Origin of the sequence: Halolamina litorea (assembly GCF_026616205.1) — an archaeon.
GTDB lineage: Archaea > Halobacteriota > Halobacteria > Halobacteriales > Haloferacaceae > Halolamina > Halolamina litorea.
On record NZ_JANHGR010000001.1, the window covers coordinates 56124 to 279669 of the forward strand.

226 protein-coding genes, 2 tRNA genes and 1 pseudogene (2 of these 229 only partly in view) are annotated in these 223546 nt (G+C 68.3%); 120 read left to right on the top strand and 109 right to left on the bottom strand.

Going from position 1 to position 223546, the window contains the following annotated elements:
* Together NO998_RS00270 and NO998_RS00275 are read right to left on the bottom strand one after the other, a co-directional pair.
* A protein-coding gene (locus NO998_RS00270) for a DUF6276 family protein (protein WP_267644983.1) crosses the window boundary here: on the bottom strand, positions 1-255 show its 5' portion. Its footprint begins 150 nt before the window's first position; 255 of the gene's 405 nt are visible here — the first part of the coding sequence; it begins with the start codon at positions 253-255; the stop codon falls past the left edge of the window.
* The gene (locus NO998_RS00275; protein WP_267644984.1) at positions 256-948 is read right to left on the bottom strand and encodes a V-type ATP synthase subunit D; all 693 of its coding nucleotides are present in this window, start codon (positions 946-948) and stop codon (positions 256-258) included.
* 327 nt (positions 949-1275) lie between these two features.
* Between NO998_RS00275 and NO998_RS00280 the strand changes: the two genes are divergently transcribed.
* A complete protein-coding gene (locus tag NO998_RS00280; RefSeq protein WP_267644985.1) occupies positions 1276-2460 on the top strand; it encodes a hypothetical protein in 1185 nt (394 codons plus the stop codon).
* 1013 nt (positions 2461-3473) lie between these two features.
* Here the strand turns inward: NO998_RS00280 and NO998_RS00285 are convergent.
* From NO998_RS00285 to NO998_RS00300, 4 genes are all read right to left on the bottom strand, one after another.
* A complete protein-coding gene (locus tag NO998_RS00285) occupies positions 3474-4016 on the bottom strand; it encodes a KH domain-containing protein (protein ID WP_267644986.1) in 543 nt (180 codons plus the stop codon).
* Between the two features lie 47 nt (positions 4017-4063).
* Positions 4064-4909: an ArsR/SmtB family transcription factor gene (locus NO998_RS00290; protein ID WP_267644987.1), complete on the bottom strand. Its 846-nt coding sequence runs from the start codon at positions 4907-4909 to the stop codon at positions 4064-4066.
* Between the two features lie 43 nt (positions 4910-4952).
* The gene (locus NO998_RS00295; RefSeq protein ID WP_267644988.1) at positions 4953-6245 is read right to left on the bottom strand and encodes an MFS transporter; all 1293 of its coding nucleotides are present in this window, start codon (positions 6243-6245) and stop codon (positions 4953-4955) included.
* 106 nt (positions 6246-6351) lie between these two features.
* The gene (locus tag NO998_RS00300; RefSeq protein ID WP_267644989.1) at positions 6352-7464 is read right to left on the bottom strand and encodes a glycosyltransferase; all 1113 of its coding nucleotides are present in this window, start codon (positions 7462-7464) and stop codon (positions 6352-6354) included.
* Between the two features lie 143 nt (positions 7465-7607).
* Between NO998_RS00300 and NO998_RS00305 the strand changes: the two genes are divergently transcribed.
* Genes NO998_RS00305 through NO998_RS00325 form a run of 5 tightly spaced genes read left to right on the top strand, consistent with a single transcriptional unit; the run spans position 7608 to position 11413 of the window.
* Positions 7608-8381 (top strand): CDP-alcohol phosphatidyltransferase family protein, encoded by a 774-nt coding sequence (locus tag NO998_RS00305; RefSeq protein WP_267644990.1) that lies wholly within the window; start codon positions 7608-7610, stop codon positions 8379-8381.
* A gap of 25 nt (positions 8382-8406) precedes the next feature.
* Positions 8407-9186 (top strand): GTP cyclohydrolase IIa, encoded by a 780-nt coding sequence (locus NO998_RS00310; protein WP_267644991.1) that lies wholly within the window; start codon positions 8407-8409, stop codon positions 9184-9186.
* Positions 9179-10192 carry a zinc-dependent alcohol dehydrogenase gene (locus NO998_RS00315; protein WP_267644992.1) on the top strand — a complete coding sequence of 338 codons (1014 nt, stop codon included), beginning with the start codon at positions 9179-9181 and terminating at the stop codon, positions 10190-10192. Before NO998_RS00310 ends, NO998_RS00315 begins: the two co-directional genes overlap by 8 nt.
* Before the next feature lie 3 nt (positions 10193-10195).
* Positions 10196-10573 carry a 6-pyruvoyl trahydropterin synthase family protein gene (locus tag NO998_RS00320; protein ID WP_267644993.1) on the top strand — a complete coding sequence of 126 codons (378 nt, stop codon included), beginning with the start codon at positions 10196-10198 and terminating at the stop codon, positions 10571-10573.
* 3 nt (positions 10574-10576) lie between these two features.
* Positions 10577-11413, top strand: a complete 837-nt coding sequence (locus tag NO998_RS00325; RefSeq protein WP_267644994.1) for a class I SAM-dependent methyltransferase — start codon at positions 10577-10579, stop codon at positions 11411-11413.
* A 12-nt stretch (positions 11414-11425) separates the two neighbouring features.
* On the opposite strand, the gene NO998_RS00330 is transcribed toward NO998_RS00325, so the two are convergent.
* On the bottom strand, positions 11426-11812 hold the full coding sequence (locus tag NO998_RS00330) for a hypothetical protein (RefSeq protein WP_267644995.1): 387 nt from the start codon (positions 11810-11812) through the stop codon (positions 11426-11428).
* Positions 11813-11909: 97 nt separating this feature from the next.
* Here NO998_RS00330 and NO998_RS00335 point away from each other — a divergent pair, with 97 nt between their 5' ends.
* Positions 11910-12365, top strand: a complete 456-nt coding sequence (locus NO998_RS00335; RefSeq protein WP_267644996.1) for a metal-dependent hydrolase — start codon at positions 11910-11912, stop codon at positions 12363-12365.
* A gap of 71 nt (positions 12366-12436) precedes the next feature.
* Positions 12437-14422, top strand: coding sequence for an aldo/keto reductase (locus NO998_RS00340; RefSeq protein WP_267644997.1), 1986 nt, complete (start codon positions 12437-12439; stop codon positions 14420-14422).
* A gap of 11 nt (positions 14423-14433) precedes the next feature.
* Here NO998_RS00340 and rio1 read toward each other — a convergent pair whose 3' ends face one another.
* Complete coding sequence (gene rio1 / locus NO998_RS00345; protein WP_267644998.1) at positions 14434-15300, bottom strand: serine/threonine-protein kinase Rio1; 867 nt, start codon at positions 15298-15300, stop codon at positions 14434-14436.
* 65 nt (positions 15301-15365) lie between these two features.
* Positions 15366-15659 carry a translation initiation factor eIF-1A gene (gene eif1A / locus NO998_RS00350; RefSeq protein ID WP_267644999.1) on the bottom strand — a complete coding sequence of 98 codons (294 nt, stop codon included), beginning with the start codon at positions 15657-15659 and terminating at the stop codon, positions 15366-15368.
* Between the two features lie 144 nt (positions 15660-15803).
* Here eif1A and NO998_RS00355 point away from each other — a divergent pair, with 144 nt between their 5' ends.
* Positions 15804-15983: a DUF7470 family protein gene (locus NO998_RS00355; RefSeq protein ID WP_267645000.1), complete on the top strand. Its 180-nt coding sequence runs from the start codon at positions 15804-15806 to the stop codon at positions 15981-15983.
* A gap of 54 nt (positions 15984-16037) precedes the next feature.
* A complete protein-coding gene (locus NO998_RS00360; protein WP_267645001.1) occupies positions 16038-16460 on the top strand; it encodes an Ig-like domain-containing protein in 423 nt (140 codons plus the stop codon).
* 79 nt (positions 16461-16539) lie between these two features.
* Here the strand turns inward: NO998_RS00360 and NO998_RS00365 are convergent, their stop codons facing one another.
* Positions 16540-17538 (bottom strand): tyrosine--tRNA ligase, encoded by a 999-nt coding sequence (locus NO998_RS00365; RefSeq protein WP_267645002.1) that lies wholly within the window; start codon positions 17536-17538, stop codon positions 16540-16542.
* Between the two features lie 57 nt (positions 17539-17595).
* Positions 17596-19545 carry a PAS domain S-box protein gene (locus NO998_RS00370; protein WP_267645003.1) on the bottom strand — a complete coding sequence of 650 codons (1950 nt, stop codon included), beginning with the start codon at positions 19543-19545 and terminating at the stop codon, positions 17596-17598.
* Positions 19546-19652: 107 nt separating this feature from the next.
* On the opposite strand from NO998_RS00370, the gene NO998_RS00375 reads away from it, so the two are divergent.
* The gene (locus tag NO998_RS00375) at positions 19653-20534 is read left to right on the top strand and encodes a mechanosensitive ion channel family protein (protein ID WP_267645004.1); all 882 of its coding nucleotides are present in this window, start codon (positions 19653-19655) and stop codon (positions 20532-20534) included.
* A gap of 4 nt (positions 20535-20538) precedes the next feature.
* Here the strand turns inward: NO998_RS00375 and NO998_RS00380 are convergent, their stop codons facing one another.
* The 4 genes from NO998_RS00380 to rnz form a co-directional block, all read right to left on the bottom strand.
* A complete protein-coding gene (locus NO998_RS00380) occupies positions 20539-20748 on the bottom strand; it encodes a DUF6199 family natural product biosynthesis protein (RefSeq protein WP_267645005.1) in 210 nt (69 codons plus the stop codon).
* Positions 20749-20827: 79 nt separating this feature from the next.
* Positions 20828-22831, bottom strand: coding sequence for a DUF460 domain-containing protein (locus tag NO998_RS00385; RefSeq protein ID WP_267645006.1), 2004 nt, complete (start codon positions 22829-22831; stop codon positions 20828-20830).
* A gap of 122 nt (positions 22832-22953) precedes the next feature.
* Complete coding sequence (locus NO998_RS00390; RefSeq protein ID WP_267645007.1) at positions 22954-24093, bottom strand: GAF domain-containing protein; 1140 nt, start codon at positions 24091-24093, stop codon at positions 22954-22956.
* A 74-nt stretch (positions 24094-24167) separates the two neighbouring features.
* Positions 24168-25100, bottom strand: coding sequence for a ribonuclease Z (gene rnz, locus NO998_RS00395; RefSeq protein WP_267645008.1), 933 nt, complete (start codon positions 25098-25100; stop codon positions 24168-24170).
* Positions 25101-25256: 156 nt separating this feature from the next.
* Between rnz and NO998_RS00400 the strand changes: the two genes are divergently transcribed.
* The 3 genes from NO998_RS00400 to NO998_RS00410 all read left to right on the top strand — a co-directional run bounded on the left by NO998_RS00400 (position 25257) and on the right by NO998_RS00410 (position 28474).
* Complete coding sequence (locus tag NO998_RS00400) at positions 25257-26768, top strand: DUF4382 domain-containing protein (RefSeq protein WP_267645009.1); 1512 nt, start codon at positions 25257-25259, stop codon at positions 26766-26768.
* Between the two features lie 80 nt (positions 26769-26848).
* Positions 26849-27871: an AAA family ATPase gene (locus NO998_RS00405; RefSeq protein WP_267645010.1), complete on the top strand. Its 1023-nt coding sequence runs from the start codon at positions 26849-26851 to the stop codon at positions 27869-27871.
* Positions 27872-28474: a protein sorting system archaetidylserine decarboxylase gene (locus NO998_RS00410; RefSeq protein ID WP_267645011.1), complete on the top strand. Its 603-nt coding sequence runs from the start codon at positions 27872-27874 to the stop codon at positions 28472-28474.
* A gap of 11 nt (positions 28475-28485) precedes the next feature.
* Here NO998_RS00410 and NO998_RS00415 read toward each other — a convergent pair whose 3' ends face one another.
* Positions 28486-29544, bottom strand: coding sequence for a methyltransferase domain-containing protein (locus NO998_RS00415; RefSeq protein ID WP_267645012.1), 1059 nt, complete (start codon positions 29542-29544; stop codon positions 28486-28488).
* A 181-nt stretch (positions 29545-29725) separates the two neighbouring features.
* Here NO998_RS00415 and NO998_RS00420 point away from each other — a divergent pair, with 181 nt between their 5' ends.
* The 4 genes from NO998_RS00420 (at position 29726) to NO998_RS00435 (ending at position 33336) form a co-directional block, all read left to right on the top strand.
* Entirely contained in the window at positions 29726-30286 is a 561-nt protein-coding gene (locus NO998_RS00420) for a TATA-box-binding protein (protein ID WP_267645013.1), read from the top strand.
* Between the two features lie 7 nt (positions 30287-30293).
* Positions 30294-30692 carry a DUF7473 family protein gene (locus NO998_RS00425; protein ID WP_267645014.1) on the top strand — a complete coding sequence of 133 codons (399 nt, stop codon included), beginning with the start codon at positions 30294-30296 and terminating at the stop codon, positions 30690-30692.
* Positions 30693-30767: 75 nt separating this feature from the next.
* Positions 30768-32108: an amidohydrolase gene (locus NO998_RS00430; RefSeq protein WP_267645015.1), complete on the top strand. Its 1341-nt coding sequence runs from the start codon at positions 30768-30770 to the stop codon at positions 32106-32108.
* Positions 32109-32115: 7 nt separating this feature from the next.
* Positions 32116-33336, top strand: a complete 1221-nt coding sequence (locus NO998_RS00435) for an MFS transporter (protein ID WP_267645016.1) — start codon at positions 32116-32118, stop codon at positions 33334-33336.
* A gap of 31 nt (positions 33337-33367) precedes the next feature.
* Here NO998_RS00435 and NO998_RS00440 read toward each other — a convergent pair whose 3' ends face one another.
* Positions 33368-33793, bottom strand: a complete 426-nt coding sequence (locus NO998_RS00440) for an ester cyclase (RefSeq protein ID WP_267645017.1) — start codon at positions 33791-33793, stop codon at positions 33368-33370.
* A 159-nt stretch (positions 33794-33952) separates the two neighbouring features.
* Between NO998_RS00440 and NO998_RS00445 the strand changes: the two genes are divergently transcribed.
* The 4 genes from NO998_RS00445 (at position 33953) to NO998_RS00460 (ending at position 37445) form a co-directional block, all read left to right on the top strand.
* The gene (locus NO998_RS00445; protein WP_267645018.1) at positions 33953-35236 is read left to right on the top strand and encodes an adenosylhomocysteinase; all 1284 of its coding nucleotides are present in this window, start codon (positions 33953-33955) and stop codon (positions 35234-35236) included.
* A gap of 62 nt (positions 35237-35298) precedes the next feature.
* Positions 35299-36600 carry a hypothetical protein gene (locus NO998_RS00450; protein ID WP_267645019.1) on the top strand — a complete coding sequence of 434 codons (1302 nt, stop codon included), beginning with the start codon at positions 35299-35301 and terminating at the stop codon, positions 36598-36600.
* Positions 36601-36646: 46 nt separating this feature from the next.
* Complete coding sequence (gene hjc, locus NO998_RS00455) at positions 36647-37195, top strand: Holliday junction resolvase Hjc (RefSeq protein WP_267645020.1); 549 nt, start codon at positions 36647-36649, stop codon at positions 37193-37195.
* A 43-nt stretch (positions 37196-37238) separates the two neighbouring features.
* Entirely contained in the window at positions 37239-37445 is a 207-nt protein-coding gene (locus NO998_RS00460) for a DUF7472 family protein (protein WP_267645021.1), read from the top strand.
* Here NO998_RS00460 and NO998_RS00465 read toward each other — a convergent pair.
* Positions 37424-38575: a DNA primase gene (locus tag NO998_RS00465; RefSeq protein ID WP_267645022.1), complete on the bottom strand. Its 1152-nt coding sequence runs from the start codon at positions 38573-38575 to the stop codon at positions 37424-37426. The genes NO998_RS00460 and NO998_RS00465 overlap by 22 nt on opposite strands.
* A 164-nt stretch (positions 38576-38739) precedes the next feature.
* On the bottom strand, positions 38740-39726 hold the full coding sequence (locus NO998_RS00470) for a replication factor C small subunit (RefSeq protein WP_267645023.1): 987 nt from the start codon (positions 39724-39726) through the stop codon (positions 38740-38742).
* Between the two features lie 112 nt (positions 39727-39838).
* Here NO998_RS00470 and samp2 point away from each other — a divergent pair, with 112 nt between their 5' ends.
* From samp2 to NO998_RS00485, 3 genes are read left to right on the top strand one after another with little or no spacing between them, the layout of a single operon-like run.
* Positions 39839-40039 carry a ubiquitin-like small modifier protein SAMP2 gene (gene samp2 / locus NO998_RS00475; RefSeq protein ID WP_267645024.1) on the top strand — a complete coding sequence of 67 codons (201 nt, stop codon included), beginning with the start codon at positions 39839-39841 and terminating at the stop codon, positions 40037-40039.
* A gap of 40 nt (positions 40040-40079) precedes the next feature.
* On the top strand, positions 40080-41219 hold the full coding sequence (locus NO998_RS00480) for a GNAT family N-acetyltransferase (protein WP_267645025.1): 1140 nt from the start codon (positions 40080-40082) through the stop codon (positions 41217-41219).
* Between the two features lie 53 nt (positions 41220-41272).
* Entirely contained in the window at positions 41273-41461 is a 189-nt protein-coding gene (locus NO998_RS00485; protein ID WP_267645026.1) for a hypothetical protein, read from the top strand.
* A 1-nt stretch (position 41462) separates the two neighbouring features.
* On the opposite strand, the gene NO998_RS00490 is transcribed toward NO998_RS00485, so the two are convergent.
* Positions 41463-42881, bottom strand: coding sequence for a phosphoglucomutase/phosphomannomutase family protein (locus NO998_RS00490; protein WP_267645027.1), 1419 nt, complete (start codon positions 42879-42881; stop codon positions 41463-41465).
* A gap of 84 nt (positions 42882-42965) precedes the next feature.
* Here NO998_RS00490 and NO998_RS00495 point away from each other — a divergent pair, with 84 nt between their 5' ends.
* Both NO998_RS00495 and NO998_RS00500 read left to right on the top strand, forming a co-directional pair.
* On the top strand, positions 42966-43577 hold the full coding sequence (locus NO998_RS00495) for an NADPH-dependent FMN reductase (protein WP_267645028.1): 612 nt from the start codon (positions 42966-42968) through the stop codon (positions 43575-43577).
* A gap of 86 nt (positions 43578-43663) precedes the next feature.
* Complete coding sequence (locus NO998_RS00500) at positions 43664-44326, top strand: hypothetical protein (RefSeq protein ID WP_267645029.1); 663 nt, start codon at positions 43664-43666, stop codon at positions 44324-44326.
* On the opposite strand, the gene NO998_RS00505 is transcribed toward NO998_RS00500, so the two are convergent.
* Together NO998_RS00505 and NO998_RS15830 are read right to left on the bottom strand one after the other, a co-directional pair.
* Positions 44323-44583, bottom strand: coding sequence for a GIY-YIG nuclease family protein (locus tag NO998_RS00505; RefSeq protein WP_379822547.1), 261 nt, complete (start codon positions 44581-44583; stop codon positions 44323-44325). The genes NO998_RS00500 and NO998_RS00505 overlap by 4 nt on opposite strands.
* A 128-nt stretch (positions 44584-44711) precedes the next feature.
* Complete coding sequence (locus NO998_RS15830; protein ID WP_425601454.1) at positions 44712-44867, bottom strand: DUF7563 family protein; 156 nt, start codon at positions 44865-44867, stop codon at positions 44712-44714.
* A 299-nt stretch (positions 44868-45166) separates the two neighbouring features.
* Between NO998_RS15830 and NO998_RS00510 the strand changes: the two genes are divergently transcribed.
* Complete coding sequence (locus NO998_RS00510; RefSeq protein ID WP_053946871.1) at positions 45167-45334, top strand: DUF1931 family protein; 168 nt, start codon at positions 45167-45169, stop codon at positions 45332-45334.
* A 58-nt stretch (positions 45335-45392) separates the two neighbouring features.
* Here NO998_RS00510 and rpiA read toward each other — a convergent pair whose 3' ends face one another.
* The 5 genes and pseudogenes from rpiA to NO998_RS00530 form a co-directional block, all read right to left on the bottom strand.
* Positions 45393-46079, bottom strand: coding sequence for a ribose-5-phosphate isomerase RpiA (rpiA, locus tag NO998_RS00515; RefSeq protein WP_267647173.1), 687 nt, complete (start codon positions 46077-46079; stop codon positions 45393-45395).
* Between the two features lie 396 nt (positions 46080-46475).
* A pseudogene (locus NO998_RS15835) lies at positions 46476-46799 on the bottom strand (VOC family protein); the annotation flags it as partial.
* Positions 46799-47926: an ORC1-type DNA replication protein gene (locus tag NO998_RS00520; protein ID WP_267645031.1), complete on the bottom strand. Its 1128-nt coding sequence runs from the start codon at positions 47924-47926 to the stop codon at positions 46799-46801. The gene NO998_RS00520 and the pseudogene NO998_RS15835, both read right to left, overlap by 1 nt.
* A gap of 273 nt (positions 47927-48199) precedes the next feature.
* Entirely contained in the window at positions 48200-49195 is a 996-nt protein-coding gene (locus NO998_RS00525) for a radical SAM protein (protein ID WP_267645032.1), read from the bottom strand.
* Positions 49196-49287: 92 nt separating this feature from the next.
* Positions 49288-50166 (bottom strand): hypothetical protein, encoded by an 879-nt coding sequence (locus NO998_RS00530; RefSeq protein WP_267645033.1) that lies wholly within the window; start codon positions 50164-50166, stop codon positions 49288-49290.
* Positions 50167-50243: 77 nt separating this feature from the next.
* Between NO998_RS00530 and NO998_RS00535 the strand changes: the two genes are divergently transcribed.
* Entirely contained in the window at positions 50244-51560 is a 1317-nt protein-coding gene (locus NO998_RS00535; RefSeq protein WP_267645034.1) for a hypothetical protein, read from the top strand.
* 46 nt (positions 51561-51606) lie between these two features.
* Positions 51607-52698, top strand: a complete 1092-nt coding sequence (locus NO998_RS00540) for a DUF373 family protein (protein WP_267645035.1) — start codon at positions 51607-51609, stop codon at positions 52696-52698.
* 21 nt (positions 52699-52719) lie between these two features.
* Here NO998_RS00540 and NO998_RS00545 read toward each other — a convergent pair whose 3' ends face one another.
* Complete coding sequence (locus tag NO998_RS00545) at positions 52720-53562, bottom strand: polyprenyl synthetase family protein (RefSeq protein WP_267645036.1); 843 nt, start codon at positions 53560-53562, stop codon at positions 52720-52722.
* 102 nt (positions 53563-53664) lie between these two features.
* On the opposite strand from NO998_RS00545, the gene NO998_RS00550 reads away from it, so the two are divergent.
* The gene (locus NO998_RS00550; protein ID WP_267645037.1) at positions 53665-54285 is read left to right on the top strand and encodes a methyltransferase domain-containing protein; all 621 of its coding nucleotides are present in this window, start codon (positions 53665-53667) and stop codon (positions 54283-54285) included.
* A gap of 26 nt (positions 54286-54311) precedes the next feature.
* Here NO998_RS00550 and NO998_RS00555 read toward each other — a convergent pair whose 3' ends face one another.
* Positions 54312-54794 (bottom strand): type IV pilin domain-containing protein, encoded by a 483-nt coding sequence (locus NO998_RS00555; protein WP_267645038.1) that lies wholly within the window; start codon positions 54792-54794, stop codon positions 54312-54314.
* Positions 54795-54831: 37 nt separating this feature from the next.
* The gene (locus tag NO998_RS00560) at positions 54832-56109 is read right to left on the bottom strand and encodes a DUF7096 domain-containing protein (protein WP_267645039.1); all 1278 of its coding nucleotides are present in this window, start codon (positions 56107-56109) and stop codon (positions 54832-54834) included.
* A 97-nt stretch (positions 56110-56206) separates the two neighbouring features.
* Here NO998_RS00560 and NO998_RS00565 point away from each other — a divergent pair, with 97 nt between their 5' ends.
* From NO998_RS00565 to thsA, 12 genes are all read left to right on the top strand, one after another.
* Positions 56207-57262, top strand: coding sequence for a helix-turn-helix transcriptional regulator (locus NO998_RS00565; RefSeq protein WP_267645040.1), 1056 nt, complete (start codon positions 56207-56209; stop codon positions 57260-57262).
* 99 nt (positions 57263-57361) lie between these two features.
* Positions 57362-58159, top strand: coding sequence for an electron transfer flavoprotein subunit beta/FixA family protein (locus tag NO998_RS00570; protein WP_267645041.1), 798 nt, complete (start codon positions 57362-57364; stop codon positions 58157-58159).
* Positions 58156-59109 (top strand): electron transfer flavoprotein subunit alpha/FixB family protein, encoded by a 954-nt coding sequence (locus NO998_RS00575; RefSeq protein WP_267645042.1) that lies wholly within the window; start codon positions 58156-58158, stop codon positions 59107-59109. Before NO998_RS00570 ends, NO998_RS00575 begins: the two co-directional genes overlap by 4 nt.
* Before the next feature lie 114 nt (positions 59110-59223).
* On the top strand, positions 59224-59556 hold the full coding sequence (gene ahaH / locus NO998_RS00580; protein ID WP_267645043.1) for an ATP synthase archaeal subunit H: 333 nt from the start codon (positions 59224-59226) through the stop codon (positions 59554-59556).
* Positions 59543-61711, top strand: coding sequence for a V-type ATP synthase subunit I (locus NO998_RS00585; protein WP_267645044.1), 2169 nt, complete (start codon positions 59543-59545; stop codon positions 61709-61711). The genes ahaH and NO998_RS00585 overlap by 14 nt, the downstream gene beginning before the upstream one ends.
* Before the next feature lie 152 nt (positions 61712-61863).
* Complete coding sequence (locus NO998_RS00590) at positions 61864-62115, top strand: F0F1 ATP synthase subunit C (protein WP_267645045.1); 252 nt, start codon at positions 61864-61866, stop codon at positions 62113-62115.
* Between the two features lie 22 nt (positions 62116-62137).
* Complete coding sequence (locus tag NO998_RS00595; protein ID WP_267645046.1) at positions 62138-62719, top strand: V-type ATP synthase subunit E; 582 nt, start codon at positions 62138-62140, stop codon at positions 62717-62719.
* Positions 62716-63768 (top strand): V-type ATP synthase subunit C, encoded by a 1053-nt coding sequence (locus tag NO998_RS00600; protein ID WP_267645047.1) that lies wholly within the window; start codon positions 62716-62718, stop codon positions 63766-63768. Before NO998_RS00595 ends, NO998_RS00600 begins: the two co-directional genes overlap by 4 nt.
* Positions 63765-64088 (top strand): V-type ATP synthase subunit F, encoded by a 324-nt coding sequence (locus NO998_RS00605; RefSeq protein WP_267645048.1) that lies wholly within the window; start codon positions 63765-63767, stop codon positions 64086-64088. Before NO998_RS00600 ends, NO998_RS00605 begins: the two co-directional genes overlap by 4 nt.
* Positions 64089-64091: 3 nt before the next feature.
* Complete coding sequence (locus tag NO998_RS00610) at positions 64092-65858, top strand: ATP synthase subunit A (protein ID WP_267645049.1); 1767 nt, start codon at positions 64092-64094, stop codon at positions 65856-65858.
* On the top strand, positions 65858-67297 hold the full coding sequence (locus NO998_RS00615) for a V-type ATP synthase subunit B (RefSeq protein WP_267645050.1): 1440 nt from the start codon (positions 65858-65860) through the stop codon (positions 67295-67297). Before NO998_RS00610 ends, NO998_RS00615 begins: the two co-directional genes overlap by 1 nt.
* A 321-nt stretch (positions 67298-67618) precedes the next feature.
* Positions 67619-69268 carry a thermosome subunit alpha gene (gene thsA, locus NO998_RS00620; protein WP_267647175.1) on the top strand — a complete coding sequence of 550 codons (1650 nt, stop codon included), beginning with the start codon at positions 67619-67621 and terminating at the stop codon, positions 69266-69268.
* Between the two features lie 273 nt (positions 69269-69541).
* Here the strand turns inward: thsA and NO998_RS00625 are convergent, their stop codons facing one another.
* Together NO998_RS00625 and NO998_RS00630 are read right to left on the bottom strand one after the other, a co-directional pair.
* Positions 69542-70333, bottom strand: a complete 792-nt coding sequence (locus NO998_RS00625) for a creatininase family protein (protein ID WP_267645051.1) — start codon at positions 70331-70333, stop codon at positions 69542-69544.
* Between the two features lie 315 nt (positions 70334-70648).
* Positions 70649-70748 (bottom strand) — tRNA-Arg (locus tag NO998_RS00630).
* Between the two features lie 84 nt (positions 70749-70832).
* On the opposite strand from NO998_RS00630, the gene NO998_RS00635 reads away from it, so the two are divergent.
* From NO998_RS00635 to NO998_RS00645, 3 genes are read left to right on the top strand one after another with little or no spacing between them, the layout of a single operon-like run.
* Complete coding sequence (locus tag NO998_RS00635) at positions 70833-71438, top strand: AAA family ATPase (RefSeq protein ID WP_267645052.1); 606 nt, start codon at positions 70833-70835, stop codon at positions 71436-71438.
* Entirely contained in the window at positions 71435-71851 is a 417-nt protein-coding gene (locus tag NO998_RS00640) for an RNA-binding domain-containing protein (protein WP_267645053.1), read from the top strand. Before NO998_RS00635 ends, NO998_RS00640 begins: the two co-directional genes overlap by 4 nt.
* 1 nt (position 71852) lies before the next feature.
* Positions 71853-72335: an HPP family protein gene (locus NO998_RS00645; protein WP_267645054.1), complete on the top strand. Its 483-nt coding sequence runs from the start codon at positions 71853-71855 to the stop codon at positions 72333-72335.
* On the opposite strand, the gene NO998_RS00650 is transcribed toward NO998_RS00645, so the two are convergent.
* The 8 genes from NO998_RS00650 to NO998_RS00685 form a co-directional block, all read right to left on the bottom strand.
* The gene (locus NO998_RS00650; RefSeq protein ID WP_267645055.1) at positions 72325-72882 is read right to left on the bottom strand and encodes a magnesium transporter; all 558 of its coding nucleotides are present in this window, start codon (positions 72880-72882) and stop codon (positions 72325-72327) included. The two genes, NO998_RS00645 and NO998_RS00650, sit on opposite strands and share 11 nt — an antisense overlap.
* Positions 72879-73460: a magnesium transporter gene (locus NO998_RS00655; RefSeq protein WP_267645056.1), complete on the bottom strand. Its 582-nt coding sequence runs from the start codon at positions 73458-73460 to the stop codon at positions 72879-72881. The genes NO998_RS00650 and NO998_RS00655 overlap by 4 nt, the downstream gene beginning before the upstream one ends.
* Before the next feature lie 45 nt (positions 73461-73505).
* Complete coding sequence (locus NO998_RS00660) at positions 73506-74747, bottom strand: MFS transporter (protein WP_267645057.1); 1242 nt, start codon at positions 74745-74747, stop codon at positions 73506-73508.
* An 86-nt stretch (positions 74748-74833) separates the two neighbouring features.
* A complete protein-coding gene (locus NO998_RS00665) occupies positions 74834-76219 on the bottom strand; it encodes a signal recognition particle protein Srp54 (RefSeq protein ID WP_267645058.1) in 1386 nt (461 codons plus the stop codon).
* Between the two features lie 58 nt (positions 76220-76277).
* Positions 76278-77324, bottom strand: coding sequence for a preprotein translocase subunit SecD family protein (locus tag NO998_RS00670; protein ID WP_267645059.1), 1047 nt, complete (start codon positions 77322-77324; stop codon positions 76278-76280).
* A 181-nt stretch (positions 77325-77505) separates the two neighbouring features.
* Complete coding sequence (locus NO998_RS00675; RefSeq protein ID WP_267645060.1) at positions 77506-78078, bottom strand: hypothetical protein; 573 nt, start codon at positions 78076-78078, stop codon at positions 77506-77508.
* Positions 78079-78121: 43 nt separating this feature from the next.
* Positions 78122-78769: a twin-arginine translocation signal domain-containing protein gene (locus tag NO998_RS00680; protein ID WP_267645061.1), complete on the bottom strand. Its 648-nt coding sequence runs from the start codon at positions 78767-78769 to the stop codon at positions 78122-78124.
* A gap of 43 nt (positions 78770-78812) precedes the next feature.
* Positions 78813-79334: an Ntn hydrolase family protein gene (locus tag NO998_RS00685; RefSeq protein ID WP_267645062.1), complete on the bottom strand. Its 522-nt coding sequence runs from the start codon at positions 79332-79334 to the stop codon at positions 78813-78815.
* Between the two features lie 93 nt (positions 79335-79427).
* Between NO998_RS00685 and NO998_RS00690 the strand changes: the two genes are divergently transcribed.
* Entirely contained in the window at positions 79428-80585 is a 1158-nt protein-coding gene (locus NO998_RS00690) for an outer membrane protein assembly factor BamB family protein (protein ID WP_267645063.1), read from the top strand.
* Positions 80586-80600: 15 nt separating this feature from the next.
* On the opposite strand, the gene ftsY is transcribed toward NO998_RS00690, so the two are convergent.
* From ftsY to NO998_RS00725, 7 genes are all read right to left on the bottom strand, one after another.
* Entirely contained in the window at positions 80601-81716 is a 1116-nt protein-coding gene (ftsY, locus tag NO998_RS00695) for a signal recognition particle-docking protein FtsY (protein WP_267645064.1), read from the bottom strand.
* Positions 81717-81722: 6 nt separating this feature from the next.
* A complete protein-coding gene (pfdA, locus tag NO998_RS00700) occupies positions 81723-82181 on the bottom strand; it encodes a prefoldin subunit alpha (protein WP_267647176.1) in 459 nt (152 codons plus the stop codon).
* Positions 82181-82357, bottom strand: coding sequence for a 50S ribosomal protein L18Ae (rpl18a, locus tag NO998_RS00705; RefSeq protein WP_267645065.1), 177 nt, complete (start codon positions 82355-82357; stop codon positions 82181-82183). Before rpl18a ends, pfdA begins: the two co-directional genes overlap by 1 nt.
* Before the next feature lie 65 nt (positions 82358-82422).
* A complete protein-coding gene (locus NO998_RS00710) occupies positions 82423-83088 on the bottom strand; it encodes a translation initiation factor IF-6 (protein ID WP_267645066.1) in 666 nt (221 codons plus the stop codon).
* A 6-nt stretch (positions 83089-83094) separates the two neighbouring features.
* The gene (locus tag NO998_RS00715; RefSeq protein WP_267645067.1) at positions 83095-83373 is read right to left on the bottom strand and encodes a 50S ribosomal protein L31e; all 279 of its coding nucleotides are present in this window, start codon (positions 83371-83373) and stop codon (positions 83095-83097) included.
* Positions 83373-83525 (bottom strand): 50S ribosomal protein L39e, encoded by a 153-nt coding sequence (locus NO998_RS00720; RefSeq protein WP_267645068.1) that lies wholly within the window; start codon positions 83523-83525, stop codon positions 83373-83375. Before NO998_RS00720 ends, NO998_RS00715 begins: the two co-directional genes overlap by 1 nt.
* Positions 83526-83710: 185 nt before the next feature.
* Positions 83711-84400, bottom strand: a complete 690-nt coding sequence (locus NO998_RS00725; protein WP_267645069.1) for a DUF5828 family protein — start codon at positions 84398-84400, stop codon at positions 83711-83713.
* 117 nt (positions 84401-84517) lie between these two features.
* Here NO998_RS00725 and NO998_RS00730 point away from each other — a divergent pair, with 117 nt between their 5' ends.
* Genes NO998_RS00730 through NO998_RS00740 form a run of 3 tightly spaced genes read left to right on the top strand, consistent with a single transcriptional unit; the run spans position 84518 to position 86945 of the window.
* Positions 84518-84898: a helix-turn-helix domain-containing protein gene (locus NO998_RS00730; protein WP_267645070.1), complete on the top strand. Its 381-nt coding sequence runs from the start codon at positions 84518-84520 to the stop codon at positions 84896-84898.
* Between the two features lie 45 nt (positions 84899-84943).
* Positions 84944-86245, top strand: coding sequence for a threonine synthase (gene thrC, locus NO998_RS00735; protein WP_267645071.1), 1302 nt, complete (start codon positions 84944-84946; stop codon positions 86243-86245).
* 55 nt (positions 86246-86300) lie between these two features.
* Positions 86301-86945 (top strand): DUF7095 family protein, encoded by a 645-nt coding sequence (locus NO998_RS00740; RefSeq protein ID WP_267645072.1) that lies wholly within the window; start codon positions 86301-86303, stop codon positions 86943-86945.
* A 38-nt stretch (positions 86946-86983) separates the two neighbouring features.
* Here NO998_RS00740 and ftsZ read toward each other — a convergent pair whose 3' ends face one another.
* The 3 genes from ftsZ to NO998_RS00755 form a co-directional block, all read right to left on the bottom strand.
* The gene (gene ftsZ, locus NO998_RS00745) at positions 86984-88171 is read right to left on the bottom strand and encodes a cell division protein FtsZ (RefSeq protein ID WP_267645073.1); all 1188 of its coding nucleotides are present in this window, start codon (positions 88169-88171) and stop codon (positions 86984-86986) included.
* A 3-nt stretch (positions 88172-88174) separates the two neighbouring features.
* On the bottom strand, positions 88175-88354 hold the full coding sequence (locus NO998_RS00750; protein WP_267645074.1) for a ribbon-helix-helix domain-containing protein: 180 nt from the start codon (positions 88352-88354) through the stop codon (positions 88175-88177).
* Positions 88355-88543: 189 nt separating this feature from the next.
* Entirely contained in the window at positions 88544-88993 is a 450-nt protein-coding gene (locus tag NO998_RS00755; protein ID WP_267645075.1) for a double zinc ribbon domain-containing protein, read from the bottom strand.
* 152 nt (positions 88994-89145) lie between these two features.
* Between NO998_RS00755 and NO998_RS00760 the strand changes: the two genes are divergently transcribed.
* The 10 genes from NO998_RS00760 (at position 89146) to NO998_RS00805 (ending at position 99245) form a co-directional block, all read left to right on the top strand.
* Positions 89146-89757 carry a translation initiation factor IF-2 subunit beta gene (locus NO998_RS00760; RefSeq protein ID WP_267645076.1) on the top strand — a complete coding sequence of 204 codons (612 nt, stop codon included), beginning with the start codon at positions 89146-89148 and terminating at the stop codon, positions 89755-89757.
* A 73-nt stretch (positions 89758-89830) separates the two neighbouring features.
* Positions 89831-90196, top strand: a complete 366-nt coding sequence (locus NO998_RS00765; RefSeq protein WP_267645077.1) for a hypothetical protein — start codon at positions 89831-89833, stop codon at positions 90194-90196.
* Between the two features lie 42 nt (positions 90197-90238).
* Complete coding sequence (locus tag NO998_RS00770; RefSeq protein ID WP_267645078.1) at positions 90239-91276, top strand: DUF7972 family membrane protein; 1038 nt, start codon at positions 90239-90241, stop codon at positions 91274-91276.
* Positions 91277-91390: 114 nt separating this feature from the next.
* Positions 91391-92932, top strand: coding sequence for an ABC transporter substrate-binding protein (locus tag NO998_RS00775; RefSeq protein WP_267645079.1), 1542 nt, complete (start codon positions 91391-91393; stop codon positions 92930-92932).
* A gap of 21 nt (positions 92933-92953) precedes the next feature.
* The gene (locus NO998_RS00780) at positions 92954-93895 is read left to right on the top strand and encodes a carbohydrate ABC transporter permease (protein WP_267645080.1); all 942 of its coding nucleotides are present in this window, start codon (positions 92954-92956) and stop codon (positions 93893-93895) included.
* Between the two features lies 1 nt (position 93896).
* Positions 93897-94766 (top strand): carbohydrate ABC transporter permease, encoded by an 870-nt coding sequence (locus NO998_RS00785; protein WP_267645081.1) that lies wholly within the window; start codon positions 93897-93899, stop codon positions 94764-94766.
* A gap of 105 nt (positions 94767-94871) precedes the next feature.
* Positions 94872-96080 (top strand): ABC transporter ATP-binding protein, encoded by a 1209-nt coding sequence (locus NO998_RS00790; RefSeq protein ID WP_267645082.1) that lies wholly within the window; start codon positions 94872-94874, stop codon positions 96078-96080.
* A 2-nt stretch (positions 96081-96082) separates the two neighbouring features.
* Positions 96083-97207, top strand: a complete 1125-nt coding sequence (locus NO998_RS00795; protein WP_267645083.1) for a mandelate racemase/muconate lactonizing enzyme family protein — start codon at positions 96083-96085, stop codon at positions 97205-97207.
* Position 97208: 1 nt separating this feature from the next.
* Entirely contained in the window at positions 97209-98432 is a 1224-nt protein-coding gene (locus NO998_RS00800; protein ID WP_267645084.1) for a mandelate racemase/muconate lactonizing enzyme family protein, read from the top strand.
* A gap of 36 nt (positions 98433-98468) precedes the next feature.
* Entirely contained in the window at positions 98469-99245 is a 777-nt protein-coding gene (locus NO998_RS00805) for an aspartate dehydrogenase domain-containing protein (protein ID WP_267645085.1), read from the top strand.
* Positions 99246-99742: 497 nt separating this feature from the next.
* Here NO998_RS00805 and NO998_RS00810 read toward each other — a convergent pair whose 3' ends face one another.
* The 7 genes from NO998_RS00810 to NO998_RS00840 form a co-directional block, all read right to left on the bottom strand.
* Positions 99743-100447 (bottom strand): DUF7530 family protein, encoded by a 705-nt coding sequence (locus NO998_RS00810; RefSeq protein WP_267645086.1) that lies wholly within the window; start codon positions 100445-100447, stop codon positions 99743-99745.
* Positions 100447-101367, bottom strand: a complete 921-nt coding sequence (locus NO998_RS00815) for an NAD(P)H-binding protein (protein WP_267645087.1) — start codon at positions 101365-101367, stop codon at positions 100447-100449. Before NO998_RS00815 ends, NO998_RS00810 begins: the two co-directional genes overlap by 1 nt.
* An 81-nt stretch (positions 101368-101448) precedes the next feature.
* Entirely contained in the window at positions 101449-102657 is a 1209-nt protein-coding gene (locus NO998_RS00820) for an LAGLIDADG family homing endonuclease (protein ID WP_267645088.1), read from the bottom strand.
* 113 nt (positions 102658-102770) lie between these two features.
* Positions 102771-103055, bottom strand: coding sequence for a DUF3006 domain-containing protein (locus NO998_RS00825; RefSeq protein ID WP_267645089.1), 285 nt, complete (start codon positions 103053-103055; stop codon positions 102771-102773).
* Between the two features lie 2 nt (positions 103056-103057).
* Positions 103058-104530: a lamin tail domain-containing protein gene (locus tag NO998_RS00830; RefSeq protein ID WP_267645090.1), complete on the bottom strand. Its 1473-nt coding sequence runs from the start codon at positions 104528-104530 to the stop codon at positions 103058-103060.
* Positions 104531-104665: 135 nt separating this feature from the next.
* Positions 104666-104938: a hypothetical protein gene (locus NO998_RS00835; RefSeq protein WP_267645091.1), complete on the bottom strand. Its 273-nt coding sequence runs from the start codon at positions 104936-104938 to the stop codon at positions 104666-104668.
* Between the two features lie 642 nt (positions 104939-105580).
* On the bottom strand, positions 105581-109099 hold the full coding sequence (locus tag NO998_RS00840) for an ATP-binding protein (RefSeq protein ID WP_267645092.1): 3519 nt from the start codon (positions 109097-109099) through the stop codon (positions 105581-105583).
* A 375-nt stretch (positions 109100-109474) separates the two neighbouring features.
* On the opposite strand from NO998_RS00840, the gene NO998_RS00845 reads away from it, so the two are divergent.
* From NO998_RS00845 to NO998_RS00900, 12 genes are all read left to right on the top strand, one after another.
* The gene (locus NO998_RS00845) at positions 109475-109909 is read left to right on the top strand and encodes a universal stress protein (protein WP_267645093.1); all 435 of its coding nucleotides are present in this window, start codon (positions 109475-109477) and stop codon (positions 109907-109909) included.
* A gap of 602 nt (positions 109910-110511) precedes the next feature.
* The gene (locus NO998_RS00850) at positions 110512-110688 is read left to right on the top strand and encodes a hypothetical protein (protein WP_267645094.1); all 177 of its coding nucleotides are present in this window, start codon (positions 110512-110514) and stop codon (positions 110686-110688) included.
* 362 nt (positions 110689-111050) lie between these two features.
* A complete protein-coding gene (locus NO998_RS00855) occupies positions 111051-111929 on the top strand; it encodes a DNA-binding protein (protein ID WP_267645095.1) in 879 nt (292 codons plus the stop codon).
* A gap of 1335 nt (positions 111930-113264) precedes the next feature.
* Positions 113265-114632, top strand: a complete 1368-nt coding sequence (locus NO998_RS00860) for an ATP-binding protein (protein WP_267645096.1) — start codon at positions 113265-113267, stop codon at positions 114630-114632.
* A 126-nt stretch (positions 114633-114758) separates the two neighbouring features.
* Positions 114759-115688, top strand: a complete 930-nt coding sequence (locus NO998_RS00865) for a transcription initiation factor IIB (RefSeq protein ID WP_267645097.1) — start codon at positions 114759-114761, stop codon at positions 115686-115688.
* An 86-nt stretch (positions 115689-115774) separates the two neighbouring features.
* Entirely contained in the window at positions 115775-116005 is a 231-nt protein-coding gene (locus tag NO998_RS00870; RefSeq protein WP_267645098.1) for an antitoxin VapB family protein, read from the top strand.
* 578 nt (positions 116006-116583) lie between these two features.
* A complete protein-coding gene (locus tag NO998_RS00875) occupies positions 116584-116829 on the top strand; it encodes a hypothetical protein (protein ID WP_267645099.1) in 246 nt (81 codons plus the stop codon).
* A 209-nt stretch (positions 116830-117038) separates the two neighbouring features.
* Positions 117039-118709, top strand: a complete 1671-nt coding sequence (locus tag NO998_RS00880) for a DUF8186 domain-containing protein (RefSeq protein ID WP_267645100.1) — start codon at positions 117039-117041, stop codon at positions 118707-118709.
* Between the two features lie 39 nt (positions 118710-118748).
* Positions 118749-120014 carry a TrbL/VirB6 family protein gene (locus tag NO998_RS00885; RefSeq protein WP_267645101.1) on the top strand — a complete coding sequence of 422 codons (1266 nt, stop codon included), beginning with the start codon at positions 118749-118751 and terminating at the stop codon, positions 120012-120014.
* Positions 120011-121024 (top strand): TraC-like domain-containing protein, encoded by a 1014-nt coding sequence (locus NO998_RS00890; RefSeq protein WP_267645102.1) that lies wholly within the window; start codon positions 120011-120013, stop codon positions 121022-121024. The genes NO998_RS00885 and NO998_RS00890 overlap by 4 nt, the downstream gene beginning before the upstream one ends.
* Entirely contained in the window at positions 121021-123039 is a 2019-nt protein-coding gene (locus NO998_RS00895; RefSeq protein WP_267645103.1) for a VirB4 family type IV secretion system protein, read from the top strand. The genes NO998_RS00890 and NO998_RS00895 overlap by 4 nt, the downstream gene beginning before the upstream one ends.
* Positions 123032-124195 carry a phage NrS-1 polymerase family protein gene (locus tag NO998_RS00900; RefSeq protein ID WP_267645104.1) on the top strand — a complete coding sequence of 388 codons (1164 nt, stop codon included), beginning with the start codon at positions 123032-123034 and terminating at the stop codon, positions 124193-124195. Before NO998_RS00895 ends, NO998_RS00900 begins: the two co-directional genes overlap by 8 nt.
* Before the next feature lie 249 nt (positions 124196-124444).
* Here NO998_RS00900 and NO998_RS00905 read toward each other — a convergent pair whose 3' ends face one another.
* Positions 124445-125206, bottom strand: coding sequence for an alpha/beta hydrolase (locus NO998_RS00905; RefSeq protein ID WP_267645105.1), 762 nt, complete (start codon positions 125204-125206; stop codon positions 124445-124447).
* 302 nt (positions 125207-125508) lie between these two features.
* On the opposite strand from NO998_RS00905, the gene NO998_RS00910 reads away from it, so the two are divergent.
* Entirely contained in the window at positions 125509-126339 is an 831-nt protein-coding gene (locus NO998_RS00910) for a DUF5995 family protein (RefSeq protein WP_267645106.1), read from the top strand.
* A gap of 15 nt (positions 126340-126354) precedes the next feature.
* Here NO998_RS00910 and NO998_RS00915 read toward each other — a convergent pair whose 3' ends face one another.
* Entirely contained in the window at positions 126355-127554 is a 1200-nt protein-coding gene (locus tag NO998_RS00915) for a glycosyltransferase family 2 protein (RefSeq protein ID WP_267645107.1), read from the bottom strand.
* A gap of 177 nt (positions 127555-127731) precedes the next feature.
* Positions 127732-128595 (bottom strand): universal stress protein, encoded by an 864-nt coding sequence (locus NO998_RS00920; protein ID WP_267645108.1) that lies wholly within the window; start codon positions 128593-128595, stop codon positions 127732-127734.
* A gap of 84 nt (positions 128596-128679) precedes the next feature.
* Between NO998_RS00920 and NO998_RS00925 the strand changes: the two genes are divergently transcribed.
* Positions 128680-129735 (top strand): zinc-dependent alcohol dehydrogenase family protein, encoded by a 1056-nt coding sequence (locus tag NO998_RS00925; protein WP_267645109.1) that lies wholly within the window; start codon positions 128680-128682, stop codon positions 129733-129735.
* On the opposite strand, the gene NO998_RS00930 is transcribed toward NO998_RS00925, so the two are convergent.
* Positions 129732-130772 (bottom strand): NAD(P)/FAD-dependent oxidoreductase, encoded by a 1041-nt coding sequence (locus NO998_RS00930; RefSeq protein ID WP_267645110.1) that lies wholly within the window; start codon positions 130770-130772, stop codon positions 129732-129734. The genes NO998_RS00925 and NO998_RS00930 overlap by 4 nt on opposite strands.
* 110 nt (positions 130773-130882) lie before the next feature.
* Here NO998_RS00930 and NO998_RS15765 point away from each other — a divergent pair, with 110 nt between their 5' ends.
* The 6 genes from NO998_RS15765 to NO998_RS00960 all read left to right on the top strand — a co-directional run bounded on the left by NO998_RS15765 (position 130883) and on the right by NO998_RS00960 (position 135878).
* Positions 130883-131842, top strand: a complete 960-nt coding sequence (locus tag NO998_RS15765; RefSeq protein ID WP_267645111.1) for a DUF4129 domain-containing protein — start codon at positions 130883-130885, stop codon at positions 131840-131842.
* Positions 131839-132405 (top strand): DUF7269 family protein, encoded by a 567-nt coding sequence (locus NO998_RS00940; RefSeq protein WP_267645112.1) that lies wholly within the window; start codon positions 131839-131841, stop codon positions 132403-132405. Before NO998_RS15765 ends, NO998_RS00940 begins: the two co-directional genes overlap by 4 nt.
* Positions 132402-133676: a DUF58 domain-containing protein gene (locus tag NO998_RS00945; protein ID WP_267645113.1), complete on the top strand. Its 1275-nt coding sequence runs from the start codon at positions 132402-132404 to the stop codon at positions 133674-133676. Before NO998_RS00940 ends, NO998_RS00945 begins: the two co-directional genes overlap by 4 nt.
* 55 nt (positions 133677-133731) lie before the next feature.
* Positions 133732-134226, top strand: a complete 495-nt coding sequence (locus NO998_RS00950; protein ID WP_267645114.1) for a DUF7519 family protein — start codon at positions 133732-133734, stop codon at positions 134224-134226.
* Positions 134227-134267: 41 nt separating this feature from the next.
* A tRNA-Ser gene (locus tag NO998_RS00955) sits at positions 134268-134352 on the top strand.
* Between the two features lie 419 nt (positions 134353-134771).
* On the top strand, positions 134772-135878 hold the full coding sequence (locus tag NO998_RS00960) for an ABC transporter substrate-binding protein (RefSeq protein WP_267645115.1): 1107 nt from the start codon (positions 134772-134774) through the stop codon (positions 135876-135878).
* Here NO998_RS00960 and NO998_RS00965 read toward each other — a convergent pair.
* Positions 135875-136432 carry a DUF8102 family protein gene (locus NO998_RS00965; RefSeq protein WP_267645116.1) on the bottom strand — a complete coding sequence of 186 codons (558 nt, stop codon included), beginning with the start codon at positions 136430-136432 and terminating at the stop codon, positions 135875-135877. The genes NO998_RS00960 and NO998_RS00965 overlap by 4 nt on opposite strands.
* Positions 136433-136545: 113 nt before the next feature.
* Here NO998_RS00965 and NO998_RS00970 point away from each other — a divergent pair, with 113 nt between their 5' ends.
* The 3 genes from NO998_RS00970 to NO998_RS00980 all read left to right on the top strand — a co-directional run bounded on the left by NO998_RS00970 (position 136546) and on the right by NO998_RS00980 (position 139200).
* On the top strand, positions 136546-137334 hold the full coding sequence (locus tag NO998_RS00970) for a DNA polymerase sliding clamp (protein WP_267645117.1): 789 nt from the start codon (positions 136546-136548) through the stop codon (positions 137332-137334).
* Positions 137335-137399: 65 nt separating this feature from the next.
* The gene (locus NO998_RS00975; RefSeq protein ID WP_267645118.1) at positions 137400-137636 is read left to right on the top strand and encodes a hypothetical protein; all 237 of its coding nucleotides are present in this window, start codon (positions 137400-137402) and stop codon (positions 137634-137636) included.
* A 19-nt stretch (positions 137637-137655) separates the two neighbouring features.
* On the top strand, positions 137656-139200 hold the full coding sequence (locus NO998_RS00980) for a TrkH family potassium uptake protein (protein WP_267645119.1): 1545 nt from the start codon (positions 137656-137658) through the stop codon (positions 139198-139200).
* Positions 139201-139204: 4 nt separating this feature from the next.
* On the opposite strand, the gene NO998_RS00985 is transcribed toward NO998_RS00980, so the two are convergent.
* The 3 genes from NO998_RS00985 to NO998_RS00995 all read right to left on the bottom strand — a co-directional run bounded on the left by NO998_RS00985 (position 139205) and on the right by NO998_RS00995 (position 141561).
* A complete protein-coding gene (locus tag NO998_RS00985) occupies positions 139205-140047 on the bottom strand; it encodes a fructosamine kinase family protein (RefSeq protein ID WP_267645120.1) in 843 nt (280 codons plus the stop codon).
* Positions 140048-140084: 37 nt separating this feature from the next.
* Positions 140085-140714, bottom strand: a complete 630-nt coding sequence (locus NO998_RS00990) for an HPP family protein (RefSeq protein ID WP_267645121.1) — start codon at positions 140712-140714, stop codon at positions 140085-140087.
* A 79-nt stretch (positions 140715-140793) separates the two neighbouring features.
* Positions 140794-141561: a Nif3-like dinuclear metal center hexameric protein gene (locus NO998_RS00995; RefSeq protein ID WP_267645122.1), complete on the bottom strand. Its 768-nt coding sequence runs from the start codon at positions 141559-141561 to the stop codon at positions 140794-140796.
* A 233-nt stretch (positions 141562-141794) separates the two neighbouring features.
* On the opposite strand from NO998_RS00995, the gene NO998_RS01000 reads away from it, so the two are divergent.
* Genes NO998_RS01000 through NO998_RS01015 form a run of 4 tightly spaced genes read left to right on the top strand, consistent with a single transcriptional unit; the run spans position 141795 to position 145843 of the window.
* The gene (locus tag NO998_RS01000; RefSeq protein ID WP_267645123.1) at positions 141795-142343 is read left to right on the top strand and encodes a nitrous oxide reductase accessory protein NosL; all 549 of its coding nucleotides are present in this window, start codon (positions 141795-141797) and stop codon (positions 142341-142343) included.
* 1 nt (position 142344) lies between these two features.
* Positions 142345-144285 (top strand): NosD domain-containing protein, encoded by a 1941-nt coding sequence (locus NO998_RS01005; protein ID WP_267645124.1) that lies wholly within the window; start codon positions 142345-142347, stop codon positions 144283-144285.
* Positions 144282-145019, top strand: coding sequence for an ABC transporter ATP-binding protein (locus NO998_RS01010; protein WP_267645125.1), 738 nt, complete (start codon positions 144282-144284; stop codon positions 145017-145019). The genes NO998_RS01005 and NO998_RS01010 overlap by 4 nt, the downstream gene beginning before the upstream one ends.
* A complete protein-coding gene (locus tag NO998_RS01015) occupies positions 145019-145843 on the top strand; it encodes an ABC transporter permease subunit (protein WP_267645126.1) in 825 nt (274 codons plus the stop codon). The genes NO998_RS01010 and NO998_RS01015 overlap by 1 nt, the downstream gene beginning before the upstream one ends.
* Before the next feature lie 23 nt (positions 145844-145866).
* Here the strand turns inward: NO998_RS01015 and NO998_RS01020 are convergent, their stop codons facing one another.
* The 3 genes from NO998_RS01020 to NO998_RS01030 form a co-directional block, all read right to left on the bottom strand.
* Positions 145867-147210: an ATP-binding protein gene (locus NO998_RS01020; RefSeq protein WP_267645127.1), complete on the bottom strand. Its 1344-nt coding sequence runs from the start codon at positions 147208-147210 to the stop codon at positions 145867-145869.
* A 72-nt stretch (positions 147211-147282) separates the two neighbouring features.
* Positions 147283-147582 (bottom strand): hypothetical protein, encoded by a 300-nt coding sequence (locus NO998_RS01025; RefSeq protein WP_267645128.1) that lies wholly within the window; start codon positions 147580-147582, stop codon positions 147283-147285.
* A 69-nt stretch (positions 147583-147651) separates the two neighbouring features.
* Positions 147652-149424 (bottom strand): flippase activity-associated protein Agl23, encoded by a 1773-nt coding sequence (locus tag NO998_RS01030; protein WP_267645129.1) that lies wholly within the window; start codon positions 149422-149424, stop codon positions 147652-147654.
* Positions 149425-149538: 114 nt separating this feature from the next.
* Between NO998_RS01030 and NO998_RS01035 the strand changes: the two genes are divergently transcribed.
* From NO998_RS01035 to serS, 7 genes are all read left to right on the top strand, one after another.
* Positions 149539-150675 carry a thiolase family protein gene (locus NO998_RS01035; RefSeq protein WP_267645130.1) on the top strand — a complete coding sequence of 379 codons (1137 nt, stop codon included), beginning with the start codon at positions 149539-149541 and terminating at the stop codon, positions 150673-150675.
* An 80-nt stretch (positions 150676-150755) separates the two neighbouring features.
* Positions 150756-151223 carry a hypothetical protein gene (locus NO998_RS01040; RefSeq protein ID WP_267645131.1) on the top strand — a complete coding sequence of 156 codons (468 nt, stop codon included), beginning with the start codon at positions 150756-150758 and terminating at the stop codon, positions 151221-151223.
* A 60-nt stretch (positions 151224-151283) separates the two neighbouring features.
* On the top strand, positions 151284-152189 hold the full coding sequence (locus tag NO998_RS01045; protein ID WP_267645132.1) for an MBL fold metallo-hydrolase: 906 nt from the start codon (positions 151284-151286) through the stop codon (positions 152187-152189).
* A 69-nt stretch (positions 152190-152258) separates the two neighbouring features.
* Complete coding sequence (locus tag NO998_RS01050; protein ID WP_267645133.1) at positions 152259-154235, top strand: AMP-dependent synthetase/ligase; 1977 nt, start codon at positions 152259-152261, stop codon at positions 154233-154235.
* A gap of 96 nt (positions 154236-154331) precedes the next feature.
* Positions 154332-156206 (top strand): cation:proton antiporter domain-containing protein, encoded by a 1875-nt coding sequence (locus NO998_RS01055; RefSeq protein ID WP_267645134.1) that lies wholly within the window; start codon positions 154332-154334, stop codon positions 156204-156206.
* An 82-nt stretch (positions 156207-156288) separates the two neighbouring features.
* Entirely contained in the window at positions 156289-156678 is a 390-nt protein-coding gene (locus NO998_RS01060) for a hypothetical protein (RefSeq protein WP_267645135.1), read from the top strand.
* 176 nt (positions 156679-156854) lie between these two features.
* Positions 156855-158228 carry a serine--tRNA ligase gene (serS, locus tag NO998_RS01065; protein WP_267645136.1) on the top strand — a complete coding sequence of 458 codons (1374 nt, stop codon included), beginning with the start codon at positions 156855-156857 and terminating at the stop codon, positions 158226-158228.
* A 206-nt stretch (positions 158229-158434) separates the two neighbouring features.
* Here serS and NO998_RS01070 read toward each other — a convergent pair whose 3' ends face one another.
* The 3 genes from NO998_RS01070 to infB all read right to left on the bottom strand — a co-directional run bounded on the left by NO998_RS01070 (position 158435) and on the right by infB (position 161121).
* Entirely contained in the window at positions 158435-158617 is a 183-nt protein-coding gene (locus NO998_RS01070; protein ID WP_267645137.1) for an AbrB/MazE/SpoVT family DNA-binding domain-containing protein, read from the bottom strand.
* Between the two features lie 102 nt (positions 158618-158719).
* Positions 158720-159199 (bottom strand): hypothetical protein, encoded by a 480-nt coding sequence (locus tag NO998_RS01075; protein ID WP_267645138.1) that lies wholly within the window; start codon positions 159197-159199, stop codon positions 158720-158722.
* 107 nt (positions 159200-159306) lie between these two features.
* A complete protein-coding gene (gene infB, locus NO998_RS01080; RefSeq protein WP_267645139.1) occupies positions 159307-161121 on the bottom strand; it encodes a translation initiation factor IF-2 in 1815 nt (604 codons plus the stop codon).
* 155 nt (positions 161122-161276) lie between these two features.
* Between infB and NO998_RS01085 the strand changes: the two genes are divergently transcribed.
* Entirely contained in the window at positions 161277-161522 is a 246-nt protein-coding gene (locus NO998_RS01085; protein WP_267645140.1) for a PRC-barrel domain-containing protein, read from the top strand.
* The gene (locus NO998_RS01090) at positions 161523-161981 is read left to right on the top strand and encodes an NOB1 family endonuclease (RefSeq protein ID WP_267645141.1); all 459 of its coding nucleotides are present in this window, start codon (positions 161523-161525) and stop codon (positions 161979-161981) included. It begins immediately after the preceding gene.
* Between the two features lie 17 nt (positions 161982-161998).
* Here NO998_RS01090 and NO998_RS01095 read toward each other — a convergent pair whose 3' ends face one another.
* On the bottom strand, positions 161999-162727 hold the full coding sequence (locus NO998_RS01095; protein WP_267645142.1) for a CPBP family intramembrane glutamic endopeptidase: 729 nt from the start codon (positions 162725-162727) through the stop codon (positions 161999-162001).
* 122 nt (positions 162728-162849) lie between these two features.
* Positions 162850-164136: a glucose-6-phosphate isomerase gene (locus NO998_RS01100; protein WP_267645143.1), complete on the bottom strand. Its 1287-nt coding sequence runs from the start codon at positions 164134-164136 to the stop codon at positions 162850-162852.
* Positions 164137-164443: 307 nt separating this feature from the next.
* Between NO998_RS01100 and NO998_RS01105 the strand changes: the two genes are divergently transcribed.
* From NO998_RS01105 to NO998_RS01115, 3 genes are all read left to right on the top strand, one after another.
* Positions 164444-164911 (top strand): universal stress protein, encoded by a 468-nt coding sequence (locus tag NO998_RS01105; RefSeq protein WP_267645144.1) that lies wholly within the window; start codon positions 164444-164446, stop codon positions 164909-164911.
* Positions 164912-164957: 46 nt separating this feature from the next.
* Entirely contained in the window at positions 164958-166145 is a 1188-nt protein-coding gene (locus NO998_RS01110) for a DHH family phosphoesterase (RefSeq protein WP_267645145.1), read from the top strand.
* A 160-nt stretch (positions 166146-166305) separates the two neighbouring features.
* The gene (locus tag NO998_RS01115) at positions 166306-167853 is read left to right on the top strand and encodes a sensor histidine kinase (protein WP_267645146.1); all 1548 of its coding nucleotides are present in this window, start codon (positions 166306-166308) and stop codon (positions 167851-167853) included.
* Between the two features lie 6 nt (positions 167854-167859).
* Here NO998_RS01115 and NO998_RS01120 read toward each other — a convergent pair whose 3' ends face one another.
* The 4 genes from NO998_RS01120 to NO998_RS01135 all read right to left on the bottom strand — a co-directional run bounded on the left by NO998_RS01120 (position 167860) and on the right by NO998_RS01135 (position 169782).
* A complete protein-coding gene (locus NO998_RS01120) occupies positions 167860-168294 on the bottom strand; it encodes a DUF5807 family protein (protein ID WP_267645147.1) in 435 nt (144 codons plus the stop codon).
* A 48-nt stretch (positions 168295-168342) separates the two neighbouring features.
* Positions 168343-168810, bottom strand: a complete 468-nt coding sequence (locus NO998_RS01125) for a DUF7112 family protein (RefSeq protein WP_267645148.1) — start codon at positions 168808-168810, stop codon at positions 168343-168345.
* An 18-nt stretch (positions 168811-168828) separates the two neighbouring features.
* Positions 168829-169224: a 30S ribosomal protein S6e gene (locus NO998_RS01130; RefSeq protein ID WP_267645149.1), complete on the bottom strand. Its 396-nt coding sequence runs from the start codon at positions 169222-169224 to the stop codon at positions 168829-168831.
* 63 nt (positions 169225-169287) lie between these two features.
* A complete protein-coding gene (locus NO998_RS01135; RefSeq protein WP_267645150.1) occupies positions 169288-169782 on the bottom strand; it encodes a DUF7529 family protein in 495 nt (164 codons plus the stop codon).
* Positions 169783-169867: 85 nt separating this feature from the next.
* Here NO998_RS01135 and NO998_RS01140 point away from each other — a divergent pair, with 85 nt between their 5' ends.
* On the top strand, positions 169868-170131 hold the full coding sequence (locus NO998_RS01140; RefSeq protein ID WP_267645151.1) for a DUF7573 domain-containing protein: 264 nt from the start codon (positions 169868-169870) through the stop codon (positions 170129-170131).
* Between the two features lie 15 nt (positions 170132-170146).
* Here the strand turns inward: NO998_RS01140 and mutL are convergent, their stop codons facing one another.
* A complete protein-coding gene (gene mutL / locus NO998_RS01145; protein WP_267645152.1) occupies positions 170147-171859 on the bottom strand; it encodes a DNA mismatch repair endonuclease MutL in 1713 nt (570 codons plus the stop codon).
* The gene (mutS, locus tag NO998_RS01150) at positions 171856-174534 is read right to left on the bottom strand and encodes a DNA mismatch repair protein MutS (protein WP_267645153.1); all 2679 of its coding nucleotides are present in this window, start codon (positions 174532-174534) and stop codon (positions 171856-171858) included. The genes mutL and mutS overlap by 4 nt, the downstream gene beginning before the upstream one ends.
* Positions 174535-174670: 136 nt before the next feature.
* Here mutS and NO998_RS01155 point away from each other — a divergent pair, with 136 nt between their 5' ends.
* Both NO998_RS01155 and NO998_RS01160 read left to right on the top strand, forming a co-directional pair.
* The gene (locus NO998_RS01155) at positions 174671-175063 is read left to right on the top strand and encodes a response regulator (RefSeq protein ID WP_267645154.1); all 393 of its coding nucleotides are present in this window, start codon (positions 174671-174673) and stop codon (positions 175061-175063) included.
* Between the two features lie 168 nt (positions 175064-175231).
* Complete coding sequence (locus tag NO998_RS01160) at positions 175232-175624, top strand: ANTAR domain-containing protein (RefSeq protein ID WP_267645155.1); 393 nt, start codon at positions 175232-175234, stop codon at positions 175622-175624.
* A gap of 11 nt (positions 175625-175635) precedes the next feature.
* Here the strand turns inward: NO998_RS01160 and engB are convergent, their stop codons facing one another.
* On the bottom strand, positions 175636-176259 hold the full coding sequence (gene engB / locus NO998_RS01165) for a GTP-binding protein EngB (protein WP_267645156.1): 624 nt from the start codon (positions 176257-176259) through the stop codon (positions 175636-175638).
* 321 nt (positions 176260-176580) lie between these two features.
* Between engB and NO998_RS01170 the strand changes: the two genes are divergently transcribed.
* The 5 genes from NO998_RS01170 (at position 176581) to NO998_RS01190 (ending at position 183422) form a co-directional block, all read left to right on the top strand.
* A complete protein-coding gene (locus NO998_RS01170; protein WP_267645157.1) occupies positions 176581-177513 on the top strand; it encodes a twin-arginine translocation signal domain-containing protein in 933 nt (310 codons plus the stop codon).
* Between the two features lie 4 nt (positions 177514-177517).
* The gene (locus NO998_RS01175; protein ID WP_267645158.1) at positions 177518-179575 is read left to right on the top strand and encodes an outer membrane protein assembly factor BamB family protein; all 2058 of its coding nucleotides are present in this window, start codon (positions 177518-177520) and stop codon (positions 179573-179575) included.
* Between the two features lie 137 nt (positions 179576-179712).
* Complete coding sequence (locus tag NO998_RS01180) at positions 179713-181407, top strand: sugar-transfer associated ATP-grasp domain-containing protein (protein WP_267645159.1); 1695 nt, start codon at positions 179713-179715, stop codon at positions 181405-181407.
* The gene (locus NO998_RS01185) at positions 181404-181646 is read left to right on the top strand and encodes a hypothetical protein (RefSeq protein ID WP_267645160.1); all 243 of its coding nucleotides are present in this window, start codon (positions 181404-181406) and stop codon (positions 181644-181646) included. Before NO998_RS01180 ends, NO998_RS01185 begins: the two co-directional genes overlap by 4 nt.
* 345 nt (positions 181647-181991) lie before the next feature.
* Complete coding sequence (locus tag NO998_RS01190) at positions 181992-183422, top strand: TIGR00341 family protein (protein WP_267645161.1); 1431 nt, start codon at positions 181992-181994, stop codon at positions 183420-183422.
* On the opposite strand, the gene NO998_RS01195 is transcribed toward NO998_RS01190, so the two are convergent.
* On the bottom strand, positions 183320-184285 hold the full coding sequence (locus NO998_RS01195) for an NOG1 family protein (protein WP_267645162.1): 966 nt from the start codon (positions 184283-184285) through the stop codon (positions 183320-183322). The genes NO998_RS01190 and NO998_RS01195 overlap by 103 nt on opposite strands.
* A gap of 351 nt (positions 184286-184636) precedes the next feature.
* Between NO998_RS01195 and NO998_RS01200 the strand changes: the two genes are divergently transcribed.
* Positions 184637-186055, top strand: coding sequence for an ammonium transporter (locus NO998_RS01200; RefSeq protein ID WP_267645163.1), 1419 nt, complete (start codon positions 184637-184639; stop codon positions 186053-186055).
* Positions 186048-186413, top strand: a complete 366-nt coding sequence (gene glnK1, locus NO998_RS01205) for a nitrogen regulatory protein GlnK1 (protein WP_267645164.1) — start codon at positions 186048-186050, stop codon at positions 186411-186413. The genes NO998_RS01200 and glnK1 overlap by 8 nt, the downstream gene beginning before the upstream one ends.
* 1 nt (position 186414) lies before the next feature.
* Here glnK1 and NO998_RS01210 read toward each other — a convergent pair whose 3' ends face one another.
* Genes NO998_RS01210 through NO998_RS01220 form a run of 3 tightly spaced genes read right to left on the bottom strand, consistent with a single transcriptional unit; the run spans position 186415 to position 189398 of the window.
* A complete protein-coding gene (locus tag NO998_RS01210; RefSeq protein WP_267645165.1) occupies positions 186415-187575 on the bottom strand; it encodes a CBS domain-containing protein in 1161 nt (386 codons plus the stop codon).
* 42 nt (positions 187576-187617) lie between these two features.
* Positions 187618-188388 (bottom strand): ABC transporter permease, encoded by a 771-nt coding sequence (locus NO998_RS01215; protein WP_267645166.1) that lies wholly within the window; start codon positions 188386-188388, stop codon positions 187618-187620.
* Positions 188385-189398, bottom strand: coding sequence for an ABC transporter ATP-binding protein (locus tag NO998_RS01220; RefSeq protein ID WP_267645167.1), 1014 nt, complete (start codon positions 189396-189398; stop codon positions 188385-188387). Before NO998_RS01220 ends, NO998_RS01215 begins: the two co-directional genes overlap by 4 nt.
* Positions 189399-189482: 84 nt before the next feature.
* Here NO998_RS01220 and NO998_RS01225 point away from each other — a divergent pair, with 84 nt between their 5' ends.
* Positions 189483-190250, top strand: coding sequence for a DUF6498-containing protein (locus tag NO998_RS01225; RefSeq protein ID WP_267645168.1), 768 nt, complete (start codon positions 189483-189485; stop codon positions 190248-190250).
* A 21-nt stretch (positions 190251-190271) separates the two neighbouring features.
* Here the strand turns inward: NO998_RS01225 and NO998_RS01230 are convergent, their stop codons facing one another.
* Positions 190272-190769 carry a DUF367 family protein gene (locus NO998_RS01230; RefSeq protein WP_267645169.1) on the bottom strand — a complete coding sequence of 166 codons (498 nt, stop codon included), beginning with the start codon at positions 190767-190769 and terminating at the stop codon, positions 190272-190274.
* Positions 190770-190846: 77 nt separating this feature from the next.
* On the opposite strand from NO998_RS01230, the gene NO998_RS01235 reads away from it, so the two are divergent.
* Positions 190847-191191 (top strand): nuclear transport factor 2 family protein, encoded by a 345-nt coding sequence (locus NO998_RS01235; RefSeq protein ID WP_267645170.1) that lies wholly within the window; start codon positions 190847-190849, stop codon positions 191189-191191.
* 111 nt (positions 191192-191302) lie between these two features.
* Here the strand turns inward: NO998_RS01235 and NO998_RS01240 are convergent, their stop codons facing one another.
* From NO998_RS01240 to NO998_RS01250, 3 genes are all read right to left on the bottom strand, one after another.
* Positions 191303-191677 (bottom strand): DUF5811 family protein, encoded by a 375-nt coding sequence (locus tag NO998_RS01240; protein WP_267645171.1) that lies wholly within the window; start codon positions 191675-191677, stop codon positions 191303-191305.
* 71 nt (positions 191678-191748) lie between these two features.
* Entirely contained in the window at positions 191749-194136 is a 2388-nt protein-coding gene (locus NO998_RS01245) for a DUF2298 domain-containing protein (protein ID WP_267645172.1), read from the bottom strand.
* A gap of 48 nt (positions 194137-194184) precedes the next feature.
* Positions 194185-194658 carry a pyruvoyl-dependent arginine decarboxylase gene (locus NO998_RS01250; protein WP_267645173.1) on the bottom strand — a complete coding sequence of 158 codons (474 nt, stop codon included), beginning with the start codon at positions 194656-194658 and terminating at the stop codon, positions 194185-194187.
* Here NO998_RS01250 and NO998_RS15840 point away from each other — a divergent pair.
* Entirely contained in the window at positions 194648-194710 is a 63-nt protein-coding gene (locus tag NO998_RS15840; RefSeq protein WP_379821368.1) for a hypothetical protein, read from the top strand. The genes NO998_RS01250 and NO998_RS15840 overlap by 11 nt on opposite strands.
* Here NO998_RS15840 and NO998_RS01255 read toward each other — a convergent pair.
* Genes NO998_RS01255 through pan2 form a run of 4 tightly spaced genes read right to left on the bottom strand, consistent with a single transcriptional unit; the run spans position 194698 to position 197236 of the window.
* Positions 194698-195135, bottom strand: coding sequence for a hypothetical protein (locus tag NO998_RS01255; protein ID WP_267645174.1), 438 nt, complete (start codon positions 195133-195135; stop codon positions 194698-194700). The genes NO998_RS15840 and NO998_RS01255 overlap by 13 nt on opposite strands.
* Before the next feature lie 42 nt (positions 195136-195177).
* Positions 195178-195633, bottom strand: a complete 456-nt coding sequence (locus tag NO998_RS01260; RefSeq protein ID WP_267645175.1) for a hypothetical protein — start codon at positions 195631-195633, stop codon at positions 195178-195180.
* Positions 195634-195673: 40 nt separating this feature from the next.
* Positions 195674-196000 carry a hypothetical protein gene (locus NO998_RS01265; RefSeq protein ID WP_267645176.1) on the bottom strand — a complete coding sequence of 109 codons (327 nt, stop codon included), beginning with the start codon at positions 195998-196000 and terminating at the stop codon, positions 195674-195676.
* Between the two features lie 9 nt (positions 196001-196009).
* Positions 196010-197236, bottom strand: coding sequence for a proteasome-activating nucleotidase Pan2 (pan2, locus tag NO998_RS01270; RefSeq protein WP_267645177.1), 1227 nt, complete (start codon positions 197234-197236; stop codon positions 196010-196012).
* Between the two features lie 112 nt (positions 197237-197348).
* On the opposite strand from pan2, the gene NO998_RS01275 reads away from it, so the two are divergent.
* Positions 197349-198224, top strand: coding sequence for a DUF7847 domain-containing protein (locus NO998_RS01275; protein WP_267645178.1), 876 nt, complete (start codon positions 197349-197351; stop codon positions 198222-198224).
* Position 198225: 1 nt separating this feature from the next.
* On the opposite strand, the gene pepF is transcribed toward NO998_RS01275, so the two are convergent.
* From pepF to NO998_RS01295, 4 genes are all read right to left on the bottom strand, one after another.
* Positions 198226-200025 carry an oligoendopeptidase F gene (gene pepF / locus NO998_RS01280; RefSeq protein ID WP_267645179.1) on the bottom strand — a complete coding sequence of 600 codons (1800 nt, stop codon included), beginning with the start codon at positions 200023-200025 and terminating at the stop codon, positions 198226-198228.
* A 93-nt stretch (positions 200026-200118) separates the two neighbouring features.
* Complete coding sequence (locus NO998_RS01285) at positions 200119-200376, bottom strand: hypothetical protein (RefSeq protein ID WP_267645180.1); 258 nt, start codon at positions 200374-200376, stop codon at positions 200119-200121.
* Positions 200377-200415: 39 nt separating this feature from the next.
* Positions 200416-201216, bottom strand: coding sequence for a tRNA pseudouridine(38-40) synthase TruA (truA, locus tag NO998_RS01290; protein ID WP_267645181.1), 801 nt, complete (start codon positions 201214-201216; stop codon positions 200416-200418).
* The gene (locus NO998_RS01295) at positions 201217-201429 is read right to left on the bottom strand and encodes a hypothetical protein (RefSeq protein ID WP_267645182.1); all 213 of its coding nucleotides are present in this window, start codon (positions 201427-201429) and stop codon (positions 201217-201219) included.
* A gap of 420 nt (positions 201430-201849) precedes the next feature.
* Here NO998_RS01295 and NO998_RS01300 point away from each other — a divergent pair, with 420 nt between their 5' ends.
* Positions 201850-204990 carry an adenosylcobalamin-dependent ribonucleoside-diphosphate reductase gene (locus NO998_RS01300; RefSeq protein ID WP_267645183.1) on the top strand — a complete coding sequence of 1047 codons (3141 nt, stop codon included), beginning with the start codon at positions 201850-201852 and terminating at the stop codon, positions 204988-204990.
* Between the two features lie 79 nt (positions 204991-205069).
* On the opposite strand, the gene NO998_RS01305 is transcribed toward NO998_RS01300, so the two are convergent.
* Positions 205070-206491 (bottom strand): PAS domain-containing sensor histidine kinase, encoded by a 1422-nt coding sequence (locus tag NO998_RS01305; RefSeq protein ID WP_267645184.1) that lies wholly within the window; start codon positions 206489-206491, stop codon positions 205070-205072.
* 62 nt (positions 206492-206553) lie between these two features.
* Complete coding sequence (locus NO998_RS01310) at positions 206554-208074, bottom strand: molybdopterin-dependent oxidoreductase (RefSeq protein ID WP_267645185.1); 1521 nt, start codon at positions 208072-208074, stop codon at positions 206554-206556.
* A 91-nt stretch (positions 208075-208165) separates the two neighbouring features.
* Between NO998_RS01310 and NO998_RS01315 the strand changes: the two genes are divergently transcribed.
* Together NO998_RS01315 and NO998_RS01320 are read left to right on the top strand one after the other, a co-directional pair.
* On the top strand, positions 208166-208300 hold the full coding sequence (locus tag NO998_RS01315; protein WP_267645186.1) for an HVO_2523 family zinc finger protein: 135 nt from the start codon (positions 208166-208168) through the stop codon (positions 208298-208300).
* A 98-nt stretch (positions 208301-208398) separates the two neighbouring features.
* A complete protein-coding gene (locus tag NO998_RS01320; protein ID WP_267645187.1) occupies positions 208399-209352 on the top strand; it encodes a phytoene/squalene synthase family protein in 954 nt (317 codons plus the stop codon).
* Positions 209353-209379: 27 nt separating this feature from the next.
* Here the strand turns inward: NO998_RS01320 and NO998_RS01325 are convergent, their stop codons facing one another.
* The 4 genes from NO998_RS01325 to NO998_RS01340 are packed head-to-tail and all read right to left on the bottom strand — an operon-like array spanning position 209380 to position 213657.
* Positions 209380-210327, bottom strand: coding sequence for an HNH endonuclease signature motif containing protein (locus NO998_RS01325; protein WP_267645188.1), 948 nt, complete (start codon positions 210325-210327; stop codon positions 209380-209382).
* Positions 210328-210365: 38 nt separating this feature from the next.
* The gene (gene cruF / locus NO998_RS01330; protein WP_267645189.1) at positions 210366-211259 is read right to left on the bottom strand and encodes a bisanhydrobacterioruberin hydratase; all 894 of its coding nucleotides are present in this window, start codon (positions 211257-211259) and stop codon (positions 210366-210368) included.
* Complete coding sequence (locus NO998_RS01335; RefSeq protein WP_267645190.1) at positions 211256-212098, bottom strand: prenyltransferase; 843 nt, start codon at positions 212096-212098, stop codon at positions 211256-211258. The genes cruF and NO998_RS01335 overlap by 4 nt, the downstream gene beginning before the upstream one ends.
* Positions 212098-213657 carry a phytoene desaturase family protein gene (locus NO998_RS01340; protein WP_267645191.1) on the bottom strand — a complete coding sequence of 520 codons (1560 nt, stop codon included), beginning with the start codon at positions 213655-213657 and terminating at the stop codon, positions 212098-212100. Before NO998_RS01340 ends, NO998_RS01335 begins: the two co-directional genes overlap by 1 nt.
* A gap of 109 nt (positions 213658-213766) precedes the next feature.
* Here NO998_RS01340 and NO998_RS01345 point away from each other — a divergent pair, with 109 nt between their 5' ends.
* Complete coding sequence (locus NO998_RS01345) at positions 213767-214435, top strand: SDR family oxidoreductase (protein WP_267645192.1); 669 nt, start codon at positions 213767-213769, stop codon at positions 214433-214435.
* 39 nt (positions 214436-214474) lie between these two features.
* On the top strand, positions 214475-214720 hold the full coding sequence (locus NO998_RS01350; RefSeq protein ID WP_267645193.1) for a DUF5816 domain-containing protein: 246 nt from the start codon (positions 214475-214477) through the stop codon (positions 214718-214720).
* A 21-nt stretch (positions 214721-214741) separates the two neighbouring features.
* Here the strand turns inward: NO998_RS01350 and NO998_RS01355 are convergent, their stop codons facing one another.
* Together NO998_RS01355 and NO998_RS01360 are read right to left on the bottom strand one after the other, a co-directional pair.
* Positions 214742-216058 (bottom strand): aminotransferase family protein, encoded by a 1317-nt coding sequence (locus NO998_RS01355; RefSeq protein ID WP_267645194.1) that lies wholly within the window; start codon positions 216056-216058, stop codon positions 214742-214744.
* A 99-nt stretch (positions 216059-216157) separates the two neighbouring features.
* Entirely contained in the window at positions 216158-216631 is a 474-nt protein-coding gene (locus NO998_RS01360; RefSeq protein ID WP_267645195.1) for a hypothetical protein, read from the bottom strand.
* A 77-nt stretch (positions 216632-216708) separates the two neighbouring features.
* Between NO998_RS01360 and NO998_RS01365 the strand changes: the two genes are divergently transcribed.
* Positions 216709-216843, top strand: a complete 135-nt coding sequence (locus tag NO998_RS01365) for a hypothetical protein (protein WP_267645196.1) — start codon at positions 216709-216711, stop codon at positions 216841-216843.
* Here the strand turns inward: NO998_RS01365 and NO998_RS01370 are convergent.
* The 4 genes from NO998_RS01370 to NO998_RS01385 are packed head-to-tail and all read right to left on the bottom strand — an operon-like array spanning position 216840 to position 221633.
* Positions 216840-217550, bottom strand: a complete 711-nt coding sequence (locus tag NO998_RS01370) for a GIY-YIG domain-containing protein (protein WP_267645197.1) — start codon at positions 217548-217550, stop codon at positions 216840-216842. The two genes, NO998_RS01365 and NO998_RS01370, sit on opposite strands and share 4 nt — an antisense overlap.
* A gap of 48 nt (positions 217551-217598) precedes the next feature.
* Positions 217599-219320, bottom strand: a complete 1722-nt coding sequence (locus NO998_RS01375) for a glutamate--tRNA ligase (RefSeq protein WP_267645198.1) — start codon at positions 219318-219320, stop codon at positions 217599-217601.
* 59 nt (positions 219321-219379) lie between these two features.
* On the bottom strand, positions 219380-220903 hold the full coding sequence (locus NO998_RS01380) for a hypothetical protein (RefSeq protein WP_267645199.1): 1524 nt from the start codon (positions 220901-220903) through the stop codon (positions 219380-219382).
* Positions 220896-221633 (bottom strand): ABC transporter ATP-binding protein, encoded by a 738-nt coding sequence (locus tag NO998_RS01385; protein ID WP_267645200.1) that lies wholly within the window; start codon positions 221631-221633, stop codon positions 220896-220898. The genes NO998_RS01380 and NO998_RS01385 overlap by 8 nt, the downstream gene beginning before the upstream one ends.
* 130 nt (positions 221634-221763) lie before the next feature.
* Between NO998_RS01385 and NO998_RS01390 the strand changes: the two genes are divergently transcribed.
* The gene (locus NO998_RS01390) at positions 221764-222699 is read left to right on the top strand and encodes an oxidoreductase (RefSeq protein ID WP_267645201.1); all 936 of its coding nucleotides are present in this window, start codon (positions 221764-221766) and stop codon (positions 222697-222699) included.
* A gap of 51 nt (positions 222700-222750) precedes the next feature.
* Here NO998_RS01390 and NO998_RS01395 read toward each other — a convergent pair whose 3' ends face one another.
* A protein-coding gene (locus tag NO998_RS01395; RefSeq protein WP_267645202.1) for a CDC48 family AAA ATPase crosses the window boundary here: on the bottom strand, positions 222751-223546 show its final stretch. It continues 1484 nt past the right edge of the window; 796 of the gene's 2280 nt are visible here — the last part of the coding sequence; the start codon falls outside the window, past its right edge; it ends in the stop codon at positions 222751-222753.

Here is a 223546-nt window from a genome sequence, read left to right on the forward strand (position 1 = left end):
GAGCGCCAGCGAGTCGAGTTTGCCGAGGAGCAGCGCGAACGCCACACCCGCGCGGCCGCTCGGGAACGAGTCGTCGATGCCCGAGAAGTCGACTTCGTCGGGGTCGGCGGCGTCGGCGCCGGCCTCGATCTCGCTCGCCGGCATCGTCCGCAGACAGACAGAACAGATAGCGGTCTCGTCGGCGGGGGCATGCTCACGGAGCGACGCCGGGACCCGGAAGGCGACGACCGAGCCACCGCACGCCGGACAGGCCATTCAGTCGGCGCTGACGGGCTGTTCGGCGGCCTCGGCGGCTTCCTCGGCCTCGCGCTCGGCGGCCTCCTCCTCTTCTTTCTTGGCCTTGATCTTCTTCAGCCGGAAGATCTCCTCGCGTTCCTGCTCCTCGAGTTTCTGCTCGATGTACTCCTGGTTCTCCCGGAGGTCGGGGAGGAGCTTGAACTCCAGTGCGTTCACGCGGCGCTTGGTGGTCTCGATCTCCTCGAGCATCTTCTTCATCGCCGTCTCGACCTCCGCGGCGAGGATGATCGAGTCGATCAGCTCCTCGTAGGCGTCGGCGGTCTCGTCGATGCGCGCCGAGGAGCCGATGAGCCCGTAGCCACGCTCGTCGAGGGGCTTTTTGACCTTCGAGGCCTCGATCTGGGGCACCACGACGCCCATGATGTTCTTCGACTGGGTCGTGAGTTCGGGGTGCTCCTTCAGCGCGGCGGCGGCGCCGCGGACGGCCACGTCGCCCTCCATCGCGCGGGCCATGTCGAGTTTCTCCTGTGCGGTCTCGTAATCCCCATCGAGTTCGCTGCGGATGTCCTGGGCCTGATCCAGGATGTCCATGAACTCCATGATGAGGCCGTCACGCTTCTGTTCGAGGGTGTCGTGACCCCGCTCGGAGAGTTCGATGCGGTCCTCGATCGCCATGAGGTTCTTCCGGGTCGGTTTGACGTCCTCGGCCATTCTTGCGGGTGTGTTCCGGCCGGAGGGGGTTAATAGTTGTTAGTCCCGCCGCGGACGCCGGTACTGTCCACTGTACCCGACCGGGCACCCCCATATCCGAACGTTTCGAGCAGTGCTCACTTCGGAACCGAAACTCGAACCCCTCCCGTCCCGAACGATGATGGGTCGTCCTCGGCGTTAGGTGTTCCCACTCCACCTTCGAACTGGCCGAAAAACCCCGTAACCACCACGCTGCGTGCTTCTGTGATCTCTCGCTATCGAATATCTATAACGTATGTATGTTGGCTGAACAAAGCCTATATCCGTATTGCTTCAGTGATCAATCCCATGGGTAAGGATGATGGGGTGGAAACGGCTTGGGAGGCCGTTCGGACGCCGTTCGACGCCGATCTCGAGGCCGCCGTTCACGCGGCTGACGGCCCCTACGCCGCCGGCGAGGAGGGAATCCTCGTGGCGGGAGGGCCGAACGACTGGGAGCCAGTGATCGAACGGGACGCGCTCGAAGCGGACGGTGACCTCCGAGCCGTCGACGCGACCCGCGACGGCGAGCGCGTCTGGTTCGCCGGCGACAACGGCGTTCTGGGTATGTTCGACGTCGAGACCGGCGCCGCCGTCGGCTACGACTACACCGGCACGGCGTCGTCGACGTGGTGTGAACTGGCCGTCACCGGCGCCGCCGGCGACGAGCGCGCGCTGTTGGCGAACGAGGCCGGCGCCGTCGTCTCGTTCGAACTCGACGGCGAGGAACTCGCGTTCAGCGAGCCGACTCGGGCCAGCGAATCGCCGGTGGTCGCGCTGACGACCACCGAGACCGGCGTGGGCTACGCCGTCGACGCCGACGGGGCAGTCCACACCGCCACGGCCACCGGGTGGGAGGCGCTCGGCAACATCGACGCCGAGGGCGACCCCACCGACGTGGCCGCGACCCCCGATCGGCTGCTGGTCGCGGCGACCGACGGCTGCCTGTACGAGCAGGAGCACGGCACCGAGTGGCGCCCGACTGTGATCGCCGACGAGGAGATACTCGCGGTCGAGACGGGCGACCGAGAGACGGTGGCAGTCGTCCCCGAGTCGACCATCTACACCCGCGAGGACCGCGAGTCCGAGTGGGAGCACAGCACCGTCGACACCGGCGACCGACTGACTGCTCTCGCGCTCGGGACCGTCGACGTCGCCGTCGGCGAGAACGGTGCAGTAGCGCGGCGTTTCACGGCGGCCGACGAGATCGGCGAAGGGGCTGGCGAACCGGCGGACGAGGCGGACGACCCCGACGAGACTGCCGCCCTCCCGCCGGTCGAGGACGAGGCGGTAGCCGTCGAGGAGGCCGAGAACGCCGTCGACGACGCCGAGGCGGCGGTCGCAGACGCGGCCAACGCAGTCGAGAGCACCGACGCCGAGGCGGCCGTTGAGGCCGTCGCGGGTGCGACCGAGGACGTCGAAGACGCAGTGGCGGACGCGGCCCACGCCGCGGGGATGGAGGGGACCATGGACGAGCACACAACTCATCGTTGAAGAGCTGCTGAGCCGCGCCGAAACCGAGGATCTGGTCGAACTGCTCCGCGAGAGCGAGTCCGGTTCGTTCGACCTCACGGAACGGCTCGCCGACGTGGCCGGCGACCACGCCCACGACTGCAGCGGCGATGGCTGTTCCTGCGGCCCCGAATGTGACTGCGGCGACGACTGTCGCTGTGACGAGACGGGGAACTGCGAGTGCGAGAACTGCACCTGCGGCCACGAGGAGTGTACCTGCGGCACGGTCTCCGACGGCTGTAGCTGCGGCGGGAACTGTACGTGTGGCACGGAGTGTGACTGTGGCGCTGACGACGGCGACCACGCTCACGACTGTGCGGACGAGGGCTGCTCCTGCGGCCCTGAATGTGACTGCGGCGACGACTGCCGCTGTGACGAGACGGGGAACTGCGAGTGCGAGAACTGTACCTGCGGCCACGACGAATGCACGTGTGGGACCGTTTCTGCGGGCTGCACCTGCGGTGGGAACTGTGACTGCGGCCACGACTGCCACTGCGGCAGTTCGAAGACGACGGGGCGCCACGCCCACGACTGCAGCGGCGACGGCTGTTCGTGTGGTCCGGGCTGTGACTGCGGCGACGACTGCGCCTGTGACCGCACGGGCGACTGCTCCTGTGAACGCTGTACCTGCGGGCCCGAGACCTGTACCTGCGGCACAGTCTCACCCGGTTGCTCCTGTGGCGGCGAGTGTACCTGCGGGCACGATTGCGCCTGTGGTCACCACGGGAGCTACGGACACCACGGTCACCATCAGCACCACAAGCACGGACATCACGGCGGCCACGGACACGGACATCACGGCGGCCACGGACACCATGACGACCACCACACGCACGGTCACGGCCACGGCGGCCACGACTGCTGCTAAGTCGCCCCGCGCGGCAGACGTGTCTTTTTCGACGTGTGACCGTGGACGACGAGCGCGCCGCTCGCCGGTCGGTCGTCGCCGCGAAAACCCCGCTTCCGTCGCCGCGGTCAGGTCGCTACCGGCTCGGTTACGTCCGTTCGCGGACGTTCCAGCCCTGCTGCATCTCGTTGTGTTTCCGTTCGAGGAACGAGTAGACCGCGCCGTGAGGGGCGCCGTCGAGCAGCATCCCGGCGGCGCGCCGGACGGCGTCGACCTCCTCGGGCTCGCCGATGATCCCGAGCGTCGAGCCGTAGATCACGACGTTCGCGCCGGTGAGGTCCTCCATCAGCTCCCGGGTCCGGCCGTTCTCGCCGATCAGGCGGCCCTTCTTGCGCTGGAGGTCGTTGTCGTTGCGGGTCTGTTCGGCGAGGTCGATCAGGTCGAGCCGGCGCATGTCGCTCTCGAGCAGTTCCAGTGCGGTGTCGGGCTTGAAACCGCGTCCGATCGCCTTCACGATGTCCGGCGCGTCCATCGCGTCGAGCGGGTCGCCGACGGTCTCGATGCCGACCGAGCCGTCCTCGGAGTCGATGTCGAGACGCACGCCCGCGCGCTCCTCGATCTCCCGCATGGTCTCACCCCCGGAGCCGATGACGACGCCGATGCGGTCCTGTGGGACCGTTACGTGTTGCATGAGGCTGCGTAACCGCTGGAGGGTTGTAAGGGTTCCTCGTCAGCCGCTCACGCGGTCGAACGCTCGGTTTCGACGACTGTAAGCGACTCGTCGACGACGACGCGGAGCCGCTCGTCACCCAACTGGCCGCTGACCGCGTAGCGCGCCGGCTCGCCGTCGAGGCGCTCGGCGGTACTCTCCCGGATCCACGACAGCGCCCACGGCGTGTCCGTCCGTACGTCGACGCCGTGGTCGTGGTGGAAGGCAATGACCGCCGGGTCGCTCAACAGCAGGCTCTCCAGCGAGGTGTGGGCGTGTTCGTGGCAACGCTCGCAGTCGAACTCGACCCCGACCCCGTCCTCGTCGACGGTGAACGTCGGCGGGACCGGCCCGGAACAGTTGCTACAGAGCCCGGCACGGAGCCGGACGAACAGCGCCTCGACGTGTCTCGCGAGCACGCCCGGGAGCTCCTCGGGGTCGCGGCCGGCGAGGGCGCCCGGCGGGAAGCCGAAGGCGGTCACGACGGTCTCACAGTCCCTACAGGCGACGGTGATCCGTTCCTCGGCGTAGCTCAGCTCCAACACATCGCCACACGCCGGGCAGTCGGCGCCGACACGCACCGGCTCCAGCGGCTCCCCGGCGGCGTACGTCCCCTCGTGGATGGCGCCGACGACCCGGGTGCCGGCGTAGGTGAGCCGATACCCCTCGTCGTCCTTCCGCACGAACCGGTCGACGAGCTTCCCGAGGTGGTAGTTGAAGCGCCCGGAGTCCTCGACGCCGACGCGCTCGCGCAGTTCCGCGAAGCCCAGCGGCTCGTCCGCCGCCTCCGCCAGCGTCCGGAGCACCGCCACCCGCGTCTCGTCGCCCAGCAGAGAGAACGCCTCGGCGACGTCGAACCCGTCGGGATCGTTCATGTCGCCGGGCACGCGGCCCCGGGGTTTGTCGGTGTCGGCCGACTCATCGGGCGAGCGTCTCCAGTTCGCCGGCCGGCGGCAGGCGACGAAGCCGCGGAATCGAGAGGGTGTAGACGGCGATGAACAGCAGTCCGAGCCCGCCAAGCGCCACGGCCGCCGTCAGGCCCACCGTCTCGGCGACGACCCCGCCGGCGAGCGCGCCGACGGGCGTCATCGCGACCGTCATGCTCGTCGCGACGCTCGACACGCGACCCAGCAGCGCCTCCGGCACTAGCGACTGGATCATCGCCGCCGCGACGACGTTGGTGACGCCGATGGGGACTGCTGCCAGCCCGAGCAACAGGAGCGTTGCCAGCGTGCCGGGAACCGCGACCGCCGCGAGCCAGCAGAGCCCGCCGGCGCCGAAGCCGACGGCCGCGAGTCGGCCGTAGGGCTGGCCGCTCAGCCGATTGGCGAGCAGCGAGCCGACCAGTGAGCCGGCCGCGATCGCCGCCAGCAGCCCGCCGTAAGCCGTTGCCCCGCCCATCCCGTCGCCGAACGCCGGGAGGATCGGCATCGTCGCCGCCAGCGCGAAGTTCGCGATCACGCCCCCGGCCAGCAGGTGGACGATCACCGTCCCGCGGACGTAGCCCAGCCCCTCGCGCAGGTCGGCGAGGTACGAGCGGAGGAACGACTCCTCCGCGTCGACGCCGCCGTCGGCGACGGGCGCCGTCGTGGGCTCCGCGGCCGTGTCGTCACCCGCGGATTCGGCCCCCTCGGCCTCCGCGGGCGGGATCCGTACCGAGAGGAACAGCAACGCGGCGACGACGAACGTCACCGAGTCGACGAGGTAGAGCGCCACCGCGCCCACCGCGGCGACCAGCAAGCCGGCGACGGCGTTGAACACGAGGTCGGAACTCTGGTAGGCCAACGCCAGCGCGGAGTTCGCCTCCACCAGCTTCGCCTTCTCGACCAACCGCGGGACAGCGGCGGCCTGTGCCGGGTAGACCAACTGGTTGCACAGCGCCAGCAGCGGCATCACCGTCAGCACGACGCCGACGGTCAGAGCGTCGACGGCCCACGCCGCCGGCACCGCGAGCACCAAGACGGCCTGCACGACCTGCGTGCCAACCAAGACTCGCCCGAGCGGCCAGCGATCCACCAGCGGGCCGGCGAACAGTTGGAGGACGGTCGGCAGTCGGGTGAGGAAGCCGGCGACGGCGGTGACCCCCGGCGAGGCGCTGAGTTCCCAGACGAGCCACATCGCGGCGACGCTGTAGAGGCTGTCGCCGGCGTTGGTGACCAGCCGCCCCACGAGGAGCGACCGGAACGATCGGTTCGAACGAGCGACGTGCATAGCCGATACTGGCCGCATCGGGGAATAAGCGCGCGCAGAACCCGCTTTCGGCCCGTTCCCGAACAGAAATACCCTTCTGTCGCTGGCGTCCTCCCCGGCCCGATGCTCAGCCCAGCCGCGCGTCGACCAACTCCCGAACCCGGCGGTGGAACCGATCCGCACCGAACCGATCCGGGGAGAGCCGCGGCGTCGCCCCGCTGTCGACGGCCGCCGCGATTCGGTCGACGGCCGTCGGCACCGAGTCGAACAGCCGATCGGCCGCGCCGTCGACCACGTCCCGCTGCCCGCCCGAATCGTGCGCGAACGCCACCATCCCCGCCGCGACGTACTCCGCCAGGGCCATCCCGAAGTGCTCGCCGTGTTTGGTGTTGAGGCCGTAGCGGTGCCCACCCAGTAGTTCCTCCAGCCGGGCTCTGGACACGTCGGTGTGCAGCGTGACGTACTCCCGGGCCGCGACGGCGTCCTCGACCCGCTCGCAGTACGAACGGTACGCTGCAGCCGTCGACCCGACGAGATGCAGGTGGAGGTCGACCCCGCGCTCCCGGACGCCGTCGACGACCCGGACGGCGTCGAGCGTGCGGTTGTCGGGTGCGATCCGGCCGACGGTCACGACCCCGGGCTCGCGCTCCCCCCACGGCTTCCCCGGGATCGGATCGACTGGCGGATGGAGGACCTCCGGCTCCCGGCCGTACCGAGCATCGACGTGTGCGGCGGTGTAGCTGCTGTTCGCGATCAGCGCCGCGTCAGCCGGGAGCTCCCGGTTGGCCAGTCCGGCGACCCGGGTCCAGAGGCCGTTCAGCGGCTCGTCGTGGGCGCCGTCCGGGCCCGGAACGTCGGTGTTGAACTGCGGGAAGTGGACGTACTGCACCGACGGCAGCGGGAGGTCGAACTCGTTTGCGGTGCTGACCGCAACGTCGAACGGTCCGGCGTGTCGGCGGAACCACCGCGTCAGCAGCGCGCTCCGGAGTGGAAGCTGTGGGCCGAACCGGTCGTCGGCCCGGGAGAACAGTCGAGCGAGGCGCTCCCCGGCCGGCGGCTGCCGGACGGGAACGGCCGCGTCCGTGCCGAACATCTCGTTCAGCGTCGACAGCGGCGTCGCCGAAATCGTGAACAGCGTCACCTCGTGGTGCTCCTGCAGCGCCGAACAGACGTGGGCACAGACGGCGTCGGCGCCGCCGCGGAAGTCGAGCGTGTTGTGGAGCACTGCGACGCGAGCCATGCCCGTCGGTCCGCCCGCGGGGACTAAAGCCCACCCTCCAGCAACTCCGTACTTTTGTACCAGTGGGCGCAACCGAGGGGCATGGATTCACCGAGTCGAGCGGGCGCCGACAGCCGCCGCGGGGGCGACCGGAGGTCCGGTGGGTGAGCAACGACGCCACCGATCGTCTCCTGCCCCGTCGGCTCGCCGTCGAGAGCGTCGCCCTCGGCGCCACGGCACTCTGTGTGCTGGCCGCAGGCTACTGGCTGTTCACGGTGCTCGCTGGCCGGCCGCTCGCGATCCGCTGGCTCGCTCCGACAGGCGCTCTGACGGCGTTCGTCGCCGGCTACGCGTGGACACACCGGGGGACGCTTCGCGGGCTCGACGGCACTCGCCTCGACTCGCTCGGCCTCGCCAACGGCATCACGCTCGCTCGGGCCGTCCTGATCGCGGCGGTCGCGGGGTTCGTCGTCGTCGACGTGGAGGGAGCGCTCCTGTGGGCCCCCGCGGTCGGCTACGGGACGGCCGTGCTCCTCGACGGCGTCGACGGCGCCGTCGCCCGCACGCTCGGCACCGAGACGCGGCTCGGCCAACGCCTCGACATGGCCGTCGACACCACCGGCTTCGTCGTCGCACCGGCGGTGGCCGTCGCGTGGGACCTGCTCCCCGTCTGGTACCTCTTGCTTTCGGCCGCGCGCTACTGCTACCGCGGGGGGCTGTTCCTCTGGCGCCGCGCCGGCGGGAGCGTGGGCACGCTGCCGCCCAGCCGACTCCGGCGACCGTTGGCGGCGCTCCAGATGGCCTTCCTCACTGTCGCGCTCCTCCCGCCGGCGCCGACGCCACTGATCCGGACCGTCGCGCCGGTCGTGTTGCTCCCCTCTCTCGTCGTGTTCGCCCGGGACTGGCTCGCCGTGACGGTGTCACCGTCGAAATACTGATGCGTTCGCGAACCAACAGTCTCCCGTGACAAACACCGACGACACCGTCCAGTTCTCACTGGTCCAACTGGACGACTACGGCCCGTGGACGGTGACCCCCGAGCCCCGCCCCGAGCCGTCGCTTCAGGCCCTACAGGCCCGTATTTACGCCGACCTCGCTGACTTCGTCGGCAGCCGTGACGGCTACGTCTTCCCGGGTCGATACGACAACATGATCGCGGTGACCAACCAGATTACGCCGGCGGAGCACCAGCGCTTTCAGGAGCTCGTCCGGCATCGCTATCCCGTCACGGCGAGCATCGGCGTCGGTACCGGCACGACCCCCATCGACGCACTCGGCGCCGCGACCGAGGCCCTCCAGTCGACCGGGAGCGCACAGGACGCCGCCCGATCCGAGCGCCTCGCCACCGCTCGCGACGCCGACCCCAACGGGCCACTCACCGTCGCCCACTTCGACGTGGTGGACGCGACCGGTCGGTACACGGACGCGGAACACGCCTTCGACGCCGAGCGCCGCATCAGGCGGGCGTTCGTGGAGCTGAGCGACCGGATGCGCGAACACGGTGCCGTCACGTCGTTCGTCGGCGGCGACAACGCCATCGCGGTCACACCTGACCTCGACGACGCGACGTACGACGATGTGCTCGAAGCGGTCCGCGACGCCGTCGGTGTCGAGATCCGCGTCGGCGTCGGCCGCGGCGAGACGGCGCATTCAGCGGGTCAGGGGGCGAAACACGCACTGGAGACCGGCCGTAACACCGGCGACTGGGTGGTGACGGCCGCTCCGGCGAGTACGGATGACTGACGCGGCGCGAGCGCTCTACTTTCAGGGCCCCCGTTCGGTCACCGTCTCCGAGGAGCCGCGGCCGTCGCCCGACACGGACGAGGTGTTGCTCGAGACGGTCGTCTCCGGGGTCAGCCCCGGCACCGAACTGTTGGTTTACGAGGGGAAGGTCCCTGAGGAGTTGGCCGTCGACGAGACCATCGACACTCTGGAGGGGACGTTCGACTACCCGGTCCAGTACGGCTACGCCGCCGTCGGCCGGGTGATGGCGACGGGCGCGAACGTCGACGACAGCTGGCTCGACGAACTCGCGTTCGCGTTCAACCCCCACGAGAGCCACTTCACCGCGAACCCGGCGGCACTCGAACCCGTCCCCGACGGCATCGACCCCGAGACGGCGACGCTGTTTCCGACCGCCGAGACCGCGGTCAATTTCGTCCTCGACGCGGCGCCGCGGATCGGCGAGCGTGTCGTCGTCTTCGGCGCCGGCCCGATCGGACTGACGACGACGGCGCTGCTCTCGACGTTCCCGCTCGACTCGCTGACGGTCGTCGATCCGGTCGCCGACCGCCGGTCGCTCGCGGAATCGTTCGGTGCAACGGCCACGACGACGCCCGAGGGGCTTCGGGGGATCGACTGGGGCGACCCGGCCGGCGCCGACTGCTGTGTCGAGGTTTCGGGGAACCCCAACGCGCTCGACGACGCCATCCGGACCGTCGGCTACGACGGCCGCGTCGTGATCGGCTCGTGGTACGGTACCAAGTCAGCAGAGTTGGATCTCGGCGGGCGGTTCCACCGCGAACGCATCGACCTGCGCTCGAGTCAGGTCAGCACCATCGCCCCCGCCGACCGCGGCCGCTGGACGAAGGACCGCCGGATGGACCGCGCCGTCGACGCCGTCCGGGAGCACGACCTCGGCCGGCTCGTGACCCACCGCATCCCGTTCGGCGACGCCTCGGCCGCCTACGAACTGCTCGCCAGCGAAGACGACGCGCTCACCACCGTCTTCACCTACGACGACGCCTGACCCATGTACGAACTCTCCGTCTCCCGCGACTTCGTCGCACAGCACTACCTCACCGTCCCCGAGCCCGGTCCCGTCGAGGGTGAGCCACACAGCCATCACTACGAGGTCGACGTGCGCTTTTCGGGTCCCGACCTGAACGAGTACGGCTACCTCGTCGATATCGACGCCGTCGAGGCGGCGCTGGACGACCTGACCGCCCGATACCGCGACGAACTCCTGAACGACCTGCCGGCGTTCGAGGGCAACCCCAGCGTCGAGCGCTTCGCCCGAATCTTCGCCGATGCGGTCGCCGAGCGCCTCGACGCCCCGGCGCCCGACCGGCTCAGCGTCCGAATGTGGGAGGACGATATCGCGTGGGCCAGCTACGAGCGGTCGCTCTGAGCCATGGAGCACGCTCACGTCAGGTATCTGGAGTCGAAACGGAGCGTCGACGCCCGCGCGCTGAACCGCCGGGTCCGGGATCGACTCCTCGAAACGCTCCCCCCTGAGCCCGAAATCGTCGAGTTCGCCGCCGGCACCGGCGTCACGGTCCCCCGACTGATCGAGTGGGGCGTCACCGACTTCGACTACCGGGGGATCGAACAGGACCCCGACCTCGTTCGCGACGCTCGCCGCCGGCGAGTCGATGACCTCGCTGACTCCCCCGGCGGGGTCACGTCCACCGAACGCGGCTTCCGGATTGACGAAGCCACCGTCGAGTTCCACGCCGGCGACGCGCTGGCCGTCGACGACGGCGACGCCGACCTCGTCGTCGCGCAGGCGTTCGCCGACCTCGTCCCCCTCGACGACCTCATCGACGCGCTCAACCGTGTCCTCGGCCCCGACGGGGTCGCGTACCTCCCGATCACGTTCGACGGCAGCACGCTGTTCCAGCCCGACCACCCCGCCGACGACCGGGTCGAGACAGCGTATCACGACTGGATCGCCGCGAAACCGGGCCGTGACCCCCGCGCGGGCCGACATCTGCTCGACCGCTTCCGTACCGCCGACGGCGACCTGCTCGCGGCGGGGGCGTCGGACTGGATCGTGCGGCCTAGCGGGAGCGAGTACCCCGCCGACGAGGCGTTCTTCCTCTCACGGATTCTCGCCTTCGTCGCCGACGCGCTGGACGGGGCGGGGGTCGACGGGGCCGACGACTGGATCGAGACGCGCCGGGAGCAACTCGCTGCGGGCGAACTCACCTACGTCGCCCACCAGTACGACCTGCTGTACGCGCCCTGAGCTGTTTCCGGCCTACTCCCGCTGGAGCAGGAGGACCAGCACGACGAGCAGCCCCACCTGTGCGACCTTGTCGACGGCGCCGATGGCGCCCACGTCGGTGGGGAACGACTTCGTGCCCGCCGCGAAGTTGAGGTAGTACCAGAGCACGATCTGGCCGGCGGTGAACGGGAGGCCGAGGCCGTAGAGCAGCCGTCGCCGGTAGTTCTGGAGAACGCCCGCCGCCGCTAGCAGGAACACCACGCCCGCGAAGAGGAAGGACAGCCCGAGCGGCTCCGGCGCGTAGCTCACGCCGAGGAAGAGGTGGATCACGCCGCTGACCGCGGCCAGCGCGATTCCGAGGTAGTGGAGCGTCCCGAGCCCGTCGGTGTCGAGGAAGCCGGTGTCTGTGGCGGTGCTCATACCTCCTTTTCGCCTATGTGTTAATAAATAAGCACCCCGGAAACGACCGGTCTCGGCCGACGGAACGTAGAAACCCCTGACACACGTACCCTCGTGGGTGCTGTTCCCGACCCATCTCGCCATCGCCGTCCTACTCGGGCGGCGGTTCCGGCTGTCGACGGCGTGGCTCCTCGTCGGGGCGACGCTGCCCGACGCCGTCGACAAGCCGCTGGCGAGCCTCGGCGTCGTCGACCTGTTTCACACGGTCGGTCACTCCGCGCTGCTGGTAGTCCTGGCCGTGCCCGTCGCCTACCACAGCCGCGCCGGCCTCGCGCTGGCGGTCGGCTGGGGGACGCATCTGTTCGCCGACGCGTTCCAGATCATCGTCAACGGCCGGCTGACGGACGCGCTCTTCCTCGGCTGGCCGCTGGTCACCCCACCGACGCCGCTCGCGCTCCCGCCCGTGGAGTTCTTCTGGTACTACCTCTGGTCGCCGTCGTTCTTCGTCGAGGTTGGCATCTGGCTGACGCTCGCGGCCGTCGTCGTCGCCGACCGACGCCGGGGCACCGAGTAGCCCCGGGAGTGCCACTAACCGCATCGCCACCGCCACCCGGGTTTATGCGGCGACGGCGCCAGACGGCTGACGTGAACTGTCTCTTCGTCGGCGCCGGGGCGGTCGCCGACCAGTACGCCGCCGCGCTGTCGAGGGGCCCGCTGACCCTCGTCGCCGTCTGTGACACCGACGCCGACCGCGCCGCGGGCTTCGCCGAGCAACACGACTGCGCTGCGTACACCGATCTCGCGACGGCGCTCGCGGAGTCCGACGCGCCGGTCGCGCTGAACCTCACCAGCCACGCCGCACACGCGCCGGTGACTCGGGAATGTCTCGACGCCGGCGTCCACGTCTACAGCGAGAAGCCCCTCGCGCTCGATACTGAGACGGCTCGGGACCTGCTTGCCCGTGCCGAAGACGCCGGCCTCGGGCTTGCCTGCGCGCCGATCACGCCGGACTGCGACGCCCAGCGCATCGCCGGCCGGACGCTCGCCGACGGCCGACTGGGCCGCGTCGGCATCGCCACCGCCACCGCCCACGTCGGCCGCGTCACCGAGTGGCACGACCGGCCGGACTCCTTCCTCGAAGTGGGGCCGCTGTACGACGGCGGGGTCTACCCGCTCTCGCTGCTGGTCGCGTGGTTCGGCCCGGCCGCCGAGGTCCGGGTCGCCGACGCGCTCGATACGTGGCCTGACCGCGAGGACCGGGCGCCGTCGGCGCCGAGCCACGTCGAAGCGACCATCGAGTTCGAGACTGGGCCCGTTGCCCGCCTCACGGCGAGCTTCTACGTCCCGCACCGGGCGCGGGAGTTCTACGGCCTCGAACTCCACGGCGACGATGGCTCGCTCTACCTCGCCGACGCCGGCGCCATGACCGCCGAGCGGGACTCTGTCTCGTTCGGCCGGTCGGGGCGCGACTACACCCCGATGCCGCCGGAACACCCCACCCGAGAGTCGACGCACCTCGACGGCGTGGAGCGGTTTGCGGCCGCGCTCGCCGAGGGGCGACGCCCCCGCGGCACCGCCCGCCGTGGGGCACACGTCGTCGCGATCTGTGGCGCCATCGAGGAGGCTGCCGCCGAAGGTGGGTCCGTCCCGATCCCCGACTGTGGAGCGACTGCCGCTCCGGCCGCGGCGCCGGTCGTCAGGCCCGAGGCCGACGAGCGCCGGGAACCGTCGACGGCCGGAACGGCCCGAAACAGCGCGATCAGGCTGCCAGCCGTGGGCTTCGGCTGTTCGCGCTACCGCGGCGGCGAGTACGTCGACCGAACCGAGAGTATCGAGACGGCCCTCGACGCGGGCTATCGCCTCCTCGACTCGGCGGAGCTGTACGGCAACGAACACCGGATCGGCGACCTGCTCGCCGCCCCGGGGGCGCCCGACCGGGAGACGCTGTTCCTCCTCGGGAAAGTCTGGAACACGAACCACGAGCACGTCGTGGAGGCCTGTACCGGCAGCCTCGACGAACTCGGCGTCGACGCGTTCGACTGCTACGCGCTCCACTGGCCGGACTCGTGGGCGTATCAAGGTCCCCTCGGTCGACTGGCGGCACAGCCACCCGAAGAGGTCGAGCCGTCGACGTTTCCCGAGGACGAGTCCGGCGAGCGCGCCACGGCCGCCCTCTCGCTCGCCGACTCCTGGCGGAACCTCGAAACGGCCCACGATCGGGGGTTGACCCGCACGCTCGGCATCTGCAACGTCGGCCGCGAGCAGTTAGAGACGGTGCTCGACGTTGCGACCGTGCCGCCGGCGGTCGTGCAGGTCGAACGCCACCCCTACCAGCCACAGGCTGATCTCGTCGAGTTCTGCCACGAACAGGGGATCCGCGTGCTGGCGCACTCGCCGCTGTCGGCGCCGGGGCTGCTCTCCGAGCCGGTACTGCAGGAGATCGCCGAAGAACGACGCTGCTCGCCCGCCGAGGTCGTCGTCGCGTGGAACGTCACCGAGGGCGTGGTGCCGATCCCGTCCTCGAACGACCCCGAGCACATCGTGGCCAACCGCCACGCGGGACGGCTACGGCTCGACGCCGACGAGAACGCGCGGATCGCGACGCTCGCGGACCCTGATTTCGAGCGGTAAGCTGCCGACGCTCAGGGCTCGCCGGACGGGTCGGCGTCGGCCTCGGTGACGTACGCCTCCAACTCCTCGCCGGTCACGTCGAGCCCTTGCCGCGAGAAGAACGCCGCGACGTTCTCACAGTCCCGCGTGAGGAACTCCCCCGAGTTCGGGTGGTGGACCGTCACCGCTTGGCCCATGTCGATGATCACCAGTTCGCCCTCGTGGACGATCATGTTGTACTCAGAGAGGTCGCCGTGGACCAACCCCGCCGCGTGGAGCCGGCGCATGTACTCCCGGACGACCTCGTAGGCCTGTTGGGGGTTCTCGATGGTGACCTCCGCCAGCCGGGGGGCGCGGCGCTCGTCGGCCTGGCCCACCAACTCCATCACGAGGACGTTCCGCTGGACCGCGATCGGCGTCGGCACGCGGACGCCGGCCTTCCGGGCGCGTTCGAGGTTGGCGAACTCCTTGCGAGTCCACGCGAGCACGGTCGCCTTCTTGTTGTTCTCCAGTCCCTCGAAGCGGGGGTCGCCTTCGAGGTACTCCCGCATGTGCCGGAAGTCGGAGGCGTTGATCCGGTATATCTTGACGGCGACGTTGCCCGACTCCCCGCGGGCCTCGTAGACGTTGGCCTCCTTGCCCGTCGACAGCGGGCCGCCGAAGGCACCGACGTGGCCGTCCTGTACGAGCTTGTACAGCGCGCCCAGCGTGGCGTCGTCGAAGACGCTCTGTTCGACCTTGAACCGCTCCGTGTTCTTCAGGCGCTTGCGGAACTCGTCGAACTCGCGGTCCTGCCGGCGGGCGGTGCTGTCCTCCTCGGTGTCGGCGACCTCGATCTCCTCGAACTCGTCGCCGGGCTTCGCCATCTCCTCGTCGACGAAGCCGTAGTCCTCGCTCATTCACCCGGGCTTGGGGGTCGTCGCGTAAAAGGGTGGTCCGACGTAGTTTCGCGGGCTGGGGGCGGTCAGACCCCTTCAGCCACGTACCCGCCCTCCCGCAACTGCTCGGCGTCGCGGTTGTCGTAGCGGTACTCCACGTCGGCTTTCTCCTCCTGCCAGTCCCACGGGCTGATGAGCACCAGATCACCCTCGCGGATCCAGTCGCGCTTGCGCATCCGTCCGGGGATGCGGGCGGTGCGCTCCTGCCCGTCGGCACAGCGCACTTTGATCCGGTTCGCGCCGAGCATCTCGACTACCTCGGCGAACTGCTCGTCGTCCTCGGGGGCCCGGACACCCTCGGGGAGGTCGTCGTCGCTCATGGTCGCCGGCTTGGGCGCTATCGGGGTTAAGGGCTGTGGGAACGCGCCCGCCGAGCTATCGACCCGCGATCGCTCGTGCTCCCATTCTGCCCCCGGAAAAGTCGGACCGTCGTCGTTTTCACGTCGCCCCCCGGAGCCGGGGCCATGTACGACCGACTCGGAATCGGCGGTATCGTCGGCCTGCTGTTGACGCTCGGCGGCATCGCGCTGGTCGCGTGGCAGGAACCCATCGTCGCCGCCGGCCTCGCGTTCGTCCTCGCGGGAATCGGGCTGGTGGTCCGCGCGCTCGTCGGGAACGTGATGCGGCAGTTCGGGATGGTCTGAGCTATATAGCGCTACTAGCACGGGTTAAGTGATCGCCGGACAACAGCTGTGTCGATGCAGCGACGTGCCCTCCTCGCCTCCACGAGCCTCGCTTTCGCCGGCTTCGCCGGCTGTACCGGCTTCGGGCCGGACACCGCACCGGCCCACACGGTCACCGTCTACAACGTCGACTCCGAGGTCACCCGCGAGGTGACCGTCCGGATCGAGAACGACGGTGGCGAGACGGTGTTCGAGCGGACCGCGACCTTCGACGCCGAGAACGAGGCCGACGAGAACGTCCCGTTCCCCGAATCGGCCGAACCGGAGACGGTGTTCGTGACGGTGAACGGGACCGACTTCGAGCGTGACTGGCCGATGACCGACTGCGACGGCGAGAACTGGGCCGGGATCGAGGTCCGGATCCGCGGCGGCGCCGGCTCGGCGCCATCGGTCGAACTGGGAACGCGGTGCCAGCACGTCGCGACGACGCCGACGTAGGGGTTCACTCGTGCACAGCCACGGCACCGGCTCCGTGCGGCCGACTCGGAGTCGGCCGCCAGTCACGCGCCGTGGCTGGCTATGCCCGCTGTTTCTGCAGCATCTCCCGCCCCGGCTCCACGAGTTCGTCGAGGTACGTCGCCAGCGTCGGCTTCGCGTCGGCGGGGTGGAGTTCGCCCGAGGCGAAGTCGGCCTCCAGTTCCTCGTAACTCCCGTAGGTCAGGTCGCCGCCGTACTCCTCGGGGCGCTCGACGACGACGGTGTCGAAGCGCGGGAACACGTGGTACTCGAAGATTTCGAGCACGGGGTTGTTGCGCTCCTCACCGTCCTCGGTCGGCTCGGGGTCGACCTCGCCGGCCGGGCAGTAGGCGCCGTTGACCTTCTCCTGGATCTCCTCGGTCGAGTCCTCCATCGAGATGGTGACGCCGGAACTGCTCGACATCTTGCCGATCCCCGTCGAGAGCTCCGAGATCAGCGGCGTGTGCAGGCAGGTCGGGGAGTCGTAGCCGATGCTCGGGAGCGTGTCCCGGGCGAGCATGTGGACCTTGCGCTGCTCCATCCCGCCGACCGCGAGGTCGATGTCGAGGTACTCGATGTCGAGCGCCTGCATCAGCGGGTAGACCGCCTGCGAAACCGTCACGGAGTCGCCCGAACCGATCTCGGACATCGCCCGCTCGGCCCGCGAGAGCGTGGTCTCCAGTTCGAGCGCGTGGAGGTCAAGCGTGTACTCCTCGTCGAACTGGAACTCCGAGCCGAGCACGAACTCGGTGTTCTCCTCGTCGAGGCCGTAGGCGACGAACTGCTCCTGCATCCGGGTCGCCGTCTCGCGGATCTCGTCGAAGGTCCCCTTCCCATTGAGGTAGGCGTGTACGTCCGCGAGCAGGATCACGACCTCCATCCCCGCCTCCTGCAGGTCGATCAGCTTGTTCGCGCCGAGCATGTGGCCGATGTGGAGGACGCCGGAGGGCTCGTAGCCGACGTAGGCGCGCTTGCCGTCGGGATCGGCTGCCAGCTCCTCGACCTCCTCCTCGGTGACGACCTCCGCGGCGTAGCGGGTGATCAGGTCGTGTGCGTCCATACCCGGACTGCCCGCGGCGAGCGGTTAGGCTTTCTGGATGCGTGCGGACGGCGCCGCTTACCTGAACAGCACCGTCGGCTTCGTCTCCACGTCCGCGACCGACTGGTCGGCGGCGATGGCGGGCACGCGAACGATTGCCGCCGTCCCGTCGCCGTCACCCCGTGGCGAAATCTGGAAGGAGCCGCCGTAGCGGGTGACGGTCCAGTTGACGAGCCAGAGCCCCAGCCCGGAGCCGTGTTCGAGCGCCGTCTCGGAGCCGCTCGTGACGACCCGGCGCTCCATCTCGCCGATCCCCGGCCCGTCGTCGGTGATGACGACCTCGACCCACTCCCCGTCGTCCCGGACCGTCACGTCGGCGGTCGGCGCCGACGAGGGGTTGTGCTTGACAGCGTTCTCAAGCAACTCCGTCAGCGCGCCCGACAGTTCGGTGCCGGCACAGACGGCCCGCTCACTCCCGATATCGACGGCGAACGTCGCGCCCGGGTACCGCTGTCGGGGCCCTTCCAGGGCCTCTCGGAGAAGTTCCTCCGGGTCGAGCCGCGTCGGCTCCCGGTCGCGCTGGATGTACTGCTCTAACTCCCTTGCGTGCTCGCCCAAGTCCACCAGGGAACTGGCGATCCGTTCGATCCGCTCGCTCGCGTCCCGCACCCCCTCCGAGTCGGCGCTCTGGATCGCCTTCGCCCAGCCGGCGACCGCGTTCATGTCGTTGCGGAGGTTGTGCCGGAGCACGCGGTTGAGCAACTGGATCAGCTTCTCGGTGCGCCGCCGTTCGGTCACGTCGGTCTGGAAGCCGAGGTAGTGGCGCAGCCGCCCCTCCTCGTCGAAGACGGGGTTGACTTGGACGCGGTTCCAGAACGGCGTCCCGTCGCGGCGGTAGTTGATGAGTTCGACCGTCGTCGGCTCCTCGGCCTGGATGGCCTCCCGTAGCTCGCCGACGGGGTCGGGGTCGGTCGCCTCGCCCTGCAGCATCCGACAGTTCCGACCGAGTAGCTCACTCTCGTCGTACCCCGTGATTCGCTCGAACCCCCTGTTGACGTAGATGAGCGGCTGTCCCGGCTCGTGGGGGTCGACGATCACCACGCCGACCTCCGCCTCGTCGAAGGCACGGTTCTTGATTCGCAGTTCCCGCTCGCGCTCCTTCCGGTCGGTGATGTCGCGGCCGACGCCCTGTACCCCGACGACCTCGCCGTCGTCGCTGATCGGCGTCGCGTTGACTTCCAGCACGACGACCTCGCCGGACTGGTCGAGGAAATCGAGTTCCAGCCCCTCGACCTGTTCGCCGTTCAGGGCCTCCGCGTACTGGGGCAGCGCCGTCGCGGCGGCGTCCTCGGTGACGAACTCGTAGAACGGCTCGTCGACGAGATCAGCCGGCTCGTACCCCAGTATCGGTTCGACGGCCGACGAGACGTAGGTGAACGTCGAGCCGGGGCCGAGCCGGAACAGGATGTCGAAGCTGTTCTCGGCGATCCCCTCGAAGCGCTGTTTCTCCTGCTGGAGGCGTGCGTTCTGGGCCTCGATGTCGCGCTCGTAGCGCCGCCGTTCGAGCGCCGTACTGATGAGCCGCGCCAGCAGTTCGAGGAACAGCTCCCCCGCCTCCGAGAACTGCCTGTCGCGTACCTCCTCCTTGGCGAAACAGACGGTCCCGTACACCTCCCCGTTGACGGTGACTTTCGTGCCGATGTACGTCCCGAGGTCGAACACGTCGATGGCCCGCTGGTCGATCACCGAGTCGTCCGCGTTCCGAACCGCCAGCACGCCCTCCGCCTCGACCGTCCGCCGACAGTACGCCGACTTGAGCGGGCAGCTTTCGCCGGGTTGGATCAGGTCGTGGTCGCCGACCGAACGGACGATCTCCTGTCGCTCGTCGCTGACGCGGGTGAAAAAGCCGATCGGCAGGTCGAAGTAGTCGCTCCCGACCCGCAGCGCCTCGTCGATCTGCGCTTCGACGCCCACATCGGTTCCCGAAAAAACTTCGTAGAGCCGCTCACGCGGCGAAACCGATTCCATAGGCGGACCTTACGTCGAGACGGTTAAATAACCTGCCCGTGGCCGAAGGTGCCGCCGGGGACCGATCGGCGCACAGGGTTTACCAGTCGGCGTACCAACAGCCGGACATGATCGGCCAAGGACCGCTGCCGGAGTGGCTGCGGGAGGTGCTCTCGGTGTACGACCCGGTGCTCTCGGAGCTGTTCTGGTTCACCGTCGGGTTCGGCGTCGTCTATCTCGTCGGAACGGTCGCTGTCGCCCCCATCGTCTCCCGCGTCGTCAGGGCGCGAAACCGGAACAACCCAACCATCCAGACCGCGACGAACACCTACCTCCGGGTGCTGGTGGTCGCCTTCGCCACGCTGACGGGGACCATCGCCGCCGGCTACGGCAACGTCCTCTCTGAGTCGGCGGTCATCATCGCGGCGATCACGTTCGTCCTCGGCATCGCCGGCCAGCAGGTATTCGGGTCGCTGATCAGCGGCATGTTCCTCGTTGCCGACCCCGACTTCAACGTCGGCGACTGGATCGCGTGGCCGGGCGGCGAGGGGACCGTCGAGGCCGTCGACTTCCGTGTCACCCGCGTTCGAACGCCGGACAACGAAACCATCGCGGTGCCGAACACCGAACTCACGAGCAACGCGCTCACCCGGCCCTACGGCCGGGACCAGTACCGCATCACCGAACAGGTGTACGTCGCCTACGAGGACGACGCCGAGCGGGCGCTGATGGAACTCCAAGCGACCGCCGCCGAACTCGAGGCGGTTCTCGAGGAGCCGTCCCCGAACGCGCGCATCCTCGAACTCGGGGAGAACGCGATCACCGTGCAGGCCGAACTGTGGACCCAGGACCCGCTCAACTCCGACATCCAGACCGTTCGATCGGACTTCCGGCGACTGGTGAAACGCCGCTTCGACGAGGCGGGGATCACGATCGCGCCGCCGTCGGCGCAGTCGCTCACGGGGGAAGTCGCGGTGACGGAGCGACAGAGCGAGGGGTCGGGTCGGTAGGCGCCTATCCGGACGCCGCCAGCACCGTCAGCCACGACCCGAGGACGACCACCAGTGGCCCACCGAGGTACCGGATCTGTTTCTGCAGCATCGGCGTCGGCTCCGGGTCGGCCGCACCCCTGTTCCGGAACCGGCCGAGCCGACGGGGGTACGCGATCATCAGGAGTCCGACGACGACGAAGCCGATTCCCAGCGCGACGTAGCCCTCCCTCATCGTTCGCTTCTTCACCAGATGGTGTCAAAAAACCATACGGAAGTCTGGCGTCCCACCAGTCACGTGGTGGCCCCTGTGGCTACGCCCCCTCGCCGCCAAGCCGCTCGTCGGCGCGGTGTTCGGAGATCACCCGGTCCATCATGCTCTCGGTCTGCTCGCGCCGTCGGTCCGCCGCCCGGTCCTCCCAGTCGTCGATGGCCTCCTCCACCTCGCTCTCGCGGGCGACGGCGAGTTCGTCGATCTCCTGGATCGTCACTGGGTCGGCGGGCGCGACCGGGATCTCGTGGTCGAACAGCACCTCGTCGGCGGCGTCCGAGAGGGTGCCGTTCTTCAGGACGAGCCGTGGTTTCGTCTCCGCCAGCGCCTCCGCGGTCGACGTGCCGGCGCCGCTGGCGTCCCGGAGGTAGACCACGTCGCCGGCGGCGAGGCCGAACTCCTCGTCGGCGCGCTCGATGGCGTCGCGGGTGAACTGCGGGAGGATCTTGACGGCGACCAGATCGCGGTCGGCCGCCACGTCGCTGAAGTTCGAGTGGTCGATCTTCCAGAGCGTCTTCAGGCGCGCGAGCTTGTCGTGGAGCGCCTCGTTCTCGTCGATGGCCTCGTCGCGCTCGTGTTCGAGCCGTTTCGCCCGTCGTTCGAGCCGGTTCACTTCGCGACGCTCTCGGGCCTCCCGGCGCTCGCGCTTGCGGGTGTCGCTGAGCTCCCGCTTGTACTCCAGGATCTCGTGTTCCTTCTCCTCCAGTTCGGCCTCCAGCTCATCGGCGTGTTCCTTGAGCCGGCCGACCTGCGCTTCGAGGTCGCGGATGCGCCGCTCCTCCTCGCTGAGTTCGCGCTCCTCGTGTTCCTCCTCGTCCTCGTCCTCGCCGTCGTCGTCGGTCAGCTCCCGGATCACCGCCTCGACGGACTCCTCGCCGGAGACGACGCGGGCGATGACCTCCTCGCGGTCGAACTTCGGGGGGACCTTCGCGGCGATCCGTTCGAACTGATCCATGTGGTCGTCGACGGCGTACAGCGCCGCCGCGAGAGCGTCGCGCTCGTGGTCGTTCTCGTAGGGGTGCTCCCGCGTCCGGTGGAGCTTCTCGTCGACCGGGAGGTCCGACTCGGGGACCCAGCCCGCCGCGTCGAAGCTGCGGCGGAACTTCTCGACGGTCTCGGGCATCGGCGTCACGTCGGCGGCGACCAACATCGGCCGGCCGCGCTCGATCAGCCACTCGGTGAGTTCGGCGGTGTCGCCGGTCCGCGAGGAGTAGAGGTCGTGGACGGTGCCGTCGATGCCGACCACGGCGGCGGCCGTCGTCGTCCCCGGGTCGATCCCGACGAGCACGTGGTCGCGGCGCTTGACCAGCGGCTCGAACTCGATGCCGTCGCGGCGCTCGCGCTCGACCTCGATCCGAACGTCGCCGTTCCGGGTCTTCGAGACCGGGATGTCCTCGGGCCGGGCCTCGACGGTGAACACCGCGTTCGAGAGGCCGCCGTACTTCTCGGTGGCCTCTCGCTCGTAGTCGAGGTTGGCGTCGTCGAGGTCGGACTCCACCTCGCGGGCGGCCTTCCGGACGTTGCCGTGGATGCGGCGGGTGAACCGGTCCTCGCTCCACCCGCCGCCCCCGCCCGTGGAGCGGCCCCGCGAGACTTTCACGGTCGTCGTGTCGGAGAACGCGGTGACGCGCTGGCCGACGTTGCCCAGCGCGAGGCGCGCGGCGGCCTCGGCTTCCTTCATCGGCTTCTTGCCGTAGGGAACGCCGTGACGCTTGGCGACCCGCGAGAGCGGTTCGGGGCGGTTCGCCCCGGTCACCTGCACCAGATCGGTGCCTGCGGGGAGGGTTCCCAGAAAGCCCACGAGGGCGTTCTTGTCGGCCGCGAGTTCGTACATGTTGTCGACGGCCAGCCGGGTGGGCTCCTCCTCCTCGATGAGTCGGCGGAGCTTCCGGCGCGAGACGGCGTCGCGTTCGATGGCGCCCTCGCCGTCCTCGCCCTCGTCGGGGCGCAGGATCACGAGCGCGTACGTCGGCGAGTCCCCGCGGATGTCGCCGCTCTGGATGTCGACGCCGAACACCGGCCCGTCGGTGGGGCTCGGGGCGTGCACGCGCATCGATTGGCGCTTGTGAGCTAAATATCCGACGCCGGTTGCGGGTTCGCGTGGTGTCTATCTGGAGGAACACGACCTCCGAGACGGCGTCGGTCGTGCCCTTAGATCGTGCTAAACGGCTACTGATCGGCGGCTTTCTGTGCAGTTCCGTCGGCCGAGCCGTCGGCCAACTGAATCTCCTCGTGGGGCCCCACGGTGCCCTCCCAGCGGGTGAACGTCAGCCGGTCGTCGACCAGCGCCTCCATCCGCGCGGTCGCGTGCTCGGCAGTCGTGAGGTGCTCGGCGACGGCGTCGTCGGTGCACTCCTCGGTGGCCAGTGCGATAGCCCCGCTGACGACGTTCAGCGGGCTCTGGAGGTCGTGGGAGACGACGCCCGCCACCTCCTCCAACCGGTCGCGCTCGCGTTCGAGGGCGCGCTCGCGCTCGACCCGGTCCAGCGCCGTCGCGGCGTGGCCGGCGAGAGTCTCCGCGAACTGCACGTCCTGCGGGTCGAACGGCTCGTCGCCGGTCTTCCCGAAGCTGACGACGCCGTGGTCGCCGAGCGGGACGTACATCGTTCGACCGAACGGGGCAGCGTCGTAGGGATCCTTAGCGTCCGCCTCGGGCACGTCGTAGGTGATGGTCTCCCCGGCTCGGAACGCCTGCCCGTGGTGGGTGCCTTCGATCGGAAACGGCGGGCGGTCGTCGATGGCGTCGTCGCTCTGCCCGCCGACGGAAGCCGCTACGAGCGCCTCCCGGTCCGGATCGTAAAAGCGCACTCCGGTCCCGGGGAAGCCGAGCACCTCTTCGGCAGTCTCCACGGTCGCGTCGGCGACGGAATCGCGGTCCCCGGCGCGCATCAGCGCCTCCGTGGCCCCGTGAAGGGCAGTGAGGGTCTGCTCCGTGCGGGCGGCCTGTGTCGCGTCGTGAACGGCTTCGCGGACGCCGTCGACGGCGCCGGTCCCCTTCCGGACGAACGCCGTCGCCTCGGCGGTGGCCTCTGGGGGGATATCGCCGGAGTTCGAACCCGAGACGAGAACGAACGGTACGTTGACGCCGGCCGCCCGGAGGCCCTCGTGGAACTCCCGCCCGGTGAGGCCGGGCATCTGGAAATCACTGATCACGCAGTCCACCGCGCTCCGGTTCGATGCCGCCCACGTGAGCGCCGCTTCCGGATCACCGAACGACTCGATCGCGAGGTCCTCGCGCAGCGCGGCGGCGAGGAGACTCCGGTAGGCGTCGTTGTCGTCGACCAGTAGCACCTGAACGGTCCCGAGCATACGCGAAGCCACCGGGTGACCGCGTAAGAAATCTCGTAATAGTGATATATAGCGCTCGCGTGGGAGGCCGTGACTTACGCGGCGTCCGGGAACGGTATCTCCACCGTCTGGCCGTCCTCGGCGACGAAACACTCGCCGTCGAACGCGGCCGCCGCCTCGCGCTGGTGGCCCCGAGCGTCGCCGGGGTAGCGCGAGGAGATGTGGGTCAGCGCGAGTCGCTTGGCGCCGGCGCGCTCGGCGATCTCGCCGGCCTCGCGGGCCGTCGAGTGCCCGGTCGAGCGGGCGCGGCCGGCCATGTCGTTCTCGAAGGTGGCGTCGTGGATCAGCAGGTCCGGTTCCTCGGCGGCGTCGACGGTCGCGTCGACGGGCCGGGTGTCGCCGGTGTAGACCAGCGAGCGGCCGGGGCGGGGCGGGCCGACGACCCGTTCGGGGTCGATCACGCGGCCGTCCTCCAGTTCGACCGTCTCGCCGGCGTGGAGCTTCCCGTAGGCCGGTCCGGGCGGGATGCCCAGTTCCTCCTCGGCCTTCTCACGCATGAAGCGGCCCTTGCGGTCCTCCTCGATCAGCGCGTAGCCCTGCGAGGTGGTGCGGTGTTCGGTCTCGAAGGCGCGGATCTCGAACTCGTCGCCGTCGATGGCGACGCTGCCGGGCGAGACCTCGTTGATCCGGACCGGGAACGCCGTGTCGTGGCCGCCGGCGCCGATCAGGTCCCGGATCGTCCGCCGGGAGCCGGGCGGGCAGTGGATCGCCAGCGAGTCGGTGCGGTCCTGGAAGTCCCACGTCTGGAGCAGGCCCGGGAGCCCGAGGACGTGGTCACCGTGGAGGTGCGTGAGGAAGACGTGGCGCACGTCGAAGCCGGTGTTGAACCGCATCATCTGGCGCTGGGTGCCCTCGCCGCAGTCGAAGAGGAACCGCTCGCCCTCGCGGTGGACCATCACGGCGCTGGGCGCCCGACGGGTCGTCGGGACGGCGCCGCCGGTACCGAGGAACGTCGTCCGGAGAGTCATGGCCGCAACTGCTCGCGGCGGGGGTTTACGGCTGTCGACTCCGCGGCTGGGGGAGTCGAGCGGCCGACCGAGCGCCTCGTTTCAACGCACATTTGTTTCTTGTGCCTAATTTACCCATGAACGTTATCCGTCTCCCCCGAGAACGTCGAGGAACGCATGGAACGAAAGGCGATAGTCACGGCGCTCGTGGTCGCGATGGTCGCGATCGCCGGCTGTGGGGGATCGGTGTCGCCGGGCGGCGACGACGCCGGCGAGGGGACGGTGAACATGTACATCAGCGATCAGCCGAGCGCGATCGACGACTTCGAGCACCTCAACGTGACGGTGACCTCGATCGCGGCCCACCGCGTCGACGACAACGGCACGGAGGGCAACGAGTCCGGCTGGGTCGAACAGGACATCGACAACGTCACCGTCGACCTGACGGAGCTACAGGGGGCAAACGCCAGCGAACTCGGCGCCATCCCGGCACCGAACGGCACCTACGACAAGACGTTCATCCACGTCGACGACGACATCGAGGGCGTCCTCACCGACGGCTCGACGACGGACGTGATGCTGCCGAGCAGCAAGCTCCACATCAACGAGAACTTCACCGTCGGTAACGGCGAGGAGATCGACTTCGTCTTCGACATCACCGTCGTCAAGCGCGGGAACTCGGGCAGCTACAACATCCAGCCGGTCGCCGGCGAGTCCGGGACGGACCAGGAGATCGAGGAGCGACCCGAAGCGCGAGTCGACAACGACGAGGAGGAGTCCGCCGAGAACGGCACGTCGACGCCGACCGAGGCGCCGACGACCGACTCCGGGAACACGACCGACTCCGAGAACGCCGGTAGCCTGAACTTCTACGTCAGCGACCAGCAGAACGCGATCGACGACTTCCGGCACCTCAACGTCACCATCGAGCGCGTCGGCGTCCACCGCGCGAACGCCAGCGAGAACGAGAGCGCGTGGGTCGAACAGGACGTCGACAACGCCACCGTCGATCTGACGGAACTGCAGGGCGCCAACGCGACCAGCCTCGGGACGATGTTCGTCCCCAACGGCAGCTACGACAAGACGTTCGTCTACGTCAACGAGGTCAACGGCACCCTCACCAACGGCGAGAGCACGGACGTGAAGCTGCCCAGCAGCAAGCTCCAACTCAACAGCGAGTTCACCGTCGGCAACGGCGAGGAGATCGACTACGTCTTCGACATCACCGTCGTCAAGCGCGGGAACTCGGGCAGCTACAACATCCAGCCAGTCGCCAGCGAGTCCGGCACGGGCGATCAGGTCGAGATCGAGGAGAAGGACGAGGAGACCGAGGACGAAGAGGAGGAGACTGAAACGGAGACCGAAACTGAGGCACCGGAGAACGAGACCGAGGCCGCCGCGGCACTCGACCTCTCGCTCGACGGCAACGCGACGGCCGGCGAGAACGTCACCGTCACGGTTACCCAGAACGGCAGCGCCGCCGCCAACGCGACGGTCAGCCTCGACGGCGAGGTCGTCGGCGAGACCGGCGAGAACGGAACCGTCGTGGTCGCCGTTCCGGCCGACGCCGAGGAACTCGAACTGGAAGCGGAACTCGACGGCGCGGAGGGTGAGGCAGCCTTCCCCGTCGAGGGCAACGCGAGCACCGACACCGAGGCGTTCGTCGCCCCGGCCTTGGCGGCGCTCTAAGCCGGCCGCGACCCGATTTTCGAACCGGCCGGAACGCCCGACCGCGACCTTCTTACCACCCGCGCGGCTACGTTCCGGTAATGGACGAACCGCTCTGGACCGAGCGCTACGCCCCCGATATCGGGGACCTCCCGCAGGCAGAAACTCGGGAGCGCCTGCGCCGGGCCGTCGACGAGCCGATGAACCTCGTCGTACAGGGCCCCCCGGGGGCGGGCAAGACCGCCGCCGTGCGGGCGCTCGCCCGCGAGGCCCACGAGGACGACGAGAACGACCTCGTGGAGATCAACGTCGCGGACTTCTTCGACCGCACGAAAAAGGAGATCCGGGAGGATCCCCGGTTCGCGCAGTTCCTGGAGGGCCGCAGCCGGATGGCCAAGCGGGACATGATCAACCGCGTGCTCAAGGAGTCCGCGAGCTACGCGCCCGTCTCGGGGGAGTTCAAAACGATCCTGCTGGACAACGCCGAAGCGATCCGTGAGGACTTCCAGCAGGCGCTGCGCCGGGTGATGGAGCAACACCACCGCACCACGCAGTTCGTGATCGCCACGCGCCAGCCCTCGAAGCTGATCGCGCCGATCCGCTCGCGCTGTTTCCCCGTCCCCGTTCGGGCGCCGACGGCCGACGAGATCGAGGGCGTGTTGGCCGATATCCTCGACGCCGAAGCCGTCGAGTACGACGACGACGGGCTGGAGTTCCTCGCGGGCTACGCCGACGGCGACCTCCGGACGGCCGTGTTGAGCGCCCAGACGACCGCCGCCCAACACGACGAGGTGACGATGACGGCGGCCTACGAGGTGCTCGACGGCGTCGGCCACGACGACGAACTCTCGGGGGCGCTCACCGCTGCCACCGAGGGCGACTTCTCGACGGCCCGCTCGACCGTCGACGACCTGCTCGACGAGGGGTACGACGGCGAGGAACTGCTTCAAGAGCTCCTGCGGGTCGCTCGCAGCGACTACTCCGGCGAGAAGCTCGCCCGGCTCCACCAGCTCGCCGGCGAGGCCGACCTCGATCTGACCGAGGGCTCCGACGACAAGATCCACCTCACCCACCTGCTGAGCGCGTGGGCTGCGGGCCACGAGTCGCTCCGGGGTGAGGCCTGAATGGTCCGCGGTATCTCCCCCGGAGCGATCCGATACGGCGTCCCGCCGCTGCTCGCGGGCTTCCTGCTCACCCCCGTCTCGGGCCCGGTCGGCCTCGGCCTCGTGGCGCTGGGGATGGCCGCGGTTCTGTTCCACCGCGACCCCGAGCGCGAGCCGCCCGAATCGGGCTTCGTCACCCCAGCTGACGGCAGCGTCTCGGTGATCCGCGAGGAGGAGGGCCGCATCCGCGTCGGCGTGTTCATGAACGTCACCGACGTGCACGTCAACCGTGCGCCCACGGGGGGCACCGTCGAGTCGGTCACCCACCGCCCCGGCGCGAACAAGCCGGCGTTCTCGAAGGACTCCGACCGGAACGAGCGCGTGGACATCGATTGCGGCGACTACGAGGTGTCGCTGATCGCGGGCTGGTTCGCCCGGCGCATCCACCCCTACGTCGAGGCAGGCGACGACCTCGCTCGCGGGGACAGGATCGGCCACATCAGCTTCGGCAGCCGCGCCGACGTGCTCCTGCCCGAGCGCGTCGAGTACGCCGACATCCGGGTCCGTGAGGGCGAGGACGTGACCGCCGGCGAGACCGTCGTCGCCGCCGACCCCGCGGAGTAGCCGTTACCGACTCAGCGCGACTTTTCCAGCACGTGCACGTAGCGTGTGAGCGACCGGTGGACCGGCCGTTCGAAGCGGTCGGTGAGGTGCCAGTCGGTCGGCGCGATGGCCGACTCCCAGCCCCGGTCGGCCATCAGCACACAGACCGCGTCGTCGCCGCTGACGCGAGCGACTTCCTCCAAGGCACCTTCGACTAAGTCCTCCAGTCGATGGGTGGCGATCTTCGACTGCCGGCCGTAGGGGGCGTCGAAGACGACGCCGTCGACGGCACCGTCGCGGAGCGGCAGCCGGGTCGCGTCGGCGCGGGCGACGGCTGTATCGACCCCCGCCACGAGCGCGTCGAGGTTTTCCTTGGTTCCGCGGACCATCTTCCACTGCGCGTCGGTGCCCACGAGGTCGGCGCCGAGCAGGCCCGCCTCGATCAGCGTGCCGCCGGTGCCACACATCGGGTCGAGGATTCGCCGGCCGGGCGCCGCGCCGGCGATGTTGACCAGCGCGCGGGCGTCCATCGGCGCCATGCTGCCGGGTTGGAAGAACGGTCGATCGGTGGGCCGGCGCTCGGTGAAGCTCCGGTCGGATTCGGTGTCCAGCCAGCCGAGGACGCAGACGCCGTCGCTCGCGGGGATCCGCCCGGGGGCGTCGGCGCCCTCCGAGCCGTCCGGGTCGGCCAGTCCGTCGGCCGAGGAGAACAGCGCCCGGAGTTCGTGGTCGGGGTCGTCCAGATCGACCTCGTAGCCGGCGTCGACGAGCACGCCGCCAAGCCGGCGCTCGGCCTCGGTCGTGCTCACGCCCGTCAGCCCGCGAACGTCGCGGGCCCGGACGGCGACAGTCCCCTCGCGGTCGAACGGGCCGGCGGCTTCGAGGGCGATCTCGGCGGCGTCGACGCCCGCCTCGGTCCGGGCGAGCAGTTCGTCGGCGGCGTGGGTGTACGCCAGCCCACGGACGCGCTCGCGGTCGACGTGGCCCGCGAGTGCGAGCCCCGGCGCGAGGACGTCGACGCCCGCCGCCGCGGCCTCGGCCTCCCGAGCCGCGAAGGCGTCGTCTTCGCCGGCCAGTTCGAGACAGTACACGCCCGAGGGTGCGCGGGGTGTCGGAAAGAGGCTGGCGTTCCGTCTCGGGCCGCCCCAGCGGCACCCTCGTCGGCCACCCTATCGGCGCCGTTCGGGTGCCCCGTCGACGCCGCTCCGGCCATCGGTTCGCGCCTGCCGGACCCACCAACCTATTTAAACCTCACAGTCAACCCTTAAGTCGATGACCGATCCCAAGGAGACGATCAGCATCGAGAACGTCGTTGCCTCGACGGGCATCGGACAGGAACTCGACCTGCAGAGCGTCGCGATGGACCTCGAGGGCGCCGACTACGACCCTGAGCAGTTCCCGGGGCTGGTCTACCGCACCGAGGAGCCCAAATCCGCCGCGCTGATCTTCCGCTCGGGGAAGATCGTCTGTACCGGCGCGAAGTCCACCGACGACGTTCACGAGAGCCTCCACATCGTCTTCGAGAAGCTCCGGGACCTGAGCATCCCCATCGCTGACGACCCGGAGATCACGGTCCAGAACATCGTCACCAGCGCCGACCTCGGCCAGAGTCTGAACCTCAACGCCATCGCCATCGGGCTCGGGCTGGAGAGCATCGAGTACGAGCCCGAGCAGTTCCCGGGACTGGTCTACCGACTCGACGAGCCCGACGTGGTCGCGCTCCTGTTCGGCTCCGGGAAGCTGGTGATCACCGGCGGCAAGGAGCCCGCCGACGCCGAGGCCGCCGTCGACGTGATCGCTGAGCGCCTCTCGGAGTTGGGCCTGCTCGACTGACTCGCGGATGCTCGCACTCTCCTTGGCCGCCGTTTCCGCCGCGCCCGCGACACCCCTCCAGTCGGCGACGGTGTCGGTGCTCGCCACCTACGCGCTGTTCGCCGTCTTCCTCTCCTTTACGGCGTTCCTCGCCGCACGCAACCTGCTGGGCGACGTGTCGCTGCGCCGGCACGCACTCGTCGGCCCGCCGTTGGCAGCGATCGCCTTTCTCGCCGCCACCTTCGAGTTCCCGCCGTTCCTCGCGCTGGCGGCCGCGCTCGCCGTCGACGCCGCCGCCTTCCGCTACCTCCACGACCTCGATCGTCGGCTGCTCGCGGGCGTCGTGTTGATCCACTTCGTGGTGAGCGTGATCCTCGGCGCGGTGCTGTTCAGCCTCGTCGCGCTGATCAGTTCGGCGCCGGGGTAGTTCTGGGGCGCGCCGCCCCACCTCGGCTCATCCGGGAACGACGGCTTAACGCCGACGGGGTGAGCAGTCCCGCCCATGACTACGCTCCACGTCGTGAACGGCCGCGTGCTTCACCCCGACCACTCGATCACCGAGTCCGACCTGCTGATCGACCAAGCGAGCGGGACGATCGAGGAGATCGGCGCTGTCGACGCCGAGGACGCTGACGAGCGAAGCTCGTCTGCCAATCGGACGCAGTCCGATGACGCCGACGAGACCCTCGACGCCGAGGGCGGCCTCGTCATCCCCGGCCTGATCAACGCCCACGGCCACGCCGCGATGACCCTCCTGCGGGGCTACGCCGACGACAAGCCCCTCGAGGCGTGGCTGCAGGAGGACATCTGGCCCGCCGAGGGCGAACTCACCGCCGAGGACATCCGCGTCGGCACCGAACTGGCGGCGGTGGAGATGATCCGCTCGGGCACGACCGGCTTCGCGGACATGTACTTCGAGGAGCCACACGTCGCCGGCGTCGTCGACGAGTCCGGCCTGCGTGCGTTGCTCGGCCACGGCTTCGTCTCCGTCGGCAAGCCCGAGGCCGACGCCCGTGCGGACATGGAGACGAGCGTCAACTTCGCCGCGCAGTACGACAAGGTCGGCGGCGACCGCATCTCGACTGCCGTGATGCCCCACTCGCTGACGACCGTGAACGAGGCGCTGCTGCGCGAGGCCGTCGAGCGCGCCCGCGAGGCAGACGTGCCGGTCCACATCCACGCCAACGAGACCGAAGACGAGGTCGACCCCATCGTCGCCGAGCGGGGCGTCCGACCCATGGAGTACGCCGAGGACGTGGGCCTGCTGGCGGACGGCGACTTCCTCGCCCACTGTGTGCACGTCGACGACGACGAGATCGAACGCCTCGCCGACAGCGACGCCGCGGCGATCCACTGCCCGGCCTCGAACGCGAAGCTGGCGTCCGGAATCGCGCCCGTCCAAGCGATGCTCGATGCCGGTGTTTCGGTCGGCCTCGGCACCGACGGCGCCGCCTCGAACAACGACCTCGACATGTTCGACGAGATTCGCGACGCCGCGATGCTGGGCAAACTCGGCGCCGACGACGCCGCCGCGGTCCCGGCGAGCGCGGCGGTCCGCATGGCCACCGAGGGCTCGGCGGCCGCGCTGGGCTTCGACGCCGGCCGGATCGAGGTGGGCGCGAAGGCCGACCTCGCGGTTGTCGACCTCGACGCCGCTCACCTGACGCCGGGCCACGACCTGGTGAGCCACCTCGCCTACGCCGCCTCGGGGAGCGACGTGCGCCACACGGTCTGTGACGGCGATGTGCTCATGGAGGACCGCGAGATCCTGACGCTGGACGAGGCGGCCGTGACCGAGCGTGCCGAGGAACAGGCCGCCGACCTGATCGACCGGGTGGCCTGACGGGCCGATGGACCGCATCGACCGCCGCGAACTCCGGTTCTCGGGCTGGGAGTTGGTCGTCGTCGCCGCCCTCGCGATGGGCGCGGCGGGCATCTACCAGTTCGGCTGGTCGTCGATCCGCCTCCCGCTCGGGGAGCGACTGGGCGCGCCGGAGTCGGCACTCGGCACCGTGTTCACGCTGTTCGTCGTCTTCCAGACGCTCGGGCAGTTCCCCGCGGGCTGGGTGCGCGACCGCTACGGCCCGCGGCTTCCGCTGCTGGCGGGGGCGCTCTGTCTCACCGGCGGGTTCGCGGCGCTCGCCGTCGCACGGTCGCTCCCGGCAGCCTACCTCGGCTACGCGCTCGGCGGCGTCGGCGTCAGCGCGATATACACCGTCGCGGTCAACACGCCCGTCAAGTGGTTCACCGACCGCCGGGGGCTCGCCACCGGCATCGTCGGGATGTCCTTCCCCGGGCTTAGCTTCTTGCTGATCCCGGGGCTCCGGAGCGGCGTGGCTGCCGACTTCGAGCGGACACTGCTGGTGGTTGCGGCGGCGATCGGCGGCGTCGCACTCGTGGCCGCGGCCGTGCTCCGGGACCCCGCCGAATCGACCACCGGCGACGGTGAGAGCCCGGCCGTCGACGCCACGGAGGAGCACGCCGTCGGCTGGCGCGGCGTGGTCCGCACGTGGCAGTTCTGGCTGCTCTACCTCGTGTTCGTCGCCGTCAACGGCGTCGGGCTGATGGTCATCGGCAAGATCGTCTCGTACGCGTCGGCGCTCTCGCTGCCCGCGGCGGCCGGCACCGCGGCGGCATCGGCGGTCGCGCTCTCGGAGGCCGGCGGGACGGTCGTCGGTGGGAGCCTCTCCGACCGGTTCGGTCGCCGACGCACGGTCGCGGTCTCGCTCGTGCTCTGTGGCGTGGCGCTCGCGGGCGCCGTCGCCGCCGGGGAGGCCGGCTTCGGTGCCGGATTCGTCGCGCTGGTGGGTGCTGCCGCGCTGTTCCGCGCGCCCGTCTTCGCGGTGTTCCCCAACCTCGTCGCCGACTACTACGGCCGGGCGTACTCCTCTGAGAACTACGCGGCGCTCTACACCGGGAAGCTGTTCGGCGGCGTGCTGGGCGGCACGGTGGCGAGCGGGCTGGTGATCGCCATCGGCTGGTCGACCTCGTTCGTGATCGGCGCGGCGCTGGCCGTGCTGGCGGGGCTGGCGATGGTGTTCCTGCGGCCGGTCGACACCGGGGCGGCGTGAGTCGAGGGCCTGCCCCGCGATTACCCGTGCGTCACTCGCCGGGGTGCTCAACGACGCCCAACTGCTGCATAAGCCCGAGGCTGTCCGGCAGTACCCACCACTCGGCGACACGACCGTCCTCGAAGCGCATGAAGGCCATTGTCTGGTGTTCGAACTCCTTTCCGGTGGGGTCGATTCCCATCATCGCGCCGTCGTGGGTTCCGCGTTCCGTCAGCCGGACGGCGACGGTGTCGCCCTCCGCGATCATCTCCTCGACGGTCACCGTGTAGTCCGAGAAGGCGTCGCGGTTCCGTCTGAAGCTCTCCCTGATCCCCTCGTGGCCGCTGATGTCCCCCATCGGCGTGTGCTCCACGGCGTCCTCGGTGTAGATATCGTCGACGGCGTCGAGGTCCTCCTGGCCGATGACTTCCTCTAAAACCCGGCGGGCGGTGCGTTTGTTCTCTGCTGTCGTCGTCATCTCGTTTCACTTGCCGTGTTGGCCTCTCAGTTATTGGCCGGTTACTACCCGGATACGGCGCGGCTGACAGTTGCTACCTGTACCTTCGGACCGGCGCGGCTGGCCGTTGCCGCGCTGCCGTTCGACACCGTTTTGCGCCCGCTCTCGGAACCCACACTCATGAGTTCCTACGAGCGCGTCACCGCGCACTTCGAGGACGCCGATAGCCTCCGCGAGGAGGGCCGCCGGAAGATGGACTGGGCGCTCCAGCACATGCCCATCTGCCAGTCGCTCCGCGAGGAGTTCGCCGACGAGAAACCGTTCGACGGCGAGACGATCGGGATGGCGATGCACGTCGAGGCCAAGACGGCCATCCTCGTCGAGACGCTCGCCATCGGCGGTGCCGAGGTCGCGGTCACCGGCTGCAACCCGCTCTCGACGCACGACGACGTGTCCGTCGCGCTGGACGCCGTCGACAACGTCACCTCCTACGCCGTCCGCGGCGTCGACGACGATGACTACTACGCCGCCATCGAGTCCGTCATCGACCACGAGCCGACGATCACCGTCGACGACGGCGCCGACATGGTGTTCCGCATCCACCAGGAACACCCCGAACTGATCGACTCCATCGTCGGCGGCGCCGAGGAGACGACCACCGGCGTCCACCGACTGCGCGCGATGGACGAGGACGGCGAACTGCAGTACCCGATGTTCGCGGTGAACGACACGCCGATGAAGCGCCTGTTCGACAACGTCCACGGCACGGGCGAGTCGGCGCTCTCCGCCATCGCCATGACCACGAACCTCTCGTGGGCCGGCAAGACCGTCGTCGTCGCCGGCTACGGCTACTGTGGGAAGGGAGTCGCCTCGAAGGCCGCCGGCCAGAACGCCAACGTCGTCGTCTGTGAGGTCGAACCCCGCAAGGCGCTCGAAGCCCACATGGAGGGCTACGACGTGCTCCCGATGGCCGAGGCCGCCGCCGAGGGCGACGTGTTCATCACGACCACCGGCAACCGCGACGTGATCACCCGCGAGCACTTCGAGGACATGGGCGACGGTGCGGTCCTCGCCAACGCCGGCCACTTCGACGTGGAGATCAACCTCGACGACCTCGACGACCTCGCGGTCGACCGCTACGAGGCCCGCGACGGCGTCGAAGCGTTCGAGATGGACGACGGTCGCCGACTGAACGTCCTCGCCGAGGGCCGCCTCGTCAACCTCGCGGCCCCCGTCGGACTGGGCCACCCCGTCGAAGTGATGGACCAGTCCTTCGGCGTGCAGGCGGTCTGTGTCCGGGAGTTGGTCGAGAACGGCGACGCCTACGACGCGGGTGTCCACGACGTCCCCGACGAACTCGACAAGGAGGTCGCGGAGATCAAACTCGCCGCCGACGGCGTCGAGTACGACGGCCTCACCGACGAGCAGATCGAGTACATGTCCTCGTGGCAGCACGGGACCTGATCGGGGAGTACGGACCTGCTCGGCGGGTAAGCCTTTTTCGCGCGGCCACACAACTCCGAGCGATGCCCTCCAATAGACGCGCGTTCCTCCGTGGGGTCGGCGCAGTCGCGCTCGCGTCCCCCGCCGCAGCGACCCAATCAGCAGCGGCAACCCAGACCGGGACGGCGACGGCCCCCGGACTCGCGTGGTCACACCGCTACGACGCCGCCGGATCGGCGACGCTCGGTGACCTCGTCCCCTTCGACGACGGCTACGCGCTCGTCGGCACAGTCGGCACGGGCAGCGCCGACGCCGCCGCTCGGGGGTGGATCGGCCGCGCCGGTCCGGAGGGGGGCCTCCGGAGCGACCGGACCCTCGGTGAGACGGGCACTCGACTGGTCACCGCGGTCCCCGCCCAGGACGGTCTGCTCGCCGTCGGCCGAACGAACGTCGGCGGCAACGACGCCAGCCACCGAAACCCGTACGCCGCTCGGGTCGGCGTCGACGGCGAGGGCGGACCCGAAGTGCGGTGGGCCCGAACGTACCAGCCGACCGAGACTGACGGTATCGCCACCGCGGCCACCGCCGCCGAAGACGGCTACGTCCTCGCGGGCGCCGTCGACACCGGATCAGGCGTACGGCCGTGGGCGACAGCCATCGACGACGCGGGCACGGTCCGTTGGTCGTGGCGCGGGGACGGTGACCTCGTGGCGCTGGGCGACGCCGTTGCCACCGACGACGGCGTGGTGCTCGTTGGCTCCGTCGGCGACCCCGAGACGCCGTGGGCGGTCAGTCTGGACGCGGCCGGGACCCGTCGCTGGCGCTGGACCGCCGACACCGACGGCGGGAGCCGGCTGGAAGCAGCAACCCCGGCGCCCGACGGCGGCGCGGTGATCGTCGGACGCAGAGGGTTCGGCGCCGACGACGGCGACGGCTGGCTGCTCTCGCTCGACGCCGCGGGCGACCTGCGGTGGGACCGAACCTACTCTCGGAACGTGTGGAACTGGCACCGCGATATCGCCGCCATCGACGGCGGCTACGCGCTCGCCGGGGCCATCGGCGACGTGAACGGGGGTGCTCGCTCGGCGTGGGTGCTCGCCGTCGGTCCCGAGGGCGAGGAGCGCTGGGAGTACCGCGCCGACGCCGGCACGGGAGCGTTCGCCGCCCGGTCGGTGCCCGACGGCAGTCTGCTGCTCGCCGGCAGCGTCGATGCTGCGGACGGCTCCAAGCCGTGGTTCGCACGGCTCGGCGGCCCCGCGGCGACCGGCGGCTTCGGCGTCCCGACGCTCCCCGAGGTGCCGTCCGGGGCCGCGCCCTTCGGCGCCGGCACCGTCGTCGGCGCGGCAGGGCTCGCGCTCGTCCGGCGACTCTCCGGGGACAGGTAACCCCGACACCGACCCCCTTTTCCCCGCCGGTCGCCCAGTTCGGGCCATGCCGACGAACCGGAAAGGCGACCGTCGGGAACGCGAGCTGGTCAACAGGCTCGACGACGCCGGCTTCGCCGTCATGCGTGCGCCGGCGAGCGGCGGCGCGACCCAGCGGGAACTCCCCGACGTGCTCGCGGGCAACGGCGACGACTTCTACGCCATCGAGGCGAAGTCCTCCGCGGGCGACCCCATCTACCTCACCGGCGAGGAGGTCGAGGCGCTCGTCTACTTCGCCCAGAACTTCGGCGCCAAACCCCGCATCGGCGTCCGATTCGACCGCGAGGACTGGTACTTCTTCCACCCCGGGGACTGCTACACGACCGACGGCGGCAACTACCGCGTGAAAAAGGAGACCGCACTCGCGGACGGGACCGACCTCGCGGAGTTGGCCGGCGACACCGAGAAGGTGACCCTCGAGGAGGCGACCGAGCGGGGCCACGCCAACCCCGACACCGGCGGCGACGACGACGCCGACGAGGCGGTTCGACAGCTACTCCAAGCGGTCGCCGACGGCACGCTGAGCGTCGAGGAAGCGGCCGACGCCCTCGCGTGAGCCGCATCGAAGTGTTTTAGGGTACTCCCCGGCCAGTCGCTGTATGGAAATCGAGGAGGGCATGGGGCGGAAGATCGTGCTCTCGATCGTCGCCGTCGTCCTGTTCATCGTCTCGTTCGTCTTCGTCGGCATGACGTACAACGTCGACGGCGCACTCACCTCGACCGGCGGGCTCGCGCTCCTGGGCACGCTGGTCGGCTTCATCCTCTTGATGGGCGCGCTGGGGGTCTACTTCGCGTCCCGGGACTGAGCGAGTTCCCGTTCGCGCCAGTCGACCCGTTCGTCCGGGTCAGTTCCCCGGACCCGCTCCCGATACAGCACCAGCGGGTGGTCCGACCGCTCGCGGTGTCCGTTCTGGTTCGTACAGATCCCGTACGCTTCCAAGGTCTCACACGACGGCGTCGGGTACTGTGCACCCCGTTTCTCGCCGAGTCGCTCGACCGCGTAGCGAACCTGCCGCGGGTCGAGAGTGAGGTCCGCACAGAACGCGACGGCCTCCTCGGCGTCGAGGCCGATCGCTGCGAGGAAGGAGAGCAGCGCGAACGCCTCGGTGTCGTCCAGTTCCTCGGTCCCCGCCCGCTGGCGGAGTTCGTCGATACACTCGGGGAACAGGTCGGGCAGCACCACGTCGATGTCGCGGACGACGACGCGCTCGCCGAGGAGGTCCCGGAGCGAGGAGAGCGGCTCCGCGAGCGCGTCCTCCAGCCCCTCGCGCCGGTCGTCGCCGAGGTCGAAGGGGAGGCCCTCGGAGACGCGGCGGCCGACCGCCTCGACGAGCAGGCCCTCGCCGTCGGCGCCGTAGAGTTCGCCCCGGCGGGTCCGGACCTCCCCGCCGGCGAGTTCCCGGTTGACGAGGCGCCAGTCCTCGCCCCAGTCGTCGGTGAGGAGGAGGAACTGTTCGACCGCCACGCGGTACCAGTCGCGGTCGGTCGCGCCCGCGCTTCGGTTCTGGCTCTCGCCGGCGAGGCGTTCCTCCCGGACCGAACCGTCCAGGTCGAACTCACGCAGGATGCGGGGCAGGGACACCGAGGCGTCAGTCGTGCTCCGGAGGCCGTCGTCGCCCCCGCTCACGTCGTCGGCGAAGCGGGTCGCGGCCGTCGCGGCCTCGGCGGCGGCGTACTTCTCCACGGCCTTCCCCTCGGCGAGCAGCGAGACGAGCACGCGGGCGACGGGGTAGGAGAGCAGTTCGGCCTCGTCGCTCCAGCGGTTCGGGTCCTCGGGGGCGGTGGTCCCCTCCGTCAGCGCGCGCTCGACGCGCTCGCGGCCGCGCTCGACGGCTGGATCGCCCGACGCGGCCAGTTCGGGCACGGACGCGCCCAGCTCCCCGACGGCTTCGCGGGCATCGTCGAAGAAGGGATAGCGGGCGTGAAGCGGCTGCATGCCTCCGGCTTCCGGAGCGCGGCGAATAAGCACTTCGGACCCGACCTTTTTCTTCCTCGGGTGCGCCGGAGGCGCACCGCTCCTCGAAAAAGCTCGAGCAAAAAGGCCGCTCGCTCGCGTTGATCGCTCGCGGTGGGTGTTCGGTGTCCGCTGCCGCGACGCAACTACTCGTCGTCGTTCAGCGCCAGCGCCGCCAGCAGTGCTTCGAGCTGCACCTGCTCGTTCGCGCCCTCGGCGATGCGGTAGTCGGCCTCGCCGAGGCGTTCGAGCAGTCGCACGACCGCGCGGTCGTCGAGGTCGAACTCCCACGCCGAGCGGTGGAGTTGGTCGATGATGTCGCCGCCGGCCATCCCCACGTCGGTCAGGAGCGTATCGAGGGTGGCGCGGGCCTTCGGGAAGTCGCCGGCGACGGCGGCGGCGACCATCTCCTCGACCTCCTCGGGTCGGGCGGTGGCGGTGACGGTGTAGACGGCCTCCTCGTCGACGACGCCGCCGGTCGTCGCGGCGGCTTGGAGGTTGTTGATCGCGCGCCGCATGTCGCCGTTGGCGGCGTAGACCAGGGCGTCGAGGCCCTCCTCGGTGACCTCGATCCCCTCGGCGTCGGCGATCTCCCGGACCTGCCCGGCGATGGCGTCGTCCGAGAGCGGCGAGTAGCGGAACACCGCACACCGGGACTGAATCGGGTCGATGATCTTCGAGGAGTAGTTACACGAGAGGATGAAGCGAGTGTTGTCCGAGAACTGCTCCATCGTCCGGCGGAGCGCCGACTGGGCGTCGGAGGTCAGGGAGTCGGCCTCGTCGAGGAAGATGATCCGGTAGTCGTGGCCGCCAAAGGCCGAGCGCGCGAAGTTCTTGATCCGGTCCCGGACCACGTCGATCCCACGCTCGTCGGAGGCGTTGAGTTCGAGGAAGTTCCCGCGCCAGTCGTCGCCGTATATCTCGCGGGCGATGGCTGTCGCCGTCGTCGTCTTGCCGACGCCCGCGGGGCCAGTAAAGAGCATGTGGGGCAGCTCGCCGCCCTCGACGTAGCTCTTTACACGCTCGATGGTCTCCTCTTGCCCGTGGATGTCGTCGAGGGTCTGGGGTCGGTACTTCTCGATCCAGATCTCCCGACCCGTGCTTTCGGTCTCCTCGGCGTCGGCCTCGCTCATACCCGATTACGCGCGCGGGCCGGGCATAAACGGACCGGGACACGGTCGCAGCCCCGCGGCGGCGCCGCCCGCGAAGGGAATCCTCAAACCCACGGCCCGTCCACGCCGACGTATGGAGATCACCGTCGAGATCGTCGGGGAGGGCGAGCAGGTCGTCACGGTCCCCGAGGACGCCGACTACGCCGCGGTGGTCCGCGAGACCGGCTACAGCCCCCACGAGGTGACCGTGCTCGTCGACGGCTCCCCGGTGCCCGAGGACGCCCCCGTCGCCGTCGATTCAGTCCGGATCCTGCGGCTGATCGCCGGCGGCTGACCGGCGTCGCCGTTTTGTACTCCCGGCTCTTCGTCGGAGTATGAACAGCGGGTTCGTGCTGCCGAACGTCGGGCCCGGCCCCGACCCGCTCACCTTCGGCGATCTGGAGGCGGAGTTCGCGGTGTTGCTGTTACACCGCGATTTCTACTGCAGCGAGTGCCGACAGCAGGTCCGACGCGTGAAGAAACGCTACGACGAGTTCGAGGCCCGGAACGCCGAGGTGCTCTCGGTGCTTCCCGAGGACCGCGAGACCGCCGCCGAGTGGCAGAAACAGTACCACCTGCCGTTCCCGGTCATCGCCGACGCCGAGACCGAACTGGGCGACCACTTCGAGCAGCCGACCCGGTTCGGCCTGCTGGGCCGGCTCCACGACGTGATCGGCCGGATGCCCGCCGCCATCGTCCTCGACCTCCGCTGGTCGGACCCCATCGAGACGTTCGCCCACCGTGGGGACTCCCGAACCGATCGCCCACGGGTCGACGAGATCCTCGACGCGCTCGCCCACGCGGCGACTCTCGACGCCGGCGAGGACGCCGGACCGAGCCCACAGATCGACCGCGTCGCGCCGCGCTCGGAGAGCAAGCGAGCCGTCGACGACGCGGACGCCCCCGAGGACACAGCGGATAGCGCTGCAGGCGACGCTGGTGGGGAAGGGACTGACGACACGACGCCCGACGACGCCGAACCGGCGGCGGCCGACGCCGGCCCCGACGCCGACCCCGACGAGGGTGCGGAGGTGCTCGAACGCACACACCCGCCCAAGCCACAGCGCCCGCTCGCGACCCCGGACCACGTCGAACTCCCCGAGGGCATCGAACTCCGGCGCGGCGGCAACGGCGACGTGGTCGACGCGATGCGAGTGCTACAGGGGGCGCTACTTGACGTCGACGGCTCCACGGTCCGGGACGCCGCCCCGGACGGCGAAGTGCTACTGGCCGAGGACGGCGACTGGGTCGTCGGCGCGCTGGTGATGCGCGAGGGCCACATCGAGGGTGTCGCCATCCGCCGGGAGTACCGCGGCCGGGGGATCGGCGCCGCGCTCGTCGAGGCCGCCGTCGAGGACGAGGGTGGCACCGTCACCGCCGACTTCCGCGCCGGCGTCAGGGGGTTCTGGGCCGATCTTGGGTTCGAGATCGACCGCGAAGGGAGCCGGTTCTGGGGCCGCCGAACCGTCGACTGACTGCCGCTCCGGACCTGAAAGGCTTCATGTGCCTGCCGTCTGTCAGGACCTGTATGCCCCGCGATAGCTTCGTCTCGTTCCGGACGCTCGCCCTCTTCGTCCTCGTGCCGCCGCTGGCTGTCGTTGCCCTCCTCCTGCTCCCGTTGACGCTGCTCGTGCTCGCGGTCCTCTACTCCCGCGGCGCCCACGAGGCGCGACTGGAGTCCGCGACCGAACGGTCCCGCGGACCCACCGAGAACTGACTCAGACCAGCGGCGCGACGAGCTCGCGGCCGGCGTCGAGCACCGCCTCCACCCGGGCCTGCGTCGACGCCTCGGCGTAGACCCGGAGCTTGGGCTCGGTGCCGGAGGGCCGGACGAGCAGCCACGAGCCGTCCGCACAGAGCAGTTTGAAGCCGTCGACGGTGACGGTACGCTCGACTTCCACGCCGGCCACGTCGTCGGGGATCACGTCTTCGAGTTCGTCGATGACGCGGGCTTTCTCGGAGTCGGGGCAGTCGACGCTGAGCTTGTCGGCAACGATGCCGCCGTGTTCGGCCTCGATGCGCTCGATGCGCTCGTCGTAGGGTTCGGCGGCTTCGACGGCGCAGGCGAGCAGCGCCATCAGGACGCCGTCCTTCTCCCGGACGTGCCCGCGGATCGAGAAGCCGCCGGACTCCTCGCCGCCCATCAGCGCGTCGTGCTCGCCCATCGCGTCGGCGACCCACTTGAAGCCGACCGCGGTCTCGATCACGCGCTCGCCGTGGGCCTCGGCGATGCGGTCGATCAGGAACGTCGTCGAGACGGTCCGGACGGCCGGCCCCGAGTCACCCTCCAGCAGCGCGTCGTAGGTCGCGGCGAAAAAGCGGTTCTCGCCGAGGTAGCCCGCCGGTGTCGCCACCGCGATCCGGTCGGCGTCGCCGTCGTTGGCGACCCCGATGTCGGCGTCGCCGGCGACGACGCGGTCGGTCATCGCGTGGAGGTTCGACTCGCTGGGCTCGGGGGCGCCGCCGCCGAACTCGGGGTCGTCCGCACAGCGCAGGCGAACGACGTCGGCGCCCGCGGCTTCGAGTGCGGCGTCGGTCACGCCCCGGCCAGAGCCGTGCATCGCGTCGTAGGCGACCGTCACGCCCGAGAGGTCGAGGGTCCCGTCGGCGTCGGTCGGCGCGAACCCCAGCGAGGCGACGAGGTCGGTCACGGCCTCTGTGTGGGGGGTGACGAGGTCGTCCCGGACGACGACGCCGTGTTCACCCTCCGGGAGCGACGTGGGCTCCGCGAGGTTCGCCTCGATCCGGTCGGTGACCTCCGGCATCGCCGGCGCGCCGTCGCCGGGGAAGTACTTGATGCCGTTGTACTCCGGGGGGTTGTGGGAGGCAGAGAGCACGACGGCGCCGGCACAGTCCCGGTCGACGACGGACCAGACGGCGACGGGGGTCGGGCAGTCCCGCTCGGGGAGGATGGCGTCGAAGCCGTTGGCCGTGAGCACGTCGGCGACGCTCTCGGCGAAGCCGGGGGAGGAGGCGCGGGCGTCGTAGCCGACGACCACGGGGGCGTCGGCACCGATCTCGCGCAGGTAGTCGGCGACGCCCTGGGCGACGATGCGGACGCGCTCGTCGGTGAACGTATCGAGGGTGGCCCGCCAGCCGTCGGTGCCGAAGTGGATGGCCTCGGTGGGATCGGTCATGGGCGTGGGTTCGCGGGTGGGGCCCAAAAATGGGGCTGTCGCGTTCCGACCCCCTTTTGCCTGCGAGTGGCGAACGCTCACGGCATGACCCGAGTCGTCGCCGTCAGCGGCAGCCTCCGCGACGGCAGCTACACGAAAGCCGCCCTCCGCTACGCCCTCGACGCCGCCGAGACCGCGGGCGTCGAGACGGAACTCCTCGACCTCGCGGCCGCCGACCTGCCGCTGTACAACCCCGACCGCGCGACCGAGGACGCCGGCGACGCCGAGGAGCTGCTCGAAACGGTCCGCGAGGCCGACGGGGTGCTACTGGGCTCACCGGTCTACCACAGCTCCTACTCCGCCGGCCTGCGGAACTTCCACGACTACTGCGGGTTCGACGAGTACGAGGAGACGGTCGTCGGCCTGCTTGTCTCCGCCGGCGGCGGCACCATCGCGGGCACGCTCGACGACATGCGCCGGACGGTTCGCGGGGTCCACGGCTGGGTGCTTCCCACGCAGGTGGGCATGCGGGACGCTCGGGACCGCTTCGCCGACCGGGACCGCGAACCGGACCCCGACGAGATCGGGTCCGACTCCCAGTACGCGTTCGTCGACGAGGACCTGCGGGCCCGAACGTGTAAGCTCGGCTACCGGCTGGGTACGTACGCCCAGCGCGCCCCGGAGTTCATCCGGATCGACGACGAACCGGACTGGTAGGCGGCGGACGCCCCGGCGACGTTCGCCCCGTCAGCCCCGAGCGATCGGGTCTCCCTTTTTAGGCGGATGCCGTCGTTGGGCCGGCCATGCTGCTGCAGACCGTCTCCCGGGGCTGGAAGCTCGGCCTCCTGCTGTTCGTCCTCGTGGGCGTCGGTCTGGTGAGCTACTGGGTGTACCGCGACGCCGACGCCCGCGGGATGGCGGACGCCCCCTACTGGGGCGCTGCCGTCGGTGTGGCGTCGGTCATCGGCGTCATCGTCGGCGGCGTCGTCGCCGTCGGCGTCTACCTCTCTGCCCGCCCCGACGAGTACGTCGGCGGCGAACGACCCTTCGACGCGTTCGGGGACGCGACCGGCGCCGGCGACCAGTCGGGGGCCGATCCCGCTCACGACGACCTGCCGCCGGTCCCGGAACTCTCGACTGAGCGCGTCGAGAACGCCAGCGAGACGACCCTTCGGGGCTACGCCCGGCGGTACGACCGTCTCGACGCGACGGGCGACCCCGAGACGATCCGAGCGGCGCTTTCGGCCCTCGTCGCGGCCGGTGCGACCGACGAACTCGGGGAGACGGTCGAGGAGGCAGACGCGAGCGAGCGACCCACTGGTGGTCCCGGTCCCGCCGGCGTCGACAGGTGGCACCACGCGGGCCGACCGCCGGTCAGGAGCGACAGCGCCGGCGCGGACACGGACGCGGACGCGGCCGCCGGCGATGGACCCGCACGGGAGTTCGAGTGGGTTGAAGAGGCTTAGTCCAACTCCGGCGTCGGCGACGACGCCACCAGTCGCTCCTTCTGTGTCCGTGACAGCTGTTTGATCGCGTACTCCCGGGACATGGCGGCGGACTTGCTCTCGAAGGACTCGACGTGGACCAGTTCGACCGGCGTGCGGCCGCGGGTGTACTTCGCACCTTCGCCGGCGTCGTGTTCGGCGACGCGCCGAGCCACGTCAGTCGTGTAGCCGGTGTACAGCGTGTCGTCGGCACACGACAGGACGTAGACGTAGTGCACGACCACCAGCGGGCGCGGCCACGCCTAAACGGTCACGGTCGGCTTCGGGAAGGGCTGAAGAACGTGGGTCGGGGCCGGTGTGGCTGTGGGCCACACCGGACACGAAGCGGTCGTGTGGCGATACCCCGTCAGTGGGTTTCGGTACGGGTCCGGTCCCGTGCGACTTCCGCGATACCGGCGTTCGCAGCGCACGAGGGGCAGGCGTCGAGCCGACCGTTCTCGTCCGCGAACACGCGGGCGAAGCGCTCCGAGACGTGTGACCCGCAGTGGTCACAACGTGACATCGGTTCGCCGGTTTCGACCGGCACCGGCAGGGAGGCATACGCCACCCACGGGTCAATAGGCTTGCGGACATTTACCGTGGTAAGGCTGAAACTAACCGTTCCGAGAGTGGTAATACGTTTCGTTCGGAACATACGGCGGAGAACGGAACGGCACTGTCGTCACCCGGTGCGCGCGGCTGGTGTCAGGGGGACCCCGGGTAGCTCCGGATTGGAAAACCCCTCGATTCGGGGCCGTGGAGTGGTCCCTTCGGTTGATTTGGGAAATCTTATTAAGTGGCGTCGAGTAGCAGGAGACGCATATGTCGAACCTTATCGTCAAGGCCGCCGTCAAGGAGTACCTCGATGAGAAGAACGTCGCTTCGGACTTCTACGACGCCCTGGACGAGGAAGTCGAGGAGCTGCTCGACGACGCCGCCCGACGAGCGGAGGAGAACGACCGGAAGACGGTCCAGCCGCGCGACCTTTAAATCCGGTTTCTACCGTTCCCGCTTTTTGCGTAGCTGACCCCGTAGCGCCCGCTCTACGCTAGTATCGCGTGATCTCGACCCCGTCGGCGTCGCCGACGTGGAGTTCGTCCGCCAGCCCGACGAACAGTCCGTGTTCGACGACGCCGGGCGTGACCGAGAGCGTCCGGGCCAGCGCGTTCGGGGCGTCGATCTCGCCGAACGCACAGTCGAGCACGAGGTTGCCGTTGTCGGTCACCACCGGCCCGTCCTTGCGCTCGGCGGCCCGGAGTTCCGGGTCGCCGCCGGCCGACCGAACGGCGTCGGCAACGGGGACCCGCGCGTCGGGGAGCACCTCGATCGGAACGGCGTGTGAGAGCGCATCGGCCTCCTTCGAGGGGTCGGCGACGACGACGAACCGCTCGGCGGCGCTGTCGACCAGCTTTTCGCGGGCGTGGGCTGCCCCGCCGCCCTTTATCAGTGCCCCGTCGGGGGCCACCTCGTCGGCGCCGTCGATGGCCACGTCGGGGTCGGCCTCGTCGAGGCTCGTCAGCGGGATACCCGCCTCGCGGGCCACCTGGCGGGACTGGAACGAGGTGGGGATCCCCCGAACGTCGAGGCCGGCGTCCACGCGCTCGCCCAGCGACCGGATCGCGTGGGCCGCCGTGCTGCCCGTGCCGAGGCCGACCACGTCGCCGTCCTCGGGGATCTCCGCCGCCGACTCACCGGCCCGCCGTTTCGCCTCGTCGCTACCGCCGCGCTGCTTCATGACCCGGGCTTCGATTCGGGGGGAAAAAGACCCGTCGGCGCGCCCGCGACACCCCGACCAGCCGTCGATCCCGGCGACGGCGACCCGACCGCCGTCGACGGAGACGGCTCCCTCGCCGCCCTCGGCGACGACGGTCAGCGGCGCGGCGGTCGCTGGCTGGTCGGTCGGGAACCACGAGCGGCCGGGGGCCGCGAGGACGAACGCACCGGCCTCGTCGCCGAGGTACGCGAACCCCGGCGAGGGCGAGCCTGCTACGTCGAACGCCGCCGATAGCGACGCCGCGGCCGCCGGCACGTCCTCGACGACGATGCCGACCTCCCCGATGTCGAGCAGCGAATCTGGGCCGAACGGGTCGGTGGGTCCCGTCCGGCCGTCCCGCGCGAGGAGTTCGAGGACGTTCCCCGCGGGATCGGCGGCGTAGAGGGCCGTCGCGTCGAGGAACTCGTAGCGAAAGCGCGTCCGGCCGTCGTCGGCCAGCAGGTCGGTGCGGGCGCTCAGCCATTCGGCAGCCGCGTCGACGGTCCCGCCCGGAACCGAGAAGGCGAGGTGGTAGGTCGGTTCGTCGCCGCTCGGTGCCCGCCGGAACGAAAGCGCCGAGGCGCCGACGGCGACGAGGAACCCGTCGGCGGTGTCACAGACGGGGAGCCCGAGGCTGTCGGCGTAGAACGGTCGGAGGGATGCGGGATCGGCCGTCTCGAGTGCCACGTGACGGGGCCGCATCACTCCAGCCGGTCGAGGACCGCGTCAGGCTCGTACGCGAGCGCGAGCGAGCGCGACCGCCCGCGCCCCTCGACGTCGGCGTACTCGGTCTCGATCACGCCCAACTGTTCGAGCTTCTTCACGATCTCCGAGTAGCGGGTGTAGCCCAAGTCGGTCTCCTCGTGGAAGGCCTCGTACACCTCGCCGGCCTGTTCGCCGCCGTGTTCGGCGAGCACGCGGACCAGCGCGCGCTCGGAATCCGACAGCTCCCGCAGGCTACGCGCGAGGTGGACGTACTTCGAGCGCTCGTAGGCCTCCTCGATGTCCGCCTCGGAGACGGTCCGGGAGCCACGCATCTCGGCGTTGAGGCCGGCCCGGCGCAGGAGGTCGATGCCGACCCGGAGGTCGCCGCTCTCGGCGGTGAGGTCGGCGACGCGGTCGAGTTCGGGCGCGCCCAGCACGCCCTCGTGGAAGCCGCGTTCGACCCGCTCGCGCAGGATGTCGACGATTTCGGGGGCGTCGTAGGTCGGGAAGTAGATGTCCTCGGGGCGGAACACGCTCTGGACCCGCGAGTCCAACTCCTCCATCACCGACAGCGAGAGGTCCGAGGAGACGACGACGACGCCGATGCGCGCGCCGGCGTGGGTCTCGTGGGCCCGCAGCAGCGAGTAGAGCGTGTCGGAGGCCTCGTTCTCGTAGAAGAGGTAGTTCACGTCGTCGAGCGCGACGATGAGTACCTCCTCGGACTCGACGAGTCGGTCGCTCACCTGCTCGAAGAGCTTCTTGAACGAGACGCCCGAGGAGGGGGGTTCGTAGTCGAAGACGCTCTGGAACAGCCGCGAGAACACCGCGTAGCGCGTCGAGTCCACCTGACAGTTGACGCGGACGGTGCGGACGTTCGGCGCTTCGACGCCGAGTTCGCCGAACAGCTTCTGGACCGCGGTGGTCTTTCCCGTTCCCGGTGGCCCGCGGATCACGGTGTTGAGCGGGCGCGAGCCACGGACTGCGGGCCGGAGCGCGTACTTCAGGCTCTCGAGTTGGCTCTCACGATGTTTGAACGTCTCGGGGACGTAGTCGACCTCGAAGACGGACTCGTCGCGGAACACCGACTCGTCCCACGAGAGCATGCCGCCGGAGTCCCCGGTCATACCCCTCACTGTCGGCGGTGACCACTTAACGGTTTACGAGCGATTGGTAGACTGTGTGGGGTTTGTACACCGACCTTTCTACTCGACCTTTTGCTGCGGGCCCCCAGAGGGGCCCTGGCAAAAGCTCGATCATCACCAGAAGCCTTCGGCTTCTGGTTAGCAGCCAGAAATCTCCGATTTCTGGCGACAAAAGCGCTCGTCGCTGCCGGTGGTCGCTCCTCGCGGTTCAGAATCGGGGTTGCAAGCTCCAGCACCGCTCCGCGAAACGGCCAGTCAGGCCAGCGGCGTCCGCTCGACGACGGTTCCGTCGTAGTTGGGGTACTGTTCCACGATTTCGCCGTCCTCGACGTCGCCGTCGTCGATCATCTCCTCCAGCAGCCACCACGCGACCTCGACGTGGTTCGACTTCACGGTGTAGAACTCCTCGGGCACGCCGAGTTCCTCGAAGCGCGCGGGGTCGGCGTAGCTCTTGCCGTAGACGAGCGTCCCGTCGTCGGTCACGTCGTCGAACTCCCGGCGGACGTTCCGAGCCATCCGCTTCAGGCGGCGACGGTGCTGGGCGGCGTCCTTGAACACCGAGGTACAGAAGTAGACCTTCTCGTGATCGCCCATCACGTCGAGGATGTCGCCGCGACCGCCCTCGACGGCGGACATGTGGCCCTCCTTGCGCTCGAAGCCCTCCTCCTGCATCCGGCGGTAGTTCCCGTCGGACATCTCGAACTCGTTGATGTTACAGAAGTCGGCGGCGCCCTCGTCGATGAACTCCATGAACTCCGGTTCGGGCCGGATACCCGGAATCTCGAAGGCGGGGGTGAGGCCCTCCTCGCGGGCGATGTAGAGGATCTCCTCCCACTCGGTGCCGTGCATGTCGCCCCAGAGCTCCAGCGGCGGGTGGAAGCGAATCTCGTCCAGGCCGGCCTCGGCCAGCCGGCGCATGTTCTCCCGGCCGCCCGGGATGCCGGTGTAGAGGTGGATGTGGTGGTCCTCGCCGAACTCGTCTTTGAGCAGGGAGATGTAGTGGCAGGTCCGTTCGAGCACTTCCTGGGGCTCGCCGCCGGTGATCGAGGAGCCGAGCGCGTCCATGCGCTTTGCCTCGGTGATCACGTCCTCGTCGCTCTCGACGGGCCGTTCGTTGGCGTACACCTGCTCGACGTTCTTGCGGTTCTCGCCGAGGGGACAGTAGAAACAGTCCCGCTGGTCGCAGTAGCCGTAGACGAACATCACCATCTTGCCGCCCTTGGCACACTGTTCACAGCCCTTCGAGATCATCAGTTACCCGAGCTACCCCGCCGAGCCCCAAAAACCGCACGATCGGGAGTGTGAGCGTGTCTCACGCCTTCGGCGCCCGCCGACGCGACCGTTCATCCCTTCCACGCGTACCAGAACATCGGCCCGGCGAACACGAGCGACATCGCCGCCGGGTAGACGAGCACCACGGCCTCGTCCGCCCCGGCGTCGCCGACGAGCAGCCACAGCGCGGGCCCCGTCGCCAACACGCCGAGGCCGACGAGGCCGACGACGACCCGCTCCGTGCGACCGATCGGGTCGGCGCCCGAATCGGCGTCGACGCCGGCGTCGAGGGCCTCGCGCACCTCGGCCGCCCGGTCGTGTGGCACCGAAAGCACGCGCGGGTTCCGGAAGCTGTCGGCGCCGCGCGCGTAGGAGAGCCAGAACGCCGTCACCCCGAAGAGGTCGACCGAGCGGACACGCGAAAGCGTCCGCAGGTCCACCGCTGTGGCCTGCTGTTTCTGCAGGCGCCCCTCGGCGTCGATGCTCGCGTCGGTGTGGAGCGTGATGGCGAGCAGTCCGGCGGCGAAGCTCACGACGCCGACGCTCACAGTCGCCACCCGCGAGTGGAGCGACGCGAGGAGCATCGCGCCGCCACAGAGCACCGATGCCGTGAGTAGCCCGACCCGGCTCGGCTGCCAGCCCTCGTAGCCGAACGATGCGCTGGTCTCGTCGCTCCTGATCGCTGCCAGCACCGGTGGGCGCGAGAACGCCACCGCCACCGCGAGGGCGAGCAAGAACACCGGCCCCCACGATCCCTCCAGCGCCAGCGCGACCACGGCGATCACGCCGCCGACGGCGAGTCCGGTCGCGACTGCCCCTACCGGGGCTAGAAGGCCGTAGGCGAGCAGGTGGAGCCACCGGTTCCCTTCGGGGCTGACTCGCCACGTGAGTGACACCGGCTGGTCGGTGTCGTCGACCGGTTCGGTACCCTCGACCGTCTCGATGGCCATCCCTTCCGGCTTCGGACGCCCTCGTGATGAACACGTCGCCGGGGCACTTTTCCCGGTCCGGGAGGCATCACCCCACCATGGTTCGACGGCCCTCCACCGAACCGGCGCGACCCGCTCTGAGCAGACGACGCTACCTCGCCCTCGCGGGCGTCGCCGGCGCCGCGGGGACGGTCGGCGTCGGTACCGCTACCGGCGCCGAGCAGGACTCCCCGTCGCCGCCGGGCGTGGCCGCACAGGCCGAGTACGAACAGCTCCGGATAACCGGCACGGCGCCGGCTCACGACACCGACCGGCTCCTGGTCGGCCGGCGGGGAAGCCGCCCCGAGCCGGACGACCCCGTCCGAATCGCCGCCGTCGACGCCGACGGAACGGTCCGCCGGCGCAGGTCGATCACGCCCGACCTCCCTCGCGAGGCACACGCGACCCCCGACGTGGTCAGAACCGCGGAGGGCTACGCCATCGCCGCCGGGGCGTGGCTCGCCCGACTCACGCCCGACCTCTCGGTTCTGTCCATCGGGAAGCGCGGCGAGATCCCGGCGACCGAACGCACCACGCTGCTCCCGGTCGACGGCGGCTTCGTCGTCGGCTTCACCGAGTGGTTGCCCAACGCCTTCTGGACGTGGCTGGTCGGCTTCGACGCGGACGGCGCCTACGCGTGGCACCACCAGCACAACGTCAACGGCTCGCAGGCGCTTGCGTTCCTGGTCCCCGACGGCGAGGGCGGCGCCGTCGCGGGCGGGACGTTCCCGTGGCTCGCGTCCGTCGGCGCCGACGGCTCCTTCGAGCGGGTGACCCTCCCCGACGGGCTCCCGGACGGCGTGTTGCAGACCGGCGCCCGCGACGGCGACGGGCTCGTGCTCTCCCGTGGGGACGCGATGGCTCGGCTCGATGCCGACTTCGAACTCGACTGGACCAGCCAGCACGACGCACTGAGTGACCGAGCGGTCAGGGAACTCGTCCCGGTCGACGACGGCTTCCTCGTCCGAACGACGGCGGGCGAGTCGGGCGATCTCACGCTCGGGAAGGTCGACTCGGGGGGCGAACTCCGGTGGCATCGCGCCTATCGGATCGACGCGGAGCGTCAGGTGGAGCCGCTGACGCTCACAGCCACCGGCGAGGGGGAGTACCTCGTCGCCGGCGGCTACCACCTCTCGCCCCGGGGCTGGATACTCCGGCTGTCCGATACGGTGGCGCCGGAATCCACGGCCACGCCGACGCCGACCACGCCCGCCACGACGGCCACAGCCGACACGACACCGACCCCGTCCCGGACCGCGACGTCGACGCCGACGGCCGAGGACCCGACGACGACAACGGGGGCCGGGTTCCGCGTCACCGCTGCCTGCGCGGGCGTCGCAGCGGCGCTCGCCAGACTGCTCGAGCGTTCGGAGTAGTGCCCCTCCCGAAAGCAGATATGCGCGCGTTCCCTACGTACCGCTGATGCTGTTGGTCCTCGCTGTCGACCTCGACGACGACCTCGGACGGAAGACGGGGATCGAGACCCCCGTGCTCGGCCGGGAGAACGTCGAGGAGGCCGCCACCAAGCTGGCGACCGCCGACCCCGAGGACTCCGACGTGAACGTGCTGTTTCAGGCGATTCACACGCGCGACGAACTCGAACGCGAGGGCGAGGAGGTCGCCGTCGCCGCCGTCACGGGCGTCGACGCCAGCGACGTGAAGGCCAACCGCGCGGTCGGTGAGGAGGTCGACACCGTCCTCGCGGCGCTCTCGACCGGCGAGAACGTCCGTGCGATCGTCATCACCGACGGCGCACAGGACGAGTCGGTGCTCCCGGTGATCCGTTCGCGGGTGCCCATCGACGGCCTCCGACGCGTCGTCGTCCGCCAGGCACAGGACTTGGAGTCGATCTACTACACGATCAAGCAGGTCCTGGGCGACAAGGAGACCCGCGGGACCCTGCTGGTGCCGCTGGGGGTGCTCCTGTTGGTCTACCCGCTCGTGCTCGTCGCCAACGCGTTCGACGTGGCGGGGTTCTCGGTACTGGGCGTTCTATCGGGGCTGCTGGGCCTCTACACGCTGTTCCGGGGGCTGGGCCTCGAGGACGCCATCGACGAGACTGCCGAGGAGGTGCGTCAACTGCTGTACGCCGGCCGGGTGACCCTGATCACCTACGTCGTCGCCATCGCGCTGGTCGCCATCGGCGGCTGGCAGGGCTACCAGTCGATACTGACCAACGCACCCACCGTCCCGTTGCCGACGCAGGCGGCGGTGTTCGTCCACGCCGCGGTCGGCTGGTTCGCGGCCGCGGGGGTCACCTCCAGCCTGGGCCAAGTCACCGACGAGTACCTCGACGGCGAGTTCCGCTGGCGCTACCTCAACGCCCCGTTCTACGTGCTGGCGATCAGCGTCGTGCTCAACGCCGTCTCCGGCTTCTTCCTGCCGGGCGATGACGCGATGTTGATCACCGACCTCGCGCTGGCGCTGACGGCGGGGACGCTGCTCGGAGTGCTCAGTACGCTCACGTTCGCCATCGCGGAGAACCGCTTCCCGGCCGCCCCGGAGACGGCCTGACCCGTCCGGCGGCGCGAGGGCCTACCGCTCCCGGCTGACGACGTACTCCGCCAACTGTTCGAGGTACTCCCGCGCCTCGCCGTCGTCGACGGTCGCCGTCGCCAGCGCGTCGAGCGCGCGGTCGGCCTCCGCCCGCGCCCGCTCGTCGGCCTCCTCGGCGGAGAGGTCGGTGACCTGTATCAGCGACGGGCGCTCCATCTCGGCGTCCTGTCCCGCAGGCTTGCCCAGTTCCTCGGCGTCACCGGTCGCGTCGAGCACGTCGTCACGCATCTGGAAGGCGACGCCGACGCCCTCGGCGTACTTCCCCATCGACTCGACGGTGAACCCGTCGGCGCCCGCTGCGACGGCGCCGACCTCCGCGGCCGCCCGGAACAGCGCGCCGGTCTTGCGCCGGGCCAACTCCATGTACTCGGCCTCGTTTTCGGGTTCGGCGACCAGTTCGGTGGCCTCCCCCTCGCCGAGTTCGACCATCGCCTCGGCGACGATGCCCATCGCGTGTTCGTCGGTCGAGAACAGCGCGAACGCCTCGCCGAGCAGGCCGTCGCTGGCGACGATGGCCGGGCCGTAGCCGTACTCCGCCCACGCGCTCGGGGTCCCGCGGCGCAGTTCGGAGCGGTCGATGATGTCGTCGACGACCAGCGAGGCGTTGTGGACCAGTTCGATCCCGACGGCGAAGTCGACGGCGTCGGCCGGGTCGCCCCCGGCGGCTTCACAGGCCAGCAGCGTGACGGCGGGCCGGACCCGTTTCCCTCCCGAGAGCGTGACGTGTGACAGCCGCTCGGCCAGCTCGGGTGGCTCGACGGACTCGACGAGCGCGGACAGTCGCTCGTCGACGATGGCGACCCGACGGTCGAGCGTCTCCATTACCCTTGTTTCGGGGCGGTTCGCCCAAGTACGTGACGGTAGCCGCCGATCGCCCCCTCCGAAAACCGCAGCATTATGGCACGCCCGCTCCAAGCGGCGCCAATGGGAGTCCTCGAGAACAAATCGCGGGCACGCACCTTCTACAAGTACCTCTCGCAGGTGTACGACACCGTGAACCCGCTGGTCTGGAACGAGGAGATGCGCGACGAGGCGCTCTCGCGGACCGGGATCGAGCAGGGTGACCGTGTGCTCGACGTGGGCTGTGGTACCGGGTTCGGCACCGAGGGGCTGCTCCAGCACACCGACGACGTCCACGGCCTCGACCAGAGCGTCCACCAACTGGAGAAGGCGTGGGCGAAGTTCGGCAAGACCGACCAGGTGAAGTTCTACCGCGGCGACGCCGAGCGCCTCCCCTTCGCCGACGACAGCTTCGACCACTACTGGTCCTCGGGTTCGATCGAGTACTGGCCCAACCCCGTCGACGCCATCGAGGAGGCCCGCCGGGTGACCAAACCCGGCGGCACCGTCCTGATCGTCGGCCCCGACGAGCCGAGCAGCGGCCTGTTCACCAAACTCGCCGACGCGATCATGCTGTTCTACGACGCCGACGAGGCCGATCGGATGTTCAGCGAGGCCGGCTTCCCCGAACGGGAACACGTCGTGATGCAGGCCAACCCCGGCAGCCCGCGAGCCATCGTCACCATCGCCACCGTCCCCGAGTAGCCGCCGTTCTTCCGGTGTCTTCGTCATCACGTGACCCGCGCCGACAGCGACGCGAACAGCTGGTTTCCGTCGAACAGGTCGACGGTGAGCCGAGCACCCGGCGCCAACGTTGGGTCGTTCGTGCCCGCGACCCGGAACGACGCCGTCTCACCCACGACCCACCCCGGGTCGGTTTCGGGGTTGAACGGCCCGGTCGGGCCGCCGTGGAACCCCGGGCTGGCGAAAAACGGGACCGGCGGCTGGTGTGTGAGTGGCTCGCCGTCGACGGCGACCTCGATCCGGAGCGCCCGCACGTCGACGGCGTCACCGCCCGCGTGGCTGATACTGACTCGATCGCCCTGCGCTTCGATCTCGAACGACGCCGTCGGCGGCGGCTCGGTCAGTGCCGTGGCCTGCCCGAGTACGGCAGTCCCCAGTACCGCGGCGGCCGCGACGGTGACGCCGACGAGGAGGACGACGCCGAGCGCCGGCGAGACGGCCCGGTCGGTGTCGGTCGGGGCGGGGAGCACGGGGGACCTGCTCGCGGCTTCCTACTTCAACGCCGGGTCAGTCGTCGATGGAGGGGGCGTCGGTGCTGCTGGTTTCGAGATAGGCCGCGGTGGTCTCGTCGCCCACCGCAAGCACGGTGTAGCTCCCGCGCGGGGAGACCGTCCAGAGCGTGCCGTCGTCGCCGGTCCGGCCGACCGTGGTGCGCTCGGACTGACCCTGGCTCAGCGTGACGGCGAGGTCGATCGGCTCGCCGGAGTTGGCGTTCTCGACGTGGATCCGGAGCGGGCCGCCGGGGTAGGTTCGGTTGACCGAGACGGTGATCCCGTTGATCGTGTTCGAGGCAGCCGAGGGGGACCGATACTGTGCCAGGCCGAACCGCTGGTACTCCTTGAACACGCGCCCGGTGCCGCTGTCGACGAACGCGGTGAGGCTACGGCCCGGTGCGGTGACGCGGACGATGTTGGTCGACCCGGAGGTCGTCGCCGAGGAGTCGCCCAACCGGAACAGTTCGGGGTAGCTCTCCCGGGTCACGTTGATCGCCTCGGTCGGGCTGAGTGTCGCCGTCGAGTCGCCCGAGCGAACCGCGCCTCGGAACGCCTCACGGTGGTAGGACCCGTCGTAGATCGTCGCGAGCTCGTAGCCGTCGGTCCCCGTGGTGACGAAAAACTGGGTGGCGTTCTCGGTGCCCCGGATGGCGTCGACCGCACGGTCACGCACGGGGCCGCCGAACGTGCGGAGTTCGTAGCGGATCTCGGCCGGTCGGGAGAGGCTGAAGCCGTCGACGTCGTCGGCGAGTTCGGTCAGCCGGACGATCCGTTGCTCCAGCGCGTCGGCTCTCGCGGCGACCGTCGCCAGTTCGATCACGAACGTCTCGGCGTCGATCCGGCCACTCGAGTAGGCCTCGATGGCCGCCTGCTGTCGGTCCCGGAGCGTGATGATCTCCGTCTCGACGGTGGAGGAGGCTTGGATGATCCGCCGGCTTCGCTCGCTGTCGTCCTCCGCCGCGAGGACGTGTTCGACGACTGCGGCGGTCTCGACTTCGACCGCGGTGAGGTTGCCGTTGAACTCCGCGGCCGGGCCGAGGTTCAGCGTCGCCCGGTCAACGCCGCTGCGCTGTACGGCACCTTCGGGGATGACGAGCACGTTCGTCTCGTTGACTGCGCTCCCGTTGAGTCCGTCCTGCTGGGCGGGCCCGAGCGGGGTCACGATGCCGTCGGCGGCGTCGACCGGCGCGGGGTCGACTGGCCCCGTCGGCGCGCCGACGGCGCCCACACCGACCGGCGCCACGAGCGAGAGGGAGAGGGCAGCGGCGACGATGAGTACGAGAGACCGCATCGACGGTGACTATCGCGGCATCCACCATAAAACACGCCGGAGCGGGGCAGTGAACTGATAGAAAGCGTTTTGCCCGGCCGCTGTCACGCTTCGACTCATGCGGAACGTCGTCGTCGTCGCCCTCCTGCTAGTCGCTGCGATCTCCGGTGTAGCGGGTGCACAGGAGGCTCCGTCCGTCGCCAACGCGACGACCACGTTCGACGCGGAACTCCGGGCCAACGGCGACGCCGACTGGACCGTCACCACCGTGGTCCCCATCGACACGGCCGAAGAACGCGACGCCTTCCGGGACTACGGCGAGCGCTTCGTCGCCGGTGACGGCGCCGCGGGGCCGGGGATCGCGTTCTTCGAGCGGGCCGCCGAACTGGCGTCGACGGCCGCCGGCCGTGAGATGACGATCACCGGCGTGGAGCGTGACTACACCGTCGGCACCGACGCGGGCCGCCTCGAACTCCGCTTCCGGTGGACGAGCTTCCTCGCCGCGTCCGGCGACGGCTACGAGCTTTCCGATGCACTGCTGACGAGTGACGGCACGTGGCTCCGCTCGCTCGAGGCCGGACAGGAGATCCGGATCCACACGCCGCCGGGCTACGACATCCAGCGGAGCATCGAGGCTCGACAGGAGAACGACTCGCTCGTGGTCGCCGGCCCCGAGTCGTTCGAGCCGACGGAGTTTGCGGTCGTCTACCGGCCCGCCGACCCCGCCAGCCCGCCGACGGACACGGCCTCCCCGACCCCGGTGGCGCCGACGCCCGACGAGGGCATCGACGGCGCGGTCGTCGGCCTGGTCGGCCTGCTCGCGCTCGCCGTCGCCGTGCTCGCGGTGTGGCGCTGGCGCGGCGGCGAATCGATCGCTGGGATCGAGGACGGTGGCTCGCCGGACGGGGACGCGGCGGCCGAGCCGGCACCCGAGGAGCCCGAACCGGACCCCGCGATCGACCCGGAACTCCTCTCAGACGAGGAGCGCGTCGAGGCGCTGCTCGAACAGAACGGGGGCCGGATGCGGCAGGCCGCCATCGTCGAGGAGACTGACTGGTCGGACGCCAAGGTCTCTCAGCTGCTCTCCCGGATGGCCGACGACGGGGAGATCGAGAAACTCCGCCTCGGCCGCGAGAACGTCATCTCGTTGCCCAACGGCGAGGACGAACCGTAGCCAACGGTCGCCGGCTTCGTCGTCCCGGCCAACGCTCCCCCTCCCGCCCGCGTGGGCATAGCGAAAGGATTTACCCCCATCCACGGGAATCCGAGGGCGATGAAGATTCTGGTGACCGTCAAGGAGGTGGCGGCCGTCGAGGACGACTTCGAGATCGACGGACTGGCCATCGACGAGCGGTACCTCGAGTACGACCTCAACGAGTGGGACGACTACGCCGTCGAGGCGGCCGTACAGATCGCCGAAGCGGCCGACGAGGACGTGGAGGTCGTCGCCGCCACGATCGGCCCCGAGCGAAGCGAGGAGACCATCCGGATGGCGCTGGCGAAGGGCGCCGACCGCGCGGTCCGTGTCTGGGACGACGCCATCGCCGAGCAGTCGCTGCTCGACGTGGACGCGAAGGTCAGCGTGTTCGAGCAGGTCGTCGCCGAGGAGGACCCCGACCTCGTCCTGACGGGCGTGCAGGCCGCCGACGACGCCTTCGGGGCGACCGGCGTCGCGCTGGCCAACCGCGTGGGCTACCAGTGGGCGGCGGTCGTCAACGACCTCGACTACGCCGCCGGCGACGAGACGGCGACGGTTCGACGGGAACTGGAGGGCGGCGTCGAGGAGATCACCGAGATCGACCTCCCGGCCGTGCTCTCGATCCAGACCGGCATCAACGAGCCCCGCTACGCGAGCCTCCGCGGTATCCGACAGGCCCAACAGAAGGAGATCGCGCCGCGTGACCTGAGCGACCTCGGCCTCGACGCCGAGAGCGTTGACGGCGCGCTGGAACTGGTCGACATGTACGAACCCGAGAGCGAGTCCGACGCGACCCTCTTCGAGGGGAGCGCCGAGGACACCGCCGCGGAGTTGGCTTCCGTGCTGCGGGACAAGGGGGTGGTCGGCGAATGAGCGACGTTCTGTTCGTCGCCGAACACCGCCGCGGCGAACTCCGTGACGTGAGCTACGAGGGGATCACCGCCGGCCGCGAACTGGCCGACGAACTCGGTGGCGACTTCCACGTCGCCGTGGTCTCCGGCGGCGTCGAGGCGTTCGCCGAGTCCCTCAACACGCCGGAAGTGGACGCCATCCACACCGTCGACGCCGGCGAGGAGTTCGATCACGACACCTACACGGCAGCGACCGAGGCGCTCCACGCCGAGATCGACCCGGCCGCGCTGGTGCTGCCGAACTCGGTCAACGGCCTCGACTACGCCCCGGCGGTCGCCGACGAACTCGGCCTGCCGTACGCCACCGACGCGGTGGGGATCGAGTACGACGGCGGCCTGACCGTCACCCGCGAGATGTACGGCTCGAAGGTCGAGACGACCGTCGACGTGGCCGGCGACCAGTTCGTCGTCAGCATCCGCGGCGGCGAGTGGGCCGCCGCGAGCGGCGCCGGCGACGCCGAGGTCTCGGCGTTCGACTTCGACGAGTCCGGCGTGGCCGACGGCTCCCGCGTGCAGGGGTTCGAGGAGGTCGGCGGCGGCGACGTGGACATCGGCGACGCGGAGTTCCTGGTCTCCATCGGCCGCGGAATCGAGGAGGAGGAGAACCTCGACCTGATCCGCGACCTGTGTGACGCCACCGGCGCGACGCTCTCCTCGTCCCGGCCCATCGTCGACAACGGCTGGCTCCCCAAGAACCGACAGGTCGGCCAGTCCGGCAAGCAGGTGACGCCGAAGGTCTACCTCGCCATCGGTATCTCCGGGGCGGTCCAGCACGTCGCCGGGATGAAGGGCGCCGAGACGATCATCGCGATCAACAGCGACCCGAACGCGCCGATCTTCGACATCGCCGACTACGGGATCGTCGGCGACCTGTTCGACGTGGTGCCGGCCCTGATCGAGCAGTTCGACTGAGTCGGCCCGACGCCGTTTTCTTGCGGTTCGAGAAGTCGGTCTGTACCGGGAGAGGAGCCGCTCGCTTTCGCAAACACCTTATACGGCCCGCGGAAACCACGAACCGATCAGCTAATGCCCAGACCGGAAGTTCTTGACCGGATCAAGGAGGCGGAGGCGGACGCCGACGAGATCCTCGAGGAGGCTCGCCGGGAGAAAGAGGAGACCATCGCCGACGCCCGCGAGCGGGCGACCGAAATCCGGCGGGAGGCCGAAGAGGAAGCAGCCGAACTCGAGGAGGAGCGCCTCGAGGAGGCCCGCGCGGAGATCGAACGCGAGAAGGAGGAGATCATCCGCGACGGCGAGGACGAGCGGGAGGCGCTCGTCGAACAGGCCGAAGGCAACATCGAGGAGGCCGTCGACTACGCGGTCGACCAGTTCGAGGAGGCGGTGCATGCTCAGACCTAAGCAGATGAGCAAGCTCTCGGTGACTGGCTCCAAGCAGGTCATGGGGTCGGTCGTCGAGCTCGTCCACGATCGCAACGTCGTCGACGTCTCCGAGTACGACGGCTCGTGGGACGGCTTCCAGCCCGGGAACCCCGAGGCGGAAGCCGAGGAAGCGTCCGAACAACTCGTGACGATCCGCTCGATCAAGAGTATCCTCGGCGTCGACGACGACGACGCGGACGGGAGCCGGTCGGTGTCCGACGCGGACATCGACGCCGAACTCCCCGAGATCCGTCAGCGGGTCAACGAACTCGACGATCGGCGTGACGAACTCCGCGAGGAGCTTCGTGGGGTCGAGGAGCGCCTCGACGCCGTCGAGCCGTTCGTCGACCTCGGGATCGACCTGAACCTGCTCTCGGGCTACGACAGCCTCGAAGTCGCCGTCGGCTACGGCGACGAGCGATCCGTCGAACGCGAACTGCTGGACGCCGACGGCATCCGGCAGTACGAGATCTTCACCGGCGACGACGTGATGGCGGTGTTCGTCTACCCGAGCAAGCACGCCGAGGGCGTCCTCGACGACGCGCTCGTCGGTGCGGCGTTCACGAGCCTCGACGTGCCCGACTCGGAGGTCGCTCCGGAGTCCTACGTCCGGGAACTCGAGAGCGAGAAACAGCGCATCGAGTCCGACATCGAGGAGATCGAGTCGACGTTCGCCGACCTCGAACGGGACCACGCCCCGTTCCTGCTCGCCGCCGAGGAGCAGTTGATGATCGAGGTCCAGAAGGCCGAAGCGCCGCTCTCCTTTGCGACGACGAAAAGCGCGTTCGTCGCCGAAGGCTGGGTCCCCACCGAGGAGTACGAGGGGATCGCGGCGGCGCTGAAGGACGAACTGGGCGACCGTATCGAGGTCGAGGAGGTCGAGCGCGCACAGTTCAAGTCCGACGGTGACGCGGTCCACGAGCACGGCGAGGCCGTCGCCGACGGCGGGACGACGATCGGTCGGGACGACCCCCCGGTCGTGCAGGACAACAACGGGCTGGTCCGTCCCTTCGAGGTGCTGGTGAACGCGATCGGTCGACCCAACTACAGCGAGTTCGACCCGACCGCGCTGGTGTTCCTCACCTTCCCGCTGCTGTTCGGGTTCATGATCGGCGACCTCGGATACGGCCTGATCTACACCGCGATCGGTGGGGCCCTCTACACGCAGTTCGACAGTCCGGCGTTCAAGAGCATGGGCGGCGTGACGATCGCCGCGGGGCTCTCGACGGCGGTGTTCGGCGTGCTGTACGGCGAAGTGTTCGGGCTGCACATCCTGGGCGACATGCTGTTCGGTCACAGCGGCCCGCCGCTGCGGAAGGGGCTCCAGCCGGCCTACAGCTACTGGGTTCCCGCGTGGATCGTCGTTAGCGCGCTCGCCGCGCTGGTCCACCTGAACATCGGCTACGTGCTCGGCTTCATCGAGGAACTGCAGTTCCACGGCATCAAGGAAGCAGTCTACGAGAAGGGTTCGTGGATCCTCGCGATGAACGGCCTCTGGCTGTTCATCCTCAGCACGTGGTTCCAGGGCTCGAAGCCCGACTTCCTGTTCACGGCGTTCGACAGCGGTTCCGAGGCGGCGTTCGCGCTCGGCTTCACCGGGCTGCCGGTCGTCGTCGGACAGGCCGGTATCGGCCTGTTCCTGCTCGGGTTCCTGCTCCTGTTCATCGGGGCGCCCGGCGAGGCAGTCGAGATCTTCGACGCGCTGGTGAACGTGCTCTCGTACGCCCGACTCGCGGCGGTGCTGCTGGCGAAGGCGGGGATGGCCTTTGCGGTCAACCTCTTCTTCTTCGGCGTCTACGTCGACGAGAAGGGTGGCTACCACTATGGGGTCGGCGGCATGCCCGACGCACAGGCGGTCGCGAACCTCGCACAGGGTGAGACGCTCAGCTACCACGGCTACGAAGTGACCAGCATCATGTTCGGCGGGCTCTACCACGGTGAGGCGGCCTCGCTGATCCTCGGGATCGTCGTTCTGGTGCTCGGCCACCTGCTCGTGCTCGCGCTGGGTGTGACCAGCGCTGGCCTGCAGGCGGTCCGTCTGGAGTACTACGAGTTCTTCTCGAAGTTCTTCGACGGCGGCGGGCGTGCCTACGAACCGTTCGGCTACGAACGGAAACACAGCCGACAGGAGTAGGCTTCCACCCCCGCCGATCGGTCTTTCATGTGGCAGTATCACATACGAACAGCGGCGGCTCGGACCCGAGCGCGGCCGATTTCTTTGGGAAGGTTTATGACCGTCGTGGAGCCAACTACGCGTGTTCGGAGACGACCGAGTAAATACTCACTATGTTCGAAATCACACCCCAACTCGCAAGCCTCGCACTGCAGGAAAACGCGATCCTCACCGGTACTGGCGCAGCCGCCATCGGTGTCGGCCTCGCCGCGCTCGGCGCCGGCTACGCCGAGCGAGGTATCGGTTCTGCCGCCGTCGGCGCCGTCGCTGAGGACGACAGCCTCTTCGTGCAGGCACTCATCCTGACTGTCCTGCCGGAGACGATCCTCATCTTCGCGCTGGTCGCCATGATCCTGGCAGCGTAAACTTTCCTCCCCCTTTCCGCTCATGAGCTTGGAAACCGTCGTTGAGGACGTTCGAGACGAAGCCCGCGCGCGTGCCGAGGAGATACGCGAAGAGGGCGAGAGCCGGGCCGACGAGATCATCTCGGAGGCGGAGGCAGACGCCGAAGAGATCGTCCAACAACGCGAGGAGGAAGTCGAAGCACAGATCGACGAGGAGCGCGAGCAGGCGCTCTCGAGTGCGAAACTCACGGCAAAGCAGAAGCGCCTCGAAGCACGTCGTGACGTGCTGGAACAGGTCCGCGACGGCCTCGAGGACCGCGTCGCCGAGGTCGACGGCGAGCGCCGCGAGGAGCTGACCCGTTCGCTGATCGACGCCGCGGCCGAGGAGTTCGACGACGACGCGACCGTCGAGGTCTACGGCCGCGAATCCGACGAGGAGCTGCTGACCGACCTGCTCGCCGACTACGAGGGCTGGTCGTTCGCCGGCACCGAGGACTGCCTCGGTGGCGTCGTCGTCGAGAGCGAGAGCTCCCGAGTCAGCGTGGACAACACCTTCGACTCCGTGATCGCGGAGGTCTGGGACGACGAACTCAAACACATCAGCGAACGCCTCTTCGAAGAATGAGCGCAACCGGCAGTTCCAACCCGGAGTACGTCAACGCTCGCGTGAGCGCCCGGCGTGCGAAGCTGTTCGACGAGGAGGACTACCGGAAGCTGCTGCGGATGCGCCCAGACGAGATCTCCCGCTACATGGAGGAGTCGACCTACCAGGGGCCGATCAACCGACTGGGTTCGCGGTTCTCGGGCGTCGACCTGATCGAGTACGCCCTGAACGCGGGGCTGGCAGAGACGTTCGACGAGATGCTCGCGTGGGCCGACGGTACCCTGTACGAGCAGATCGCTCGCTACCTGCGGAAGTTCGACGCGTGGAACGTCAAGACGGCCGTGCGTGGCGTCTACGCGGACACCGACCCGGAGGCGATCGACGACGACCTGATCCGCGCCGGGGAGTTCGACGACGACCTCCTCGACCGCCTCGTCGACGCCGAGAGCATCGACGCCATCGTCGACCTGCTCGAGGGCACGATGTTCGGCGAGCCGCTGGCGGCAGCGGCCGACGAGTACGAGGAGTCCGGGACGCTGGTGGCCCTCGAGAACGCGATCGACCGCGCGTACTACGAGAACCTCTTCGAGGGCGTGACCACGGCGGGCGCCGGCCCGGGGTCGGCGTACGCGGAGTTCCTGCAGGCCGAGATCGACTTCCGGAACGCCCGGAACGCACTCCGTCTCGCACGCAGCGGCGCCGAGATCGATCCGGCGGAGTACTTCATCGAGGGTGGCACGCTGTTCACCCCCGAGCAGCTCTCCACGCTCTCGCGGAACCGCGACCAGCTGGTCGACGTCATCCGCGAGAGCCGGTACGGTGACGAGCTCTCGGCCGCACTCGACGAGTTGGCCGAGGTCGACAGCCTCATCGGCTTCGAGCAGGCCCTGGAAGGCGCGCTGCTGGAACACTCCCGCAACGCGGCCCACGCCCACCCGATGTCGGTCTGTCCGGTCATCGCCTTCGTGCTCGCGAAGGAGCGCGAGGCAGACAACATCCGTGCCATCGCCCGGGGCACCGAGGCGGGGCTCGACCCCGACGAGATCCGGGCGGAACTGGTGGTACGATGAGCACTGAGATAGCCGTTATCGGTAGCCCGGAGTTCACGACCGGGTTCCGTCTCGCCGGCGTCCGGAAGTTCGAGGACGTTCCCGAGGCGGAGAAGGACGAGCGACTCGACGACGCCGTCGAGACGACGCTCGAAGACGAGGGAGTCGGCATCATCGTGATGCACGACGACGACCTCGACCACCTCTCGCGGGGGACCCGCGAGGCAGTCGAGACGAGCGTCGAACCGACGCTCGTGACACTCGGCGGTGGCGCTGGCAGCGGCGGGCTGCGCGACCAGATCAAACGAGCCATCGGGATCGACCTGATGGATGAGGACTAACCAATGAGTCAGGCAACAGACGTCGCCGCGGAAGAACGCGGCCAGATCGAGAGCGTGAGCGGTCCGGTCGTGACCGCCGTCGACCTCGACGCCCGAATGAACGACGTCGTCTACGTGGGCGACGAAGGGCTGATGGGCGAGGTTATCGAGATCGAAGGCAACGTCACGACGGTCCAAGTGTACGAAGAGACCTCCGGGGTCGGCCCCGGCGAACCCGTCGTCAACACGGGCGAGCCGCTGACGGTCGATCTGGGTCCGGGGATGCTCGACTCCATCTACGACGGCGTCCAGCGTCCGCTGGACGTCCTCGAGGAGAAGATGGGGTCGGCGTTCCTCGACCGCGGGGTCGACGCGCCGGGTATCGACATGGAGCAGACCTGGGCGTTCGAGCCCGAGGTCGAGGCAGGTGACGAGGTCGAGGCCGGCGACATCGTCGGCACCGTCCCCGAAACCCAGACCATCGACCACAAGGTCATGGTCCCGCCGGACTACGAGGGTGGCGAGGTCGCCGAGGCCGAATCCGGCGACTTCACCGTCCAGGAGCCGGTCGTTACGCTGGAGAACGGCGAGGAGATCCAGATGCACCAGGAGTGGCCGGTGCGTGAGGCCCGTCCGGTGCACGAGAAGCAGACGCCGACCGAGCCGCTGATCTCCGGTCAGCGTATCCTCGACGGCCTGTTCCCGCTCGCGAAGGGCGGGACGGCGGCCATCCCGGGTCCCTTCGGCTCCGGGAAGACCGTCACCCAGCAGAGCCTCGCGAAGTTCGCCGACGCCGACATCGTCGTCTACATCGGCTGTGGCGAGCGGGGCAACGAGATGACCGAAGTGATCGAGGACTTCCCGGAACTGCCCGACCCGCAGACCGGGAACCCGCTGATGGAGCGGACGACCCTGATCGCGAACACCTCGAACATGCCCGTGGCCGCACGCGAGTCGTGTGTGTACACCGGGATCACCATCGGGGAGTTCTACCGCGACATGGGCTACGACGTGGCGCTGATGGCCGACTCCACCTCCCGGTGGGCCGAGGCCATGCGCGAGATCTCCTCCCGACTGGAGGAGATGCCCGGCGAGGAGGGCTACCCCGCCTACCTCGCCGCGCGCCTCTCGCAGTTCTACGAGCGGGCCGGCTACTTCGAGAACGTCAACGGCAGCGAGGGCTCGATCTCCGTGATCGGCGCCGTCTCGCCGCCGGGCGGTGACTTCTCCGAGCCGGTCACGCAGAACACCCTGCGTATCGTCAAGACGTTCTGGGCGCTGGATTCGGACCTCGCGGAACGCCGGCACTTCCCGGCGATCAACTGGGACGAGTCCTACTCGCTCTACAAGGACCAGCTCGACGAGTGGTTCGAGGAGAACGTCGCCGCCGACTGGCCCGAGCGTCGCCAGTGGGCCGTCGACGTGCTCGACGAGGAGAGCGAACTGCAGGAGATCGTTCAGCTCGTCGGGGAGGACGCCCTGCCCGACGACCAGCGGCTGACCCTCGAGGTCGCCCGCTACATCCGTGAGGGCTGGCTCCAGCAGAACGCCTTCATCGAGGTGGACCAGTACTGTCCGCCCGAGAAGACGTTCATGATGCTCGGCGCCATCCGAACCTTCAACGAGGAGGCCTTCGAGGCGCTCGAAGCCGGCGTCCCGATCGACGAGATCACGTCCATCGACGCCGCGCCCAAGCTCAACCGCATCGCAACCACTCCCGACGACGAGGTCGAAGAACACGTCGAGGAGCTGACCGAGCAGATCGAAACCCAACTGCGGGAGCTCTACTGATGAAAGAGTACCAAACCATCACCGAGATTTCGGGCCCGCTCGTCTTCGCGGAGGTCGACGAGTCCATCGGGTACGACGAGATGGTGGAGATCGAGACCGCCAACGGGGACACGCTCCGTGGCCAGGTCCTCGAGTCCGCCGACGACATCGTCGCTATCCAGGTGTTCGAGGGCACCAGCGGTATCGACCGCAACGCGTCCGTGCGCTTCACGGGCGAGACGCTGAAGATGCCCGTCACCGAGGACCTCCTCGGGCGGGTGCTCGACGGCTCGGGCTCGCCGATCGACGGCGGCCCCGACATCGTCCCGGACGAGCGCCACGACATCGTCGGCGAGGCGATCAACCCCGTCTCGCGTGAGTACCCCGAGGAGTTCATCCAGACGGGCGTCTCGGCGATCGACGGCATGAACACGCTGGTTCGCGGCCAGAAGCTGCCGATCTTCTCGGCTTCGGGGCTCCCCCACAGCGACCTCGCGCTCCAGATCGCCCGACAGGCGACGGTGCCCGAGGAGGACGAGCAGAGCGACGACGGCGAGGGATCGGAGTTCGCCGTGGTCTTCGGCGCGATGGGGATCACCCAGGAGGAGGCAAACGAGTTCATGGACGACTTCGAGCGCACCGGCGCGCTGGAGCGCTCCGTCGTCTTCATGAACCTCGCCGACGACCCGGCGGTCGAGCGGACGGTCACGCCGCGGATGGCGCTGACCACCGCTGAGTATCTCGCCTTCGAGAAGGGCTACCACGTCCTGACGATCCTGACGGACATGACCAACTACTGCGAGGCGCTCCGAGAGATCGGCGCCGCGCGTGAGGAGGTCCCCGGCCGGCGTGGCTACCCCGGCTACATGTACACCGACCTGGCCCAGCTCTACGAGCGGGCCGGCCGTATCGACGGCCGCGAGGGCTCGGTGACGCAGATCCCGATCCTCACCATGCCCGGCGAGGACGACACCCACCCGATCCCGGACCTGACCGGCTACATCACCGAGGGGCAGATCGTGATGGACCGGAACCTCGACAGCAAGGGGATGGAACCGCCCGTCAACGTCCTGCCCAGCCTCTCCCGGCTGATGGACGACGGGATCGGCGAGGGCCTGACCCGTGGCGACCACGGGGACGTGAAGGACCAGCTGTTCGCGGCGTACGCGGAGGGTGAGGACCTGCGCGACCTCGTGAACATCGTCGGCCGCGAGGCACTGTCCGAGACCGACAACAAGTACCTCGACTTCGCCGACCGCTTCGAGACGGAGTTCGTCGATCAGGGCTACCGCACCAACCGAGAGATCGACGAGACGCTCGACATCGGCTGGGAACTCCTCTCGATCCTCCCGAAGACGGAACTCAACCGTATCGGCGAGGACCTCATCGAGGAGTACTACGTCGAGGACGCCGGCGTCGACGCCGACGACGGCTCCGAGGAAGCGCCCGCGGACGACTAAGCCAGATCACGGCTTGGATCGAGAGTGACTCCGGCGTCGCTCTCCGGGCCTCTGTTGGCGTGACCGTGTGATGCCATCCGCCGTTTTCCCCGTTTTTCACTACGCCGCCAGCCCGTGCTCGCGCGCGTACGTGAGACGTTCTCCGCTCTCGGCGACGACCACCCTGAAACGGGTATTTATACTCTCGCTTGATACACGTTAGCAAACCCTCCTAGCGCCCCTGTGTGGCCTTTTCACACGGTGTGGCCAAAGGATTTATATAGAACCACGGACAATCCATCGGTGAACATGAGTCAGCGACAGCGCATGGGCAATCAGCCCATGATCGTACTCTCCGAGGACAGCCAGCGAACCTCCGGGAAGGACGCCCAGGAGATGAACATCACGGCCGGGAAGGCCGTCGCCGAGTCGGTCCGAACCACGCTCGGGCCCAAAGGCATGGACAAGATGCTCGTCGACTCCTCGGGCGGCGTCGTCGTCACGAACGACGGCGTGACCATCCTCAAGGAGATGGACATCGATCACCCCGCGGCCAACATGATCGTCGAAGTCTCCGAGACCCAGGAGGAGGAGGTCGGCGACGGCACCACGACCGCCGTCGTCGTCGGTGGCGAACTCCTCGACCAGGCCGAGGAGCTCGTCGAGGCCGACGTGCACCCGACAACGATCGCACAGGGCTACCGCGCGGCCGCCGAGAAGGCAAAGGAGATCCTCACCGAGGAGGCCATCGAGGTCACTGCCGACGACTACGACACCCTGACCAAGATCGCCGAGACGGCGATGACCGGTAAGGGCGCCGAGACCGCCAAGGACACGCTCGCGGAACTGGTCGTCGACGCGCTGCTCGCCGTCCAAGACGAGTCGGGGATCGACGCCGACAACGTCTCCATCGAGAAGGTCGTCGGTGGTTCCATCGAGAACTCCGAGCTGATCGAGGGCGTCATCGTCGACAAGGAGCGCGTCGACGAGAACATGCCCTACGCGGTCGAGGACGCCGACGTCGCGCTGTTCGACGGCGCCATCGAGGTCAAGGAGACCGAGATCGACGCCGAGGTCAACGTCACCGACCCCGACCAGCTCCAGCAGTTCATGGAGCAAGAAGAGAAGCAGCTCCGCGAGATGGTCGACCAGCTCGTCGACGTGGGCGCCGACGTGGTGTTCGTCGGTGACGGCATCGACGACATCGCCCAGCACTACCTCGCCCAGCAGGGCATCCTCGCGGTCCGCCGCGCGAAGAGTGACGACCTGAAGGCGCTGGCCCGATCCACCGGCGCGACCGTCGTCTCCTCGCTCGACGACATCGAGGCCGACGACCTCGGCTTCGCCGGCTCCGTCGCCCAGAAGGACATCGGCGGCGACGAGCGCATCTTCGTCGAGGACGTCGAGGAGGCCCGCTCGGTCACGCTCGTCCTCCGGGGCGGCACCGACCACGTGGTCGACGAACTTGAGCGCGCCATCGACGACTCCATCGGCGTCGTTCGAACGACGCTGCTCGACGGGCAGGTGCTGCCCGGCGGCGGCGCTCCCGAGACCGAACTCGCACTCCAGCTCCGCGCGTTCGCCGACTCCGTCGGGGGCCGCGAACAGCTGGCCGTCGAGGCGTTCGCCGACGCGCTGGAGGTCATCCCGCGCACCCTCGCCGAGAACGCCGGGCTCGACCCGATCGACTCGCTGGTCGACCTGCGCGCCACCCACGACGGCGGCGCGTTCACCTCCGGCCTCGACGCCTACACGGGCGACATCATCGACATGGAGGAGGAGGGCGTCGTCGAGCCCCTCCGAGTGAAGACGCAGGCAATCGAGTCCGCCACCGAGGCGGCGACGATGATCCTCCGCATCGACGACGTCATCGCCGCCGGCGACCTCGCGGGCGGTCAGGTCGGCGACGACGACGGCGGGGACGAGATGCCGCCGGGCGGCGGCGGCATGGGCGGCATGGGCGGCATGGGTGGCATGGGCGGCGCGATGTAAGCTCGGCCGGCGACTCACACTACCCCGTCCCACGCATCGACCGCCGACCGGGACACGGAACACCCCCGTTCGGCGTCTGACAACTCTCCACACGTTTTCGACGGCGTCGCTGATTCCTCCGGTATTTATTAGTGAGTCCCACGCGGGGATTCACACACCCGACTGGTCCGTCGGGTTGTCAGAGGCAGGCCGGCGGGACGTACTGCTCCCGCTATCGTTTGATCCTGGTGTGGTGCCCTCTCTGAGCACGGGGGCGCTCCCAGTTTCTCGGGCCTACTCGCTGATTGCCACCAGCAGCGCCGCCAACTCGTCGACGAACCCTTCGAGCATCCGCTCGCCCTTCTCGGCGCTCACCCGGGAGACGTCGCCCATCGCCCCCGACTCCGACCACTCCTCCACGTCGAGCGTGACGTTCAGCGGTCCCGGCCCCAGCAGGTCCGAGGGGGCCTGTTCGTACTCGGTCTCCCACTGGGTCGCCGCCATCAGTTCCTCGTCGACCAGTTCGGGGGTCAGATGCAACATCATGGAGGTCTCCAGTTCCCCGCCGTGGGCCATCCCGCCGAGGTCGCTCTCCCGGATCTCGTCCATGAAATAGGTCCCGAGTTCGAAGTAGGTCAGCCCCAGTACCTCCGTGTCGGGCTGTTCGGCGCCCACCCGCCCCGTCGCCGCCGCGATCAGCGGTCGGTTCCCCCCGTGGCCGTTGAGGAACAGGATCGTATCGAAGTCGTTGCCCAGCGCGCTGTCGGCGATCTGTGAGAGCACGTCGTGGAGCGTCTCGAAGTCGGCGCTGACGGTGCCGCCGAAGGGCAGGTGGTGTGGCGAGTGGCCCAACCAGAGTGGTGGCGTCGTCAGAACCGGCACGTCGTCGGCCTCCGCGACGTACTCGGCGGCGCGGGTGGCCACCGCCTCGACGAGTATCGTGTCCGTCCCGGTCGGAAGGTGGTGTCCGTGCTGTTCGAGGGCCCCGATCGGGACGACCAAAACCGATCCGTCCTGCTCGGCGACCTCCCGGATCTCGTGGTACGGTTTGCCCGCCCAGGCGACGGGACTCGTGGTGTTAACCATGCGAGTAGTTGGCAAACTCTGGGGAAGTAGCTGCTGGTGGCGGCGATGGACGTCGACGTCCAGCGGGGCCCCTCGAAACCCACGGGCGCCGCTGCAGCTCACGTTCGTTCGCAGACAGCGGGCGCGGTGGGACTCCCGCGAGCGGAGCGAGTGGGAGTAAACCGCGGTCGTTGACTGACCGAAGGGAAGGAAACGGGCGCGGTGGGATTCGAACCACGGTCGCTCCCGTTCGCTCGCTACGCTCGCTCACCTCCCGCTCCCTGCTTCGAATCCCACGCGCGACGCTCTCGGTCTCACTTCGTTCGACACGAGAAGCGGGCGCGGTGGGATTCGAACCCACGGCCACCGGATGGCTCCCCCCGCGGGACCACCGGGGTTAGAAGTCCGACGCTCTGTCCAGCTGAGCTACGCGCCCTCACCCGAACATCAGCCTCCGCCCGCAAAAGCGGTCGGGTTCGTCCCGTAGCCCTTAACCCCGGCTGCCGAGAACCCCGAGCCGATGCGAATCATCGGCACCGTCGGGCTTCCGGGGAGCGGCAAGGGCGAGGCCGCAGCGGTCGCCCGGGAGGAAGACATCCCGGTCGTGACGATGGGCGACGTGATCCGGGAGGAGACCCGCCGCCGCGGGCTCGACCCGAGCGAACACCACGGCGAGGTCGCCGGCAAACTCCGCGAGGAGGAGGGCGAGACCGCCATCGCCGACCGCTGTATCCCGATGGTCCGGGAGGCCGCCGAGGGACAGGCGGGGGAACCGGTCGTGCTCGTCGACGGCCTGCGCTCGATGGCCGAGGTCGAGCGATTCGTCGAGGCGTTCGGCGACGAGTTCCTGCTCGTCTCGATCGAGGCGCCCTTCGACCTGCGAGCGACGCGACTCGGCGACCGCGGGCGCGAGGCGACCGACCTCGACCGCGAGAAGCTCCGCGAGCGCGAGGAACGTGAACTCGGATTCGGCATGGGAGAGGTGATGGACGCCGCCGACCTCACCATCGAGAACGACGACACGCTGGAGGGGTTCCGCGAGCAGGTCCGTGCGGTGCTCGACGCCGGCGCGGCCGCGGTCGGCGCTGACGACCACGAAGCGGGTCCGGAGGGTGAGAACGAATGATCTACAGCATCGACGTGACGATCGAGGCACCGGTGCAGGGAACCGAGATCGCAGACCGGGTCGAGGACGCGGTGACGAACCTCTTCCCCGACGCCGAGTTCCGCCGTGAGCCCGACCGCTTCATCGCCGAGAGCCACTCCCTTGACGCCTTCTCGGATACGCTCCACGAACAGGAGATCCTCGACACCGCCCGCCGGGAGTTCTTCAACGGCCGGGACGACGAGGGCTTTTCCTTCTCGCTGAAGAAACAGCCCGCCTTCGAGGGCGTCGTCAACTTCGCGGTCGGCTCCGAGGACGAACTCGGCGACATCCGGGTCCGCGTCGACGTGCGCGAACCCGACGTCGAGTCGTTCATCGACTACGTCGCCCCGCCGACCGAGGACGGCCGCCCGGTCGACCCCGACGACCGCTGAGGTGTCCTCCGCCGTCCGGGCCGGCGTCCACGCCGGTACGCTGCTCGCGGCCACGGGCGTCGCCGCGCTCCTGACCGGCCGTCCCTTCCTCTTCCCCAGCCTCGGCCCCTCCGCGTACCTGCTGGCGACGGCGCCGAAGGCCCCCGCGAGCCAGCCTCGGACCGTCCTCGCGGGCCACGCCGTCGGTGTCGTCGCGGGGCTGTTGGCCTCCGGGCTGATCGCGCCGGGACTTGTCGTCATCGAGCCGACCCCGGCGTTCTCGTCGGCGACGTTCCGCCTCGCCGCCAGCGCGGTCGTCTCGGTGGCGCTGACGACCGGCGGAATGGTGCTCACCGGCCGCGAACACGCACCGGCGTGTGCGACGACGCTCATCGTCGCGCTCGGCCTCCTTCCGTCGCCGACCGACGGGGCGATCATCCTCGCGGCGGTGGCGCTGTTGCTGGCCGTCGACGCGCTCCTCGGACGATCGGGTCTCAGAGCGTGAGCTGAACCACCACGAAGAGTACGACGACCCCGAGCACGTCGCAGGTGTTGGTGACGACCGGGATCACCACGTCGTCCGGGTCGAGTTCGAAGCGGTAGGCGCCGTAGGTCGCAGAGAGGGTGAGCACCACCGCGAGGGCCGCGAGCGTGACGCCGCTGAGAAGCGAGATCCGGACTACCGTGCCGACGCCCAGCGCCGTGCCACCCACCAGCGACTGGAGCCCCCACGCACCCACGCCGACGACCGGGAACAGCGTCACCGCGAGCGCGACCGTCGCTAGCGCGTTGCCAGCCAGCGTCTCGTCGCTCGGCGAGAACTCGAACGTCCCGAGGTGGAACGCCGTCGACAGCCTGGAGGCGAGGATGCTCCCGAGGTTGCCCGCGGTCCCGATCGTGACCGGCACCAACACCAGCAGCGTGGGGTACTGATAGAGCGACGCCTCGAAGCTCCCGAGCACCAACCCCGAGCCGACCTCGACCATCGTCATCGCCAACAACACCGGGAGCATCGCCCGCGTGATCCCCCGGACCGACCAGTCGGTCGTCATCCGACACCCCCGGCCGCGAGCACGATCCGCACCGAGAGCAGCAGGAAGGCGACGCCGAACACGTCGCCAGTCGTGGTCACAACGGGGCCGACGAGCGAATCGGGGTCGTGCCCGCGCCGGTAGCCGGCGAACACGACGAGCACGACGACGACCGTCAGCGCGATCCCCGAGAGCAGTCCCGAGAGGAGGCTGATCGCGAGCAGCGTACGCAGCGGGGCGACGGTGTCCCCGAGCAGCGTCAGGATCAGGAACACGGCGACGGCGGCGACGGCACACGCGAGCAGGCCGTTAGCCAGCGCGGCCGCCGCGGCCCCGCGAAGCCGCTCGTCACCGAGGTCGACGTGGGGTTCGACCAGCCCCTGATGGAGGCCGGTCGAGAGCCGCGCGCCGAGGCTGCCGTAGACGTTCCCCCGGGTCGCCAACAGCGCGGGCACCGCCACCAGCAGCCCCGGAACCGCCCGCAGTTCCGCTTGCATCCCGCCGAGCACGACGCCCGCGAGCAGGCCGCCGACGAGGCTCGCGACGAGTGCGGGCAACGCCGCCTCGTAGGCCTCGCGTGCGACGGCGATGACGCTCATTGTCGAACGAAACAGCCGGCGGGGTGAAAAAGACCGCGAGCGGCCTCACTCCTCGCCGCCGATCAGGGCGATCCCCGCAAGCAGCCCCAACGCGACCACGAACGCCCCACCCAGCGTCGCGAACGCCGCGGTGTAACCCTGCGTGTCGATCAGGAACCCCGTGACCCCGGGGGCGACCGCGCCGGCGAGCATCAACACCGTCCGCACGACGCCCAGCCCACCGCCGGCGGCGTCGTCGGGAAGCAGCGACATCAGGAACGCGCTCCGGACGGGCCGGAAGCCGTGACAGCCCAGCCCGAAGACGACGACGGCGACGCCGACGGCGATGATCCCCTGTACCGAGAGCAACAGCGCCGCGCCGAGGACGGCGGCCCCGACGGTGACGAACAGCATCGGCAGCCGCCCCACGCGGTCGGTGAGTTCGCCGGTGCCCAACTGGACCAGCGAGACGACGAACAGCCCGGAGTAGAGCGTGTTGGCCAGCCCCTGTTCGAGCCCTGCGCCGTCGGTCAGGTAGATGGGGAGGAACGCCACGACGCCGTTGTAGCCGAAGGCGAACGCGACGGTGACGCCGACGAACAGGCCGACCCGCGGGATCGCCATCAGCCGGAGATACCCCCCGAGCGAGCCGTCCATCCCGCCGTCGTCGCCGGACTCGTCGACGGCGCCGTCGCCGTCGAGGTGTCGCGGGGTCCGTCGGACGAACAGCACCGTCAGCGCGACGACGACGATCGCGCTCGCGAGGAACAGGCCGCGCCAGTCCGGCAGCGCGTAGGTCACGGCCAGCGGCGCCGCGACGCCGCCGAAGGCCGCGACGGTGTCGAGCACGCCCAGCGCCCGCCCGGTCCGTTCCGTGTGGACCGCCGCGAGCAGGCGGACGGCGACGGTCTTGTGGGCGCCCGTGCCGAGGCCGATCAGCAGCATCCCGCCGACGATGCCGAGGAACTCCCCGGGCACCGTGTCGATCGGGCCGGCCGGGATCGACAGGTCCGGCAACGGGAGCGGGAGGACGAGCGCGAACGCCCCGAGGGCGGCGACGGCGGCGCCGCCGGCGATCACTCGCACCGGGCCGCGCCGGTCGGCGATCACGCCGGAGGGGAACTGCATCAGCGCGTAGACGGTCATCAGCGCCGAGAACGCGAGACCGGTGGCGGTGTTGGAGACGCCGAAGGCCGCCTGGAACGGCTCGAACAGCGGCGGGAACAGGTAGCGGACGAACTTCGCCATGAACCACAGCAGCGACGTGAGGATCAGCGCGTCGTAGCGTGCGAGGCGGCGAAGCTCCATTCGTCCGGCGCTACCCCGCCCGCGCGGAAAAAGCGCGCGGATGCGGCGAACGCGGGGGCGGTTCGACCGTTACTGGCTGTCGGCGTTTATCCGAACGGCCCCATGCCGCCGAGGCCGCCACCACCGCCGTCGCCGCCCTGCATCTTCTTCATCATCCGCTGCATGTCGCCGTCGCCCATCCCCTGGAACTGACTCAGGGTCTGGTCCATCATCTTGTGTTGCTGGAGCAGTTCCTGTACCGTCTCCTCCTCGGTGCCCGAACCGCGGGCGATGCGCTGGACCTGCGAGGCGCCGATGGAGCGGGGGTCCTCCAACTCCTCGTCGGTCATCGAGTCCATGATGACCTCGAAGTTCCGCATCCGGTCTTGGGTCACGTCCATCGCGTCGTCGGGAAGCTGATCCATCAGCCCGCCGCCCATCCCCGGGATCATGTCCATCACCTGGTCGAGCGGCCCCATCTTGTTCATCGCGTCCATCTGGCGCTGCATGTCCTTCAGGGTGAAACTCCCCTGCAGCATGTCCTCGGGCTCCCAGTCGTCGTCCTCGCCCGTCTCCTCCATCGCGCGCTCGACGCGCTCTGAGAGCTGTTTGAGGTCGCCCATCCCGAGCAGCCGGGAGATGAAGCCGTTGGGCTCGAAGCGCTCGATGTCCTGGACGGTCTCGCCGGTCCCGAGGAAGGCGATCGAGGAGTCGGTCTCGTTGACGGCCGTCAGCGCACCCCCACCTTTCGCGGTCCCGTCGAGCTTGGTGATGGCGACGCCGTCGACGCCCACGGCGCTGTCGAACTCCCGAGCCTGTGCCTTCGCGCCCTGTCCGATCGCGGCGTCGAGTACGAGCAGGTTCCGGTCGGGGGCGACCGCGCGCTCGATCTCCTCGATCTCCTCGATCAGGTCCGCCTCCAGGGCGTGCCGACCGGCCGTGTCCACGATTCGGATGTCCGCGTCCTCGGTCGCCTCCATCCCATCGCGGGCGATCTGGACGGGGTCCTCGGCGTCCGGGTCGCCGTAGAACTGGACCTCCGCGTTCTCACACATCTGTTTGGCCTGCTCGTAGGCGCCGGGCCGGAACGTGTCGGTCTGGATGACCGCCGGTCGCAGGCCCTTCGTCGAGAACCACCACGCCATCTTGGCGGCGGTGGTCGTCTTCCCCGACCCCTGGAGGCCGGCGAGCATGATCGTCTGGGGCTCCAGCGGGATCTCCGTGGAGTCGCCGACGACTTCGACCATCTCCTCGTAGACGATCTTGAGGATGTGGTCACGCGCGGAGGTGCCACCCGGCGGCTCCTCGTTGAGCGCGCGCTCCTCGATGTTCGAGGAGAGATCCATCACGAGGTCGACTTCGACGTCGGCCTGCAGCAGCGAGCGCTGGATCTCCTTGACGATCTCTTGGACGTCCTCCTCGTCCAAGCGGGACTTCCCGCGGAGCTTGTCCATCGTGCCCCGCAGGGAGCTCCCGAGGTTGTCGAGTACCATCTTACCCCACTCTTGACGGCGGACCGGTAAACGTTTGTCCGTCCTCGCGGCGGGAGCGCTACGAACAGTCCGAGACGGTCACGTCGCTCGGGACGGTGAAGGAAACGATTCCCAGCGCCGCCGCGATCTCGTTCGCCGTCGTCTCGTCCGCGACGCTGATGACGAACTCCCCGGTCCAGTCGCCCGAGCGGATACTGGCAGCGAGGCCCCTGCTGAGTGGCCCCTCCCACACGGTCTCGCCGTCGTAGCGTGCGACGAGCGGATGCCGGTCCGGCGCGTTCAGCGCCCCGACCTCCACGAGCGCCTCGCTCACCCGCGCCCGTGCCTCGTCGGTCAGCGTGAACGGGATCAGGTACGCGTCGGAGCGCTCCGATTCGGACGGCTCGGAGACAGACGCGATATCGCCGGCCCCGATCAACGGTGTCGTCGACTCGCCGCCCTCGACGGTCACCTCGAACGAGCCGCTCCCCGAGATCGCGTCGACGGAGTCGACACCGTCGATCAACGCGACCGCGGTGACCGGATCCGGTGGCTCGGGGACGGCGAGTCGCACGTCGATCTGATCGGGCTGGATCGCGTCGCCCGCCGCCAGCGACGACCGGAGTTCGACGGCGACGGCCTCGACGGTCGGGACCGACCAGCCGTCGCGGGTGTCTCCCGGGTCGGAGACGCGCTCCAGCAGCCCCTGCAACGACTCGTCGTCGTTGATCGCGTCCCGCACGGCCGGCCCGAACTCGACGACGTACGTCGTCCCGCCGCCGGATTCGACGGCCCGTTTCCGGACCGCCGTCCCCGCTTCGAACCCCTGCCCCTCGGTCAACTCCGTGAACAACTCCTCGGCCGCCGTCTCCTCGTCGAGTTCGACCGAAGCGCCGAGCGTCTCGACGGTGTAGACGATTCCCGCGTCGACGCTCTCACAGGTCGGGACTCCGTCGATCCGTTCGATCCCGGCCGCCGACGCCTCCTCGCTCCCGGCACCCCTCGTCGTCCCGTCTCGGGATTCTGCGCCCACCGAGTCGCCGCCGACGCACCCCGAGAGGAGAACCAGCGATCCGACTCCGGCACGAAGCAGCGCTCGCCGCGTCCCCGGTTTCCCGTCCCGCATTCGTCCCGGAGGTGTGATTCGATTCACAAAACGTTGTTGCCGGAGGTGACTCACGATCGGCGGCAGTACCTGTCTACGGCGTTTCCTGGCCGGTACTCGCCACTCGACTACATCCTTCAGTGTGGTTCCTCGTGTCGGCCGACCCGTTCCGACCGCGTCGACGGCCCTCCGATACGGTTCGCTACGAGACGCCGAACCCGAACTCGGTCACCCGCTCGAAACGCGCCGGGATTCGGATGAACGTCGCCGCCACGTCCCTGCCGTCGTCGGCCTCGCAGTCACCCTCCTGTTCGACCGTCTCGTAGCTGAGGTCGACGTCGGCGCTCCCCGCGGGTGCCCCGGCGTCGGCCGCTCCCCACTGGAGCCGTTCGAGCGACCACTCCTCGCAGTGGCGGACGGGGCGTTGGTGGACGAGCACCAGTTCGGCCGAGAAGTCGGTCTTCTCGACCACCGAGCGGGCGGCGTCCACCCTCTCGGCGTCGTCGGCGAAGTACAGTGCCTCCCGGTCGTTGCTGTCGGTGACCAGCCAGTGGGTGTCCGTCCACTCCGGGAACGGGTCCACGACCGTCGACCGGACTGCCGGCTCGCCGCTCGCGTTCCGAACCGTTCGGCTCGTCGGATCGTCGACTGTCCCGGCGTAGCTCTGTTCGCCGACCGTCGCCGTCTCAGTCGCGTCGTCCCTGCTCGAACAGCCGCTCAGACCAGTGAGGAGGAGGCCGCCAGCGGCGAGGGCTCGTCGTCGCGTGAGGACCATGTCGCTACCGATGGCCCGGGGCTGCCGTAGTCGTTGTGCTCGGTTACAGCGACTCGACCCGAACCGAGTCGAGGTAGTGGGTCGCGTCGGCCTCCCAGACCACGCTCACGCCCAGCGAGAGGTAGAGCGTCTCGGGAACCGACGCCGGCTCCCACGTGAAACCGTACTCGCGCCAGCCCGCCGCGAGGTGGAGTGGTTCCCGCAGGCCGCCGTAGGGCGCGCCGTCGACGTTCGAGGAGTTCTGCCCCGGATCCGGGAAGTCCGCCTCCGCCGTCGGTGCCTCGGGCCCGAGGGAGGCGACGACGTTCCGGAGCGTGTTGAACGACTCCGACTCGCTCCAGGCCTCGAACGTCACGTCGAACGCCTCGGCGTCGCCGGGCGAGAACTCCGTCGTCGCCCACGCGGTGCCGTCGTCGTGGTCGCCCTCGGTGAACACCGAGAGGCCCCAGTCGCCCGCGGCGGCTTGCGTCTCGGACCGCTCGATGGCCCACTCGAAGTCGGCCACGTCCTCCTCCGGGCCGATGTGGGCAGCCGTCTCCCAGCCGAAGCCGTCCTCGAAGCCCTCGGTGAACAGCGGGCCGTCGTCGTTGTCGCCGCTACCTGGGAGTGTACAGCCCGCGAGCGCGGTGCCGAGACCGATTGCGGCACCCGCCTTCAGTGCCTCGCGTCGACTCGGCGGTCGGTTGTCCATAGCGAAACTACCAGTCAGAAAGCCAACTAGCTTGCGGCCCGGGTCACGCGTCAGCCAGCGTCCACACGTCCGCCTCGTCGCCGGTCCGGGTATCACGCTCACCGACGCCCTCGATCAGCTGTCGGGCGAACGCGGCGGCTTCCGCCAGATCCGCGGGGACGCCGGCCTCCAGCCGGCCGAACGCCAACTCCGCGCCCGTCCCGAGCGCCACCGGCGAGTCGTCGATGACGCTCCCGTCGGCGTAGACGGCACGGACCTGTGCCCGCCCGTCGGCGTCCCGGGCGACGACGGCGGCGTCGGTGCCGACGTCCCGGGCCACTTCCGTGGCTAACTGCGTGAACGGCTCGATTCCGGGGTTGTCGCCGTGGTCGGCCTCGTAGCTCCGTCGTTTCCCGTCCAGTTCGCGCCGGAAGCGATCCGGATCCGCGACGGCGGCGCCGCCGCAGTCCCCGAGATCGGCGATGCGGTCGGCCTGCTTGCTGCTGACGGTGTCGTTGTCGACGACCAGTCGGTCCGCGGCGACGACGGCGCCTCCCTCTGTCTCGAACGCGACGACGGTGGGCATGGTTTGGGTTTGGGCCGCCCGAGTGAAAACCGTCCGCCTCGGCTACGGCCCAGCGCCGGTGGCCCCAAGTCCCCCCGTGCCGAACTCCGAGTAATGCCCTCCCGACGCGACCTGCTGGCGGCTCTCGGCGCTGGCGCGGCACTCGGCGTCGCTGGCTGTGCCGGCCGCGACTGCAGCCCCGTCACCCCCAGAGGAATCGACTGGACACAGCCGGGCGGCGACGCCGGCAACACGGCCGCGGCACCGGACCAGTCGCTCCCCGCCCGCGTCGGCGAACGATGGCGCGCCTCGATCGCTCCTGAGGGAGAGCTCCTCGCGTTTGCGGGCGCTGCTGTCGTCGACGGCCTTGTCGTCACTGCAGGCCGGGATACTGAGGGTGGGTTCCACGCCTCCGTCGGTCTCCGAGACGGCGATGCAGGCCCGTGGTACCCCATCTCTCAACGGATTGCTGCTCCGCCGGTCGCCGTCGGAACCACCACTGCACTCGTCCACCAGACCGATGCAGGGTCGGAACTCCGCGTGCTGGACAACGGCGTCGAGGAGTGGACCCGACCGCTCGACGGTTCGGGACCACCGACACCGCGTGCTGTCGAGGGAACCCTGTTCGGCGGTGACGCCAGCAGCGCGTTCGCCGTCGACACGGCGTCCGGCGAGGAGCGCTGGCGGCGTGCGTTCGGCGACGACCGGGAGGGCGGGGCGGTCTCGTTCCCGCCGGCGGTCGACGACCACGCGACCTACGTTGCCGTGACCAGTTCGAGCGACCGCGGGATCTACGCGCTCGACCGATCCACCGGCGATGTCGAGTGGTCGGCCGCGGGACCACGGGCGTTCCGCGGGCCGGTCCGGACCGGCTCGATCCTGATCGTTCCCGTCGAACGGGAGCTGCTGGCGTTCGACGCCGCCAGCGGGGAGCGAGCGTGGTCGACGCCGACGCCGGCCGACCGCCGGACGTTCCTCCCTCCCGCGGGCGCCGATGACCGGCTCGTTGTCTCCGACGGCACGTCGATACACCGCCTCGACCAAGCGACGGGCGAACTCGGCTGGCGCGTCGACTACGAGACTGTCGGCCGGCCGATCGTCGTCGGCGACGCGGCGGTCGTCGATACCGAGTCCGGCGTCGTCGCCCACGAACTCGGAGACGGGAGCGAGCGCTGGCGACTCGAGGACGTGTCGCTACTCGCGCCGCTCGGGAACGGCGTGTTGGTTCGACGGGAGGACGAACTGGTCGCGTGTACGGCCTGCGAAAACTGAGGGAGCGCCGACGGGCTACTCGTCGCCGAGCAGGTCCGCGACCAGCGCCTCGGGGTCGAACGCCTGAATGTCGCCGTAGCCCTGGCCGGTGCCGAGGAACAGCACCGGCTTGCCCGTGACGTGGGCGATCGAGATGGCCGCGCCGCCCGAGGAGTCGGCGTCGGCCTTCGTCAGCACCGTGCCGTCGATCTCGGCGGCCTTGTTGAACTCCTTGGCGCGCTCGACGGCGTCCTGTCCGGCGACGGCCTCGTCGACGAACAGCGTCATCTCGGGGTCGACCACGCGGTGGATCTTCTCCAACTGCGTCATCAGGTCGTTCGAGGTGTGGAGTCGCCCGGCGGTGTCGCCGAGCACCACGTCGACGCCGTTGGCCTCGGCGTACTCCACGCCGTCGTAGATGACCGCCGCGGGGTCGCCGCCCTGCTCGTGGGCGATGACCTTGCGACCGACGTTCTCGGCGTGCTTGCTGATCTGCTCGCTCGCGCCGGCGCGGTAGGTGTCGCCGTTGGCGAGGACGGAACTGTAGCCACGCTCGCCGAGCCACTCGCTCATCTTGGCAATCGAGGTGGTCTTGCCGACGCCGTTGACGCCGGTGAACACGATGGTCACCGGCTTCTCGGCCTCGGCGATCCGCTGCTCGAAGTCGAACTGGCCGACCGAGATGACCTCGACCAGCGCGTCGTGGAGCGCGTCCTCGACCAACTCCGCGGTCGTGTCGACCTGTTTGCGGCTCTCGCCGATCAGCTTCTCGCGGACGCTGTCGAGGATCTCCTCGGCGACGCTCATCTCCACGTCGCTCTCCAACAGCGCCATCTCCAGCGACCAGAGCGGCTCTTCGAGGTCCTCCTCCTCGATGATCACGCGCCCGGTCGCGAAAGCGGCGGCCTGCCGGAGCCGACCGGGGCCGCCGTCGTCGTCCTCGTCGCTCGGCTCACGATCCGGCGCCGCGGCGGGCGTCGAGGGTTCGTCGTCGGCCGCCTCGGCCGTCGACGACGTGTCGGTCTCCGCTTCCGCTTCTGCTTCCGCCGCTTCGGCTTCGGCTTCAGCGGCCGCTTCGGCCTCCTTCTCCTCGACTTCCTCCTCGACGTCCTTGCGGAACGAGCCGAGTTTCTCCTTCAGTCCGTCGAACATGGGTCCTTACTCGCCGCCTTCGTCGCCCATCTGCTGCATCTGCTGCATCTGCTGTTGCTGCATCTGCTGTTGCATCTGCTGGGCGCGCTGTTCGATCTCCGCGCTCTCCTCTTCGAGGTCCGAGATGTCCGAGCGGACCTCGTCGATGCGGTCGTCGAGCGACTCCTTCTTGGACTCGAGTGCCTCGATGGCGTCGTCACCCTCCTGCTCGGCCGCGTAGCCGCCGCCGAGGCCGACGATGACCTCGTCGATGTCCTGCACTTCCGCGCGGACGTAGGCGCCGCCCCCGAGGGGGACCTGCACCGTCGAACCGCTTTCGAGCGTGCCGATCGCCTCGATGGCGTCGTCGACGCCCGCCTTCTCGTCCTGGAACTCCGTGATCTCGGCTTCCTTCTCCTCGATCTCCGCGTCGATCTCTTCGAGCTCCTGGGAGAGCTGCTGGAGCTGCTGCTGACCTCCACCCATCATGCGGCGGTCACCTCCGAGATCTCGATCTGCGTGCGCTTGAGGTTGTGCTCGGCACCGAACTGCGAGAGCACGTGCTCCTCGGCGACCGACTCGTTCTCCGCCTCGACGCTCCGCTCGAAGGCCTGCTGCCCGTCCCGGGCCTCGAACGTACCGCTCACAGTAAACTGGCTCATACCCGAAAAAGGCCGCGCGAGCGGGAAGTAGCTTCCGAAAGGGTTCTCGTTCGGCGTCGCCGGGCTTACTCCAAGTAGCCCAGCGTGTCCTCGATACGCCCCAGTTCCGGACCGGTGGTGTCACGCCCGACGACGTAGCCGTCGTCGTTCGCGACCAACCCCGAGCCGACCAGCGGGGCGCCGTAGTTGATCGTCCCCACGTCGGCGTAGACGCCGAGGAGCTCCTCGACGGCCTCCAACTCCGCCTCCCGGGAGCCGGGCTGGCAGAGTACGCCGTTGTTCGTGGCGACGGCGGCGGTACCGACGGTGTCCACGTCGCCGAGCGATCCACGCTCGACGGGGACCTCGAGCGCCTCGCCGACCACGTCGACCTGCTCGTCGGTCAGGTCGGGGTGGACGTAGGCACCGTTGTCGTTGGCGAGTACGACGTTCCCGGCGGCGTTGATCCGCCCCGGCAGCCCGTGGACGGGCTTGTCGGTCGCCGACTCGATACGCTCGCGCTCGCGGTCGGTGGCCCGACCGGAGACCAGCAGGCCGTTCTCGTTACCGACGGCGAGTGCGCCGACGGTGTTGGAACCGGCGACGGTCGTCGGCAGGGCATCGACGCCGAGCTCGTCGGTCATCCCCTCGATGACGTCGTCCTCGGCGTCCGGACGGATCAGCAGACAGTCGTCAGTCGCTCGCGCGAACACCCCGACGTACGAGGAGCCGGCGAAAGCCGCGCGGAACACGACGTGTTACTCCGCCGGCTCGGCCTCGACGACCGTCTCGCCGTCCTCGTCGAACCGTGCGGCGCGGACGCGGATGGAACTCGGAGGCTTGCTTCGCCCGCGCTCCCAGACGGTCTCGTTGACTGCCGGGTCCAGACGGACCTCGTCCTCGTCGACCGAGAAGTTCTTCGCCAGGTGCTCGCGGACGATCGACATCGCACGGTCGCCGCGCTCCTGCTTCGGCGCCTTCTTCGCGTCGCGGAGCGGGACGGTGACGACCCGCTCCTCGAAGTCGTTCGCGCTCATTATTCGTCGATGTCAGAGCGCCGCCAGTTGCGCCGCTTCGGGTTGCGGGTGACTTCCATGTCGGTCTTCATCATGACCCACGCGGGAACGCGGGAGTTCTGTCGCTCCTTCTTACCGAGTCGCTTTTTCTGCGCTTTCGACTTCTTCCCCATAGTGGCCGTGAGTTCCCCCGCTCGACGTAAAACGCTGTCCATCCGCGCGAACACCCCGTGCGGGCGCGCCGATGGCTCTCCCCGTCCTGTCTCTGCCGTGGAAAAACCCGGTCGGCCGCCGTCGGCTCAGCCCGCCCTCGACTTCTCTCAAGCCGACACCCACCGAGTCGGGCGACAGAGCGCCCTCAGTTGGTTGTCGACTTCGAGCGCCCCTCGCCCTCCGTCGGCGGGACTTCGACGCCCTCGGCGGCCTCGGCGGTGACGGTCTCCTTCTCAACGTCGACGTGCCAGCGGTCGATCTGGTCGTCGTACTCCGAGAGGCGTTCGCTGACCTCGCTTTTCAGGTCGTCGTCGTTGATGTTGACCTCAAAGACGAACTCGGCCTCGGCGCCCCGGGAGCTCTGCTGGACGTTCGCGCTCACCAGTTCGTTGTCGAAGTAGTACGGCGCGAGTTGGGTCATGACCTTCCGGTAGACGGTGTCTTCCACCGTCCGGATGGCCTTCCGACTCGCCGAGTCGGCCGCGCGGGTGGCGTAGCCGATGGAGTCCTGCCAGCGCTCGATGGCGCCGCCGTTGTCGCCCTCTTCGACTTTCTCGTAGGATTCGGTCAGCTTCTCGCCGGCGGACTTGATGTCGTCCTCCGGCTCCTTCCCCTCGCGCTCGCCGGGGCCTTCCTGGATGCTCGCCTGCTCCGCGGTCTTCTCCTCGACGTCCTCGTCGAGGGTCTCGTGAGCCTTCGGGCGCCACTCGTCCCACGCCTCGAACGCGTCACCGTCGACACCGGCGTCGCGCAGCGCGCGAGTGATCCGTTCACCGTGTTCGACCACGTCGCCCCACGAGCCGCGCTGTTTGAAGCCGGCGATGCTCTCCTCCATCTCACCGGAGGAAAGGTCGTGCTGACACATAAGTCCACGTAGTCCCTGTCAGCACACGCCACGACGCCGTTGCCGCTGTCACCCGGCTTTTAGCGTGCGGGACCCCATCGGAGGCGTATGAGCGACGCCGCCGACCGGCCGGCGATGACCGACCTACTGGAGACCGAACGGCCGGACTTCCGGCAGGTGCTCTCCTGTGTGTTCGGGGTGCAGGACCACCAGAGCCGCGCCTACCTCGCGCTGCTCGACCGCCCCGAGAGCACCGTCGCCGAACTCGCCGAGGCCCTCAACCGCGACCGGAGCAACGTCAACCGATCGTTGACGGCGCTGCTGGAGAAGGGACTGGTCGAACGCAACCGGCGACTGCTCGACCCCGGCGGCTACGTCTACGAGTACACCGCGGTCCCGCTGCCGGAGGCGAAAGCGATGCTCCACGAGGCCCTCGACGAGTGGGTCGAGAGCGTCCACGGCCGCATCGACGACTTCGGCGACGACTGACACGCCCCGCCCCACTTTTCCCCTCCGGGCCCCCAGCCACGCTCGATGACCGACGCGCTCTCGCTCGACGCTCCGGCGCCGACCCGGCCCGACGGCGTCGACGGCGACTGTTGGCTGGCCTGTATCGACTGCGGCGCGACGTTCCCGCCGTTCGCGGCGATCCGCTACTCCTGTGACGACTGTGGCGGCCTGCTGGAGGTCCGCTACGCCGACCTGCCTGATTGGGACGCGTTCGAGGGTCGGGGGGTCTGGCGCTACGCCGCCGCACTTCCCTTCGAGACGGGCCGGACCGGCCCGCTCGACTCGGATCACCCGTCAGGAGTGAGCCTTCCCGAAGGGGACACCCCGCTCTACGAGGTCCCCCGCATCGAGGACGAACTCGGCCTCGACCGGCTCCGCGTCAAACACGAGGGGATGAACCCCACGGGCAGTTTCAAGGACCGCGGCATGACCGTCGGCGTCGGCGCCGCCGCCGCCGTCGGCGTCGACCGACTCGCCTGCGCGTCGACGGGCAACACCTCCGCGGCCCTCGCGGCCTACGGCGCCCGCGCCGGCCTCGAAACCCTCGTCCTGCTCCCCGCGGGGAAGGTCGCCGCCGGTAAGGTCGCCCAAGCGGCGCTCCACGACGCCCGCATCCTCGAAGTCGACGGCAACTTCGACGACTGCCTCGACATCGTGCAGGACCTCGCCGACCGCGGCGAGGCCTACCTGCTCAACTCGCTCAACCCCTTCCGGCTGGAGGGCCAGAAGACGATCGGGCTGGAGATCCTCGAACGGTTCCGCGACGAGGAGGGCGGCTACCCCGACCGGATCGTCCTCCCCGTCGGGAACGCTGGCAACACCGCGGCGCTCTACAAGTGTTTCCGCGAACTGGTCCAGGCCGGCGCGCTCGCCCGCGAGGACGTGCCGAAACTCACCGGCGTTCAGGCCGCGGGCGCCGCACCCTTCGTCGAGGCCATCGAGAACGGGAGCGAGACCGTCGAACGCTGGGAGACCGTCGAGACCATCGCCACCGCCATCCGTATCGGCGAACCGGTGAACGCCCCCAAGTCCCTGCCCGGCGTGCGCGAGACCGGCGGCACCGCCGTCGCCGTCGCCGACGAGGCGATCACGCAGGCTCAGCGCGACCTCGCTCGCGAGGGGATCGGCGTCGAACCGGCCTCCGCAGCCTCGGTCGCCGGCCTCCGGAAGCTCCGCGAACGCGGCGAGATCACGTCCGACGAGGAAGTCGTCTGTCTGACGACGGGCCACCTGTTGAAGGACCCCGAAGCCGCCGCGGCCGCCGGCGGGGAACCGGAGTCCGTCGCCGCCGATACCGGCGCGGTGCTCGAGTTGGTCGGCGAATAACGGCGTCCGACACCGCCCCGTCAGCCTCTTGACTCGCGGTCACCGGGGTTCGGGTATGGAGCGTGCCGCCGCGCTGGACCGCGTCGAAGCCCTACTCGACACGATCGAACAGGAGACGATGCCGGTCCCGGTCCGGGAGGTCTGGCTCTACGGCGACGCCGCCCTGGGGCTCGATCCGGTCGAGCGACTCGACGTCTACCTCACCAAGGACATGCTGCTCGAGAGCGACGACGCCGTCGCCGACCGCTTCGAGCGCGAGTACGGGATCAAGGGCGTCGGCAGCACCGTGCGCGCCGAGTGGGCCGAACAGCACCCCGACGCGCTGCGGGCCAGCGACAACGGCTACGCCGCCCCCGAGAAGTGTCTCGGGGCGCACCTGACTGGCTCCGACGAACCGATCCACCTCGAAGTCTGTAACGCCCCATTCGGCGACAACGTCACCCAGCGGCTCCGTGGCGCGCTCGACCGTGGGGCCTACGAACAGGTCCTCGACCCGCGGGGTGCCTGCCTCTGGGTCGACGGCGAGCGAGAGGCGGAGACCATCGAGAAACTCCGGGCCGGCGAACTGGCGTTCCCGACGCTATCGGAGGCGCTCGGGATGCTCGGTGCCGACGAGGACGAGGCGACGGCCGCCGCCGAGGCGGTGCAACGGCGCCGGGCCGAGCGGTCCGGCGCCACCGTCCGCGGCGACGTCGTGTAGCCGTCGCTTCCGGGTGGGAAAACGGAGGAGGGGCCGCCTCAGCGGATGACGTCGAGGTCGTTGTCGCTGTCGTCGTACTGGTCGCCGCCGTCGCTGGCGGGCGAGCCAGTGTGCTTGGCGTTGCTCTTCGCGTCGAAGTCGACGTCGTCGAAGTCGCCCTTCCCGAGTGCCTGCTTCGACGCGTCGGCTTGTTTCTGCGTGCTCGGCCCGAGCACCTGCGCGGACTGGACGCCGGTCATGATGGCCATGACCCGCACCTTCCCTTTGTAGTTCTCCTGGATCCGCGCGCCCCAGATCACGTTCGCGCTCGCTTCCAAGCGCTCGGTGATGTTGTCGGCGATGCCCTCGGCCTCTTTGAGCGTGAGGTCGGGGCCGCCCGTGATGTGGACCAGTCCGCCGCTGGCGCCGCGGTAGTCGACGTCGAGCAGCGGGTGGTTCATCGCGTCGTTGACGACCTCGTCGGTCTTGTTCGAGTCCTGGGTCTCGCCGACGAGCATCACCGCGACGCCGCCCTGATTCATGATCGTGGACATGTCCGCGTAGTCCAGGTTGATCAGCGACGGCTGAGTGATGGTCTCGGAGATTCCTTTGACGGTCTCGGCGATGATCTGGTCCATCACCGAGAACGCCTTGCCGATCGGGAGGTTCGGCACGTAGTCGAGCAGGCGGTTGTTGTCCAGCACGATGATCGAGTCCGCCTCGTTGCGGAGCTTCTCGAGCCCTTCCTCGGCTTTCACCGTGCGGGCGCGCTCGACGTTGAACGGCGTCGAGACCATTCCGACGACGATGGCGCCCTGCTCCTTGGCGATGCTGGAGACGACGGGTGCGGCACCCGTCCCCGTCCCGCCGCCCATCCCGGCGGTGACGAACACGAGGTCCGCGTCGCCCAGCACTTCCTTGACCGTTCCTTGGGCCATCTCGGTGGCGCGCTCGCCCATCTCGGGGTCGCCACCCGCACCGAGGCCCTGTGTGAGGGACTTGCCGACGAGGATCTTCGTGTCGGCTTCGATCATCTTCAGATGCTGTTTGTCGGTGTTGATGGCGACGGTCTCGGCGCCGTCGACCCCGATGTTGTAGAGTCGATTGATGGTGTTGTTACCCGCACCACCGGCACCGACGATGACGATCCGGGGGTCCCCGAACTCGTCACCGTCGCTGTCGACGTCCTGCATCGATCGCTGCTCGGCCTCCGCGTTGTCTAAAGCGTCTTGAACGATATCCTGCATGTATTACACCTTGGCCCAGCTGCGCTCACGACGACCGGTCCCCTCGGTCGCGTTACTTTCGTCGATCATCTCCCGGACAGCCGACCGGATCGCTTCGCTCCGGTTCGGGAACTCCCCGGTTTCGACCATCTGTTCGACCTCTTCGACCTGCTGTCGTGGTATACGCAGTGTGACACGCTCCATTGTTTGTTTCCCCCGGTAAGACGAACCGGCGCGAGCCGTCGCCTACAGTCCCACCCGGGCGGGGTCCCCGCCCCGTCCGGCTCTGTAAGACGACCGTCTTACGCGTCGGGACAAACGTGGCTATCTGTTAAAAAGATACCGGCGGTTTTACCTGTGTGTAAGACGTCGCCCGCAGTCGTCTGACGGCCGCTACGCGTGGTCCAACACGTCGGCGGTCGAGTTCCGTCTCCCACAGCCCGGACAGAACGCCCACTCGGGGTCGATCTCCTCGCCACACTCACAGTGTGGCTGTCCCCGGTGTTGCTCGCCGCAGTTGGGACAGAACGCGTGGTCGGCGCTCACGGCCGCTCCGCACTGTTTACACGTCTCCTCGCCGTCGGCGGCCGGCGCGTCGTCGTCGTTCGCTCGGCCGAGGTTGATGTTTACGGTCAGGTCGGTGCCCGCCTCGTCGCCGTCGACGCTCACCGACGCCTCACGTGGTCCGTGGTCGACGGCCGCCACCTCCCGCTCACGGCCCACCGACGGGTGTCGGTCGAGGAACTCCCGAAGCGCCTCGCGCATCACCTCGCTCTTCGAGGCGTCGAGGCCGTCCAGTCGCTCGACGAGCGCGTCGTCGGCGCGGAAGGTGATCTTGCTCACACCCGGGACGTGGGCAGGCACCTATAAGTAATTTGCCCAGAACCGCCCGGAAGCGCCGACGAACCGGCCGGTTGGCGCACACACCCGCGTACGCGTAGGAGTCACGGCGCCTCCTCGGAAGCCATAAACCCCCTGCGCCGGTTACTACCCGTATGGAGTACGAGACGAAACTCGATCGGGCGCTCGAGCTCGTGCCCGAACTCGGCGGGAGCGACGAGCGTCTCAGCGTCCCCGACCCGACGGCACAGAAAGACGGGGCGTTCACCCGACTCACCAACCTCAAGGAGATCGCCGACGCGCTCTCCCGCGAGGAGGAGCACCTCCACCGCGAGATCCAGAGCGAACTCGGCACTGCCGGGCAGCTCGGCGACGGCCGCTCGCGCTACAACGGTACCTTCTCCCAGCGGGACTTCCAGGCGGCCATCGACAGCTACATCGAGGAGTTCGTGCGCTGTTCGGAGTGTGGCCTGCCCGACACCCGGCTGGTCAACGAGGACGGCACGATGATGCTGCGCTGTGAGGCCTGTGGGGCGTTCCGCCCGGTCACCAAGCAGTCGACCTCCAGCAGCCAGCAGACCACCACCGAGATCACGGAGGGCGAGACCTACGAGGTCGAGATCACCGACACCGGCCGGAAGGGCGACGGCGTCGCCAAGCGCGGCGACTACACCATGTTCGTCACCGGCGCCGAGGAGGGCGAGACCGTCCGCGCCCGCGTCAACAACGTCTCGGGCAACCTCGTGTTCGCCCGCAAAGTGAACTGAGTCGCCGACCGCACCCGCTCCCGTTTTCCCGCCGGCCATCACTCCCTTGACGGCCGGCCCCGAAACGTTCGGTATGACGAACCCCAGCGACGAGGCCGCGCGCCGCCAGCGCGACCGCCAGCAGCGACAGGACGAGATCATCGCGGAGTTCGAGGGGGCCATCGAGGACGTGAAGTTCCCGGTCCACTCCGCGGAGATCGCCGCCGAGTACCGCGACGCCCCCGACGAGGTCGTCGCCGAGGAGGAGTCGCTCAGTAGCGTCCTCGACCGGCTCGACGAGGAGTACGACGACGAACTCTCCGCCCGCGAGGCGGTCCTCGAGGAGTTCGGCGCGACCGACCACGACGAGCCCGCCGACCTGGAACGCGAGCGGATCGCCGAGGCCGAGCGGGCCGCGACCGACGTCGACGACGTCGAGGAACTCGAGGCCGAGGCGTAGCTCGGCCCACATCGTTTTGCGGCAGTGCTGGGTACGGAGCCTGTGAGCGACCGCACCGACGACCCGGGATCGGGTTGGTTCGATACGGAGGAGCCGATGGTCCGCGGATCGGGGCTCTCGGGCCACGTCCGACGCTGGCTCCTCATCGACGGCAACCGGTGGGTGTTGGCGCTGCTGCTCGCGGGGTTCGTCTTCGCGTTCGTGTTGGCCGTCGGCGTCCTCGACGGTGCCTTCAGGGAAGCCGTCCGGACCAACGACCCCATCGAGACCGCCTTCTCCGGGCTGGCGACGGGCATCATCACCGGCGTCACGCTGGTCGTAACCATCGACCAGTTGGTGCTCTCCCGCCAGTTGGGCCCGCTGGCCGAACAGCGCCAACAGCTCGACGACTCCCTGCGGTTCCACCGCGAGGTCGAGCAGGTCATCGACGGAACCAGTCCCGCCGAGCCGGGGCGCTTCATCGCCGCCGTCGTGGCGACCATCGACGACCGCGCGGCCGCGCTGACGGCGACGGTCGCGGCGTCGGACACCGAGTTCGCGGCCGCCGTCGAGCGGTTCGTCGACGAGCACGAACACGACTCCGAGGTCGTCAGCCAGCGCCGTGACGCCCGCTACCTCCGGTTCAACGCCCTCCGGGCCGCACTCGAGTACGACTACTCCCACCGCGTCCACGAGGCTCGGCGCCTGCGCCGGGAGTACGACGAGGAACTCACCGACGAGCAACGCGAGGTGCTCACCGAACTCATCGACGCGCTCCGGTTCCTCGGGCCCGCGCGCGAGCACATCCGCGGGCTCTACTTCCAGGCCGAACTGGTGAAGCTCTCGCGGGTGATCCTCACGGCGGCCGTCCCGGCGCTGGCGATCTCGCTCGCGGCGGTGTTCTTCCTCGACGCCGGCGACGTCCCCGGAACGACCCTCGGCGCCGAGAACCTCGTCGTCACCGTAACCGCGGCGGCGACGGTGTCGGTCACCCCGTTCCTGCTGCTCGTCTCCTACGTCCTCCGGATCGTCACCATCACCGAACAGACGCTCACGACGGGGAGCTTCGTCCTCCGCGAGGACGAACGGCCCGGCGAGTAGCCGTCACACTCGGCACCCAATTACCTCGTTTTCGAACGTTATGACGGTCCTACTGTCCGAGTAGGTGAAAACTTCTGGAAAAGTGATATATCTCCCGGCGCCCAACCCTGTGCCGTGCAACCAATTACCAATATCGACCGACGGACACTGTTGAAACTGGCCGGGACCGGCGCGGTCGGCTCGATGGCCGGCTGTCTCGGTGGCGGGAACGGCAACGGTGACGGCGGCGACTGGGACGGCGCGGTACAGGGACTCAACCTCGGCGAGAACTGGCAGGCTCGCCGCATCGGCGCCGCCGATAGCTGGCCGATCGAGCAGCGCCGGCAGGTGCCCGACCGGCAGAACGACACGACGTGGGCCGACTCGGGGGCGTTCCAGAGCGCCGTCGAGAACGACGTGTGGGCGCCGCCGGACGGCTGGGACGACACCGCCGCCGGCGACGTTGACAGCATCACCATCCTCAACCACGGCGCCGCGAACATGGAGTTCGACCCGGCGACGCTGGCAGCTCACGAGATGTTCACCGAGCAGACGGGTATCGATATCGAGGTCATCGAGATCGGCGTCGACCAGGCAAACACGCGCGAACAGCAGTTCCTCTCCTCACAGGAGCCGAGCCCCCACGCGTTCAACGTCGACGGCATCCTCGTCCCGCAGTTCGTCCAGCAGGGCTATCTGGAGGTCACCGACGGCCTCTACCCGGAGGGCGGCTACGAGCCGTACATCCCGGCGCTGCAGAGTCTGGTCCAGTGGGACTTGGACGCCTCCCGTGAGGGCACCCACACCTACGGCTACCCGAACATCGGCGAGGCGAGCATGGGTCACCTCCGGCCCGATCTCGTCGAGGAGCAGGGCATCGACCCCAGCCGCTTCGAGGGGGAGTGGACGTGGGACCTCCTCGAGGAACTGGGCGAGGCGTTCGCCGGCACCGACGTGAACGCCTTCGCGTACTACGCGGGCACGTCGACGTACTTGGCGTACTCGTTCCGCGAACTCCTCTTCCAGCAGGGCGGCAGTATGGTGCAGGACGACGGCACCGTCGTGATGAACTCCCCCGAAGCGGTCCGGGTGATCCAGAAGATGAAGGAGTGGCGTGACGCCGGCTACGTCCCGAGCGACGTGATCTCCTACGGCGAGGGGGACATCGTCGACCTGTACGCCTCCGGCCAACTGGCGTACACGACGGCGTTCAGCGACTTCATCCCGCGCCTGCTCCAGCAGTACGAGGCCGGAACCGAGTACCAGGTCGTCGTGCCGCCGGCAGCCAACGCCGGCCCGTCGCCGACCCAAGCGGGGCTCGTGGCGCCAAACACCACCAGCATCAACCGCTTCTCGAACACCGGCGAGAAGCTGGCGTCGATGCTGTACGGCGACCTGAAACTGAGCTACTTCACCCAGTGGTTGGAGTTCACCTACGAGGGGAACATCTCCTATATGGACCAGGTGTACACCGACTCCGCGGAGAACGACTTCGTCACCTTCGGCGACGCCATCGGCGAGGCCATCGCGGCCGGCCAACTGGAGCTGTTCCCGCAGATGGCGTCGGTGTTCCAGCAGATGCTCAGCCCGGTCCAGCGTGCCCTCCAGGGCGAGACCACGCCGCAGGCGGCGATGGACAGCGTCCAGGACTTCGTCGACGACGAGATCAACAACTGATGCGACCGACCAGACCCCAACATGGCCACTGAGGAGTACCGGGGCGCGCCCCACGGGGGCGGCCTCAGCGGCCGCCTCTCGGACTGGGTGAACGACCACATCCGGACCGTGCTGCTCGGGCCGTCGCTGGTCGCGCTACTCGTCGTGTTCATCTACCCCGCGGTGATGCTGGTGTGGCTGTCGCTGCAGAACACCCGTGGCATCGGCGAGACGTTCGAACCGGCGTACAACTACGGCCGGATCTTCACCGACCCGACGTTCTGGAACGCCGTCGAGAAGACGCTGATCTACTCCTTCGGCTCGCTGTTCCTCTCGGTCGGCGCAGGGCTGGTCGTCGCGCTCGCGCTCAACAAGGTGCTCGACAGCCGGATCCGGAACGCCTACTCGACGCTGATCCTGATCTCGTGGGCCGTCCCGCTCTCCATCGTCGGCGTCACGTGGCGCTGGATGTTCAACGGCCAACTGGGCGTCGTCAACAAGGTGCTGCTCGACCTCGGCGTCCTGGAGAGTTCCTACTCGTGGCTCGGCAACTCGCTGTCGGCGATGGTCGTGGTGATCCTCGCCGACTCGTGGTCGCGCATCCCCTTCGCCGCGGTCGTGTTGCTCGCGGGGCTCCAGTCGATCCCACAGGAGATGTACGACGCCGCGAAGATGGACGGCGCGACGACGTGGCAGACGTTCCGGAACGTCACGCTGCCGTACCTCAGACCCTCCTTCTTCGTCGCGGGGTTGATCACGTGGATGTTCGCGTTCCGCGCGTTCGCCATCCCGTTCTCGACGACGGGCGGCGGCCCCGGCGGGGCCACCGAGACCCTCGCGGTCTACATCCACCGCTTCGGCATCCAACTGCTCGACTACGGCTTCGCGTCGGCCGTCTCGATGTTCCTCGTCGCCGTGACGCTGGTCGTCGCGACGGGCTACGTCTACTTCATCCTCGAACAGATCGAGGAGATCGAGGTGTGAGATGGCGGGCGCAGACTTCACCGTCGAGCAGTACCGCCGCCGCCAGCGCGTCTGGGACGTGCTGGAGAGTCGCTACGTCGTCCACCTCGTGCTGTTCCTCGCGGTGTTTTTCATCATCTCGCCGCTGATCTGGCAGTTGCTCACCTCCTTCAAGAGCCCACAGGGGGTGCTCGAACTCACCTACCTCCCGACCGATCCGACGCTCGACGCGTACGAGCGGGCGCTGATCGAGCGCGGGTTCTGGCGGGCAGTCGTCAACAGCGTCATCGTCGCCAGCGCGTCGACGGTCATCGTGATGGTCCTCGGGACGCCGGCGGGCTACGTCTTCAGCCGCTTCCGGTTCCCCTACGACAACGCGGTGTTCGTCTTCGTCCTGTTCACTCGGCTGTTCCCACCCATCGGGCTGGTGACGCCCTACTACCGGATCGTCACCACGTTCGGCCTGCTGAACACGAAGACGGGCATCGTCATCGCGAACGTCTACCTCTGGCTGCCGCTGGTGATCTACATCATGCGGAACTTCTTCATCACCATCCCGCAGGCGCTGGACGAGGCCGCTCGCGTCGACGGCTGTACGAAGCTTCAGGCGTTCCGCCACGTCGTGTTCCCGGTCGTGTTGCCGGGCTTCGCGGCGGGGACGATACTGACGTTCCTCTACTCCTGGCGGGAGTTCCTCTTCGCGTTCACCGTCAGCACCGACCTGCAGTCGATGACTATCCCCGTCGCCACGTTCCTCTTCGTCGGGGACGCCGGCATCGACTGGTCGGCGATGGCCGCCGCGGCCATCGTCGCGGTGATCCCCTCGGCGCTGGTGGTGATTTTCTTCCAGCGCTACATCGTGGTGGGTCTGACCGGGGGGCTGAAAGGATGAGCCCCAACCCGCCCCCCGGCCACGGCGCTGTCACCGACCGCTGCCGCCGCGGCCCCCGCCCCGACCCCGACCCGATTCGACGTACCCACCCCCGAGGTGGCTCCCATGAGTGACACGAACCACCCCACGACCGACCGAGTGGCACAGAACAGCGACCACGAGGATCGGACGCGCAGCCTCGAACTCGACGGCATCACCAAGGAGTACACCGAGGACGACGGCTCGACGGTCGTCGCCGTCGACGACGTGAGCCTCGACGTGTACGACGGCGAGTTCATCGTGCTCGTCGGGCCCTCCGGCTGTGGCAAGACCACGACGCTCCGCATCGTCGCCGGCCTCGAACAGCCCACCCGGGGGACCCTCCGCATCGACGGCGAGGACGTGGCCGGACAGGAGCCCCGCGAGCGCGACATCGCCATGGTGTTCCAGAACTACGCGCTCTACCCCCACAAGACCGTTCGGGGGAACATCGCGTTCCCGCTGGAGATCCGGAAGTACCCCGACGACGAGGTCGAGAAACGCGTCCACGACACCGCCGAACTGCTCGGTATCGGCGACCTGCTCGACCGGCGACCCTCGGACCTCTCGGGGGGCCAGCAACAGCGGGTCGCGCTCGGGCGCGCCATCGTGCGTGACCCCTCGGTGTTCCTGTTCGACGAGCCGCTGAGCAACCTCGACGCCAAACTCCGCATCCAGATGCGGACCGAACTCAACAAGCTCCACGACCGGGTCGGGCGTACCTCCGTCTACGTCACCCACGACCAGGTGGAGGCGATGACGCTCTCGGACCGCGTCGTCGTGATGAACGACGGGCGGGTCCAGCAGGTCGCGCCGCCCGACGAAGTGTACGAACACCCCGAAAACCGGTTCGTCGCGGGGTTCATCGGGGAGCCGCCGATGAACTTCTTCCCGGTCACGACGGTCCCGGACGGCGACAGCCTCCGCGTCGACGCCGGCGGGTTCTCGCTCGTCTTGGACCCGGACGTGGCCGACACGGTGGCGGCGTGGGACGGCGACACCGAGCACCTCGACCTGGGGATCCGCCCGGAAGCCTTCGAGGACGCCGCGCTGGTCGAACGGGAACTCGGCGAGGGAGAGACGTTCCCGGCCCACGTGGCCGTCGTCGAGCCGATGGGTCCCCACACCGACCTCGCGCTCCGACCGATCGACCGCTCCGAGGACGAGACCGCCGAGTTCACCGCCCGGGTCGCCAACGAGACCGACGCCACGCCCGGGGAGACGCTCGACCTCGTCGTCGATACCGACGCGATCCACCTGTTCGACCAGGAGACCGGGGCGAACATCCTCGTGTGACCATGCGGGTCACCGATATCGAGAGCTTCGCCGTCTCGATCCCGCTCGACGAGCCGGTCGCCTTCGCCACCCGCGAGGTCGAGGCCCGCGACCACGCCATCGTCCGGATCAACACCGACACCGGGCTGGAGGGTGTCGGCTACACCCTCGGCTACGAGGCGGGGTCGATCATCGCGGCCGTCGTCGAGGACCTGCTCGCGCCCATCGTCGTCGGCGAGAACCCTCACGACACCGCCCGGCTCTGGCGCGAGATGTTCGACACCACCGTCCCCTACGGGCGGAAGGGGCTCGTCCTCCGGGCCATCTCCATCGTCGACATCGCGCTCTGGGACCTGAAAGCCAAACACGCCGCGCTCCCGCTGCACACGTACCTCGGCGCGATGCGCGATTCGGTCCCGGCGTACGCCAGCGGCGGCTACTACCGCGAGGGGAAGGGGCTGGAGGGCCTCCGCGAGGAGATGGGCCGGTACGTCGACCGCGGCCACGACACGGTGAAGCTGAAGGTCGGCGGCCTGCCCCCGGGCGAGGAGGTCGAGCGCGTGCGCGTGACCCGCGAGGTCATCGGTGAGGAGCGCACCCTCCTGCTCGACGCCAACGGCGCGTGGCGCGACCGCCGCTCGGCCGTCGACGCCTGCCGGCGCTACGGCCAGTACGACCCGTACTTCATCGAGGAGCCGGTGATGCCCGACAGCGTCGAACTGATGGCGGCGGTCAACGCCGACCTCGACTACGGCGTCGCCGCCGGCGAGCAGGAGTTCACCCGCTACGGCTTCGCGGAACTGCTCCGTGAGGGCGCCGTCGACGTGGTTCAGCCCGACGTAACCGTCGTCGGCGGCATCACCGAGTGGCTCAGGATCGCCAACACCGCGGCGACCCACGACATCCCCGTCGTCCCCCACTACAACTGGGACCTGCACGTCCCGCTGGTCGCCGTCGCCGAGACGGGCCGCTGGGTGGAGTACTTCTACCGCGAACAGGACGTGAAAGTGTTCGACGACGTGCTCGAACGGCCGATGACGCCGAAAAACGGCGAGATCGACGCTAGCGAGCGCCCCGGCCACGGCGTCACCCTCGACGACGACGCCGTCGCGGAGTTCCGCGTCCGGGCGACCAACGGGGGGCGGTGAGATGCGGGACTACGCGAACCACGAACACCACCGCGCCCCCGAGCGCGACGTACGGATCACGGGTATCGACACCGCGGTCGTCTCGGGCAACTTCGACTGGAACCTCGTCCGGATCCACACCGACGCCGGCGTCACTGGCACGGGTGAAGCCTACCGCGGCGCCGCGATCCCCGAGATCATCGACTACATAGCGGCGTTCCTCGTCGGCGAGAACCCCCTCGACGTGGAGCGACTGTTCCGCCGGATGGTGCAGGAGCTCTCGGGCCATGGCGGCACCACGGGGAAGGTCGTCACCGCCGCCTCGGGCGTCGAAACCGCGCTCTGGGACTGTGCGGGCAAACTGCTCGACCTCCCGGTCTACCAGCTACTGGGCGGGAAGTTCCGCGACGAGATCCCGGTCTACGTCGACCTCCACGCGGGCGACGCCTACGCGGTCGATCACGGCTTCACCCAGTACGGCGATGAGGAGGCCTACACCCCGGAAGCGTACGCCGATACCGCAGAACGGGCGCTCGAACTGGGCTACGACGCGATGAAGTTCGACCTCGACATGCCTCGGGACAACGAATCGGACCCGATGAACGGCCGGCTCAGTGCTGCCGATGTGGCCGCGAAAGTCGACGTGGTCGACGCCGTCGTCGACGCCGTCGGCGACCGTGCCGAGGTCGCGTTCGACTGCCACTGGGACTACACGATCGACTCGGCAAAGCGGCTCGCCCGCGCGCTCGAACCGTACGGCCTGCTCTGGCTGGAGGACGCCATCCCACCCGAGAACGCCGCCGCCCAGCGCGAACTCGCCCGGTCCACGTCGACGCCGCTGGCGACCGGCGAGAACCGCTTCCGGGTCCACGAGTTCCGCGAACTCCTCGCCGAGTTCACCGTCGACGTGCTCACCCCCGACCCCACGACCGTCGGCGGCCTCGCGGAGTCGAAGGCGATCGCCAACCGCGCCGAGGAGCAGTACATCCCGTTCGCGCCCCATAACGTCTGCTCGCCCGTCGGGACGATGGCGGTCGCTCACCTCTGTGGCGCGATCCCGAACGCGGCGTATCTGGAGTTCCACGCCCTCGAAGTCGACTGGTGGGACGACCTCATCGCCCGTTCGGGGTCGCTCATCGACGACGGGACAATCGTCGTCCCCGAGGCGCCGGGCTACGGCATCGAACTGAACGAGTCGGTCGTCCGCGAGCACGCGAAACACGTCGACGACGGCTTCTTCGATTGACTGCGGTCCAGAAACCCCTACCCCAACAGCACACTCATGACCCACCGAATCGGCCTCCTCGGCTACGGACGCATCGGCACCGACCTCGCGGACCGGGTCCGACAGGCGTCGGACACCGAACTGGCCTACGTCTACGTCCGCTCGCTCAAGTCCGAGATCGACGAGCCCCAACTCACCGACCCCGACGAACTCGCCGACCACCCCGTGGACCTCGTCGTCGAGGCGGCGACGCCCGCGGTCCTCGCCGAGCTGGCCGAACCGATCCTCGCCGGGAGCGACCTGCTCGCCCTCTCGGGCTCGGCGTTCGCGGACCCCGAAGTGGAGGCCCGCCTCACCGACCTCGCTACCGAGAGCGACCACGACCTCTACCTCCCTCACGCCGCGCTGTTCGGCATCGACGGCCTCGTCGACGCCCGTGAGGCGCTCGATTCGGTCCACATCGAGGCGCGGAAAGCCCCCGGCCACCTCGACTTCGAGTACGCCGACGCGGTCGATCCCGCCACCATCGAGGGGACGACCGTCCTCTACGAGGGGCCGACGCGCGGGCTCTGTGCGCGGTTCCCGCGGAACTTCAACTCCCACGCCGCGATGGCGCTGGCGGGGCTGGGACTGGACGAGACCACCTCGCGGCTGGTCGTCGATCCCGAGCAGGCCTCGGCCCGCCACGTCATCACGGCTACCGGCCCGGGGTTCGACCTGGAGGCGGTCCGGGACTCGGCGATCGAGGGGGTCACCGGTGACTACACGCTCGTCTCGACGTGGGGGTCGATGCGGCGCGTCCTCGGTGCCGACGAGGGGCTACGGTTCCTGTAAACTACCCCACCCTACTTGCTCCCTCCCCGCTTACGCGGGTCGATCACTCCTTGAGGCTGAGGCTTTGCCGAAACGACATTGTGCCCCACGGCCCCGTGCATGGGCGTGGCCCGGCTTTCTCTTACCGTCCTTGCCTCGGCGTGGGGGCGATTTTCTACGCCTCTCACTCCGACCGAGGCCGGGATTGTTCCGCCGATTTAATTCCCGGTGTTCTCGCGCTCTATCCCCAAACAGGGAACGGGAGTCAAACCCGTTCGCGGTCGTCGTTCCCGAGTATGGGGTGCGGTACTACCGCACCACGAGCGTCGGTCTACTGCGACGCCTTCCGTCCCCGACTTGTGCGAGGACGACAGTAACGGAGGATACGTCCGGGAGTGTATTAATTGTGCACGAACCCGCTTCATATCCTCCCTACTCGCAGCTTCGTCGCTCGTTGAGGAAGGAGGGCCCGCGCTACCGCGCGCTAGGCCGCCGTATCGCTGCTCACCCGCGGTTACTCAGTAACCGCCCGTAACTTTCCGCCGCTGCAGCACGATCGTCGCGGTGGCGACGACGACGACGGCGATCAGGTGGCCCACCAGCGCGGCGACCAACAGCGGTTCGTCTCGGATGAACGGGACCAGCGTCACCTGCACCGCCGCGAACGCGACGTTTATCGTGTCCAGCCGGGTGAGTCGTCGCGTCGTCTCGGCGTCGAAGCCGTACTTGATCGCTCGCCACAAGCCCACTACCGTCGCCCACCAGCAGGCGCCGATCCGGTAGATCACGTCCCATGCGACGAGCAGCAGCAGGGCGACCGCGACCGCGGGCGGCTCAGCCCCCAGGAGGTTCGTCAGCAGCGAGCCGTCGGCGCCCGTGTCGACGACGAACAGGTAGGTGACCAACAGCACGAACGCGACCACGCTGAGAACCAACTCGATGCTCGAGCCGAACAGCAGCCGCCGGTAGGGCTCCGGCGGGTGGAGCGCGCGGAGCCGCCGGCTGAACGTCAGCATCAGCCAGCTCCCGACGACGGCGACGGCGATCGCCACCGTTGCGGCCGGCACCGCCATCCACAGGTCGTACACCCCGGCGACGATGAACACCAGCGCTTCGAAGGCGAGGAACTGGACCGCCAGCGCGGTCCGATGCGAGAGGTCGAGCCCCGGTACCGCGCCGACGAGGCTCTCGTACACCCACGTCTCCCCGTAGTGTGGCGCCATCAAGCAGCCCCGTCGGCTGCCGATTCAGCGTCCGCTTCCTCCGCGAGCGCACGCTCGACTGCGGTCTCGAAGTGGGTGAGATCGATCGGCACCAGCGAGCGAATGCGGTCGTCGGTCACCACCACGTCCGCCACCATGCCGTCGATGAGCGGGTAGGCGACGCCGGCAGGCACGTCGGTGACGAGGTCGACCCAGTACGCCGAGAGCCGGGGCGTGAGGACCGGAACCGGGAGGATGATCGGCTCCCGTCCCGTGAGGATCCGGCCGACGACGGCGAGCATCTCGCGGTAGGTCAGCACCTCCGGCCCGCCGATCTCGAACGTGTCTCCGGCCGTCTCGGGAGCGTCGAGGACGCCGACGAGGTAGGCGATCACGTCCGCGATGGCGATGGGTTGGACCCGGGTCTTCACCCAGCGCGGCGTGGTCATCACGGGGAGCCGCGAGCAGAGTTGCCGGACGATCCGGAAGCTCGCGCTCCCGTGTCCGATGATGATGGCCGCCCGGAGCACGGTCAGGTCGTACGTCCCCCGCCCGAGCACCGCTTCGACCTCGCGTCGCGAGTTGAGGTGCGCCGAGAGGTCCTCCCCCTCGACACCGAGCCCGCTGAGGTAGATCACGCGGTCGACGCCGGCCCGCTCGGCCGCCGCGGCGAAGTTCCGTGCCCCACGGCGGTCCCGCTCCTCGAAGCCGCGGCCGCCGCCCATCGCGTGGATGAGGTAGTAGGCGGCGTCGACGCCGTCCAGTGCCGCGTCGAGCCCCGTCGGTTCGAGCACGTCGCCCTCGAACACGGTCACTCCCTCCGGCGGGTCGTACTTCGTCCGGTCCCTGACGAGAGCCGACACCTCGTGGCCGGCCTCCAGCAGCGACGGGACGAGCCGCTGGCCCACGAAGCCGGTCGCGCCCGTGACGAGAACGTTCATACCGGTGATAGGCTCTCGCGATGCTTAGCTGCTGGGTCGGTCGGAACTATTGACCCGCGTTGCGTGCGGTTCAGTGCTAACTCAACAGGTCGTGCTCACACCGCACCACTGGAACCTCCCGTTTCGCCCGGCCATCACCACAGAGGAACCCTCAACAGACAACCGATACACCTCCCCTTCGGACTGGACCGTTCTCACGTTCGCCTTCGGTGTGAACCCATCATTCCGCTCGCTGAAGTAGAGCTCCCAGAGGTCGCCACGACGGATGTACCGAGGCTTCATCCCAAGGAACAATCCAAACTGGCAGAGATCACGTGCCAGCCGCTCACTGACCGTGTAGTACGTTCCATCGCTGTTCCCATCTCCAGCCATCAGAGTCTCGAAGAACGCTCGTTTTTGCTCGGTCGGGAGCGACCAAACGAGGCTTGGCAGGCGTCGTTCCTTGCTGGACTCTCCGCAAAGTGACGTGAGGAATCGACCGTACAGTGATGACCCAAACTGGAACGAATCACTTGTTGACTGAAAATCAAACCCCATTCTGGTGAGGAGTGACTGGATCGTTTCTCTGTGTTCGGGCTTCTCTTGAGCTATTTGAACGATTGCGGTATCTCGGTTCTTTCGCCACGTGACACTCCCCTCAGTAATGAACCAGCCGAGGAACGCCACGAAGTCTTCAGCCGCAAACCGGTATGGCCTGCTCCGCTGGCTCGCCCCACCGACGATAGTGAGTTCGTCGGCGACTGACTCCAGTTCCTGCTGGTAGCCCTTGAACGTCTGTGGGTCGAAGTAATAGCCTGTATGGCTGTTTCGCCGGCAGGGCTGGCAGCCCTCTGGGAGTGCTGCTCGGAACGTATGGCCATGTACCTCACTCGTTGTCCGGATCTCGTACTCATCGAGGAAGTCAGTGATGTCGATGAACTCCGTTTCAGGGTATGACGGGGCAGTCCATCCGTTCACGAATTTGTAGTCAAACCGTTCGTGGAGGTCATCTGCTCGCTGGAACCGGACTGAGTCGATCGATTTTGTGCAGAACGGGAGTCGCTGGTCTGGGTGAACGAGGAGATCACACCGCTTCCCTTGGATGTTTACAAGCGACCCGCTGAATGAGGCCGGTTCGACCGCCGTTACTGGACTTCGACCTAATTGCTTCGTCGATGGGTCAAGCGTGTAGAGGACGTCTGATTCTGAGAGTTCAGCTACGAGCTTCGGGCCATCGGCCGTGATGACCTTCGTGTCTGGTGAGAATCCACCAGTTCGATCCGTGTTGTCTCCTTCAGGGTTGCCAGTCATGCGGGCTCGGGCATCTGCCCGCAATAAACTCTCATGCGGTCTCGTTCTGAGAGCTGTGGCTGGAGAAGGTACTGCAGCAGAAACCCACACTTCGATAAACGCTGTCCGTTGGCCTATTGCTCGTCGTCTTTCGGTTGCCGTTCAGCAAGCCGGTCGAACCGTGACTGTGCTTTCTCCTTCCGACCCGTCGTCTCCCCCGGTTCGTACTCAAGAGCAGCTACTTCTCCGTCGCTGGTGAGCGTAACCGTCAGAACTGCGTTCGTCTCGGCTCCATCAGCAGGGAGTTCTGCCCGGTCAAGAACGACCTCGTCGATGACCTCGCCACATGCTTCGAGCAGGATGACTGCGAGGTCGTCCTCGAAGCGATCGATCACGCCGGTGAATTGGTGAGTGGACATTCTCAGTAGGCCTCCTCGATCACGATATTCCCCGACTCGTCTCGGAGAATGATGGTGTCGCCGCCGTTGTTCCACACCGGGGAAGATTGGCCCCAGTACAGTTCTGTCTCAGTATCGGTGCCACTCCCAGTGTAGATAGTTATTCGGTCGCCAGGCTCAAGAACAGTCCCTTCAGGGATGGTGTATGTGTGATCGGCGGCATCTGCAAGTTCCCACCCAGAGAGGTCCACCGACGAAGAGCCGGTATTCTCGAAGGTAACGTACTCTCCGTTGAGGTTCTCTGACTCATCGCCCTCAGCGTCCGCGTTGATCGTGGCGAGCTCGATGGAAGCTCCCCCATCTGTCGCGGTCGACGTCGTTGGGGCGTCCGTGGTCGCCTCAGTTGGGCTCGTAATCGGCGCAGTTCCGGAGCCATCCGCGTCGATCACAAGCCGTTCGGTCACGTCGCCAGCCGCCCCCGGTTCAACTGGATCTCCCGAGCGGAGTTGCGTCGCCGTCGTCGGCGCGGCTTGCTCTGTCGCGACCGTCACTGCTGACCCATTACTGGTGAAGATGATTGTCCCGTGTGTTGCAGTCCAATACGTCGGAATCGAACGGGCTTCCAGCCGCGTGAGTACCTCCTCGTGTGGGTGCCCGTACTGCGAGTCGTACGCGCTCGAAACCACGACCGCTTGCGGCGAGACTGCCTCAAGGAACGCCTCGCTCGTACTCGATTGGCTACCGTGATGCCCAGCAGCCAGAATTGTCGAGTTGAGGCTATCCCCGTAGGTGTCGACGAGGTACTCTTCGCTCGCCGTTTCCCCATCACCGGGGAGCAAGAAGCTTGACGCGCCGAACGGGAGGTGGAGAACGATGCTATTCTCGTTCGAATCCTCGTTGGCCACATACCCTTCCGGTGGTGCAAGCACCTGGGCCTCCATCCCACTCATTTGGATCGAATCGCCTGCCTGTGTCCGGTAGAGCGTCACGTTGTGTGTCTCGACTGCATCGAGGTACCGATCATACGTTGCTGAACTCGATGCAATACCGGGATCGTACACGGCGCCGACGCCGTCCAGTTCAGTCTCGAAATGCTTGATCACGGCTGCATGGCCACCGATATGGTCGGCATCAGGGTGGGTGGTTACGAGGTGATCAATCCGTGTCACCCCTTGAGCTTCGAGATACGCGATAACGTCCTCACCGTCGTCCCGCCAATCACCAGTGTCTATGAGGATCGTTTCTCCACTTGGGCCGATCACGAGTGTACTCGATCCTTGTCCGACGTTTAACTGATGAACCGATAACTCTCCCTCTGGGGCTGCCTCGGTGGCCGTCGCGGGCGCTGTCGTCGTCTGATCCTCCGTCGGCGTTGCCGAGACTGGTTCGGAAGTGGTTGAAACTGGCTCTGCGGTGGGATTCGCCTCTGCCGCACAGCCAGCGAGGACAACGACCCCCAGAACCGCAATGATGGCGAGAAGTCGTCGAGTAGACATAGACCTATATTGTTCACTTGGGGATTAGTCGTTCCGGCTGGACTAACAACGGTCTTCGATCGCCCACTCGGGAGCTATCCTGCGTAAGCGCTGTCTCTGCGAGCGCTCATTCGGGCTGCGCCTACGGAGAACTACTCACTCCTCGCTGACCTCGGAAGCGATAGCCAAGAGTTCCTGTTTCCGGAAGCCGCTTGTTTGATCTCGACTGCTCGAAACGCCCGGCACCTCATCACTGATTGCTTGGCGCATGACGCCTTTCCCGGGAATCACTTCTGTGTCTACATCAGCATCCAACGACTCACAGAGGGCAGCCAGCGCTTCTTTCGTAAACCCAGAGGACACTAACCGCTCATGCCGACCGACGTTCACTCGAATCTCGTTGCGTAGCTCATCCACAGTCTTGCTCATAGGGTGGGTGTACACCTAGCGCGACCTGTACTTCCCGGTGTCGTGATCACCTATTTCCTATTGACCGGGAGCTCCGTTACGAGCCCATCTGCCAACGGACTGTAGATGAAACACAGAATCGGATTTCCGAACCCGGAATCGCTAGAGGAGAACCGATTATGAAAATCTCACCCCTCCGTTTCGGGTCTGTACGGCCATCATAATCGGCCCAAATCCCCGCAAGTAGACCCAGTGTGGTGCCCAAAATCGGAAGTGGAGTGGCCGTCGCTGAACCGCGTAATCGCTGGAAACGCGGGTTAGACGCGCTATCGGCGCCGTCGCCGTCGTCGTCGACGCCGTCGATGATCCGAAAATCGGGGCCGAAAATCTTCATAATCGGTTTCCCTCTTGCGGTTAGCCGAATTCGAGATCCGTTGCTGACCTACGAAATTCGTCCATATTCGGCGGTGCTGAGCCGTTTCGATCCCTTCCTACCCTCTTTTGGTCACGCACCCCCGCAAGAACAGGCTGAACGCAGTTCCCGTATTCCACCGGTACACCTCTTGCGGGGCCCGAATCCGATTATGAAACTCCTGACGCGCCCACAGACCGACCGGATAGCCAATATCGGCCCGCAATCTCACTTTGACTCTGTTCTCTGAGCTACGACCCATCCGCATCAAGAAACGCGTCCTTGAGCCACTCGACTGGATAGACCGCCGTCAGTCCTGCCGTGTTGATCTTGAATTGCTGTGGCGGCGTGGTCGATGCGTATGTTTTCTCGACCCGGACTGGGCCCTCTAGTGGATCGTTCAACGCCTCCAGTACGTCATGCCCCGAAGATTGGGTCATGACCACCCAAATCGCTTCCTCGGGTTCACAGCCGGCCATCTTGTCGAAGTCCTCCGGAACCGCCCGTTTCACGTCGTGATTGATCCGCTCAATCTCTACAGTCACTACGAACTCGCCCTCAACGTCGACGCCTGCAAGGTCGAGTCGGTGGTTCTCGTCAAGGTCGTAGTACGGAACGACCTCCACAACCCTTGAGGACGGATCGTCGACGTACTCGCGTTCCAGATACCGTCGTGCAACCTCCACAGCCATGACGTGCTGACTGGACTCCTCAAGATCGCCCTGGCCATGTCCATAATCGACGCCTTGGCGGTAGCTCTCCCCAATCGCGCTCCGTCCGTCAGGTGTCACCGTGTACAGGCGATGTGGATGGTCGGTGTCGTGGCGAAGGAGATCCGTCTCAAGGAGGTCTTGGAGTGCATCGGCGTCGATACCGACGTACTCCTGTAAGCGAATCATACTGTCGTTCAGCAGGTCATACTCGAGTGGGTCATACCGCAACTGCTGAGCGTTATAGACCGCTTGGAGGAACAGCAGTTGCGTGTCGGACCACTCTGACAGCACTCGCTCCTCCGGAGTGAGCTTCAGGTTCACCTCACAGATGGGGATATCGTCTGGATCTACCTCTGCAAGGGAGGAGCAGCACTCAACCGTCCGGACGAGTCCGTCGATTGTCGGGTCGTATCGGTTATCGCAGCGCCGGCACCGAAGTCCATGGATATCTCCGTCGTACTCGACCGTCGGCGGCAGGCGTTTCGTGTGCGGGAGCGCACTATCGACCCGCGTTCTCGACCGCTCTTCGACAGGGTCACCCGCGTCACCGTCGTGTTCAGACGACCGCTCCTCTGTATCTTCATCGATGGCTGTCGAGGGCATCCCGAGCGTGAGTCCAACATTTGCCCGCGTCCGAGCCGCAACGGCATCGACGGCGGCGTCGAACGCTCCCAACTCAACATCAGAGAGCGGGCGCTTGCCGGTTGGGTCACCAGGTGGGAGCGCTAACGACCGCACAAGAAACGGTCGTGGCTCTGGACTGTCGAACGCTGCGGGGAGGCTCACCAGCCATTGCCCTCGACGAAGCGCCCGGAGCCGGTTCCCGACAGCGACGGCATCCATCTCGTCTGTGGCCAATCGCCGAGCCAAGAGCCGGTCGACGGCGACGTTCCCCGCAACAAACGTGGAGATGTTGTTGAGGAGCTCCTCGTACACATCGTGATTCTGGCTTTTGAGTTGGGCTGGAAACTGCATCGCCAACGTCATCGAGCAATCGAAACTCCGGGACTGTGAGAGAAGCTGTTTGAGGAGGTCCGAGACAGCGACGCTTGCGGCCTCTTCGATGTAGAGGTTGACGAGTGGCTGGTCGCCTTGGCTCCGCTGTGAGCGACGGCGGAGCGCCGTCCAGAGGTTCGAGAGAACCACCAACGTCAGCACGCGCTGGGCCTCGTTCCGGAGGCCACCCGTGTCGAGGATGATGACGACGTCCTCGTTCAGGTACTCCGCAAGGTCGAAATGCGGATCGCCATCTTCGGGAACATGGTTGAAAATTCGGGCCAACCGTTGGTCGATCGGAATCTTCTCAACTCGATTTGCGACCCCTTGCATGATCTCGTCGAACGAGCGAGCGCGGTTGGCAACGACGCCGGCGAGCATCCGCTCTAAGTCTTCATCGGCGACGGGCGGGGCTGCCTGTCGTTCGTGCATGCGGCGAATCGTGCGGTCGAACGCCCGATGGGAGAACGCATCCTCGCCGTTCACGGGGTCGAACGTCGCCTTCAGGAGATAGCGAATGATGTCCGGAGAGCGAACGGCCTGTTCGAAGCGGTCACGGCCCATGATTTGGGCGAGGATTTCGAGGTAGTGATCAACCGTATCTTCGACGGCTGTCGCCCGAGGCACGCCCGCGTCGAGTTCATCGCGGATGTCGAAAAACGAGAATGCAGGCAAGACCTCGGCGCAGTCGAAGTAGAGTACGTTCTCCAGATGGCCGTAGGTCGCGTAGTGGGCCCGGAGATACTCTTGAGCCATTCCATCGCCCTTTGGGTCGATGAGGATGTCCGCGCCGTCAGTCGCCGCGTGGTTGGCGAGAATGGCGTTGATGAGGGCGGTGGATTTCCCGGAGCCCGTCTTCCCGAACCAGCCAACGTGCATTGGTTGGAGGCTCGGTGGGAGTGTGACTGGTTCGGGATCTGCGATGCCGTCATCGCTTAGCGGCTGTCCGAGTGGGAGTCCGGGGCCGCGATAGGCATCGAGTTGTTCGGCCGGTGGCGATGGGAGTGTCGTCGCTTCTCTGGGCGTGGGTGCGAGTGCCCGGTCACCAGCCGTGGTGAGGGCGTCGCCGTCGACGATGCAGAAGTTTGCCGCTTCACTGGCGTCGACGACAAGCGGTTTCGGGCGCGTTCGGAGACTCGGGAGGCGGCTCGTCGATGTGAATTCCCGCTTGCACATCGCGTCGAAGAGCGCGTCTGCTCGGCTGCCTGTTCGGGTGGTCGCCCCGACGGCGTAGCAGGTGTGGCTTACGTTTGTGAAGGCGCTCGTGAGTTCGCGGATTGTGTGCCCGTCGTCGATGGCGACTGCCCGAGCACTGCACTCAAACGACCAACGAGCGTCTTTCTCGGCGAGTTCTTCCAACCGTTGTTGATCTTCGTTGCTCAGGTGCTCCTGTCCTTCCTCTGGGGCTCCGAACAGAGCCGCACTCAGTTCGCCACCCCATGTGTCCTGTTGGGCTTCAATGCTCACGCGGCGGCTCTCTGCCTCTTGTGTCCAGTCGGGCTTCGGGCGGAGGAGTGCCTGGTAGATCATCGGGGATGCTGTCGCCGCCATCGTCTCGAAAATCGCGGCGAGTGGGATGCGAGCATGGTCGTCGGTCAGGAATGTCTCGAAGGGGCTGAGTTGGGTCTGCCAGTCCTTCGGGCGATCGGGCTTCCCGTAGAACTCGACGCCTGCAAGTGTCGGATCTAAGCCGGCGACGCCACGCAGCCAGCCATCCTGTTGGTGGACTGCCGTGAATTCATAGCTGTCCGGAAAGAGGCCTCTGAGCGTTCGTGTGAATGTGTCGTGGGTTGCGTCGTCGTCGACGCCGAGGTAGTACTCGATTCGTGTATCGTCGCCGCCTGTCGAGACGAGTAAGACCTCAATTGTGGATGGCTTCGGACCGCGTAGTCGGTCGAGGAGTGTCGGGTTCGCTTGGTTGTTTGAGAGACTGTGCAGTCGTCTCAGGTGCGCGGTAACCGTCTCGACGTTGAGCTGGTCTGTCGTTGGGCGAATACGGATGTACGACCGGGCGTTCGTTACGTGAACGGGGAGGGAGTCGCTGGAGTCTTCGGCGGGCATTTGGAGAGAGTGGAGGTCGGTATCTCTCCTTACCGACGCTGTGGATAAGGGGACGGGTTGGCCACCTCGATTTCCGTTTCAACGACCGCTGAACAGTCCGTTTTCCGTGAGTGTGTGCAAAGCTGCTGTCGTGCCTTAGGCGGTTGTCGAACCAGAGCGACCTCGCCGATTGAGCTATTCGTATCGCCATTCACGATCTGTGCATTACCTCTCGAAATCCGACCTCTCGAAATCCGAATAGAGAGCCCCAGCAGGTAGGGCTCATAACCAATAGTCTTCGGACCCAACCGATTCGCATGGTGACGAGCAATGGAACCGACGCGAGACGGATCACTGTCGCTTCGACCGGCGTCTGCAACAGCCCCTCAAGAGACGATGTACGATAATATCCTCCTGCCCACTGATGGGAGCGACGGGACGGACCGAATCGCCGCACACGCAATCCACATCGCTCGACAGAACGATGCGACGCTTCACATCCTTCACGTCGTGGATACGTCGGTCCTCCCGCTTGATGCTCACAGTCAGTCGTTCTACGACCAGATGGAAGCGGCCGGCCGAAGCTCCGTCGTGGAGATTCGTGACCGAGCCATCGACGCCGGAGTTCACGCTGTCGATTCTCTTCATCGCGGAACGCCGTACCGGACCATTCTCGACTACGCCGAGGAGAACGACATTGACCTCATTGTTCTCGGGACGCACGGACGAGGCGGTGTCCGTCGTGCGCTTCTGGGAAGCGTCGCCGAACGCGTCGTCCGACTTTCGGAGGCGCCTGTCCTCACCGTCCGGACCTTACCTCTAGGAGAGTAGCGATCATTCCTCGTGTGAAGACCGACATTCGGGTACATTACTGCTCGACCCTGCAACGCATTGGCGTTTCAACCGCGCCGATGCGTCATACTCGGAGCTCTCTCCGGAAGGGTACCTCACCACCACCCACTCACCATCGCCTGTGGGCTATTCGGGGGTGTGCGCCAGCCACGAGCCGTCTGATGCGCGTATCTTCGAGTGAGCTGTCGTCCACAACTCGCTTCGAACGTCACCCTAATTGGTTCTCGGCTGGCGGTTCGGTTACTTCTTCGTCTCTTTAGTCTGGATCTGAACCCCTGTTTGGAGGCGTCTCGACGTACCTCTCTGGCGTATTCGTCATCGCTGACTCGGCGCCGACGAGGCGGTCATGAGTTCGCAGCGTCCTGTTCGCTCTAGGCTCACCGGACCATCGTCTCGCTCGTCGACGCCACGGCCCCTTCACCCCTGTAGCCAGACGGGTCATCGTTCCCCTCACTAACCAGAACGGACCGGTTTTCTTCGCGCACCTCACGGGCGAGGTGCGCAACCAGATGTCGACAACCACCCCGAAGGCCGTACTGAACGCGGTAAAGAAGACGATTAGCGGGCGACCGCAAACGCTGATGACGACGGCGTGCGGTCATCCACCCTCCGAACAGTCAGTTCTCCTCCTCGAGGACCGGGCGCTGCACGGCTGTGAATGGTGTGGAGAGCTGCTGGATCGCCGGCCTCACCCGCTCTTGAGTGACGACGTTCCCGAACTGGAGTACGAGGCGCTGCGGAACCTCCGCCGTCGATGAGGTAGCGCGAGGAAAAATCGTCGCCCATTGCTGTCTCCGTGCTGTCGCCGGCCCGTCCGCTCGCCGTCCCCGTCGCCGAGGGGTGGGTTCGTGCCAAAGTCGGCACGCCAGCGGGTTGGTCGGTCGGGGTCTCGCTGGCGCTCGCCCCACGACCAGACACACTCCGCTGGCCGCCCACCCTCGGCGAGCCGGCGCGCGTACTGGTTGGTGTGGCTCTCGATCCGTTTTGCGCGCCGCTCGCGCCCTGGCGGGCGCTGAAGGCGCGAGCGGCGCGTGCGAGGATTGGTCGGTCTGAGAAGACAACCGCGAGTGATGATCGCGGCTGTCGGGCGCGGTGAAGCGCCTTCGGTCCGTGAAGACCAATGAGTAGTAAGAGCGCAATCGGAAATGAAGTTTCGGGTGTAGAGACAACTGAACGACGAGAAATCGACGAGGACGGCTTTGCGGTTGTGGACGACGTCGCGGAGCGGGAGGCGAACCTGCGACCGACAGTGGAGATGGAGATCCAGGCGAAGGTGGACACCAATCACCCAGATGGGCGGCGGGCTGGGCTGACACTGGAAGCCGAAGAGCGGCTGGAAGCGCGTGAGTGGGAAATCGAGCGAACAGCCGAGCGGTTCGATCGACGGCCGGACTCCGATAGAGAGGCGCGAACGAGAACGGTGGTTCGTGAGGCGAGTGTCGAGCAGCGACGAGTGTTCGACGAGCGAGCGGCGGCGGTGGATCCGTGGCAAGACCCGGAGCGGGCGGATGCGCGAGAGCAGGTGTCCCAATCGGCGTTGGGCTGGGTGAACGAAGAAGCGAGGCGGCTGTCGGGGATGCTGCCGGGGTGGTCGCGGGCGGCGATCAGTCGGCGGTTGGCTGAGCGGGTCGTCGACGGCGTGTCGAAGACGGCGGCGGTCGTCGGTGTCTTCGAGGCGTTGAAGACCGATGCCGGCCAGGTGCTCCCAATTGCGGCGCTTGAGGACGTGCCAGTGAACGAGGTGAGTGTCGGCGGCGTTGTGACGACGCTGTGGGAACCGAAACACCCGAAGATCGCCCAGGTGGGGTTGATCGAGGACAAGAGCGGGAAAACGAAGTTCACGGCTTGGCGGGTAAGTGACGTTCCGTGGATGGAGGAGGGCGAGCGTGTCGTGCTCAGGGAGGTCTCGAAGAGTTGGTACGAAGGGCGCGTCTCCGTGGCGCTGACGGGCCGGTCGTCGATCTCGTTCCCCGACCGAGAGGCGTGGTGGGCTGAGTAGGGCTGTCGTGACCTCTCTTTTTGCTGTGGCCAGCCGCCTCCCCAGCCGTCGTCCTCACTGCGTTCGGCCGCCCCTCGCGCGCGGTCGCGGCGTTCGCCGCGCCTCACGCGCGCCGCCGTTACAAGCTTTCAGTTCCTCTCACCGCGATCACCGGCTCGTTTCCATTAACCCCCCGGGGGTTCTGGAGGTATTGCGGGTCCATGGAAATCACTTAGTGAGACTGGGCAGTAGAGCCTTCTACCCCCCGAAATACGGGCGGGTTTCAGACGAAACCTTGTGGGTTTGAAGCCTGTTCAGAAAGTGTCAACCAACAAATAGCGCGTTTCAGACGAACCCTTGTGGGTTTGAAGCGACGACTATCCCGACGCGGCGGTGGAGAACGCCCGGTTTCAGACGAACCCTTGTGGGTTTGAAGCGACGACTATCCCGACGCGGCGGTGGAGAACGCCCGGTTTCAGACGAACCCTTGTGGGTTTGGAACATCACTTACCCCAACACCCCCCGGTGAGTTCGGAAAGGGCTATACAAGACGGCGTTCCCGAAGTCGCTCTCGTCGCCTTCGCCGACGTCGATAGGGACAACAGCGACACCGATTTTCTGGCGCCCCAGCAGGGCTGGAGGCGCGTCAAACCCCTCCAGTCCCAATGTCTCGAAGACAACTCCCCCCAAAACCAGTTGAACCGGAGATCCGCAATCCAAACGGGCACGAACTCACCATCGTCAGCGAGCGACTCCCCGGGAAGCGGCCAACCGATTACGACGTTGAGCTTTCAGATGGGGATAGCTACTATACACGCTTCTACCGCTGCCTGACCTGTGGCCAAGAGCGAAATCGTCCTGAACACTTTCGCGAGCCGTGTGAGAACCCCGAGCCGTCGACGCCGCTCAGCGACGGTGGCTACTCGGTTGACGATGCACGGACACGCCGTGCACTCACGGAAAACATGGTCGTTCGATTCTCTGATATCGGCCCAGTGTACCACGTCCAGAGTGAGAGCGGGAACTCCTACGAAGTCGACATTGAGCGGGTACAGTGTTCGTGTCCGGATTGGCTCTACCGTGGAGAGAGCCTTGGCCAGCAGGGCTGTAAGCACCTTCGGCGGACGAATCTGGAGATCGCTGCTGGGTTGGTCCCACAGCCAAACGGACGGTTTCGGTCTCCCGGTTCAACCGAGCCGAGTGCTTGACATCTCCTCCGTCTGGAGGCTGCTTGGTCTCCCTCATCCTGCCTCACGCTGGCCTCACCCTCTATCTGCGGAACAAAGAAATCACGATTTCTGAAATCATGATTTCCAAAATCGGGAGTTCTATTGATGAAGAAGCGCTATTGGCTGTATGGTGAATTTCGTGAATCGGGAGGTCGAACTCGATCAACTCAGGGACTGCTATGACTCTGAGACTGCCGATTTCGTCGTCATCTATGGCCGTCGCCGACTCGGGAAGAGTGAACTCGTTCGCCAGTCGATCGTAGACCGAGACGACGCTATCTACTACCAAGCAGTCGAATCCACTGCACAGAACCAACTTGAGCAGTTCGTGGATGCAGCGGCAGGACAGTTCCCCTCCCTTCAGAACGTCCGTCGTGACTGGGAAACCCTCCTTGAGGCACTTGGTGAGCAAGACGCCGTCGTAATCATCGATGAGTTCCCGTTTCTCATCGAAGAGGACGAGTCACTCCCGTCCCGGTTGCAGCGCGTCTGGGACCTTGAGCTGCAAGAGACGGGTATGACGCTCGTGCTTGTTGGCTCCTCAATCAGCGTGATGGAGGACAAGGTGCTTTCTGGGAGCGCACCGCTGTATGGCCGGCGGACAGCAACAATTGACCTCAAACCACTCTCAATCACCGACGTACGACAGTTTTTCCCAGAGTACGATCCTGAGACTGCCATCACCGCGTGGTCGATCTACGGAGGAACACCGTACTATCTCCAAACTATCGACCCCGACCAGGAGCTAGGAAGGAACGTACGGCAGACAATTCTGTCAGAACGCGGCCTCCTGTACTCCGAACCAGAGTTCCTGCTACGTACTGAACTCAGGCAACCGAATACGTACTTCAGTATACTCCGTGCACTTGCCCACGGTCGCCGCACCCCAAACGAAATTGCGGGGATGGCTGGTGTCAACTCAGGATCGCTAAGCACGTATCTCCAAAAGCTTCGACGCCTTCGGCTTGTTGAGCGCCATATCCCCGTGACTGAATCACCAACGTCGTCGAAACGGGGCCGCTATCGTATCGCAGCACCCCTATTCCGTTTCTGGTTCCGGTTTGTGTACGGTAATCAGGATCAGCTTCGCCTGCTTGATGAAGACGCATTCGAGAAACTTGTCGCACCAGAACTTGCGGATTATGTAAGCCCCTTGTTCGAACGGCTTAGTCAACAGGCACTCCCTGCCCTCGTCGACCGACAGTTCCGACACATCGGGCAGTGGTGGTTCAAAGAGCATGAACTAGATGTCCTCGGCCTCACCACCGACGGCCTTGTCGCCGGCGAATGCAAGTTCACCTCTCAGCCTGTGAGCGAAGGCGTTCTCGCTGATCTTGAACGAACCGCATCCGAAGTCCGTTGGGCAGGGGAACCAGCCGATGGAAAGACGCTATATGTCTTGTTCAGCCGGTCTGGGTACACGACCGATCTTGAACGGCTTGCTGACACTCGTGATGATGTCATGCTATTCGACATCCCCGACCTCCTAACGTAGGTTCCTCCGCGTTTCGAGGAATGCAGGGGCCAATCGGAACCGTTTGCGCTCGTCCACGCATTTCCGCGTTTTTCGGCCGCCCCTGACGGGTGCGGGGCGGCCTGAACAGGTTGTCTCGGATACCGAATGAGCCAGAGAGCCATCTACGGACGGAGCTTCGACGAAACGGACGGCCAAACACTGCCTGCAGAGACCACATGCCCTGAGTGCGACGGGGCACTCAGAACGGAGGGCGGCGAGACGAGTTGTAGTGTGTGCGGACTCATTATCGACGAGTACCGAATCGACCACCAAGGCGGCGTCGGCGGGTACGTCGACGACGAAGAGACAGAACGTACGGGACCTCCGCTCACCTTTGGCCGACACGATCGGGGACTCTCGACCACAATCGGCTGGAACCGGGACGCGAAGGGGAACACCCTCCCAGCGGCGAAGCGTCGTCGACTCAATCGACAGCGAACCCAGAACCGACGTGCGAAGTGGCGATCAAAGGCAGAGCGAAACCTCGGCCATGCCTGCTTCGAGATCGCGCGGTTGGTGAGTGCGCTTGAACTCCCGACAGTCGTTCGTGAATCGGCGTCGAAGACTTACCGGACAGCCCAGCAAGCGGACCTCATTACGGGCCGATCTATCGAGTCGATGGCCGCCGGGGCTGTGTACGCGGCGTGTCGATGCGGTGGGTTTGCGGTATCTGCCTCGGCAGTCGCCGATGTCTCTGTGAGTAGTACGGACCACGTGCAACACGCCTACAGCGTCCTCAACGTCGAACTCAGCCTCGAAACACCGGTGATTCAGCCGGGATCGCTGATTCCGAAGCTGGCGACGGGCTGTGACTGCTCACCGCAGGTCCAACACCGGGCGCTCGAACTCGCGACGCAGGCCGTCGACGCCGGCTTGGCAAACGGACGAAATCCAGCAGGTGTCGCGGCGGGGTGTCTCTATACGGCTGTAAGCGAGCACGACGGCGTGACAACACAGGCCGAGATTGCGGCGGCGGCAGAGGTCTCAGTCGAGACGGTTCGGAGCCGCTATCAGGAACTGCAAGACCGCGTGTAGTTCCTGTATGTTCGTGGAAAGGCAGTCTCGGGCCGATTACCCACCCAAATATTGACTCGCGTCCAGTGTCAACACTGTCGACAAGGATGCCGCACCAAGTTTGGCTCGAAGACCACGTCTACGAGCGAATCAAGTCGAAGCAGCGCAGCGACGAATCGTTCAGCGACACGGTTGAGCGGCTCACCAGTGGGCACTCGCTCCGCGACCTCCGCGAGGTGTTCGACGAAGGGCAGGCCTCGGAGATGCGGGAGGCCATCGAGGCCGCTGATGACCGCGATCGGGATGAGGTACGACAGGTCTCTGAGCGGTTTGAGTGACCATCGGGTGGGACGAACCAGTTCTCGTCGGTGACAGCACTTCGAGGGTATCTTCAGTATCAAAGCTGGAACCCACCGCTAGCACATCCCGTTCTGTGAAGTGGCCAATCTTCAACCACAGTTGACCCGCTCCAGTACCGGTTCCTCCCGTTCACTGAACCATTTCTCCCGAGACAGTCAGTTATGGGTGGTTCACACGGCGTTCAACATCTTTGATCCCGGTGATGTGCTGAGTCACCGAAGTCGGGCCAAAACGCGCTGACATCCTCTCGTTCGGAGACTTAATTCTCCAAAAATTAGAACGGAATTATTTCGGAACGGCTATTAACAGCGTTTTCTAGGACCGCACCAGTGAGAGTCCCAAGTTGGTGGCACAATGTCACCAAACGGGTTCCGGGCGATCATCACCACTCGACATGACGAAACACGACCCCACGGCCGGTTTGTCGGCGATCCTGACGCAGAACAGTGTTCGAACAGCCATTCTCCAGAGCGTGGCGACGGCGTTCGTACTCAGTCTGCTCGCTGTTCAGCCGGCTGTTGCACAGACAAGCGGGATGGCGTTCTGCCAGACTGATATGGCGACCACGATCAAGAACCTCTTCACCATCATCCAGTTCGGTGGCCCGCTCATCGGCGGCCTCATCGCTCTCGGCGCAATCGTGGCGACGCCGACGATCCGCCGAGCAGACCTGAAAAAGGAGATCAAGGAGATCCGGAACCAGGGTATCGTGTGGGGCGTCATCGTCGCCCCGCTCGGTACCGGGATCATCCAGTTCCTGCTGAACGATGTGGTGGCTGGTGGCGTGAGTTGCGGCTTCTAACTCCCGCACCCGGACCGCTTCTTACACTCGCCCTCGTCGTCCTGTTGCTGAGCTCGACGCAGCCGCCTGCTCGGCATCCGACTGAGCCAGCACACGGTGTCGACCCGGAGACGTTTGCGACGCTCTGGTCTGGTGACCGAGATACTGACTCGCCAGCTACAGCAGTTCAACCGAACGCATCGGAACTCCCAATTGTTGAACTCGCACAGGTGACCGATATCCCGTTTGAGGAGCCCCCCGAAGCCGCCGAACGCTGGAACCGTGGTGACCACACCGAGCTCCCCGCAACAAACCACACAACATCGATCCGACCGGCTGAGACGCCCACGACGGATGGGGTGTTCATCGCGGATGCCTACACCGCAATCTTCGCCGTCCAGCCGTCGACGCGGCTGTGGCGCTCCCAGACAGACCAGCCGCTGTATGTCGACGGCGCCGGTGACGTCCTCGGGACTGTGGATTATCGCGTTCGGTTGCCTGCTGATGACGCTACCGGGAGTCAGCAGGTCGACTGGACGCTCCTTGCCCACCAGATCGAGGAAGTGCGTCTCCGCATCGACGATCGCGTTGTCGACCGTAGTGACGGAACTCACACCCCTGTTCTCCGATTCGGGGAATTGGCGGGCTCGCCTGGGGAGACGCATACGCTGACGCTGGAGGCAACGATCAGTGTCGAACTCTCAAAGCGGGTGACTCAGTACGAGAAACAATGCAACCTGACGGAGACAGAGCAGCCTACCAACTCCTCTACAGAGACGGCGAACACGACGGCCACAGCGAGGCCGAACGGGACGACGACAGCGGCGCCATCGACGACTGAGACGCCCACTGTGACTGGGACACCACCCATCACGGCGACGCCATCGCCGACTCCAGCGAACAACACCACAGCGACTGCGACGCCGACCGAATCAGCGAACTGCCGAACCACCTCAACGACGACGGTCACGTCGCCGGTTGAGCGGCTCACCGTGGAGGAGTCGGTGACCGTTACGGAGTATGCCCCGAAAGCGGCGGGTGCCTACACGCAGTATCCTGATGGCACGCAGGCTGTAGCCATCACAGGCACTCAGCCGTGGCGCAGTTACTCCACAGGAACCAGCGAAACCCTCGGGACGTGGCGGTTCTACACCGCCCGCGAAACGCGTTGGGACGAACTCGTCTCTCACTCGAGGGGGACCGTTTCGTCTCAACCATCGCCGCTCCAGCCGTTGCAGGTGTACGCCTATCCAAGTCGAGTGGGTCCAACAACCGAAGCGACTGGTCGGATCACTACTGTTGACGGCCAGCAGTTCGACCCACCAGATCTCCCAGTCTCTATCGATGTGGACCTCGTGTCCGGCCCGTACACGGAGAGTGAGACCGTCGTCATGACGGGATCATTCCCCCGCTCAGACACCGTCATCGTCGACGGACTTGTTCAGGGAACGTCGGTGACGGTGCCTCGTGAGTCGCTCACGGAGACGGTCGTTCACCCGAGCACCCTCACGCTCACGCTTTTGCAGACGACGCCTGAGACGGTCACGGCACAGATCGAACTCACGGACGCCCAGACTGGCACCCCGATTCAGACAACCAAACGGGATGGGGCGGTCTTGCTGCAGGGTCGATCAATTGAGACAGACGAGGCGGGCATGGCGACGGTGACGATTCCTCGCCCAGTCGGTGCCCTCTCCGCACGGTACGAACCTGCGGCGTGGTGGAGGACTGAGCAGGGCTTCCTCCCCAGTTCGGACACCGTGTACATCCGCGGGACGACCATCCCCATCGTCGCGACGGTGTTCAATCTCGGCGTCCCTGTCGGGACGTTCCTCTTCGCCGTGTTCCTGATCGCCCGCGCGACTGGCTGGGACATCTGGCCACTCTGGGGGCGTCGATGATCACTGCCCCAACAACCGCCCCAACAGCTGGTGATCGCGATGAGTAGTTTCTGGGACGCGTTCGTTGACGCCATCTCAGAGTTCCTCCGACTGCTGTTCGCGCCGGTGGAGTCGTTCGTCGAAACGTTCGGGAACGAGCTCATTCATCTCGTCGTCGGCACGCCGGCGCCGAACGCCGTGTTCACGGCGCCAACGAACGGCCCATGGCCAGCTATCTATGACTACTACTGGTCAGCGATCATCCCGCTCTCACTCTCCCTCTACGGGCTCATGCTCGGGATCGTCATCTTCCTTGAGTCGACGAGCTACCTCTTCGGGAGTTACCACCGGTCGAAGCTCAAGAAGCGGGCCTTCACTGGCCTCCTCGGGATTCTCTCGTGGTGGTGGGTCAGTGCGCTTGCACTGCGCTTTGTCGATGCCCTGACCGGCTTCATCGTTCCCGACCTCTCAGAGATTGCGCTCTTCGAGACCGCATCATTCGCTATTCTCGGCGTCCTTGGCGTGATGCTTGCCCAGGGCGTGAACCTCACGCTGTTTCTCCTGCTGGCGCTTGTCTACACGATCCGGCAACTCGGCATCTACCTATTCGTGCTGTTGATGCCGCTGTTGATGGTTTTCTGGATTCCTGGCGTCGGCCCATTCACGCTCGTGTCGCGGTTCATGCAACGCCTCGCCGGGTTCTACGTCCCACTGCTGTTCCTGACCGTCCCCGTTGCGCTCCTTCTCCGACTCGGGGAACTCCTCGGGGACAGCTTCAGCCTCTCACTCGGCGGCGTCGGGGCGTGGCTGCTTGCGTTGCTCATCCCCGTGGCCGCGTTGTTTGCGCCGCTCGTGATGTTCTGGCAAGCGGGGGCCTTGTTCTTCTTTGCCGACCGGGCGTCGCGGCACGTCTCCGTCGACCGGGCACAGCGCCGCGTTAGCCGGATGCGTGCGGGCTCGGAGCAAGCGACCCATAGTGGCCGGAACTTCGGCCGTGGCGTCCTCGGGAAGCCGGCCGTGAACCGGGATAATCAGCAGCTCCTCGACGCCAGTCGCTCACGCGCCCACCGTGCAGGCACACGCGTCGAGAATGCTCGGGGACGGCTTCAGTCAGCGTTCACGGAACGATCCAACAGCGGTTCAGACGGCGACGCAGGCGGCACATCGGGCGGCGACGATGCAGCCGAATCGGAATCGACCACTGACACGAAACAGAGCGCGCGGAGTGAGAACTTCGAGACGCTTCGCCGTCGCGACTCGGCACCAGCCCAGACCGACGACGCGGACGATGAATCGACCGACGATGATCCACGGTACATCCAATGAACTCACGAGACGCAACCAAGCGCATCCCCAAGGCAATCGGCACTGAAGCACAGCTATTCGGCACGTATACGCTGACAGACGTCGCAGTCGGCCTGCTTCCTGGCGTGGCCGTACTCTTGCTCATGCAGGTCGTCGCTCCCCCATCTGCGACAGTCGCCGGCTACGCCGTTCAGTCACTCACCCTTCCGCTGTCGGGCGTCGCGATCGGTGTCGGCGTGATCTTCGTCTACCTCACGCCACCGTACACCTCCAGTCTTGATTGGCTCCTCATGTTCGTCGGGTTCCACCGACGTGAGAGAGACCACGACTTCGCGGCTGCGAAAGAACTCACCCGTGTCGAGCGAATCCACTCTGAAGACGGGTTCGTTGAGCGGACCGATGGCGCCCTCGTCGGGATGGTCCAAGTGACGCCTCCGACGATGGCTCTTGCAACTGATGAGCAGTGGCGGTCGACCGCAAAGGCGTTTCAGAACTTCCTCAACACCACCGTTGAGTATCCAATCCAGATCTTCTCGACGACACAGGACTTCCCGACCGCGGAGTACGTTGCCCAGTACGAACAGCGCCTCTCCGACCCGGACGTACAGGCGAACCCGCAACTGGCGGCGCTCATCGAGGAGTACATCGCGTGGTACACCACCGAGATGGACCAGCGGAAGATGACCATCCGGGATCACTACATCGTCGTCCCCGTGACGCCAGCAGAAGTCCAGTTCGAGCGCGAGAGCGTGACCCAACAGCTTGCGAAACTCCCGGTCATTGGCTTGCTTATCCAGGCGTGGCTTGCGCCTCGTGTTGAGGAGGAAGCGGCTGCGATGCGGGCCGAACTCACCGAACGGCTTCGACGAATCGAGATCGGTATCCGCGAGGTTGAGGGCTGCACTGCCCAGGGCGTCGAGGCCGACGAGATGGCGACACTCCTTGCGTCATTCTGGAACGGCGAGACACGCGACGAAGGCAAGATGGGCGAGCGCATCCGAACGACACCACTCATCGGAGGTGCGAAATGATCCCCGACTGGGTGCCGTTCTTCGGTGGGGATGCAGACGACTCCGGAGAAGCCGAATCCGCCGATCCTGCCGTCGAGTACGACGCCGCACAAACACCGCTCGACACACTCTCCGACACCCACCAGCGCCTGATCGCTCCTGAGCACGTCGTCGAACACGCAAACGGTGTCGAGACCGGAGAGCACTGGCGGCGGACGCTGTGGGCCGCGGAGTACCCTGACGAACCGATGGATGGCCTCTTCGAGACGCTCTATGCAACCGGCGAGACCCGCGAGACCGACCTCTCGATCCATCTCGACCCACGGGACACCCACAGCACGCTGAACGAACTCGAAAACCGGATCGAGAGCCTCACCGCTGACCACGAGTACCTCGCGGAGAAACACCGTGCTGGCGCTCGCGGGGTTCGGAAGGACCTCGAGGACTACCAAGCGCTCTATGACGTCCTCCGGAACTCTCCCATGCGAGCATTCGACGTCTCGATGTACCTCAGCGCTCGTGGCGAGCAGGGAACCAGCACTATTGACGGTGTGAGTAAGACAGCACGCCAAGCCCCTGCGAACCTGACGCCTGTGACGCCGCGGTGGTCACAGCTTGACGCGCTCACTGCGAGTAGTCCGATAGGCGTCGACGCACTTGACGAGACACTCGATACACGGACACCGATGCTCGCAGGCGCCGTGGGGGCGATGTTCCCCTTCGTCGCCGGAGCGTTTGCCGAACCCGGCGTTGAGTACGGTACTTACGCACTCAACGAGAGTCCCGTGATTCTCGATCGGTTCAACCGCTCGACGGGGTACTGCATGATGACCATCGGAAAGCTCGGTGCGGGGAAGTCCTTCTCGACGAAACTCCAGCTCGTACGGCAGGCGATGTACGACGACGACACGACGATCGTGATGCTCGACCCGATGGAGGGCTTCGCTGGCGTGAATAGCGCCCTCGGTGGTGAGCGCATCATCGTCGGTGGGCGTCGCGGCCTGAACCCACTCAAACTGAAGCCAACACCTCCAGAAGTGCTCACAAGCGTACCCGATATCGATCCGTGGGCTGAGCAGATCTCGTGGGTGATGACGTTCTTCGAGACGTTCTTCGCTGGCGTCGCCGACAGCCCGCTCGGTCGTCGTAAGCAGACCCTTCGCCGGGCGGTCCAAGACGCCTACGAGCAACAGGGAATCACCCGAGACCCGTCGACGCACGACAACCCGTCACCGACGGTGCAGACCGTCATCGGGGTGCTTGAGGACCTCCTCGCTGATCCTGGTGAGTTCGGGTATGCAACCGAGGGCGAACAAGAGAGCGTTCGAAGCGATGCCCAATCACTGCTGAAGGACCTCCGACCCTCGTTCAGGCCGGACGGTGACTTTGCGAACCTCACCAAGCCAACCGAGTTCGACTTTGACGCGAACGTCCTCTACCTTGACCTCCACCAAGAGGAGGGCACCCAGGGACGCATGGAGACCAGCCTGATGATGCAGGTGGTGTTCAACGCCGTCTACGAGCGAGCCAAGGAGACGAGCAAGAAGGTCGTCTTCGTCATCGACGAGGCACACTATCTCATGGACGATGCGACCTCGCTGGGCTTCCTTGAGACCGCTGTTCGGCATAGTCGGCACTACGACATCTCGCTGCAGTTCGTGACGCAGACTGGCGGGGAGTTCACGCTCACCCCCGAGGCGAAGACGATCGCCGATCTCTGTTCAATCGTCCAGATCCATCGCGTTGCCGAGGAGGCCGAGAAGCTCGCGACGTGGTTCGGCTTGAGCGAACGTGAGACGAATTGGGTCCGAACGGCGAAAGCCGGGAACGAGGAAGACGGCTACTCGGAGGCGCTCCTCGGCATTGACGAAGAGGGGTGGTTCCCGATCCGGGTTCGAGCGAGTGGGTATGAGGCGGCAGTCGTCGACGGAGAGGCGCCGACGGACGCAGATGATCCACCGACGCAGGCCAGCGACACGCATTCGACCAACGGCACGCACTTGGACCGAAGCGGTGCGGAGGCGGCTGATGATTAACGTCGACGCAATCCCCGAGGAACTGCAGGAAGTGCCCCAGTGGCTCTGCTGGAGTGAGCAGGTGCGCGATGGGAAACAGACGAAGGTCCCACTTGATCCACAAACGGGTTCGTACGCCTCCGTGACCGACCCCGGTACGTGGGGCCCCTTCCAGGTCGCGACGGAGGCTGCAACGGATGATTCCGTGGCCGGCATCGGCTTCGTTTTCACCGACGATGATCCCTTCGTCGGCGTTGATCTGGATGACTGTCGGGACGCTGAGACTGGATCTGCCGAGCCCTGGGCGCGTGATCTTCTCACCCGGTTGGACTCGTTCACCGAGGTGAGCCCCTCTGGAACAGGCTTCCATGTTTACGTCCGAGGAGTGCTTCCCGCGGGTGGCAATCGCTCAGGCTCACTGGAGTGTTACGAGTCATCGCGGTTCTTCACCGTTACGGGTGACTGGGTGGCTGGGACGCCAGAAAACGTCCACGAACGGACAGCCGCCCTGCAAGCGATGCATACGGAGCACATCGCCACGTCGGTCCCGTCGACAGCATCCATACCCGACGAAGTATCGACGACAATCGCGGACGAAACACTGCTCTCGAAGGCGATGAACGCGAAGAACGGTGAGAAGTTCACGCGGCTCTGGAACGGCAACACCAGTGGCTACGACAGTCAGTCGGAGGCAGATATGGCACTCTGTTTCCTCCTTGCCTTCTGGACCGGTCGGGATCCAAGCCAGATGGATCGGCTGTTCAGGCAGTCTGGGCTCTATCGAGCGAAGTGGGATGATCGTCACTACGGCGATGGGCGTACCTACGGCGAGGGAACGCTCGAACGCGCCGTTCAAGGGACGACAGACGTGTACGAGCCACCGCGCGACGAATACGTTGAACAGCCAGAGGTGCAGCCAACTGATGCGCTCTCAGCATCGCCTGAGGCGAATCGGCACGAGCCGATCCCGTCTGAGGTCGTCAATACTGTCTCGGAGCTCACGACGACCGTTGCAGAACTCAATGCGTCGTTCGAGGCACTAGAAGCACAACACGACTATCTGTACGACGAGCTCCAGTCTGAGCGACAAGCACGTGAGAAGGCACAGAAGCGGCTGAAAACGCTTGAACAGGCTGTTACGGAACAACAGCAATCGTGGTTACAACGGCTATTCTGAGGATATCTACGGGCCGACTCACGATCCCGGACCGTCATCCCGCCCCAGTACAGCCAGCCGCGTCCCGACGCGTCGAGCTGACACCGCAGCCGTCACGCAGCGCGAGGAAACGGAACAGCCCAAAACAGATCGCTTCCGGGCCTCAGCGCTGAATGAACCTGTACGATTCTGTTGACCCCCCGAGACCTGACAGATGTCGCGTGCTGCATATCGAAGGTGTATGTCGCACGTAGAGTTCGATTTTCACTGTCACCAGTTACCGCCAACACTCACAGCAGGTGTTGACTGGTTCGTCAGCCACGGACCGAGAACGTCAGCGAGACGCTGATGCGCTTCGTCATACGAGAGTGGAGCAGGCGAATCCCCACGCTGCCCGCGATACGACCCGAACTGTGTGTGGTTCATTCCCGTGATCTCTTGGCTTGTCGTGTCGGGCGGTAATCGGGTATTCGCCTCCTGGTAGCGTTCACGATTCAGAACGGTATCTGCGCTCCCAGTGACGCTGAGGACGGCGAACGGTTCATCGCGTATGTCTACGTTGCAGTAAGACGCGAACAAGACGAGCCCTCGGACGTCATGTGAACTGGCGTACTGACAGGCGGCAACGCCCCCGAGTGAATGACCACCAACGAACCACGTCCGGATACCGGGATGCTGAGACCGAACGCGCTCGGCGGCGTCGGTACCGAGTAGCGCAAGGTTGAGCGGCATCTTCGGAACGAAGACCGTGACGTTCGCCCGCTTCGCTACCGGTGCGAACGTGCTGTAGTACGCATCCGGTGCGACACGAGCGCCGGGATAGAACACGACCCCGACAGTGGGGTCGGCCTCTGCCGGGCTGATAACGTGCACGCCGGCTTCTGTCGTCACGGTCACTTGCGGGTCGTCACGTATCTGCTGGACCGACGACTCCGATCCGTGATACGGCATTGAGAAGTAGAGCGAGACACCCCCACTCCCGACGAGTAGCACCACGAACAGGACGGCGATCGCTTGCCTCCACCGGTTCATGCCTGGATAACCGTGGCAGTCCTCTAAACAGCATCTGTTCGGTGAGCTACCTGTTTTCACCGCCCGGCGTTCCCGGGGCCTTCCCTTCGAGCCGTCTGTAACGCTTCGAGCACATCATCGACACCCCACAAGTGCTCGTAGACCTCTCAGTCGAGTGAGCTCCGGAGTTCCATCCGAGAACTGTGCTCGTGCGGACACCGTAACCGATCTGTGCCGTCCATTCAGCGGATTCGACGAAACCTATCACCTACCGAGGTATTTCGACAGGTGATGTTTATTCTGATTGGGATGCGATTAGCTACGTGCATCTCGCCGTCGGACCCCTGACGCCCCGTAATGCCCGTGCGGCCGCCGCCGCGTTCGGGAGCGACCCAGTCCCGCCGGGTGAGGGGACCGTCGACCTGTTGGACCTCCTCGATCCCCCGTACGCCGACCCGGCGGACGCTCACAGACGGCTCGCGCTGCTCGAACGCCGACTCGTTCGTGCGGGCGACCGCCGCGCGGTTTTCCTCACCGTCTACGGGGCAGTGACGGCACAGGTCCGCCGTGAACTCGCTGCCGAGCGGTTCCGCGACCCGGCGTGGGTCGCCGACTACCTCACGGCGTTCGCGAACCGCTATCGGACCGCCCTGCTCGCGTACGAGCGGTCCCGTCGCGACCGCGTCCCTGGATCGTGGCTGCTCGCGTTCGACGCCGCGATCTCGGGGGAGACGCTCGTCACACAGGACGCCGTTCTCGGCATCAACGCCCACGTCACGCACGACCTGGCGCTCGCGCTCACCGACGTGGGCATCGACCCGCGTCCGGCGCGGCGAGCCGACCACGACGCCGTCAACGCGGTGCTCGCCTCGTTGGTCGACGTCGAGCAGGCGCTGCTCGCCTCCCGGTACGCGCCGGGGCTGGCCGACCTCGACGCCGCTGGGGGTCGACTCGACGAACGGCTTGCCTTCCTCACGCTTGCGGAGGGCCGTGACTGGGCGTGGCAGTGTGCCGTCGCGCTCGCCGACCGCGGCCCCGCTGTGGACCGGGCCGTCCGCTGGCTGCTCGAAACGGTCGCACGGGGTGCGGGCCGCCTCATCCTCCAGCCGCCGCCCGACCAGTTCGCGGCGCTCGAACGTGCCGAAGAGGGGTAGTCAGCCGTCGGCAGATTACGACTCGCCCACCTTTTCGGTCACGCGGAACTCCTCGGGCGGGTCGAGGATCCCCGCGACCGTCCCCATAGAGTGGACGACGGTGACGACCGGCGCCAGCGGCACTGCCGCCGCCCACGCCAGCTTTGTCCCCCCGTAGTAGAGCACCCCTCGGAGGAACCAGAAGACGGTGAGCAGCCCCAGCGCGACCGAGAGCATCGCGAACGCGCCGGTCGCGGCGACGCCGACGCCGAGGATCGTCAGCGGGACGACGACTAGTGTGACGATCGGCGAGAGCGCCCACGCGTAGTTCCGCAGGCGGGTCAGGAGCTGATACCGGACCGGGAGCTCCGCGGCGGCGCGGACGTTCCCCGCGGCCCAACGCCGGCGCTGTTGAGTGATCTCCGAAAGCGACGGCGGCGCCTCGTTGGCACACGTCGCCGTCGCGAGTTCGAAGCTGAAGTCGGGAACCCGCTGGGCGGCCGCCCAGACGAACGCGGTGTCCTCGACGATGGTCTCGCGGTCCCACGTCACCTCGTCCTCGACCTCGCTCCGGACGGCGATGCCGCCGCCCCACGCGAACAGCGGCACCGAGAGCCGCGCGAACGCCCGCTGCTCGATCTGGACGCCCATCCGGTAGACGTCCGCGAGGTAGGAGAGCACCGAGCCGGTCCGGCGCGGTCGCTCCCGGAGTTGAACCACGTCGGCGTCGGGCAGCCCCTCGAAGGACGTGAGCAGGCTGTCCTCGTCGAGGTAGAGCACCATCTCGCGGTCGTGATCGACGTGCTGCCGCGCCCACTCGATCGCCCGGCCCTTCCGGACGGCGTCGGCCTCGAAGCCGTCGGGGACGACGTGGACCTCGGCGCCCGCCACGTCGATGGCGTCCTCGGCGATCACGTGCACGTCGTCGAACGCCGCGGCCAGCGAGTCGACGGTCGACTGCACCACCGACTCGGCATCGACGGTCAGGATGCGGACGTGGATGTCGTCGGCGCCGTGGACCGGTTCGGGGGACTCGTAGCCCGCGCCGATCACGTAGGTCAGGACGACCCACGCCAGCGCCGTCGCCGTGAACAGGGCCGTGGTCCCGACGACCAGCAGTTCGAACAGCCCGGGCCAGTCGATCAGACCGGGCGTTACCCACGGCGCGACAGTCGCCAGCGCGGTCACGACGAGGATCACCGCGGCCCCGGCGAGGGTGACACGTTCGGGTTTCATCTCGCTCGGTGGGAGTCGCCCGACCCACTTCAACGGGGGAAACGCCCCAGTCGCCTTGGCTCTCGGTTAACCCCGATTAATCGAGTTAGTCGGCGGTTTGAGGGCCTCACACCCTGTTCCGGGCGCCCGACCGTCGAGCGGCCGACCACGACGCCCGCCCCCGTTGCGGCGCGCGCCTCACTTCTCGGCCGGCTTCGGCACCGTCAGCACGGGGCAGTCGGCGGTCCGGACCAGTCGGTCCACCGCGTTCCGGTGGAGGAACCGATCCAGCCCCCGGCGTTCGTGGACGCCCGTCACCAGCAGGTCGATCCCGTGTTCGTCGGCGTACTCGGTGACGCAGGCGTCGGGCGTCCCCTCCCGGACCTCGCTCACCACGTCGACGCCGGCCGCGGCGCCGCGGGACTCGGCGGTCTCGACGGCCGCCTCGGACTCCGTTTCGAGCGCCGCGAGCAGGTCCCCCGACCGCGAGAGGCCGGCGTCGACGACCGAGAGCGCGTGGACCCGAGCGTCGTAGCGCGCCGCGATGTCGAAGGCGTGGTCGGCCGCCCGCCCGGTCGCCTCGCTGCCGTCGACGGGCAGCAGGATCTCCCTGTAGTCGCCCTCGCTCGCCGCCTCGCTCCGGGTGGTCAACACCGGTACCGTCGCGTCCCGGAGGACCGACTCGGCGACGCTACCGAGGAGGTGGCGCGCGATGCCGCTCCGGCCTCGGGTCCCCATCGAGACGAGGTCGATCCCGTGGTCGGCGACGTAGCGCCGGATGCGCGGCGCGGGCGTCCCCGGGTCGACGGTCGTCACGGCCTCCAGCCCGCGCTTCTCGGCGCGCCGGCGGATCTCGGCGGTCGCGCGCTCGCCCCGGCCGGTCAGGGTGTCGATCACGGGCTTGTCGTCGAACGCCTCCTCGCCGACGTTGATCGCCCGTACGTCGACGACGTAGAGGGCGTGGACGGTCGCGTCGTACCGCTCGGCGAGGCTCAGCGCGTTCGTCACCGCGCCGAGGGTGGCCTCGCTCCCGTCGGTGGCGACGAGGATATCGTCGTACATGGTGGCTCTGTCCCCCCACTCCCGCTTAAGCGTTCGTCGCTCCCACCGACAACCCTACCCACACCCCACCCGAACGCCCACGAAATGCGCGCCGCAGTCCTCCGCGAGTACGGCGAACCGCTCGACGTGACCGAGGTTCCGGACCCTGAGCCAGCGCCGGACGGCGCCGTCGTCGCCGTCGAGGCCTGCGGCATCTGCCGCAGCGACTGGCACGCCTGGCAGGGCCACGGCGAGTGGGCCGACGATCAGGTGCCGCTCGACTACGTGCTGGGTCACGAGCCCGCCGGCCGCGTCGTCGCCGTCGGCGAGGACGTGAGCCGATTCAGCGAGGGCGACCGCGTCGTCGTCCCGTTCAGCCTCGGCTGCGGCGGCTGTGGCGAGTGTCGGACTGGCCACGGGAACACCTGCGAGAACGGCCTCGCGCTGGGGTTCGACGAAGACGTACCGGGCGCGTTCGCCGAGCAGGTTGCCGTCCCCCACGCCGAGCACAACCTCCAGATCCTCCCTGACGGCGTCAGCTTCCGCGACGTAGCGGCCGTTGGCTGCCGGTACATGACGGCGTTCCACGCGCTCGCTCACCGCGCCGACGTGGGCGGCGGCGACTGGGTCGCGGTTCACGGCTGCGGCGGCGTCGGCCTCTCGGCGGTTCAGATCGCCGACGCGCTCGGGGCCCGCCCCATCGCCGTCGACGTGAACGACGAGGCGCTCGCCCGCGCGGCCGGGGTGGGCGCGAGCGAAACCGTGAACGGCGGCGACGTCGACGTTGTCGATCAGATCCACGAGCTCACCGACGGCGGCGCCGCGATCAGCGTCGACGCCCTCGGCCGCGCCGAGACGGCGCGCAACTCGGTCCGCTCTCTGCGCCAGCGCGGCACCCACGTACAGGTCGGGCTGACGACCGACGCCGAGAAAGGGGAGGTGTCGCTCCCGACTGACTGGATGACCCGCTGGGAGATCGACTGGCTCGGCTCCCGCGGGATGCCGCCCGCGCGCTTCGACGAACTGCTCGCGATGGTCGACGACGGTAGCCTCGACCCCGGAAAGCTGGTCGGCCGGGAAGTCGACCTTGAGGATGTCTCGGGCCGCCTCGCGGCGATGACGACCTACGACACCGAGGGGATCGAGATACTCACCTTCTAACGGCCGAAGACGAGTTCCTCGCCGACTTCCAGCCCGTTCTCCAGTGCGACGTGGACCCGGGCCTCGCCGCCGACCCAGTCGCCGGTGCAGTAGAGCCCCTCCTCCCGTGCGGAGTCGAGTGGCCCTGCCAGCGCGCCCTCGTCGGGCAGCGCGTAGCGCCAGCCCTGACTGTCGCTCCAGTCCGGCGCTGTGAGCCGTTCGTCGCCGACGATTTCGGCCGTGTGGGCCGCGAGCGCGTCGACGTTCGCGGCGGGGTCGTCGTCGTAGTGTTCGACGGACCACTCGTGGTTGGCCTGCACGACGAGCAGCGACTCGCCGTCCGGGACGTGGCCCGCCTTGCACTCCTCGCGGGAGATCCAGCCGACCTCGTGGTCCTTGTCGGTGTTCACGAGGCCGTAGTACGGCAGATCCAGCTCGAAGGGGTAGTGCAGCACGGCGGTCCAGACCGTCCGGAACGGTACGTCGGCGACGGCGTCGATGAGGGGTTCCTTCACGGGCGACTCCCACTCCGCACTGCGGAGCAGTTCCGCGGTCTGGGGCGCCGGCGGATTGAGAACGAGCGCGTCGAACGGCCCGTACGCCTCGCCGTCGGTGTCGACGACGGTCCACGTCTCGTCGTCGCCGCGCCGCAGCGTCTCGATTCGGGTCCGCCGGTGGATTTCGGCGTCGGTCCGACCGAACAGTCGTTTGGCGATCTGTGTGAGCCCCTGCCGGTAGGACCACTTGTGGCCGTCGGGTTCGCGGCCCTCGGTGACCTCGCCGCTCTCGTCGAAGGTGTTGATGCGCTCGGTCACGTCGACGAGGCCGTCGTCGTCGAGCGTTTCGGTCAGGAGTTCGCTGACGCGCTCACTATCGGATTTGACGTAGTTCGCGCCGTAGTCGTAGGTCAGGTCCCCGTGGCGGCGGGTGGCCGCGCGGCCACAGAGGCCGCCGGACTTCTCGAAGACGGTCACGTCTGCGTCGGGGAGCGCCTCGTCGACGACGAACGTCGCCGCGGCGGCGGCGGCACCCGCGCCGACGACTCCGATGGTGGCCATGGCGGCGATGGGGCCGGCAGCCGCATCAAACGTCCCGGTCGCGGCACTCCCCCACAGCGATCGCTTTGGTCAACGAAACCACTATACCTCGGTTGTGACTACCACACCACGTGCAGCGGGACACCGCGGTCGCGATCGTCCTCGCCCTCCTCGCCCTCCTCGCCATCGGCGCCGCCGCCGCCACGTTGGAGAACCCTGCGGCGTCCAGTTCCGGCTCGGGGTTCGGCGGCGGCAGCGGCGACGGGCTCGGTAGTGGGAGCGCCGCGAGCGGTTCGACCAACGGCAGTTCGGGTGGGGGCGCGATGCAGTGGACCGGCGAACTCAGCGGCGCCTGCCTGTCGATCCTGATGACGCCGTGGGCGAAAGCGCTGATCGCCGGGAGCGTGTTGCTCGTCGCCGCCTCCGTCTGGCGGCGCACCGGCTCGATCTGGTTCGGGGCAATCACCCTCGTCCTCTACGGGCCGATCGTCTACGTCGTGTGGTTCGCGCTCGCCGGCTGTCGGACCCTCCAGCCCGCGATGGCGCCGTCGCGTCCGGCGACCAACCAGACCCAGACCAACGGCTCCGCGGGCGGCGCCGGGGGGCTCGGCTCCGTCGCCGATACCGCGACCAGCCAGAGTTCGCTGCTGCTGTTGGCTGTCATCGTCGTGTTGGTGCTCGCGGCCGTCGTCCTGCTCTACCTCGCGTCGGCCGACGACCTCGTCGACTCGCAGTTGGACCGCGAGCGCGAGGAGAGCGACGACGACTACACCGACATCGCCGCCGTCGGGCGCCTCGCCGGCGAGGCCGCTGACCGGATCGAGGCCGGCGACGCGTTCGGCAACGAGGTGTACCGCGCGTGGGTCGAGATGACCGAACACCTCGCCGTCGAGCGCCCGCAGTCCTCGACGCCCGCGGAGTTCGCCGCGGCGGCCGTCGACGCCGGCATGGCCCCCGACGACGTGCGCGAACTCACCGACCTGTTCGAGGAGGTCCGCTACGGCGACCGTGAGGTGACTGAGGAGCGCGAACGCCGCGCGGCGGCCGCGCTCCGCCGCATCGAAGCGGGCTACGCGGAGGACGAGGAATGAGGCTCCGGATCTCGGCGGCGGTCGGTGCCGTCGCGGTGCTCGTGGGCCTGCTCGTCTCCATCCAGCAGGGGTTCGCCGGGCTGATCCCCGTCACGTGGGCGTTCGTGCTGCTGCTCGCCGCCGTCGCGGCGATACAGACCGTCAACGCTGGGTTCACCCGCCGGGCGACACCGATCCTCGAAACCGAGACCGGCGACCCGGAGCGACGCTACGAGGCGCCGGCGCCCGGCGACGACCTCGCCGAGACGCTCGCGCTGGCACGGCGGCGCTCCCGCGCTGGCGACCGGCCGCGCGACCGGGTTCGTGACCGGGTCGCCGACGCGGCCGTCGCGGCCGTCGTCGACGCCGAGGGCTGTTCGACCGAGGTGGCCCAGGACCGCGTTCGTCACGGCGAGTGGACTGACGACCCGGTCGCCGCGTGGTTCCTCGGCACGGACGTGCCGCTCCCGCGGAGCGAACGGGCCCGCCTGCTCGCCACGTCGCCGTTCTCGCAGTTCGACGCGGCGTTCGAGCGAACCGTCCGTGCGATCGACCGTCTGGACGACCACGGGGGTGGGCAATGAGCTACGGCGACGCGCTCGACACCGGCCACTGGACCGGGATCGGCGCGCTGGCGTTCGCGGCGTTCGCGGCCGGCCTCCCCAGCCAACGCCCCGGACTCTTCCTCGTCTCGCTGGTCGGCGTCGGCTTCGCGGCGTACGCGAGAGCCGGCGACGCCCCCGAACCGACGCTGACGGTGGAACGCGACCTCTCGGCGTCGACGCCCGCCCCCGACGACGAGGTGACGGTGACCGTCACCGTCGAGAACGGCGGCTCATCGACGCTGCCGGACCTCCGACTGATCGACGGCGTCCCCGCGGGGCTCTCGGTCACCGACGGCACCGCGCGGCTTGGCACGGCGCTCCGGCCGGGGAAACGTGCGACCTTCCAGTACACGGTCACCGCGACCCGGGGCACCCACGAGTGGGAGCCGATGACGGCCATCGTCCGCAACGCGAGCGGCTCCCGGGAGCGCAGCGTCGAGGTGGCCGGCGAGACGGCGCTGCGCTGTCTCCCACGGCTCGCGGCGAGCAGCGACCTGCCGCTGCGCGGGCTGACGACGCCCTACTCCGGCAGGGTCGCCACCGACGTGGCCGGCTCGGGGTTGGAGTTCCACTCGACCCGCGAGTACCGGCAGGGCGACCCACTCTCGCGGGTGGACTGGAACCGCTACGCCCGGAGCGGCGAACTCTCGACGGTCTCGTTCCGCGAGGAGCGGGCGGCGACGGTCGTGTTGCTCGTCGACAGCCGCGAGGAGGCCTACCGAACGCCCGACGAGGACACGCCCAACGCCGTCGAGCGCAGCGTCGAAGCCGCCGGCGAGGCGTTCTCGGCCCTGCTGGAGACCGGCGACCGGGTCGGAATCGCCAGCTACGGTCCCGAGGAGTGCTGGCTCCCGCCGTCGACTGGTCGGGACCACCGTGCGACCGCCCGGCGACTGCTCGCCGAGCACCCGGCGTTCTCGGTCGCCCCCTCGGCGGACCCGTTCTACCCGTCGATTACGCTGCGGCGACTCCGGCGGCGGCTGCCGGCCGACGCCCAGATCGTGCTGTTCAGTCCGCTCACGGACGACTACATCGCGACCGTCGCCGAACGGCTCGATGCCTACGGCCACCAACTGACGCTGATCAGCCCGGACCCGACGACCGACGACGGCGCCGCCCACCGGCTGGCCCGGCTGGAGCGGGACGCGCGGCTCCGCCGGCTCCGGAGCCACGGCATCCGCGTCATCGACTGGGGCGAACGCCCGCTGGCGGTGGAACTCGCCCGGGCGACCCGGAGGTGGCGTCGATGAGCGTCACCCACCGACGCCACGAGACCGCTCGCCGGCGCGACCGGAGGTGGCGTCGATGAGTGAGATCACCCGTCAGCCCTCCCGATTCGGCATGGTGGTCGCGGCCGGCTTCGCCCTGCTCGCCGTCGCGGCCACGGCGGTCGTCGAACTCGGCGGCGCCGCGGCCGTCGCCGCCGGCACCGCCGTGTTGCTCGTCGGGCTGGTGGTCCCGTCGCGGCGGCTACTCACCAACGGCGTCGGCGTCATGCTGCTCGGCGTGCTGTACGCGGGCTACACGGGCGCCCCGGCGTTCCCCCTGCTCGTCGGCGCCCTCGGCGCCGTGCTCGCGTGGGATACCGCCAGCAACGCGGTCTCGGTCGGCGAACAGTTGGGTCGGGAGAGCCCGACGATGCGCGGCGAGGCGGTCCACGCGGCCGGTTCGTTCGTGGTCGGCAGCCTCGCCGTCGCCGTCGGCTACGGGGTGTTCCTCGCCGCCGCCGGCGGGCAGCCGATCGCGGCCGTCTTCCTGCTCGTGGTCGGCGCCGTCGCGCTGGTGACCGCGCTGCGGTGAACCGTAACCGATTAACCGAAGCCCCCCGGAGAGAGGAGTGAGCCGAGGTAGCCTAGCCTGGCCAAGGCGGTAGATTCGAAATCTACTGTCCTCACGGACTCGAGGGTTCAAATCCCTCCCTCGGCGTTTTCACCGTAGACAACGCGCCCAGCCCGGAGCGTCGGCTCCGGGCACGGCGCTGTACGGTGTGGTAGCTGACCGGTGGGATCTGGACCAGGGAGTGACGCGAGCGCCAGCGAGCGGAACGACCGTGGTTCAACATCCCTCCCTCGGCGTTTCTGAAGCACAACGTCGGCTAGCGCCGCGTCCCGTCGCGGCGCGTCGTCGACCGTGCTGAATCGGAGCCGATAGCGGGATTTGTACCAAGGAACGAGCAACAGCGAGCGGAACGCCTGTGGGTCAACCGCTCGCTCGGCATTTCTACAGTACACCGGCGACCAGCGTCGTGCGTCGTCGACCCCACCGCGACCACGTCTCCCGTCCCCACGATTTCGGCCTACCTAAACTTCGGCACCCTTTTGTTTCCTTAGGTTGGCCTAAACCGTATGGATCGAGAGACCACCTCGACGCGGCGGAACTACTTGGCGAGCGGGGCGGCGCTGGTGGCCAGCGGGCTGCTTGCCGGCTGTGCCGGCGGCGACGGCACCGAGGCCGAGAGCGGCGGCGGTAGCTACACCGCCTCCATCGAACCGGTGGGCGATGTCGAGTTCGACGGCGTCCCCGAGACGTGGGTCGCCAACAACGGTAGTTGGGCTGACATGGGGGTTGCGCTCGGCCAGTCGCCGCCGGAGGCGCTCTGGCTCACCAGCCGCTACCACACGCAGTACTACGACGAGATCGACGGCGTCTCCGTCGACACCAGCGGGATGACGGACCTATACAGCGACGGCGTGGACAAGGAGCTGTTCTACGAACTCGGCGCCGACGTGCACGTCATCGACCCGAACTTCCTGCTCAACCGCTTCAGCGGCTGGGCGCAGGACGACGTCGACGAGATCGAGGCGCAGGTCGGCCCGTTCTTCGGCAACAGCATCTTCTCGCGGGGCTACGGCTGGCACGAGGACTACCAGTACTACAGCCTCTACGAGGCCTTCGAGAAGCTCGCGGAAGTGTTCCAGGAGACCGAGCGCTACGAGGCCTTCACCGAACTCCACACCGAGTTCCAGTCGAACGTCGAGGGCGTCGTCCCCGCCGAAACCCCCTCCGCGGCCGTCGTCTGGGCCGCCGGCAACGAGCCCGAGTCGTTCTCGCCGTACCTCATCGGCGAGGGGACGAGCTTCAAGCACCTCCGCGAACTCGGCGTCGAGGACGCCTTCGCCGACACGGAGGTCCGTGACTTCCACAGCGACCGCAGCAGCGTCGACTACGAGACGCTGCTCGAGGTCGACCCCGACGTGCTGCTCTGCCGGGGCCACGAGGCCCAGAGCGCCGAGGAGTTCCAGAACACCGTCGTCTCGTTCATGGAGAACCACGACGTGGCCAGCGACCTGACCGCCGTGAAGAACGGCGACGTGTACCGCGGCGGCCCGCTCTACCAGGGACCGATCACGAACATGGTCGTCACTCAGCGCATGGCCGCGGACCTCTACGACGTCGAGGAGGACCTCTACGACGGCGGCCGCGTCGCCGACATCGTCGACGGCGACATCTAGAACTCCGTCACCTTCGACTGGATCCGGCCGTCGTCGACCGTCTCGTCGTCGGCGACGTGGCGGGCCAGTCGCTCCCGGCTCACGTCGTCGTGGCCGTGGAGGTACGCCAACTCCGTCAGCGATAGCCCCTCGCCTTCTTCCAGTTTGTGCAGCAGGCTCTCGGGGCTCAGCCGTTCGTAGGTCACGTCCAGGTCGACCGTGGCCGCCCGGCCCTCGCCGGCTTCGGCGACGTTGACCGCCTCGTGGAGCACCGACTCGAAGTCGAGGTCGGTGTCACCGATCCCGCGGTAGAGCAGCGCTTGAGCCGACACCAGCGCGTCGAACGCCTCGTGGCCGTCGAGGGCCCCCACGCGCTTCCCGAACACCAACTCCCGGTCGTGGTCCTCCAGCCCCTCGACCAGTAGCTCGAAGTCCCGAACCGACTCGAACAGCCGATCACGGATGCGTGCCCGGGCGTTCCGTTCGGACTGCACGCTTGAGAACTCCGTCTCCCCGCGCAGGTACGCGCGGTCGGCCTCGGTCAGGATGCCGCGCTCCCGGTCGCCGCCGTTCATACTCCGAAACAAGGTATGATGGTCGTTAAAGGTGGCGTTCAATACTCCACATTAGGTTATCTACCGAAATGCTGTGAAAAACGCTTATCCGATATCCGGTCAACCACCTGACTATGCAAGCCGTCTCCCCTACCGTTTCGCTTCCGCAGGACCCTGCTGTCGACGCGACCATCGACGCCGACCGCCTCGACGCGTCGCTGGCCGTCGTCGGGGCGCTCGTCGACGAGTGCCGCGTCGAACTGGCTCCCGAGGGGCTGCGCGTTCGCGCCGTCGACCCCGCGAGCGTCGCCGCCGTCTCGCTCGACCTCCCGGCCGATGCGTTCGAGGCGTACTCGGCCGCCGGCGAGACCGTGGGCGTCGACGCCGCCCGGTTCGCCGAGGTGGTTGGTCTCGCGGACCCCGGCGACTCGGTGCGACTCGTCCTCGACGCAGAGCGCCGTCGGCTCCACGTGTTGGTCGGCGAACTCGCCTACACGTTGGGGCTGATCGACCCCGAGGCGATCCGCGCGCCGCTGGACCCGGCGGAGATGGAGTACGACTGTCCCGCCTCGCTGACGATCGAGGGCCGGGACGTGTCACGCCTCGTCGACGCCGCCGACATGGTGTCGAACCACGTCCGACTGGGGACCGAGCCCGAACCGGCGGCGTTCTACGTCGAAGCCTCCGGCGACACCGACGACGTGGCGCTTTCGTTCGCCGGCGACGACCTCGCGGCGCTCTCGCCGGCCGACGCCGAGTCGCTGTTCAGCCTCGACTACCTCCGGGAGTTGGCTCGGCCAATCCCCGCCGACGCGTCGGTGGCGGTGGAGTTGGGAACCGAACAGCCGGTGACGCTCTCCTTCGAGGTCGGCGGCGCCGGCGAGGCGACGTTCCTCCTCTCGCCCCGTCGCACGGTCGCGTGAGCGCCGGGATGGCGGGGTGGTGCCGCCACGGGTGGTTTGATAGTCCCACCCCGAGAAGCAGGCGTATGAGCACCGAAGAGCCGACTGAGCGATGTTACTCCGAGATCGTCTCCCGGCTCGACGCCGAGGAGCGCGATACGGTCGCCGAGGCCGCGGCGCTGCTCGCCAGTACCGCCGACCGGATGGCCGTGATCGAGAGCGACGGGGACGCCGAGGGGATGGCAGTCGAACTCCGTCGGATCGCGGACGAGCAGGCCCGGATCGAGGAGATCGCGGTCTCGCCCGCCTCGGGCGCGAACTGAGCGGACGGATCGTCGCTCGATGCTCCCGAACGTCCGCACCTACGTCGAGTACCGCGTAAGCGTCGCCTACGTCGGCACCGTCCTGAAGTACATCGGCCTCGCCCCGTTGGTTCCGCTGCTCGCCGCGCTCTACTACGGCGAGAGCCCGGTTCCCTTCGTCGTCACGAGCGCCGTCATGCTCGCCGGAGGGCTGCTGTTCGAGTTCCTCGGCACCGACGGCGAGTTGAATCGGCGCGAGGCGTTCCTGCTCGTCAGCCTCGCGTGGCTGGTCGTCCCCGTCGCCGGGGCCGTGCCGTACCTCGTCGCCGGCACCGGCACCGTCGCCAGCCCCGTCAACGCCCTGTTCGAGAGCATGAGCGGCTTCACCACCACCGGTGCGACCGTCCTCGGTCGGATCTCCGTCGAGCGCCACGGCCACGCGATGTTGCTCTGGCGTCAGCTCACCCAGTGGCTCGGCGGCATGGGGATCCTCGTCCTGATGGTGGCGATCCTCCCGAAGATGTCCGTCGGGGGCGCACAGGTCGTCAACCAGGAGGCGCCGGGTATCTCGCTGGAGAAACTCACGCCGCGCATCCAGGAGACCGCTCGCGCCCTCTGGGGCATCTACGTGGGCTTCACCGCCCTCGCGGCGCTGGTCTACTACCTGTTGTTCCACCTCGGCGCGGCGCCGAACATGGACCTCTACAACGCCGTTGCCCACGCGCTCACTACGCTCCCGACCGGCGGCTTCTCGCCGGAACCCCGCAGCGCCGAGGCGTTCACGCCGGCGATCCAGTGGGCGATGATGCCGTTCATGCTCGTCGCGGGGACGAACTTCGCGCTGTTCTGGCACGTCCTCCGCGGGGAGCCGCGCCACCTCACCGACAACGCCGAGTTCCGCACCTACCTGCTCGCTATCGCCGGGTTCGGCGCCGTCGTCTCGGCAGTGCTGTTCGCCGGTGTCGGGATCGCCGAGACGCCGTCGAACGTCGGCGCCATCGCCGGCAACGTCGAGGACTCGCTCCGACAGGGGCTGTTCCAAGTGATCGCGGTCGTCACCACCACCGGCTACGCCAGCATGGACCTCAACACGTGGGACGCCTCCGCCCAGACGATCCTGCTGTTCGCGTACTTCCTCGGCGGCTCGGCCGGGTCCGCGGCCGGTTCGGTGAAGATCGTCCGCTGGCTGCTCGCGGCCAAGGCGACCGGCCGCTCGCTGTTCGTCGCCGCCCATCCCGACGCCGTCCGGCCGATCCGACTCAACGACGAGGTCATCGACGAGGACACGATCCGCGAGGTGTTCGTCTTCGTGACGCTCTTTGCGGTCCTGTTCGCGCTCTCGACGATCCTGCTCTACCTCGACAGCGTCCGGACCGGCCTCTCGCTGTCGGGGCTGGAAGCCACGAGCGCCGCCATCGCCACGCTGGGCAACGTCGGCCCGGGCTACGGCGTCGTCGGCCCGATGAACAGCTTCCTGCCGTTCTCGACCGCCTCGAAGCTGTACATGACGTTCCTCATGTGGATCGGCCGGCTGGAGATCCTCTCGGTGTTCGTGCTGTTCACCCCGGCGTTCTGGACGCGCTGAGGGCTCAGTACCCGATTTCCGTCAACGTCTCCCGGGTCGGGTCGAGGTACTCCTCGCCGAAGTGCCGCAGGTGCACCAACAGCGGCAGCAGTCGGTAGATCGGTCGCCGCCCCGCCACGCCCGCCGGCAGCCCCGTCCGCTCGCGGTAGCGCTCGAAGAACGCGTCGCCGCCGACGCCGGTCCACTTCACGTAGGCCAACTCGACCTCCGGGTCGGCGTAGTAGCAGGCCGGGTCGAGGAACGCCCGCACCCGCTCGCCGTCGGTCACGAGGTTCTCCGTCCACACGTCGCCGTGGATCAGCGACGGGTCGGGGTCGTGATCGAGCAGCGCCGGCAGGTCGTCGATCAGCGACCCGATGCGCTCGGCGTCGGCGGCGGGGAGCAGGTCCTCAGCCCGTGCGCGCTCGGCCATGTGCCCGAGTCGGTGCTCGCCGAAGAACGTCGGCCAGTCCGCCTCCCGGGGGTTCGGCAGCGGAAGCTTCCCCGAGAGCGTGTCGGACGGGAAGCCGAACGTCGGCGCTCCCTCGGCGTGCAGCGCGGCCAGTCGGTCGGCCAGATCCCGTTCGACGCTCGGCGTGACCGTCGAGTCGCCGTCGACGAACGCGATCAGCAGCAGGTCCTCGCTGGCGGAGTACACCTCGGGCACCGTCAGCCCGTGCTCGGCGAGGTGTCGGAGCATCTCCGCCTCGGTCCGGAGGTCCGTGCCGGCGGTCTTGGCGACGACCCGCCGGCCGTCCGCGAGGTCGACGCGGTGGACGCTCCCGACCTCGCCGCCGTCGAGTTCGACGGCGTCGACGACCGCCGCGTCGGCCCACGACTCGACGGACCCGCGCGTGGCGCTGTTCATGGGTGAGCCAACACCGATGGGGGGAAAACGGCACCGCTCAGCGCTCGAAGACGAACTCGCCCGTCTCGCTCGGCGCCCCTCCCCCATCGTCGCCGAGACCATGCTCGCCGGCCCCGCCGGGCCCGTACTCGTCGTCGTGGACGACTGCCCGCCAGAGCGCGAACGCGACCGCGACCGTCCCGGAGCCGAGGAAGACGTTCAACACGTAGACCTGCGGGGCGACGCCGGCGAACGGCAGCAGCAGCCCCACCGCCAGCGCGGGGGCGATCTCGGTGTCGAACAGGTAGAGGAACCCGCCCGCCAGCAGCACCGTCAGGCCGGCCGTGATCGGGTCGACCTGAAACGACCCCTGCGGGACGCTCCCGACCGCCCGCGCGAGGTTCTGTGCCGCCGCGCCGCTGAGCGCGCCGACGGTCAGGGTGACCGGCACCTGCCAAGGGAAGTTCACCGGCTGCCTCGGGTGGGCAAAGAGGTTGTACGTCGCCGCCGCCAGCGGCGGGAAGAAGACGAAAGAGAGCCAGTCGTACTCGACGGCGACCCACGAGACGGCGGCGATCACCGGCGCGATCAGGAGCACCGCGACGAGCGACTCCCGGCGCTCGGTGCGGAACACCTTCCGGCGGAGGACCCGGCTTTCGAGTGCCAATCGCTCGCGGAGCCGACCCATTCGCTCGACCAACGTACGACTGACGGATAAAGGCCACAGGCGGCGGCCGTCGCCCGCGGCTGGTTCGGCGCCCGGTCGCTCAGAGTCCGGTCGGATGGTCGACGTACGTCGTCTCGACGCCCCAGTCCTCGACGAGCGCCTGGAGCGACCGAACGCCGAACGTCTCGGTCGCGTAGTGGCCGGCCAGCAGGACGTTGATGCCGGCCTCGCGAGCCTCGTGGTAGACCTGCTGTTTCCCCTCGCCGGTGAGCAGCGCGTCGGCGCCGGCGTCGACGGCCTCGTCGATCCAGTCGACGCCGCTGCCGGTCAGGACCGCCACACGTTCGACCTCTTCGGGCCCGAACGCGAGCGTCTGGACCCCCTCGCCGCCCGTGTCGAGTTCGTCGGCCAGCAGCTCGGCCAGCGTGCCGACACGGATCGGCTCGTCGCGCTCGCCGAGCAGGCCGGCCGTCTCCGGGCCGACTTCGCCGAAGGACTCCCGGGCGGCGAGGTCCAGCAGGTCGGCGAGCCCCGCGGCGTTCCCGAGCGTCGGGTGGCCGTCGAGGGGGAGGTGGGAGACGTAGAGCGCCACGTCGTTCCGGATCAGGGGGGCGATCCGGCCCAACTCCCGGCCGGTCACGCGCTCGATCCCGCCCCAGACGAGGCCGTGGTGGGCGACGAGTACGTCGGCGCCGGCCTCGACGGCGGCCTCGATGGTCGCCTCGGCGGCGTCGACGGCGAACGCGACGCGCTCGAGTTCGCCCTCGCGGCTGCCGACCTGCAGGCCGTTCGGGCTGGCGTCCACGTCGGCGTACGCGTCGGTACGCAGTTCCTCGTCGAGTCGGTCGAAAAGGGTCGCACGGTCCATGCGGGCCCGATGGGCTGCCGAGGCTTTGTACCCCCCGACTCCGAACGGCGTTCGACTGTCGCACCAATACGCCTTTTCGGCGGTACGCCCTACTTTCGACCGTACTCGGGGCGGCGCCCCGTCGTCGACGCGACCGGCCGTTACCGGGACACCCACCCATGCCAGCAAACTCGCGCGACTGTGGCCGTGTGGATCGTTCGGACCCAGAACCGGCAGACGCTGCCGGCCGGCGGTTGTCACGTCGGCACGTCGTCGCGACCGCTGCCGGACTCACCGCTGGGCTCGCCGGCTGCCTCGGCGGCGACGGGGGCGACCCGCCCGCAGCAGTCTCGCTGAGCGAGGACGCCACCTGTGACGTCTGCGGGATGGTGATCTCTCAACACCCCGGGCCGACCGCGGAGGTCTTCTACGCCGACCAGCGTCCGGCGGGACACGACAACCCCGCCCGGTTCGACAGCACGTGGGAGTCGTTCCAGTTCGACTTCGAACACGAAGACTGGGACCGTCAGGCGTTCTACGTCACCGACTACAGCGCGGTCGACTACGAGATCCGAACCGACGGCGACCAGCAGGTCATCTCGACGCACTACGACGCGTCGTCGTTCGTCGATGCGACGGGAGTGACGTTCGTCGCCGGGTCGTCCGTGGTCGGGGCGATGGGGGAGGACCTGATCGCCTTCTCGACGCCGGCCGACGCCGAGGCGTTCCAGGGCGAGTACGGCGGCGACATCGTCGAGTTCGGGGACGTCTCGCCAGAACTCCTCTCGACGCTCGGGAACTGAGATGCCGGCGCGGACCCTCCCGCTGACGGCGTTCGTGGTCGTCTCCGTCGTCGTGATGCTCGGGCTCAGCGCCACGCTCGTCGTCCCCGTCGGCGCCGCCGGCGACGTCGACCCCGTCCCGTTCGACGACACGTTCACTCTCGGCCTCACCGACGAGACGATCCGGAAGGTCGACCAGCGCGGGCTCTCGGTCCCCCGTGTCGAGATGTACTACTCGGCGTACGAATACGTGGTCGGCTTCTACAGCATCGGCTCGTACGTCGCCGAACAGGGCCGAACCGGCCACGAGCGACGGTTCGGGAAGCCGGTCGCGGCGTTCGTCTCGGACTACGCCGGCGTGAACGCCTCGCTCACGACTGAAGGCTATCTGACCGCCGACGGTACGGTGGAGTTCGTCCCGGCCGAGGAGACAGTCGTCGTCGTTGGAAGCCGCGCCAGGCTTCCGAGCGGGCCCGTCGCGGTCCCGTTCAGTAACCGCGACGCCGCAGCCTCGTTCGTCGACGACTACGGCGGCGAGATCGTCCCGTGGGCGGCAGTCGAGGAGGCGGTCCCCGCCCGCGAACCGGCGTCGGCCTCGACACTCCAGAGTGCGGTCGAGAACCGATCGTCGTGGGCTAACCGAACCGTCGCGGCGGTAACTGACCGCGACGAGCGGCCCACCTCGGTCGTCGTCGGGGAGGACGAAGCGACCCTCGACGAGGCCGTCGCAGCAGCCCCGCCGAACACGACCGTCGAACTCCCACCCGGCACCTACCACACCGACGGCCTGACGGTGAACAAGTCGCTGACGATCGCCGGCGCCGGCAACGCGACGACGATCAGCGGCAACGGCAACGGCACGGTCCTGACGCTTGCGGGGTCAGGCACCACCGTGACCGACCTCCGGATCGACGGGGTCGGCGACGTCGGGAGTCGCCGGAGCATGCTCAACGCCTCACAGCTCGCGGGGCTCGGCTGGTCGAAGAACGTCGAACTCGCGTACGGCCGGGGTGACGCCGCGATCCGACTGATCGGTGCCGACCGTTCGCTCATCGAGAACGTCTCGATCGAGACGCCAGCCTCCGGCATCGTCGTCCTCGACAGCGGGGGAACCGTGGTTCGATCGTCGACAGTCGCCGTCGCCCCCGGGGACCAGGGGGGCTTCATGGGTCTGGTCGCGATGTACGACGCGATCGTCGTCGAGGACAGTCGTTTCAGCGGCGGCCGCGACGGCGTCTACACCCACCGTGCCGACGGGATCGTCGTCCGGGACAACGTCTTCGGCGACAGCCGGTTCGGCATCCACGCGATGTACACCTCCGACTCGCTGCTCTCCAACAACACCGCTCGCGACACGAACGCGGGCATCTTCATGATGACGCGACCGTCGGGCAACCTCGTCGTCGGCAACGACGTGCGCGACTCCCGCGTCGGCATCTCGACGTCGGGGACACGCTCGTACTTCGCCGGGAACGTCCTCGCCGACAACGGCAACGGCTTCAACGTCTACAGCTCCCAGTCGCTGTACACGCACAACACGATCGTCGGAAACAACGTCGGCCTCCGGGCCGGCGACGCCCTCGCTACCAACCTCGTGACCACGAACGATATCGTCGAGAACGAGCAGGGGGCGACGGCTCGCGTCGGCCCGCTGCGGGTCTGGACCGTCGGCGACCGGGGGAACTACTGGGGGCCGGTCCCCGGGACCGACACCGACGGTGACGGCCACTACGACCGAGCGTTCCGCCCGACCGGCCCGGTCGACGCGCACGTCCAGTCGACGCCGGGGGCGTGGACCCTCGCACGCTCACCCGCCGTCGACCTTGTCAGAACCGTACAGGAGACGGTCCCGGGACTTCGCGCCACCGGCGTCGTCGATCTGACTCCCAGAACTACCCCGGCCCGGCCGGACGTCCTCGCCGACCTCCGTGATTCGGGTAACACGACGGAGGTGGCCGAATGAGCGACCCCGTCCTCGGACTCGAGGGAGCGTCGCTCTCCTTCGGCGACGTGACGGTGCTCGACGACGCGAGCGTCGCCCTCGACGGTGGAACGTTCGTCGCCCTCGTGGGGCCGAACGGTTCCGGGAAGACGACCACGTTGGAACTGTTCGCCGGCCTCCGAGCCCTCGACGCCGGCACGGTGACGCGGCCGACGGGGACTGGCCGAACCGTGGCGTACCTCCCGCAGTCGCCGCGGTTCCGCCCCGGGTTCACCGCCCGTGAGGTGGTCGAGTTCTACGGCTCACTGATCGGGAACGACGTCGACGCCGACGCGCTACTCGCCCGAGTCGGGCTGTCGGGTGCCGCCGATCGGCGCGTCGACGACCTCTCCGGCGGGATGACGCGGCTGTTGGGGCTCGCACAGGCGTTGATCGGCGATCCGCCAGTCGTCGTTCTCGACGAGCCGACCAGCGGGCTCGACCCGGACGTTGCCGACCACATCTTCGAGGCCGCGGCGGCGATGGCCGCCGACGGCCGGCTCGTGCTCACCACCAGCCACGACCTCGACGCCGTCTCGCGGTACACCGACCGGGTACTCCTGATCGCGAACGGTGCGTTCGTCCTCGACGGCTCGCCGGCGGCACTGCTCGAACAGACCGCGGAGAAGAGCCTCCGTGACGTGTTCTCGGCGACAGTCGCGGGCACCGGCCGCGAGGCAGTCACCGTCGACCTGGACGACGGGGGTGAGGCGTGATGCGTGTTCGTCCCGTCTCTGTCGTCGCGGGTCGGGAGGTCCGGACGCTACTCCGGAACCGGGCGCTGCTGGCGGTCGCGGCGGCGTTCACCGTCGTCGTGGTCGGGCTCGGCGGCGCATCGATGGGCTCGCCCGGCGGCTACGTCTCGTTGACCTACGACCTGCTGTTGCCGGTCGAACTGCTCGTTCCTGTGGTCGCCTTCGCCGTTGGCTTCCAGTCGATTCGCGGTGACGAGGAGCGGGGGACGCTGTCCATCCTCCGGACCTACTCGGTCTCCCGAGCCGAGTACGTCCTCGGCGTGTTCCTCGGTCGGGCGCTCCCCGCGTTCGTCACCGTCGTCGCTGCGCTGGGGGCCGCGGGGGTCGTCGCGAGCCTCGGGGCGCCGGAGACGTCGTCGTTCCTCGCGACACACTCCGCCGGCGACACGCCGCTGGTCTACGGCCGGTTCGTGCTGTTCGCCGGCTGGTACACCCTCGCGGCGGTCGCGTTCGTACTCGCGACCTCTGCGCTCGCCCGGACCAACCGGGAGGCGCTGGCGACGGCCGTGGGCGCTGTCGTGGTCGTGGCGTTCGTCACCGACCTCGTGCTCGTGGCGCTGCTCACGGCAGGGATCGTAGGCGACGGGATCGGCGCGCTGGCCGGCGTTGCGCCCGCGAGCGCGTTCCGTGGGTTGGTGCTCGAACTGGCGATCCGGCCGGCGCTGGCGATGACCTCCGGAGTCGCCACAGCGAACCCCGTGGTCAGCGCGTTCGGGCTCGTGTTCTGGACCGCCGCGGCGCTCACCGTCGCAGCAGTGGCAGTCTGGCGCCCGGTCGAGCGGTAGAAAAGACGGAGTCGGTACCGCGGTCAGTGGTCGTGGTCGTGGTCGTGATCGTGGTCGTGATCGTGGTCGTGCCCACCGTCGCCCGCGATGGCGGCACCCTCGCCGTCGATCATGTCCATGTTCTTGAGGTTGTCACGCTCCTCGAAGCCCTGCACGGCGTCCATCACGTCCTCCTGGGTCAGTTCGCGGCGACCCTCGGTGAGCGCCTGCAGGACGGCCTCCCGCAGCACCATCCGGAGGTCGGAGCCGGTCAGCCCCTCGGTCTCCTCGGCGACGGCGTCGGGGTCGAACTCGGCCATCTGCATGTCTCGGGTGACGATGCGGAGGATGTCCGAACGCATCTGCTGGTCGGGCTTGGGGAAGTTCACGACCTCGTCGAATCGGCGCCACGCGGCGGCGTCGAGCTGGTCGGGGTGGTTCGTCGCCGCAACCGTCAGCACCTCGTCGCGCACCAGCGAGATGTCGTCGATGCTCTTGAGCAGCGTGTTGACCGCCCGCTTGAGCGCGGCGTGCTCGTCGGACTTGCGGGTCTTGGCGACGGAGTCGAACTCGTCGATGAAGAGGATACACGGCGAGAGGCGCTTTGCGACCTCGAAGGTCTTCTCGACGTTCTTGGCCGTCTCGCCGAGGTACTGGCTCGTGACCATCGACAGCTTGACCTCGACGAACGGGAGGCCCAGTTCGTGGGCCAGCCCGCGGGAGATAGTGGTCTTCCCGGTGCCGGGTGGGCCGACGAAGAGGATCTTCCCGATCTCGCTCAGGCCGATGCTGGCGAGGTAGTCGCGGTTCTCGATCGCGGTGACGATCTTCTGGACCTCGTTGCTCTGGTCGTTGGTCAACACGAGGTCGTCGAGGGTGGTCTCGATCTCCTCGGGGGCGAGGATGTGGACCAGATCGAGCATCTCGGCGTCCTCCTCCTCGTCGAAGTACTCGTCGAGCAGGGAGTCGATCCAGACCCGGTCGGCCTGGATCGGCTGGTTGTCCGCGCGGGCCTCCTCGCGGGTGACGCTCACGCCGTCCTCGTCGCGGGCGGCGTAGGCGAGCGTGGGGTTCGAGGCCATCCGGTCGTCCTCGACGCGGTCGAGGAGCCACTCGAGGGCCATGTCGGGCTGGGTCAGCGAGATCTCGCCGGAGAACTCCGTGCGCTGGGTAAAGAGCAGATCCGAGACGGCGTCCCACGGGTGGTCGACGCCGGTAGCAGTTCGCGCACGGTCCTGCGTGACCGCGAGCGGGCGTTCGATCGACCCGTCGGACCAGAACACCTGCCGGAAGCGGGGCGGGAGGTCGCCCTCGTCCAGCTCTTCGTCCTCGGTGTAGGTGTGGGCAGTCACCAGGAACTCTACGACGTCGACGGCGGGCTCGCTCATCTCGGATAACTTGCCGGTCCAGTCGGTTAAGCGCGTCGGAACCCGGGATCGCTGGACGATTCGGGAGGTCGATCACCGACCCCGGAACGGCCGGTAGTGACGCACGATCGGCGCGAAGTACGCCACGATCCCCGTGTACACCTCGACGACGAACGCCGATGCGGTGACGACTCCGACGCCCAGCCACAGCCAGCGCGGCTCGTTCGGGAGCAGTTCCAACACGCCGATCGCGGCGATCCCCGCCGCCAGCGTCGGCCCCGCTACGCGGTGCACCCCTTCCCGATCGAGGCCGTGGCGGTAGTACGCGATCAGGGCACCGACGCCGATGACGACGTTCAACACGGCGCTTGCGGGATTACTCAGGAGCGCCATCGACGCCCCACGAACGACACTCGGCCATAGCTCACCGTTCGCCTCGATCCAACATTAATCTATCCGTTGTCAGGAACGGTTTCGCGGGGCCGTCGATCGCCCGTCGAGCCGCGATTCGTCGACGAACGCTACCACCGTCTGCTCGTGGTAGAGCCCGAGGTCGTAGGCCGTCCGCTCGTAGCCCCGGTCGGTCAGGATCGGGCCGGCCTCGTCGGCCGCCGACCCGTTCGCGAACACCACCGGCGGGAGCGACCCGCGTTCCCGGAGCACGTCCGGGTCGCGGCTGTACGACGACGGCGCGCCGGCGCGCTCGACGTACCAGGGCATCGGCAGCCGGCCGAGCCACCACCCGAGCCAGTTCGCGTCACCGGTGGGCTGGTGGTCGTCGAGCGACTCGTTTGGCAGGTAGTACTGGTCGCCGTAGTAGAGCACGCCGCCGTCGTCGGCCGCGTCGTCGACGACCGCCCGCATCGGCGCGAGGTCGTCGGCCGGCTGTGCCGACTGTGCGAGCACGTTCACGTACAGCGGCGGCGTCACCGACGAGGCCGCGAGCACCAGCGGGACGTGGACCGTCGAGAGTACCACCAGCCCGGCGAGCGCGTAGCGGGCGTAGCGCCGCCGGGCGTCGGCGTCCGGGGCCGCCGCCCGCCACGGCCGCTCACGGGCCAGCGCGACCCAGCCGACCGCGGAGACGGGGAACAGCGGCAGCGCGATGTGCACCGGAATCCACGGCGCGGGGATGTCCGTCGCCAGCGGGTAGCCCAGCGTAGCGGCAGCGCCCCACGCGGTCAGTGGGACCACGAGCGGGCGAGCACCGGCCCGAAGCTCCCGGGCGAACGCGTAGCCGGCGCCGACGACGACCGGCAGGGCGCCGACGAGCAGGTACGCCCAGAGACGCCCGGCGAAGCCGAGGTAGGCGTGGCTCCGCTCGCCGGCCCAGAGGCTCGCGGCGAACGTCTCCCACGTCCCGACGGTGGCGCGCTCGACCAGCGCGAGCCAGCCCACCTTCCCCGCCAGTGCGGCACCCAGCGAGGGGTCACCTGCGGGCCCGCGCGGGGCGAGGAAGAACGCGACGGGGACGAGGGCGACCAGCAGGGCCGGAGCCACGGCAGGGAGGTGACGGGCTGCCACTGTCCGGGCGCGCCCGAGAGACTCCCGGAGGGCCGTCGACGGTGACGCCCCGGTTCCAGAGCCGCCCCCGTCGCGCCACGGGAGCAGCACCGCAACCGCCGGCCAGCCAACGGCGACCGCCGCCGCACCCGCCGCACAGGCGGCGTACAGCAGCACGTTCTCCTTCGTCGGGATCGCGAGGCCGGCGAACAGCCCCGCGGCGACGACGTGGCGTCGGTGCCCGGTCGCGACCGCCCGGACCGCGAACCCCAGCGCGAACAGCGCGAACACGGCGAGGGGCACGTCCGAGCGCATGAACCGCGAGTAGTAGACCAGCCCCGGCGTGACCGCGAGCAGGAGCGCCAGCACGACGGTCTCGTCGTCGTCGAGGAGGGCGCCGTCGGTACTGGCTGCGGAGCGACGGAACAGCAGCGCCGACAGCGGCGCGAGGCCGCCGATCAGGGCGACCGGGAGCCGGGCCGTGAACGCCGTCGGTCCGAGGCGCTCGAACAGCGGCGCGGTCAGGATCGGTACCAGCGGGCCGTGGATTACGGGCCGGTAGGCGAAGCCGGCGCCGCGGGCGTACCGCAGCGTCCAGTAGCCGACGCGGGCTTCGTCCCAGTGCATCGATCGGTCGCCCAGCGCGACCACTCGGAGGAGGAGGGAGAGCGCAGTGAGCGCCAGCACGGCCGCGACGGGCCGGCGACGCGCCCAACGGGCGGGGTGGAGCACGGACTGAGGTGTTCGCCCGCCAGTAAGTGCTTTCCCTGTTACGGGTCCGACAACGCTCGACCACGGCCGCCGCGTTCGGTCGGATTTATCCCGGCGCCGGCCAACTCGGGGGGTATGTCGACACCAGTCGTCGTACACGCACGCCGGACCCCGCAGGGCAAGGAAGACGGCGTCTTCGCCGAGACCCGGAGCGAGGACCTCTCGGTCCCGCTGATCGAGGACGCGCTCGAGACCACCGGCGTCGACCCCGAGGACGTCGACGACCTCATGTGGGGCGTCGCCCAGCAGCGCGGCGAACAGGACAACAACGTCGCCCGCGTCATCGCGCTGCTGTCCTCGCTGGGCGAGGGGACGCCGGCGACGACGATCAACCGCTGGTGTGCCTCCTCGATGCAGGCGGTCATCTCCGCGGCCGACGCCGTCGCGGCGGGCAACCGCGACTGCATCGTCGCCGGCGGCGTCGAGAACATGAGCCGCGTCCCGATGGACGGCGACTCCTACCAGCAGCTCCACCCCGCGCTGACGGAGCAGTACAACCTCTTCCAGCTCCAGATGGGGATGACCGCCGAGAAGGTCGCCGAGGAGTACGACGTGAGCCGCGAGGCACAGGACGAATACGCCGCCAAGAGCCAGCAGCGCGCGGTCGAGGCCACCGAGTCGGGCCGCTTCGACGACGAGATCCTCCCCATCGAGACCGAGGACGGCGTCGTCTCCGAGGACGAGGGGATCCGACCGGGCACCACCGCCGAGAAGCTCTCGGGGCTCCCGCCGGCGTTCACCGGCGACGGCACCGTTACCGCCGGCAACTCCAGTCAGATCTCCGATGGGGCGTCGCTGGTGATGGTCACCTCCGAGGCGTTCGCCGACGAGCACGACCTCGATATCGTCGCCGAGATCGGTACCAACGAAGTCGTCGGCGTCGACCCGACGGTCATGGGGATCGGCCCGGTGCCGGCGACGAAGGGGCTGCTCGAACGCGCCGGCACCGACATCGAGGACTACGACCTCGTCGAACTGAACGAGGCGTTCGCCTCCCAGTGTGTCTACGCCCGCGACGAACTCGGCATCCCGGAGGACCAGTTCAACGTCAACGGCGGCGCCATCGCCATCGGTCACCCGCTCGGTGCGAGTGGCGCCCGGCTGCCCGTGACGCTGCTCCACGAGATGCAGAAGCGCGGCGACTCCCGCGGGCTGGCGACGCTCTGTGTCGGCTTCGGCCAGGGCGCGGCGATCGAGTTCCTGATGGAGTAAGGCCGGAACGGCACCGTTCTCGCGCTTTCGGTGGCCCCGCTCCCACCGGATTTACTACGGACCGCCGATCACCCCGAGCTATGCGCCGGGACCTGCGTCGACTGCTCGCCCAGCCGGCAGTGTTCGCGTTCCTCTACGGCGGGGCGTCGGTCGTCGTCGCCGTGATCGGTCTCGTCGACACCGCCGCGCGCGGCGCTGTCGTCGTCACCGCACTGCTCGTCGGCTCCTACGTCGCCGTCACCCGCGTGCTCCCTCTCCCCCACCCCGACCGACCGGTCCACATGACCCGCTACGACACGGTCGACGACGTGGTCGTCAACAACGACGCGAAGCTCGTGCTCTCGGCCGTGGTTCCGGTCGCGACGCTACTCCCGTTCCTGTTCCTCCCGGTATCGGTGTACGACGCCGTCGGTCTCGGCTTGGTCGGCCTCCTGCTCGTCGGAGCGTACCTGGCCGAGGCGTGGGCCGTCTTTCGACTCACGGCACAGTACCTTCCGCCGCACGCACCGCATCTCTTCGGTGACGACTACGAGCCGCCACTCGACTGATCGGGACACGTCTGCGCCCTATCCCTACCGTTTTTCTCCCGTCCGGCCCCCTACCGAGCCATGAGCATCGGCGACGTGTCCGCGGTCGAAGGCACTGACGACACCCACTACGTCGACACCGGGATGTACGGCACCGCCGAGTACGGCTCCGTCTACGTCATCGACGGCGACCGTACTGCCGTCGTCGACTCCGGCACGGGCGGCGACTACGACGCGATCGCTGGCGCGCTCGACGAACTCGGGATCGAGTCGCTGGACGCGGTGGTCCTCACGCACGTCCACCTCGACCACGCCGGCGGCGCCGGCCACCTGCTGCAGGACTACCCCGACGCCACCGCGTACATCCACGAGCGCGGCGCCCGGCACCTGACCGACCCCGAGCGACTCGTCGCCGGCACCAAAGACGCCGTCGGCGAGCAGTGGTCCTACTACGCCGAGCCGGTTCCGGCGCCCGAGGACCGTGTCGTCGGCCTCGCCGACGGCGACCGGATCGACCTCGGTGACCGAACCCTCACCGCTCACGAGGCGCCGGGCCACGCGCCCCACCAGCACGTCTTCCACGACCCCGACTCGGGGATCGTCTACACCGGCGACGCCGCCGGCCTCTACGTCCCCTCGGAGGACGCGATTCGGGAGACCAGCCCACCGCCGCAGTTCGACCTCGATCAGGCCCGCCGGGACGTGTCGACCATCGCTGACCTCGGCCCGGAAACCCTCGCGTTCGCCCACTTCGGCCCGCGGGAGTACGACGCCGACCTGCTGAACGGCTACAAGCGCACCCTAATGGAGTGGGTCGAGGCCGTCCGGCGCAAGCGCGCGGAACTTGAGGACGACGAGGCGGTGATCGAACACTTCGTCGCCCACGCTGACGAGTCGCCGGGCGCCGAGGCGTGGGGCGAGGAGAAGGCCGAGGCGGAGATGCGCCTGAACACGCGGGGCGTGCTGGCGTACTTGGACCGCTCGTAGGAATCAACCCGGAACAACACTCCGGACGTGTCCGGAACTTTATGGTCGTTCCCGACACACCCCGGGATTATGGATATTCGCGAGGCCGAGCAGGGGTTCGACCACCCTGTAATCGGGGACGACACGCTGCCGGCGATGTTCGAGGCCAGCGCCGAGCGCAACGCCGGGAACGTCGCCCAGCGCTACAAGGGGGGGATCTACGATCGGTCGCTGGTCGCGTCGGGCGTCGTCGACGCCGCGCCGACGGGTGACTACGCCGACCTGCGCTACGAGGAGACCCGGGAGGTCGTGCGCAACCTCGCTGCGGGGTTCCGGGACCTCGGCATCGAAGCGGGCGACCGCGTCGGCCTCTTCGCCAACACCCGGATGGAGTGGGCCCAGACCGACTTCGCCGTGCTCGCCGCCGGCGGCGTCGTCACCACCGTCTACAGCGGTTCCTCCCAGACCCAGACGGAGTACCTCCTCGACGACGCGGGCGCCGACGGCGTCGTCGTCGAGAACGGGGACCTGCTCCACAAGGTGCTCGCCGTCGAGGACGACCTGGATCTCTCCTTCATCGTCGTGATGGACGAACCCGCCGACGGCAGCGGCGCCGCGGGGGCGGTCCGGGACCGCGACGACGTGTTCACGCTCGGTGACCTCCACGAGCGCGGCGCCGAGGCGTTCGACGAGGAGACCTACCAGGGCTGGCTTGACGAGCGCCACCCCGAGGACTTGGCGAGCCTTGTCTACACCTCCGGGACGACCGGCCAGCCCAAGGGCGTACAGCTGACCCACTGGAACTTCCGCTCGAACGTGAACCAGTGTTTCCGGCGGTTCGGCCCCCGCCCCGACCGCGACCCGGACATGCCGACGACCGACACCGACACCGTCGCACTCTCGTTCCTGCCGCTCGCGCACGTCTTCGAACGGCTCTCGGGGCACTTCCTGATGCTCGCCGTCGGCGCTACCGTCGCCTACGCCGAGAGCCCCGACACGCTACGTGAGGACTTCCAACTCGTCAAGCCGACGACGTTCACCAGCGTCCCCCGCGTGTACGAGAAGCTCTACGCCGCCGTGCGCGAACAGGCCGGCGAGTCGCCGGTCAGCAAACGGATCTTCGAGTGGGCCGTCGACGTGGCCCGCGACTACGAGCGCGCCGAGAACCCCGGGATGCTCCTCTCGGCCCAACACGGGATCGCCGACCGACTCGTCTACTCCAGCGTCCGGGAGGCGCTGGGCGACAACATCGACTTCTTCGTCTCCGGCGGCGGCAGCCTCTCGGAGGACCTCTGCCGGCTGTTCCACGGCATGGGCATCCCGATCCTCGAGGGCTACGGCCTGACCGAGACCGCACCCGTCCTGAGCGTCAACCCAATCGAGGACCCCAAGCCCGGAACGATCGGACCCCCGGTCGTCGACGTGGAGACCCGGATCGACGAGTCCGTCGGCGTCGTCGACGACGGCACGACCTCCGGGCAGACCGGGGAACTGCTCGTCCGCGGCCCGAACGTCACCGACGGCTACTGGGAGAAACCCGAGGCGACCGAGGAAGCCTTCCTCGAGGACGAGGACGGCGGCGAGCCGTGGTTCCGGACCGGCGACGTGGTCGAGATTCGAGAGGACGGCTACATCACCTTCCGCGAGCGCGCCAAACAGCTGATGAAGCTCTCGACGGGCAAGATGGTGCCGCCGGGGCCCATCGAGGACGCCTTCGCCGAGAACGAACTGATCGAGCAGGTGATGGTCATCGGCGACGCCCGGAAGTTCGTCAGCGCCTTGGTCGTCCCCGAGTTCGAGGCCGTCCGGGCGTGGGGCGAGAGCGAGGGGCTCGACCTCCCCGAGAGCGACGCCGAACTCTGTGGCGACGACCGCGTCCGCGACCGCATCCAGTCGGAAGTCGAGTCGATCAACGAGCGCTTCGAGAGCCACGAGCGGATCAAGCAGTTCCGGCTGGTCGAGGAGGAGTTCACCCCCGAGAACGACCTGCTGACGCCGACGATGAAGAAGAAACGCCGCAAGATCCTCGACCGCTGGGCCGACGAGGTCGACGACCTCTACGAGTGACCATCCGGGCGTGGGATAGTAGCCACGTTTAAGCGACCCCGTCGGGAACTTTTCGGTGTGCGGTCGAATCGACAGTTCATGACCGGGGGAGCGTAGATGGCCGGGAACGAGTCCGCCGTCCTGATCGCCGTCGTCGCCGGGATTATCGGCGTCGGCGTCGTCGCGCAGGTGCTGTCGGACCGGTTCCAGGTGCCCAGCGTCGTCTTCCTGATCGCTGCGGGCATCCTGCTGGGGCCGGAGGGAACGAACCTGCTCAACCCCGAGGGGTTCGGGACGGCGCTGCCCGCCATCGTCGGGCTCTCGGTCGCCATCATCGTCTTCGAGGGGGCGTTCCACCTCCGCATCGAACAGCTCCGCGAGGCGCCACAGACGGTGTTCCGGTTGGTCACGCTCGGCGCGCTGATCGCGCTGGTCGGGACCGCCGCCGCCGTCAACTTCTTCCTCGGCGCGGGCTGGCCGGTCTCGTTCCTTATCGGCTCCCTGCTGGTCGCGACGGGGCCGACCGTGATCGCGCCGATCCTCGAAGTGGTCCCGGTCAGGGACCGCGTCGGGGTCGCCCTCGACACGGAGGGGATCGTCAACGACGTGACCGCAGCCATCACCGCGGTGGTCATCTTCAACATCATCACCACCGACGCCTCCGGCGCCGGCGCGCTGGTCCGCCAGTTCGCCCAGCGACTCGGGTACGGGCTGTTGGTCGGCATCGCCGTCGCCGCGGTGATGTACTACGCGCTCCAGTACGTCGACCTCTCGCCGGGGAACGCCCCGCGAAACGCCCGGCTGCTCGTACTCGCGGGCGCGCTCGTCGCCTACGCGGCGGCGAACTACCTCGCCAGCGAGTCCGGCGTCGCCGCCGTCGCCGTCGCCGGCGTGCTGCTCGGCAACGCCGACGTGCCCTACGAGGAGGACATCGCGGCGTTCAAGGGCGACGTGACGCTCGTGGTGCTCTCGTTCGTCTTCATCATGCTGGCGGCGCTACTGGAGTTCTCGGTGCTGATCAACCTCGGCATCGGGGGGCTGGCCGTCGTCGCCGTCGTCGCACTGGTGCTCCGGCCGCTGCTGGTGTTCGTCTCCAGCGTCGGCGACCGGTACACGCGCGAGGAGCGACTGTTCATGAGCTTCGTCGGCCCGCGCGGGATCATTCCCGCCTCGGTGGCGACGCTGTTCGCCATCGAACTCCGGAGTCCCGAAGTCGGGATGCCCGGGGCCGCCGACCTGCTCGTCGGCACCGTCTTCCTGACCATCCTGCTGACCGTCGTGTTCGAGGCGGGGCTGGCCCGCCGCATCGCGGAGAAACTCAACGTCATACCTATGCGAGTCATCATCGTCGGAGGCGGGGACGTGGGCCGAGAGCTCGCGACCCGTCTCGAAGACCGAGGCGAGGACGTAGTCATCGTGGAGAAGAACCAAGACCGGATCCAGGGGGCCCGCGACGCGGGCTTCACGGTCCACGCGGGCGACGGCACCGAGACCGACGTGCTGCGCTCGGCCGGCGCCGACAACGCCAAGTTCGTCATCGCCGCTACAGGCGACGACGACGCGAACCTACTGATCTCTCAACTCTCCCAGTCGAAGTTCGACCCGAAGGAGGTCATCACCCGGACCAACAACCCCGAGAACGTCGACGCCTTCGAGGAGTTGGGCGTGACGACCATCTCCTCGGCGATGGCCACGGCACAGGCCATGGACAACCACATCGAGCGCCCGGCGCTCGCCAACTGGATGCGCGGCATCGGCGAGTCCGGCGACGTGCAGGAGATCGAGGTCACCGCCGACGTACTGGTCGGCCGGACGGTCCGGGACATCGGTCCGGACCTCCCCGGGGGCTGCCTGATCGGGCTGGTCTGCCGTGACGGGGACTCCTTCGTCCCCGAGGCGGACTTCACGCTCGAACGCGGCGACCGGATCACCTTCATCGGCCCCAAGGAGGCGGTCCGCGAGGCGATGGCGTGGGCCCACCCCGAGGAGTAGCGGCCTGCTGACCCCGGGCGAGACCCGACGACTCCCGGCCGCGACGACAACCGTTTTCTCCGACCGACCCCGATCATCGGTGATGGCGCTCTCACGCCGCGCGTTCCTGCCGCTCCCCCTGCTCGCGCTCTCCGGCTGTACGGTGCTGACGAACACCGACGTGGAGTTGGCGATCGAGAACCGCAGCAGCGGCGCCCAGGAGGTGACCGCGACGGTGACGCCGGTCGCCGAGTACGACCCCGACGACCCGCCGGAACCGGACTACGAGGGGACGATCCCACCCGGCTCCCGTCCCATCGTCGGCGACGTGGCCCCCTCGCCGCCCGAGGGTGAGCCACCGATCCCGGTCCGGGTCGAGGTCGTCGCCGGCCCCTACGACCTCCTCGAAGAGGTCGACGTGACCGGCCCCGGAACGATCGACGTGCGGATCACCCGCAACGGCCTCGACGTCTTCTTCGCGGCCCACGACTGAGGCGGAGCGGCGACTGACGGAACCGGTTTCCACGAGGGAGGTGATCGCTACCGCCATCGGTTCCCACGATGCCGGTGACCGCTACCGCCATCGGTTCCCACGATGCCGGTGACCACTACCGCCATCGGTTCCCACGGACCCGACACGGTTTTCCCGAATCACCGAGAAATCGGGCCATGATCAGCAGACGGACCCTCCGAGAGGAGCCCGAGCGCGTCCGGGACGCACTCGACGCGAAGGGCGTCGACGACGTCGACGTCGACGAGATTCTCGCGGTCTACGACGAGTGGCGCGAACTCAAAGGCGAGGGCGACGAACTCCGCCACGAGCGCAACGAGGTCAGCCGGAGCATCGGCGAACTCAAACGCGAGGGCAAGGAGGAGGAAGCCGAGGAAGCCATCGAGCGATCGAGCGACCTCAAGGCGCGACTGAACGAGATCGAGGACCGCGCCGACGACCTCGAAGCCGAACTCGAGGAGGCGATGCTCCACATCCCGATGCTCCCCGACGAGGACGTGCCCCGCGGTGCCGACGAGAGCGAGAACGTCGAGCGCCGCCGCGAGGGGTTCGACGATCTGCGTGACCTCCCCGACGAGGTGACGCCCCACTACGACCTCGGCGAGGAACTCGACATCCTCGACTTCGAGCGCGGCGCGAAAGTCAGCGGCGGCGGCTACTACTTCGCCAAAGGCGAGGGCGCCCGCCTCGAACACGCGCTGATCCAGTTCTTCCTCGAAACTCACCGTGAACAGGGGTACACCGACGTGTTCCCGCCGATCCCGGTTAACAGCCGCTCGATGGAGGGCACCGGCCAGTTCCCGAAGTTCACCCAGGACGCCTATCGGCTGGAGGGGAGCCACGACGAACCGTACGACGACGACGACCTCTGGCTGCTCCCGACCGCCGAGGTCCCGGTCACGAACCTCCACCGCGACGAGATCCTGCTCGACGACGACCTGCCGCTGAAGTACCAGGCCTACTCGCCCAACTTCCGCCAGGAGGCTGGCGAACACGGCACCGAGACCCGTGGGATCGTCCGGGTCCACCAGTTCAACAAGGTGGAGATGGTCAACTTCGTCCGCCCGGAGGAGAGCGACGAGCGCTTCGAGGGGCTCGTGAGCGAGGCCGAGTCGGTCCTGCAGGCGCTCGGGCTCCCCTACCGGATTCTGGAGATGTGTACGGGCGACCTCGGGTTCACGCAGGCCAAGAAGTACGACATCGAGGTCTGGGCGCCCGGCGACGACATGGCCGAGGGCCCCGAGCAGGGTGGCCGCTGGCTCGAAGTCTCGTCGGTGTCGAACTTCCGGGACTTCCAGGCCCGGCGGGCGGGGATCCAGTACCGCCCCGAACAGCACGAGTCGGCGGAGTACCTCCACACGCTCAACGGCTCGGGCGTCGCCGTCCCGCGCGTGCTCGTGGCGATTCTGGAGTACTACCAGAACGAGGACGGCACCGTCGACGTGCCCGAGGCGCTCCAGCCCTACATGGGCGGGCAGGAGGTCGTCGAGGGTCACGACCCGGTGAGTGAGAGCGCCGTCGGCGACGAGTAGCGAGACGACCGCCGGTCGTCTCGGAACGACGAGCGGCGAACCCCGTGAGCCGCGAGTAGCAGGATAGGGAAACCCCGCGAGGAACTTTTCGGCTGAACAAGGGAACGAGCGGCGACGCTACGGAGCGGAACTGAACGGTAAAAGGCCGACCCACGGGGATGGATCGGCGACGAGTCGAGGGAACGGGTGACCCGCGGGGGCGGGCTTCAGAGCTCTTCGGGCGGCAGGAACTGTGGCGTCTCGTCGTCCGGGGAGTCCGTCCAGAACACCTGATCGCCCTTCTCCAGGTCGTAGCGTTCGGCGATCTCCTTCGGGATGGAGACGGTGTAGCCGCCGTTGGACTCCTGTACGGTCCGACTGTCGGCGTACGGTCCTCTGCACTGTGGCATACACACCGGTACGGGAGAGATCACCTTCAAGCGTTGGCAGACATCGCTCGCGAGCCTGAAACGTGTCTGACGCGCGTCGGTCGGGCGTCGCCGTCGCGGTCCTCACTGCGCCGCGCTGTCGGTCCCACAGCTACCGACGCTCCCCTCGAACTCCGCACAGTCCGCCCGAACCCGGACGGAGAACGATTCCTCGGCCGGGCCGTCGGGCCGGTAGTCGACCGCCGCGGTCAGGCAGTCCGGCGAACTATCGACCCGGTCGAGCAGGTCGAACCGTTGCCACTCCCCGCCATCGACGCGGGCGGCGACGACGTACTCGCCGTCTTGAGGGTCCCACGTACAGTCGGCGACGGCGCCGGGAAGCACGTCGTCGCTTTTCGACTCGACGGTGTGGGTCGACTCGTGGACCGTCTCGCCGTCACGGTCGACGCGGAGGCCGAAGCGGTGGCTCTCCCGTTCGTCCCAGTTGCTGACCGTCAGGCGTCCGAGCGTCGTCGACGCGCCGAGACGGGGGAGGCCCTGACAGCCCGCGAGGCCTGCCACGCCGGCGACGCCCAGCGTGCCGAGGAGGGATCGGCGTTTCACGGGCGAGATCCGTGGCTCCGCGGGAAATGCTTTGTGTCGGACGGGGTGGGCGTTACACCGTCGCGGTATCACGCTTCGTGCCCGCGGGAGCGAACGTGGGGGCTGGGCTACTTCCCCCAGAAGGGGTCGCGCTTGCGCATCTTCTCCAGGTACGCGTTCAGCGCCTCGCGCTCGTCGGCCGGGATCTCCTCTTTGAGTTCCTGTTCGAGGATCTTCGCGTGTTTCTCGGGCAGGTAGATCCAGAGTTCGTCGCCCTCCTCGATGTCCCGACCCACCGTCGGGCCGTCGATGGCGATGCTGACGCGGCTGCCCGCGCGGGCCTCGTCCACGTCCTCGCCCTGTTCCTGCATCCCGGAGAGCTCCCCGATCCGGGTCGGCTCGCCGTTCTCGAACTTCGCCACCCGGCGGTTGTTCTCGATGGTGCCGGCGAGGATCTCGACGCCGACGACCGCGGGGTTGTTCTGCCGGAACGTGTGGTCCTGCAGGATGCGGAAGCGGGCCGGTCGGTGGATCTTGTCGAGGACGGTCTCCTGCTGTTCGCGCTGGCGTTCCTCGACGAACTCCTCGTAGTCCTCGACGAGCTGATAGATCACGTCGTGGTTGAACAGCCGAACGTCCTGCCGGTCGAGTTCGCGCTCGGCGTCGGGGAGCACGTCGACGTTGAACCCGAGAATCACGCGGTTCTCGGCCTCGTTTGCGGTGCTGGCGACCGCCACGTCACGCGGCGCGATATCGCCGACCTCCGCCCGGAGGATCGGGATTTCGGCCTCCTGGAGCGCATTGGCCATCGCCTCCAGACTGCCGAGCGTGTCGGCTTTGACGACGACGCCCTGCTCTGCGGTTTCGACTTCGATCTCGGAGAGTTCGGCCTCGACCTCCTCGATCACGTCCTCGAGCGGGCGACCACGGACCACGCGGACCGGCGCGCCGGCCATCGCGTCGTCGAGGTCCGGTGCCGCGAGTTTCACGCCGGAGGCGGCCTGTACGGAGTCGAGCCGTTCGAACTCCTGTTCGGTCCGGATCTCCGAGAGCGCCCGTGGGCGAAGCAGCGCGCGGACCTCCGTGACGATGGGGCCCTCGACGCCGCCGACGACGATGCGGTCGCCCTCCGTGACGGTACCGTCGTACAGCACCACGTCGAGCGTCGCGCCGAACCCCTTCTCGTCTTTCACCTCGAGGACCGTCCCCTTCCCGGGGCCGCCCAGATCGATCTCCATCTCGTTTTTCATGTAGCGCTGGGAGAGCCCCATCAGCACCGCCAGCAGGTCGGGCACTCCCTCGCCGGTCATCGCCGAGACGGGGACGACGCCGATGTTACCTTGGAAGTTCTGGACGCGCCAGTAGAGGTCCGCCGAGAAGCCGGCGTCGGAGAGTTGGCCGATGATCTCGTAGAGGTTCTCGTCCAGTCGCTGCCGGGCGCGGTCGGACTGGGCGTCGTAGGTCTGTTTCACCGGGCTGTCGGGTTTGGGGTTCCAGCCGGGGGTGGTGTCGACCTTGTTCGCGGCGACGACGAACGGCGTGCCGGTGCGCCGGAGGATGTCCAGCGCCTCCTCGGTCTGGGGCTGGAAGCCGTCGTTCACGTCGACGACGAGGACGGCGATGTCCGCGAGTGCGCCCCCGCGGGCCCGGAGCGTCGAGAAGGAGTGGTGGCCGGGCGTGTCGATGAACAGCAGCCCCGGCAGGTCGAAGTCGTCGGCCATCACGAGGTCGCCGGCCATCGACGAGACGGTGTCGAGGGGGACGGCGGTGGCGCCGATGTGCTGGGTGATGGCGCCGGCCTCACCCTCGCTGACGGCAGAACCGCGGATCTTGTCTAGCAGACTCGTCTTCCCGTGGTCGACGTGGCCGAGCACGGCGACGATGGGGGTCCGGAGCGATCCGGGATCAACGTCGGCGTCGGTATCGTGGTTGGCGTCAGGCATCGAAAATCACCGAGAGAACGTCTCTTGACTGGAAGGAATCGCGGGCGCCAGTTACCTGTTTCGACTCTCTACGGTCGCGAGCGTCGCCGCCGTCGCCGCCGACCGTGTGGACCGGCCCCGTGGCGTTTATCACGCCACGGCCTGTTTTGGGGCCTATGGCCGACATACTCGCCGAGAACCTCTCGGGGAAAGCAGTCATGGGCTCGGACGGCACCGAGCTCGGCATGCTGTACAACATCACCATGGACCTCAAGACGGGCGAACTCCACGACCTGCTCGTCTCGCCCAACGAGGACACGCCCCGCGGCAAAGTGAACTTCGAGCGCGACGAAGGCGGTCGGTTCCGGGTGCCGGTCTCCCGGGTGCAGGCCGTGAAGGACTACATCGTCATCCAGCGATAGATGGAGGTCCTCGACACGTCCGCGTTCATCCACGAGTACCACACCGACGACGAGACGGTCTCGATTCCCCTCGTGAAAGAGGAGCTACAGGGGGAGACCGAGTACCGCTTCGACGCGATGGAGGGCGCGGGGATGGACATGCACCTGCCGGCCGACGAGACGGTCGACCGCGTGGGCCGGGCCGCAACCGAGACGGGCGACGCCGGCGAGATATCCGAGACCGACACGCGGCTGCTCGCCACCGCGTTCGAACTCGACGCCACGCTGGTCACCGACGACTACGCGATGCAGAACGTCGCCGAGAAACTCGACGTCGACGTCCAGGTCATCGCCCGCGAGGGGATCCAGGAGAAACGCGAGTGGACGTTCCAGTGTGCGGGCTGTGGCCGCGAGTTCGACGAGGACCGCGAACGCTGTCCGATCTGTGGCAGTGACCTCGCACGGAAGAACCCCGCCTGATTCTCGCCGCTCGATTCTCAGCCGAACGTTACGTACTGGATCGCGTAGATGACGGCGTTGTACACGCCGTGGGCGACCATCGGCACGACGAGGTTCCCGGTGCGCTCGTAGAGATAGCCCAGCAGCGAGCCGAGCAGGAACGAGAACACCACGTAGGCGATCGCCCCGCTCCCGCTTCCGATGTAGTGTAGCGACCCGAACAGCGCGCTCGCCCCCAGGATGGCCGGCCACGGGCCCCACGCGCGTTTCAGCAGTCCCTGAATCCCGCCACGCACCAGCAGCTCCTCGGCGGGCCCGACGACGAACACCGAGACGGGGATCATCAACAGGAAGTACGCCGCCTCGCGGCCGGCGGGGTCGGTCGCCGGGTTCTGGGACGGGGAGACGTCGATCAGCGAGAACGCGGTCAACAGCACGATCTGGAGCACGTAGAGCACGGCGGCGGCGCCGAGGGCGACCGCCGCCCCCCGACGGTCCGGCAGTTTCCACGAGAGCAACTCCCGATCACCCGCGGCGGCGATGAACAGCACCACCGGCGCGGCGAAGCCGACGAACTGCGCGAGCGTGTTCAGGATGTCGTAGGCGGTCGTCCCCGCGGCGACGCCCAGTCCCGGAGCGACGCTCGCCCACAGCGACACCCCGACGCTGCCGCCGAGGACGCCGGAGACGAACAGCACGAACGCCTGCATCGTCCGGAGCAATGCCGGACCGGAGATGGGACGCTCGGGCCGGGAGGTCTGACTCATCGTTGGAACGTGCAGTCGGGCAGGCAAAGCGGTGACGGTCGGTGACGCCGGCGATGGTATGGTTCGGCCGGCGTGGAGGCTCGGTGACGCCGGCACCGTCGTGGTTCAGCCGGCGTCGACGCCTACTCAACGACGAGCCGTTCCTTCCCGCGAACCGCCTCTGCCTCCTCGAACTCGCCGCCGCCGAGCAGGCCGCGAGCGGCCTTCTTCCCCCACTCCACGGCGGGCTGGGTGAACGTCGAGAGATCCGCGAGTTCGCCGTAGCAGACGCAGGCGGCCTCCATCCCGAACAGGAGTTCGCCGAGCCCGCGCTCGTCGACGCGGTCGATCTCGATCCGGACGTTCGGACAGTCGGCGGCCGTCAGGCTGGCTTCGGTCGCCCGGAACTCCGCGTCGAGCAGCGTCCCGAGCGAGGAGCCGCCGAGGTAGGAGAGGCCGTCCAGATCGGTTTCGGGAATCCCGCGGTCGGCGCGTTCTGTGGGTCGGACGAGCGTCACCAGCTTGTCCCGCGGGCCGGCGCGGTACAGCTGCAGTTGGGAGTGCTGGTCGGTCGCGCCGAGCGCCCGGGCGGGGGTCTGGCCCTGCCCGTCCTTGCCGAGGCTCTCGGCCCAGAGTTGGGCGAACCATTCGGCGAACGTCTCCAGCGATTCGGCGTACGGCATGAACGCGTTCGTGACGGCGCCGCGTTCGGCCAGCGCGTAGCTGGTCGCGCCGTAGGCGTAGGCGGGCGAGTCGTAGAGCGAGCCCGCGAGTCGGTCGCGCTCGTCGGCGGCGCCGGCGAGTACGGCCTCGATGTCGTGGCCCTGGATCGCTGCCACCGCCAGCCCGACCGTCGAGAGCACGGAGAACCGCCCCGGAACGCCCTCGGGCACGTCCAGCGCCGGCAGGTCGTGCTTCTCCGCGAGGTTCCGGAGGTTCCCCTTCGGCCCCGTGGTGACGAAGGTGCGCTCGGTCCAGTCGACGCCGTCGCGCTCCATCGCCTCGCGGACGACGAGGAAGTTCGAGAGCGTCTCGGCGGTCGTGCCGGAGTTCGAGACCACGTTGACCGTAGTACGGGAGAGGTCGAGCGAGTCGAGCAGTCGCGTCGTGTGCTCGGGGTCGACGTTGTCGAGGAAGTAGGCGCCCACGTCGCTCTCCAGCCCCTTGGCGAGCGTCGCGGCGCCGAGGGCGCTGCCGCCGATGCCGACCGTGAGCACCGCCCCGCTGTCGGCGAAGGGGGCGACGGCGTTCCGGATAGCGTCGGGGTCGGCGGTCTCGGGAAGGTTCAACGCGGCGTAGCCGAACGCGTCGTCGTCCATCCCGTCGGCGATCCGTTCGTGGGCGGCGGCCACGTCGGCGTCCAGTTCGTCGAGGGCGTCGCGGGTCAGGGACGGCTCCCCGCCCAGCGCGTTGCCGATGTCGGTACGCATGGCTGGATGGGTGAGCGGGGCGGGGAAGTAGCTTCTGAGAACGCGTCGGTACGCTTCGGCGGTGTGGCCGCTTCTGGGACGGTAGCTCGGTCGGCGGCGACAGGGACGGCGACGGCATCGAGACGCATGGCCACTTGTGACCGCTCGGTTCCGGGCACGAGGCCCGGAACAGCCCCGGATCCCTCTTCCTCCCCCGCGAGCGCCACATCGGCGCCCGCGAGGCGCCCACCGCTCTGCAACCGCGGGCGCGTTACGTACCACGTATCAGGCCCGTCGGAGTTATGCCGCCGGGCCCGAACGAACGCGTATGTTCGACACCATCGTCATCGCGACCGACGGCTCCGAGAGCGTCCAGCGGGCGGTCGGCGTCGCGCTCGACCTCGCCGAGCGCTTCGACGCCGACGTGCACGCCCTGTTCGTCGTCGACGAGCGCGAGGTCGAGAGTTCCCCGGAGAGCGTCCGCGAGGAGCTCCGCGCCGCACTCGAAGACGACGGCGAGGACGCCGTCGCGAGCGTCGCGACCCGCGCCGAGAGCGCCGTCACCACCGCCGTCCGGTCGGGCCGGCCCGCAGCGACCATCTCCGACTACGCCCGCGAGGTCGGCGCCGACGTGGTCGCCACCGGCACCCGCGGCCGCCACGGCGAGAACCGCTACCTGATCGGCGGCGTCGCCGAGCGTGTCGTGCGGCGCTGTCCCGTCCCGGTGCTGACCGTGCGACAGCTCGAAGGCGAGGGGACGACCGACGCCGAGTCCGAGCCGGAAACGCCCGCCTAGCCCGGCGTTCCACCGGCCTTATACCCCGGCTGGGCGACTGTCCGGTATGGACGACGAACTCATCGAGACGAGCGAACTCTCCCTGCACCGGCGCTCGCTGCTGCCCGGGAAGGGCTTTTTCTACCCCGACTCGCTCTCCGAGGACCGAACCGAGGAGCGCATCGCCGAGGCCGTCGACGGCGCCGAGGCCGTGGTCATCACCGACTCCGACGCCGACGGCCTGGGCTGTGTCGCCCTGATCCGCGAGGCCCGCGGCGCCGCCCTCGACGTGGTTCCCTTCGAGGAGGAACTGGCCGCGGAGGTTGCCGGCGACGCCGCCGACGAGGACGACGATGACGACGAGAAGGGCGAGGACGAGGAGCCCCACGAGCGCTCGACGGTCGCGCTGGTCGCCTCCGGGCCGGGACAGATCGAGGAGTCCCTGGAACTGGTCGCCAAGCACGTCGAGGAAGGCACCGACGCCTACGTCTGCGACATCTGCCCGGACAGCTTCGAGTACATCGCCGAGGACCTCGACGCGCTGGTCGAGCGCTGTGGCGAGGTGCGGTGGTTCGACCACCACCAGTGGGACGCTGACCTCGAACAGAGCGTCCGCGACGCCGGCGTCGACCTCGTCATCGGCGACAGCGAGGAGGAGTGCACGACGGACGTGACCCTGCGCTCGCTCGACTACGAGTTCGACGAGCGCTACGCCGAACTCGCGGAAGTCACCCGGGATCACGACCTCTGGCTCAAGCAGGACGAACGCAGCGACGACCTCGCGGACTACGCCTACTGGAGCGGCCCGGAGGAGTACGCCACCATCGTCGGCGAGTACGGCGCCGCCCTCCCCGAGACGGTGCTCGACTACGTCGAACACCGACGTGTCGAGAAGGAGCGCCGCATCGACGCCGCCGTCTCGCGGGCGAACCGCCGGGAGATCGGCGACTGGACCGTCGGCTTCACCTACGGCCGCTGTTCCCAGAACGAGGTCGCCGAGACGCTCCGCGAGCAGGGCTGTGACGCCGCCGTGATCGTCAAACCCTCCGGGAGCGCGTCGATCCGTGGCTCGGAAGGCTTCGAGCGCTGCCACGAGGTCGCCGGCCAGGTCAACGGCGGCGGCCACCCGAAGGCCGCGGGCTGCAAGCCCGACATCTACGACGACATGCTCGACATGGCCCAGCACTGGACCAGCGAGGGTCGCGCGACCCGGACCGTGATCCGACGGGCGTTCGAGGAACTGGTCGAGGAGTAGCGACGGCGGGCGGCCGATCCCGGGACGGTTCCTGTCTCCGGTCGTCGGATCGGGAGGAACGTCCAGCATTCGCCCCGAGCGAACCACTCGACGCCGAAACCGGGCTGTTTTCGCCGGGAACTCTTTACCTCTGGTCCAATATGGGCGTAGTTGTGCATCCATGGGGAAACACCTGAACTACGGCGGGCTCGTCGTCGCGGGACTCGGGTTCTTCCTCACACGATTCACCGTGACGCTTGCGCTCTACGACGATACCGTCCAGTTCTACCTGGCGGGTGTCGTGCCGCTCGCGCTCGGCCTCGGGCTGGCGGCCTTCGGCGTGGCGCTGGCGGTGGCCGACGTCGACGGGGCGATGGTCCGGACGACCACGATCTGGGCTGTGATCGGGTTCGCCACGATGGCGGTGTTGGTCGGACTGACGCTGGCGGGCTCGACCGCCGACGGGCGGCTGTCCGTGGAGGTCGCTCGGACACGGACGTATCTGTCGAACTTCCTCATCGGCGGAAGCATCGGCGGCACGCTGACCGGGCTGTACGCCGCACGCAACCGACGCCAGCGGGGCGTGCTCCGCGAACAGACCAACCGCCTGGTGACCATCAACCGACTCCTCCGGCACGAGGTCCTCAACGCCGTGAGCGTGATCCGGGGGTACGCCAGCGTCGACCCCGAGGAGCACCCGAACGGGATGTCGGTGATCGACAAACGTGCGGCGGATATCCAACAGACGATCGAGGAGGTGCGCTACTTCACCAACAGCAGCGGGGGGAACGGCCCCGGGCCGACGCCACGTGACCTCGGCGCGGACCTCCACGAGAGCATCGCGACGATCGGCGAGCGTTACCCCGACGTGGACGTCTCGGTCGAGTCGGTCCCCGATGACGTGACCGTGTTCGCGAACGAACGGCTGGGGCTCGTCTTCACCAACCTACTCGAGAACGCCGTGGTCCACGGCGAGGACCGGACGCCGGCGGTCACCGTCGAGACGACGCCGGCAACCGTCGCCGTGAGTATTACCGACGACGGGTCGGGGCTCCCCGAGAGCCAGCGAGCACTGCTCGAGACCGGCGATATCGACGAGTTCGACAACCCGAAGGTCGGGTTCGGTCTGAACGTGGTTCGACTGCTCGTCACGAGCTACGGGGGGAATATCGACACCGCCGTCGACGACAGTACGACGGTGACGGTGACGCTAAGCCGCGCCCAGCCCCAGGGGGTCGAGGTCCGACCGAGCAGGTCGGACCTGGCAGGGGTTCGTCCCGCCGCCCCACACCTCGTGGTGGCCTGTGCCGCAGCGTTGGTCGCCGGTGTCGCCTACAGCGTTGTCTCGGGGTTCTTGGGGGGCTCGGTCGCGGGTATCGGCGTCTTCTACGGGACGGCGGACCCCGTCGTCGGCTGGCTCACCCACGAGTTCCACAGCGTCGTCTTCGGGTTCACGTACGTGGGCGTGCTCTCGCTCGTGCTGGAGCGGTACCGGAACACCACTGCGACCTACGCCGTCGTCGGGGTGGTCTGGGGGCTGCTCGTCTGGGCCGTCGCCGCCAGCGTCGTCGCCCCGGTCTGGCTTCAGTTGCTCGGGATCCCCACATCGGTTCCCAACTTCTCACTCCCGCTGCTGGCGAGCCACCTCGTCTGGGGGGTGACGTTGGGTCTGGGTACGGCCCTCGGCTACACGTACGTCATGCCTCGGCTCGGCGAGAGCGTTGAGTAGCCTGGCTTACGCGTCGCGACTCCCCACGATCCACTTCTCGGAGTACGACTCCCCGCAGGAACACTTCGCGTAGGCGTGCATCACGTCGCCCTCCCCGTACATCCCGCCGACCTCCTGGTTCTCGGCCTCGGCGAACGCGAAGACGTACTTGACCGTGTGCTCCCCGCCGTCGCCGTCCTTGGGACAGGTCCCGCCCGCAAGGTCGGCGTTGACGCTGCCGCCCTCGCCCATCGCTTCCTTGGCGAACTCCATCGCGCCCTGCCCGGTGCCGGCGCTGAACAGCTTTCGCCCCTGCTCGCCCGGCCGGACGAGCATGACGCCGCCGTCGACCTCCTCGCCGGCGTCTGCGAGTTTGCCCGCCTCGTCCAACTGATCGTCGGCGAGAAACAGCGCCACGTCCTCCAGCCGTTCGCCCGCGAGGAACTCAGAGAGCTTGCTCATACCCCGACGAGGCGCCTGAGCGGGAAAAAGCGACCGCGTTGCAGTCGGTCAGTCGAGGTCGAAGGGGTCGTCGCCGTCGTCGTCGCTCCCCCCATCCAGACTTTCCGCGATCCCCTGTAGCGAACCACCCGGCCCGCTGGTGTCGCGGTAGAACGCCCGTTCGCCGGGGAGTCGGACGCCGTAGCGCTCGCCGGCCTCGATCTCGTCGATCTCGACGGGGTCGCCGGGCTCCCGACCCACGTTGCGGAGCCACTCCACGAGGCGGTTCTCGGCGCGACCCGGGTCACGGGCCTCGCTTTTGAGGTCGTAGGCGCCGCGGATCAGCAGGCCAGTGCTGTCGCCCTGCACCTCGGCGTGGCGTGCCTCGCCGTCGACGACGAGCGTGACGAACGAGCCCTGTTCGAGGTCGAGAGCGCTCGGGAGACGCAGACAGGGGCGCCGGGTGCCGCCGCTGCGGGCCACCTCGGCCCGTTCGGTGTGAACGCTGGCGTGGTCGCTGGGGATGCGGTCGGCCATCGAAAAGCGTGTGTGAACTTACTCCTCGCCGTCGTCGTCGCCCTCGCCGAACGCCGCGGCGACGTCCTCGTCGCCGCGGGCGGTGGCGTTGACCTGCGCGGACTCCTCGCTGAACTCGGCGCCACGGACCGTGATTCGGCGTCGCTCGCCGTCCTTCTCGGGCTTGAAGCCGACGCCGTCCTCGAGCAGGAGCTGCTTGAGGTTCGGGCCAGCCACGTCGGCGCGCATCGGTCGGCCGGCGGCGTCCGAGCCACCGGTGAGTTCGAGGGTGGACTCCGAGAGCCCGACCACGTCGCCGTCGACCTCGTCGCCGAGCGAGCGCCCGAGGAATCGGTTTGCGTCCTGTCCGTCGACCGTCGTCTGGTACGTCTTACCCGTGTCGGGGTCCGACACGACGAGATTGAGTTCGGCCATACCCGAAAATCTCGGCCGCGGCTGAAAAACACGTCGAAACCGCCCGTTCCGGAGGGGTGGGGCCTACTCCTCGCCGGGAAGCAGCGCCTCGGGGTGTTGCTGGACGAACAGCACGCGCTCGCTGTCGTCGAGGGGGCGGACGTAGAGTCGGCTCTCGCCCGACTCCTCGATCCGCCGGACCGTCTCCTCGGCGTCATCGACCTTGTAGTAGATCGGGATGAGAACGGCCCGTTCGGCGGCCTCGGCCTTCATCACGACAACCGCGAACACGACGCCGTTGGTCTGGGCGTTGTACGCCTCGTACTCGTCGAACTCGGCGCCGTCGACGGCGTCCTGCACGTCGGCGAACTCGTTGCCGGGGGCCATCACGTCGAAGCCCGTTCGGTCGTCCTCGTAGCCGTCCTCGGTCTCCAGTCGGGGCAGCGGCGTCACCGCGCCGGGGTGGAGTTCGACGGTCTCCCAGCCGGCCTCCCGGAGTTCGGCCGCGGTGGCCTCCATGTCCTCGACGGTGTTCTCCCAGAGGTCGGTCATACCCTGCAGCGGGTGTCCGGGGCTCATGCCCGGGTGTCGGCCCGTGGGAACTGAAAAGGGTTCGCTTCCGGCGGACGCCAACGCTAAGCCCACGCCGGCCCCACGCCGAGCCATGAGCGACGACGCCAGCCTGACGGACTTCTCGGGCGGCGACGACGGCGACGACACGTCGGCGGCCGACAACGAAGGCTCCGCTGAGGCGGCCGACCCCCTCGACGAACCCACCTTCACCTACACGTCGACGCCCCACGGGGCGGCGTGTGCGGCCTGCGGTGCGACCGTGGAGAAACGGTGGCGCGCCGGCGAGGGTGGCGCCGCGGACGCCCCCGACCTCGACCCCGACGCGCTCGTCTGCCCGGACTGCAAAGAGTGGTAGCGACCGACGCGACCGTTACTCCCGTTCGAACCCCGCCGCCAGCGTCCCCGCGCTCACGCTGAGCACCGTCGGCCGGCCGTGCGGGCAGGCGAACGGCTGCTCGCACTGGCCGAGTCGGTGGACGAGCGACTGGGCCTGTTCGTCTTCCAGCGTGTCGCCCGCCTTCAGCGACGGGTGACAGGCCAGGTCGGCGAGCGCCGCCTCGCGGGCGTCAGCGGGGTCGTCGCCGCGGGCGAGCGCCGCGAGGACCTCCCGGAACGCCGCCGAGTCGGCGGGCCGACCCAGCGGCGCCGGTACCGTCGAGAGTTTCACCGTCGTCCCGCCGAACGGGTCGGCTTCGAACCCCAGCGCCGCGACTTCGTCGGCGCGCTCCTCGACGACCGCGGCCTCGGCGGGCGACAGCGAGACGGTTTCGGGCGGCGAGATTCCGACCCGTTCGATCGGCGTCCCCGAGACGGCGGCCCGCAGGCGCTCGTAGTTCACCCGCTCGTGGGCCGCGTGCTGGTCGATCACCAGCAGTTCCTCGCCCGCCACACAGAGCAGGTAGGTCTCGCGGAACTGCCCGAGCACCTCGGCGTCGGCGAGTGCGGAGTCGGCGTCGACCGGTTCGAGTGACTCTTCCAGCCCCATCGCCACCTCGCCCGAGCGCCGGAGGTCAGCCGTCGTCAGGGCGTCGTTGACGCCGGTTTCCACGGCCGCTTCGACGGCCTCGCGGGCCGCGAGCGCCACCTCGGCTTTCGCCGGGTGGACGTTCGCGTCGACTGTTTCGGGGGGAAGCGAAACCGAAACGACCGCGATGGGGTGGCGCCCGTTCGGGAGGAGCGTGCCGTAACCGCGCTCGACCGCGCGGCGGAGCCCCTCGTTGACGACTGGTCGGCCGTTGACCGCGGTCCGCAAGTGCGAGCGGTCGGCACGCGTGGTCGCGGGGGACGCGAGGACTCCTTCGACGTGGAGCGCGGCGCCGTTCGGTCCCTCACCCCCAGCCGAGAGCGTCGTCTCGTGGGTGAACGTCGTCGCCCCGGCGGCGACGTGGCGGTCGTAGACCGCGGCCAGCGTGTCCTCGTAGACGCCGCTCCCGGGGGTTTCGAACACGTCCCGCCCGTCGTGGGCGAGCGAGAACGACACGTCGGGACGGGTCAGTGCGTACCGCGCCACGAGGTCCGAGACCTTCGCGAACTCCGCGCCCGCGCCGCCGAGCGCTTCGAGTCGGGCCGGGCGGTCGGCGAAGAGGTCACGGACGATCACCGTCGTCCCGCGTGCCCGGCCGGCGTCGGTGATCTGGACGTCGCCGGGCGAAGCCCGGCTACCAGAGGGACTTCGTCCCTCGCTGCCCCCATCGCCGTCGACGACGAGTCGAGTCCCCGGTTCGCTCCCGTCGCTGGTGACCAGTTCGAGTCGGCCGGCGTCGGCGATGCTCGGCAGCGCCTCGCCACGGAAGCCGAGGCTCGTCGTCGCCGGCAGCTCCGCCGCGTCCCGGAGTTTGCTGGTCGCGTGGCGCTCGACCGCCCGCGCGGCGTCCCCCCGAGCCATCCCGTGGCCGTCGTCGGCGACGCGGAGTCGCTCGGTGCCGTCGCCGTCGACTTCGACGCGGACCGAGGCCGCGCCGGCGTCGAGCGCGTTGTCCAGCAGTTCGCCGACGACCCGTTCGGGCCGGGTGATCACCTCGCCGGCGGCGATGCGGTCGACCGTGGCGTCGTCCAGCCGTTCCACCGCGGGGGTGTCGCTCATCGGTCCGTGACGCGGTCCTGTAGCTCCTGCAGCCGGTTCAGCGCCTCCAGCGGCGTCGTCCTCGCGAGGTCGAGTTCGCGGAGTTCGGCCGCGAGGGCGTCCGCGCCGTCGGCGGCCGCACCCTCTGGTTCGGTTCCCGGCAGCGTCTGCTGGCCCGGGGGCGTCGAGGAGTCGGATGCCGCTTCGGACTCCCCATCTGCAGTTCCTGCACCGTCGGTCGCCGCCGGCGCCGTCGATGCCGCTGGCGCGCGCTCGTGGCCATCAGTCGCCTCGACCAGTTCGCGCGAACGTTCGACCACGGAGTCGGGCACGCCGGCCATCCGTGCAACCTCGACGCCGTACGACGACGACGAGGGGCCGTCGTCGACGCGGTGGAGGAACGTCACGTCGTCGCCGTCCCGGATCGCCGTGAAGTGGAGGTTGAACACGCCCTCGCGCTCGTCGGCCAGCGCGGTCAGGTCGTGGTAGTGCGTCGCAAAGAGCGTCCGGGCACCCACCTCGTCGTGGAGGAACTCCGTGGCCGCGCGGGCGATGGCGAGGCCGTCGGCGGTGGAGGTCCCGCGACCGACTTCGTCCAGCAGGACCAGCGAGTCCTCGGTGGCGTCGTGGAGGATGTCGGTGAGTTCGCTCATCTCGCGCATGAACGTCGACTGGCCCCCGGCGATGTCGTCGCTGGCGCCGACGCGGGTGAACACCCGGTCCAGCACGGGGAGGCTCGCCGAGCGGGCGGGGACGAAGCCGCCGGCCTGTGCGAGCACGGCGATCAGGCCGACCTGGCGCATGTACGTCGACTTCCCGCTCATGTTCGGGCCGGTGATGAGCGCGACGCCGCCCGCGGGCAGGTCGGCGTCGTTGGGGACGAACTCCGCCTGCGCGCGAGCGACGACGGGGTGGCGCCCGGCCTCGATTTCGAGGGCCTCGTCGCCGTCGTGGAACGTTGGCCGACAGAAGTCTGGGCCGACGGCGACCGTCGAAAGCGAGAGCAGCGCGTCCAGATCGGCGAGGTCGTCGGCCACGCCCTGCAGTCGGTCGGCGGCCTCGGCGACCTCGGCGCGCACCTCGCGGAACACGTCGTACTCCAGCGCGTCGGCGCGCTCGGCCGCGCCGAGGATTTCGTCCTCGCGCCGGCGGAGTTCGGGGGTGACGAACCGCTCCGAGTTCTTCAGGGTCTGGCGCCGGCGGTACTCGTCGGGCACCGAATCGAGGTGGCTGTCGGTCACCTCGATGTAGTAGCCGTGGACCTGATTGTGCCCGACTTCGAGGTTGTCGATCCCGGTTCGCTCCCGCTCCTGCTGTTCGAGGTCGGCGACCCACGCTCGACCCTCGCGCTCGGTCGACCGGACCTCGTCGAGTTCCTCGTCGAAGCCGTCGGCGATCACGCCGCCCTCGGTGATCTCCTGTGGCGGGTCCGCCGCGATGGCGCGCTCGATCAGCTCCCGCGTCTCCCGGAGTTCGTCGAGGTCGTCCCGCAGCCGACCGAGACGATCCGATTCGGCGTCCGCGAGGGCAGCTTTCAGGTTCGGAACGATCGAGAGCGTCCGGGCGACTGAGCGGAGGTCCCGGGCGTTCGCCCGCTCGCGGGACACGCGAGAGACGAGTCGTTCGAGGTCGTAGGCTGCGCGCAGTTCGTCGCGGAGTTCCTCGCGAAGCAGCGTCCGCGTCGAGAGTTCCCCGACGGCGTCGAGACGGCCCTCGATGGCCGCCCGATCGACCAGCGGCCGGCGGAGCCACGACGCCAGCCGGCGGCGCCCGAGCGCACAGACCGTCTCGTTCACCGTCTCGAACAGCGTGTCCCCCTCGCGGTCGCCGCCGGCGCGGTTCTCGAACAGTTCGAGGCTGCGGAGCGCGGCGGCGTCCAACCGCAGGCAGTCGGCGGGGTCGTAGCGCCGCACCCGCGAGACGTACTCGAGCGAGCCGTCGTCGCCCTGCGTGTACTCGGCGTACGCCAGCAGGCCGCCGACCGCGCGGGCCTCCACGGCCGCGAACCGGTCCGGGTCGGCGTACTCCGCGAGGGTCGCCCGTGCGGCGTCGACGGCGAAGGCGTCGTCGTCCCAGTCGGTGACGGGGCAGTCGGGATCCACCTCGGGGGTGCCCGGCCCCGAGATCAGTTCGGCGGGCCCGACACGGGCGACCTCTTCGCGTGCGCCCGCACGGTCGGCGGCGGGCGCGACCCGACACTCGCCGGTGGACACGTCGACGCTGGCGACGGCGTAGGCCGGGGCGTCACCGGTGTCAGCATCGGCGCCGACGACCGCCGCCACGTACGTCGAGTCGGGCGAGAGCAGTTCGTCGTCGACGACGGTGCCGGGGGTGATGATCTGAGTGACGGCGCGCTCGACGATGCCCGACGCCTCGCTCGGGTCCTCAACCTGATCGGCGACGGCGACGCGGTGGCCGGCGTCGAGCAGTCGCTCGATGTACTCCGCGGCGTTGTCGACGGGGATTCCCGCCGCGGCGTAGGTGCCGGTGGAGTCCTCGCGCTCGATCAGTGTGAGCTCACAGAGCCGCGCGACCTCCTCGGCGATGCCGCAGAACGTCTTGTAGAAATCCCCCACTCGGAACAGCACGAGCGCGTCGTCGTGCTCCGCACAGCGGTCGACGTACTGCTGGAGCATCGGCGTGAGCTCGTCGCGGCGCTCGGCCAACTCCGCCGGGGGACCAGTGACCGCAGACATGCCCGAACGAGGGCGGGCGACGCGGAAGAGCGTTACGCGAGCCGGCGGCCACGCCCGGTCGGTCGGGGTTATCCGATCCACCTAACGCATTAGGTAGGCCGCTTTCCCCCGCGTAGCTGTTGGACAGAGTACGTCGATGGGTTCGAACTGTACGTCGGTGAGTGCGGGGGCGCTCGCCGACACCGACCGGGTCGTTATCGTGGGGGACAATCAGCGGAACGCGGAGATGATGGGGGAGACGCTCGCCGGAGTGACTGTGGCGACTGCGACGCCCGTCGGCGCCCGTGACCGCCTCGGCTCGGGGCCGAGCCTCGTCGACGCCGTCGTCGTCGACACCGAGACGGTCACCCGAGGGGTGACCGAACTGGTACGGGACGTGCGTGAGCAGGGGATACCGGTCGTGCTGCTCTCGGGAGACGCCTCCCCGTCGGTTCGGCGTAACGCCGCCGGCGTCGACGGGATGGCCTTCGAGCAGAAACCGATCCGGAGCGACCAGTTCCGCGAGCTCGTGGCCGACGCGCTCGCGTAACCCCCGACGTGGCGCCTGTGGATCGCTGCGCGGAACTGTGGACTGCCGTGTGGACACTGTGGAACGCCGAAACACCGTGGGCCCGGTCGCCGCGGCTGTGGGGCCGCCGGCGACCTAACTGATTAGGTGAGACACTTACGCCCGTAGCTCGTGTCCGGTCGAGTACCGATGGGATCCAAGTCCGCGTCGGGGGGAGTGGGGACTCTCGCCGATACGAACCGTGTGGTTGTCGTAGGGGAGAACAGCCGGAACGTCGACCTGATGACCGACGCCCTCGCGGGCTACGAGGTCACCGCCGCGACGGCGCCCGAGGAGCTGAACCCGGTGCTTTCGGGAACGCTCCCGGTTGGCGCCGTCGTCGTCGACACCGAGACCGTGAGCGAGGACGTGATCGCGCTGATCGACGGCGTGCTCGAACGTGAACTGCCGGTCGTGCTGCTGGCGGGAGAGGCCTCGACGGTCGTGCGCGAGGACGCCGCCGCTACCGACGGCCTGACGTTCCGCGAAAAGCCGCTTCGCAGCCCGGACCTCCGTTCGGCAGTCGGCGACGCGCTCAACTGATCGCGCGCCGATTAGCTGACGAACTGCAGCAGTTCTTCGCGTTTCGCTTCCCGGAAGCGATCGCCCAGCGCCTCCTCCAGCGTCCCGATCGAGCCGTTCTTGGCCGTGATCGGACAGATCGTCTCCTGCCACTGCTGCCACGGCGGGTAGAGGCCGAGTCGATCACACAGGTCGTTCAGCCGCTCGTCGCGGTCGTCGACCTTGTCCATCTTGTTGACTGCGACGACGGGGTCGATCCCGACGTCCTGCAGGAAGTGGAACATCTCCACGTCGTGGGGGATGTCGCCGTTGGCCTGGTGGCGGTCGATGATGTCGATGACCGACTTCCCGTCGACGACGAGCACGCCGGCGATGATCTGCTCGGCGTTCTCCTCGACGTAGCGGACCACGTCGGTCTTGATCTGCTCGCGTTTCCCCTCTTCGACGCCGGACATGAAGCCGAACCCGGGGAGGTCGGTGAACATGAAGTCCGGCCCGGCCCAGTCGTAGTGGTTGGGCTGCCGGGTGACGCCGGGTTTCCCGCCGGTGTCGAAGCGATGGCCGGTCAGCTCGCGCATCAGCGTCGACTTCCCGACGTTCGACCGACCGACGAGTACGACCTCGTCGCCCCGGTTCGGCCGGTTCTCGAAAGGCATGGACGCTCGTAGTCGGGTGTCGGGGTTAACCCTCACGGGTCGGGCAGCCCCGGAATAAACCAAAAATTGCGATATAGAATGCGTTTTCCTGCCCACAGACGGGCGACCAACACCGGCTGACGCGCTCAGAACCAGTTGACGCCGCGGTAGCGGGGGCGACCTCGTCGCCGTCCTCCTTCCGTGCCGTCGTCGTGTCTCGCCGTCTCTGTGGGTTATTCATTCAGTAATAGACCGATAGCAGAAGCAACTCTCACATAAAACCAGCAATATACCTTCAGTTCCAAAATAACTATCAGCCGCTCCTCCGTTTACTACGGACGTATGAGCAAGTACGAGAAACACACCACAGTCAGCGACGAGGAGCGTCGGGAGTTCCTCAAGGCTCTCGGCGTCGCCGGCGCGGTCGGCGCCGCCGGAGTGACGGTGGGGGAACTGAACGAGACGGTCGACGCCTCGAACGTCGAGGCGCTCAGTTCGGTCGGCGCCGCCGTGAGCGAGGAGATCGCCGGTCAGGTCGACGCCGGCCTCCTCGCCGACCAACAGGCCGAACTGGCGGCGACGCTGTCGGCGGCGCCGGCGACCGTCGAGAGCGGGGCGGCCTTCGAGTCGCCCGGCACGGCGTTCGACGACATCGCGGAGGCCGGATGGGCCACTTACGGCCACCTCGAGGAGGCCGGGTTCTTCGAGAGCCTCGACGAGCACATGCCGGCGTTCAACCCCGAGCGCCTGACGACGAGTACGCGGGCGTTCCTCGGGTCGGAAGCGGCCGTCGAACCGCTCTCGGACCTCGACCTGGGCGGCACCGCGGGTGTCGACCTCGTCGCCCCGGTGATCAATCAGGCCGAGAAGCTGAGCCACTTCCACTGGATCGCTTCCGGCGACATCCCGGCCGAACACCAGCTCGCCGACGTGCTGCCGCCGATCACGCAGCGCGCGGCCGGCGGGGTGCTCCTCTGGCTCCAGAACCTCGACGACCACCTGTATCAGGACCAGGTGCTGTTCGACGAGCAGATCCTCGCTGACGGCATCTGGGAGGTCCGGGGCATGACGGCCGGCTTCTACCTCATGACCGAGGGAGCGAAAGCCGCCGGCACCGACTCGGATCGCTTCACCGACGCCGAACTCGGCGCGCTGTTCACCACGAGTATCGCACTCCAAGAGGTCGCCCAACGGATGCTCCCGGTCCACATGCACTGGATCGACGAGGAGAGCCGCGACCCGGGCAACGTGAAGATCGACTCCATCTCCATCTAACACAATGGCCACAGAGAACACCGACGACGAGCGACTGTCCGAGGCGATCGACCGCGACCTACTCGACGACGAGGTCGACGACCCCGAAGAGCGGATGAACTACATCGACACCGGGGAGAACGCCTACGGCGAGAACGTCCTGCAGGCCAACAGCGAGGCCCCCGGTTCGGACGTGACCGACGAGATGCTCCGGAACGACAAGGACCGGACGGACTCGTGGCTCCACTTCAACAAGGGGCACGAACAGACCGGCTACTCGCCCAGCGAGGCGCTGACGCCGGAGAACGTCGACCAGCTCGAGGAAGCTTACACCCTCGACACCGGCAGCGGCGGGCTCCAGACGACGACGACCATCGTCCCCGGCGAGGGCGACACGCCGCCGGTCATGTACTTCATCGGCGCGGACACGAAGGTCTGGGCGGTCAACGCCCGCACGGGCGAGGAGTACTGGACGTTCCAGTGGGCCTACCCCGAGGACGCCGACTACGAGATCCAGCCGCGCTTCCGCGGCGTCTCGGTCTATCAGGACAAGGTCATCTTCGGCACGGCCAACCTCCACATGGTCGCGCTGGACCGCTACACCGGCGAGAAGCAGTGGGAGACGGACTCGATGGAGGCGCTGCCGTCGCTGCAGAACCTCCCGTTCCCGTTCATCGGCTACTCCCACTCGGGTTCCTCGCACGTCTACGACGGCACCGTCTACGTCGGGCAGGTCGGCGGGGACAACTCCCTGATGGGCCACACCCACGCGATGGCGCTCGACGCCGAGACCGGCGAGGTCGAGTGGACGACGAAGTTCGCCCCCGAGGACGAGTGGCTCGGTGACCTCTGGAAGCACGCCAACAGTTCCCCGTGGAACGCCGCGGCGATCGACCCCGAGTCGGACACGATCGTCTGGAACGCCGGGAACCCGCGGCCGATGCTGAACCCGATGGTCCGGCCGGGGCCGAACCAGATGAGCGCCGGCGTCGTCGCCCTCGACGCCAACACGGGCGAGGTCAAGTGGAACGACCAGAACTCCCCGCAGGACCACTGGGACTACGACGGCCAGTTCGTGGCGTCGATCGTCGACGTGGAGATCGAGGGCGAGGAGCGTCGTGCGGTCGTCTACGAGCACAAGAACGGCTGGGTGTACGTCTACGACATCGAGGACGGCCAGCTGCTCTCCCGCTCGGAACCCTACGCAAAACAGAAGAACATCCACAGCTTCATCGGCAAGGGCGAGGAGAACGCCACGGAAGTCTGGCCCGCGGCGGCGGGCGCCTCGAACTACCCGGCCGACGGCCTCAGCCCGAAGACGGGCTACCGATACTCCGGCTCGCAGGACGCCGGGAACATCCTCTGGATGAACGACTTCAGCTACCCCGAGGAGGGCGTCGGCACGCCCGGGATGGGGACCGGCCCCGACGGCGAGGACGACATCTCCGGGGGCGGACAGGAAGCCAGCATCGAGGGCGAGAACTACACGGCTTACGTCACCGCGACGGACCTCAGCACGGGCGACCAGGCGTGGCGGACCGAACTCCCCGACACGCAGGACCTGTTCAACAACTCCTTCGTGGTCTACCCCGGCGGCACGACGCCGACCGCGGGCGGTCTCGTGTTCAGCGGCTCCTCGGGCGGGCACCTCTACGCGCTCGACGACGAGACCGGCGAGATCCTCTGGGAGGCAGACACCGGACAGCGCATTACTGCGACGCCGGTCGTCTGGGAAGACGAGTCGGAGGGTGCCGTCTTCGTCGGCGTCCCCTCGGGCTCCCAGATCGTGACCTACCGCGCGGACGTAGACCTCGACGCCGCCGAGCAGACCGAAACGCCGGCCGAGACCGAGACGGCGACGGAGACGGCCGAACCGACCGACACGGAGGCCCCGACCGATGCAGCGACCGACGCTGCCACCGACACCGCGACCGACGCGGCCGACACCACGTCCACGAGCGGCCCCGGCTTCGGCGCCGCGGCGGGGGCAGCGGGCGCGGCGGGCGCCGGCTACGCGGCCAAGAAGCGCGCCGACGGCGACGAGGACGCGGACGACGGCGACGACGGGTCGACCGAGGAGTAGTCCGCCCACGCCCCGTTCTCCGGACGGGTACGGGCCACCCGACGACGCGGGCCGCTCGATCCCGGACAACAAATTTCGTCTTCTCGAACGTATCAACTAACCCGTAGGGTTAAGCAGACGTGATTGTGTAGTAGGGCATGGTTAACTGGAGGGATCAGACGTCCGTTCTCGCGCTCCTGATCGGCTTGTTGCTGGCGACGCTCTTTCTGCGAACGAACGTCCCGTCGTTCCTCTCGGTCACGTCGTCGATCACGTTCATCTTCCAGTTGATGCTCGCCGGGACGGTCATCGCGATCCTCCGAAACGAGGCCGGGATGTCCACCTTCGGGGTGTTCGGGCCGGCGATCCTGGCGTTCGCGTGGATCGAGGTCGGCCCAGTCTGGGCATTTTTCATGATCTCGTACCTTTTCGTCGTGACCGTCACCGCTCGGGTCGCGATGACCGGTCTCGATCTGGGGACGCCACACCGCGTCGCCGCGCTCCTCGTCATCACCGGTATCGCGGCGTTCACCGTACAGGCGGTCGGACAGGTACAGGGTATCCCGGCCCTGAACACGGTGTTGCTGTTCCCGATAATCCTGACCACGTGGTACGCCGAACGGTTCGTCGAGAGCGTCTCCGAAACCGGCTGGGCGCCCGGAGCCCGGCGGCTCACGTTCACGCTCGTCGGCATCGTCGCGGCCGCGCTCGTCGCCAGCTACGAACCGCTCGTCTCGGTGATCAGCCAGAACCCGGAGAGTTGGGTCGGCCTCGCCGCGGTCAACATCTACCTCGGGGCCGGCACGAACGTCCGGCTCGGTGAGTACTTCCGATTCAGGCAGCTCCGCCGCTCCCTCGGCGCCGAGGGCGCCGCCGGCGTGCTCACGATGCGAACCCGGAACCGGGACTTCATCAGCCGGTACAACCCCGCTCCCCTCATGTCGGGGTTCTCGAAGGTGCAGATGAAGCGGCTCCTCCACGGCCTCGACATCCCGACGCCGGAGACGTTCATGGTCGTCGACGACGAGGCGACACTGGCGGCGTTCGGCTCGTTCCTCGAGGAGCACGACCGGTTCGTCGTCAAGCCCACCGACGGGAGCGGCGGGCGGGGGATCCTCGTCGTTCGCGGCCGCGACAGCGGCGACGGGCGCTTCGCCACGAACCGGGGGAAGCTCACGGAGGAGGCGGTCGTCTCCCACGTCCGGAAGCTCTGTTTCGGCGGGAACGCCGACTACGGGGCCCGAAGCAGCGCGGTCGTCGAAGCGATCGTCGAACCCGACGGGCTGTTGGCCGACCGCGTCGAGAGCGGCGTCCCGGACCTGCGGGTCATCGTTCTCCAGGGGACCCCGATCATGGCCATGGTTCGGCTCCCGACGGTCGAGTCGAATGGGACGGCAAACATCCACACCGGCGCCGTCGCCGTCGCCGTCGACATCGCCTCGGGGACGGCCTCGGGGGGCTACCAACAGACCCGGAACGCGTTCGTGGACGTTCACCCCGACACGGGGGCGTCCCTCGAGTTCCGCATCCCGGAGTGGGAGTCAGTGCTCGAAACGGCGACACGGGCGTCCATCGCCTCCGGCTTCGGCTACACCGGCGTCGATATCGTCTTCGACGCCGACCGGGGCCCGATGGTTCTGGAGGTGAACCGTCGTCCGGGGCTCGGCATCCAGAACGCGAACATGGACGGCCTGCTCCACCGGCTCCGGTTCGCCGAGTCGCGGGCCGACGACACGCAGTTCAGAACGGCGGCCGAGCGCGTCCGGGAGGCGATGGCGTGGTCGCGGGCCGACTGGGCGGCCGATCCGGAAACGCCACCGGCGCAGCCGCGGAAACAGGAGGTGCGCCAATGAGCCGGGAGCAGTCGTGGAACAGGCTCATGGCGGCGCTGATGACGGTGAGCCTCGTCCTCTTCCCGCTCGTACTGATCGCCGTTCCCCCGTTCGCGCGCGGGGAGTTCCCCGGCCCGCTGACGCGGATCGACGCCGTCGTCGGCTTCTTCGTGTTCGTCCCGCTCGGCTTCGCGCTCGTGACCGCGTATCGGGTCGCCCAGTACCACGGCCTGATCGGCGCCGAACAGGACTCGTTCTGACGGCCCCCGACCGTCTTTCACGCCTAAAAGCCGACCCCCTGCGGGCCGACCAGCCGCCCGGCGACGGCCAGTCCGGCGAATCACACTCACCAGACGAGCGCACAGGTGGCGGTGGCCGACCACCGGGCCGGCGGATCGTACGCGAACGCGCTGGTGCCGATGACGCCGACGGTGTCGAGCACCGCGTGGGGGGTCAGCAGCGTCACCGAGACGGCGACCCCGCCTGCGTCCCGGCGTCCAGCGCCATACCGGCCGTCGCGGGTCGGTGTGGGAAAGCGGCCCGGATCGGTTCGGGGGCGGCTTCCCGGTCGTCGCCTATTTGTTCGGTCGCCGAGAGGGTGAGCCGTGCGACTCGTACAGGTGATGATCCCCACCGGGAAGCGGGAGGCCGTGCTCTCGGTGCTCGACGACAACGGGATCGACTACGCGCTCTCCGACGAAACCAGCGGCCGGCGATACACGGCGCTGGTCTCCTTCCCGCTGCCCACGAACGCCGTCGAGCCGGTGCTCGACCAACTGCGGGAGGAGACCGGGATCGACCGCGACGCCTACACCGTCGTGCTCGACGCCGAGACCGTCGTCTCCGAGCGCTACGAGCAGTTGGAGAACGAGTGGACCTCCGGCGAGGAGGGCGACCGGATCGCCCGGGACGAACTGACCGCGCGGGCCGCCGACCTGGCGCCGGACTGGGTGCCGTTCCTCCTGATGACCGCGATCAGCGCCGTCGTCGCCACCGCGGGGCTGTTGCTCGACTCGCCGGCGGTCGTCGTCGGCTCCATGGTGATCGCCCCCCTCATCGGGCCGGCGATGGCCACCAGCGTCGGCAGCGTCGTCGACGACCGGGGGCTGTTCGTCCGCGGCATCAAGCTCCAAGCGATGGGCGCGCTGCTCGCGGTCACGAGTGCCGCGGCGTTCGCGGGGGTCCTGCGCTACGGCAGCATCATCCCGTTGAGTCCGAGCGAGGTGCTCGCCATCGGCGAGGTCAGAGAGCGACTCTCGCCGGGCGTCCCCTCCTTGGTGGTCGCGCTCGCGGCCGGGATCGCCGGCGCGCTCTCGCTCTCCTCGGGGGTCTCCTCGGCGCTGGTGGGCGTGATGATCGCCGCGGCGTTGGTGCCACCGACCGCCGTCGTCGGCATCGGCCTCGCGTGGGGGCGTCCCGGCGCCGTCGTCGGCTCGGCGGTACTGGTCGCGGTGAACTTCCTCTCGATCAACCTCGTGGCGCTGGTGGTGTTCTGGTACCAGGGCTACCAGCCCGAGGAGTGGTTCAAGGCCGACGAGGCCCGCCGGGAGACGGCGAAACGCGTCGGTGCGCTGGCGCTCACGGTGTTGGTGCTCTCCTCGGTGCTCGTGGGGGCGACCTACGCTGCCACCCAGCGTGCGACGTTCGCCGACGAGGCCCGCGGCGAGGCCACGGAACTGCTCTCGATGTCGCCGTCGCTCTCGCTGGTCTCCTTCGACGTGGAACACGGCGCGGCGTTCCCGTTCAGGAGCCCCGAACGGGTGGTGGTTACCGTCGGCCACCCGCCGGGCACGGACCCGCCCGCGCTGGCCGGCCCGCTCGCCGATCGGATCAACGCCATCGAAAACGGACCATTCGGGCTCGGTGACGGTGAGGGCGTGGTCGTCGAGGTCCACTACACCGCCATCGAGTCGACGGGCGGCGACGCCGCCGTTCAGTCCTTCCGGGAGGCCGGGATGTCGGGCGCCCAGTCGACGGCCTCGACGACGGTGTCGAGCACTTCGTCGACGTTCTCGCCTTCGAGCACGCTCATGTAGGCGTCGGCCTCAACGTCCCTCGAGCGGTCGGACTTGTTGCAGACGGTGACCATCGGCGCGTCGAACGCCGCGCGGAGTTCGTCGCGCAGTTCGAGTTGGGAGGGAAGCGGGTAGCCACACTCCCCGGAGGCGTCGACGACGAACAGCACGGCGTCGGCGAGGTGGTGGAGCGCCGAGACGGCCTGCCGCTCGATGTCGTTGCGCTCGTCCTCGGGGCGGTCGAGCAGCCCCGGCGTGTCGACGATCTGGTAGCGGATGCGGTCGTGCTCGAAGTGGCCGACGTGGACCGCCGTCGTCGTGAACGGGTAGGACTCGATGGCGTTGCTCGCGTTGGTGACCTCGTTGACGAAGGAGGACTTCCCCACGTTGGGGTAGCCGGCGACGACGATCGCGGGTTCGTCGGGCCGGATGTCCGGCAGCGTCTTCAGTTCGTCGCGGGCCTTACCGATGGCCAGCAGGTCCTCGGCGATCTGCTCGGTGATGTCGGCCATCCGGGCGAACGCCTGCTTCCGGTGTTTGCGCGCGGTGTCGGTGTCGGAGTTGCGGATCTTGGTCGCGTACTCCTCGCGGATCGACTCGATCTGGCGGCCCGCCCACGTCACCTGACTCAGTGCCTGTCGGAGTCGGTCCACGTCGACGATGGCGTCGGCGAGTTCGTAGTAGAACGGGTCGACGTAGTCGAAGTCGGGCCACGCGGTCACGACGTTCTGGAGGTTGTCCGAGAGGATGTTCGCGGCGGTCCGCAGCATGGCCTCTTGGGCCTCGTAGGGCGACTTGGCGCGCCCGGTCCGGGCGGCCCGGGAGAACGCCTTGTCGAGGAGTTCCTCCGACCGTGGGGTGGTCGGCAGATCTTCGAAGGTCATCGATTACGGGAGCGTAGCGCCCCAGCGCGTAAAAACGCGTCCGTCGGCGCCGGAGCGACGAGGCCACCACCCAACACATCGTCTTCTATGGGAAATAGTCAGTCTGTAACGGTTTTACACTACAGAATCGGGCTGAAAACCAAGAAATTTGGTTGTTCGTCGAATCATTCAACAGAAACTACGTGATGCGCAAGCGAACCATTAGGTACCACCAGTAACAGAGAGTGGACTGTACATGGCGACAACGAACGTAGCAGTCTTGCCTGTTGAGTGCGTTAATCGTGGGGGATTTTTCGATATCGGTTTCGGGATCAGTCGAAATACCTCGATCGGGAACGGAGGTGACCACTGATGCCCGTCGAGCCGGCGGTCGCCGACGGGATCAACACCGTCTGGGCGCTCGTGGTCGCGTTCCTGATCTTCTTCATGCAGCCGGGGTTCGCGCTGCTGGAGGCCGGGCAGGTCCGCGCGAAGAACGCCGGGAACGTCCTGATGAAGAACGTCACCGACTGGACGCTGGGCGTGCTGTCGTACTTCGTCATCGGCTTCGGGCTCTCGGTCGTCGTCGCCGGCCTGACGAGCGCGTCGGCGGTCGACGTGGGCGCGGCGTTCGCCTACATCTCCGACTCGGGCACGTGGATCACGTGGCTGGTCGGCGCGGTGTTCGCGATGACCGCCGCCACTATCGTCTCCGGCGCCGTCGCCGAGCGGATGGACTTCACCGCCTACGTCTTCGTCGCGGCGGCGATGACCGCGGTGATCTACCCCGTCGCCACGGGGCTGACGTGGGACGGCGGCCTGCTGGCTGCGGGTGACAACCCCGGCTTCGTCGGCGACCTCATCGGCGTCGGCTACCTCGACTTCGCGGGCGCGACCGTCGTCCACATGCTCGGCGGCATCGCCGGCCTCGTCGGCGCCTACATGGTCGGCCCGCGCAAGGGCCGCTTCGACTCGAACGGCAACAGCCAGCCCATCCCGGGCCACTCGATGCTGCTGGCGGTGCTCGGGACGCTGATCCTCGCGTTCGGCTGGTACGGCTTCAACGTCGGCACCTCCGCCATCTTCAACGCCGACAACGAACTGCTGGGCGCACAGCTCGGTCGCGTCGCGCTCAACACCACGCTGGGGATGAGCGCCGGCGCGCTGGCGGCGATGGTGACCTCCGCCCGCCGCCAGGGCAAGCCCGACCCGCTCTGGACCGCCAACGGCCTGCTCGCCGGACTCGTCGCCGTCACCGGCGCGGTGCCCCACGTCACGTGGTGGGGCGCGCTGATCCTCGGCGGCCTCGGCGGCGCCATCGTGCTGCCGACCTACCGCTTCGTCGTCGACGAACTCGGTATCGACGACGTCTGTGGCGTCTTCCCCGTCCACGGCGCCGCGGGGGCGCTCGGGACGATCCTGATCCCGGTGTTCGGCGTGCAGGGCAGCTCGTGGAGCTTCCTCGGCGTCGATCAGCTGGCAATGCAGGTGGTCGGCGTCGCGGTCCTCGCGCTCTGGGCCGCCGGCGCCACCGCCGTCGCGTTCACCATCGCCGACGCGCTGTTCGGCCTGCGCGTGACCGAGGCCGAGGAGGAGATGGGTCTCGACGAGGGCGAACACGGCGTCTCTGTCTACCCCGAGTTCACCGGCGACGGCGCTCCCGAGCCGACGATGACCGCCGACGGCGGCCGTGTCGAGACCGACGGCGGCGTCCCGGGACCCGCTGACGCGCCCGCCGACGGGACCGACCCGAACGACGTTGCGGCCAACGGGGGTGAGGCGAATGAGTGAGAGCGCCGCGAGCGACGGTGTCGAGATGGTCGTCGCCGTCATCCGTCGGGAGAAAGTGAGCGACGTGAAGGCCGCACTCGCGGAGGTCGGTGCGCCCTCGCTGACGGTCACCGACGTACGCGGTCGGGGGTCCCAGCCGGCGAAGACCGAACAGTGGCGCGGCGAGGAGTACACCGTCGACCTCCACGAGAAAGCCAAGATCGAGTGTGTCGTCGCGGACGTACCGACCGACGACGTGGTCGCCGCCATCCGGGACGCCGCTCACACCGGCGAGAAGGGCGACGGCAAGGTGTTCGTGCTCCCGGTCAGTCACGCCGTCCAGATCCGGACCGGCAAGGAGGGGATCGACGCGGTGTAGGCTACACTCCTCGGTCGGCCCGGAGCGTCTCGAGTGCCCCGGTGGACTGGGAGATGTTGAACGCCATCACCATGTCCGACTGGGAGAGCAGCCCAACCAGGTTCCCTTCGGTGTCGACCACGGGGAGCCGCCCGGCGCCGTTAGCCTGCATCGTGTCGAGGGCGTCGAGCACCTCGCTGTCGGGGTCGAGCGTCGCCACGTCGCCGTCCATCACGTCCTCGACGCGGTAGGCGTCGCGTTCGACCTCCGGCACCGACCGGGTATCCGAGAGGGTGACCATCCCGACGAGGTCACCGTTGCGAAGCACGGGGTAGCCGGTGTGGCGCTCGCGCAGCATCTTCTGGAGCAGTTCGGCGACCGTCGTCTCCTCGTGGACCGTGTGGAGCTCCGCCGCCGGCGTCATGAGTTGGCGAACGGTCGTCCCCTCGAAGGCCGCCTTGAGGACCGTGCGCTGGGCCTCGCCGGAGGCGCCCATGTAGATGAAGAAGGCCACCGCGATCAGCAGGAGGTTGAACTGCAGCAGGCCGAGGAAGCCCAGCAGGATGGCGAACCCCTTGCCGACGGTGGCAGCGATCTGGGTCGCGCGGACGTGGCTCCGGTTGCGCGCCAGCAGCGCCCGCAGCACGCGGCCGCCGTCCATCGGGAACCCGGGCAGCATGTTGAACACCGCGAGGAAGACGTTCGTCAGTGCGAGATAGCCGAGCACGAACCGCGCGGCCGGGAGCTCAGCCGGGACCGCGGTGAACGCGACGTAGGAGACGACGCCGAGGGCGACGCTGACGACGGGGCCGGCGACGGCGACGAGGAACTCCTGTTTCCAGTCCTCGGGCATCTCGGTGAACTGGGCGATCCCGCCGAGCAGCCAGAGCTTGATCGAGTCGATCTCGAAGCCGTAGCGCATCGCCACCAGCGAGTGGCCGAGCTCGTGGAGCAACACGCCCGCGAACAGACCGATCGCACACGCCGTGCCGAGCACGAACGGCGTGATGCCCTCGGTGAGCGCCGCCTCACCGGGTACGCCCGTCGGGAGGATGCCGAGCAGTTCGACCCAGTAGCCCACCTGTGAGCTGATGAGCCACGCGAACAGCGGGAGCACCAGCAGGAACGTCACGTCGATCTTGATCGGGATCCCGAAGATCCGCCCGATCTGGAAATCAGCCATGTGGGAACGTAGCGCGGCGGACAGGTAAATCGCCCGGCGGGGCTACACAGCCTCGACGCGCTCGAAGAGGTACGTCCCGACGGCGACGGTGATCACCGAGGAGACCACGAGAGCGCCGATGTCGAGCGCCAGCGGGTACGTGGAACTGCCGACCAGCACCGCACGCAGGCCGTCGATCCCGTAGGACAGCGGGTTCGCCAGCGCGATGACGCTCACGGGCCCGGGCAGGCTCTCGATGGGGTAGATCGCCCCCGAGAGGAAGAATATCGGGAAGATCACGAACTGCACGACCAGCCCGAACCCCTCGCTGTCGCGGAACTGCGAGGCCAGCGCGACGCCGAAGCCGACGAAGGTGGTCGCGATCAGGAGCAGGATCAGCGCCGCGACCGGGAGTCCCAGCAGGCTGTCGATCTCGAACCCCAGCGGGATCGAGAGCAGCAGGATCAGCGTCGCCTGTACGATCGCCGTCGTCGACCCGCCGGCGATACGGCCCAGCACGATCGACGTGCGACTCACGGGGGCGACGAGGATCTCCTTCAGGAACCCAACGTCCTGATCGGCGAGGATCGACATGCCGGCGAAGGAGGCGCCGAAGAGCATCGTGAACCCCACCATCCCCGGCACGAGGTACTGGAGGTAGTCGACGCCTTCCGGCAGGCCGGGGATCGCGGCCCCGCTGAAGCCAAAGCCCAGGAACACCAGGAACAGCAGCGGCGTCGCGACGGAGCCGACGATCCGCGAGGGCGTGCGCGCGAAGCGCTTCACGTCCCTGAGCCAGAGTGCGTAGATGGCCAGTGGGCCGATGCGCTTCATCGGTCGGCCTCCCCCCCGACGACGGCGTCGGTCCGACCGGCCGACCCCGCCCTGCCGCCCGCGGCGTCGGCCTCGCGTTCGGCGATGGTCGCACCCGTCAGCGAGAGGAACGCGGTTTCGAGGTTCGGTTCGCGCACGTCCACGGCGGCCACCGAGGCGCCTGCGTCGTCGGCCAGTCGGACGAGGTCAGCGATGCGTTGCCGGCCGTGGTCGACCGTCACGTGGAGCCCCGAGTCGTCGTCGGCGACCTCCGCGACCCACGGCTCGCCGTCGAGCCGGGTCCGCAGCGTCGCCGTCGGGCCGTCGAGTTCCAGGGTCACCACGTCGCCGCCGATGGCCCCCGTAAGCGCGCTCGGGGAGTCGATGGCGGCGATCCGGCCGTCGTCGACGACCGCGACGCGGTCACAGAGCTGTTCGGCCTCCTCGATGTAGTGTGTCGTGAGCACGACCGAGACGCCGGCCTCCTCGTTCAGCCGGCGGATGTACTCCCAGGAGTCCCGGCGTGTGCGGGCGTCGAGGCCCGTCGTCGGCTCGTCGAGGAACAACACCGCGGGCTCGTGGAGCAGCCCGCGGCCGATTTCGAGGCGGCGCTTCATCCCGCCGGAGTAGGTGCTCACCTGATCGTCGCGTTGCTCCTGCAACCCGACGAGGTCGAGGATCTCGTCCATCCGTTCGGCGCGCTTCTCCCCGCGGATCCCGTAGAGCCGCGCGTGGAACGCGAGGTTCTCCGCGCCGGTGAGTTCCTCGTCGAGCGCTTGCTCCTGAAACACGATCCCGATACTGTTGCGGACCGCGGCGGTCTCGTTGGCCACGTCGTGGCCGTCGACGAGCGCCGTGCCCGAAGTGGGCCGCAGCAGCGTCACGAGCATGTTGATCAGCGTCGACTTCCCGGCGCCGTTGGGGCCGAGCAAGCCGAACAGTTCCCCCGACCCGACGGTGAACGAGAGGTCGTCCACCGCAACGGTCTCCCCGAAGCGCTTGGTGAGCCCGTCGACCTGTATCGCCGGCATATGGATGTTGACTAAACGTTCAGTCGACAAGTAGCTGCCGGCGCGGGGGAACGCTATTGGTCGATCGGGAGGTAGTCGGCGCCGATGTCCTCCTCCCGCCGCGCGTTCCTGCCGACGCTGGTCGCGAACGCGCTGCCGCTGGTCGGGATCGCCCTGCTCGACTGGCGTGTCGCCGAGGTGCTCGCGGTCTACTGGCTGGAACTGGCGACGGCGTTCCTCGCCTACGGCGCCGCCGCGCTGTTCGCGGCGCGGCCGGTCGTACTGGAGGGTCGCGAGGCGTTCTTCCTCCCGGCCGTGGGTCGGAACACCGAGCGCGCCCCGAAGTGGGAGTGCGAACCGAGCCCTGTCGACGTGCCGGGGCCGCTGCCGCCGATCTACCCGCGGAACGGTCGATTGGTGGCGGCGACGCTGTTCTGGGGGTTCGGCCTGCTCGCAGTTCCGCTGATCGCCGCGCCGGAGGCCGTCGACGCCGCGCTCTCACTCCCCCTGCTGGGGACGACGGCGACGATGCTCGGTGCACACGTACTGGACCTCCGCCGGGAGTTCTTCGATGAGGGGCAGTACGAGGAGCGATCGGCCCACACGGTGCTTGAGGTCCCGGGCCGACTGCTCGCGTTCGCCTCAATCTACGTTGCGCTCGCGGCAGCCGTCGGCGGCGGCGGGCTGCTGTTCATCCTCGCGCTGCTGTACGAGGCCGGCGTGACCGTCCCCGACTCCGACGCCGGCGTCCTGTTCGGGGCGTCGATGATCGCCGGGAAGCTCCTCGCGGAGTGGGGCCGCTTCGACGCCGCACGAGCCGACGAACCGGGCTGGCTGGGCACGTGGTTCCAGCCTGAGAAGCCGGAAGCGTGATTCTCTATCGCGGAACGCGATTTATCGATCCAGATACTCCTGCTGGATCGCCACGACTTCTTCGGAATCCGCACACTCGCTGTAGCGTCTGAGCGGCTCCTCGTTGAGTTCGAGGAACGTCTCGCCCCAGGTGAACTTCGAGAGGATCTGCTCGGCCTGGGCCGTTTCGCCGAGGATGACGAGCGCGGCGGCGAACGCCTCGACGGTGTTGAGCTGCATCGGCCGGCCGAAGTTCACCGGGTTGGCGGCGACGAGATAGGGGAGCGCGCGGTGGTCGCCGTCGATGGTGAACTGCTTCTCGCCAGCTGACTCCCACGAGCAGTCGAGTGCGACGAGCGCGTGTTCGGCGGCGTCGCGGTCGGCGGGCGAGAGCGCACGCTCGGCGTGGGGGTTCAGCACCACTCCGTAGGGAGTCGCGCGGTCCGATCGGTGTAGCTCGGCGAGGTCGAACCGCGAGAGCTTCCGGGCGGTGCACTTCTCGGGGTCGTCGTCGCCCTCGTAGCGAACGTGCAGGTCCACACCCCGGCTCGGCGCCCGAGCGGCATATGCCCCCCGGAGACCCGCGGCTTCTTGGGTCGGCTGGCCCCAGTTGCGGTATGAGTCAGACCGCGCCGGTCGAGCGGTACTACGAGGCGATCGATGCGAGGGACGACGAGGCGTTGCGCGCCGTCCTCGCCCCGGAGTTCCGCCACGACCGCCCGGACCGGACGATCGAGGGCCGCGAGCGGTTCGTCGCGTTCATGGCCGACGAGCGGCCCCGGACCGACACCACCCACCGTCTCGAGGGGGTCTTCCTCCCGACGGCGGCCGACGCCGGGGCTGCCGAGGTCGCGGTTCACGGCCGCCTGCTCGGCGACGACGGCGAGGAACTGTTCGGGTTCGTCGACCTGTTCACCGTCGTCGACGGGAAGATACTGGAACTGGAGACGTTCACGGCCTGAACGCTTCGAGAGCTGCGGCTGCGGAGGGTACGTTCATCGGCGCCTCCGGGCGAAAACGGCGTACCGCGAGTTCGGCAGAAGCGAGCGGTGCGACGCGAACTGCATCGACGACTATCTCGCGACCGGTACCGGATCGTCACCCATCGCGTACATTACTTGTGCGGCGGCGCTGGCTGCCAGCCCCTTCGCGACCTCGTCACGGTCGGCGTCGTCGAGGCCGGCCTCGATGTCCTCGGCGTCGGGCTGGAACCCCGCGCTCACGGGGTGCCCGGCGGGGGGACGAACGGCGACGGTCGCTTCCGGCCCGTTCGATCCGTAGGTCAGTTCGGAGCCGACGACGTAGCCGTCGGGCAGATAGGACTCGGTCCGAGAGACGATGCCCGCGACGGCGCGTCGCAGACCTCGCTTCTCGTCGGCGGAGAGTTCGACCTCCTTTGAGGGTCCCCCCATGATCCCGTGACCGCCGGCGTAGTTGGTCCCGTTCATGTCGTCGGTGTTTGGCGGTATCGCTTGATAAACCCACCGGCGGAGGAACCCTCCTGCCGCCGCTGACTGGCTCAGGCGCCGTCCTGTTCGTCGTCGGGCAGCGCCGAGTGGTCCACCTCGTAGATGGTCACGGCGCCGCCCTCGAAGGCCACCGAGAACGCCTCGCGGTCGAACGACCGCATGGCGTCGCCGTAGAGGTCCTTCTCGTTGGGGCCGACGTAGACGTAGGTCACGTCATAGCGCTCCAGGAGGTCGGCGGCCTGCGCCCACTCGCCGGCGTAGATCGTATCGACGTTTCTGACCCGGCGTTCGTACGCCTCCTGGCTCCGGTACTCGGCTTCGTGGTCCCAACCGATGACCGTCGGCAGTCCCGAGAACGTCGCGGCGGGGTTCGACCAGTGGTAGGACGCACCCGGTGTCTCGACGATGGTCGGCTTTCCGGGTCGCTCCTTCAGCCAGCGCAGCGCGTCGTACTCGTTGGCGTGGTAGTTCTCGACGGCTTTCAGCCCGTCGAGCGACGGCTCGTAGTGGTCGTCGGCGACGGGGCCGCCGACCTCTGCGGCGAACATCATCACGGGGAACGTCGCGCTGACCAGCAACACGACGACGACGAACCCGACCGTGAGCGCCGAACCGAGCGCCGCTCGGTTGTCCAGCGAGTCACGGGCGGCGGTCTCACCGGCAGCCAGCCGTGCCTCGCCGGCGGACGCGAGTCGGCCGACGTGCCGGCGCAGGAGGAGTGCTGTCGCCGCCCCCGCGCCGGCGGCGCCCAGCGTCCACGCCTGTACGGCCACCTTCAGCGAGGTGTTCCACCGGGGGTTGGCGATCAGCGGCAGCTTCGCGTGGGCGAGTTCGAGCGAGAGCAGCAGGCCGGCGCCGGCGACCAGCAACACCGTCGCAAAGCCCGCCCGCCCCGAGCGCACCAGCAGCCAGCCGGCGACGATCAGCGTCAGTAGTAGCGCCATCACGGCGAAGTTCTCGATCACCAGCGCCGCGCCGACGGCGCCGAGGACGAGCACGCCGGCGGCGCCGAGCCACGCGGTCGGGAGGTCCTCGGCCGCGGGCCAGCCCTCGTTGGCGAGGTAGACCCCGAACATGGTCAACAGCCCGCCGTACATCACGAGGAACGCCGGTAGCGGGCTCCGCGGCGGGAGGAACCCGATCCCCTCGTTGCTGGGCACGTGGCCGAACACGAGGAACGGCGACGCGACGGCGACGCCGATGAGGAGCACCACACCGCCGACGACGACGGCGAGCGCGACCCGCCAGAGTTCGTGGGCGAGCCACTCGCCGCGGCTCTCGGCGGCCGTCGCGGGTTCGAGGCGTTCTGCAACCCCCTCGGGAAGCAGCGTCGCCGGGTGAGCGTCGGCGGCGCCGACGGCCAGCATCGCCATCCCGGCAGCGGTCGGGAGCGACCACGTGTTCATGAAGCCAAAGAGGCCGGCGACTGCGCCGAGACCGCCGAAGACGAGAGCGAGCCGTCGGAACCGCTCCCGTTCGGGCGTGACGTAGTACGCCAGCGCCAGCGCGCCGGCGAACATGACGTAGGGGTTCGCGAACGTGTGGCCGTGGAGGTCGGCCTTGACGAAGGAGTAGAGGGGCACCTCCTGGATCGTGCCCGGGACGACGTAGCGGGTGTACCACCACCCCCAGTCGAGGGGCTGTGAGAGGTCCGAAACCGTCGTCTGGAGTTCGCCGCCGTCGAAGCGCTGGGCGACGAAGCCGAAGGCGGCCTGCTCGACCGGGCCGGCGAGCGCGTCGGGGATGTAGGGCGTGAACAGTCGGATCGCGGTCGTCGACGCCCCGGCGAGGGCGACGAAGAAGGCCGTGAAGACGCCGCCGAGGCGGTAGGACCCGCCCCGGCGGGAGACGACGGCCCCGCCGACGCCGTAGGCGACGACGAACAGCATCCCGTAGAACGTCGCGATGCCGAGGTTGAAGCCGTAGCGGATGGCGACGCCGGTCAGCATCGAGAGGCTGGCGACCTGCATCTGGGTGCCGTAGTAGTACTTCAGCGGCTCCCCGGCGAACCACATGTCCTCCGGGGGCAGCGTTTCGGCGCGTTCGAGCGTGTTGACCAGCGCGAAGTGGAGGAACTGCTCGCCGGCCTGTGGCGTGATCGCGGGGTTGCCAGCGCGGAACGCGACCATGATCAGGAAGCCGACGGCGAAGACGCCGTAGGCGCCGGCGACGGCGCGCCAGTCGGGGCGGGCACCGCGGCGCCACGAGAGCGCGGCGACGGCGAGCACGATTCCCAGCCCGAGGAGGAGGGTGTGGAAGCCGAAGGTGAGTTGGCCGATCCAGAACACCGCGATCGCGAACGGGACCAGCGCGGCCGGGAGCGCAAAGGCGGCGCCCCGCCGCGGGAGGTGTTGGAACGCCGCGGCGGCGATCGGCGCACCGAGCGCGGTCAGCCCCCCGACGACGAGGAGGTACGCGAGGACGGGGATCCACTCCATAGGTAGGCGTACAGTCGAACCGTTTTCACCTTTCTGGGACGGGACCGCTCAGCAGATCGGCTCGCTCTCGCCGTAGGCCGCCAGCACGACCACGCAGGTGTGCTCGCCGGGCGACGCCTCGGCGGTCTCGATCAGCGTCTCCTCGTGGTCGAACGACCAGTCCCGAAGCTCCCGACCGGCGGCGAGGCCGGCTTCGAGGCGGGCTTCCACGTCGGCTTCGGCCTCGGCGTCGGCCTCGTAGAACAGTCCCGCCCCGGGACCGGTCGTCCACCCGATCCCGGCGGCGACGGTTTCGGGGCCGACGGCGGCCGCTTTCGCCTGCACGACGTTGAGCCGGTTCCCCGCGGGGCCGAGGTCGGGTGCCGACTCGACCCTGACGACCTCGGCGTCGGCGGGCACGACCGAGGAGACGGGGACGAGGTTGTAGTTGTGGAGGTTCGCGTCGGCCAGCGCGGCGTCGTAGGCGGCCTTGGCCGTCGGCGCGGTACCGGCACCGGCGACGACGTGGATGATGCTGCTCATGGCGGAAGGCGGCGCCCGGCGGAGAAAGGGGCTACGGACTCAGCCGGGGTAGTTCGCGAACACGAGCAGGACGCCGAGCGCAGCCACCACCGCCAGCACGACGACGACGCCGACGTAGCCCGCGGCCACGGCGACCAGCGCAAGCCGGCCGTCCCAGCCGTCGCCGGCGCTCGGGTCCCACCAGTCAAGCCGTGGGGCGACGACGCCGACGGCGAGCGCCGACCCGAGGAGCAGCGCCAGCGTCGAGGCGACGATCCAGCCGACCCCGACGGTCCCGGTGGCGATCCCGGGCGCGAACAGCACGAGCACGTGGACGACGGCGTAGGCCGTCGCCACGACGGCGTAGTTCCCGAGGAGCGTGCCCGTGGGCCGGCCGGCGAAGAGCCGTCTCGTGGACTCGAACAGCAGCAGCGGCGCCAACACGGCGGCGTCGAACAGCCAGAGGCCGACGAGGAGGAGGGGGGCGACGGGGTCCATGGCCGGGAGCGCGCCCGGGCCCGGTAAGTGTTTTCCGGGCCGCTACCCGGGGAACCCGACGGCGATGGCGACGACGAGGACGACGAACGCCAGCGCGCCGGTCGCGGCGACGTAGGCGAACAGTTCGAGCGTCAGCGCGATCCGCCCGTCGTACTCCCCGTCAGCTTTCGGGTGCCAGTGGCCCAGTCCCGGCACCGCGAGCGCCACGGCCGCCCACCAGAGCACGAGGTTCACCAGCGTCACGCCGGCGAGCCATCCGATCTCGCGGCCGGCGAGTCGGCCGCCGTTGAAGGCAACCGTGAGCGCCAGCCCCGACAGGTGTGTCGCCGTGAACGCCGCGGTGGCGACGAGATAGTTCGACGGCAGCCCGTCGGTCGGCCACGACCGGATCAGTCGCCTGACGGCCGTCGAGAGGAGGATTGGCGAGAGCACGAGCGCGTTCGCCAGCCACAGCGCGCCGAACAGGAGGGGGACCTGCGTGACGATCCCGGGAACCATGCTCCGCCGTCGTGTCGGCCGCGAGAAACGCTTTGTGGTGCTACCGGCGTTCGACCGTCCGCTCGTCGAGCGCGATCAGGAGCGCCGCCGCGACGAGCACGCCGGCCATCGGTACCACGAATATCCGGAGGGCCGCGCTGGGGAGTCCGAGTGCCCCGAGCGCGCCGGCACCCCCGAGGGCGACCGCCGTACGGCCGACGACGGCACCGGCGGTCCCGACCGCCGCCGCGACGCCGAGGCCGCCGGCGAAGACGAGCCGGCTCTGTGTGAGGCCCGTGCTGTCGAGGAAGAACGCCAGTACCGCCAGAAAGGTGAGCAGCGCCGCCATCGCCATCCCGCGTGCGGGTTGGCTGCCCGTGATCCGCATCCGCGGGAGTTACTGGTAGTGAGTGAGCCCGGTCCCCGGTGCGTCCTCGGAGGCCTTCTCGATCTTCTCGTGGGCGGCCTCGAAGTCCTCGGCGCGGACCTCCTCGCGCTCGTCGCGGATGGCGAACATCCCCGCCTCGGTGGTGAGCGCGGCGATCTCGGCGCCGGAGTAGTCCTCGAGCTGTTCGGCGAGTTCGCCGAAGTCCACGTCCTCGGCGAGGTTGAGTTCGCTGGCGTGGATCTCGAGGATGCGCTCGCGGCCCTCGGCGTTGGGCTTGGGCACCTCGATCAGGCGGTCGAAGCGACCGGGTCGGAGGATCGCTTCGTCGAGCATGTCGAAGCGGTTGGTGGCGGCCATGATGCGGATCTCGCCGCGGTCGTCGAAGCCGTCCATCTCCGACAGGAGCTGCATCATCGTCCGCTGGACCTCGGCGTCGCCGGAGGTCTTGGAGTCCGTCCGGGTGGTGGCGACGGCGTCGATCTCGTCGATGAAGATGACGGCGGGCTCGCGCTCGGCGGCGAGTTCGAACAGGTCCCGCACGAGGCGGGCACCCTCCCCGATGAACTTCCGGACGAGTTCGGAGCCGGCCATCTTGATGAACGTCGCGTCGGTCTCGTTGGCGACGGCCTTCGCGAGCATCGTCTTCCCCGTCCCCGGCGGGCCGTGGAGCAGGACGCCGCTCGGGGGCTCGACGCCGACCTCGCGGAACACGTCGGCGTTGACCAGCGGGTCCTCGACGGCCTCGCGCACCTCGCGGATCTGGTCGTCGATGCCGCCGATGTCGTCGTAGACGACGTCCGGCGACGCCTCGACCTCCATCGCCTGTGCGCGGGCGTCGGTCTCGTCGTCGAGCAGCTCTTGGACCGAGAAGGAGTCGTTGATGGCGACCCGGTCACCGGCCTCGACCTCGCCCTCGAGGGCGGGGGAGAGTTCGGTGAGGACCTCCTGGTTGTTGCCGTGTTGCTTGATCACGACGCCGTCCTCGGTCAGCTCTTCGACCGTCGCCAGGTAGAGCGACGAGGTCTTGAGCGTCTCGTTGCGGCGTTTGAGTTGGTCGACTTCCTCGCGGAGTTCGGACTTGCGCCCCTCCGCGTCGTGGAGCCGTTCGTCCAACTCCTCGTTGACTTGCACGAGCCGCTCGAAGTGTTCCCTGATCGCCTCCAGGCGCTCGGCTTGGGACATGTCCGGGTCCAAGTCGAGCCGGGGACGGTCGGGGAGGGACGGACTGCGTGACATCTCTCTGGTTCCGGTTAGGGGTACGCGTAAATGTGCCTTTGGGTCGGGGAATCGCCCCGTTCGGGCCGTGACCCGCGCACAGACTTTTGCTTCTACGCTTACGTACTGGCCCATGAGTCAGGTCCTCGCGACGTTTCGGTCGGCGCTCGGCACCGCCCTCCGGTCGCCGATGCACGTCACCGTCGTACTCGTCGTCGGCACCGCGGCGGCGCTGGCCGGCGTGGTCGTCCCGCTGGTGCCGCTGGTCGGCCTCCTCGCCGGCCCGCTGTTCAACGCCGTCATCCTCGGCCCGCTGGTGACGGCGGCGCTGGTCGGGAGCGCCGCCGCGGTCCGGAACGGGGGCAACGCGTGGAACGGCGCCCAGTCGGCCGTAGACGACAATTGGGTCGACCTCGTCGGCGCCTACGGGGTCGTGGCGGTGCTCTGGGTCGTGGTCGGGGGTGCGCTCGGGCTGGCGTTCGTCGTCGGCGCGGTCGGCCTCGACAGCCTCACCGAACTCGACAGCCTCCGGACGGGCACGACCGCGCTGCTGGTCGCGCTCCCTTCGCTTGCGGTGCTCGGGCTGAGCGTCCTCGCGGGGACGGTGCTCCAGTTCGTCGGCCCCGCGGCGGTCGTCGCCGACGCCGACGCGGTCGAGTCGTTGCGCACCGCGGTCCGTTTCTCGGTCGCGAACCCGACCGGCGTGTTGGGGTTCTCGCTGGTCGCGTTCGGCGTCGCCGTCGCGGCGTCGGTGCCCGGCGCGGCGCTTGCCGCCGTCGTCTGGTACGTCGGCAACACCGGGGCGGCCGCGGTGATCCTCGCCATCGGCTTCCTCGAAGCCGTGACCGTCGCCGGCGCGGTCACGTCGGTGTATCTGGTCGAGTACTTCGAGGCGGCGGCTGACCCGTCGGTGCTGCCCGGCGAGGGCTCGCTCGCGGCGACGACCGACGGCGTCGATACTGGCGGCTTCGAGTTCGGGACGGTGAAAAACGACCGCGAGCGGCTCTGAGTTACTCTAGGTCCAGTAGCTCCGCGGCGTCGTCGAGTCGCTCGCCGTACGCCGACAGGGCGGACTCGATAGGCTCAGGGCTGGTCATGTCGATGCCCGCGATCTCGAGCACGTCGATGGGGTACTCGCTGCCGCCGGCCGCGAGCGCGTCGCGGTAGGCCTGTGCGGCGTCCTCACCCTCCTCGCGGATCTTCTCGACGATGGCGACGGCCGCCGAGATACCAGTCGAGTACTGGTAGACGTAGAAGTTGTAGTAGAAGTGGGGGATGCGCATCCACTCCTTGGCGATCAGGTCGTCCACGTCGGCGTTCGCGTAGAACTCCGACTTCAGCCCGCCGTACACCTCGTCGAAGGCGTCGGGGGTGAGCGGCTGGCCGTTCTCGGCGCGCTCGTGGATGCGCTGTTCGAAGTCCGCGAACATCGTCTGGCGGTAGAGCGTCGAGCGGATGCGCTCGAGGTACTGGTCCAGCGCGTGGACGCGGATCTCCTCGTCGTCGACGTTCTCGAGGAGGTAGTGGGTCAGTAGCGTCTCGTTGACCGTGCTCGCGACCTCGGCCACGAATATCTCGTAGTTGGAGTACTGCCACGGCTGCTCCTCCTTGGCCAGTTCCGAGTGCATCGAGTGGCCGAGTTCGTGGGCCAGCGTGAACAGCGAGGAGATGTCGTCCTGGAAGTTCATCAGGATGAACGGCTGGGTGTCGTAGGTGCCCGAGGAGAACGCGCCCGAGCGCTTCCCGCGGTTCTCGTAGACGTCGACCCAGCGGTTCTCCAGCCCCTGCTCCATCCGGGCCTGGTACTCCGGCCCGAGGGGTTCGACGGCCTCGACGATCCACTCCTTGGCCTGTGCGTACGTGATCTCGGGACCCTCCTCGCCGGTGAGTGACATGTAGAGGTCGTGCATCCCGAGTTCGTCGACGCCGAGGGCCTGCCGTTTGAGGTCGGCGTGGCGCTGGAGGTAGTCGAGGTTGTCGTGGACCGTGTCCACCAGCGTGTCGTACACCTCCGTCGGGACGTTGGTGCCGTCGAGGGCGGCCTCGCGGGCGGTGTCGTAGTTACGGGCCTCGGCCAGTTTCACGTCCTTCTTGGTGCTGTTCTGGAGGGAGGTGCCGACGGTGTTCCGGTAGTCGTCCCACGCCTCGTAGTACTGCTCGTAGGTCTCGCGGCGGAACTCCCGGTCCTCGTGTTTCTGGAGCTTCGTGAAGTTGCTCTGGGTGATCTCGACTTCCTCGCCGTCGGGCTTCTCGACGGTCGGGAACGTCAGGTCGGCGTTCGAGAGCATCCCGTAGATGTCGGAGGGCGCGTTGGTGATCTCCGAAAGGTCGGCGAGTAGCTCCTCGACCTCGGCGGAGCGCGTGTGGGGCTTCATCCGCAGCGCGTCGTCGAAGAAGTGCTCGAACTCCTGGAGGTCGGGTTCCGCCTCCATCATCGCCTCGATCTCCTCCCAGTCGAGTTCCTGCAGTTCCGGCTCGAGGAAGCTGGTCGCGCTGGAGGCGTCGGACCGCAACGCCTCGGCCTTGGCGCCGATGGCCTGGTACTCCTGGTCCCGAGTGTCCTCGGAGGAGCGCAGGCTGGCGTAGGCCGACACCTTCGCCACGTCACGCATCACGTCCTCGTACTCGGTCAGCAGTTCGTCCAGCGTCTCGGCGCTTTCCGTCGCGCGACCCTCGTACTCCCGCAGGTCGTCGATCCGTTCCTCGACGTCGTCGTACGCCTCCTGCCAGTGCTCCTCGTCCGGGAAGATCGACTCCAGATCCCACTTGTACTCCTCGTCGATCTCCTCGCGTTCGGGGACAGTGCTCATTCACCTCGTGGTTCCCACGAGACGGTGGTAAGTCTTCCCAATCGTTGACGGGTCTGCCCCTCGCGAGGAGCCGCCGACGCCCCGCCGCGGCGCTCACTCGTCGGTCAGGAGGTCGCTCCGTGGCTGGCCGTCGATGGCCTCCCGGGTGGCCTCCTCGACGACCAACCACAGCCCCTTCACCGCGAGGAAGACGCCGAACAGCGACGCCGGGACGGCGACGACGAGCGCCAGCAGCCAGCCGATCAGCGGGACCCTGAACAGCGCCATCGCTGCCACCAGCCCCACGCCGACGACGGCGGCCCCCGCGACGACTCGGACCGTCGCGTCCCAACACACCTGCGTACGGATCACGCTCGGGTAACACGGCCGACCGCCAAAAGTCCGCAGGGGCTACTCCAGTCCGGCGAGCACCGACTCCGCCACCCGGACGCGCTCCAGTCCGCCGACGCGTCGGGCCTCGAACACCCCTCTCGCGCTCGTCGCGGCTTCCTCGTCGACGGCGAACTCGACGCCGGGGTAGTCGACGCCGGTCAGCACCAGCGGCTCGGCGGGCATCCGCGGGACGCCTTTCCCGCCCTGTAGCGACGCCTCGCCGAGGGTCTCGTCGACCCGGTCGAGCGGGTGGCCGTGGACGGCGACCTCCGCCAACACGCCGACTACCCTACGGACGAACCCCCGCGGGAAGCCGCTCGCCGCGACCGTGATCTCGAGAAACTCGCCGTCGCGATCGACGCCGACGGCCACGTCGCGCACGGTCCCCGTCTCGTCGCTCGTGAAGTTGTGGAAGTCGTGTTCACCCGAGAGCCGCGCGGCCGCCTCGGCCGCCGCAGCGTCGTCGGCGTCGGGAGCGTGCAGGTGGTAGGTGTAGTGCCGTTCGCTGGCGGCGTGGGTCGCGTGGAACGATTCGGGAACGTCGGCGGCCGCCCACGCCCGGATCGACCCGGGAAGCCGGCCGTTGAGCGCGGCGGGCGTACACCAGTCCGGCGCCTCGAAGGCGACGGTCTGGGCGACCGCCGAGACCCCGGCGTCGGTCCGCCCGGCGGCCGCGTAGCCCGGCGGCGTCTCGCCGGCGTCGATGATCCCGGCCGTTTCGAGCGTGCCGAACAGCGTCCCCTCGACGGTTTTCACGTCCGGCTGTCGCTGGAAGCCGTAGAACGGCCGCCCGTCGTAGGCCAGCCTGAACGCCCGCATCTACCGCGGGACCGTGGTTACCGGCGCCGCCGGGACGCCGCCGCCTGTCTCACCGGCGCTCCCGGCCAGCGCGCGTTCCAGCCCCTCAGGCCCACGGGCCGCCACACCGACCTCGGCGGCACGCTCGCGGGCGCGCCGCGTCGCGTCGCCGCGCGCGGTCGGATTCAGCGTGGAGCCGTCCGACGCGGCCGGCAGTAACACGTCGTCGTACACGGATCTCGGTTGTGTACGTCCGTGCAAAACGGTGCCGGCTGGCGGCGCCCGACGGGGGCGTGAAACAGCCCTCGGAGCGGGCGCCGACCCCCGCCGACACCCCTTACCTTCGAGTCGAGAACCGCGGTGCGTCCCCGTGATCCGGTCACACGTGTACCACTTTCACTCCGGTTCGGCCAAGGTTATACCAGCCCCTTCCTAAGGTCCACACGAGCGCCGAAAGGCGATGTCCACCCACCCTATGACCAGCACCTGCCACCAACTAACACAACTACGCTTGGACTACTCCAAACGAACCGGTATCCAAACCGTTATTGCGGGTCGAACGGATAGAACTTCTCCGTCAGAGATGTCCGACATCACCGCCACCATCGAACGCAGTATCCGGCCACAGTATGCCGCTCCCGGGGTGAGCGCGCAGTGAGCTCACCCGACCTGGGCGCCGACGAGCTAACACTCCCGATCAAGCGCACCGCCGGCGACACCCTCGCCGACCGCCTGACTGACAACGCTTACGACAACATTCTCCCGGCGCGGTACCTCCGGAAGAACGCCGACGGCGAGGTCATCGAGAGTCAGGAGGAACTGTTCGCCCGCGTCGCGAAGAACATCGCGCTCGCCGAGGCCGTCTACGAGGCCGAGCAGCAGGGTATCGAGGTGACCGTCACCCCCGAACAGCTCAAGCCCGACCACCCGCGCCGCGACGAACTCGCCGAGGAGGTCTTCGGTAAAGGGGTCGACGCCGACGCCGACACCGAGGCCGTCCTGACCGAACACAACGTCAACAAGTTCGCCTACGACACCGTCGTCCCCGAACTCGACGAGGAGATCGCGACCACCGTGCGCGAGACCCGCGAGGAGTTCGAGACGCTGATGACGGATCTCTCCTTCATGCCGAACTCGCCGACGCTGATGAACGCCGGCGACGAACTCCAGCAGCTCTCTGCCTGTTTCGTCGACTCGCCCGGCGACGACATCACGGACATCCACCAGACGGCCAAGGAGGCCGCCGAGGTGTTCCAGTCCGGTGGCGGCATGGGCTACGCGTTCTGGAAGCTCCGACCCTACGGCGACGCCGTGGGCTCGACCGGCGGCATCGCCTCCGGCCCGATCACGTTCATGCGGACGTTCGACCAGATGTGTGAGACGATCGCACAGGGTGGCGCCCGCCGCGGCGCCCAGATGGGCGTCATGCGCGTCTCCCACCCCGACGTGATCCAGTTCATCCACGCCAAGAACAAGGACGTGAGCCTGGCGAACACGCTCCGTCTGAACGACCCCGACGACTTCACGCACAACTCCTTTGCGGACGCGCTGGAGGAGGCCCGCGAACTCATCGACGACGAGGGTCGCGTGCCCGAACACCTGCGTAACGCCGTCGAGGGCCACCTCTCGAACTTCAACATCTCCGTCGGCATCACCGACGACTTCATGGAGGCGCTGAAGGCTGGCGAGGAGTTCACCTTCACCAACCCCCGGACCGAGGAGCCCCACGTCGCCACGCCGGAGACGAAGGAGCTCTACGACATGTTCGGGCTCGGCGAGCACGTCGAGGTCGGCGAGGTCCTCTCGGTGCCCGCCGAGGCGCTCTGGGACCAGCTCATCGAGGGCGCCCACGAGAACGGCGAGCCGGGCGTCATCTACCTCGAGCGCGTCAACAAGCGCCACTCTTTCGACGTAGAGGAGCACCCGGACCACCGCATCCTCGCGACGAACCCCTGCGGCGAGCAGCCCCTCGAGGAGTACGAGGCCTGTAACCTCGGCCACATCAACCTCTCGACGCTCGCGGCACAGGACGCCCCTGACTGGCGCGTCTGGTCCGAGGAGCACGCCGACGAGTACGACAGCCACGAGGAAGCCGTCTCGGCGTTCCTCGACGACGCGATGAACTGGTCCGACTTCGACCACCGCATCGAGTACGGCACGCGCTTCCTCGAGAACGTGGTCACGATGTCTGACTTCCCGGTGCCCGAGATCGAGCAGAAGGTCCGGGAGATGCGCAAGATCGGGCTCGGCGTCATGGGGCTGGCACAGCTCTACATCCAGCTGGGTGTCCGCTACGGCACCGACGACGCCGACGAGATCGCCCGCCAGCTCATGACCCACATCAACCACGGGTCGAAGGACGCCAGCCACGACCTGGCCGAGGAGCGTGGGCCCTTCGCCGACTGGGACGACTCGAAGTACGCCGACCCGACGACCTACCCCGAGTGGTTCGAGCACCACACCGGCGAGGACCCCGCCGAGTGGGAGGACGGCTACACGGTCCGCAACCACAACACGACGACCATCGCGCCGACGGGCACCACGTCGATGATCGGCAACACCACCGGTGGCTGTGAGCCCATCTACAACGTCGCCTACTACAAGAACGTCAGCGGCGACGTGCAGGGCGACGAGATGCTCGTCGAGTTCGACGACTACTTCCTCCGAGCGCTGGAGGACAACGGCATCGACGTGCAGGCCGTCAAGGAGGAGGCACAGGAGCAGATGGCCAACAACGAGTTCGACGGCGTCGAGGGGCTGGAGACGGTCCCGAACGCGCTGGGTGAACTGTTCGTCGTCACCGGCGACCTGAGCGCGAAGCAGCACGCCTCGATCCAGTGTGCCGCGCAGGCCGGCGTCGACTCCGCCATCTCGAAGACGGTCAACGCGCCCAACGACGCCAGCCTCGACGACGCGAAGGACGCCTTCGAGTACGTCTACGACAACGGCGGCAAGGGTGTGACCTACTACCGCGACGGCACCCGCAGCAAGCAGGTGCTCACCACGCGCGCCGACAACACCGAGTTCGCCGACGAGGACGAGGCCGCCGAGGCACTCGTCGAACAGATCACCGAGGTCTTCGGCGGCATCGAGGGCTTCCTCGACAACGAGGACGTGCAGGCCGCCCTCGACACGCAGGTCGAGCAGCTCCTCGCGAGCGCCGACGGCGACGACACGCCGCTGGGCCGCAAGCGCCCGCGTCCAGACGTGCTCCACGGCCTGACCCAGCGCATCGACACGGGCTACGGGAAGCTCTACGTCAACATCAACGAGGACCCGGCGACCGGCGAGCCGTTCGAACTGTTCGCCAACATCGGCAACTCCGGCGGCTTCACCGCCTCCTTCACCGAGGCGCTGGCCAAGACCATCTCCACCTCGCTCCGTTCGGGCGTCGACCCCGAGGAGATCGCCAGCGAACTGCAGGGCATCCGCAGCCCGAAGGTCGCCTGGGACAAGGGCGAGCAGATCCAGTCGATCCCCGACGCCATCGGGACGGCGATGCGACGCTACCTCGACGGCGAGATCGACGAGGCCGTGCCCCAGCAACAGACCATCGACGAACTCGACGAGGAGAGCGCCTCCACGGACGGCGGTGCGACCGAGTCCCTCGGCGAGCCGACGAACGTCGACGTCGAGAGCCCCGACGGGCCCGACGGCGAGGCGGGGCAGGACGACGCCGTGGGCGACCTGATCGCCTCCGGCGAGAGTCCCGAGTGTCCCGACTGTGGCTCGATGAGCCTCTACTTCTCGGAAGGCTGCAAGACCTGCGAGTCCTGCGGCTGGTCCGAGTGCTGAGCTAGCGAACCACCTTTTCGGTCGTGACGGGGTTCTTCGCCGCGACGGTTTTCTTCGCCGCCGCGGTTCGTCCCCCTCGCTACCGTTCTCGTCGCTGCGTCGGTTCGTCCGCTTCTTCGAGCGGGAGCGAGAGGGTGACCCGGTTCCCGTGGTCCTCCTCTGAGTGGACGCTCACGTGGCCGTTCGACAGTTCCACGGCCCAGTAGACCAGCCAGAACCCCAAGCCGCTGCTGTGGTAGACCTGGTTCATGTCGTGGTCGCCGAGGAGCACGTCCGCCTCGATGGACGGGATCGGCGCGTCGTCGTCCTCGACGGTGAGTTCGGCGTGGGTCCCGACCTGGCGGAGGCTGACCCCGACCCTCGGCTCGCTCTCCTCGCTGTGCTGGATCGAGTTCTCCAACAGTTCGATCACGGCCAGCCCCAACTCCGGCCGGCCACAGACGATCGTCGGCTTCGTGATATCCGTCTCGATCACCACCCCGGCGTGGCGCTCACGGACGGTCTCGATGCTCTCGAGGACTGCCTCACCGAAGTCGATCCGCTGGCGCCCCTGTTGTTCCGTGAGGAGGTCGATGACCTCGCGCTCTTTCTCGGCGGTCTGGAGGAGTTCCTTCCCGACCCGGCGGATGACGGCGGTGTACTGGCTCGCCTCCGGAAGCTCCTCGTCGATGAGGTCGGCCTGTCCGAGGACGATGTTGAGGTCGTTCCGGAGGTTGTGTCTGAGGAGGTTGTCCATCACGACCAGTTGGCACTCTCGGCGGCGGCGGTCGGTGATGTCCCGCACGAACCCCGTGATACGGACGACCTCGCCGTCCCGCGTGATCGGCTCGCCCTGCACCCACACCCAGCGGGTGTAGTCCTCGGCAGGGTTGACGCGGTACTCCATCTCCACCGAACGGCCGCCCGCGAGACAGGCCATCGCCTCCTCGACCGCCGGGCGGTCCTCGGGGTGGATCGCGTCGAGGAACGCCTCGGGGTGGTTCCGTATCTCCTCGATAGGCCGCCCGAATATCCCCTCGTAGGCGGGGTTGACGAACAGCAGTTCCGACCAGTCGCCGTCGAACATCCAGAGCACGTCGCCCGCGACGGCGGCGATCCCTTCGAGCCGGGAGGCGGTCTCGGCCCGCTCGCGTTCTGCCTCGACGCGGTCGGTCACGTCCCGCGAACTGACGACGTAGCCGTCGAGTTCGTCGTCGTTCAGGTTCGACATCCGGCTCTCCAGCCAGACCCAGTCGCCGTCGCTGGTGCGGTGGCGGTACTCGATGGTCCCTTCGCCGAGCGTCTCGTCCCGAACCATCCGGCGGAACTCCCGGCGCATCCCGTCGACGTCGTCGGGGTGGACGAACTCGAAGACGGTCCGCCCCACGAGTTCGGCCGGTTCGAACCCGAGGATGCGTTCGCACGCCCCGTTGACGTAGCTGAACGTTCCGTCATCGTCCAGGAGCACGATCTTGTCCTGAGCCTGATCGAGGAGCAGGCCGAGGGAGCCGGAACGGTCCATTCGCGGGTATCTTGACCCCGTGTGGGGAAAACACCCACGGCGACTCCCGCCTCGAGCCCTTGCTACGCCTGCACCGTCTTCCGCACCCAGCCGGTCGCCCCCGAGGGGAACCCGTCCTGTTCCGTCTCGGTCTGGACCTCCCCGGTGCCGTCGATGGCTCGGACGACCACCTCGTGTTCGCCCGACTGCTCGTACTCGTGTCGCCACATCCGCCACGCGTCGGCGGCCTCGCCCGTCGCCTCGGGCTCCTCCTCCCCGATCGGTGTCGGGCCCGGGAGCGTGTCGCTCAGGGTCGCCTCGGTCCACGAGTCCCCGCCGTCGGTCGAGACCTCGACGGCGTCGATCCCGCGCGTGCCGGCGTAGGCGTGGCCGCCGACGCGGACGACGCCGTCCTCGATGGTCGTGCTGTGGAGTTTGGCGACGGTGTTGACCTCGCCGGTGCCCTCCCAGCCACGCTGCTCCCAGTAGCCCTCCTCGGGTTCCTCGCGGATCTCGATCTCGGTGAGCCACTTCGCGTTGGTCTCGCCCCAGTGGCCCGGGACGAGCGTTCGGAGGGGTGCGCCGTGGCCCCGAGGCAGCGGGCGGCCGTTCATCCCCCATGCGAGCAGGCCGGGATCGAGCGCCTCCCGGGGGAACGAGACGAAGTAGTCGTCGTCGCCGTGGAGCGTCACACAGCACGTCTCGGGGGCGTCGACGGCCTCCAACACCGCCGCGACGGGGACGCCGTCCCAGAGCGCGGTGTCGGCTTTGGTGCCGTTGATCTTGTCGCTCACACAGCGCAGCGTGACGAACCGGCGCTCGCCGCCCAGTTCCTGCAGTTCCTCCAGCGTGAACGTCCGCTCGGTGCCGACCTCGCCGGTGACCGCGAGTTGGTAGCTCGTCGGGTCGATGTTGGGGTTCGTGGGCGCGATGTCGACGGTGTAGAACTCCTCGGAGACCAACGGCTCGGCGCCGGGCAACGAGAACGAGCGGTCATCGGCCGCCGAGAGCAGCGACGCGGCGGCGGGGTCGGGCGGCTGGCGGTCGTCGCCGGTGTCGGGTTCGCGGGTCCGGATCACGCCGAGCACCACCCCGGCGACGACGGCTGCGCCGGCCTGGAGCAGGCGACGGCGACCGGGCGGGTCCTCGGTCCCGGTCCCGCTCGCGCCGACCGGGCCACTCAGATCGAGCGAGAGGCTCGCGGCGGCGGCGACGACTCCGGCGCCCAGTCCCGCGCCGAACGCGCTCGTGGCGCTGCCCGTCAGGAGCGCGGTGAGGGCGCCGACGAGCAGGACCGTCACGCCTGCCCGGAGGGCGGCTCCTTCGGTGACGCGGCCGGCGGCGAGCGCGGCGGCGCCGTAGACCAGCACGAGGAGGACGCCGCTGCCGAGCAGTAACAGCGGCTGGGCGAGGTCCCTGAGCGCCCCGATACCGGCGGCGACCAGCAGGCCCGGCAGCGTGTCCCGCACGACCGCGGCCGTACTCGGGAGGACGAACCCGGGGGTGTTCCCGATCGCCACCAGCGAGCCGACCACGGCGCCGATGGCCGTCAGCAGTGCGACCCCGATCTCGGCGGCGTCGAGGCCCCGAACGCGGCGGTTCATGCTGGCCGATGGGGCGCTACGGGGGAAAACGTTCGCCCCGTGGCACGCGTTGACGCGATAGGTTTTCGTCGGTCGATCACGACCCCCGGGTATGAGCGACGCCGAGGGGACGACGCCGCCGGGCCGGCCCTGCCCGCGCTGCGGGGAGACGATGGTCCACCGCCACTGTGAGTACGTCTGCCCGCAACACGGCGTGATCTACGACTGTGCGGACACGTTCTACTGAGCCGAGCAACGTGCCACGGGGCCGTACAGTTAAGCCATTGCCACGCAAAGCTTGCACATACACCGACAGCGTCGCCGTGGCGCCGACGGTCCCCCACCATGGTCGAACAACGACAGCTCGCTCGAAGCAAGGAGATCCATCGGACCACGGGTCGGACGTTCTACGTCGCCACCCGGTTCCTCCCGGAGCGAGTCCGCCACCCAACGTACGTGCTCTACGCCTTCTTCCGCGTCGCCGACGAGGTCGTCGACGGTGATAACGACCTCTCGCCGACGGAGCGCGCCGAGCGCCTCGAGGAGTTCCGTCGCGCGGCGCTGGGTGAGGAACCGACCGACGACCCGGTGATCGCCGCCTTCTCGGAGATCCGGGAGCGCCACGGTATCCCCGCATCCGACGTGAACACGTTCGTCGACGCGATGGCGACCGACGTGGAGAAAGCCCGCTACGAGACCTACGACGAACTCCGTGAGTACATGGACGGTTCGGCCGCCGCCGTCGGCCGGATGATGACCTCCGTGATGGCCCCCGAACAGGCCCAACAGGCGCTCCCGGCCGCGACGGCGCTCGGCGAGGCGTTCCAACTCACCAACTTCGTCCGGGACGTGCGCGAGGACGTCATCGACCGCGACCGCATCTACCTCCCCGCCGAGACCCTCGAAGCCCACGGCGCCAGCCACCGACAGATCAGCCGCCTGGAGTTCGACGAGAACGTCGCGGGCGCGGTGCAGGCCGAACTCTCCCGCGCGGAGGCGCTCTACCGCGACGGCGTCGCCGGCATCGAACTGCTCCCGAAGGACTGTCAGTTCCCCGTCTTGCTCGCGGCCATCCTCTACGTCGACCACCACCGGCTGATCCGGGACCTCGACTACGACGTGGTGTCGACGACGCCCTCGCTGTCGACCCCGCGGAAGCTCTGGCTCGCCGCGCGGGCACGCTACGCCTGGTGGCGCAACCCCGACCCGCGGACGGTGTTCCGCTCGGTCAGCGCCATTCCCAGCGACGACACCGACCACCGGCTCCACCGTGCGATGGGCCGGCTCCCGGTCCCCTGATACGGACCGACGACGCCCGTTTTCGGCTCAGTTCGGCGGCCACCACGACAGCGACTCGTTCCGACGCCCGACGTACTCGTCGGCGACGCCGCCCTCCCGTAGCCGGTCGAGGCGCTCGCCGTGGCGGGCCCGCAGGCTCTCGTCCATCCAGCGGTCGGCCGGCTCGTACTCGGGGTTCACCCAGAGCCGCCCGGCTTCGTCGAACGTCCACAGCGCGGCGTCGAAGGCGGCGTGGTGGGTCCAGTTCAACAGCAGCGCGTTCCCGGGCTCCTCGGCGATGTCCGGTCGCTCGGTCCTCGGGAGCACGTGGGCGACGGTCAGTAGGCTCGGGTGGTCGATCCCGGTGAGCGCACAGCGACCGTCGAAGCGCTCGTATATCGACTGTTTGAACGACTCCGACACGCGGACGCCGGCGCGGGTCTCGGTCACTTTCCGGCCCGTCGTGTCCTCGGGGGCGAAGCCGCCCGCGGGCGGTTCGGGGGCGTCGACACCGACTCCCGCCGCCGCGCCATCGACATCCGCCGTGGCCGTCGGATCCGCTTCGGGGCCGTCCCGGTGTCGCATCTCGAACTCCAGCACCTCGCGCTCGCCGTCGGGGCCGGCGACCATCTCGTGACCCTCGACGGCGACGCGGCCGCGGTACTCCCAGCCGGGGTCGTCGCCGGCTTGGTGGAAGAAGTAGATCGGTACGGGGTCGGATTCGGCCTCGATCAGCGCCGCGTTGCCCAGCGTGTCGGGGGACTGGTCTCCCTTGTCGGGCAGCCCCTCGCCGACGTAGGTGAAGCGCCCGGCCGAGACCTGATCGGCGTAGGGGCCGTCGTCGCGGGAGAACAGCAGCACGTAGCGCTCGCCCTCGTCGTCGTTCCGGACGGTGATCCCCCGGACGTGGTAGCCAAAGCCCGTGTCGAACAGTTCCTCGATCTCCTCCTTGTCGTAGCGGGCGCCGTGTTCGACCTCGGGGTGGGGGTGCTCCATCGCGTCAGGTCGAGGGCTCGCCCGGCCGACGGTTCAAGCTACCGACGGTCGGCGGCGACGCCGCGGTCGCTCTCCCCGCCGTCACCCAGCCACGGCACCATACCGGCGTCGAAGCGGTCGGTTCGCAGCAGGCCGGCGCCGATGCCCGCGGCGACGACGACGGGGAGCCAGTTGCCGTAGACGGCGTTGATGCCGCCCCAGAGCAGCACGAAGCTCACCATGTCGTCCAGCGCGAACGCGCAGGTGTCGATCCGGGCGGCGAGCGCCTCGCGGTCGAAGGTGGCGTCCAGCACCACCACCGCGACCGTCGCCGAGAGCACCCAGCCCTGGTAGTTCGACCACGGGACGCCGTAGAACGCGCCGCCGCCGTAGTCCCAGAACCCGAGCGCGACGGCGCCGGGGTCGAGCACCACGTCCATCAGCAGGACCAGCGCGATGACCGAGAGCAGTCGCGGCAGCGCCCGATCCGCCAGATCGCCGAGCAGCAGGAGACAGAGCAGGTAGGCGTTGGCCACCAGCGGGAGGAAGAAGACCGGCAGGGCAAGCGGTACGCCGCCGATCATCGGCCCGAGCGAGACGCCGTACTCGAAGAAGCCGTAGGGCCAACCGGTGGTGATACCGACCGTCTCGATGGCGTAGCTGTACGCCGCCAACGCGGCGACACCCAGTGCGGCCCGGCGGTCGACGACCGGCAGCATCCCCACGACCAGCGGCGAGCGCATCACCAGCACGCCCATGAGGACGAACAGGGGGTTGAACGCGAGCACGTCCGGCAGCGCCGCCCACTCCGCGCTGGCGATCAGCGAGAGCGCCCCCACTGCGGGGAAGACGACGGCGATGGTGAACCGGTGCTCCTGAATCAGCGCATCCAGCGTGCCCTCCCACGCTCGGCGGTCCGTGGGGTCGTCGGGGACCCACTCGCGGACGCTCACGGGAGCACCCCCACGAGCCCCAGCAGGCCGCCGAAGGTCATCAGCATCCCCACGACGCCGTTGACAAACGGGAACCACCAGTACGCCCGGTCGACGTCGACGCCGGCGGCGACGGTGCCGAGCAGGAAGACCGGGTAGACCCCGAGCAGCGCTCCCAGCCGAACGTCCAGCAGGCCGAACGCCACCGCAGCGAGCGCCCAGCAGGCCCCACAGTAGAGGTAGGTCCGTGCCTCACCGAGCGCCGTCGCCGTCGTGTCGACGCCGGCGGCGCGGTCGGGTTCGATGTCCGGGACCGCGGAGTAGGTGTGCATCCCCATCGTCCAGAGCCAACCGCCCACGAGCGCCGCGGCGGGTGGGTGGGTACCGGCGAGCGCGGCGTAGGCGGCCGCGCCCGGGAGCATGTAGAGACCGTTCGAGAGTGAGTCCAGCAACGGCCGGGCCTTGAACCGCAGCGGCGGCGCGCTGTAGGCCGTGGCGAGGGCGAAAAAGCCCGCGAGGTACGGCCACGCGACGCGGGGCGTGAGCGGGAACAGCACCAGCCCCAGCAGCCCCGCGGCGGCGACGACGGCCGTGACCATCGACGAATTCCGCCAGCGCGCTTCCGGGCTCCCCTCCCCCGACTTTTTCGGGTTCTCGGCGTCGATCTCGCGGTCGAAGCGGTCGTTGATCCCGTAGAGGTAGACGTTGGCGGGCAGCAGGAAGTAGACGAACAGCAGCGCCGGCAGCGGGGCGAGCAGGTCGCTCACGGCTCCGGCGGCGTAGGCGACGCCGACGAGCACGGGGCCGGCCGTGTAGAGCCAGAAGCGCGGGCGCGAGAGCGTCAGCAGGTAGCGAAGCATCAGGCTTCGCGGTCGGCCATCGCTTCCGCCGTCAGCTGGCCGCTGATCAGACACATCGGGACGCCGATGCCCGGGGTGGTGTAGGAGCCGGTGAAGTAGAGCCCCTCGACCTCGTCGGAGGCGTGGGAGGGCCGCAGCAGCGCGGTCTGCTTGAGGGTGTGGGCCAGTCCGAGCGCCGACCCCTGCATCGTGTTGTAGCGCTCGCCGAACTCCGAGACAGAGAACGTCTCCTCGACGACGATACGGTCCCGCAGGTCCGTGCCGGTGTTCTCCGCGATGTCTTCGAGCACCGTCTCGCGGTAGGCCTCGCGGGTCTCCTCGGTGTCGTCGAGGCCGGGCGCGATGGGGACCAGCGCAAAGAGGTTCGAGTGACCCTCGGGGGCGACGGAGTCGTCGGTCTTCGAGGGCGCACAGAGGTAGTACGCCGGGTCGTCGGGCCACGCCGGTTCGTCGAAGATCTGGCCGAAGTGCTCGTCCCACTCGGTGGGGAGCACGAGCGTGTGGTGGGCGAGGTCGGGGATATCGCCCTCGACGCCCATGTAGAGCAGGAACGCCGACGGGGCGTAGGTGCGGGAGTCCCAGTATTCCTCGCTGTACTGCCGTTTGTTCTCGGGGAGGAGTTCCTGTTCGGTGTGGGCGTAGTCGGCGTCGCTGACGACGAGGTCCGCCAGTTCGTAGCCAGCCGAGTCGACGCGGTACTCCTCGTGGCGGTCGCTCGGGGCGAACGCCGCGGGGTCGGCGGCGTCGTAGTCGACCTTGAAGCTCCCGCGCTGGCCGTGGATCTGTGTCACGTCGGCGCCGGCGCGGTACTCGACGCCGAGTTCGGCGCCGAGGTCGACGAGGCCGTCGATGACCGACGCGAGGCCGCCGTCGGGGTAGAAGACCCCGAGTTCGAAGTCGACGTGGCTCATGAGGTTGTAGAGCGCCGGGGTGTTGTGAGGCGACCCCCCGAGGAAGACGAGGGTGTACTGCATCACCTGCTGGAGTTTGGGGTGATCGAAGTAGTCCTCGACGTGGTCCTGCATCGTCCCCAGAAGCGCGAGGCCGCGGGCCTGCCTGCCGACGTCGGGGTCGAGGTAGTCCCGCAGCTTCGGGCGGTCCTCGTAGACGAAGTGTTCCATCCCCACGTCGTAGGTGTACTCCGACTCCGCGAGGTACTCCTTGAGCGTCTCGCCGGCGCCCTCCTCGTACGCCTCGAAGCGCTCGGCGTTGGTCTCGATGTCCGGGGCCAGTTCGAGGGAGTCGCCGTCCTTCCACTCGATTCGGTAGTGGGGGTCAAGCCGCGAGAGTTCGTAGTAGTCGCTCACGTCCCGGTCGAAGTGAGCGAAGAAGCGCTCGAACACGTCGGGCATCAGGTACCACGAGGGTCCCATGTCGAACCGGAAGCCGTCGCGTTCCATCACGCTCGCGCGGCCGCCGAGTTGCTCGTTCCGTTCGAGGAGGGTCACGTCGGCGCCGGCGCCGGCGAGGTAACAGGCCGTCGAGAGGCCGCCGACGCCGCCGCCGATCACGACCACGTCGTGACCGTCGAGTGAAGCGAGGTCCGGAGCAACGTCCATGCGCGAGCCACGCGCGCGGGGGGCTTAAAACGGCCGACGCGCCGGCCCCGCCCAAGCGGACCGGGCCGCGGGGCGTACGGCTAAGTCGTCGGCGCCCGGACGGGTCGGTATGGAAGACACGACAGTCGTCGTCACCGGCGCGGGCGGCGCCATCGGCGGCGCGTTGGTCGAAGCGTTCGCCGAGGCGGGGGCGACGGTGCTCGCGGGCGTCCACAGCGACGGCCGGTTCGACGACCACGACGGCGTCGAGTCCATGCGGGTCGACGCCCGCGACGAGTTCGACGTGGAGTTCCTGATGGAGCGCGCCGCCAAGGCCGGCGGCGAGATCGACCTCGTGATCCCCTGTGCGGCGGTGTTCCACGGTTCGCCGGGCGAGCAGCGCCTCGCCGAGGAGGGCTACGCGGCCTTCGACGACGAGTACCGGACGAACGCCCGCGGCGTCTTCCTCGCGATCAAGGAGGCGCTCCCGCACTGTGCCGCCGACGCGCGGGTGCTCGTTCCCTCGGGTTCGATAACCGAGACCGCCAAACCAGGCTACGGCGGCTACGCGGTCTCGAAAGCCGCGGCCGAAGCCGTCGCTCGACAGTTCGCCGTCGAGGTCGAACCGGCTGTCGGCGTCGTCGATCCCGGCGTCGTCGAGAGCGACCTCACGGGCGGGCAGGGCCGCGACCCCGCGGACGTGGTGGGACTGTTCCAGTGGGCCGCGACCGAGGTCGACGCCGAGGCGCTGAACGGCGAGCGCCTCGGGCTGGCGGCGTGGAAGCGCGCGACGCGCTAGGTGCGTACGTTCTTCACCCCGCCGCGCCTTGCCTCGACCATGCAACTGGAGGCCATCCGAACCGCGGAGGGCGAGACGATTCACGTCGACCGCAGCGACGGCGAGAAGGGGTCGAAGGACTACTTCTTCGTCGCCTACGTCTCCGAGGACGGCGCCGAGCGCTGGGGCTACTTCTGTGGCAACTGCGAGACCACCGACAACGCGATGGACTCGATGGGTCGGATCGAGTGCAACGTCTGTGGCAACGTGAAAAAGCCCGATCAGTGGGACGCGGCGCACGAATAGCCTCGGTGACCGCCGACTCACCTAGAACGTCGCCTCGATCCCGGCGTCCAACGCGTCGACGGCTTCGTCGACGTCCGCACGGTCGATACACAGCGGCGGCGAACAGATCACCTGCGTGTCGGGCCGACCCGACCCGAACAGCACGCCGTGGTCCCCCGCCACCTCCCGAACCGTCTCGACGGGGTTGTCGGCGTCCGGTTCGACCCGCGGGTCGACGTAGGGCTCACCCGTCCCCGGGTCGGCGAACTCCACCGACCAGAGCAGCCCCCGACCGTGGACGTGCGCGACCTCGTCGTGTTTCTCGTCGAGTTCGCGGAGTCGCGCTTCGAGGTACGGCGCCAGCGCCCGGCCGTTCTCGATCAGGCCGTCGGCGTAGGCGTCCATCGCGGCGTTCCCGGCGGCGCAGGCGACGGGATGGCCGGCGAACGTCTGGCCGAGCGGGTGGCCGTCGTCGCGGACTTCAGCGGCGATCTCCTCGCTGGCGAGCACGCCCGCGAGCGGCGCGTACGCGCTCGTGACCCCTTTGGCGAAGGTGATCATGTCCGGCTCCACACCTTCGGTCTGGATGCCGAACCAGTCCCCACAGCGGCCGAACCCGGCGATCACCTCGTCCGAGATGAGGAGCACGTCGTACTCGTCACAGATCTCCCGAACGCGCTCGAAGTAGCCCGGCGGCGCCGGGTAGGCGCCGGAGGTGCCCGCGACCGGTTCGGTGAGCACCGCGGCGACGGAGTCCGGCCCCTCGTTCTTGATGACGAACTCCAGGTGGTCGGCGGCCTGCTTGCCGATCTCCTCGGGCGTGTCGCCGTCGAACGGCGAGTTGTTGACCATCGGCGGGAGGAACTTCCCCACGCCGGTGGTGGCGGCGTGGCGCTCGACGACGGCGCGGGTCTGGGGATCGCCCGAGAGCGCGCCGGCGGCGTAGGTCGAGCCGTGATAGGAACGCCAGCGCGTCAGCACCTTCGGCGCGTCCTGTACCTCGCGGGCGATCTGGATGGCCGACTCGTTGGCCTCGCTGCCCGAGATGGAGAAGAACACGTCGTTCAGGTCCCCCGGCGCACGGTCCGCAAGCCGCCCCGCCAACTCCTCGCGGGCCGGGGTGGTCTTCGAGGAGGAAACGTAGGGGATCTCCCGAGCTTGCTGGGTCATGGCGTCGACGATCGGCTCACAGGAGTGGCCGGCGTTCACGCAGTAGAGCTGTGCCATGAAGTCGAGGTACTCCCGCCCGGCGTCGTCGGTGACCCGTGCGCCCTCGCCGGAACTGAGCGAGAGCACGTCGCCGTCGGCATCGCCGGCGTACCAGTGTGGGATGTTCTGTCCCTGATCAGGCTGTGACATACGTTACCGTGTTAGCACCTGCCGATAAGTCTGTCTCCCCCTGCTTGCTCTCGTGTGTGCCCTGTGGACCCGCGGTGGCTTGCTCCCTGAGCCGGCGTATCAGCTCAGTTCGCGCTCCCGTTCGCGCTCGACCTCCTCGACGAGGAGATCGTCGAGTTCGCGTTCCAACGTCGCCTCGTCCACGTCGCCGTCGACGTACCGCTCGGCCAGTTCCGCACGGCGGTCGGTCGTCGTCGGCGCGAGTCGCTCGGCGGCGCCGATGCGCCCCAGTGGTGGAACCCATCGCTCGAACCTCGCGACGACGGCCGCCAGTCGCGCGTTCCGCGGTACTGACAGCTGTCGCACCGTCGAGACCATCGTCGCGGCGAACAGGACGACGGCGAGCACCGCGAGGACGAACACCCCTGCGAACCACTCGATCACCTCGCCGAACGCCGCGAGCAGGACGTTCTCGGCGGCAGTGGCGCCGGCGAGCACCGTTATCGCGTCGGCGACGCCCAGCAGCGCGACGACGACCGCCAGCACCGCCGCCCCGGCGGCGCCGCCGGCGTAGAGCCAGCGTCGAGAGACCATGCCCGACATAGGGGCGGCGACAGCGAAAAACACATTGACGCCCCGAGAGCTTTGTTCCGGCCGAGTAAGTACAGATTGTGAGCCCTCCCGAGTCCGTCGCCGGGGTCGAGTGGCGAAGCGCCGACCCGGTGCTCGACGACGGGACCACGCCACCGTGGACGGCGGCGTTGGTCGAGGACGTGGTCGCGGCGCGGTGCGGCCGGCCTGACTAAGCTGGGTCCGTCCCTTCGACGTACGACTCCAGCGTGGAGAGGAACGCTGGGTCGTGAGTTTCGTCGACGTGGTCGACGTTCCAGAGCCCCGATTCCCGTATCGCGGCGCTCCGGCTGTGGTGGCCGAGCCACGCCTCCTTGCGGGGGTCGATCGCCTCGCCACCGCGGTTGCTGAGCAGGGCGATCGCGTTCCGCTCTAGGTAGGCGCGGTCGCTCTCGGGCCCCGGTTCGTCGTCGACGGCGATCCACAGGAAGCGGAGGTCGCGGAGGTACTCACTCACCCGGCGCTCCAGTGCCAACTCCGAGAGGCGTTGCTCCCGGTTCGCGGTGGAGCCGTTGCCCCACTGCGGGTACTCCCCGTGGAGGGCGTCGCGTTCGAGGATCGCTTCGCCCACCCGCTTGCGAAACACCGAACCGCGGTGGTTCCCGCCGCCCTCGTAGGTCCCGCCGTTCGCGCCACGATGGGTGCGCAGTCGGTCCCACATCGACGTGCTGCTCCCCGCCGACACCGCGTGAGTACCGATCCGCGTCACGCGTGGGAACGGGGTAGACTCCCGTGTCTCACCCGGGGCGAGGAAGATGTACACGCCCCGATCGGGCCAGTCCATGTAGCCGGTGCAGTCACCGAGCCGTTCTGCGCCGCCGACGCGCTCGTCGAGCGTCTGGAGGAGACTGTAGAACTGATCGAGGTCGCCCCGTCGGGTCATTACCGACCCGTCGGGTGGGCGACGGATAGAGCCGTCGCCGGAGCGACCCTACGGGTGTGCGAAGTACGCGACCGACTCGCTGTCCTCGTTCTGCTCGTCCACCCGCACGAAGCCGACGCGCTCGAACTGCAGCATCTCGTCGGCGTCGTAGTCGGCGTAGCCCGGTTCGGCCCGGCCGACTTCGTCGCCCGTCATCGTCCGCAGGCGCAGCGGGACGCTCTCGGCGGCGGGAACCCAGTGGATCACGTCCACGTCGCCGCTCTTGACGACCTCGAGGTCGTCGTCGGTGTGGACGAACCCGCCGTCCACGTGCTCGACCGGGCCGAACCCTTTGAGCCAGACCTTTCCGCCCGCTTCCGGCAGGTCCTGCTCCTCGACGAGCACGGCGTCGCCGACGGGGATGTCCCGGTCGCCGCGGTCCTCGTGGTCGGGGTGCAGCGGCGGGTTGGCGACTTCGGGGCCGCCCGAGATCGGGACCTCGACGCCGTCACGGACGAAGAACCGACGGTCGGCGTCGTCGTCGATGAGTTCACGGTTGTTCGAGTACACCGTCGACATCGCGAGGTCCACGTCCGACGTGGACAGGCCGAGTTCGAGCATCGCGTCGACGAGGGCCTGCCCGCGAATCCCGCGCCGGCGGACCGAGGCGATCGTCGGCGCGCGCGGGTCGTCCCAGCCGTCGAGGGTGCCGTTCTCGATCTTCTCGATGATCGTCGACGTGCTCATCTTCACGTCGTAGGCGTCGATCTGGACGTGGCCCCAGTGGAGCACCTCGGGGTAGTCCCAGCCGAAGTAGTCGTAGACGAAGCGCTGGCGCTTCGCGGAGTCCTGCAGGTCGATCCCGCGGATGATGTGGGTGACGCCCGTGAGGTGGTCGTCGATCCCGCTCTGGAAGTCGAGCATCGGCCAGCAGCGGTAGTCCGCGGCGACCTCGCGGGGGTGTGGGGTGTCGACCATCCGGAACGCGACCCAGTCACGCAGCGCAGGGTTCTTGTGCTCGATGTCGGTCTTGACCCGGAGCACCATCTCGCCGGAACTGTACTCACCGGCGACCATGTCCTCGAACTCCTCGTGGACCGTCTCGACGTCCTTGTCGCGGTGCGGGCAGGCCTCGGCGTCGTTCTTGAGGTTCGAGAACGTCTCGCCCGAGCAGGAGCAGGTGTAGGCGCCGCCCTCGTCGATGAGGTTCCGGGCGTGCTCGTAGTAGGTCTCGACGCGGTCGGAGGCTTTCAGCACCTCGTCGGGGGTGAACCCGAGGTAGTCGATGTCGTCGAGGATGGCGTCGTAGGCGTCGAGGTCCGGCCGTTTCGTCTCGGGGTCGGTGTCGTCGAACCGGACGATGAAGTGGCCGTCGTAGATCTCCTCGGTGTAGGTGCCCATCACCGACGGCATGCGGGCGTGGCCGAGGTGCCACGGGCCGTTGGGGTTCGGCGCCGCGCGCATCCGGATCTCGTCGTACTCCTCGGCGTTCGGGAGGTCCGGGAGGATCTGGTCGTCCTCCTCCTCCTCGGCCATCAACTCCTCGTACAGTTCCTCGTCGAGTTCCTGCAGGCGTGCCGCCTGCTCGTCGGCGTCGAGGCCGTTGACCCGCGAGACGACCGGAGCGACGACGCCCGCGATCTCGTCGCCGTACTGGCGGAAGTCGGGGTTCTCGCCCATCAGCGGCCCCATGATCGGGCCGACCGCGGCGTCGCTACCGTGTTCGAGCGCGTTGAACAGGGCGTGCTTCTCGGCCTCCCGTTCGACCCGCTCGCGGATGTCGTCGTCCATTACGTGGGACTATCGGCGGTGTTCGCAAAAAGGGTGTGAATCGGCCGTCGCCGGCGCTCCTACTCCCGGTGGTACGCGCCCCACTTCGGAAGCGAGCGGCGGTAGAGCCCCAGCCCGGCCGCACCGAGTACCACTCCACCCAGACCCAGCGCCGCCAACAGCTCCACCGACACCGGCGCCAGCGCGAACGCGACCACGAGGATCGGGATCAGCGGGAGCGCGATCGCGGCGCCGAACGCTGCGTACAGCCCCGTGTCGAACAGGAACTCGTTGGGCGAGAGCCCGGCGAGGTAGATCGTCAGCCCGAACACGTAGCAGGCGACGCCGACGAGGACGACGGCACCGACGACGGCCTCCGCAAGGGGGGTGCCGCGCAACCCGACTCCCACCGCGTAGAACGCCAGCCCGACCGCGGGCCCGAGCAGCAGGAACGCCCGGAGCTTCCCGTGGAACACCGTCTCGGCGTCGATGGGGTGGGCGAGGTAGCTCTCCACGTCGTCGTTCGTCGTGAGCCAGTTGTACGTCGTGAACCCCGTCAGCCCCAGCACGGCGCCGAAGGAGATGCCCACGGAGGGCGCGACGCCGGTGATGTCCGCCGCGAGGTCGACGAGCCCGGCCGTCACGCCAAGCAGCACCGCGGCGGAGAACAGCACCTTCCCGAAGCCGCCGGAGCTCCGGGCCACGTCGAGCAGCGTCTTCGCGGCCACGGGGTCGTCGACGCGGCCGAGCCAGCGCCGGAAGTCCGGCCCGACCGAGCGGTCGGCGGGCTTTGCCTGCGGGTCGAACGTCGCCGCGCCGACGCCGTAGGCCGCGAGGATCAGCGCGGCGGAGGCGCCGGCGCTCACGAGCCCCGGGTCGAGGTAGAGCCCGTAGGGCGTGTAGGAGACGACCGGGACGCCGCTGTACCACGCCGCGGCGGCGCCGGCGGCGAGGCCGAGCAGGAGCGCTCGGCCGGGTAGCCCCGTGGCAGAGAGGCCCACGCCGGCGATGGTGAGGCCGATCCCGAGCACGAACGTCGTGACGAGCGTGACCCAGAGCAGCGGGATCGTCGCCAGCCCGATCCCGGCGCCGGCGAGGGCCGCGGGGGCGACGCCGACGGCCATCGGGAGCAGGAACAGCACGGCGTAGTAGCACACGTCCTTGACGATGAAGATGCCCAGCAGGCGCCCCTGCGAGAGCGGGAGCGTGCGCCCGGAGAACACCAGCAGCGTCATCTCGCCGAGCACGTTCCCCACCGCGTCGCGGCCGATGAAGCCGATCGAGCCGGTGTGGAGGCCGAAGACGAACGCCAGCGCGTGCATCCCGGCGACGACGGCGCCGGGGGCGGTGCCGGTGTAGTCGAGCAGCCAGACGGCGCCGGCGACGAGTCCGACCACGAGCAGCGGGAACGCGCCGAAGCGGCCGCCGCCGAGCAGTTCGCTGTGGAGGCGCCACTCCTCGCGGAACATCTCGCGGAAGACGATCTTGTCGCGGCCCCAACGGCTCGGCGTCGACTCGCTGCCGGGGCCATCGGCACCGCTCACCGCCGATTCGGCGGTTCCGGCGGCCGCCGCGGTCCCGGCCGACTCGGTCGCCTCACTCATCGCCGCTCCACTCCTCGTCGGCGTCGACGTGCTCGATGAACGTGTCGAGCAGCGTCTCGCCCTCGTCCAGTTCCGCCGGCGTCTCCTCGGCGACCAGTTCCCCGGCGTTGACGATGCCGACCCGCGAGCAGAGTTCCGCGGCCACGTCGACGTTGTGCGTCGAGACGACGACGGTGTTGCCCGCCTCGCGGTAGTTCGTCAGGAAGCGCTTGACGCGCTCCTGCACGATCGGGTCGAGGTTCGCCAGCGGCTCGTCGATGAACACGACCTCCGGCTCGTGGAGGAACGCGCCGGCGATCATCGTCTTCTGCTGTTGGCCCCGCGAGAGGTCCGTCGAGAGGGTGTCGAGCTTCTCGGCGAAGCTCAGGCGGTCAGCCCAGGTTTGGGTGCGCTCGTCCACCACGTCGTCGGGGAGCCCCCGAACGGCGCCGACGAACTGGAAGTACTCCCGCGGCGTCGAGAAGCTCGGCGGGGACTCCTTCTCGGGCAGGATCCCGACGCGCTCGCGGACGCCGATCGGGTCCGTCTCGGGGTCGACGCCGAGCACCTCCGCCTCGCCCGAATCAGCGAGGGTCTGCCCGGTCAGTACGCTCATCGTCGTCGTCTTCCCGGCGCCGTTGGGGCCGAGCAGCCCGTACAGCTCCCCCGCCTCGACCGACAGCGAGAGGCCGTCGAGTGCGGCCACCTCGCCGTAGGCCTTCCGCAGCCCCTCGGTCCTGATCACGCTCATGAACGGCTGTTCAGTCCGGGGGTAGATAGTTCGTGCGGCGCCGCTATCGGGACTGAGAACGCCCTCGCGTCCGGGGGATCGATCTGACGAGGCCGAAAAGGTTAGAACGCTGTTGACTAAACGTTCAACCATGAGCTGGGACACATCGTCGATGCCCGATCAGTCGGGGCGGACCGTCGTCATCACGGGCGCGAACAGCGGCCTCGGCTACGAGGGAACCAAGGCGTTCGTCGGGAAGGGTGCCGACGTGGTGATGGCCTGCCGGAGCCTCGACCGGGGCCGCGAGGCCGCCGAGGAGATCAGCGAGGCCGTCTCCGGCGGCGGCTCGCTGACCGTGATGGAGCTCGACCTCGGCGACCTCGAGTCGGTCGAGCGCTTCGCCGACGACTTCGGCGAGCAGTTCGACGACCTGCACGTCCTCTGTAACAACGCCGGCGTGATGGCGCCGCCCCGGCGCGAGACCGCGGACGGCTTCGAACTCCAGTTCGGCGTGAACCACCTCGGCCACTTCGCGCTCACGGGACACCTGCTCGAGCACCTCGAAGCGACCGACAGGAGCCGGGTCGTCACCCAGAGCAGTAGCCTCCACGAGAACGGCACCATCGACTTCGACGACCTCCAGTCCGAGAAGTCCTACGACAAGTGGGCGGCCTACGGCCAGAGTAAGCTGGCGAACCTCCTCTTTGCCTACGAACTGGATCGGCGCCTCGACGAGGACGGCGCCGACGTGACGAGCCTGGGCTGTCACCCCGGCTACGCGGCGACGAACCTCCAGCGCCGCGGCCCAGAGATGGCCGGCTCGACGCTGCGGCTCTACGGGATGAAGGTCGCCAACGCCGTGCTGGGCCAGTCCGCCGCGCAGGGCGCGCTGCCGATGCTCTACGCCGCCACCGCCGACGGGATCGAGGGTGGTGAGTACATCGGGCCGGGTGGCTTCATGAACATGCGCGGGGCACCGGAGGAACAGGAGTCGAACGCGGAGTCCTACGACCACGACGTGGCCGACCGACTCTGGGCGGTCTCGGAAGACCTGACCGGCGTCGAGTACGACCTGCCCGACGCGTAGCTCCTCGGTGCCGAAAAACCGCAAAAACCGTACCCGCTCGTGGCCGCGACGTTACTGGAACGTCGGCGCCGCGGGCTCCTGGTCCTTCTCGACCTCGCTGCGCTTGAAGCGCTGCTCGATCTCCGCGTACTGCTCGCGGGTCTGTTCGGTGACCGAGGGCACCACTTCCTTGAGGGCGTCCTCGAAGTGGGCCATCGTCACGCGGACGTTGCCCACGCTCTCGGTCGTCTCCTCGGGCGAGACGCTGTTGATGAACTCCCGGGTGGCGTTCATCGACGCCTCGCGGGCCAGCGCCTCGAGGTCGGCGCCGACGTAGCCGTCGGTGCGGGCCGCGAGGGCGTCGAGGTCCACGTCGTCGGCCAGCGGCTTGTGCTTCGTGTGGACCGCGAGGATCGCGCGGCGCGCCTCCTCGTCGGGCACGGGCACGTGGACGTGGCGGTCCAGCCGGCCGGGGCGGATCAGCGCGCTGTCGATCAGGTCCGGGCGGTTCGTGGTGGCGACGACGACCACGTCCTCCAGCTCTTCGAGGCCGTCGAGCTCCGTCAGCAGCTGGGAGACGACGCGCTCGGAGACGCCGGAGTCACCCGAGTTGCGCCCGCGTTCGGTCGCGATGGCGTCGATCTCGTCGAAGAACACCACCGTCGGGGCGTTCTCCCGGGCCTTGCTGAAGATCTCGCGGACGCCCTTCTCGGACTCGCCCACGTACTTGTCCAGCAGTTCGGGCCCCTTCACCGAGATGAAGTTGCTTTCTGCCTCGTTGGCGACGGCCTTCGCGAGCAGGGTCTTCCCTGTCCCGGGCGGCCCGTAGAGCAGCACCCCCTTGGCGCTCTCGACGTCCATCTGCTCG

Coding starts and splice junctions, on each gene's coding strand:
- NO998_RS00275 (WP_267644984.1), bottom strand. CDS start 948: ATGGCCGAGGACGTCAAACCGACCCGGAAGAACCTCATGGCGATCGAG.
- NO998_RS00280 (WP_267644985.1), top strand. CDS start 1,276: ATGGGTAAGGATGATGGGGTGGAAACGGCTTGGGAGGCCGTTCGGACG.
- NO998_RS00285 (WP_267644986.1), bottom strand. CDS start 4,016: ATGCAACACGTAACGGTCCCACAGGACCGCATCGGCGTCGTCATCGGC.
- NO998_RS00290 (WP_267644987.1), bottom strand. CDS start 4,909: ATGAACGATCCCGACGGGTTCGACGTCGCCGAGGCGTTCTCTCTGCTG.
- NO998_RS00295 (WP_267644988.1), bottom strand. CDS start 6,245: ATGCACGTCGCTCGTTCGAACCGATCGTTCCGGTCGCTCCTCGTGGGG.
- NO998_RS00300 (WP_267644989.1), bottom strand. CDS start 7,464: ATGGCTCGCGTCGCAGTGCTCCACAACACGCTCGACTTCCGCGGCGGC.
- NO998_RS00315 (WP_267644992.1), top strand. CDS start 9,179: ATGACTGACGCGGCGCGAGCGCTCTACTTTCAGGGCCCCCGTTCGGTC.
- NO998_RS00320 (WP_267644993.1), top strand. CDS start 10,196: ATGTACGAACTCTCCGTCTCCCGCGACTTCGTCGCACAGCACTACCTC.
- NO998_RS00325 (WP_267644994.1), top strand. CDS start 10,577: ATGGAGCACGCTCACGTCAGGTATCTGGAGTCGAAACGGAGCGTCGAC.
- NO998_RS00330 (WP_267644995.1), bottom strand. CDS start 11,812: ATGAGCACCGCCACAGACACCGGCTTCCTCGACACCGACGGGCTCGGG.
- rio1 (WP_267644998.1), bottom strand. CDS start 15,300: ATGAGCGAGGACTACGGCTTCGTCGACGAGGAGATGGCGAAGCCCGGC.
- eif1A (WP_267644999.1), bottom strand. CDS start 15,659: ATGAGCGACGACGACCTCCCCGAGGGTGTCCGGGCCCCCGAGGACGAC.
- NO998_RS00355 (WP_267645000.1), top strand. CDS start 15,804: ATGTACGACCGACTCGGAATCGGCGGTATCGTCGGCCTGCTGTTGACG.
- NO998_RS00360 (WP_267645001.1), top strand. CDS start 16,038: ATGCAGCGACGTGCCCTCCTCGCCTCCACGAGCCTCGCTTTCGCCGGC.
- NO998_RS00365 (WP_267645002.1), bottom strand. CDS start 17,538: ATGGACGCACACGACCTGATCACCCGCTACGCCGCGGAGGTCGTCACC.
- NO998_RS00370 (WP_267645003.1), bottom strand. CDS start 19,545: ATGGAATCGGTTTCGCCGCGTGAGCGGCTCTACGAAGTTTTTTCGGGA.
- NO998_RS00375 (WP_267645004.1), top strand. CDS start 19,653: ATGATCGGCCAAGGACCGCTGCCGGAGTGGCTGCGGGAGGTGCTCTCG.
- NO998_RS00380 (WP_267645005.1), bottom strand. CDS start 20,748: ATGAGGGAGGGCTACGTCGCGCTGGGAATCGGCTTCGTCGTCGTCGGA.
- NO998_RS00390 (WP_267645007.1), bottom strand. CDS start 24,093: ATGCTCGGGACCGTTCAGGTGCTACTGGTCGACGACAACGACGCCTAC.
- rnz (WP_267645008.1), bottom strand. CDS start 25,100: ATGACTCTCCGGACGACGTTCCTCGGTACCGGCGGCGCCGTCCCGACG.
- NO998_RS00400 (WP_267645009.1), top strand. CDS start 25,257: ATGGAACGAAAGGCGATAGTCACGGCGCTCGTGGTCGCGATGGTCGCG.
- NO998_RS00405 (WP_267645010.1), top strand. CDS start 26,849: ATGGACGAACCGCTCTGGACCGAGCGCTACGCCCCCGATATCGGGGAC.
- NO998_RS00410 (WP_267645011.1), top strand. CDS start 27,872: ATGGTCCGCGGTATCTCCCCCGGAGCGATCCGATACGGCGTCCCGCCG.
- NO998_RS00420 (WP_267645013.1), top strand. CDS start 29,726: ATGACCGATCCCAAGGAGACGATCAGCATCGAGAACGTCGTTGCCTCG.
- NO998_RS00425 (WP_267645014.1), top strand. CDS start 30,294: ATGCTCGCACTCTCCTTGGCCGCCGTTTCCGCCGCGCCCGCGACACCC.
- NO998_RS00430 (WP_267645015.1), top strand. CDS start 30,768: ATGACTACGCTCCACGTCGTGAACGGCCGCGTGCTTCACCCCGACCAC.
- NO998_RS00435 (WP_267645016.1), top strand. CDS start 32,116: ATGGACCGCATCGACCGCCGCGAACTCCGGTTCTCGGGCTGGGAGTTG.
- NO998_RS00440 (WP_267645017.1), bottom strand. CDS start 33,793: ATGACGACGACAGCAGAGAACAAACGCACCGCCCGCCGGGTTTTAGAG.
- NO998_RS00445 (WP_267645018.1), top strand. CDS start 33,953: ATGAGTTCCTACGAGCGCGTCACCGCGCACTTCGAGGACGCCGATAGC.
- NO998_RS00450 (WP_267645019.1), top strand. CDS start 35,299: ATGCCCTCCAATAGACGCGCGTTCCTCCGTGGGGTCGGCGCAGTCGCG.
- hjc (WP_267645020.1), top strand. CDS start 36,647: ATGCCGACGAACCGGAAAGGCGACCGTCGGGAACGCGAGCTGGTCAAC.
- NO998_RS00460 (WP_267645021.1), top strand. CDS start 37,239: ATGGAAATCGAGGAGGGCATGGGGCGGAAGATCGTGCTCTCGATCGTC.
- NO998_RS00465 (WP_267645022.1), bottom strand. CDS start 38,575: ATGCAGCCGCTTCACGCCCGCTATCCCTTCTTCGACGATGCCCGCGAA.
- NO998_RS00470 (WP_267645023.1), bottom strand. CDS start 39,726: ATGAGCGAGGCCGACGCCGAGGAGACCGAAAGCACGGGTCGGGAGATC.
- samp2 (WP_267645024.1), top strand. CDS start 39,839: ATGGAGATCACCGTCGAGATCGTCGGGGAGGGCGAGCAGGTCGTCACG.
- NO998_RS00480 (WP_267645025.1), top strand. CDS start 40,080: ATGAACAGCGGGTTCGTGCTGCCGAACGTCGGGCCCGGCCCCGACCCG.
- NO998_RS00485 (WP_267645026.1), top strand. CDS start 41,273: ATGCCCCGCGATAGCTTCGTCTCGTTCCGGACGCTCGCCCTCTTCGTC.
- NO998_RS00490 (WP_267645027.1), bottom strand. CDS start 42,881: ATGACCGATCCCACCGAGGCCATCCACTTCGGCACCGACGGCTGGCGG.
- NO998_RS00495 (WP_267645028.1), top strand. CDS start 42,966: ATGACCCGAGTCGTCGCCGTCAGCGGCAGCCTCCGCGACGGCAGCTAC.
- NO998_RS00500 (WP_267645029.1), top strand. CDS start 43,664: ATGCTGCTGCAGACCGTCTCCCGGGGCTGGAAGCTCGGCCTCCTGCTG.
- NO998_RS15830 (WP_425601454.1), bottom strand. CDS start 44,867: ATGTCACGTTGTGACCACTGCGGGTCACACGTCTCGGAGCGCTTCGCC.
- NO998_RS00510 (WP_053946871.1), top strand. CDS start 45,167: ATGTCGAACCTTATCGTCAAGGCCGCCGTCAAGGAGTACCTCGATGAG.
- rpiA (WP_267647173.1), bottom strand. CDS start 46,079: ATGAAGCAGCGCGGCGGTAGCGACGAGGCGAAACGGCGGGCCGGTGAG.
- NO998_RS00520 (WP_267645031.1), bottom strand. CDS start 47,926: ATGACCGGGGACTCCGGCGGCATGCTCTCGTGGGACGAGTCGGTGTTC.
- NO998_RS00525 (WP_267645032.1), bottom strand. CDS start 49,195: ATGATCTCGAAGGGCTGTGAACAGTGTGCCAAGGGCGGCAAGATGGTG.
- NO998_RS00530 (WP_267645033.1), bottom strand. CDS start 50,166: ATGGCCATCGAGACGGTCGAGGGTACCGAACCGGTCGACGACACCGAC.
- NO998_RS00535 (WP_267645034.1), top strand. CDS start 50,244: ATGGTTCGACGGCCCTCCACCGAACCGGCGCGACCCGCTCTGAGCAGA.
- NO998_RS00540 (WP_267645035.1), top strand. CDS start 51,607: ATGCTGTTGGTCCTCGCTGTCGACCTCGACGACGACCTCGGACGGAAG.
- NO998_RS00545 (WP_267645036.1), bottom strand. CDS start 53,562: ATGGAGACGCTCGACCGTCGGGTCGCCATCGTCGACGAGCGACTGTCC.
- NO998_RS00550 (WP_267645037.1), top strand. CDS start 53,665: ATGGGAGTCCTCGAGAACAAATCGCGGGCACGCACCTTCTACAAGTAC.
- NO998_RS00560 (WP_267645039.1), bottom strand. CDS start 56,109: ATGCGGTCTCTCGTACTCATCGTCGCCGCTGCCCTCTCCCTCTCGCTC.
- NO998_RS00565 (WP_267645040.1), top strand. CDS start 56,207: ATGCGGAACGTCGTCGTCGTCGCCCTCCTGCTAGTCGCTGCGATCTCC.
- NO998_RS00570 (WP_267645041.1), top strand. CDS start 57,362: ATGAAGATTCTGGTGACCGTCAAGGAGGTGGCGGCCGTCGAGGACGAC.
- NO998_RS00575 (WP_267645042.1), top strand. CDS start 58,156: ATGAGCGACGTTCTGTTCGTCGCCGAACACCGCCGCGGCGAACTCCGT.
- ahaH (WP_267645043.1), top strand. CDS start 59,224: ATGCCCAGACCGGAAGTTCTTGACCGGATCAAGGAGGCGGAGGCGGAC.
- NO998_RS00585 (WP_267645044.1), top strand. CDS start 59,543: ATGCTCAGACCTAAGCAGATGAGCAAGCTCTCGGTGACTGGCTCCAAG.
- NO998_RS00590 (WP_267645045.1), top strand. CDS start 61,864: ATGTTCGAAATCACACCCCAACTCGCAAGCCTCGCACTGCAGGAAAAC.
- NO998_RS00595 (WP_267645046.1), top strand. CDS start 62,138: ATGAGCTTGGAAACCGTCGTTGAGGACGTTCGAGACGAAGCCCGCGCG.
- NO998_RS00600 (WP_267645047.1), top strand. CDS start 62,716: ATGAGCGCAACCGGCAGTTCCAACCCGGAGTACGTCAACGCTCGCGTG.
- NO998_RS00605 (WP_267645048.1), top strand. CDS start 63,765: ATGAGCACTGAGATAGCCGTTATCGGTAGCCCGGAGTTCACGACCGGG.
- NO998_RS00610 (WP_267645049.1), top strand. CDS start 64,092: ATGAGTCAGGCAACAGACGTCGCCGCGGAAGAACGCGGCCAGATCGAG.
- NO998_RS00615 (WP_267645050.1), top strand. CDS start 65,858: ATGAAAGAGTACCAAACCATCACCGAGATTTCGGGCCCGCTCGTCTTC.
- thsA (WP_267647175.1), top strand. CDS start 67,619: ATGATCGTACTCTCCGAGGACAGCCAGCGAACCTCCGGGAAGGACGCC.
- NO998_RS00625 (WP_267645051.1), bottom strand. CDS start 70,333: ATGGTTAACACCACGAGTCCCGTCGCCTGGGCGGGCAAACCGTACCAC.
- NO998_RS00635 (WP_267645052.1), top strand. CDS start 70,833: ATGCGAATCATCGGCACCGTCGGGCTTCCGGGGAGCGGCAAGGGCGAG.
- NO998_RS00640 (WP_267645053.1), top strand. CDS start 71,435: ATGATCTACAGCATCGACGTGACGATCGAGGCACCGGTGCAGGGAACC.
- NO998_RS00650 (WP_267645055.1), bottom strand. CDS start 72,882: ATGACGACCGACTGGTCGGTCCGGGGGATCACGCGGGCGATGCTCCCG.
- NO998_RS00655 (WP_267645056.1), bottom strand. CDS start 73,460: ATGAGCGTCATCGCCGTCGCACGCGAGGCCTACGAGGCGGCGTTGCCC.
- NO998_RS00660 (WP_267645057.1), bottom strand. CDS start 74,747: ATGGAGCTTCGCCGCCTCGCACGCTACGACGCGCTGATCCTCACGTCG.
- NO998_RS00665 (WP_267645058.1), bottom strand. CDS start 76,219: ATGGTACTCGACAACCTCGGGAGCTCCCTGCGGGGCACGATGGACAAG.
- NO998_RS00670 (WP_267645059.1), bottom strand. CDS start 77,324: ATGCGGGACGGGAAACCGGGGACGCGGCGAGCGCTGCTTCGTGCCGGA.
- NO998_RS00675 (WP_267645060.1), bottom strand. CDS start 78,078: ATGGTCCTCACGCGACGACGAGCCCTCGCCGCTGGCGGCCTCCTCCTC.
- NO998_RS00680 (WP_267645061.1), bottom strand. CDS start 78,769: ATGGACAACCGACCGCCGAGTCGACGCGAGGCACTGAAGGCGGGTGCC.
- NO998_RS00685 (WP_267645062.1), bottom strand. CDS start 79,334: ATGCCCACCGTCGTCGCGTTCGAGACAGAGGGAGGCGCCGTCGTCGCC.
- NO998_RS00690 (WP_267645063.1), top strand. CDS start 79,428: ATGCCCTCCCGACGCGACCTGCTGGCGGCTCTCGGCGCTGGCGCGGCA.
- ftsY (WP_267645064.1), bottom strand. CDS start 81,716: ATGTTCGACGGACTGAAGGAGAAACTCGGCTCGTTCCGCAAGGACGTC.
- pfdA (WP_267647176.1), bottom strand. CDS start 82,181: ATGGGTGGAGGTCAGCAGCAGCTCCAGCAGCTCTCCCAGGAGCTCGAA.
- rpl18a (WP_267645065.1), bottom strand. CDS start 82,357: ATGAGCCAGTTTACTGTGAGCGGTACGTTCGAGGCCCGGGACGGGCAG.
- NO998_RS00715 (WP_267645067.1), bottom strand. CDS start 83,373: ATGAGCGCGAACGACTTCGAGGAGCGGGTCGTCACCGTCCCGCTCCGC.
- NO998_RS00720 (WP_267645068.1), bottom strand. CDS start 83,525: ATGGGGAAGAAGTCGAAAGCGCAGAAAAAGCGACTCGGTAAGAAGGAG.
- NO998_RS00725 (WP_267645069.1), bottom strand. CDS start 84,400: ATGGAGGAGAGCATCGCCGGCTTCAAACAGCGCGGCTCGTGGGGCGAC.
- NO998_RS00730 (WP_267645070.1), top strand. CDS start 84,518: ATGAGCGACGCCGCCGACCGGCCGGCGATGACCGACCTACTGGAGACC.
- thrC (WP_267645071.1), top strand. CDS start 84,944: ATGACCGACGCGCTCTCGCTCGACGCTCCGGCGCCGACCCGGCCCGAC.
- NO998_RS00740 (WP_267645072.1), top strand. CDS start 86,301: ATGGAGCGTGCCGCCGCGCTGGACCGCGTCGAAGCCCTACTCGACACG.
- ftsZ (WP_267645073.1), bottom strand. CDS start 88,171: ATGCAGGATATCGTTCAAGACGCTTTAGACAACGCGGAGGCCGAGCAG.
- NO998_RS00750 (WP_267645074.1), bottom strand. CDS start 88,354: ATGGAGCGTGTCACACTGCGTATACCACGACAGCAGGTCGAAGAGGTC.
- NO998_RS00760 (WP_267645076.1), top strand. CDS start 89,146: ATGGAGTACGAGACGAAACTCGATCGGGCGCTCGAGCTCGTGCCCGAA.
- NO998_RS00765 (WP_267645077.1), top strand. CDS start 89,831: ATGACGAACCCCAGCGACGAGGCCGCGCGCCGCCAGCGCGACCGCCAG.
- NO998_RS00780 (WP_267645080.1), top strand. CDS start 92,954: ATGGCCACTGAGGAGTACCGGGGCGCGCCCCACGGGGGCGGCCTCAGC.
- NO998_RS00785 (WP_267645081.1), top strand. CDS start 93,897: ATGGCGGGCGCAGACTTCACCGTCGAGCAGTACCGCCGCCGCCAGCGC.
- NO998_RS00790 (WP_267645082.1), top strand. CDS start 94,872: ATGAGTGACACGAACCACCCCACGACCGACCGAGTGGCACAGAACAGC.
- NO998_RS00795 (WP_267645083.1), top strand. CDS start 96,083: ATGCGGGTCACCGATATCGAGAGCTTCGCCGTCTCGATCCCGCTCGAC.
- NO998_RS00800 (WP_267645084.1), top strand. CDS start 97,209: ATGCGGGACTACGCGAACCACGAACACCACCGCGCCCCCGAGCGCGAC.
- NO998_RS00805 (WP_267645085.1), top strand. CDS start 98,469: ATGACCCACCGAATCGGCCTCCTCGGCTACGGACGCATCGGCACCGAC.
- NO998_RS00810 (WP_267645086.1), bottom strand. CDS start 100,447: ATGGCGCCACACTACGGGGAGACGTGGGTGTACGAGAGCCTCGTCGGC.
- NO998_RS00815 (WP_267645087.1), bottom strand. CDS start 101,367: ATGAACGTTCTCGTCACGGGCGCGACCGGCTTCGTGGGCCAGCGGCTC.
- NO998_RS00820 (WP_267645088.1), bottom strand. CDS start 102,657: ATGACTGGCAACCCTGAAGGAGACAACACGGATCGAACTGGTGGATTC.
- NO998_RS00825 (WP_267645089.1), bottom strand. CDS start 103,055: ATGTCCACTCACCAATTCACCGGCGTGATCGATCGCTTCGAGGACGAC.
- NO998_RS00830 (WP_267645090.1), bottom strand. CDS start 104,530: ATGTCTACTCGACGACTTCTCGCCATCATTGCGGTTCTGGGGGTCGTT.
- NO998_RS00835 (WP_267645091.1), bottom strand. CDS start 104,938: ATGAGCAAGACTGTGGATGAGCTACGCAACGAGATTCGAGTGAACGTC.
- NO998_RS00840 (WP_267645092.1), bottom strand. CDS start 109,099: ATGCCCGCCGAAGACTCCAGCGACTCCCTCCCCGTTCACGTAACGAAC.
- NO998_RS00845 (WP_267645093.1), top strand. CDS start 109,475: ATGTACGATAATATCCTCCTGCCCACTGATGGGAGCGACGGGACGGAC.
- NO998_RS00850 (WP_267645094.1), top strand. CDS start 110,512: ATGACGACGGCGTGCGGTCATCCACCCTCCGAACAGTCAGTTCTCCTC.
- NO998_RS00855 (WP_267645095.1), top strand. CDS start 111,051: ATGAGTAGTAAGAGCGCAATCGGAAATGAAGTTTCGGGTGTAGAGACA.
- NO998_RS00860 (WP_267645096.1), top strand. CDS start 113,265: ATGGTGAATTTCGTGAATCGGGAGGTCGAACTCGATCAACTCAGGGAC.
- NO998_RS00865 (WP_267645097.1), top strand. CDS start 114,759: ATGAGCCAGAGAGCCATCTACGGACGGAGCTTCGACGAAACGGACGGC.
- NO998_RS00870 (WP_267645098.1), top strand. CDS start 115,775: ATGCCGCACCAAGTTTGGCTCGAAGACCACGTCTACGAGCGAATCAAG.
- NO998_RS00875 (WP_267645099.1), top strand. CDS start 116,584: ATGGCGACCACGATCAAGAACCTCTTCACCATCATCCAGTTCGGTGGC.
- NO998_RS00885 (WP_267645101.1), top strand. CDS start 118,749: ATGAGTAGTTTCTGGGACGCGTTCGTTGACGCCATCTCAGAGTTCCTC.
- NO998_RS00890 (WP_267645102.1), top strand. CDS start 120,011: ATGAACTCACGAGACGCAACCAAGCGCATCCCCAAGGCAATCGGCACT.
- NO998_RS00895 (WP_267645103.1), top strand. CDS start 121,021: ATGATCCCCGACTGGGTGCCGTTCTTCGGTGGGGATGCAGACGACTCC.
- NO998_RS00900 (WP_267645104.1), top strand. CDS start 123,032: ATGATTAACGTCGACGCAATCCCCGAGGAACTGCAGGAAGTGCCCCAG.
- NO998_RS00905 (WP_267645105.1), bottom strand. CDS start 125,206: ATGAACCGGTGGAGGCAAGCGATCGCCGTCCTGTTCGTGGTGCTACTC.
- NO998_RS00915 (WP_267645107.1), bottom strand. CDS start 127,554: ATGAAACCCGAACGTGTCACCCTCGCCGGGGCCGCGGTGATCCTCGTC.
- NO998_RS00920 (WP_267645108.1), bottom strand. CDS start 128,595: ATGTACGACGATATCCTCGTCGCCACCGACGGGAGCGAGGCCACCCTC.
- NO998_RS00925 (WP_267645109.1), top strand. CDS start 128,680: ATGCGCGCCGCAGTCCTCCGCGAGTACGGCGAACCGCTCGACGTGACC.
- NO998_RS00930 (WP_267645110.1), bottom strand. CDS start 130,772: ATGGCCACCATCGGAGTCGTCGGCGCGGGTGCCGCCGCCGCCGCGGCG.
- NO998_RS00940 (WP_267645112.1), top strand. CDS start 131,839: ATGAGGCTCCGGATCTCGGCGGCGGTCGGTGCCGTCGCGGTGCTCGTG.
- NO998_RS00945 (WP_267645113.1), top strand. CDS start 132,402: ATGAGCTACGGCGACGCGCTCGACACCGGCCACTGGACCGGGATCGGC.
- NO998_RS00950 (WP_267645114.1), top strand. CDS start 133,732: ATGAGTGAGATCACCCGTCAGCCCTCCCGATTCGGCATGGTGGTCGCG.
- NO998_RS00960 (WP_267645115.1), top strand. CDS start 134,772: ATGGATCGAGAGACCACCTCGACGCGGCGGAACTACTTGGCGAGCGGG.
- NO998_RS00965 (WP_267645116.1), bottom strand. CDS start 136,432: ATGAACGGCGGCGACCGGGAGCGCGGCATCCTGACCGAGGCCGACCGC.
- NO998_RS00970 (WP_267645117.1), top strand. CDS start 136,546: ATGCAAGCCGTCTCCCCTACCGTTTCGCTTCCGCAGGACCCTGCTGTC.
- NO998_RS00975 (WP_267645118.1), top strand. CDS start 137,400: ATGAGCACCGAAGAGCCGACTGAGCGATGTTACTCCGAGATCGTCTCC.
- NO998_RS00980 (WP_267645119.1), top strand. CDS start 137,656: ATGCTCCCGAACGTCCGCACCTACGTCGAGTACCGCGTAAGCGTCGCC.
- NO998_RS00985 (WP_267645120.1), bottom strand. CDS start 140,047: ATGAACAGCGCCACGCGCGGGTCCGTCGAGTCGTGGGCCGACGCGGCG.
- NO998_RS00990 (WP_267645121.1), bottom strand. CDS start 140,714: ATGGGTCGGCTCCGCGAGCGATTGGCACTCGAAAGCCGGGTCCTCCGC.
- NO998_RS00995 (WP_267645122.1), bottom strand. CDS start 141,561: ATGGACCGTGCGACCCTTTTCGACCGACTCGACGAGGAACTGCGTACC.
- NO998_RS01005 (WP_267645124.1), top strand. CDS start 142,345: ATGCCGGCGCGGACCCTCCCGCTGACGGCGTTCGTGGTCGTCTCCGTC.
- NO998_RS01010 (WP_267645125.1), top strand. CDS start 144,282: ATGAGCGACCCCGTCCTCGGACTCGAGGGAGCGTCGCTCTCCTTCGGC.
- NO998_RS01015 (WP_267645126.1), top strand. CDS start 145,019: ATGCGTGTTCGTCCCGTCTCTGTCGTCGCGGGTCGGGAGGTCCGGACG.
- NO998_RS01020 (WP_267645127.1), bottom strand. CDS start 147,210: ATGAGCGAGCCCGCCGTCGACGTCGTAGAGTTCCTGGTGACTGCCCAC.
- NO998_RS01025 (WP_267645128.1), bottom strand. CDS start 147,582: ATGGCGCTCCTGAGTAATCCCGCAAGCGCCGTGTTGAACGTCGTCATC.
- NO998_RS01035 (WP_267645130.1), top strand. CDS start 149,539: ATGTCGACACCAGTCGTCGTACACGCACGCCGGACCCCGCAGGGCAAG.
- NO998_RS01040 (WP_267645131.1), top strand. CDS start 150,756: ATGCGCCGGGACCTGCGTCGACTGCTCGCCCAGCCGGCAGTGTTCGCG.
- NO998_RS01045 (WP_267645132.1), top strand. CDS start 151,284: ATGAGCATCGGCGACGTGTCCGCGGTCGAAGGCACTGACGACACCCAC.
- NO998_RS01050 (WP_267645133.1), top strand. CDS start 152,259: ATGGATATTCGCGAGGCCGAGCAGGGGTTCGACCACCCTGTAATCGGG.
- NO998_RS01055 (WP_267645134.1), top strand. CDS start 154,332: ATGGCCGGGAACGAGTCCGCCGTCCTGATCGCCGTCGTCGCCGGGATT.
- NO998_RS01060 (WP_267645135.1), top strand. CDS start 156,289: ATGGCGCTCTCACGCCGCGCGTTCCTGCCGCTCCCCCTGCTCGCGCTC.
- serS (WP_267645136.1), top strand. CDS start 156,855: ATGATCAGCAGACGGACCCTCCGAGAGGAGCCCGAGCGCGTCCGGGAC.
- NO998_RS01070 (WP_267645137.1), bottom strand. CDS start 158,617: ATGCCACAGTGCAGAGGACCGTACGCCGACAGTCGGACCGTACAGGAG.
- infB (WP_267645139.1), bottom strand. CDS start 161,121: ATGCCTGACGCCAACCACGATACCGACGCCGACGTTGATCCCGGATCG.
- NO998_RS01085 (WP_267645140.1), top strand. CDS start 161,277: ATGGCCGACATACTCGCCGAGAACCTCTCGGGGAAAGCAGTCATGGGC.
- NO998_RS01090 (WP_267645141.1), top strand. CDS start 161,523: ATGGAGGTCCTCGACACGTCCGCGTTCATCCACGAGTACCACACCGAC.
- NO998_RS01095 (WP_267645142.1), bottom strand. CDS start 162,727: ATGAGTCAGACCTCCCGGCCCGAGCGTCCCATCTCCGGTCCGGCATTG.
- NO998_RS01100 (WP_267645143.1), bottom strand. CDS start 164,136: ATGCGTACCGACATCGGCAACGCGCTGGGCGGGGAGCCGTCCCTGACC.
- NO998_RS01105 (WP_267645144.1), top strand. CDS start 164,444: ATGTTCGACACCATCGTCATCGCGACCGACGGCTCCGAGAGCGTCCAG.
- NO998_RS01110 (WP_267645145.1), top strand. CDS start 164,958: ATGGACGACGAACTCATCGAGACGAGCGAACTCTCCCTGCACCGGCGC.
- NO998_RS01115 (WP_267645146.1), top strand. CDS start 166,306: ATGGGGAAACACCTGAACTACGGCGGGCTCGTCGTCGCGGGACTCGGG.
- NO998_RS01120 (WP_267645147.1), bottom strand. CDS start 168,294: ATGAGCAAGCTCTCTGAGTTCCTCGCGGGCGAACGGCTGGAGGACGTG.
- NO998_RS01125 (WP_267645148.1), bottom strand. CDS start 168,810: ATGGCCGACCGCATCCCCAGCGACCACGCCAGCGTTCACACCGAACGG.
- NO998_RS01130 (WP_267645149.1), bottom strand. CDS start 169,224: ATGGCCGAACTCAATCTCGTCGTGTCGGACCCCGACACGGGTAAGACG.
- NO998_RS01135 (WP_267645150.1), bottom strand. CDS start 169,782: ATGAGCCCCGGACACCCGCTGCAGGGTATGACCGACCTCTGGGAGAAC.
- NO998_RS01140 (WP_267645151.1), top strand. CDS start 169,868: ATGAGCGACGACGCCAGCCTGACGGACTTCTCGGGCGGCGACGACGGC.
- mutL (WP_267645152.1), bottom strand. CDS start 171,859: ATGAGCGACACCCCCGCGGTGGAACGGCTGGACGACGCCACGGTCGAC.
- mutS (WP_267645153.1), bottom strand. CDS start 174,534: ATGTCTGCGGTCACTGGTCCCCCGGCGGAGTTGGCCGAGCGCCGCGAC.
- NO998_RS01155 (WP_267645154.1), top strand. CDS start 174,671: ATGGGTTCGAACTGTACGTCGGTGAGTGCGGGGGCGCTCGCCGACACC.
- NO998_RS01160 (WP_267645155.1), top strand. CDS start 175,232: ATGGGATCCAAGTCCGCGTCGGGGGGAGTGGGGACTCTCGCCGATACG.
- engB (WP_267645156.1), bottom strand. CDS start 176,259: ATGCCTTTCGAGAACCGGCCGAACCGGGGCGACGAGGTCGTACTCGTC.
- NO998_RS01170 (WP_267645157.1), top strand. CDS start 176,581: ATGAGCAAGTACGAGAAACACACCACAGTCAGCGACGAGGAGCGTCGG.
- NO998_RS01175 (WP_267645158.1), top strand. CDS start 177,518: ATGGCCACAGAGAACACCGACGACGAGCGACTGTCCGAGGCGATCGAC.
- NO998_RS01180 (WP_267645159.1), top strand. CDS start 179,713: ATGGTTAACTGGAGGGATCAGACGTCCGTTCTCGCGCTCCTGATCGGC.
- NO998_RS01185 (WP_267645160.1), top strand. CDS start 181,404: ATGAGCCGGGAGCAGTCGTGGAACAGGCTCATGGCGGCGCTGATGACG.
- NO998_RS01195 (WP_267645162.1), bottom strand. CDS start 184,285: ATGACCTTCGAAGATCTGCCGACCACCCCACGGTCGGAGGAACTCCTC.
- NO998_RS01200 (WP_267645163.1), top strand. CDS start 184,637: ATGCCCGTCGAGCCGGCGGTCGCCGACGGGATCAACACCGTCTGGGCG.
- glnK1 (WP_267645164.1), top strand. CDS start 186,048: ATGAGTGAGAGCGCCGCGAGCGACGGTGTCGAGATGGTCGTCGCCGTC.
- NO998_RS01210 (WP_267645165.1), bottom strand. CDS start 187,575: ATGGCTGATTTCCAGATCGGGCGGATCTTCGGGATCCCGATCAAGATC.
- NO998_RS01215 (WP_267645166.1), bottom strand. CDS start 188,388: ATGAAGCGCATCGGCCCACTGGCCATCTACGCACTCTGGCTCAGGGAC.
- NO998_RS01220 (WP_267645167.1), bottom strand. CDS start 189,398: ATGCCGGCGATACAGGTCGACGGGCTCACCAAGCGCTTCGGGGAGACC.
- NO998_RS01225 (WP_267645168.1), top strand. CDS start 189,483: ATGTCCTCCTCCCGCCGCGCGTTCCTGCCGACGCTGGTCGCGAACGCG.
- NO998_RS01235 (WP_267645170.1), top strand. CDS start 190,847: ATGAGTCAGACCGCGCCGGTCGAGCGGTACTACGAGGCGATCGATGCG.
- NO998_RS01240 (WP_267645171.1), bottom strand. CDS start 191,677: ATGAACGGGACCAACTACGCCGGCGGTCACGGGATCATGGGGGGACCC.
- NO998_RS01245 (WP_267645172.1), bottom strand. CDS start 194,136: ATGGAGTGGATCCCCGTCCTCGCGTACCTCCTCGTCGTCGGGGGGCTG.
- NO998_RS01250 (WP_267645173.1), bottom strand. CDS start 194,658: ATGAGCAGCATCATCCACGTCGTCGCCGGTGCCGGTACCGCGCCGACG.
- NO998_RS01255 (WP_267645174.1), bottom strand. CDS start 195,135: ATGGACCCCGTCGCCCCCCTCCTCCTCGTCGGCCTCTGGCTGTTCGAC.
- NO998_RS01260 (WP_267645175.1), bottom strand. CDS start 195,633: ATGGTTCCCGGGATCGTCACGCAGGTCCCCCTCCTGTTCGGCGCGCTG.
- NO998_RS01265 (WP_267645176.1), bottom strand. CDS start 196,000: ATGCGGATCACGGGCAGCCAACCCGCACGCGGGATGGCGATGGCGGCG.
- pan2 (WP_267645177.1), bottom strand. CDS start 197,236: ATGTCACGCAGTCCGTCCCTCCCCGACCGTCCCCGGCTCGACTTGGAC.
- NO998_RS01275 (WP_267645178.1), top strand. CDS start 197,349: ATGAGTCAGGTCCTCGCGACGTTTCGGTCGGCGCTCGGCACCGCCCTC.
- pepF (WP_267645179.1), bottom strand. CDS start 200,025: ATGAGCACTGTCCCCGAACGCGAGGAGATCGACGAGGAGTACAAGTGG.
- truA (WP_267645181.1), bottom strand. CDS start 201,216: ATGCGGGCGTTCAGGCTGGCCTACGACGGGCGGCCGTTCTACGGCTTC.
- NO998_RS01305 (WP_267645184.1), bottom strand. CDS start 206,491: ATGGACCGTTCCGGCTCCCTCGGCCTGCTCCTCGATCAGGCTCAGGAC.
- NO998_RS01310 (WP_267645185.1), bottom strand. CDS start 208,074: ATGAACCGCCGCGTTCGGGGCCTCGACGCCGCCGAGATCGGGGTCGCA.
- NO998_RS01315 (WP_267645186.1), top strand. CDS start 208,166: ATGAGCGACGCCGAGGGGACGACGCCGCCGGGCCGGCCCTGCCCGCGC.
- NO998_RS01320 (WP_267645187.1), top strand. CDS start 208,399: ATGGTCGAACAACGACAGCTCGCTCGAAGCAAGGAGATCCATCGGACC.
- NO998_RS01325 (WP_267645188.1), bottom strand. CDS start 210,327: ATGGAGCACCCCCACCCCGAGGTCGAACACGGCGCCCGCTACGACAAG.
- NO998_RS01335 (WP_267645190.1), bottom strand. CDS start 212,098: ATGCTTCGCTACCTGCTGACGCTCTCGCGCCCGCGCTTCTGGCTCTAC.
- NO998_RS01340 (WP_267645191.1), bottom strand. CDS start 213,657: ATGGACGTTGCTCCGGACCTCGCTTCACTCGACGGTCACGACGTGGTC.
- NO998_RS01345 (WP_267645192.1), top strand. CDS start 213,767: ATGGAAGACACGACAGTCGTCGTCACCGGCGCGGGCGGCGCCATCGGC.
- NO998_RS01350 (WP_267645193.1), top strand. CDS start 214,475: ATGCAACTGGAGGCCATCCGAACCGCGGAGGGCGAGACGATTCACGTC.
- NO998_RS01355 (WP_267645194.1), bottom strand. CDS start 216,058: ATGTCACAGCCTGATCAGGGACAGAACATCCCACACTGGTACGCCGGC.
- NO998_RS01360 (WP_267645195.1), bottom strand. CDS start 216,631: ATGGTCTCTCGACGCTGGCTCTACGCCGGCGGCGCCGCCGGGGCGGCG.
- NO998_RS01370 (WP_267645197.1), bottom strand. CDS start 217,550: ATGACCCGACGGGGCGACCTCGATCAGTTCTACAGTCTCCTCCAGACG.
- NO998_RS01375 (WP_267645198.1), bottom strand. CDS start 219,320: ATGGACGACGACATCCGCGAGCGGGTCGAACGGGAGGCCGAGAAGCAC.
- NO998_RS01380 (WP_267645199.1), bottom strand. CDS start 220,903: ATGAGTGAGGCGACCGAGTCGGCCGGGACCGCGGCGGCCGCCGGAACC.
- NO998_RS01385 (WP_267645200.1), bottom strand. CDS start 221,633: ATGAGCGTGATCAGGACCGAGGGGCTGCGGAAGGCCTACGGCGAGGTG.
- NO998_RS01390 (WP_267645201.1), top strand. CDS start 221,764: ATGAGCTGGGACACATCGTCGATGCCCGATCAGTCGGGGCGGACCGTC.